Source organism: Acinetobacter sp. ACNIH2 (assembly GCF_002934965.1).
Lineage (GTDB): Bacteria > Pseudomonadota > Gammaproteobacteria > Pseudomonadales > Moraxellaceae > Acinetobacter > Acinetobacter tandoii.
Genome location: NZ_CP026412.1, coordinates 688,476 through 919,161 on the forward strand (window position 1 = coordinate 688,476; position 230,686 = coordinate 919,161).

Genomic DNA, 230,686 nt, shown 5'->3' on the forward strand with positions numbered 1-230,686 from the left:
TTCCTTATTACGGTGCCTGTTGCCATTCATACAGTACCCGTAAAATTACCCGAAGAGAAAAATACACCGTATGCCAATAAACCTGAAAATATTCAACTTGCAGTCAATAAAAATGGCGATGTGTTCTGGAATGAAAAATATATCGGAGACAAAGCCACACTAATGACACGCCTACAAGCTGAGGCACAAAAACGTCCACAGCCCGAAGTGCATATTCGTGGTGATCAACAGACTCACTTTGATGCGATTGATCAAGTGATTAATGCAACCAAACAAGCTGGGATTGGTAAAATTGCTTTTGTCACCACTCCCCCAGCTTCACCGTAATTGGGTCTGAAGGAGCAAGTTATGGGTATGAATGTTGGCTCAAATGATGACGATGATGTACTACTCGATGTCAACATGACACCATTAATTGATGTCATGTTGGTGTTGATTATTATGTTTATTATCACTATTCCAATTCCAAATAATGCCATCAATATTAATTTGCCGAATGGTGCTCCGCCACCACAAAGCAATGAAAAACCACCTGAAATCATCAACCTCAAATTAGATGCACAAGGAAAAATTTTCTGGAATGGTCAACCTGTAGAGAATAAGCAAGCTTTAGAAAACTTATTTATGACGGTGTCAAAAAAGTCCGAACAAGACCAAATTAAATTACAGCCTGACCGTATGACTGAATATAAACAAGTCGCAATGGTCATGGCGATGGCACAACGTCTAAATATCACCAAAATTGGAATTGAGAGTAACGCTTCGCTTTAATCTTGTCGAAAAAAAATCCGCATTTCATTTTCTATAAAATGCGGATTTTTTTGTTTGTAAAATCGACTTCTCCAATTATCAATCAGCTATAAAAATCCAGTATGAAAACACTCGGCATTCAAATACTCTGATTAATCTCATGAGGCATTTTATAAGTCATCATATATAAGAATAAAAATTATTCACCATACAGACCTTTCTGTATATAATCCATTTCTAACTTTAAAACTTAATAATTCAATAATTTAAAACCTAGAGTCACACAAATGAAGAAATTTACAACTTTAGCACTCTCTATATCTATTACAGTTTTAAGCGGATGTGGAGGGGGATCTGGTGATTCCACTTCCTCGACACCCCCATCCACTTCAAATTCAAGTTCTGAAGGATCGACCACGTTAACATGTAATCGAGGAATTCTTTTAAATTCCCAAATTACTGGAACTACTATTTTTGATGAGCCTTTATATGTTATCGACTATGACTATAAAGTTGAGGAATCCGTCCCCCCTCAAACTGGCTATAACGTAACTGATCAATTGTATAGCGATGAAATTAAACTCAAGGGGCAAATGTTATATATCAACTACAAGCCGCTTTATAATATCAGCTTAGAAGAACTCGAAAATAATATGATGGATTTCACCACCAATCATAATATCTTAAATTCATTTGGTCTATTTACGCAAAAATCTTTTAATAAGCAGAATGAAGGTTGGCCTTTGGGTTATCTTTCCTCATCTAAAGGGTTAAATATTTCAACTTCACAATTTAATGACACATGTAATTTTAATGCAGGAAAATTAAATTATGACTTTGAAAAATTTGATCTTTCAGGGAAAAAAATAGCAGATATTTTGCCTAGCAATATCTCAACAGACTACCCAAAAGTTCTAGATTATATTTTCATTAGTGATCAAGTGGGTGGCATTCTCAAAAGTAATGCCGATGCTTTTAAAAGCCTCTTAAGTAGTAATGCAACGTTCCCTGCTGGTTCATTTGTATATGTACCAAAAACAGTCATCTATGAGGAAAACCAATTTTATTTTTGGAATAATAATATTTCGGAAGCCAAAAGTTTAACTGAATGGGTACAAACGAATTATCCACAAAGTAGTCAGCAATATAAAATCAAAAAAGTGTTCAATCTGAACGTTGCTTATACTGTAGATACCAATGGTAATGACATTTATACGGGTGCAGATCCAGCAATTGAAAAAGACGGCAAAATTTATGATGGTGAGTGGGACATGAAAGGTGACATCATCTCACCAAATTACGGGGAAAAGATTGGTACTTGGGTCAATTATGAATCCAAAGGTAGTTATGCATTATTTAATAAAGCTGGTCATGATTTTATTACCCAACAAATTCTAGCTTATTATCACTAAACGAATAGACTAAATGCATAACACTATTACAAGGTTTCATCAAACTCGATGAAACCTTGTTTTTAAATGGTCACAGCACAGGAATATCAATCCATTGTGCTTCTGGAAAATGCTTAGCTAAATAAGCTTTCAGATATTCAGAAGTATCTTTGGAAATTAACGAATCTTGCGATTCATCATTTAAGTTATACGCCAAAGCATATAAAGATAAACCTCGTGCTTTTAAGGCTTCTAGGCTGAGTAAAGTATGGTTAATACTACCTAAACGCCCAGAACTGACTAAAATAACAGGAAACTTTTTCTGTTCTAGATAATCAATGGTCAGTAACTCTGTGGTGAGTGGCACCATTAAACCGCCAGCACCTTCCAGTAACACCACCTCAAATTTTTCTGCCAATTGCTGTGTTGCCGCTTCAATCTTGGCAAAATCAATGTCACGACCATCGAGTTTGGTGGCTAAATGTGGTGATGCCGGATAGCTAAAAATTTCAGGCATGGTCAGTTTGCTTTCATCTTCTGGCAACCAACCTGTCCCCATAATTTCACGGTGCTGCTGAATATCTTCAGAGACATCAACATTACCCGTTTGAATCAATTTTTGCGTGATAACCTGCTGACCTTGCGCATTCCATAACTTTGCCAGATATCCTGTGGTATAGGTCTTACCAATGCCAGTATCAATCCCACTGATAAAATAGATGTCTGCGCTCATGTTATTCTCCGTGCAATACAATAAATCGGGTGATAGCTGAGTACATACTGTGTTTGCCCTTGCTGATCGATCTCCGAAAACTGCTGATAATCTTGATAAAACTGTTGTAACGTGTTTTTAGTCCAACGATGTGAAGCACTGGTTGCCGTGACACCTGTGGCTTTCAAATGCTGTAACACTTGCTTGGGATGTGAAAAATGCAAGGTCTTGATCTGTTCACTCAGATGCAACACATCAAAACCTGTTTGCGTTAATACCTGTTGCAACTCAGACAAGGTATGATATTCAAGCCCCTGCCCCGTCAAAGCTTTAATTTCCTTTAAGTTCTTCTGCCCAAAAATAGAAAAACAGAAAAAACCTTGTTGCACTAAAGCATACGCAACTTTAGTAAAAACGGCCTGTAAATCGGTCATCCACTGCAATGCAGAACTGGAAGTCACTAAGTTTAATTGTGTTGGAAACTCAAGCTGTTCGATATCGCCAATTCGCCACTCAATCTGTTGCTGCTGTGGGAAATGGCGCTGAACTTCAGCATAAATGTCATTCAGAATCAGCCGATCAATTTGCAAATGTTGCAATAATAGATGACTCAAATTGCCAGAACCACAGCCGATCTCCAGGACACGTGCTTGATGTTGGGTCGGCAGATGATCCAGCATCAATTGCATCAGATGCTGGCAAATTTGCTTTTGTGCGATGGCATGTTCGGTATAGCTTTGTCCCGCTTGTGCAAAACGCAGTGCCACACGAGACTTATCTATTTGAGATGGATTCAACGCTAAAACTCATAACAAAGCGATAAACTGATCCAGTTCATCTTGCTGAAATTGGGTATTTAAACAGATACGTAAACGCGAACTTTGCACAGGTACTGTTGGTGGACGCACAGGCATAATATAGAAACCTGCCTGCTGTAACTGTGCCGCAGTATCGACCGTTTTTTGTGACTCACCAATAATGACAGGCACAATATGGCTGGTCGACGGACAAGCATACCCTTTTGCTTGTACGGCTTGTTGTAAATAAGCGCTTAATTGTTGTAAATGCTGACGACTGGTAGTCATCGTAAGCTGTTTTTTGAAGATAAAGTTGGTCCATGCCATACAAATTGGAGGCTGTGCGGTACTGAAAATCAAAGAACGCATACGATTAATCAGGAATTCACGGATAATCGGATGGCAAATCAAGTAACCACCAACTGATGCCATCGCCTTACCAAATGTCCCTACTAAGAAGTCAATCTGCTCAATCACTTGATATTGTTCAGCGCAGCCTAAACCTTGTTCACCACGTACGCCAATGGCATGTGCTTCATCTACATACAGCATGACTTTGGCAAATTGGGATTTAATCCGTACCAATTCAGTCAAATCAGTTTCATCGCCATCCATACTAAAAATGGATTCAGTCACCACAATAATGCGCTCAAAAGCCTCATCATCATGATATTTTTGTAGCAACTGCGACAGATGCTGTAAGTCATTGTGGCGATAACGTACATACTTGGCAGAAGAAAGACGAATCCCGTCAATCATACTGGCATGTACCAGTTTATCTGCCAAAATCAGTGTTTTGGCATCGCTAACTGCAGGTAAAATCCCAATATTCATATGGTAACCACTGTTAAACAACAGCGCAGCACGTCCAGCGAAAGCCTGACTTAAACTGGCTTCGAGCTGCTCATATTCAGGAAAATTCCCTGTCAATAAACGCGAAGAAGATGAGCTCATCAGACGATGCGCATTCGGGGTTTCATCAAAAAACTGTTCGCGTAAGCTCAGATCAGAAGCCAAGCCCAAATAGTCATTTGAAGCTAAATTCAACATACGGCGTTGCTGAATTTCAATCCACTTCCCCTGTTGGGAGTTTGAAGTAAATTGACGTAAATTACCCTGCTGTTTTAGCTCATCCAACTGTGCAGCGTAATGGTCTAACAAATTCATGCGGCTTCCTCTTGCATATGGCGAACCACATCTACCAGTTCAGTCAATAAAGTATTCAACTGCGTTTCAGAAATGACATACGGTGGCATGACATAGACCAACTTACCAAATGGACGAATCCAGATGCCACGTTTTACAAATTCTTGTTGTAGCGTTTTCATATCGACATTAAAGTTCAGCTCAACCACACCAATCGCGCCCAATACACGCACATCTTGCACATAATTGAGTTGTGCTAATGGGGCGAGATGTTGCTGCAATTGGTTGCCAATACGCTGAATGGTACTTTGCCAGTCTTGAGACACCAAAAGTTGCGTGCTGCGTAATGCCACTGCACAAGCCAGTGGATTGGCCATAAAAGTCGGGCCATGCATAAACACGCCCGCTTCACCTTTAGAGATGGTTTCAGCCACATGCTTCGAGGTTAAGGTTGCAGACAGCGTCATATAACCACCTGTTAAGCCTTTGCCGATACACATGATATCGGGTTCAACTTGTGCATGCTCCCAAGCAAAGAGTTTGCCTGTACGCCCAAAACCAGTTGCGATTTCATCAAAAATGAGCAGGATGTTATATTTTTCACAGAGCAGTTTAGCTTGGCGCAAATACTCTGGATGGTAGAAACGCATTCCCCCTGCACCCTGCACAATCGGCTCAATAATCAGACCTGCAATGCTGCGGTGATGCTGTTCCAAGGTTTGTGCGAGTTCAGCAATATCCGCTGGGTCCCAAGTCTGATCAAAACCGACTTGCGGTGCAGGAACAAAAATACGATTGGGTAAACTGCTGCCAAAAATCTGATGCATGCCCGTTACAGGATCACATACCGACATCGCATTCCACGTATCCCCGTGATAGCCCGAGCGTGGCGTCACAAAATTGGTCTTTTCAATATTGCCTTGCGAAGTCCAATATTGCACTGCCATTTTTAGCGCGACTTCGACTGCAACTGAACCAGAATCAGCATAGAAAATTTTGTCTAAACTGGGTGGTGTAATGTCTAATAACAGTTTGCCCAGTTCAATCGCAGGATCATGGGTTAAACCACCAAACATAATATGCGACATATTTTGCAACTGATCGGTCACCGCCTGATTCAAATCTGGGTGGTTATAACCATGAATCGCACACCACCATGACGACATACCATCAATCAGTTGGCGTCCATCATCTAGTTCAATGACTGCCCCATAAGCTTTCTTTACTTTGAAAGTTGGCAGCGGATTGGTCATAGAGGTATAAGGATGCCAGATATGTTCAAGGTCAAATAAATCAGTCATCCATAAACTCCTGTGGTGTCGTATTTTTTGCAATGTGGGCTATCTTAAACCTGCAAGTTTCTAAAAAACATTGCGAGAATGGTCATTCCTAGACAGCCTGAAGAGGTTGCTTCAGAAAATCTTCAATAATTTGCATAGTTTGCTCAACTTGGAAGCAAGGAAAACCATGCGAAGCATGTTCAATACTTACAACTTCTACATTTTCTGTAAGTAATTGCTGCATATTTTGAATAATTTCGCGAGGAACCAGAGCATCTTTCTCGGCAAACACATGCAATTGCTGCCCTGTATAATGCGCTAAAGTTTTGGCTAAATTCAACTGCTCTAATAACACTAAACCTTGTTCTAATAGTGAAATTGGTTGTGGCTTAATCAGTTTTTGCATTTGGATAAAATCTTTCTTGGCAGAATCTGCTCCTTGGCACACCAAAAATCCAAAACGCTTTAAGGTTGCTACAGCATCCTGTTGGAAGGACTGTTTGAATTGCTTAAATGTTTCTTGCGGCATTGCGGTTGACCAGTTTGGTTGTGCAACAAAACACGGATTGGACGCCAAGCTGATCAAGATTTTTTGTTCTGAAAACTGTTGTTCAAGCTGCTGTACTAGCAGTGTGGCAAGCTGTCCACCCAATGACCAGCCGATAATCACATCAAAACGACGCGCCAGTTCCACATGGTGTTGCAAGATTTCAGCATCGAAAGCATTAAAAATATTAATTAGCTCAACGACATATCCCTGTTGTTGTAGCTTGTGTTGTAAAGGCTCTAACAGTTGTGTACCACCACCCCAACCCGTAATCAGTAAAATACTTGCGTTCAACGTTTTGCTCTAAAAATAAAACTTTGCACAGCAGTATAACTGCTTTTATTTTGCGACTGAGCTGCATTTCCTATCATTATCAAACTGCAAAGTCACACAGTTCCGCCTTATAAAGTCATCTCACATATGGTTCAGGTTTTAATCAAATCACCAATCACCACACATAGTCGTTCTGGAATTTTGTTGTACGGGTGATAGCAATAGTTTGCTAAGATAAAGTTTCCTTAGCATCAAAAATTAGAAGAAAATGACTTTGAATCAATTACTCCGTGTCGGCTTAATGGGGATAACCTGTAGTTTCGGGACTTATCATTTAACTCATGCCGAAACTTCGATTTTTTCTTCTTCCACTGCAAGCCAAAAACAATGGGTTGGACAGGCAGCACCTAGTTTTAAATTACAAGATCAAAATGGCAAATGGCATGAATCCAAACAATATCGCGGTCAGTGGATGGTCTTGTATTTTTATCCCAAAGATGACTCTCCTGGCTGCACTCAAGAAGCCAACCAGTTTAAAGCACTGTATCCTCAATTTTTAAAAGCAAATGCTGTAGTCTTGGGCGTCAGCCTTGACGATGTTAAATCCCATCAAAAGTTTTCCAGTAAATTGGGACTCCCTTTTCCAATTTTAGCCGATCAAAAACAACAACTGGCAGGTCAGTTCGGCATAGTCCGTAATTTTGGTGTAGCTCAAATTGCCAAGCGTGAAACTTTCTTGATTGATCCTAAGGGTACTATTGTCTATCACTACAGCAGTGTGAACACACAAACACATGCCAAACAGGTTCTGGCAGATATTCACAAAATAAAATGGTAATCACTAATGCAATTACAAAACAATGAAAAAATTTTATATAAAACAAAGCCTATAAATTCTATTTACCTATTTCTCCTATGTATGATCATAGCAATATATGTTTCTTTTGCACTTCCGTTGCAGTCTAAACATTTTATAATGTTGGCTATATTATGCTTGTTGAGTTTTTTCAGATTTTTTGACTCTATTATTATTACCAACCAACGTATCATTTCACATCTGTTTTTGCGCCAGCGTACAGTTCAACTTTCTACATTGCAACAACCACCTTTTCTCACGATTGATCCTAAAAAATTCAGACAATATGAATGGCAACGTAAATTATTAAAACAAAATTTCCAAGATTTTTGGCTATACAAAACAGATATTTATTTTAAACAATTAATTAGTAAAGTAGATCCAAACCCTTTAGAAAGAATCTCTTTATCTCTTTTTTCAAAAAAACAGAAAGATCGAATCATTCAAACATTGGCACAATCATGGCAACTTGATCCAACGATTGAACATCGAGAATAAGCTGTAATTTGATATCAAAAGAAATTTAAACCAGAAAAAAACCCAGTGTTTACTGGGTTTTTTTATTTGAATCTTACATTTGCGACTGAATATAGTTTTGTAAGCCAATCAATTCAATTAAACGAATTTGCTTTTCTAACCAATACGTATGGTCTTCTTCAGTATCTGACATTTGCTGGCGCAACATATCACGTGTGACATAATCACCTTTTTCTTCCGCCAGTTTCACGCCTTGCGCCAATTTCTCACGTACATGATATTCCAGTGCCAAGTCTGCCTTTAAACAGGTCACCACATCTTGTCCCACATGAATATCATCACGGTTCATATTCGGTGTACCTTCTAGAAACAGTACACGACGAATTAAGGCATCTGCATGTGAGGCTTCTTCTTGCATTTCATGATCAATACGCTCAAAGATTTTACTTAAGCCCCAATCTTCGTACATACGTGAATGAATGAGATACTGATCGCGAGCTGCAAGTTCCCCACCGATCAACATATTTAAATAGTCTACTACTTCTGGATTACCGCGCATCTCGTTATACCCCATACCTTTTTAAAATATTATGGCGACATTTGAAAAGGATTGCAAAAGTTAAATTTTGTAAGCTTATGATTTTTATAAAATTAAAATGAGAAACATACGCATTTGCAGTTCAATTTAAGCCATTTTCCGCATATAAAATAAGCCTTTGCAGTATTTTGCATCTTAGGGCAAAGGCTATTTCATTCAAAATTTTGCTTATTTTAAAATTTGTAACTATTTAAAATGGTCCTTATTTCACCACGTCTTTAAAACATCACGAAGTGAAAATTATCACACCATGATTTTTTTATTATTAAAAATAAAAAGTTACTCTCAATTTAGAACAGCGAGTCTCCACTATTAGATAGTAAGCGTTAAATACACCTCCCAATAGTTTTGATTGATCACGTTGTCTATATGGGCTAATCAAGTCGTATTTACCTCGACCAATTTTGTTTTATAACGTGCATCAACATCTCCGTAAATGACGCATAAGTTAGAAACCTGTTTCCCATAAGCAAAGACTTTCATCACATTCAGGCTTACACTATGCCAATACTTAAAACAACAACGGTTGATCTATGACAAACTTAGCAACACAAGCACCTGTACTGGTCACAGGTGCCTCGGGTTATATTGCCAGTTGGGTAATTCAAAAATTATTAACCCAAGGCTATACCGTACATGCCACTGTCCGTGACCTGAACAAAACGCAAAGCTTCGCGCATTTATCTAAAATTGCAGAAAGCAGCGCAGGAACACTCAAACTCTTTAAAGCCAATTTGCTCGAACCAAATTCATTTAAAGAAGCCATGCAAGGCTGTGAAATTGTGTTTCATATGGCGTCACCTTTCGTCGTTACTAACTATAAAGATGCGGTGAAAGACATCATTGAACCTGCTGTTTTAGGTACAGAAAATGTTTTGAACACCGTCAATGAAACTGAGTCAGTCAAACGTGTCATCCTCACTTCGAGTATTGCATCGACATATGGCGATGCCGTGGATATTTTAAAAACTGATCATAATACTTTTGATGAAAGTCACTGGAATACCAGCAGCTCAGAGACCCATCAGCCTTATCCATATTCCAAAGTGATGGCTGAGCGTAAAGCTTGGGAAATGGCCGATGCACAAAACCGTTGGCAATTGGTTTGCATTAATCCAGCGTTGGTCTTTGGTCGTTCATTAACCCCAAATACGCAGTCAGGATCAATTGAGGTCTTACAACAATTTACCAATGGCTTAACTCTCGCGGGTGTTCCACCTATGTGGAATGGTGTGGTCGATGTTCAGGATGTCGCTGAAGCACACCTACAGGCTGCATTTAACCCCAAAGCAGCTGGTCGTTACATCGTCAGTGGCGATACTTTGAGTTTGCTTGAAATTGGTCAATTACTTAAAGCACATTTTGGTTGGAAATTTCCATTTCCACGCAACGAACTGCCAAAAGCAGCCTTTAAAGTGATTGGTCCGCTCATTGGTTTTAGCCGTGAATTTGTTGAACTGAATATGGGTTACCCGATTTATTTTGATGCGAGCAAGAGCCAAAAAGAATTAGGTTTACAGTATCGCGATGTCAAAGAAAGCCTGGTTGAGCATTTTCAACAATTGCTCAACGATGGTGTGATCAAACAATATATTCCTTGAAAATAAATAAAAAGCATAATGCTCGTCAATTTCATAGCTGACGAGCATTATGCTTTTTCTAAATTGATGAGGGCATATGAGACACGAAATGTCATCAGCAACTGTTCGAGACAACACTACATTAGAAAAAAAATGTTTCTGCGACAATTTTATTCATTGATGGCAATGAACGAGTTTTGCTTATGACTAAAGCCTTTGGTTACTTTGGACTAATCCAAAGTAACATACGAACTTCAAGCATTTGATGCTAATTCGGTAAGACTCCGCTGTGGCCCCCTCATCATTAAAAGTCGTTTTAGTCGTGCTTTAACTGAACACTATATATCTGAACAGTATATTTTTGATCCAAATCCAAAAATCTAAGCCTGTAACTGACCATAATCTTGCATCAGTTGAATAAACTCACTTTCATTCATCACATGAATACCGAGCTTTTCAGCTTTTTCTAGTTTTGAGCCAGCTTTTTCGCCTGCGACCAAGCATTTGGTTTTGCTTGAAACACTGCCACTAACACGCGCACCCAATGCTTGTAACATTTGCGTTGCTTCATCACGTCCCATTTGGCTGAGCGTACCCGTAATCACCCAGCTTTCACCATTAAAAGGTTGGCGTGTTGGAGCGACAGGTGCATCCCAGTGAATACCTGCTGCCAACAATCGATCCAAAACTTCAAGGTTATGCGGTGCTTGGAAGAAATCGACAATCCACTCTGCCGTAATATCACCAACATCGGGCGTTTTCTTTAAAGCCTCAATATCTGCTACCCGCAGTGCATCAAGAGTTTGAAAAGTATTGGCTAACATTCGTGCTGTGGTTTCCCCCACTCCGCGTATTCCAAGCGCATAAATAAAAGCGGCTAGCGTGGTCTTTTTGCTGCTTTCAATCGCATCAAAGAGATTTTGAACCGACTTTTCGCCCATTTTTTCAATAGTGAGCATTTTTTCACGATGTTCATGTAAGTGGTAAATGTCTGCGACATCTTGAAGTAAATCTAGATGTAACAATGACTCTACCCATCGATCACCCAAGCCCTCAATATCCATGGCTTTACGTGATACAAAGTGACGAATTGCCTCAATACGCTGTGCAGCGCAATATAAGCCACCCGAACAACGTGCTAAAGCTTCACCTTCAGGCATCACTACAGGTGATTCACAAACAGGACATTGTTCTGGTAAATGCACTTCCTGAGTATCATTTGGACGGAATTCGGGCCAGACTTTTTCCACCTTCGGAATCACATCACCACTACGGTACACACTGACCGTATCGCCAATACGCACATCTAGACGATGAATTTCCCCAATATTATGCAAGGTCACATTCGATACCGTGACCCCTCCTACAGCAACTGGGTTCAAACGTGCAACTGGGGTTAAAGTCCCTGTTCGTCCCACCTGCCAGTCAATATTTTCAACCGTTGTAAGCGCAGCCACTGCAGGAAATTTATAAGCCGTTGCCCAACGGGGTTCTCGACTTAAAAAGCCCAATTGCTGTTGTTGTTTTAAATCATTGACCTTAACCACCATTCCGTCAATTTCAACACTTAAATCTGGACGTTCCTGATTAATTTTTTCATAGGCTTGCTGTACAGCTTGGATGCTGTCGCAAATGAAATGACGCTCACCGACAGCAAAGCCAAACTCTGTTAACCAGTCCAGACTTGCAGACATGGTGGCTAAGCCATGATTCGGTTCACACTGTGCAATACCATAGGCATAAAATGCCAGTGGGCGTGCAGCGGCAATCGCTGGGTCAAGCTGTCTTAAACTGCCCGCAGCGGCATTACGTGGGTTAGCAAAAGTCTTTTCACCCTTGGCTTCATTTTCGGCATTTAACCTTTCAAAACCAGACTTTGGCATGAGTACTTCGCCACGGACTTCCAGTAAAGTTGGAACCACCCCAGAGGCATGCGTTAAAACTTTCGGTAAGTTACGGATGGTTTTAACATTCTGGGTAATATCTTCACCCGTTTCACCATCTCCACGAGTTACGCCACGAACGAGTACCCCATTTTCATACCACAATGAAATTGCCAAACCATCGAACTTCAATTCGACATCGTATTCAATCTTCTGATTCGGTAAACGTTCTTCAATGCGTCGTGCGAAAGCAAACAGCTCTTCTTGATTAAACACGTTGCCTAAGGACAGCATCGGCACAGCATGGGTCACCGATTCAAATTTTGCCAATGGCTTAGCACCGACTTTATTGGTCGGGGTATCAGCCTGAACCCATTCTGGATATTGTTGTTCTAATGCCTTCAGTTGGTGAAATAACTGATCATACTCACTGTCGGCAATGGTGGGCTGATCCATCACATAGTAGGCATGATTGTGCTGTGCCAGAATCTGAATCAGTTGACGCATTTGTGCGACAACAGTGTTTTGCTGAGTCATAGTTTCACCATAAAAAAGGGCGGTTTCTCCGCCCTTCAACAATCTTGTCTGCCTATTATAAAAGTCAGACTCTCATTTTCAATTTGATATTATACCGTTGCCTGTTGACCTGAACGATAGTCAATTGCTTGATGACGCCAGAATTCACGCGATTGAGCCGTCATTTCCTGTTGGTTCTGGTCGTAAATTGTGCCATCAATTTCACGTGCAATCAGGTTAGAAATACTGACCATGGTGTCAAATGCATTCTGAACATCGTTGTGTGGTAAAGCCAAGAAAAAGGCTAAACCTTTGACTTGCTCATTGGCTAGAGTTTCTAAGTCAAAGCCAGCAGGCCCTTCTTCGGTAATCTGTAAAACAGAAAATGAAAGCTTTTCATGTTCTTCATCATAACGATGGAAACATGCCATTTCACCATAACGAAGACCATATTTAAGCAACACTTTTAAAGTCTTGTCTCCGGTCAATACACGACGTTCTGGATAAATATTGAAAACAATAAATTCTTCTGCCGTTTGTAAAACACTTTCTTCATCGACACGTTGTTGTTCGTGTAAGTGCTCATCTAAAATGCTACTTTCTTCATTAAATTCAACAATTTCTGCTTTTTCAATATGATGTGCATTTAAATGTAAACCTTCATCTGCATTTTCTTCTATTTTCGCTGCCGCCGTTGCATCAACCACAGTCTCTGTTTGTGCTGCTTCTATTGTCGTTTCGGTATTTGTATTGACTGCTATCTCTGTAGCTTGTTGTTTTTCCGCGGTAACTTTAGGGTCATGCTTTTCAGTGATCTCTGCAACCACTTCAGCATCATTCAGCGTTGGCTCAACGCGTTCAGTTGCTTCCGTCGAGGTCTGCAATTGGTCGCGTACATGACGCGGAATAATTGGAAGCTGACTATCTGAATTCACCTGCAATTCACTATCAAGTGAAGGTGTTGCACTTGCAGGTTTTTTAAACAGCATGCGTAAACCAACTAAAATAATGATAACGGCAATAACAATACCGACTATTGTTGTGACTTCCATATTATGACTCCGCGACTAAACCGTATTCTTTTGCCTGTTCCAAATTTACACTAACAAGTTTTGATGTTCCAGGCTCTGGCATCGTTACTCCCAATAAGTCAGTTGCCATCGTCATTGCTAGCTTATTATGTGTAATGTAAATGAATTGCACTTGTTCAGAAAGCTCTTTTACCAAATTACAGAAACGACCAACATTTGCATCATCCAAAGGCGCATCAACTTCATCCAGTACACAAAATGGCGCTGGATTTAAACGGAAGATAGCAAACACCAATGCCAATGCGGTAAGCGCTTTTTCACCACCCGACAGCAATGCCAGTGAACTGTTTCGTTTGCCTGGTGGGCGTGCCATGAGTTTGACCCCAGACTGCCAGTCATCTTCCAAACTTAAGCTTGCTTCACCACCTTCAAAGACTTTCGGGAATAATTCCTGCAACTCAGCATTGACCTGATCAAACGTGGTCATAAATAATTTACGTGTTTCTTGGTCAATACTTTTCATTGCAGCTTGCAATTGTGCAACTGTGTTTTCTAGGTCTTCAATTTGATGGCTGAGTTCATCAAAACGCTTGGAAACTTCTTCATATTCTTCCGAAGCCGCCAGATTGACTGCCCCTAATTTGGCAAATTGCTGCTGAGCTTTTTCTAGTTTTGCTTGATGCGCAGGTAAATCAATTTCAAGACCTGTAATTAAGTCACTCCCCATCGCTTTTAACTGCTCAGAATAATGCTGAAAGTCAGATTTGGCTGCTTGCCATGACAACCGCTTTTCTTCCAGTTGCGTGCGTAAACGCTCATCTTGTTGCTGCTGTTGATGGCGTTGTTCGGTGACTTGCTGCTGCTTCTGTTGCACGCTGTTCAGTTCAAGTTGCCACGCATTCCACGTTTTTTGTAATTTTTCTGTTTGTTGAAATTGCTCGGCAAATTGCGATTCCAAACTCGGAAGCTCTAATTGAACTGGATCAACAAACTTTTTCGCCTGTTCCATCTGCTGACCAATTTGCAGATTTTGAGTTTTCAGGAAAGAGCTATCTTTTTCCAACAGTTCAATTTGTTGTTGGGTTTGCGTGTTTTGACGACGCAATACTTCCAACTCTTGCTGCGACTGTAAACTTTGTTGCTGTGCCAACTCTAATTGTTCAGTCAACTCATCGAGTTGGAATTGCGTGGTTTTATAGTGCGGTAAAACCTGTTCCAGTTTTAAGGTCAATGCATGCAAATCAATTTCAAGATCATCCTTTTGCATTGCATCTTCTTCAAGTTGTTCATCCAACTGTTGCAACTGGTCACGCAATTGTTGTTGCTGAATGGCAAAAGCCTGCGCACTGCTTTGTAACTTGGCAATGCTCACATCGAATTGTTGTAGTGTTTGTTGCTGCTGTTTGAGTAATACTTGCTGTTGTTTAAGCTGCGCCTGATGTTGCTCAATCTGTTGCTGCAAGTTAGGTAATTGCTGATCTGCCAGCTCATATTGTGTTTGTAAATGACTCAGTTCAATTTCAATACTTTCTAAACGAATCCGATGACTCAATGCCCCCTGACCTGCTTGACTGCTTTCATCATAAAGCAGACCAATCACCCAATCTGCCGCAACATGATAACCATCCAAAGTTAAAATCGACTGACCGTGCTGAAGCTGAGATTGATAAGACAAAGCTTCACTTAGTGTCGTCGCAATAGCAACCTGATTCCACAATGAATGCTGTGTAGAGGCAATCCAGTCTGCCAAACATGGCAACTGAGCCAAGGCCAGTTTACCAGCACCAACGCTCATTTTGAGTTGACGCGCAATACTGTCTTGAAATTCTGCCTCTGCATCCAACACTTCCGCCGAAAGCCACTTAGCAAGGAATTTCTCGATCAACTGCGCATGAGGTTTACCTTGTTCCGTCAGCTTCAAGGTTTGCATCAATTGCACATTGGCATTATGAGACTCAGGACTTTGCTTGACCAAAAGTTGGGTCAAATTTTTCTGTTCAGACTGTAATACTTGTATTTCAGATTTCAATTGCAACACTTTCGTTTTTTGCTGCGCAGATTGTTCCTGCACCTGTTCTAGCTGCTGACGCTGCTGCTGAATCATGTGCTCGGATTGTTCAATCTGTATCTGGAGCAATTGTTTGTCTTGTTCCAGCTGTTGAATATCTTCTGATTGCGCTTGAGTTTGGATCTGAGTGGCTTGGAGTTGTAAGGTTTGCTGTTGCTGCTCAATACGGACGATATTTTTACTCAATTGCTCAGACTGCGCCAACATTTGCATTTTCTGCTGTTGCTGCTTTTCCACCTGAGCTTTGATTTGTTCAAACTGTTGCTGAACTTGCTGCTGTTGCGCTTTTAAATCTTGATAACGTTGGCTTTGCTGTTGACTCAAAATGTCTTGTTGCTGCAACTGTTCAGTCTGAACTTCCTGTTGTTGTAATAAGGTTTCAAGCTGTAGTTCAATCAGTTGCAAACGCTCTTTGGTTTGTGCCTTTTGCTGTTCGAGTTGCGCCAACGTTGAGGTATTTTGCTGAAAGAGCGATTGTTTTTGCTCTAAAGTTACTTTTAGTTCAGCCAGCTTTTTCTCAGCTTGTTGCCACTCATTTTGCAATGGCATCGATTGTTGAATCAAACGTTGAAATAACTCACTGGTCGAACTTAAATCATGCTCCAACGTAGTTAAATCCGAGCGAACCAATTTAAATTGATCACCCAATTCATTCATTTGTACCGTATATTCTTGCTGTAAACGGCTGCTTTGTTCGCATTGGAAAGACAATACTTCGACTTTAATGCTACGAATGGTTTTTTCTAATTCTTTATATTGAATTGCCGTTTCAGACTGGCGCTTCAAAGTTTTTAATTGCGATTTAAGCTCTTGGGCAATATCTTCTAAACGAGATAAATTTTGGCTGGTATGGTCTAAATGTAATAACGTTTCACGTCGACGTGCTTGATAACGAGATACCCCTGCCGCTTCTTCAATAAATACGCGCATTTCTTCGGGCTTAGCATCGACCAAACGGTTAATCATGCCTTGTTCAATAATGGCATAAGACCGTGGACCTAGGCCTGTCCCCAAGAAAATATCGGTAATATCCCGACGGCGGCATTTGGTGCCATTTAAGAAATATTCAGACTTGCCATCTCGATTGACCTGACGGCGAACCGCTAATTCATTATAAGCGTTATAAGCACCGCCTAATTTACCATAAGTATTTTCAAAGCGAAGTTCGACACTGGCCATCCCTACAGGCTTGCGCTTGGCTGTCCCTGTAAAAATGACATCCTGCATACTACCACCACGCAGTTGGCGTGCATTGGATTCGCCCATGACCCAACGGATGGCGTCAATCACATTGGATTTACCGCAGCCGTTTGGTCCCACCACCGCACTACGGTTGGCTTTGAATTGTAATGTCGTGCTGTCGGCAAAAGATTTGAAGCCTGAAAGTTTTAAACTGCTTAAACGCATAATGTCCTGTTAACGTCGTGAACGACGCGCCCATGCTAATTCGATTTGTTTCATCCGTGTTAGAGATTCCAACACCAAGTTACGCAAGTGTCGACAAAAATCATCCATAAATAAAGTGGCTTGTTGTGATTTTCGGATTAAAATTGCATCACTCACCAGTTTAAACAACTCAAACGACTCTTGTAACTCTCTACGCGAAGTATTTAAGGTTAAGAAATAGCTGCGACGTACCGAAGGTAATAACTCCTGATAGAAATTCATCAAGTAAGGATTTGCTACCATCTCTTGCTGTCGTGCCAAATACTGAAAAATTAAATCATAAAATTTTTCAGTATGCCCATGACGACATTCTTCTTGAATTTGCTCCATCAGCTTTTGAAATTGCTCTGCTTCATGCTGACGCCAAGTTTCCGCAATGCGTTGCACAATTTGTCCAGACAACATGGCACAACTGTCAAATAATGCCCGCACCTGTTGTGCTGACATTTCAGAAACAATCGCACCCCGTCGCGGAAAAATCTGAATCAAATGCGTACGCTCTAACAGCAGCAAAGCTTCACGCACAGACCCCCGACTGACATCCAGCTCTTTGGCGATTCTTAATTCCTGTATTCGCTCACCTTCGACCAGTTCGCCACTAATGATCTGCTCACTAATATGCTTGGCAATTTGCTCTGAGAGGCTCTCTATTTCTTCTTGTTGCATACTTTTCCTATCTTGTTTTTATAAGATGCAATCCACAATACATCACATGACTCATGGAACAGTTTTAACTGATTTCATCCCTTCCACGCCATGTCATTGTCAGACAATATTATGTCTAAAAAGCCAATTTAAACAGCAAAAGTCATCATAAATCTTTAGAATAATTTTGAAAATCCTTGGTAAATAAAATAAAGACCTACGGTGGTGAGCAAGCCTGCGAAGCATCGCTTTAACATTGCAGGTGACAATTGATGAGCAACTTTCGCACCAAGTTTAGCTGTGACAAAACTCATCAAACTGATGCCTAAAAATGCATAAACATGAATATAACCAATGGTATTCGGTACATCGACCTGTGCTTTGGCACCAAACCACATAAAGCCTAAAGCACCTGCCACAGCAATCGGTAAACCACAAGCTGCCGATGTGGCAACCGCCTTTTGCATGACCACTCCATGACGGTTTAAATAAGGTACCGTTAGGCTGCCACCTCCAATCCCAAAAATCGCTGAGGCAATTCCAATACCACTACCTGCCAGCATCTGCTTTGCTGTCGAAGGAAGCTGCTTCGAGGTATCCACTTGAGCTTTTGCCCCTTTGAACATGCGATAAGCCACCCAAAGTGCAAAAAAGCCAATGATCAGTTGCAAGCCCTGACTAGGCAGTAAATCAGCAATCCCTGCACCTAAAAATGACCCTAAAATTAAGCCAGGTGCCAAGTGACGGAACACCGACCACAACACTGCACCTTGCTTATGATGTGCGGACACTGAACTAAATGAAGTCACAATAATGGTCGCCAAGGAAGTTCCCAACGCCATGTGCATAATGACCGATGGATCATAATGAAGTTGGGTAAATACAATATAGAGGATCGGCACAATAATTAAACCGCCACCCACACCAAATAATCCTGCGGTAAATCCTGCGATTGCACCAATCAGTAAATATATGATTAACTCCATAAATATTCTCAACTTTGCTCAGATTCAAATGGACGTAGAAACTCGCCAACTACAACAACGACTTCAAGCGGCTCAACAACTTCCTGAAGTCCTGATGCTCAAACCGACCACCGCATCAACCAATGATGATGTGCGTGAAATTGCACAAAAAGGTATACAAAGTGCATTGGTGTGTAGCGCCCAACAAACTCAAGGCCGAGGTCAGCGACAACGCCAATGGGTGTCACCCGAAGGAAACGTGTATTTAAGCACATTGCTAAATACTCGAACAGCAATAGATGGGCGTTTGGCTTTAGAAGTTGCCTTGAATATTCTACATATGCCTAGCCTGGAGCAATTGAATTTACAAATTAAATGGCCAAATGATTTGTACAGTGTACAAGGCAAATGGGGCGGCATTCTGATTGAGCCGATTACGCCAAACCAAGTCATTGTCGGTGTTGGACTCAACCTTGCACCTGTTACGGATGTAAGTATTGATCAACAAGTGACTTCACTCACAGAGCTAGGACTACAAGGCACTTCACGCATTGATTTGATTGCTGAACTTTATCTGGCGATTCACCGTGCTGGAGAATGGTTTGATCACCAGAGCTATAATTTGGCTGCTCGCTTTAATCGTTATGCCGCTTTTCAGCAACAAGCCGTCGAGTTTGAACATAGTACAGGGAACTGCGCTGGAACCTTTATCGGTATTCAAGACGATGGTGCGGTACTACTTGAAACCGAAGCAGGTATTCAAAGCTTTTACCAAGGTCGTTTACGACTCAGTACAGCAACCCGATAGGATGATGTAATGAAAAGTTTATGGCTTGATATTGGTAATACCCGACTCAAATATTGGATTACGCAACATGACCAAGTTGTGGAACATGCTGCTGAATTACATCTACAATCCCCTGCCGATTTACTTCTCGGGTTAATTCAACATTTTCAAGGCTTGAACATTCAACACGTCGGGGTTTCCTCGGTTCTAGACCCAGATAATAATCAGCGTATTCAGAGCATTCTGAAACGTTTAAGAGTACCTGTAATCTTTGCCAAAGTGCATACCGAATATGCAGGCTTAAAATGTGGCTACGATGATCCTACACAGTTAGGAATTGACCGTTGGTTACAAGTCTTAGCGGTTGCCAATGATGCGAATCAAAATTATTGTGTGATTAGTTGTGGTACGGCCCTAACCATTGATTTAGCGAATGGATTACAACACCTAGGCGGCTATATTCTGCCGAATTTGTATTTGCAACGTGATTCCCTGATTCAAAATACCAAAGGCATTAAAATTCCAGATGCGGCCTTTGAAGAACTCAGCCCAGGAAGAAATACTATTGATGCAGTCCATCATGGCATTTTATTGGGTTTGCTCAGTACCATTGAACGCGTTATGCAACATTCACCTCGACAGTTGGTACTCACAGGTGGTGATGCTGAATTGTTTGCCCAACATTTACAGCAATATCAGCCAATTGTTGAAGCAGATTTACTTTTAAAAGGTTTACAACATTATATTCATCATCAAACTGAAAGCATCAAAGGCTGAAGAATCTGCTGCAAGAGTGCAAATTCACTAAAACCATCCTGCTGGGTAAAGTGCCCTGCCTGTTTCACTTCCAGCAATTGCGCATTCATGAAATATCCAAATTGCAGCGCAAGCGGAGGTGGAACCACAGGATCATTATTGGAAAATAATACGATTCGATGTGCAATCTGACGGTGTAATACACGACTTTGTAAGGTTGTTTGCTGGATAAATGAATTAAGCTCAGGCTTTTGTGGCGGTACAGATTTAAACCCTGCCACACAAATAAGCGCCTCAATTTTTTGATGGTTTAAATGCTGACTCAAATAATGGGCGACAGCTAAGCAACCCAAACTATGTGCTATCACAATACTGTGCTCATTCAAGTTTGATATCTGCATATCCAATGCTTGTTGCCAAAGATCGAACTCAGGGATATCTGCATCAGGTAAAAAAACCAATTTCGCTACACCGTGCATAGCTTTGACCTGTTGTGCCAACCAAGCAAACCAATGATCTTCGGGCGAAGAATTTTCACCGTGAACAATAAAAACAGTTTTGGGCTGAATCGACATAACTACATTTCTTTTTATTCATTTTCGATCAAATACTAATCACAACTTTTATGATTTTATATTGATGTTTTGTAGTTCCTTAAAAATCTAAGACATAAAAAAATAGGTGCATCAAGCACCTATTTTTTTATTGAAGATTCTTCAATTATTTCTTTTGATCATTGTTACCAAAGAGTGGTCCCATACCACCACCGCCACCGAATTGCTTTTGCAAGCCACCCAATGAACGCATCATTTTTGCCATACCCGATGGGTTAGCAAACTTCTTCATCATTTTCGCCATTTGCGCATGTTGTTTGATGAGTTTATTCACTTCAACCACATCCATACCACAACCTGCTGCAATACGCTTTTTACGACTTGGGTTCATCAGGTCTGGGTTACGGCGTTCTTTAATGGTCATCGATTGAATAATCGCTTCCATTTTCTTCACTTGCTTTTCAGGGTTTGCTTGTGCAATTGCATCTTGAATCCCTGAATTGCTCATGCCAGGCAACTTGTCCAAGAAGCCCATCATGCCGCCCATTTTGTTCATTTGCTCAAATTGCATCAGCATGTCTTCAAAGTTGAAGCTGCCACCTTTTTGCAATTTTTTCGCCATTTTTTCGGCTTTTTCTTTGTCGATTTTGCGTTCAACTTCTTCGACTAAAGAAAGGACGTCACCCATACCCAAAATACGTTGTGCAACACGTTCTGGATGGAATGGCTCTAAGGCATCAAGCTTTTCGCCCATACCCAAGAATTTGATTGGCTTACCTGTAATCGCACGAACAGAAAGTGCTGCACCACCACGTGCATCACCATCGGTCTTGGTCAGGATCACACCCGTTAATGGTAACGCATCGTTAAACGCTTTCGCTGTATTTGCCGCATCCTGACCAGTCATGGCATCAACCACGAATAAGGTTTCAGTTGGCTTAATCGCAGCGTGTAGCTCTTTGATTTCATCCATCATGTCATCATCGACATGTAAACGACCCGCAGTATCGACAATCAAAACATCCGCAAACTGGATCTTGGCTTGTTCGATAGCACGATTGGCAATATCAATTGGCTTTTCATTGGCATTCGATTCAAAGAAAATCGCACCAACTTCACCAGCAACCGTTTGTAACTGCTTAATTGCCGCAGGACGGTAAACATCGGCAGAGACCATTGCCACTTTTTTCTTTTGGCGTTCTTGTAAGAAACGCGCTAATTTTGCCGCAGTGGTAGTTTTACCAGCACCTTGCAAACCTGCAAGAAGCACAACCACTGGAGGTTTTGCTGCGAGGTCAAGGCTTTCATTGGCCTCACCCATCATCTTGGTTAATTCGTTATAAACAATTTTAACGAAGGCTTGCCCAGGGGATAACTGTGTCATCACTTCCTGGCCTAATGCTTCTTCCTTAACTTTCGCGATGAATTCACGAGTTACAGGTAACGCAACATCGGCTTCAAGAAGTGCCATACGTACTTCACGTAACGTATCTTTAATATTATCTTCGGTTAGCTGCCCTGAGCCAGTAACATTTCTTAAACTCTGCGTGAGTCGTTCTGTTAAGGTATCAAACATTGCAAAATCCGCTTAAAATAGCCAGTAGCAAAAAAATCTTTCTTAAAATAGAAAATTTATGCATAAGATGCTATAGGATACTGTAGTTCGAGTCGAATTTATATAAATGAATATTCATCATCCTGAAAAAGGTTTGACATGATTAGTCTCCCCTTGGTTTATACCATTTTGGCTTTAATTGCCTATACCACCTCTTTTTGGTATTTATTCCTGCATTTAATGTCGAAACGTGAACCAAACCATTGGTTTATTGGCGTAATTTTGGGCTTGGGTCTACTGCTGCATGCAGGAGTGCTTTACCACGATATGATTACGCCGCTTGGGGTCAATTATGATGTTTTTGTACTCATGTCCTTTACCTCAGGTTTAATGCTCCTACTGAGTTTAATTTTTAGTACCTATCGCCCCATTCTGGCATTAAATTTAATTGGTATTCCTGTCGCTGCGACAGGGCTGATTTTAGGTTTCGCCTTTAGTAAGCCTAATCAATTTATTGAACAGCATTCGGTTAGCCTGGATATTCACATTATTCTGTCTTTATCGGCTTATGCCGTTTTACTGATGGCAACCATTCAAGCGGTAATTTTATGGTTCCAAAACCGTGAGCTAAAAAACAAACAAAAGAAGCGTATTTGGGTTAATTTGCTTCCCTCTTTTCAAGCGATGGAATCGTTATTGTTTGATTTAATTCAAACAGGCTTTATTTTACTGACTACAGCATTAGTGTTTGGTTTCTTCACCATTGAAGATTTCTTTGCTCAGCATTTAGCTCATAAAACTGCGTTCAGTATTATTTCATGGTTTGTCTATGGTTCTCTGTTGATTGGTCACTACAAATTTGGTTGGCGTGGGCAAAAAGCCATTCGCTTTACCCTGATTGGCTTTTTCCTTTTAGCTGTTGGTTTTATTGGTTCTAAGTTTGTACTTGAAATGATTTTAGGAAGATAAAGGCATTTTTTCAGTTAGGCTGATTAACGATATAAAACATTCTTCATCAAGCAAACAAGGAACATCAAAATTCAATAGAAAAGCTCAGTTTGTCTAAATTGGGCTTTTATTCAACCATCAACCTATTGATTTTAAATACACTATATAGTGCATTTCGTACAAGGCGTATTATGTTGATTTAACTTCTCTTAAAAGTATTAATAACAACTCTCTCTAATTCTTCTTTTGCATCATCCCTTAAAATATTTCCATGAGCAGCGACTAAACTTGTAAAATTTAAGCTCAATAGTTGGTTAAAATCATACTCAAGACTATCTTTTTGTCTAGAAACTTTCTTCAACCATGGACCACCTATAAATAATCCTAAGCGGAATCCCATTAATAACAAAATAATTTTGCTTAAAAAGCTTATATGTCTCCAATCATCCCAGTATTGAATACTATCTGTTGTAATTAACAACTGACTATCCTCAAGGAAAAGAGCAGCCTCAGGAAACTTTGCTGATTCAAAAATAAAGAATTTGCTGTTTAGGATAGGAGAATCGGTTGTTGCATTAATAACTTTATTGGGCTGCAATTCTGAGTAATTATCATAGTGCTCTTGACTCCAAAAATTAGCTTTATATGTATCAATATAAAATTGGTCATCTAAGCCATGAAAGTCGCCTAAACGAATAATATTTTTAACAGTACCTAATTTATCCAAATGTTCTAAGTTTTTACTATCAAGACGAACAGCATTAATTAAGGTAAGTTCAGATCCATCTCGGACAATGACCATATTACGATTCATTTGTAATAGTGGTCCAATTTTCATACTTCCTCTCACCAAATAAATATTGGGAAAAATTTCAATCAAAGGGTCTTGTATTGTTGCTACTGCGTATTTGTTCATAATTAATAGTTTTAAAGATCAATTGAATTTCAATACTATTCCAGTTATATATTTTTGATTAACGTAAATTTCTTATAATTATAATTTATATTTAAAATAATGATCGTTATTCGAAGTAGGTTTGTATATTAATTTAAATATCAATTATTTTAAAATTTCATCATAGTTAAAAATGCACAAAACCGATTTTGAAACAAGTCAGCATTTTATTCAGCGAATTTTTCACTTTCAGCCAATAAAAATGATCGAAACAAAATCATCTTGATTACTAAAAGTTGTGATGATTAAAATCATCACAACTTTTCAGTCGGGATTGTTCTAAGTTTTGGGTAAGTACTTAATTTTTATTTATCCATTTCATTAAGAACCTGAATCATTTCTTTTGTAGGCTTTAAATGACCTAGTTGCCATTGTTCAGGTGGATGTTCATCAATCCGAATCCAAATATGCTCTCTAAAAGCAGCTCTTCCCTTCCCTTCAATTTCCACAAATAAATCTGTTAAACGCTTAAAAAGCTCAGCTTTACTGTCTTTATCAAGTAAACCTTCTATTGTTTGTACATGAATGAATGGCATATTATTATCTCAATTAAGTCTAGGTCTATATTCAAGACTCAGATTAAGCGGAGTTCTCCTGAATGTCAAATCAAATATCTTTGAGTCACAAGTTTTCTTCCGAAGCCTGTGGAATTGTTAAAATTGCTGAAATTCTAAATGACCGATGGACCATTCTCTTATTAAGAGAAGCCTTTTATGGAGTAACTAAATTCAATGATTTCATGAAAAATACAGGTATATCCAAGCAAATCCTATCCAATCGATTAAAGCATCTTGTTGAATTAAATATATTAAAGTTGTCTTTATACAAAGAAATGGGAACAAGAGAACGTCAAGAATACTTACTCACATCAAAGGGAAGAAGTTTGAATGTGGTATTACTGGCTATGTTAGAATCTGGTGGTCATTTTTTATCAGAAGAAGAGCCTGTCGTTAAAATTTTCCAAAAAGATCAAGATGTGGCGCTTAGATTGAAACTTGTTAATGAAAATAATCAAGTGGTTAGTATTAACGATGTGGAATTAAGAACTGTTTCTAATTCTAAAAATTAGTTTAGAAAAACTAATCAGACTTCTTTCATCAATTACTTTCTGCTTAGCTCTAAATTTTGGGCGCCACTGCATAAAGCTTAAGAACGTTCTGTAATGAAAAAGAGTTATACAGAAATACTTCTACCTTAAAAGGGTAATAAAACTATTAATATCCTATCAGAAAAGTCTTTTTACTCTTTTGCAAAGCGCCAATTTCTTATTCCTCTTTAACATAATCGTGCTTATACAAAATAGATTTTTAAGATTACCTTAAGATCAGTATCTTATTCTTATACATACCCTCTGGAACGATCTCGTTCAACCGACTTAGAAATAGGTCGGTTTTTTTATGTGCAATTTTTATACTTCTGTCCAATAAATCTAATTACTTCTCAACCCAATTAAAGCTTTTCCAGCAGGTTCAACACAAAAAATATCTCCAATTTCAGAGGATAAAAAGAAGACAAATTTTATCCTGACTTGTACGTATATGCTTACAACAATTCCCGCTCTTTGCGGCTGTACGACTTCAGGTGGATTTCTTATCATGGGAACATAGAAAACAGGAAGTTCCAAAGAACAAAAATAAGAAAGATCGCACAAGGACTGCAAGGTACGACAGGAGTTATACCAAGCGAACCAATACGAAAAAGCCCGACAGGACGTCGGGCTTTTTTATTAATACGTGCTTTTTGTAATGTGATATAAGTTTTCAATCATATCTGAAATTATGTCCCTATTTTTAACGAAAGAATTATCTTCAATATATTTTTTCACATCATGAAGCGTATTTTTCCCATATTCCAACAACGCGATTTGTTGATCAATAATCTCTATTTTTTTGTCAATGAGTTGATTAGAAATATCATTACAGGTTTCAGAAGGAGGTTTGGTCTCAAGTTCGATTAACTGTTTAATCTCTTCCAAACTAAAGCCAATGGTTTTTAAACAAATAATTAACTTAACTTTTTGCTCATGTATATCACCATAACTCCTATATCCATTTGATAGTCGGTCAGGAATTAATATTTTACGCCTTTCATAAAAACGTAAAGTGTCTAGTGAAAGACCATATTTTAAAGAAAATTGACGAATATTCACTCAACCACCACGATTCCTTTATCTAGGATATTTTAAAAGTGTCTTTGTTGAATGGATGATCTGCAAGATATTGTTTGAAAAACTCATTCATTCTCTCAAAATTTAATTGCGTAGGTTGAATAATAAAATAATTTAAAATTGGCACAAGTAACCCATTAAAATCTTCTGTCTGAATGAATTGAGTTGTATTTGCATCAATTTTAGTAAAAACAAACTGATGCCGACCATTAAACAATCCATTGATATAGAGTTTACCCTCCCATTCTAGATGATATTGATCAAGTTTTTTTACCTCTGGCTGCATTTGAAATTTCACATTTTTGTTTTCATCATATAAATCGACAATAATTTGTTGACCGATATATGTGGGAAATTGATCGAGACCAAATAAAGTATTCCACTCTGAGTAAGATGAAGTACATGTGAAGAGTTGCCAAACCTGATCTATTGGTTGGTTTATAATGATCTTTGTTTCAATTCTTTTATGTCTAAAGATAAATAGAAAAAACAAAAATAATGCAATGATAGTGAAAACTGTTTCCATAAAATAATGTCTTTATTACTCAAGCAGACAATAATTCTAAGATTGGAGTCTAGTCCAACATCAAGGAAAACTTTAAGCTCATGCTTATAAGCTTTGGCTCTTAACATAAAATCACTGTGACAAAACCTTCATCATCCGCCATCACTAGCGACAACATTTCAAAGCCCCTCGCCTAGACAATTTGCACAAAAAAACGTATAACACCGTTCTTCAAATTTAACTGGTGACTCAAACCGTGAAACTCATCCTTGCACCCATGGAAGGCTTAACTGACCCGATTATGCGTGATGTCTTAACATCCGTCGGCAGCTTCGACTGGTGTGTAACCGAGTTTATTCGTGTCACCAACTCTGTGTTGCCTGATCATATTTTTCATCAGTTTTGCCCTGAGTTACTGAACGATGGGAAAACAGCTTCGGGCACCCCCGTACACGTGCAGTTTTTAGGCAATGATCCTGAAATGCTGGCAGCCAATGCCATTCGTGCTGTTGCACTTGGTGCTCCCGCTATCGATATGAACTTTGGTTGCCCTGCCAAAACTGTCAATCGTCATCGTGGCGGTTCGGTATTGTTAGATGAACCTGAAGTAGTACACGAGTTAGTCAAAGCTGTGCGTAATGCAGTGCCTCCGCATATTCCTGTATCAGCCAAAATGCGCTTGGGCTATATGGACCGTAACTTTATGCTGGAAAATGCCCATGCAATTGAAGATGCGGGCGCAGCTTGGGTAACGGTACATGCCCGTACCAAAGCAGATGGCTATACCCCACCCGCGTTTTGGGATCAGTTACAACCGATTCGTGAAGCGTTGAAAATTAATGTGATTGCCAATGGTGAAATCTGGACCAATGCTGATGCTAAACAATGTCGCTTAGAGTCTGGTTGTGAAGACTTAATGATAGGTCGTGGTGCTGTAACGACTCCCGATTTAACTCAATGCATCCGCCAAAACTCAGATACTGCTTTATTGAGTTGGAATGATTTATTGGCTTTGCAAATTCGTTTTATTAACGGTCCAGCCAAAACTGAAATAGGTATGCTTGGACGTTATAAACAATGGTTAGGCATGATGTCTAAGCATTATCCTGAAGCGAAATTACTTTGGGATGAAGTAAAGCGTATTAAACAATTGCATGAAATTGTAGAAAAATTAGAAGCAACTTTGCTTTAAGTTTCAAATAAAGACCATGAGATACTTTTCGTATCTCATGGCTGTTTCAAGCTAAAATGATTAACTCACTTCGCTAAGTAAAATAGGCAGTCCTGTTTCAAGTTGTATTGGCATAGAAATATGCTGATGCGCCACTTTCCAGACTTGCTCTACTTTCTGAAAACATATGGTGGTGCGACACCAAAACACTTCTAAATTGGGAATTGCATCAATTTGATCGACCTTTGAAAAACAGTGCAATACGGCGAGTTCTGGCTGGGCAATAAGTTTAATGCCTTCACGATATACACGAATGTTTCCAGCTTTCACTGGAAGATAACGCCTCCACAATTGTTTATACGCATCTATACCCGTTAAATGGGTACTTACATCAATTAAACTTACATCTTCGACACAAAGATCAGCTAAAGCTTGTATATCCATGCTTGCTACAGCTTCATCCCATTGTTTCAGCATTAATAAGATGGCATGGGCACTTTGCTCATCACCCGAAATTTCTATGCTCATCGTGTCATTCCTTTACAGTGTATTCACTTATCATCAACATAAGCTCTGATTTTGACTGCATCGCGACTTAAACGTATCTGCAGACAAATTAAAGACATTCAAAGCCATTTTGTCTTTTATACACAGTCTTAGAAGGTGCACTCCCTACAGCCTTCATAAACTTTAAACATGTGATTTTCATCACACTATAAAAACTATAGCGAAAATAATTCAGAGAATAAAGCGGTAATTTTAACGGGTTTCCAACCCCTTATTTCCTCATCGCTTTTAGCAAATTCAATCCAATAAAAAAGCATGCCGATGGACATGCTTAATCAAAATAAATTTGGCATTACACCGTTAAATCTTTAATGGTGATAGATGAGCCATTATTTTTGACTGACTCAATTCCCTTATCGCGTGATTGTTCTGAAGAGTAAAATTGACTGGTACCAATCACCTGATGATTGGCAGCTTTTAAATTAAAATACGGCTTACCATTACTGGCGGTTAAACGATCATAACGGCTGTCATCCGCACTATTTTTATGAACAGATTCTATTCCCACATGCGCCGAGGCTTTTGCTTTGTAAAGCTCACTCGTTAAAATTACTTCCCCATTACCCGCTTTAAGCACAAAGCGATATTGCCCATCTTTTGCTTGACTCAGCTCAAACCATCCAGACATATTTTTATTCCTCTTGTTGTTTTCACTTTACTTATTGTTGCTTAAAACTATTTAAGTTCTAAGAAATATAAATGACTTTTAGACAACAAAAAAGAGCATTTTTAATCAAACATTCACTCAGCAGGAACCATTGTGATTCCTGCCGCCCTAAAACCATGCAATTTTTAGGTTATGGTCATCAATTTTTGCTTAAGTAACCATATAAAAATACAAGATGGCATCACGTCGCTGATGTAGGTACAACCACCGTTTTACCGTAAAAAGCGCTTTCCATTTCAAGAACTTCCACACATAGTTGTACCGTCAAATGCGTTTGCTTAGGTAGCAACTGCTGTAATGCTAAAAGTAATTGATTGGAAATTTCTGTTTTTGCAGCTATATCTCGCCCTGAAAGCAAAGAAACTCTGACATGTACATAGGCCTGATTCGACTCACCTAAACCAATCAAATAATCACTTTGACAAATTGCTCGGCTTTTAATGTCTGTAGCAACTTGTACATGGCCTGTCGCAAACAGTGCTTGGTTTAGACCTAATAAAATCGGCTGGGAATGAAAGTCTTTTAAATTGTCAGAATATTCCAAATGAATATGCGGCATCTGAGTGCAACCCAAACAGTGAAAACTGGGTTATACCATGTTTTCATACCTCACTGATGCAAGAAAAAGGATGAGATCATCCTCAATCTATGCATAGTGAGATAAAACACTTCAATTAAACTTTTTTCACATATTCCGATTTCAGTTTGATTGCTCCAATCCCATCAACTTTGCAATCAATATCATGTCCATCGCTGGCTTCAGGCAATAAACGAATGTTCTTGACCTTGGTTCCAACTTTAACCACCGAAGATGAGCCTTTAATTTTTAAATCTTTAATTACAGTTACAGTATCGCCATCAACCAATAAGTTACCGTTAGCGTCCTTAATTTGAGCAACCTCTTCTGCTTGGTTCAACTCACCTTCTTTCCATTCGTGCGAGCATTCTGGGCAAATCAATAAGTCGCCATCTTGATAGGTATATTCTGATTGGCATTTTGGGCAGTTTGGTAAAGACATAAAAAACTCAAAAAATAAAACTTAGTGTACTGTAAAATTGCGAATAACCCTAAATTTCATATGGGTATTTCTGCAAATTATTGCTTTTGAAACATAACGTAATTAAATTTCTGAACTTGTCCATTTGGTGTGATATGCATATTTTGTACACTCGTAACTAAGCGGAAATCGGGTTCAGCAAATTGTTGCTGTAATTGTGCAACGCTATAACGTTGAACCTCTAATCCACTGCATTTTAAAGGACCATCTTCAGCAAAAGTAGCCATAATCACGTACCCTAAGGGTTGTACAGCTGTTTTCACTTGCTGTATATAACGCTTTTGCGCTTGAGGTTGGGTCAAAAAATGAAATACCGCACGATCATGCCAAACTTGATAGCTTTCTGGTTCAAATTCCACGCTTAAAAGGTCGGCTACCTTCCAATCAATCAAGTGAGCGCGATCACCTAAACGCTGTTGGCTCTGCCGCAATGCCATATTCGATATATCTAGTACCGTTAAATGACGATAGCCTAAATCGAGTAATTCATCCGCAAGTATCGATGCGCCAGCGCCAATATCAATTATTGCTGCATCAGGTTCCAATTTCAAAGATTGAATCAGTTGTATCGATTGACTTGCATGTAACTGAAACCAACTGACTTGCGTCACGGCTTTATCTGTATAAACCCGGTTCCAATGAGTTTCTGTTGACATGTCTTATTTCCAACAATAATTCATATAGATAAATTATATTATATTAAAATATATTTTATTTTAAGTGTTTTCATCTTCAGGGAATTCTAAATAGTGCTTCAAGACCAGAGCATGATTTTGGGTTGCATTCTTTGCCGCAGTAATCAAGCTAATATTATGGTGTTGGACTAAACGTCGTAATTCTGCGAGTGTTTCAGGATGTTGCCTCAATTCAAGCAAATATTTTGCTCGAAACTCCTCCCAACCAATTAAATCTTGATGATAAGACTGCCTTAAAACAGTGGACGGCGTAATCTCTTTTGGCCATAAATCAATCTTGGCATCTTGTTTTTTAATACCTCTTGGCCATAGACGATCCACTAAAATTCTTAATCCATCATCTATAGTTACAGGGCTATAGGCACGCTTTATTTGAATCTGCATTAATTTCCTTAACGATGAGAAAACAAACAACTCATTTAACTTTCCATACTAATATCTTCGACATTTCCATCTTCATCAAATGACACACATAGCACATAGTCAGTCACATTCTCTGGCAGACTAAAGTCAATCGAATCATCATTTTCTTCAACCGAATGAAAGTCTAAAAAGCGCTGTGTCGATAATAAATCAATCACCTGCTTCGCTTCAGGGCGTGTGAGCCCAGTATGATGCTGCCAATACTGCGGAGAGATTTCTTGCAGATGATGCTCCACATACAAGCGTACTTGATTATCTAACCCAACATCTTGCAGATAGCTTTGCCAAATCGCATTCCGAGCTTTCTGTTCTCTTTCCTTAAAATTATTAAATGTTTGCATAATATCCTTACCATTTATCCATCAGGTATTTCAGGTGTAATCAGGAGTGCCAGCAATTGTAAAGACTCTTGCCAGCCCAAATAACATGCTTCTACAGGAATTACATCAGGTATGCCTGATTGGGTGATTTGAATTTCAGTACCGACAGAGACTGCTTTAAATTGAACTTTGACTTCAATTAAATCGGGCATGTTTGGATCTTCGAATTGATCAACATAGCGTAACAGCTCATTCGGAACTACTTCGTGATATGTTCCACCAAAACCAATACGTGTACCAGTAGAAAAGTTAGTGAAATACATACGATATTTGCCTTCAGGTTTAACTTCAAGCAAATCTACATGTGCCGTAAAACCGTGAGGAGCCATCCATTTGACTAAGGCATCTGCTGTGGTAAATGCGCGATAAACACGCTCTGGTGGCGCATTAAACACGCGATGTAATTGAACCGTATTCGACATGAGACACCTATATTTTTATTCTTTGGTTTCAAATAGTGTACGGTAAGTCGAGGTGGCTTATGTATAACTTAAGTATGAATTATACAGCAACCACCTCCTTTGGCCTCTCGCTACTCGTCATCATAATCATAGAGATAGCTCAGGCAGCCCCAACCGTCGTATTCACCTTGGAACATTTCGGCAATTTTAACAAACCACTCTTCTAAATCTTGAACATCCTGATATTCAGGAATCATATTCACATGAACATTCAACACCCATAAATCACTGCCATCATTTTTAACTTCTTCTTGAAACAGCGAAATCTTTTGTTCTTCATGCAATAAATGCAAAGCACATTTTTCTGCCTGATCTTGTGTTGTAAAAACAATAGAGAATTCAATTTCGTGTAGATCTGTTAGATCATTGCCATCTTCATACATTTGCCACAGTACATTACCGTTATCGTCATCTGGAAATAATTCATAGTTGCGGCTCATGGTTATATCCCTGCTTTTTGTTTATTAATTAAACATAATTTAGCATGATTTTATGACAGTTTAAGCCCCAAAAGAGACATTTTTAAAAAGCAGGTAAACTCTGAATGTCGACAGGCTCGCCACTGAATGGCTGTATAAACCTCAAGTGACTGGCATGTAATGCCATGCGCTTTAAAGGACTTTGAAAAGGTTCAGGATGATAGAGTTTATCCCCTGTAATTGGATGTCCAATATATTGCATATGCACACGTAATTGATGTGAGCGCCCTGTAATCGGGGTCAACAATACACGGCTAATATCCTGTGTTGAATCATAATGCATCAGCTCAAATAAGGTTTTGGCAGCTTTACCCAATTCAAAATGCACAATCTGACGTGGACGATTTTCCCAATCCGTAATTAAAGGAACGTCTACACTTCCCGATTGCTGAATATGACCCTGTACCAATGCTTGATAATGTTTGGTCACCGTTCGTGCTTGAAACATTTTGCTGACCGCGACTTCGGCATCACGATGCTTGGCAAACATCAAAATTCCCGAGGTCGCCATATCCAAACGATGGGTAATTTTCGCATCAGGAAATTGCGCTAAAACGCGATAATAAGCACTATCATGATGTTCAGGTAAACGTCCAGGCACCGATAGCAAACCCGCAGGTTTATTAATAATCACCAAGTCTGCATCTTCATACACAATGCGCAAAGGCTCTTGTGGTGGTGTATAAACAAAGTGGTCATTTAAAGGCATGATTGGACTGGTGTACGAATAAAGCGGGCAAAATATCAAGCCAACAGGATGCTGTCAATTTTTCTGCTTTTTGTCATTTCATTTATCCAAAAGTGATACTTTTTCCATTAAAAAATCGACAAATATTTAGCGATGCTTATTCATTTCTGTCAGCAAATCTAACTGAATTTCTTGAATTTGTGTCAGCCTTTCCCATTGATGTAACAGCAAATGATCCATTTTTTCATGCAGGTGTCGAATTTCTAATTCCGCTTTGAGATTAATCTGGTAATCATGCTGCGAACGTAAACGGTCTTTGGCCTCCTGTCTATTTTGACTCATCATAATAATCGGGGCCTGTATGGCCGCCAAACATGACAAAACCAAATTTAGTAAAATAAAAGGATACGGGTCAACTGGATGTACCCATAACACCACTGTATTTAAAACAATCCAAAGCACTAAAAACATGCCAAAACAAATCAGGAACGTCCAACTCCCACCAAAACTGGCAATTTTATCTGCTAATTTCTCGCCCAATGTCCAGTTTTGATCAAACTCAGTTTCAATGTTTTTAGTGATGAGTTCATGCCGTTGCATGCTGCTAATCACTTCACGCTCTAAATCAGTCAGCTCACCTTTTTCAGATTTCAACAACGAATGTACATATTGGATACGATAATGGGTCAAATCAGGTCGACAAATAAAACTGTCTGACGACCAGTCAGGATAATCTTTTTTGATCTCATCGCTAATCACATCACGAATAATATGCCCAGAGACCAATGCTTTATAAGGAAATGACTTTTTGCACACTGCACACGTTTGATTTTGTCTATCTGTCATCTTTTTTAATTCGTTTTCTCTTTTGACTCCATCATAACAATTTTCTATGCAAATGAAGCAACTACAACTCCTGTAATAACAAGAATGTTCAATTTAATCTAGAAAAGATAAAATAATAAATGGAACCAAATTAAACACCATAATTAGAATTTTATAGACTGCCATCGCAGCATAATGAATTGCATCAAAAGTCTGTTCATTAAGATTAAACCAACGACCATGTAAACTTTTCATCCATGTTCGGGCATTGATAAAAACCAAAAACCAAATCAATAAAATGAGATAATTGAGGACTAAAGACCAACCCAACACTTGCCGTAATAATTCCATATCCATGTTTATCACTCCTATACTCAGCTTCAATCACAATGTAATAAGCTAAAGCTTTAGCCCAACACGAAAACCTCTCGCAGCATAATAAGATTCAGCCCCGTTATGATAAGTAAACACCTGACCATAGCGGCGGTCACAAAACAATGCTCCGCCCAAAGACCGAATAGCCTCAGGTGTATTCACCCAACTTTATGTTTTTTGGTCAAAATTCCCCAATTTTTGTAGTTCACGATATTGCTGTTCTGTCAGGAGTAATGTGCCCATCACCTCTGCCAAACGCAGCGCACTGTCTTGTGGCGGATTCTGCTTTCGAGCAGCCAAGGCTTCTGCGTCATAACATAAACTACGACGACCTATGGGGCTTTCCTCCGCACAATCAACAAAATAATATTCATCGCTGTTTTGTTCAAATTGAATAAGATCAGGCTCGCCCCCTGTTTGCTCCATCCAGTGCAAACTTTGAATTTTTTTAGGTTGTGCTTGAAGTTTGGATAACACTTCACTCCATTTGAGATGGGGATGCCTTAAAACATGCTGCTCGAAACGTTGTTGTAAACGGGTAAAAAGTTGCTGATCATCCAATGGCTGATCTAAGTTGTGATAGCTCATCTCTGCTCTTCTTTTTATGACATTATTTTTCAGAACCTGCTCTTATCATGTTACTGAACGAGATAAAAAACATCGTCTTAATTTGTAAATGATGTAAACAAGTAAAGGGAATATAAATAAGAGGTTAAAATATTATTAAAATTATATTGTTATTCGATTTTATTCTAAAAAATTTTTAGGGTGTCAAGGGAAAACATCAGTGGTTTACTTCAACAACCATGACTTTGTAAATCATAACCTTGTGCCTATAAACTTTTGGTTTATAGCGTCCTAAGCCGAATCGAGACCTTTTGGGTAAGTACTACACTCACGTTGTACGCAACTGGTAGCAATCTACTCTTTCCGATCCCCATCACACCCTTGAGATATAGTGTAGGCAGATTCAACTGGGATTGTTTTCCTAAAATCTAGATTTTTTTATTTTTTTTAAATATATTTCCCATAATAATAGGAATATAGAGAATTAATTTCCATTTAATAAATTTTAATCAACTTTTAATTTCACTTTTATGTATATTTTGCGTTTTTTTACCAAGCCAACTCCAATAAATCTAAAATTATGCCCAAATCACCATAATGGCTGCCAAAATGACTAAAAAAAGTCCCAAATGATCGGAACGAGCTAATTTTTCTTTAAAGAAATATGCAGAAATCAATAAACTAAATAGAATTTCAATTTGCCCTAAGGTTTTCACTAAAGCCACGGTCTGCATACTCATGGCACTAAACCAACCTAAAGATGCCAAGAAACTACATAAACTAACTTTAAAAGTCAGTCCGACGCGCTGCCCCATGTGGTACAAGGTTTTTCTGCTAAATAAACCAAGGTACAACAATAAAATTACACATTGAAAGCTAATTAAAATACATAACACCCACGCCGCACGGTGCAAAAATGGCAGCATTGCAAGTTCTAAACTGGCTTCACGAACCAATAAAGAGGTAATCGCAAAACACAATCCACTACCTAATCCAATCACTAAAGTTTTGAAAGAGAGTTTGGTCTGATTACTCCCTTTACTCAGAAAGAATACGGCGATTGCTCCAATCAATACACCAAACCATCCCCAAACCGTTAAGTGTTCTTGTAAAAACATCACGCCAATTAAAGCTGCCAAAATGGCTTCGCTTTTTGCCAAACCAATCCCAATCGCATAATTTTTTTGTTGAAATAATTTCACCATTAATGCAGTTGCATAGATCTGACTCACACCTGCAATCACAATATATAGCCAAAAATGTGTCGAAAAACTCACAACCGCTGTGGTAGGTTGTTGGTGATATAAAATTGCAAGGTAACTTAAGGCAAAGATTGGAGAAAAGAGAAAACGCGCTAAGGTAGTTCCATACACATCAACTGTGCTACTGAGTTGCTTTTGAAAAGCATTACGCCACGCCTGCATAAATGCAGCCATAATTGTGAATAATACCCAAGCAATTGCCATAGCTTTAACTTCATCTTTAACTCGGTGGTTAATTTACTCGCTTCAAATTCACTTTTCGAGCTTTAGTTTCCATTTACTCAACTGATGTATGTTACCTCTGGGGCAATGCGAAAGTATCACTAATAAAAACTGTATTGGCTTTCAGAATGGATGGGGCAAAATCGACCATACGACGTAAGGTTCGCGTGTAATGCGACTGATCAGAAAAGCCTGCTTCGAAAGCAACATCAATTAAACTATGCCCTTCAATCCATAATTGAAGGGCATAGCGCACTTTTAACCATAATATGTATTGCCGCATGGAACCACCCAATTGAGCACTAAATAAATGCATCAAACGTGACTCAGACAAACCAACCTGAGTCGCAACATTTGCGACCGTTGGTATGCTATGTGGAACTTGCTGCTTGATATATTCACAAGCTTTTAAAATACGGACATCCCACGGTAAATGAACAGGCTCTTGGGCAGATAAAACTTTTAAAATACGCAACAATAATTGCTTTACTTGTGCAATATTTAAAGTCCCAGCTATCAATTTTACCAACTCGCACCTAAGTGGCTGCAAACAACTTGCAGGCAATGAGCACATCGACCTCCCCTGTAATAGCGCATGTACATAGCCGTAAAGTTCATGATCTGGATCAATTAAAACTGCAAGAAAAGGTTGGTTTTCAGAATCTGTGCTATGACTGACATTCGGCGCCATACAAACAATGTCATGATAACTGCGAGGCTGATGATCTAAGGTCACTGCAAATTGCGCCCCTAAACCAATTTGCAATAATGCAGGGAAATGCGCATGTGATTTATTTAAGTGTTCTTGTGTGACATATAGAACAACGCCATCCCACGCATATAACCAGCTTTTTTCTGGTTTCGCTACTGAGCCAGATTCCTTCTGCTGAAATAGCATAATCGTTCAAGACCCGATGTCGTTTTTTGTTGAAAATGACTCCAGTAAACACTAAAGGAGTAGTTACATGTTACAGAATACCCAAGAAATGATTAAAAACAATACTCAGGAACTGATTAAAAATACTGTCCCTGCACTAACGGATAAACAAGAGATTCAAATTGTTGGAAGTGATGGTCGTATTAAAACGCTTAAAGAGTTCTATCCATTTTATCTTTCACAACATGCAGAGCCGATTTGCCGACGTTTACATTTTGTAGGTACAACTTCCGTAATTGGCATTACTGCAACCGCAGCCATGAAAAAAAATCCCAAATTACTATGGGCATTACCTGTGGTGGGTTATGGTTTTGCTTGGGTCGGTCACTTCTTTTTTGAACACAATAAACCAGCGACATTTAAACAGCCATTTTTTAGCCTAATTTGTGACTTTAAAATGTATAAAGACATTTTAGTTGGCAAAGTCGACTGGTAAAAACTAAATTTGATCTGACTTATTTAAGGGTCTAATAAGTCAGATCAACTCTCACATTATCTTTAAAACTAGCAACTCTGCGCGATTATCCAATCATTGCTCCCCCTTATTCACAAAATACCAAGAAATTTTCAATTTCTTGCTTTTGATTTTTTCCTTTAAAGCAGATGTGCAATTTCAAGCAAAATAGTGGAAAATCAAATGAATTAATTCTTCTATAAATTGTCGAAGTGAGCATTTCATGAGTACTCTTGCATTTACGGCTTTCACCCTTAATGGCGTAGACGCGCAAAAATTTCTACAAGGTCAAGTCACCGTTCACGTAGAACGTCTAATTGAAAACCAAACTCGCTATACCGCAATTTGTGATCTTAAAGGTCGAATTCATTTTGGCTTATGGCTGAAAAAAATAAATAATGAAAGTTTTGAAATTGTGACTACACTCGATCAAAGTGAAGAGTTTGCCAAACATATTCGAAAATTTGGTGCGTTCTCGAAAATGAAACTCGAACCTGTCGGCATCGTATTTCCAACAGTTGTTGATATTCATACGGAGTTTTCAACCTCAGAAACGGATATTCAAACTTGGCAATTACAAGCGATTGAAACTGGACAAGCTTGGATTTGCCAAGCCACCGAACACCAGTTCCAACCCCAAGAATTACGTTTACATCAACGTGAAGGGGTTCACTACGATAAAGGGTGTTACCTTGGTCAAGAAATAGTGGCACGCCTATGGTTTAAAGCAAAACCAAAACATTGGTTGCACTTGGTTCAAGGACAGGGCGAAGCACCCCCCCCTGCAACTCAACTCAACAAAGATGCAGAAGTGGTCAACAGCATCTCGATACCTGAGGGCTATAAAGCCTTAGTCGTTGCAAAACCAACTGCAATTACTGAATTAAGCTTACACATCTTAGACTTACCAGAATCATTGAATGGTGATGTTGCAAGACCAGTTCATTAATACTGTTTAAATGTTTTTTCTAGATCGTATATGAATCATCTATACGATCTTTTTCAAATTTATAAAATGATATATAAAATAAATGCTTATAAAAATTTAGCATCTTGGCTCATTTACAAGTATTCAAAAAAAATAATTATACAATACCTAGTTTTGGTTATTTTTTACTCAATTGCATTTTATTCAAAAACGAAACAGTTATCCAATTAAATATTTATATCTCAACAACTTAAATTAAAGTGATTGATAAAATATAGATTTTTTACTCTATTTTGACGTTTTTTTGAACTAATCAGTTCTACTAGAGCATTTACTCTTATTTTAATTGTGTTATTTTTGTCACATGGAGTAACAATATGATTTTGGTCGGACCTACCAAAAATTCCACAATTAACAAAAGCATGATTCAACATGCATAAAAATCGTGTACCTCAAGGGAAGATGAAAGAATGAAATTAAAAGCGCTAACTACCGCAATGATTCTCACAGCATTACCAACGGCTGGAGCATTTGCTGCGGCACTTGACCGTTCAGGACAATCAATTTCTGCCTTCTTACAACCAGGCAACTATTTTGAAGCAGGCCTTTCTGCACTTGATCCAAACGTTTCAGGAAAGGTTCGTTCTGGATACACACCAAGTCCAGCAGTACCAGCCAATGTTGTTGGATTACAAAATACAAGTCTAGGAGACATGGGAGATGATTATTATTTCCCAAATGCCGCACTAAAATTACAAGTAACTGATCATTTTTCTTTTGGTTTAATTTACGACCAACCATTTGGAGCTGATGCAACTTATTCTCTATCAGATACTGGCTCTGCTGCCTTAGGAGGTGTGGGCTTATTTCATAATGGCAAAGAGTCAACTAATGTTGAAGTTAAAACCCAAAACATTGCTATGATCGTGGGCTTCCAACCGAATGAAAACTTTAATATTTATGGTGGTGGTGTTTACCAAACAATTAAAGGGCATGTAAAACTTCGTGGTTTAGCATATGGCGGAGCTGCAGGATTCGGAGGATATAATGCTGATATTAGTGAAGACAGTGCGACAGGATGGTTAGCTGGTTTTGCCTACCAAATTCCTGAAATTGCCTTGAAAGCATCTGTTACCTACCGTTCTGAAGTTGAACATAGTGTCGGAATAGAAGAATCTTCTATTGGTACAGGAACTCTTTCAGCTATTATGAACAATCCTGCATTAGCGGGTGTAAGTGCTACCGGTGATACAGATGTTACTACACCGCAATCTGTTAACCTTGATTTCCAAACTGGAGTTATGGCAAATACTGTAGCTTTTGCGAATGTGCGTTGGGTAAATTGGAAAGACTTCGCAATCCGCCCTTATGCATTTGGTGTGGCAGCAGGAAAAACTCCAGGTTATCCAAATGGATTTGACTTAGTTGCTTACAGTGATGATCAATGGTCTGCGAATGTCGGTGTAGGTCGTAAACTGAATGAACAATGGGCAGGTAATGTATCTGTAGGTTGGGATTCTGGTGCTGGTAATCCTGTAACAACACTAGGTCCAACAGAAGGTTATTGGAACCTTGGCCTAGGTGTTCAATACAGCCCTACTCCTGCAACATTCATTGCTGGTGGTGTGAAATACTTCTGGTTAGGTGATGCTAAAGCACAAACTGGCGCACAATTTGGTACATCAAATTATGTAGCAGACTTTTCTGACAATGATGCACTTGCATATGGTTTAAAAATCGGCTACCGCTTCTAATTCGTACAAGACTCAAAGGACCATCCTTCTGGATGGTCTTTTTTTGGCAAAAAGTATCATTTCTTAAATCACAATATCTACTAAATTTAGCCAAGTGTTTCTAAATTAAACATTTAATTTTTCACTTAAATGATTCTACAATTAAACTAATTACTCTATTTTTTTATATATAAATCATTAATATACACACGTATCATTAGTATTTTTACTCTATTCAAGTACTTTTTGTGTATGAGCTAGTTCAATTAATAAACGGCATAGTGCATTTACTCTTTTTTTATTTGTGTTACCTTCCCTTAACTTTTAGTTACAAAGCGATATCAGGGAAAATATCCATGAAGCTTACAGCTCTTAAAAAAGCAATTTTACTCTGTCTTATTCCTACTACTTCTACATTTGCAGCGGGCCTTGATCGCTCTGGTCAATCTATTGCAGCTTTCCTACAACCAGGAAACTACTTTGAAGCAGGTATTTCTATACTTGATCCAGATGTTTCAGGCAAAGACAAAGACAATAAAAATACGGGTGACATGGCTGGTGACTATTACTTCCCTCATGCAGCTTTGAAAATCCAAGCAACTGATCATTTCTCTGTTGGTTTGATCTACGACCAACCCTATGGCGCAGATGCCGAATATTCTGGGAATAGTGGTTTTGTAGAAAATCGTCCTGTTCCCTTTAAAGGTGGTACATCTGTTGTTGTTGATACTCAAAACTTAAATTTATTAGTAGGTTATCAACCGAATGAAAACTGGAACCTGTATGCTGGGGCAGTGTATCAAACGGTAGATGGAACAGTCTTGCTTCGTGGTACAACCTATAGTGTTCTTAATGGTTATGATTTTAGAACGGGTGAAGATGAATCTGTAGGCTGGTTAGCAGGTGTTGCATATCAAATTCCTGAAATTGCATTGAAAGCATCAGTAACCTATCGCGCTGAAATTAAACATAAAATGAATGCTTATGAGCATTTTGGGCTTGCGGGTTTAACTGGTAATGCAAAACTTGATGGTGTCATGACCGCATTAAATGCCTCAAGTGGTGAAACAGAATTAACCACCCCTCAATCTGTCAATGTCGATTTCCAAACAGGCATCATGACCAATACTGTGGCATTTGCCAATGTACGTTGGGTAGACTGGTCAAACTTCAAAGTTCAACCATATAACTTTGGAAAACTGTCTCAAGTCTTAGGGCAAGCTGGACTTGTAGCTAATAAACCAAATGGCTTTAATTTGATTGACTATAAAGATGATCAAATTTCGGCAACTGTTGGTTTGGGACGTAAATTTAGTGATCGTTGGGGTGCCAATGTATCCGTAGGCTGGGACTCTGGTGCAGGAAACCCTGTGACTACACTTGGCCCAACTGAAGGCTTTTGGAGTGTTGGAACAGGTGTACGTTTCTCTCCAGCAGAAAACTACTTCATTGGTGCGGGCGTAAAATATTACTGGTTAGGTGATGCAGATGCCGTAACAGGTGCTCATTCTGCAGCAGGAACATTCACTGACAACAATGCCATCGCATATGGTTTGAATTTAGGCTACAAATTCTAATCTTTGCAATAAAAAAGACGGACTTTAAGTCCGTCTTTTTTATTTAATTTTATAGAATTAAGCAGGAATATCACGTACAGATGCCTTACGAATGGCTTCTTTTAACGCATCATAACCGTTGATTGCTGGGAATTGTGGAAACTCAGCAATCACATTTTCTGGCGCATCAAACAAGAAACCATGATCTGCTTCGCCTAGCATTGTGGTGTCATTATATGAATCACCTGCCGCAATCACACGGAAGTTCAAACCATGAAGTGCTTTAACTGCCTGACGCTTCTGGTCAGGTTGACGTAATTTATAAGCAGAAATCATCCCCTGCTCATCTGTTTCTAACTTATGACAGAAAATAGTTGGCCAACCCAATTGTTTCATCAACGGATGTGCAAACTCATAGAAAGTGTCTGAAAGAATAATAAGCTGGAAATGCGTACTCACCCATTCTACAAATTCTTTTGCACCTGGAAATGGTCCCATTTCCGCAATGACTTCTTGAATATCATCCAAGCCTAAATTATGTTGCTTTAAAAGATCTAAACGTTGTGTCATTAACACATCGTAATCAGGAATATCACGTGTTGTCGCTTCTAGCGCTTTAATTCCAGTTTTTTTCGCAAAGTTAATCCAAATTTCTGGAACTAACACACCCTCTAAATCAAGACATACAACTTCCATGAATGCTCCCAACTGTCTATGAAAAAAATTTGGACTATAATAGCATCAACTTATGATTCAGTAATTGCTGTTTTTTAAATCTATTTTTTTCATAAGCATTTATTTTTTAATGCTAAGTAGAAATATTCAATTCAATTAGAATATTTTCAAAATCTTTTAATATAGGTTTTGAAGTCTCCAAGCCTATAGCCAGGAACTCTAATGACTACTATCCCTACTATCGATCATATTGATGCGCTTGCATCTGAATATGCTGATAAATCTCCAAGTGAAATTTTAGAACTCGCACTGAATCAAGAAGGTGAAATTGCCATTTCTTTTTCTGGCGCTGAAGATGTTGTACTGATTGATATGGCAGCCAATCTGGGTAAACCATTCCGTGTTTTTAGTTTAGACACGGGCCGTTTGCACCCAGAAACCTATCAATTTATTGAAACGGTGCGGAAACATTACAATATTAAGATCGAAATTTGTTTCCCAGAATCTGAAGCAGTTCAAGCGCTCGTCAATGAAAAAGGGTTATTCAGTTTTTATCAAGATGACCATAAAGAATGCTGTGGTATTCGTAAGGTACAACCTTTACGCAAAAAACTGGCGACTTTGGATGGTTGGATTACAGGTCAGCGTAAAGACCAAAGCCCAGGGACACGCACTGAAATTCCAGTCATTCAATCTGATGTTGGTTTTTCTGGCCCTGGCAAACAGTTAATTAAATACAATCCTTTAGCGAACTGGTCTAGTGCAGAAGTATGGAGCTATATCCGTATGATGGAAGTTCCATATAATCCGCTACATGAGCGTGGTTTTATTTCAATTGGCTGTGAACCGTGTACGCGACCTGTATTACCTAATCAGCATGAGCGTGAAGGCCGTTGGTGGTGGGAAGAAGCCACACACAAAGAATGCGGATTACATGCTGGCAATTTAGCAAAATAATTTTGTCAAGCCAAAGCCACTGAACTATTCAGTGGCTTTTTTTCAGATTGATGGACACATAAAGCCGTAACTTTTCTAGGTAAAAGGCGCTATACTCAAATCAAGTTTTATAATTCTAACAATGTGACTCAGAAAGGAGTCACCATAGAAATTGCAGTGAGGCAATCGACACTATGCGCCCATTACACCCTATTGATTTTATCTTTTTAACATTAGAAAAACGGCAGCAACCTATGCACGTTGGGGGATTATTTCTTTTTCAAATTCCTGAACATGCACCTGAAACTTTTCTACAAGATTTGGTTGCAGATATTCGCAGCTCGAAATCCATTCCTGTTCCACCATTTAACAATAAATTGAATGGCCTATTATGGGATGAAGATGAAGAATTCGATCTTGATCATCATTTTCGTCATATTGCCTTACCTCATCCCGGACGTATTCGAGAATTACTGACTTATATCTCTCAAGAGCATAGTGCACTGATTGATCGAGCCAAGCCTTTATGGACGTGTTACATTATTGAAGGAATCGAAGGCAATCGTTTTGCCATGTATTTTAAAATTCATCATGCTATGGTGGATGGTATTGCGGGCATGCGTCTGGTCGAAAAATCACTTTCGCATGACCCACACGCTAAAAGCATTGTGCCACCATGGTGTGTCGAAGGTCCTCGTGCCAAACGTTTAAAAGAAGCAAAAGTCAGCCGTATGAAAAAAATCATTACGGGGTTGAAACAACAAGTAGAAGCAACGCCTATCGTGATGCGTGAACTTTCCCAAACAGTCATGAAAGATATGGGGCGTAATCCAGACTATGTCTCTAGCTTCCAAGCGCCAAGCAGCATTTTAAATCAACGTGTTAGCTCATCACGTCGCTTTGCTGCCCAATCTTTTGAGTTTGATCGTCTACGTCATATTGCATCAGCTTTAAACGTCACGATTAATGATGTGGTGTTGGCGATTTGCTCTGGTGCATTACGTGAATATTTACTGAGTCAAAATGCTCTACCAAAGAAACCTTTGGTTGCCATGGTTCCTGCTTCCATTCGTGATGATGATTCAGAAGTATCAAATCGAATTACCATGATTTTGGCGAATTTAGGTACGCATAAAGAAGATCCTTTAGAACGTTTGCAGATTATTCGTCGTAGTGTTCTGAATGCAAAAGAACGTTTTAAACGCATGAACTCTAACCAGATCATGAACTACAGTGCATTTGTTTATGGTGCAGCAGGCTTGAATATTGCCTCTGGTTTAATGCCGAAACGTCAGGCATTCAATTTGGTTATTTCTAATGTGCCTGGTCCACGTGAACCTTTATATTGGAATGGCGCGAAACTCGATGCACTTTATCCAGCATCAATTGTTCTAGATGGTCAAGCACTCAATATTACCATGACCAGCTATTTAGATAAGCTTGAGGTTGGACTCACGGCGTGCCGTGTCGCATTACCGAAAATGCAAAACTTATTAACGCACTTGGAAGAAGAAATTCAACGATTTGAAAGTATTGTTGGGGTTAAAAGCCCAAAGTTGAAGGCGGTGAGTTAACCGCAGAAACTAATGACAAAAATTAAGTAGAATAAATTAAGGGGCTTCACAAGAGCCCCTTAAGCTTTAATACTGCGACACTGTTTCAGTAGCTGATGACAGACCGAACGAACCATGGCCGTTGTAATTTGAGTTTCTTTGCCTTGTTCGTCTACGATATAACCCGTATGTACGTTTTTATTATCTAGCACGTGCTTGATACCTTGTTTGATAATTTTTTCACTCATGCCCATTTCACACCTCTTCTTGCTAAGACCAAATTCCCCAAAAATGAAAATTTAGTTTGGCTACTTGGTATGAGTAGTATTGAAAAAACTAGCTCGAAAGTAAAATTTCAGTTGTAACAAGTGTTTAACGACATCCTGTTACAATTTTAGCTTAGAATGATATCGTATTGCTCTTGCGTATATAAATTTTCCACCTGAAATTTAATCACACGATTAATAAAATGCTCTAAATCCGCCACAGCTGGTGCTTCTGCGGTTAACAAGCGATCAATTACAGAAGGATGTGCGACAACAGTAAAGCCACTCTGAGATTCAAAAGCTCGGGTATATCGTAAGATTTCTCGAAAGATTTCGTAACATACCGTCTCTGCTGTTTTAACATAACCACGTCCCTGACAAGTCGGACAAGATTCACATAACAAGTGTTCTAGCGACTCTCGAGTACGCTTACGCGTCATTTCGACCAGACCTAACTCCGAAACCTGCGTAATTTTAGTCTTGGCATGGTCACGTTCCAACATACGCTCGAACTGATTCATCACTTCTTCACGATGCTGAGCTTCCTGCATGTCAATAAAGTCAATAATGATAATGCCACCTAAGTTACGTAAGCGTAATTGGCGTGCGATGACCTGTGTTGCCTCCATATTGGTTTTAAACACAGTATCTTCTAGTGTTCTGCCACCCACATACGAGCCCGTATTAACATCAATTGTGGTCATGGCCTCGGTTTGGTCAATCATTAAATAACCACCCGACTTTAAGGCAACACGAGTTTGCAGTGCTTTCTGAATGTCTTCTTCAACATTATATAAGTCAAAAATCGGACGTTCACCAGGATAATGGATCAGACGATTCTGCATATTCGGCACAAACTCAGCCACAAACTCCTGCAATTTGGCATGAATTTCACGTGAGTCAACCGAAATTTTTACCGTATTTTCATTCGCTAAATCACGAATAATACGTTGTGGTAAGGGTAATTCTTCAAAAATAAGAGAAGGTACCGCAATAATTTTTTGTTTACGTTGGATGTATTCCCACAGCTTTGCTAAATACGCCATATCCTGCGCAATTGAAGCTTCATCAATCCCTTCGGCAGCAGTACGTACAATGACTGAACCGGGTAATTCGTGTTGGGCCTGAATTTTCTCAATAATAGAACGTAAACGCTCGCGTTCTTCTTCTGATTCAATTCTTTGTGATACACCAATATGATTGCCAAAAGGCATGAGTACCAAATAACGCGAAGGAATAGAAAGATCCGTACTTAAACGCGCACCTTTGGTTCCCAACATATCTTTCATGACCTGAACTGTCAGAATTTGCCCAGGCTGTAATAATTCAAAAACATTGGGAATCAGCTGATTACGTGGCCAAACCATATCATTGATGTGTAAAAAAGCAGTGCGGGACAGACCAATATCGACAAAAGCGGCCTGCATCCCTGGCAAAACGCGAACGACTTTGCCTTTATAAATATTTCCTACCAAACCCCGTTTTACAGTACGTTCAACATATAACTCGTTGACTGTACCATTTTGAATTAACGCCACACGACACTCCATCGGTGTGACATTAATCAGTAACTCGTCAGACATAATAAGACTCAAAACATTATAAAAATTTTTGTTTCACCATTAATTTAAAACCTTAATGGCTTTGAATAACTCGACTGTCTCATGTAACGGCAAACCAACTACATTGGTATAACTGCCTTCAATACGGGGAATATAACGCGAAGCCAGCCCTTGTATGGCATAAGCTCCCGCTTTCCCTTCGGGTTCCCCTGTTGCCCAATACGCTTCCATGTCTTTTAGGCTCAGCACTTGAAATTCGACTTGGGTACGCACCACTATACTTGAAATTTGTGCTGATGTGCGTACACATACCCCAGAAAATACATCATGTTTTCTGCCCGATATTTTTGCCCACATTTCAAAGGCATGTGCTTTAGATTCGGGTTTCCCTAAAATTTCACCATCGACACTTAAACTGGTGTCTGCGGCAATAATAACGGCATCTGGAAAATGTTGTTGTACTGCTGCTGCTTTTTCACACGCTAAACGTTGAACATAATCTGCTGCAATTTCACCCTCAAGCACATTTTCATCAATCTCAGGGCTATAAATTGAAAAGTCTAGGCCGAGCTGCTGAAGCAGCTCACGACGTCTCGGAGAACTAGAGGCAAGGACTAAACGCGCCATTTTTTCAGCACAAAATAAACCAATGGCCACACCAGAACACTGGTGAGTAATGGTTGCCAATGTCGGGCAAAAGAGAACTGAATGCCCCCCATAATTTGTGCCACCCACATCATAAACAGGTAAGCTAAAATGGCCAGTGCTGCAATGACCCACAGATTGGCAAAAGTCAGTACACGGCGTTCACGAATCAAAAACCGCGCAACAAAACTGATCACTACAAAACATAATGCATTTAATCCTAGTGGGGCATCCATCAGTAAATCGACAAAAATACCTGTACCAAAGGCAAACCAGACACCACACCACGTAGGCTGACATAGCACCCAAAACAGCATCACCATCATCATAAACAATGGACGCCAGCCAGAAACAGCATAGGCCAATGGATAAACCATTAGCACAGAGGCAATGATTACTGAAAAAATGATTGGGAATAATGGATCTTGACGTTTTTCTTGACGTAACTTAGCGATTGGCATGTGGTTGCTCCATCGCTAATGAGTCGGAAAACAGCACCACAACATGATGACCACTGGCTAACTGTGCCGCAGGAACCACATCAATTTGTGCAAACTCACCCGTTGTATGTCGACTCACTTTAGACACTGTACCGACCAAATATCCTGCTGGAAAATGCGCCCCCAAACCTGAGCTATACACTTTTTCACCCACCTTAATATTGGCACTGGTTGGAACGTATTCCATTTTCAGATGTCCTAAATCACCTGTACCCGAAACGATAGCACGCATCCCCGTATACTCTAAACGTACCGATAAAGAATGATCTTTATCAGAAAGCAACATGACACGACTACTGTGTGGATATACATTGATGATTTGTCCCATAATGCCTTTATCGTCTAATACCGTCTGTCCAACTTTCAAGTTGTTGGTTGAACCTCGGTTAATCACAATAATATGACGTAATGGGTCCGCATCCGTCCCAATGACTTCAGCAATTTCCATACGACCATCAATAATTAAAGGTGTATCAAGCAAACCACGTAAACGTGTATTTTCAGCAGAAAGCTCTGATAGTTTTTGCAAACGTACTTGGGCTTGTAACAACTCCGCCTGCATGGCCGTGTTTTCACGACGCAATTGTGCCTCAGACTTGGTCTGCTGCGTCAACCATTCGCTAGACAATACAGGATAGCTCGCTAAGGCATAAATGGGATTATATGCCGCATACAAGACATCTCTTGCTGGCTGTATCACATGTGGTAAGCGCCAGTTAAAAAATAGCACCACCAAACATGTTACAACCGCAATGATAAAGGAGCGAAATGATGGGGGCTGCCTAGAAAACAAATTTGTTTGCACAGCCAAATCCTTAATTAACCAACGAATAACATGTCGTGATTTGGATTATCAAAGAATTCTAAAACTTTACCACCACCACGAGTGACACAAGTTAAAGGGTCTTCTGCGACTACGACTGGTAAACCAGTTTCCTGAGCCAATAATTTGTCAAGGTTACGTAGCAATGCACCACCACCCGTCAATACAATGCCGCGCTCTGCAATATCTGAAGATAATTCAGGTGGCGTTTGTTCCAACGCAGATTTGACTGCCGAAACAATGCTTTGTAAAGGATCTGAAATCGCTTGGGTAATTTCGTCTGAAGTAACTGTAATGGCACGCGGCACACCTTCTGCCAAGTTACGACCACGAACTTCAATTTCCAAAGTTTTACCATTTTCATCTGGTAAAGCCATGCCCACTTCTTTCTTGATGTTTTCTGCAGTGGTTTCACCAATCACGCAGCCATGTGCTTTACGTACATAGTTAATGATTTGTTCATCAAACACATCACCACCAACACGTAAAGAGTCAGCATAGACACAACCTTGCAATGAAATAATCGCAATTTCAGTTGTACCACCACCCACATCAACCACCATTGAACCGCAAGCTTGTTCTACAGGTAAACCTGCACCAATTGCAGCAGCCATCGGTTCTTCAATTAAACGGACATCACGTGCACCTGCATTGAATACAGCCTCACGAATTGCACGACGTTCAACCAAAGTTGATTTACATGGAACACACACCACTACACGTGGTGCAGGTGGGAATAAACGCTTTTCATGCACTTTACCAATAAACTGGTTCAGCATGGTTTCAGTCACTTCAAAATCAGCAATTACACCGTCTTTCATTGGGCGAATTGCAGAGATGTTCGCAGGCGTACGACCAAGCATTTGCTTCGCATCAAGACCAACAGCGGCAACAATTTTTTGTGAACCACTGTGACGAATAGCCACAACTGTCGGTTCATTTAATATAATGCCTCGTCCTGGTGCATAAATAAGTGTATTTGCTGTACCTAAATCAATGGCGAGGTCTGGCGAAAACAAGCCAATTAGTCGTTTTAGAATCACGGGGTCGTTCTCAGTTTAACTTTATGTGGACGCAAGGTCGCAACTTTAACTAAATGTGATGCTTTGAACAAGTCAATCGCTTATTATAACGCACGATATTTTGAAATTTTTTAATACTGATTAGGTGATGTTATGTCTACATCGGATGCTCAGCATTCAGCAGATTTAAATGCTCAAACCGTTTCAGCAATCGCCAATCTTGCTCGTTTGTCGCTAGATGATACGCAATCTGCTGAATATGCTCAAAGTCTAAACAAAATTTTAGGCATGATGGAAACCTTAAAAGGCATCGACACCAAAGGTGTTGAACCATTGAAAAGCCCTTTCGACAATCCACAGCCGTTACGTGAAGACGTGGTGACTGAACAGAATCATCGTGAAGAATATCAAGCTGTTGCACCTGCAACCGAAGCTGGCTTGTACCTTGTACCACGTGTGATTGAATAATTTTCACTCAGTTGAACCATTTTTTTTAAATTAAACGTAAAGAATTATTTCTCATGACCGATTTACACCGCTTATCGATTCGTGAACTTGCTGAGGGTTTGGCACAAGCTCAATTCTCCTCTCGCGAACTGACTGCACATTATTTAAAACGTATTGAAAAAATTGATACGCAGGTAAATTCTTATATCACTGTGACTGCTGAACAAGCATTGGCTCAAGCAGACGCTGCGGATGCTGCGATTAAAGCAGGCACAGCAAGTACGCTCACAGGTGTTCCGATTGCACATAAAGACATTTTTTGTACTCAGGGCATTAAAACCTCTGCGGGCTCAAAAATGTTGGATAACTTTATCTCACCTTATGACGCAACTGTGGTTGCTAAAGGCAAAACCGCAGGTCTGGTGACTTTAGGTAAAGTGAACATGGACGAGTTTGCCATGGGTTCAACTTCTGAAAACCCTTTTTATGGCGCAACGAAAAATCCATGGAATCTAGAACATGTGCCAGGTGGCTCTTCGGGTGGTTCTGCGGCAGTTGTGGCGGCTGATCTTGCACCGTTTGCAACTGGTACAGATACAGGCGGTTCAATTCGCCAACCTGCATCTTTCTGTGGTTTAACCGGTTTAAAACCAACGTATGGTCGTGTATCGCGTTTCGGCATGATTGCTTATGCATCATCAATGGACCAAGGCGGACCAATGGCACGTTCGGCTGAAGACTGTGCTTACCTCATGAATGTCATGGCTGGTCATGATGCGAAAGACTCAACTTCTGTTGAAAAAGACGTCGATGACTACGTTGCCAACTTGAACGGCACAGCAGTCAAAGGCTTACGCATTGGTATTCCAAAACAATACTTCAACGTGGCAGGTTTAGATACCGAAGTAAAAGCACGTGTTGAAGAATCGTTGAAAAAACTGGAAGACATGGGCGCAGTTTTGGTTGAGATTGATCTCAACATGACGGAAGCCTATGTACCGACCTATTATTTGATTGCCCCTGCCGAAGCATCATCTAACCTGTCACGTTTTGATGGCGTGCGTTATGGCTACCGCTGTGAAAACCCGACTGACATTTTAGACCTATACAAACGCTCGCGTTCGGAAGGTTTTGGTGCCGAAGTTCAACGTCGTATCCTGATTGGTACGTATGCGTTGTCTGCAGGTTACTACGATGCTTATTATGTGAAAGCACAAAAAGTCCGTCGTTTAATTCAACAAGACTTCTTAAAAGCCTTTGAACAAGTTGATGTGATTGCTGCTCCTTCTGCACCAACAACTGCATATAAAATTGGTGCTAACCTCAGCCCAACAGAAATGTATTTAGGTGACATTTACACGCTTGCGGTGAACTTGGCTGGTCTTCCTGCAATCAATGCCCCTGTTGGCTTTGACCAAGCACAACTTCCTGTTGGCTTGCAGTTGATTGGTAACTACTGGTCAGAATCACAATTATTGTCTGTCGTGCATCAGTATCAACAAGTGACGGATTGGCACACCAAACGCGCGGCAATTGCTGAGGAGAATGCATAATGGCTGAAGCTCAAAAGTTGAAATTGATTGACGGTTGGGAAGTCGTTATCGGGATTGAGATTCACACTCAGCTTGCAACCAAATCTAAAATTTTCTCAGGTTCTTCGACTGAATTTGGTCAAGACCCAAATACGCAAGCTAGCCTTGTTGACTTGGCAATGCCGGGTGTGTTGCCTGTTTTAAATAAGCAAGTGGTAGATTTGGCGATTCGTTTTGGTTTGGGTATTGATGCCTACATCGACCAAGCCTCTGTGTTTGCACGTAAAAACTACTTCTACCCTGACTCACCTAAAGGCTACCAAATTAGCCAGATGGACAACCCGATTGTGGGCTTGGGTCATATCGACATTCAACTTGAAGATGGTTCGACCAAACGTATTGGTATTACCCGTGCTCACCTTGAAGAAGATGCAGGTAAATCGATTCACGACCAGTTTGAAGGCATGTCGGGCATCGACTTGAACCGTGCAGGCACGCCTTTACTTGAAATCGTGTCTGAGCCAGACATGCGTTCGGTTGAAGAAGCAGTTGCCTACATTAAAGCGATTCACACACTTGTACGTTGGTTAGGTATTTCTGACGGTAACATGGCAGAAGGTTCGTTCCGTGCCGACTGTAACGTATCTTTACGTCGTCCGGGTCAGCCTTTTGGTACACGTTGTGAATTGAAAAACCTCAACTCATTCCGTTTCATTGAGCAAGCGATCAATGTTGAAATTGAACGCCAAATGGAAATTTTGGAATGGGATGGCACGGTTGATCAAGAAACGCGTTTGTTCGACCCTGTGAAGATGGAAACGCGTTCAATGCGTTCTAAAGAAGAAGCGAACGATTACCGCTACTTCCCAGACCCAGACTTGTTGCCTGTAATTATTCCAGATGCGCAAATCGAAGCAGCACGCGCGGCATTACCTGAGTTACCTGCGGCACGTCGTGAGCGCTTTGTATCTGACTTTGGTGTGACTGAGTACGATGCACACGTGTTAACTCTAACGCGTGAAATGTCTGAGTTTTATGAAGCCGTAGTTCAAGCTGCTGGCGGCGCGGCTCAAGGTAAAGTGTCTGCAAACTGGGTGATGGGCGAATTCTCGGGTGCTTTAAACAAAGCAGGCTTAGAGTTGGCAGATTCCCCTGTTTCGGCTGAACAGTTGGGTGGCATGATCGCACGTATTGTGGATAACACTATTAACGGCAAGATTGCGAAGCAAGTGTTTGGCTTTATGTGGGAAGAAGGCAAAACTGCCGACGCCATTATTGCTGAAAAAGGCTTGAAGCAAGAAACTGATACTGGTGCGATTGAAGCGATTATTAAAGACGTGCTTGCAGCCAACGAGAAGATGGTTGAGGAATACAAGTCTGGTAAAGAGAAAGCTTTTAACGGTCTTGTCGGTCAAGTGATGAAAGCTGCAAAAGGCAAAGCTAACCCTGCGCAAGTGAATGAATTAATGAAGAAATTGATTGGTTAATCTGATCAATCAATTTAATTTTAAAAGCCCCGATTTATCGGGGCTTTTTTATATAATGTGAAAAACACAAATTACATGATAAAAATGGAATCTTTAACTTCTATATCTACAATTATTGCAATCATCGTTGCTATTTTTTCTATCCCTAAATCTTTACATGCAGTCAATGAACATCGACGTAAAAAGTTTAAAGATGAATTAGAAAATTTCGGTGAATACTTTGAAAAATTTTATAAAGCAGAAACTGATAAATACCCCCAATTATTGAAAGATAAAGCCGCCCAAAATCTTACTCGGTCTATAGATATGAATGATGAGTTACTTCATTGTTTAATAGATTTTCATGAAAAAGGGTTAGTGAATTTTGATAAAACCACTGATCTATACTATTGGGGAAGTAGATTTATAAATGTAATAAAAGTTGATAATACATTCGCATTTACTCCAAGAAATAGAGTTTCAGGAGCTATTTCAAAAACATATTATGTTATTTATGCTCTGTGTTTAACATTTGCTATTATAGTTTTTACTGGAAAATTTCATTTTTGGAATATTGCTTGGCTTGATGTATTAATTGGTGTCTCATTTATAATTTTTTCCATTTCATCATTAAGAAAAGCTGATGATATGAAAGAGGCTTTAGAATTTCTTCGAACGATGAATGATGCTCAAAGTAAGTTAAAGTCAGAAAAGAAATGAGTCACTAAATCTAGCATCCTAGTATTTTTCTCTAAAATGATTGGATTAATCTATTAAAAAATACAAACCCGCTTTAAAGCGGGTCTAATTTATTCCTCTTCAATTAATAAGCTTAATTGTTGATGATGCTTTGGATATGCTTTATCCATCATTCTCATAAACTTATCCCAATCATAATCAGAAACAATAGCAAGAGCTTTTGCTGCTTCCAAATGACTTTTTAATCGTGGTACTCCCACTGCTTCTGACAGAAATTGATGGTGTTTTTTTGCTCGATGTCCTTTTTCTAATACAGGATTAAGTTCTCGCAGTTCAGTTAGAACCATTGGTCCAAGACGCTCATATACAATATCATTGATCCATTTACCAACTACACCTGGATGTTTAGTAGTATAGTCCCAACTCCAGCCTCTCATTTTATATATTGCTTCAAAAAATGAGTCATCAAATGTTTTTACCCATTTGGCGGATTCTTCACGTAAAAAACTTGATAAAAACTTTTGTAATTCATCTTTAGCTCGATTCTTATGTTGGTTATATCCAGTAACCTCATCAATTAATCCAATAATACCGACTTTAGCAACACTCGAAATAATGATTTGAGACTGACGAGCATACTCTTGCTGCTTTGGTGTCAAAATACCTAAATAATTACACTCAATTAAAAGATTACAAATATCTACTAATACCGTTGCATCATACCCATAAGTTTTCGAAACACTTCCACCGGCCCCTGGTCTCTCAAACTCCTTTCGTGACTCAATTTTAGCTAAAATTTCAGTTGTTAAATGATTTTTAAGATCACCTGTATTCAACATATTCATCAAAGCTGAACCACCAGCTGATGTGGGAAATTTTAATGCCTTTTGTAAACCTGATCCTGAAAAAACACGTGTCCCATCTTCTAATACATAACACTCCAGGCTAACTTCTCCAATTTGCAGTGGTGTGTTTTTCGCTCCAGCAATAGCCTTTAATACAGATTCAGCAGTCATTATTACCCTCTTAATTTGACTATATCTAATAAGTTATTAAGTCTTTATAGTTTGCCAAAAAATATAATAAAATAAAGTATTAAACATAGGACAAAATACAAGAAAAATATTTTTTAGAAATAAGACTTTATCAATAAATGCATTGTATTTGTTCTTTCTTCAAAAAAGAAGTAGCTGTATTCATAGTTTATAAGCCTTAAATTTTTAATAGACTCACCAATCCTTTTTATAAGGAGAAGATTCAACTAAATTAAACTACCTCACCACACCCAGCTTATTCCAAATCTCAGGCGTCAAAAAGGTCATCACCATCTTATTCAAATCCACATAACGCAACAAACCATTCAACTGCTGCTTTACTTCAGTATTCTTTATAATTTCCTCGCCCGTAATACGCCCCAACTGCTGAAAACTTTCCCCTACGGCTTGAATGCCATCCGCCTGAATCACCGCTTTGGTCTGTGCCGAACATTGCTCGACCAAAATACGCTGTAACACCTGCGCCACATTTTTATCCAGTGCGGTTTTCTGATCTTCCGTGACCTGACTAAACTGCTTTAACTCAGGATGTGTCGATAACGCCACAAAGGTCCACTGCAATACGGCGGTTTTATCAGTAGCCGTAGTCGATTTCACTAGACAATCACTCAGTTGATCCACTGCGGTACTCGCCATGCTCATCTGCGTTGCACCCAAAACCGTGGCTGCCAACAGCACCACATGACCAAGACCGAACCATTTCCCCTGAGTTTTCACAAGCTGAACAGACATATACTGAATTCCAATAACTGATTGGCTTCTTTGTAGCATAGGACTTTCGCGTTGGTTGTTATGACTCTGTATCTGGTAAGGCTATTTGCCTAATAATTGCAAGACATGCTGTAAACGGACATTATCAAGATTGTCTTTATACACTGCATAAATTGGGGCAATACACGGTAAATCTGCCTTTAACGGTTTATAGACAATCTGTTTATTCCAAAAATCTCGAATGGCTTCAGGCACAATCGATAAGCCAATCCCCGCGGCAATCAGGTTTAAACTGGAAGTTAAACGTGGCGCTTCTTGCACAATTTTCGGACTAAAACCCGCCTGATAACAACTGGCCATAATATTGTCGAATAAGTCCTGACCCGCTAAACGGCGATACAGCACAAAATCATGAGCTTCTAAATCGAGTAAGTGAATTGCATCGGGCTGTTCCGCCAAAGGATGATTATTCGGCATCGCCACAATCAACGGTTCATCCAACACATGTAAGCTGTTTAGCCCTAAATCAATTGGTGCAGGTTTGCGTAAAAATACGATGTCATTTTTATCATTGCTGATTGAGTCAATCAGTGAATTACTACCATCTTCTTCCAAATGAATCGATACCGCAGGAAAGGCTTCACGGAAATTACGCAACAAGGCTGGTAAAAAAGGATGTAGTCCTACCGAGTTAGTAATTCCAATATTCAACTGCCCTTCCAAACCTTGGGTAATATTCTGTACCCGCTGTGGAATCGCCTGTGCATGTGCCAATATAGTTAAGGCTTCTTGATACAGCACTTTGCCCGCTTCAGTTGCCTCGACACCACGCGGCAAGCGCTTGAGTAACTGTGCATTTAATTCATCTTCCAGACCTTTAATAATGCGGGTCAACGGTGGTTGCTGCATATTTAAACGCACTGCTGCACGTGAAATATTGTTTTCTTCCACCACAGCCACAAAGGCTTTGAGCTTATGAATATCCATCTGATCTCTCTATTTTAATGCATACTTTTTAGGTATGAATAACACCATAAATAGCATTTTTCATTATAACGCAACAAGCGCATACTTTTGATATTCCAGATAGCGAGGTCGGCAATGAAAACAGAAATAATTCCATTGGAACAAGAGATTCATCCCAATTCTCAGGAGTTATTTATGGGATTTATGAAGCTCGGTCTGATGGGGTTTGGTGGGGTGTTGCCACTGGCACATCGTATGATTGTAGATGATCGCAAATGGTTGACGATTGAGGAATTCACGCATTTACTTGGAGTGTGCCAACTACTGCCCGGTGGCAATATCATCAATATGTCAGTCGCTATTGGCTATCAATTTCAAGGGGTGAAAGGTGCGATTAGTGCGATGGTAGGTTTAATCTCGGCACCGACTTTCATTGTAATTATGCTGTATGAACTGTATGCCCAGTTTCAGTCTATTCCCATGGTCAGACATATGATTGAAGGTCTGGCTGCCGCTGCCGCAGGCTTGCTATTTGCGATGGGGCTGAAAATGCTCCGCCCGATTATGCGACGCTACTTAACTTGGTTAACCATTGCCTTGACCTTTATATTTATGTTGGTGATCAAAATTCCATTGCTGCTAACTTTACTGATTTTGGTTGCGATCAACATGAGCGTATTAAGCCTGAATAAAGGAGCAAAAAACGTATGATTCTGATTGCTTTAGCCATCGTTTTTACTCAATTGTCTTTGCTGGCCTTTGGTGGTGGTCCTGCAATTTTGCCCGAAATGCAACATCAGGTAGTCGAGGTACATCATTGGTTAAGTGCCACCGAATTTAGCACCATGTTTGCAATGGCACAGGCAGCACCTGGGCCCAATATGATGATTGTGCCCTTGGTCGGTTGGCATGTAGCAGGCCTTGCTGGACTTTTAGTCACCTCATTCGCCAAGTTTGGGCCTTCATCCGTGATTACGGTATTCGCACTCAAATTCTGGAATCAGTTTAAAGATCATCCACTTCGTGAACGTTTTGAAAAAGCCTTAAAACCAATTACGGTGGGCTTGGTACTGGTCAGTGCATGGATTATTGCCGATGCTTCGGCACAAAATAGTTTGCTGATTGCCATTATTGCCATTGCCACCGCGATGAGTCTGTTTAAGAAAGTGCATCCGCTTTGGGTGATGTTATTTGGAGCCGTTGCTGGTGCTAGTTTTTTATAAAAATTGGCAAAAATCAAATCCACCCGCATTGTGCGGGTTTCATCATTTTTCTGATGGGGTACTGAGTTAATCCAACTCACCGAGCGGCATCCACAACCTGATCAAACATGATTTAATATTGCGCTAAATCTCGTTCCCGACAAGACAGTTCATAATATTCAGCTTGCGGACGTCTTTTCAGACTGTGGCTATAATAATCAGTCTCATCCTTTGCTCTAGCTACTAAAGTACATTGATTCTTTTTAGCAAATTGTTGCAGCGCGGCTAAGTCCGCAGTCTTGCTCAATACAGCACCCCAACCTTCACTGACACAACAGCCCACATATTCAGACATATATTCATCTGACACCGCGACCACACTCTGCCCCATAAACTTGAGTGGTTTTTTGATGATAAACACATCGTTATAGTCATAACGGGAAACTTCGGGTTTCTTGGCAATAAAACCACCTACCTTTAGCACTTTAAAAGTCGGAAAATCTTGTTTCATAGTACCCATTCCCCGATAAGTTTCCATATCCGCGGCCATAGTCATTGAAGAAAAACTGATAGCACCCCACAACAAACCTTTTGAAACCCAATGTTTTACCTTCATCTTTATTTTCCTTTGTTATTGCTATACGACAGCCCAGCATTTTAATGCAGATCTAGTCTAAAACCACTGATCATCTTAATCATTCAATCGCTTTTATTTCCTGTGCCCCTTACTCATCATGCATTACGACTAAAGACAACACAGCATGGTTTAAACTGCTCATCAGGCTATGCTATGGTGAAGCAGAATGATTCCAACCATAACAACACAGAGAGAAAAATCATGTCTAAACAAATTCTCATGCTGGTCGGTGACTATGCCGAAGATTACGAAACTATGGTGCCTTTCCAGTTTTTAACAGGACTCGGTTATACCGTACATGCAGTCTGTCCAGACAAAAAATCGGGCGACAGTATTGCCACAGCGATTCATGACTTTGAAGGGGAACAAACCTACAGCGAAAAGCGTGGACACAACTTTGCCATCAACCATGATTTTGATGTCGTGAATACCGCAGACTATATTGGCTTAGTCGTTCCAGGAGGACGCGCACCCGAATATTTACGCATGAATGCCCGTGTAATTGAAATTGTGCAAGAATTTGATACAGCAAAGAAACCGATTGCTGCGGTATGTCACGGTGCACAGATTCTGGCCGCTGCCAATGTGCTGCAAGGTCGTACCTGTTCTGCCTACCCTGCGTGTGCAGCAGAAGTAAAACTGGCGGGCGGAAAGTATGCTGATATTGCAGTCACGGAAGCAGTAACGGATGGACATTTGGTCACAGCACCTGCTTGGCCTGCACACCCTGCTTGGTTGGCACAGTTTGTAAAAGTTTTAGGGGCAAGCATTCAGATTTAAAAAATTATCAAGCGAGTAGTGTTGTGTTCTAGGCGGACTATAGAACACAATGCGAAAGTAGCTATTTCGTCCAAAATAACTGATGATGTATAGTCGTGAACTTATTCCAGCACCAATAAAAATAGCCCTCTTGATTTTATAATAAGGTATGCATTTTTAAGGTGTTGGATGGCCAATCTCCCTAACAGAAAGGGGGAAAATTACGATTATTAAGCCACCTCAAAATAAATTGAATTTTCCTAACTGTTCAGCATTTTTTATGCATTCTAACAACTATTTCTTTACTGTATTCAGTGATGATACTTCAGTCTAATAATCTACTTTAGCTTAACCTTCAACCGCCTATTGCCCTTGTTTCAACATACGTTTTGCACCTGCATGGTTATAATTACTCGCAAGATTTTGCAAAATTTTATTGGCTTGCCCTTTCGGGTTAGAAAAACGGCTGCTATAAGCAGGCACACTGGTCAAACAACGGGCAACCAACATACCTGAATCGATATATACACTAGCATTTGTTCCTGCCAATTTTCCATAGTTATAGGCACGTTGTGCACTGTTACATGCGTTTAGCTTATTCGTACCTTTGCTTAAATCTCGACGGGCGGTAACATAAGCTTTGAGCTGCTGTTGTTGGGGCGTTTCAACCACTGGAGCAGTTACATTTTGTGAAGTTTCCACAGTAGGTTTGCTTTCTTTCTTTTTCTCAGTATCTTTTTTATTATCAGGTTCTTTGGCTATTTCAATTTTACTGTTTTTTGTCGTTGTGGCATTTTTTGTTGTTTTCTTCTCAGTCGAATTACCCCCTATATTTTTATACCATTGATGAGCTTCATCTGCACTCAACATACGGGTTTGTAAGCTCACAGCGCGCGCAGAAAGATTGCTTTCCAACTTTCCTTCTGCTGTCGGTTCAATCGAAACAATCCAACGTTCATCAGGCAATACGCACTCATAAGCACCTATGCCCTGTTTCACATTACCATTTGCCATCAACCGCTTTTTTTGGGCCTGATCTTTGACTAAATGCAAATTACTTTTATACAGCAAACCAAATTTTCCACCTTTAGCATGACAATAACTCCCTAAATACTTACGTGGATAGAGTGCCTGAGGTTCTGTGCTTTTTTGTTGTTGTCCCCAATCATAAACATATTCTTTCGCACCACCATTCGCAGCATTCAATTTTTTCTGGTCAATTAAAGCTTGTGGAGTAGCATATTTATTGATGGAATCGGTACTGAAATTACTGATGTGGTTACATCCCTGTAAAGTCATTCCCATCGCCCCAATGAAAATAAATTGTTTTAAATTCACGTCGTCGTTCTCAATAAATTATTTTATTATTTAAAAATATCGTAAATTACATAAAATAACAAACCATAGGTTACTGATTTTACTATTCATTTTTTGTTTTTATTGAAAACCAGATCAAGCAAACTATATTTAATGTTAAATAATTTATACTTTTAACTTTTTGATTGTATCAATTAACACAATTTTCTTAAGTAGACTCTACGGAAATGGATTTATAAAAAATATTTTTTATATCAGTTAGATAAAAATAAACTCACCTGCCCAAGCTTCAATACATGATGATCGACCAACTACTTGACTACTGCTTCAATTTTATCTAATTCCCACACTCCTCCCGCAGCTAAACCTTTACACATGCCTGTCCAACGGTCCACGGTTTGCACAAACTGTTGCCCATTCCACACCCATTCTGCAATGGCCCAACAGTCACCAATGCCTCGCCCTTTTTGCCCACTATAAATATGACCCTCCGAAAAATCTGATGCAGTTTCAGTAATAAAAGTTGCAGGACCTTTAAGGGAAGCATCTAATACCCACATGCCATAACCTTCATTATAAGCGGCACGCCAGCATAGCGTTGAGGCCAATACCTTTTGTCCACTCAGTTTATACAGTTGAATTGGTTGCGCCTCCTGTCCCTCACCTGTATAGACTCCTTCACAAAACCCTTCACCCATGTCCTCAGTTTTAGGTTGCGATGACATCAACGTTTTATACAAAGTTTGATAGGGTGCTTGAGTTGGCTCTAAAATCCGATAGGGTTGATTTGCCGTCTTCACTTGTTTCACTACGAATTTGGGGATAGCAGCTAAAACACTTGCTTCACTATTGCTCCCTTTTTTAATCAAAGCACCCTTTGTATTCAACCGCTTTTGAAAATCATCCATTTTGAGCAACGTTGCGGTCATGCCTTTGTCTGAAATTTGCCAATGTAAATCCTGATTCTTAAACTCAATTTTGACATTTTGAGCCGCAACTTCTAATAAAGCATTCACCTGGGACTTAGATAGCACACCCATTAAAGGAAGTTCATTGCCATCCACACTCACCACGCCTAAGTCCCGATTATTCACAAAAAAATGAATATTTCGAACCTTAGACACAGGCAATTCTTCTTTTTCAAAACTGGCTAAAGCAAATTCTGCGATTACCGCTTGCTTCGCACCTGCATGACGCGTCAAAAGTATTGATGCGGGTTCAGATTGACTGAAATCATCATTTTGGTAACCTGCCGCACGGCATGTACCTGTATTGCTACAATAAAGTTCCCAATCTTCATGAGAAAAGGATGTTCCTTTAATATCTTGCGCCAAAATGGCTGTACTGAATACAGCGAGACAGGTGGTGGAAATAAAATAAGGGATAAATTTCATCAGGAAGGCACTGTTATTTATTGTCATCATTGTTTTTAGTTTAACGCTTTTCAGGTATTTGAACAAAATGGCATTACTTTCCAAGTGAAAAAAACCTGCAAAAATGCAGGTTTTTCATTCGATAAACAGTTCAATTATTCATCTAAAATCGATTCAAAGGCTTTCAAACGTTTGTAAATAGACAACAGTTCAATAATGGTTTTCCAAGACATAATTAAATATTGGAAAGATTCACGAACTTTATCAAAAACATTCCCAATCTGATTGACCAAACCTAAGGTCATTTTCCCCGCGGCAATAGACGGGAATAGCACCACTAAGCTATATAAAATATCTAGTTGTCGGTACCACGTTGCCACCAAGTTGAAATAGGCATAATGGAAATACAGACGGAAATAGTTTTTGCGCACACGACCAAAAAGTTCGGCTAAGGTTGCAGGCTGCGCACGATCTGCATGATCTTCTCCATAGACCAATTCTTTACGATATGCTGCTTCCACTTTCTGATTATTAAATTCCAAACCTGGCAGCTTATTCCCTACTACCATCAATAATACAGTACCGAAAATCGCCCAAATAATAGATGCCCAGACCAATGAATGTTGCACTTCTCCCACTATCGGTAATACAGGCACATGTTTGGACAGATCAAATAAAATAGGCAAGAAAGCGACCAAAATCATAATGGCTTTAATCAGCTCTACCCCCAAATCTTCCATAATGGTGGCAAAACGCATGGTGTCTTCCTGCACACGCTGCGAAGCACCTTCAACTTGGCGCAGTTTTTCCCAACGTTCCGTATAGTATTCGTTCATTGCTGTACGCCAACGGAATACATAGTGACTGGTAAAGAAAGCATTAATCACAGCAAACGTTACTGCAACCATCGCAATGTAGAGAAAGGTTAAGGTGCCCATATATAGGTCTTTAATATTGCCACCTTTGCCCAACATATTTTGGATTAAGTCCCAAAATGGGCCATACCAAGCGTTGATTGCAACACTGACCTGTACGCCAAACCAGATGTTAAACAAAATAAAAGCAGAGCCCCAAATCGACCAACGTTGCCACTTATTGTCGGAAAAAAACTTCCAGAACAAAGCAAAGAGTGCCGTTGAGATAAAGAACCAGACATAAAACCATAAAAATGAAGGCGACCAAAAACGACTCACGCCTACAGGTAACTCTGCATTTGTATATCCCTGTGGCCATCCAATGGCACTTCCCCATGTATTTCCACCTGTGTACCATAAAGTCATATTAAGCACAGACCAGAGCAACACTGAAATAAAAAACCATTTGGGATTTGGAAAAAATGATTTAAACATTGAACCCGAAAATCCTTGAGTTGTTTGAATGAATATCCTTGGAATACTAATCCTAATTTTGTAATTTATGGTACGAACTTTTACAGATATTTGTACCTTTTTCGATGATAAGCACTTGTTTACGAAAACAATTCTCATTTACTATGCTTATCTATTAAATCTATCTCATAATTTTTCACGTTTATTGTATTCGTACTGAAATATAAGAATTCCGACTATGCCCCCAGATTCTTTTACATAATTATTCTGTTCTCAGTGGATAAGCCACCCTATATTGCTTTTATGTTGGTTCTTACAGAAAAATCAGACAGACATAGAATAGACTTTTGATTTTTATCAAGATCAATAACATTTTCTTATTGTTATTCCATCGAATATTTTGTATTTCAGATGCAGAGCAATCTATGTCGAAAAGGAATAATGCTACTCTGGTGCCATAAAATTAACTAAATTCATGAGGAGAATAATATGGAATCATTTGTAATCGAACTCATTAAACCGATTACCCTAGAAAAAGAAAACCACACGGCAAAAGTCTTTGAAGAAGGTACGATTCTTAAAGTCTTATTAAAAACACCCAACTCTTTATTGGTGAGTGATGACGCCAAATTTAGTTTTACTGTAGATTTAAATGATGAAGATATCATTTGGCGTAAACTATAAGATTTCTTTTAAGATTGATGAATTTTCCTTCCTGATGTAAAGCTCCATATCAGATATATGGAGTAATGATTTCTACAAGCTTGAATTAAGCAAATTAAAGCATGGATAAATATCCCTAAATCGATAACAATAATTTTCAGCAAAACACAATTGCCATATTTACATTCGATCAATTCAACTTATTATGTATTTGTTTCTCTACCCCACACACAGATGGAATTGTGTGAATGCCCCATAAGGTTTTTGAAAGATGAAAAAAATAATTCTTGCTAGCTTAATCGCGATGTCCACACAATTCGCATTTGCCGAAAGCAAACCTGCGACAGTCGATCCAGCTTTTGCTGAAGTTGAAGCCATGGTCAAAGCCAACAATATGACAGGTGCCTATCAAGCATTAGAAAAACTCGGCAAAGCAGGCAATCCTCAAGCCCTCTACAATTTAGGCTATTTAACCCAAGTTGGACAAGGGACAACCAAAGATGAAAAGAAAGCTATTCAGCTTTATGAACAATCGGCCAGTAAAGGTTATCCCGTTGCAGACTATGTATTGGGTAAAAATTATTTAGCAGGTTCTTTGGGTTTAAAACAAGATACATCAAAAGCCAAACAATATTTTGAAAAAGCCTCTGCTAAGGGTTTTAGCGATGCAACAGTCGACCTAGCCGTTTTACTTTTTGCAGAAAACAATCCTGCCTCAGACAAACTGGCATTACAAAAGCTTGATCCTTTAGTTAAAAAAGGAAATTTCCAAGCCATTCATGCAAAAGCCTTGTATGACATTAGCACTGGTTTCAAGAACAAAGATGAAGCTCCAATCAAGCAAGGTCTAGCCAGTATTCAAACCTTGGCGCAAAAAGGCTATATTCCTGCATTGATGGCGGTAGGCAACATGTTTACCAATGGTAATATCGTGCCGCAAAACTTGCCTGAAGCGAAAAAAATCTTCACGGCGCTTGCGAAAGAAAATGTACCACAAGCTCAAGAATCATTAGCTGTGGTTGAGAAAATGATGGCTGAACAGGCGAAAGCATCAACTGCATCTTCAACTAAAGCCGCGAAAAAAAGCTAATTTATCCAGATCATTTGTTTGTATAGAAAATGCCCATCTAAAAAGATGGGCATTCTTTTGGGTCGAAAGATTGAAACTTATCCCCACCAAAATGCAATCAAACTACTCACAACTCCAAACCCTAAAATTGTACTGAGCATTAAAGGCGTAAGTGCTTTTTCATTTAGTCCATAAGTCTGTCCAAATATACCAAATGCGATGGGCATCGGTAATGCAGCCAATAAAGTTCCTGCATACAACATTTCCTGACTGACATTCGGCAGTACAGAAAATAGGAGAAAAATGGTCAATGGCATGAGGATGATTTTTAAAAAAACCAAAACAAGGCTCTGTATATCAATGGCTTTTAGACCTATCCCCACCAAACTCCCACCAATCACAAATAGCGCCAGTGGTGATGCCGTCTTCCCTAGCATCGCCAAAATCTGATCGATAGCAGCAGGTAATTTTAGATTCAACAGCACACAGCCCATGCCCAAAATAATGGCTAAAATGACTGGGTTTTTCAGCAGATTAATTAAAGTGGGTATCGCAACCTGTTTAAAACTCCCCTGCTGCTGTAATCCCACCTCTGCAATCATTAATACCAAAGCAACAATCAGTAGATTTTCAATAATCAAAGTCAGAGAAATATAGATTGCAGCATGTTGACCAATCAACATGGTCAAAATTGCGGTACCGATAAAACCAGTATTCGACATCGATGCTCCCATCGCCATGACTGCCGAAGCAGTTAAGCGATGTTGGAAATAATGCCAATATAAAACAAAAGCACAAACGAACAGCAGTAATGAACCACCGCCATAAGCGATAAAATAACTAGGATGCCAGATTTCAGATAGGTTACGACTGGCTAAGGCATGCAATAAAAATGCAGGCAATGCGATCTTAATGACGAAAGCACTCAGCGCTTTAATCTGTTCAGACAGAATTAAACCACCTTTCACACAGATGAACCCAAGCAATACCAACAAAATAATCGGTAAAATAATACTTAAAACCACAAGTGCGCTCCATGGCAATGCTTTTTCAAAATAGCTCCTCGTTGTGCTTACTCACGTAATGATCATGATCTGATTACTAACCGTGTTTTCTTCAATATCCCATCAAAGTGCAATTTACTCGGAAAATGGCTTAAATAATTGCTTCACACCATGTGGCTGACAACGCAGATATTGCGGTGCAATTTCCAGAGTTTCTCCCAATTCTGCTGCGGCATGCCAAGGCCAACGCGGGTCGTACAACATCGCACGTGCTAAGCCGATAGCATCGGCTTGCTCATGTTGCAACACCTGTTCTGCTTGTTGGGCCTCGGTAATAAGCCCTACGGCGATCACAGGAATATCGACCGCTTGTTTTACCGCATGTGCAAACGGCACTTGATAATTTGCCCCTATCTGAATTGCCTGCTCCACGTGTAAACCACCACTGGAAACATGAATATATGCAGCACCCAATTGCTGTAGACGTTTAGACAATTCAACCGACTCTTCAACCGTCCAGCCCCCATCAAACCAGTCTTGAGCCGAAAGACGCACACCAATTGGATAACCTTCAGGAACAGCAGCGAACACGGCTTGGAATGTTTCCAAAGTCATACGAATACGGTTCTCAAATTCACCCCCATATTCATCCTGACGTTGGTTCGCCAGTGGTGACATAAATTGATGCAACAGATAACCATGCGCAGCATGTAACTCGATTAAATCAAATTCTGCATCCACGGCACGAATTGCAGCTTGGGCAAAATCTTGTTGCACTTGTTTAAGTTCAGCAACTGATAAGGCATGGGGTGGAATATCTTTAGGATTAAATGCTAACTCACTGGCAGAAACGGTTTGCCAACCATGTTTTTCTTCTGGTGTAATTTGTCCTCTACCCAGCCAAGGCTTATCCGTAGATGCCTTACGACCCGCATGTGCCAATTGAATCGCGAAAGGCATGGGAGAGATTAAACGCACTTTTTTCAATAGCTGCTGCATTTGATCGCGCTGAGCATCATTCCACAAGCCTAAATCTGCAAAACTGATTCGCCCTTCAGGCTGTACTGCTGTTGCTTCAACAATACATAAGCCCGCACCAGATAAGGCATAGTTGCCCCATTGTTGCTCATGCCAATAACTCAGTTCACCTTGATCATTGGCTGAATATTGACACATTGGTGCAATCACAATGCGATTTTTTACAGAGAGTGAACCATATTGGATCGACTGAAATAAGCGGGACATACAAGGCCTCATCATTCTAATTTCCGTGACTTATCACGTTATACAGATTATGACGTGGCTGCAAATACTCTTTTTATCTATTGTTTGACGTACAGCCCCAAAAGAAAGCGATCTGATTTTGAAAAGACTTGCATTCCCTTCTATTCAGCCCGATATTAGCCTTGTTGTCTAAGAACTGTCATTTTGAAGCCTATGCCTGAATTACCTGAAGTAGAAACCACCAAAACCAGCTTGCTCCCGTTGATTGGACAAAGTATTCAATCTGTCACAGTCTTTGAGCCACGTTTACGCTGGCCAATACCTGATGATTTGCACCGCTTACAAGGACAGAAACTACTCAAACTCACGCGTCGCTCTAAGTATATTTTGGCAGAATTTGAACAAGATCGTATGCTTTGGCATTTAGGTATGTCTGGCAGTTTTCGCCTATGCGAAGCCCATGAAGAAAAACGCAAACACGATCATTTAATTCTTCAATTTGATGACATTCAATTACGCTATCATGACCCGCGCCGCTTTGGTTGTATTCTTTGGTGGGATGCAGAAACTGAAGCAAAACTGCTCGCACCTTTAGGGCCTGAACCTCTCAGCGAAGCATTTAATGCAGCATATTTAAGCCAAAAACTGAAAAATAAACAGGTCGGCATAAAAATTGCACTGATGGATAATCATGTGGTGGTTGGTGTAGGCAATATCTATGCAACTGAAAGCTTATTCAATTTAGGTATACATCCTGCACAAATGGCCTCAAGTTTATCGATGAGTCAGATTGAAAAATTGGTAGAGGAAACCAAAAGAATTTTACAACAAGCCATTCAACTGGGTGGATCAACACTAAGAGATTATAGTAACGCGATGGGGGAAAATGGATACTTTCAACAAACCTTACTCGCTTATGGGCGTGCGGGTGAAATGTGTGTGAACTGTGAAACAACATTGGAAAATTTAAAATTGGGACAACGTGCTAGTGTCTTTTGCCCTCAATGCCAACCCTTGAAACAGGTATCTAAAACAACAGCAATCAAGCGAGGTAAGATCAAATGAAAACAGCCATTGTTCGACATATTCTGGTCAAAGATAAAGAGTTAGCTGAGCAGTTAAAAAAGAAGATTTTAGATGGTGCCGATTTTGCCAAAATTGCCAAACAATACTCGACCTGTAATTCAGCTAAGCGTGGCGGCGAGCTCGGTGAAGTGAAAAAAGGTCAATTGGTACCTGTGATTGATAAACTGGTCTTTACTGCTGCCGAACATGTCTTGCATGGTCCAGTGAAAAGCCAATTTGGCTTTCATTTGGTTGAAATAAAATTCCGCATGGCATTCTAAAATGATCCTGTAAAGCAGCGCCTTATATGATTTTAGGCACTGCCCTTTTGATAGCGGTTTAAGCCGCTTTCATTTCATATATCCAAGCATCCGTTCGTTCGCCCGACTCTAATTCAACTTGAACCTTGACCCGTTGATACTGCATCCCTTCAAATTTATCTAAAGAAGACCAATGCTCAGTCAATTTTTCGGTACTAAAAAAATAACCTTCCACTTTGGGAGCCGCTTGGTCCAGTACAATGGCAGGTAAACCTTTATCAGGTCCCCAATCCAAAATGTGTACTACGCCATTTACATAGCCTTTCTGCCATGTTCCACCAATGCCTTCTAAAATATGCGCATTTTCCTGATTTGGACGTAAAGTCCCATAGACAAACAAGCGATTCATCGGATCTTCATCTTTCAATTTAAAAAATCAGCGCGCATCTTAATCGGAAAAATGTACAAAAACTAGCCCTATCATACGCAACTCATGGCATAAAAAACGGCACTTTAAAGTGCCGTTTAGGAAGTCTAAATCAATTAAGATTTATTTTTTAACTCATCACGTATTTCACGTAACAATTGGATATCTTCTGGAGTTGCCGCTGGTTCTGGTGCAACTTCTTCTTGTTTACGACGCATACGGTTAATCATTTTCACCATTAAAAATACTACCCACGCCAAAATGATGAAGTTAATTAAAATAGTGAGGAAGTTACCATAAGTTAAAACATTCACGCCTGCTTTGGTTAATTCATCTAAGGACTGTAGGTTATTCGGATTATCACCCAACACAAAGAATTTTTGCGTGAAATCTACACCGCCACCTGTGATTACAGTAATCAAGGGCATAATGATGTCTTTTACTAATGAATCAACAATCTTGCCAAATGCCCCACCGATGATTACACCGACAGCCAAATCAATCATGTTACCTTTCACCGCAAATTCGCGGAATTCTTGAATAATACTCATTGGAATCTCCAGTTCTTTTTTGACTTTAATTTATGTGATGCAGTATACATTATTGAAATCTATATATTTCTATCTAATTTACTTGGTTTTGTAAATTATCTACAACGCTTTGTAGAATAACTTATACAAAAAAACCGCTAATCGGAATTAGCGGTTTTTAAGAAGCATTACATGAAAATCAATTATTTATCACGGTTACGCTTACGTTCGTTTTCAGTCAAGTAACGCTTACGGATACGAATTGACTTAGGTGTTACTTCAACTAATTCATCATCTTCAATGAATTCAAGCGCTTGTTCAAGCGTATATTCAATTGCAGGGGTTAAAGTCAACGCATCATCAGTACCAGAAGCACGTACGTTAGTTAACTGTTTCGCCTTAGTTGGGTTAACTACCATGTCGTCTGAACGAGAGTTAATACCTACGATCATACCTTCGTAAACTTCTAACTGTGGTTTAGCGAATAAACGACCACGGTCTTGTAAACTGAACAATGCATAGCCCAAGCAAGTACCTTGAACCATAGAGATCAATACACCGTTTTGACGTTTCGCAACAGTACCTTGTTTAACAGGGCCATAATGCGAGAAGCTTGAAGTCATGATCCCTGTACCAGAAGTCATGGTCAAGAATTCAGAACGGAAACCGATTAGACCACGTGAAGGTACAGTTGCTTCAATACGGATACGGCCTTTACCGTCAACTTCCATATTGGTCATTTCGCCTTTACGGTGACCCATTTGTTCCATTACAGCACCTTGATGCTGCTCTTCAACGTCAAACGTTACGTTTTCGTAAGGCTCTTGTCTTTCACCATCAATTTCTTTGATGATTACTTGTGGACGAGATACGCCCATTTCGAAACCTTCACGACGCATGTTTTCAATTAAAACTGAAAGGTGAAGTTCACCACGGCCAGATACTTTGAAACGGTCTGGACTGTCAGTGTCTTCAACACGAAGTGCTACGTTATGAATTAATTCGCGGTCTAAACGTTCACGGATATTACGTGAAGTTACGAATTTACCTTCTTTACCAGCAAACGGTGAGTTGTTTACTTGGAAGGTCATCGATACTGTAGGTTCATCTACAGACAATGCAGGTAATGCTTCTACATTTTTCGGATCACAAATTGTGTCAGAAATGTTCAATGCATCAATACCTGTAATACATACGATGTCGCCCGCAGATGCTGATTCAACATCTACACGCTCTAAACCATGGTAACCCATAATTTTTAAGATACGACCGTTACGTGTATTGCCTTCTTTGTCAATTACAGTCACAGGTGTATTCAATTTTACAGAACCACGTTGAATACGACCAACACCGATAACACCTACGAAGCTGTTATAGTCAAGTGATGAAATCTGCATTTGGAATGGACCATCAACATCTACTGCTGGTGGTTCAACAATGTCAACTACAGTTTCAAACAACGGAGTCATGTCTTCAGCCAATTCTTCTGGAGAAGGACCAGCAACACCACGTAAGCCTGAAGCATAAACGATCGGGAAGTCTAACTGTTCGTCTGTTGCACCCAAGTTGTCGAACAAGTCAAATACTTGGTCGATTACCCAGTCACAACGTGCGCTTGGTTTGTCAACTTTGTTGATAATTACGATTGGTTTCAAACCACGAGCAAACGCTTTTTGAGTTACAAAGCGAGTTTGTGGCATTGGACCTTCTTGAGAGTCTACCAATAACAATACACAGTCAACCATCGACATTACACGTTCAACTTCACCACCGAAGTCTGCATGTCCTGGGGTGTCGACGATGTTGATGCGGTAAGTTGTATCAGTACGCTTGTCTAACCAAGTGATGGCAGTATTTTTTGCCAAAATGGTAATACCACGTTCACTTTCTAGTGCATTCGAGTCCATGACACGCTCAATCTCACCTGCGCGATCACCGAGGGCACCTGATTGTTGAAGTAATTTATCGACAAGTGTGGTTTTACCGTGGTCGACGTGGGCAATAATTGCGATATTGCGGAGATTCTTGATATCTGACATAGAATTCGATAAGCCTAAAACTTGAGGGCAAATTATACAGAAAAATAATAGATTTTAGTAGTGACAGTTTATTGACAAGCTCATTTTTTTTCACAAGCGGTCGGCATTTTGTTTTGTAAAGCCGTGTAACTCGATTAGAATAGCGCCATCTTGGCCCACAGCTTTTGGCTTATGTCTCATCAGAATCAATCTCCCCATTCGCAAGACCAGCTTGATTTGGTCTATGGTTTAAATGACCGTCCAAAGCCGATCATTGCCTTCCTCGCTGCATTTCAGCACTTACTTGCCATTATTGTTCCGATTGTTACACCAGGCTTACTCATTTGCTTGGCTTTAGGTGTATCTAAAGAAGATACCAACATGATTTTATCCATGTCTTTGGTCATTTCTGGGATTGCGACCTTCTTACAATGTAAAAAAGTCGGTCCTTTTGGGGCAGGTTTACTGATTGTTCAGGGTACAAGTTTTAACTTTATTGGTCCAATCATCGGGATTGGCTCTGCCATGGTGGCAGCGGGCACCCCTGTAGAGTCTGTTATGGCGGCCATTTTTGGCGTGGTGATTGCAGGTTCATTCATTGAGATGGGTGTGTCACGCATTTTACCTTGGGTAAAAATGTTAATTACCCCGTTGGTCACAGGCATTGTGGTGCTGTTAATTGGTTTGACCTTAATTAAGGAAGGCTTAATTAGCATGGGGGGCGGCTATCAAGCCATGTCGAACAATACTTTTGCCAACGCTGACAATTTAATTATGTCGTGTACAGTATTGGGTTTAATTATCTTATTGAACCGTATTCGTATTACATGGGTGAAAAGTTCGGCGATCTTGATTGCATTGGTTGTGGGATATGTCCTTGCAGGCTTTATGGGACATCTTGATTTTTCAGGTTTGAAAGATGCTCCTTTAATTCAAGTGCCAACGCCAATGCATTTTGGAATTGACTTCTCTTGGAGTCTATTTATTCCAATGGCGTTTATTTATCTGGTCACTTCCTTAGAAGCCATTGGAGACATCACTGCAACCTCTAAACTTTCCAACCAACCGGTCGATGGTGCAACATGGATGAAACGTATCAAAGGTGGCGTATTGGTCAATGGTGCAAACTCTTTCCTCGCTGGGATTTTCAACACATTCCCAAGCTCAGTATTTGCTCAAAATAATGGTGTGATTCAACTGACTGGGGTGGCTAGTCGTTACGTGGGTATCTGGATTGCAGCGCTGTTGGTCATTTTGGGTTTACTTCCTGCGGTTGCAGGTGTGATTCAAGCTGTTCCGCAAGCGGTATTAGGTGGTGCTGTCATGGTCATGTTTGGTGCTGTTGCCGCATCAGGAATTAACATTCTGTCAGGCGTGCATCTTGACCGCCGTGCCCTGCTGATTATTGCGATTTCTCTCGCATTGGGTTTAGGTGTTGCACAAGTGCCTCAAATTCTGGAACATCTGCCAGAATTATTCCGTAACATTTTTAGTTCGGGTGTTGCGACAGGTGGTATTGCCGCACTGATTTTAAATATTGTGCTTCCTGAAACGAAGAAATAAGTTTTCATTTCTGTATGCACCTTGCCCAGCATTGTCTGGGCATCGTTTTTACTATGGAGTAAATAAGATGGATCCACGAAGTGAAGTTGTTCTTCGCCAGCAAGCGTTTCTTTCTGGTTCAATTCTGTTGGTCAATGCGCCTTGTGATGAATTAAATTCAGAACTCACAGGAACTGTTAAACCGCATTTTTGGACGTGGAATTTTAACGAATTACAATATTTTGAGGCTCAACAAAGCCCTGTACATTTTGGCACAGATTTGCCAGAGGTCAGCTTTGAACAAGCGATTGTTTTTGTTCCAAAATCAAAAGAACTACTTAACTATGTGCTACACCAACTGGTCAGTCGTATGGCGGTAGGCTCTTCTATCTTTTTAGTGGGTGAAAAAAAAGGCGGAGTGGAACGTGCCGCGAAACAGCTACAACCTTTTGGTAAAAGCCTAAAATTAGACAGCGCCCGACATTGCCAAATGTGGCAACTGGTCACTGAAAAGACTGTAACCGCAAAACCTTTAGCTGACTGGGCACAACACTACACTGTGCAAACACCGAAAGGTGAGTTACAGATTAGCGCGTTACCAGGCGTATTCAGCCAGAACCGTTTAGATGTCGGTACAGCCGTTTTACTCCCATATCTATCAGAAGTAACGTCGGGCAAAATTGCAGATTTTGGTTGTGGTGCGGGCGTTATCAGTGCTTATTTAGCCAAGTTAAATCCGAAAAATCGCATTTTTGCTTTAGACGTCGATGCCTTTGCACTTGCATCCACAAAAATGACTTTTGAAAAAAATAATCTTTTACCAGAACAACTTGAGATTAAAGCAGTACGAGGCATTGAAGATGCACCTCTATTTTTACACGCAATCGTCAGTAATCCCCCATTCCATCAAGGCATTCATACAGATTACAATGCCAGCGAAAATTTATGCAAAACATCTCGCCGTCATCTGAAATCAGATGGTGAATTGTGGATTGTTGCCAATCGCTTTTTAAATTATCCATTACTTATTGAGCAAAGTTTTGGTCAATGTACAACCAAAGCCGATCAACAAGGCTTTAAAGTGCTGTTTGCAAGCACGCAAAAGAAATCTTAAGGAACAACGATGAGCGAAACGACTCAACCAGCTCAACTCAAGCGTAAGCTTGGAGCTCGTCATCTGAATATGATCGCCATTGGTGGCTCTATTGGTACAGGTTTATTCCTTGCCTCAGGTGCGACCATTGCAAATGCAGGTCCTGGCGGTGCATTGCTCGCCTATTGCTTAATTGGCGTGATGATTTACTTTCTTATGACCAGCCTAGGCGAACTTGCAACTCATAACCCAACTTCAGGTGCTTTTTTCACCTATGGCACTAAATATGTTGAAGGTGGTTTTGGTTTTGCCCTTGGTTGGAACTATTGGTACAACTGGGCAATTACGGTTGCATTTGAATTGGTTGCCGTCCAATTCATCATGAAATTCTGGTTTCCAGATATTCCTGGATTTTACTGGAGTGCGCTGTTCCTAGCCGTTGTGTTTGGGATTAATGCACTTACAGTGAAAGGCTTTGGTGAAAGCGAGTTCTTCTTCTCATTGGTTAAGGTCCTTGCGATTATTGTGTTCATCATTATTGGTATCTTTACAATTGCAAAAATCATGATGACTTCAGGCGTCTCAACATTTGCAAACTGGACCAAGGGTGAAGCACCTTTTGTTGGTGGCCTATCTGCACTCATTGGGGTCGCCATGATTGCGGGATTCTCTTTTCAGGGAACGGAAATGGTCGGAGTTGCTGCAGGAGAATCCAAAGACCCTCAAAAGACTATTCCTATTGCCATTAAACAAATTTTCTGGCGTATCTTGTTATTTTATATCGTGTGTATTTTCATCATCGGCACCCTAATTTCATACGATGATCCTTTGCTTTTACAGGCGGCTTCGTCTGAAAATATTGCGTTATCCCCTTTCACCTTACTCTACGAAAAAGCAGGTTTTGCCTTTGCTGCGAGTGCAATGAATGCCGTGATTTTGACTGCAATTCTTTCAGCAGGGAACTCAGGCATGTATACATCAACCCGTATGCTGTTTAACATGGCACAGAACGGCAGCGCACCTAAGCTGTTTGGTAAACTTGATCCGCGTGGCGTACCAATGAATGCACTTTATGCAACAACAGTAATTGCTGCACTGTGCTTCTTAACCACTTTTATTGGTGAAGAACAAGTATTCAACTGGTTACTCAACATGTCAGGGATGTGCGGTTTTATCGTTTGGCTGGGCATTGCTGTTTCACACTATCGTTTCCGTAAAGGGTATATCGCACAAGGACATAAAATTGAAGACTTAGCTTATCGTGCAAAATTCTTCCCTTTTGCACCATGGTTTGCCTTTATCCTATGTTCAATTGTTGTCCTAGGTCAGAATTACCAAGCGGTACTTGCGGGTGAGTGGTTATCTGTTTTATCAACCTATATCGGTATTTTCTTATTCTTGGTAATTTGGCTTGGTTATAAATGGAAATACAAAACCAAGTTGATCTCCTACAAAGAAATGGATGTGAACCCAATGAATCCAGACCGAGAATAATTTTTCTATTAAAAACAGCCTTCGGGCTGTTTTTTATTCTTTGAATATTCGGCATTCAATTAGCTCAAACTAAAATACAAAGAACGCTCCAACCCGCATATCAACAAAGAAAATTGATGAATTTCTTAACGTTTCAATCTGACCATCCCATTATATGAAATGGAATCGTACAGACTAAAAAAGCCCCGACATCCTATCGGGGCTTTTTTTGATCTTGCTGTGGTATAACTCCTGTCGTACCCTTTGCATCCGTTCTACACTGTTATTATTATTCTAATGAAACATCCTGTTCCTGATGAGTTCATCATATAAATAATCCAAGCAATCACCTAGAAGACAAAAGGATCAAATGCTGTCAGCCAAAACCTACAAAACAGATGTTTTTACTTTATTTTGAGTAATCTCTAGCACCAAACAATGCTGTTCCAATCCGTACCATCGTTGAACCTGCTGCAATCGCTTCCTCTAAATCCCCTGACATCCCCATGCTTAAAGTATCCCAATCTTCAGGATGTGCATGTAATGCTTTAACTACCTTAAACAACTTTTGAGCATCCAATAACGCAGCTACATTATTTGGTGCAGGAATCACCATAATGCCACGTAGTCTTAAATGTGGAAGCTGGCTAATTCGTTGAACTAACTCAGCGGCTTCTTCTGGCTGACAACCATCTTTACTGTCCTGTCCATCAATATTGACTTGTAAGCAAATATTCAAGGGGCACTGTGAATCTAAACGTTGGGTCGATAGGCGCTCTGCAATAATTAAGCGATCAACCCCATGTACCCAAGAAAATTTTTCAGCCAAAAGTTTGGTCTTATTCCGTTGCACATGTCCAATAAAATGCCACTCAATTTCTAGATCCGCCAAAGCTTCAATCTTTTCAAGTGCTTCTTGTAAGTAGTTTTCACCAAATTTATGCTGCCCTGTAGCATACATCTCACGCAATGCTTCACTTGGATGAGTTTTTGATACCGCAAGCAATTGCACAGTTTTAGACTCACGTCCTGCACGTTGACACGCAGCCTCAATTTGCTCTAAAACCTGATTTCGCGACTCTTTCAAACTATTCATTGACGATATTCTCATTTCATTCATCTTTTTTTACGTTCAAGCAACTCTAACTGTTGGTTAAGTGGCAGGAAAGCCTTATTATTCTATCAAAATAATTAAGACTTATATGATCTCGGGGAATTCATGGACATTACAGAATTATTGGCTTTTTCTGCAAAAAACGGGGCGTCTGACTTACACTTATCTGCGGGTATGCCACCAATGATTCGCGTTGATGGCGAAGTACGTCGTATTAACTTACCAGCTTTAGAACATAAAGAAGTGCACAAGTTAGTGTACGACATTATGAATGATAAGCAACGTCGTGATTATGAAGAACAATTGGAAACTGACTTCTCTTTTGAAGTACCTGGCGTTGCCCGTTTCCGTGTAAACGCATTTAATCAAAACCGCGGTGCTGGTGCCGTATTCCGTACCATTCCATCCAAAGTTCTCACCATGGATGACCTTGGTCTAGGCAATATTTTTAAAGAAATTTGTGACTACCCACGTGGCATCGTATTAGTTACAGGACCAACTGGTTCTGGTAAATCCACCACCTTAGCCGCGATGCTAGATTATATTAACGATCGACGTTATGACCATATTTTAACGGTCGAAGATCCAATCGAATTTGTACACCAATCGAAAAAATGTCTAATTAACCAACGTGAAGTACATCGTGACACGCATGGTTTTAATGAAGCATTACGTTCTGCACTGCGTGAAGACCCTGACATTATTTTGGTTGGTGAGATGCGTGACCTTGAAACTATTCGCCTTGCCTTAACTGCGGCGGAAACGGGTCACTTGGTTTTCGGTACACTACATACGACCTCTGCGGCAAAAACCATTGACCGTGTGATTGACGTATTCCCTGCTGAAGAAAAAGATATGGTTCGTGCCATGCTGTCTGAATCTTTACAGGCCGTTATTTCACAAACACTCTTAAAGAAAAATGGCGGTGGTCGTGTCGCTGCGCATGAAATCATGATTGGTATCCCTGCAATTCGTAACTTAATTCGTGAGAACAAAGTTGCACAAATGTACTCTGCCATTCAAACTGGTGCTAACTATGGTATGTCTACCTTAGACCAAAGCCTTAAAACGCTCGTATCTAAAGGCATCATTAGTCCACAAACAGCACGTACTGTTGCTAAACAACCAGAATCATTCTTATAAGAATATCAAAACGGAATTAGGATAAGGTTATGGACTTTAACGACTTACTCAATCTCATGATTCAACAAAAAGCATCTGACCTTTTTGTCACAGCTGAAGTTGAACCATCTATGAAAATTAATGGTCAAATTGTTCCTGTTGCGAAAACCAAGTTAACAGGTGAAATTGTTGGTCAACTCTTAAATTCAATTATGAGTGATAAACAACGTAAAGAATTTGCAGATACACGTGAATGTAACTTTGCGATTATGAATCGTGAAAAAACAGCACGTTTCCGTGTCAGTGCATTTCAACAACGTGACCAACCAGGCATGGTTCTACGTCGCATTGAAACTAAAATTCCAACCATGGACGAACTCAAGCTTCCTCCAGTGTTGAAAGACTTAGCCATGACCAAACGTGGCATCATTATTTTTGTGGGTGCAACAGGTACTGGTAAATCTACTTCCTTGGCCTCAATTATTGGATATCGTAATCAAAATTCTAAAGGTCATATCATTACCATTGAAGATCCGATCGAATTTATTCACGAACATGCAGGCTGTATTATCACTCAACGTGAAGTAGGCATCGATACCGACTCCTTTGAAATTGCGTTGAAAAATACCTTACGTCAAGCACCCGATGTTATTCTGATTGGTGAGATTCGTTCACGCGAGACCATGGATTACGCAATTGCTTTCGCAGAAACAGGCCATTTGGTTTTTGCAACGCTACATGCTAACAATGCCAACCAAGCGATTGATCGTATCATTCACTTCTTTGAAGCAGACCGTCATGGACAATTATTCATGGACTTGTCCTTAAATTTGAAAGCCATGGTCGCTCAGCAACTCATTCCAACGATTGATGGTAATTCACGCCGTGCTGCAATTGAGATTTTGATTAATTCACCATTAATTTCTGACTTAATCCGAAAAGGCGATATTCACGAAATTAAAGATTTAATGAAGCGTTCACGTGAACTCGGTATGCAAACCTTTGACCAAGCACTTTACGATTTATATAAAGCCAAGCAGATCACTTATAAAGATGCGCTGAAACATGCCGATTCACCAAATGATTTACGCCTACAAATCAAACTCTCTGAGGAAGGTGCTGATCGTTTATTGAATGCAAGCTCGCATATTACTTTTGATGGTCAGTAAATAGACGTAAAAACTAGATTTAAGGAAACGGGCCAATAGGCTCGTTTTTTATATAAACTAAATATCTCACCTTTTTTTATATTTTAACAGCAAAGAAAAAGCAGCCTTACGGCTGCTTTTTCAAATCAAAATCAATAATTAATTATTGAGCTTGACCAGGTTGTACTGTAACAGTACGGCTACCAGTGATTGTCGCGAATACACGACGGTTCATAGCACGACCTTCTTTAGTTTTGTTGTCAGCAATCGGTTGATCCCAAGCGAAACCTTGAGTAGACAAACGAGATGCATCTACATTGTATTCATTTACAAGAGCAGATTTAACAGAGTTAGCACGAGCTAAAGATAAACGTTCGTTCAATGCACGTGGACCAGTGTTATCTGTATGGCCTTCGATGCGAGCAGTAGCGTTTGGATATTCAACTAACTTCTCAGCAACTTTAGCAATTTCTGGCTTGTATTGATCTTTGATGTTTGATTTGTTCGTATCAAAGAACACACGAAGTTCCATGTTAAGGTCTTCAGTCAATTGCTCAGGAACTGGTTCAACTGGAGCTACTGGCTCAACTTCTACTACTGGTGCAGCAGGTTTCAAGTGACCACCAAGAACAACGTTAAGACCAGCTAAAGCTGTGTAGTTCCAGAACTTTTCATCAAAGTCATAAGTACCACGAGCTTCAGTACGAAGAGACAATGCATCGTTTAAGCGCCAGAAAGCACCTAGACCAGCATTACCAATTGTGTCTTCTTTGTCTTCGTAAATGCCATCAAAATCAGTTTTAGTCTGACCAGCACCTAAAAGTACGTATGGCTTGATTTTGCTGTCATAGTTTTTAGTGAACAAATCAGAAGTAGCATAGAAGTTACCAGCTACAGTGCGTTGTTTGTATTCAGCACCCTGTACGCCAGTACCGTCAAGGTCACCCTTAACTTGGTTATATTCAGCTTCAAAGCCTAACCATGGAGTTAATTCAACACCCAATGCAGCACCAACGAACATATCGTCTTGTAATTCTGCATGGCTAGTTAGTTTGTCATTATTGTGCTCAGAATCCTGCCAAGTATAACCAAGCATTAATGGAGTAATAGTTACACCTGCATTAGCAGCAGCCAAAGGTGCAGCTACGAGCATCGCTAAAGCAATACGACTCATTTTCATGGATTTATCCTCCAGAGATAAACAATTGTTGTTCAAGCTAAGCCTAAAATTTTAGCTATCCTGAGATAGGCTTTTTTAAATACCCCAGTTTTATTTTTAAGCTACTCACCTTGAATAATACAAACACTTAATTCGTTTGTCCAAGTGTTTGATAATTTTAATCAAGTAAATTATTGACAAAATTACTTACAATTTCAGTTGTAGTTCAGTAAATTTATGATCTCTTTCTTTTTAAGAATAGCTTTGTTGCTACTTGCGCTTCACTATAGCATTTTCTTATTCGCTGAGAAATACATTTTTCATTATAAAATGAATAAAAAACAAGACATTAATATTCATTATTAACTTAAAAAATACAGACACTTAGGTTATTTTATATGCACATCAATAAACATATGGCTTATACATTAACAGAACTTGCCATTACAATATTAGTTTTGTCAATACTTGTTACGCTTGCCCTACCTTATTACCACGAAATGAAAGCAAATCAAGAACGCAGAACAATTTTTAGGCAACTTATAGCTAATATACAACTCGCAAAACAGCATGCTGCTATACATCACACCAATGTTGTTATGTGCTCATCAGAAAATATGCAGAGCTGTAAAGAAGAGATGTGGGAACAAGGCTTTATCTTATTCCTCGATTCGAATCAAAATAGACAATTAGATTTAAATGAGATTTTAGTTTCTCAAGAACGTACTGACTTATCCTACGGCACACTAAACTGGCGTGGCACCTTGCACTTTCCTAGTCTGAATTTTATGGCTGAACATGGCCTCCCGATTGGCTCAAATGGTAGTTTCTATTACTGCTCATCAACGGTAAAACATATGAAAATTATCCTGAATAAAATGGGCAATTCACGTAGCATTGACCTCAGCAATTGTTGAAAACCGATGAGTCAACTGCAAAAACAACATCTAATTTGCTGTTTTCAATATACTGCATAGGATTGAACAATAACCAATTATACTCGTTCGGAGATATATCAATGACTGATATCGTAATTGTAAATGGCGCACGTACTGCAATGGGCAGTTTTCAAGGAAGTTTATCTGGTCTAACAGCGCCAGAGCTTGGTGCAACAACCATCAAGGAAGCAATTGCTCGTGCTGGCTTACAACCGACCGATGTAGAAGAAGTCATTATGGGCTGTGTTTTACCTGCTGGTTTGAAACAAGGTCCTGCACGCCAAGCGATGCGTCAAGCGGGTTTACCAGATTCAACAAGTGCCGTTACGATCAATAAATTATGTGGTTCTGGCATGAAAGCGGTCATGCAAGCTGCCGATATGATTAAAGCGGGTTCTGCTGAAATCGTGGTTGCAGGTGGCATGGAATCGATGACCAATGCACCTTATATTTTGACCAAAGCACGTGCAGGTTACCGCATGGGTCATGGCGAAGTTAAAGATCACATGTTTCTTGATGGATTAGAAGATGCTGAAACTGGTCGTTTAATGGGTTCATTTGCACAAGATATGGCCAATAGCCGTGGCTATACCCGTGAGCAAATGGATGAATTTGCTATTCGTTCATTACAACGTGCACAAACTGCGGTCAACGAAGGTTACTTTGCTGATGAAATTGTTCCTGTCACAGTTTCAACGCGTAAAGGTGATGTTGTGATCGATAAAGATGAGCAACCATTTAATGCCAATATCGACAAAATTCCTACATTGCGTCCAGCATTTGCAAAAGACGGTACGATTACTGCTGCAAATGCAAGTTCAATCTCTGATGGCGCATCAGCACTGATTTTAACTTCAGCCGACAATGCAGCAAACAAGGGCTTAACACCATTAGCGAAAATTGTTGCTTATGCATCAAACTCTCAACACCCTTCTGAGTTCACAATCGCCCCTGTTGGCGCTATCGAGAAAGTGTTAAAGAAAACTGGCTGGGATGCACAAGACGTTGACCTTTGGGAAATCAATGAAGCATTTGCAATGGTGACTATGTGTCCAATGGACGACTTTAAACTTGATCCTGCAAAAGTGAATATTAATGGTGGTGCTTGTGCTCTTGGACATCCAGTAGGCTCAACTGGCTCGCGGATTATTTTAACGCTCATCCACGCCTTAAAACGTACTGGCGGTAAGAAAGGGATTGCAGCTTTATGTATCGGTGGCGGTGAAGCAACGGCTGTCGCGATTGAACTTTTATAAGTTTCAATACTCTACTATTCGCTATGCTTAAGTAAAAAATCCTCCTTAACGGGGGATTTTTTATGCTTACATTTTTTCCTTATTCTTTTTGAGCAAGACTGTTAAATTAAGACACTCAAAATAAAAAATGGAACCTACAATAATGCAATTCAACCATTATCTCAATTTCCAAGGTGAAGCCGAAGCTGCTTTTAATTTTTATAAATCTGTGTTCGGTGGTGAGTTTGCCATGCTAAAACGTTATGGTGAAATGCCCTCTGATGGAAAATCTCAGCTCAGCGATGCAGAAAAAAATTATATTCTGCATGTTTCCTTACCAATTAATGAATTTACAATTCTGATGGCCTCCGATACCACAGAACAGTTTTGTGCAGCGAATAGTCCTTTTATCAAAGGCACCAATCACTATATTTCAATTAATTTGGAGAAGCACGAACAAGCTGAAGCACAACGTTTGTATGAAGCGCTCTCACAAAATGGGCAAATTGAAATGCCCTTGGAAAAGACCTTTTGGGGTGCACTCTATGCGGCATTTACCGATCAGTTTGGCGTGAAATGGATGGTCAATTGTCAGTTAGTAGATGAGTAATTTTCTTTAATTATTTTACTAGAATGCAATATAGCCTATTGATAAGTAATCATTTAGGTTATAGTGCATCGCATATTTTTCAACAAACTTTATAACAAGATAATGACGGGTCTACCACATACTATTCTTATTATTTTCATCACGATTTTGACTTCTATTGCAGCTTGGCAGCATCGGAATATCATGAATCGTTTGATTTTTAATATTTCAGCAATTAAGCACGGTCAATATGATCGATTCCTAACCCATGGCTTTATCCATAATGATGGTGTGCATCTTTTCTTTAATATGTTCACACTTTATTTCTTTGGGAGAAGTATTGAATGGTTTTTTCGTGACTATTTAAATGGTCTGGGTTTTGTCTTGTTCTATTGTAGTGCGGTTATTGTGGCAGCCATCCCAAGCTATCTTCACAATCGAAGTTTAAATTCTTACCGTAGTTTGGGTGCATCAGGTGCAGTTAATGCGGTACTTTTCAGTGCAATTCTATTTGATCCTTGGGGAATGATTTATATCTATTTTATCCCAATTCCTGCCATTATCTTTGGAACAATGTATCTGTGCTATAGCATGCATGCAATTCATTCAGGGCATTCTCCATTGATTGACCACCGAGCTCATATTGCAGGTGCTGTCTATGGCTTCCTATTTCCACTCCTGCTTGCACCATCCCTCGGCGCAGCTTTCTTTTATAAGTTTATTGATACGCCATTATTTTAAATATAATCAACAATCCAAATATAAAAAGCTGGACCAAAGTCCAGCTTTTTATTATCTGCTTAAAAAATTAAGCCCCAGTTTGATAACTTGCTTGAGCAACTGCTGTAGAAGCTTGGTATGGATGGGTGAAGTCAGCTAAACCTGCAGCAGCTTCTTGAATATCTTTACCTTCTTTAATCACAAAAGTATCGAAACCAGAACGCTTCATATAGTTTAAGACATCCTTAAACACATCACCTGTCGCACGTAATTCACCTTGGAAACCTTGGCGACGCAACAGTGCAGCAAATGAATAACCACGACCATCGTTGAAACCCGCAAAATCAATAAAGATTGCATCTAACTGGTCTAAAGGAAATTCATTCACTTCAGGAGAAGCATCCACTGTAATGAATAATGCTTTTTTACCTGTGATGTTGGCAAGCTGATCCAATTGATCAACAGTCAACACTACATCACCTTGTGGTAATACAGCATCTTCACCAATCAATTGGTAACTATTGTCTGCAACTGTGCCATCTTTAGAGAGCACTTTTAGTGCGGTATTAAGCATAAGCACGCTCCTTAAATGGTTGAATGCCAACACGGCGGTAAGTTTCAATAAACTCTTCACCTTCTTGACGTAAATCAAGATAAGTATTCAAAATTTCTTCAATGATATCTGGCACAACTTCTGCTGCAAATGATGGCCCTAAGATGTCACCAATTGAAGCATCATGGTCTGCATTACCACCTAAGGTAATTTGGTAGAATTCAGCGCCTTTTTTATCGACACCTAAAATACCAATATTACCCACGTGGTGATGACCACAAGCATTCATACAGCCTGAAATGTTCAAGTCGATATGACCCAGATTGTAAACAGTATCTAGGTCATCAAAACGACGTGAAATTGCTTCAGAAATTGGAATTGATTTCGCATTTGCCAATGAACAGAAGTCTCCGCCTGGGCAACAGATAATATCGGTAATAAAGCCGATATGCGCACGCGCCAAGTCGTTTTGTTCAAGGGTTTGCCACAATTCAAACAAATCTTTTTGCGGTACATCGACCAACGAAATATTTTGTTCATGCGTGGTACGTAATTCACCGAACGTATATTTGTCTGCAAGGTCTGCAATCAAATTCATTTCTTCAGTGGTCACATCACCTGGTGCAATACCCGCACGTTTTAGCGAAATGGTGACAATACGATAGCCCGACACTTTATGAGCATTGGTATTAATGTTAAACCATTGTTTGAACTTAGGATGTTCAGCAAATAATGCTGTAAAGTCTTCATCTGCCAATTGCTGATATGCAAATGGAGTAAACTCTTCATCAAGTTTCGCTAAAGTTTCAGCATCTACTTTTAATGTTTGGACTGTGTGAGCAAATTCTGCTTCCACTTTTTCTGCAAACACTTCTGGCGTTAATGCTTTGACTAAAATTTTGATACGGGCTTTGTATTTGTTGTCACGGCGACCATGTAGATTATAGACACGCAGTACCGCTTCAAGATAAGCAATCAAATCTTCACGAGGCAACCATTCTTTGATGATTGAACCAATGATTGGTGTACGACCTAGACCGCCACCCACTTTGATTTTATAACCGATCTCGCCTGCCTCATTTTTCACGATATATACACCGATATCGTGGAATGAAGTCGCAGCACGATCCACTTCTGCTAAAGCAGACACTGCAATTTTGAACTTACGCGGTAAGAATGCAAATTCTGGGTGGAAGGTTGACCATTGACGAATCAATTCACACGTTGGACGTGGGTCTGCAACTTCACCCGCAACTACACCTGCGTATTGGTCAGTTGTGGTGTTACGAATACAGTTACCTGAAGTTTGAATTGCATGCATCTGCACAGTTGCCAATTCGGCAAGCATGTCAGGCACATTTTCAAGTGCAGGCCAGTTAAACTGAATGTTTTGACGTGTTGACACGTGTGCATAACCACGGTCATATTCTTTCGCCAATTCCGCAACCTTGCGTAACTGCGTAGAGCTCATCAAACCATAAGGAACAGCAATACGTAACATCGGCGCATAGCGTTGTACGTATAAACCATTTTGGAGACGTAGCGGACGGTATTCATCTTCAGTGAGTTTACCCGCTAAATAACGTTCCGTTTGATCACGGAACTGTGCAACACGTTCATTGATCAGTTGCTGATCAAAATCAGTATATAAATACATGGCGTACAGCTAGTAGTTTCATTATAACGGCTCACAGCATAACGATATTTAAACTATCAACAAAACGCGTTTTTTACATATTTAATAGCGGTTTTATTGATAAGCCTTTTTTGTTTTTCTAAAAGATCGAATCTATAAGGCTTAAGCACTTTTTAGCTGTTTTGGACTTTGTTCTTCTATCTATATCTTATTTATTGCTAACGCTCTAAATAGGACAGTCATGTTCCAATTCAGACAGCAAAAAGCCTGACGAATCAGGCTTTTTTATGGAGGATGTAGTCAATTATTGCAAAGCATAGGCAACCAAATAATCCCCCATCTTGGTGCCAAAGGAACCATGCCCACCAGCCATGATCACCACGTATTGCTTACCATTGCTTTCATAGGTCATTGGTGTTGCCTGACCACCTGCGGGTAAACGCCCTTCCCATAACTGCTCGCCATTGCTGACGTTAAATGCACGAAGATAATTATCCTGCGTGCCAGCGACAAACATCACATTCCCTGCGGTTGAAATTGGACCACCCAAACCAGGCACTCCAATTTTTAAAGGTGGCAGTTGGAACAATTTCGGCAAACTGTCACGGATAGTCCCAATCCGCTTTTTCCAAACCACTTGATGGGTTTTTAAATCTACACCCGCCACATAGCCCCAAGCTGGTTGCTTACACGGTAAACCGAGCGGAGATAAGAACGCACTGATTTCCACACCATAAGGCACACCATACATTGGCTGTACCCCTTGTTCAGTCCCTGCACCTTTGGCAGTTTCTTGACGGTTCGGATCTGCGGGAATTAAACGACTGACAAAAGGCAATCCGATTGGATTCATGACAGCAACTTGGCGGTCTGCATTCACTGACATGCCGCCCCATTCAAATACGCCTAAATTCCCAGGAAACACCAAAGTGCCATTTTCTGAAGGTGGGGTGTAAATACCGTCATAATTCAAACGGTGGAAATAAACCCGACAAATTAACTGATCAAACATGGTCGCCCCCCACATGTCTTTATCTTTTAACTTGTCTTGAGGTGCCAAATTTAAATCCGAAAAGGGTTGGGTTGCAGAATAGTGTTCGCCTTGGGTTTGTGGCCCGCGTTTCACTGTTTGAGGAACTGCGCGCTCGTTTATAGGCACAATCGCTTTGCCTGTACGTCGGTCTAGTACAAAGACATTTCCTGTTTTGGTTAATACATAAATCGCTGGAACAGTTTTTCCAGTGCTATCTTGAATATCTGCCAAAGAAGGTTGTGCTGGCACGTCCATATCCCACAAATCATGATGCGTGGTTTGAAAATGCCAAACTAGCTTGCCTGTACTGGCATTAATGGCCAACATCGAATTGGCATAACGCTCTTTTAACTCAGTACGATCTCCACCCCAAATATCGGGGGTTCCCACCCCTGTAGGTACATATACGATATCCAATTTGGAGTCATACGCCAAAGGTGCCCATGCATTTGGCGAGTTATGCACGAAAGTGGTACTTTCATTCGGCATGGCATTCGGATTTTGTGCCCCTGTATCAAAGACCCAAAGCAATTCACCTGTATTCACATCATAACCACGTATGACGCCAGAAGGCTCTTTGGAAGAGTAGTTATCTGTGACTGAACCCGCAATAACCACCGTTGTACCCGAAATAACCCCAGGTGATGTCGGGTTATAGCCTCCTGGATAGGCATAAGGCATAAATTTTTGTAAATTTACTTCGCCTTGCTCACCAAAATCAGAACACACTTTACCTGTATCAGCATTCACAGCCACCAAACGCCCATCATTGACTGGAATAATCACCTTACGTGGACACTCGGCAGAAACCGATTTTCGATTTTGCAAGCTGGTCGCAAACTCGGCTGTATTGTTGGCATCGTAATACATTACCCCACGACAGGTGAGATGCTGAAAGGTATGGTCAGCTTTCAATTTTGGGTCAAAACGCCATTTTTCCTTGCCCGTTGCTGGGTCTAAGGCAATTAACCATTGGTGGGTAGTACACATATATAAGTTGTTACCCACTTTAATCGGTGTCACCTGATTAGTGGTTTCCCCCGAATCTTTATCTGTTTTGACATCACCTGTGCGGAATGTCCAAGCCACTTTCAGATTTTTCACATTTTGATCATTAATCTGCGTTAAAGGTGAATAACGCACCCCGCCCTGAGTACGTCCATAAGCGGGCCAGTCTTGTTCTGCCACCCCATCAATGGCTTGAGCCGATGCAGGTTGCGGTTGTTGAATGACGCCATTAATTTCTTGGGGATCATTAAAAATGGCATAGATCATAACTGCGATAGCAATCAACAACGTGCCCGAAAGGGCGATTTTACTGCCTTGGGCTTGACTCATATTGCGCGTGACTGCAGGAATGAGTAACCATAAACCTAATACTCCCAAAACATCCAAACGAGGTGCGAGAGCCCAAAAATCAGATCCAACCTCCCATAAACTCCAGAGTATGGTTGCTAGCATTAAGAAACTGTACAACCATAAAGAGGAACCTTGCCCCCTTTTAAGTAAAAATGCTGATGCCAAAATTAGCAGACCAGCAATCACATAATAGATTGAACCACCAAGTAGAATGAGCCATACACCCCCAATCAACAGATAGGCAGCAATTAAAAGCATCACAATAACGGTAAAGGTTCGCATCGTATTTGATGGGTTACTCATTCCATTCACCTCATTCACTTTATTATTTATCGTTAAATCAGCTACACAGTTGGATTATTTTGTCGTTTGTTTCGATATTCTTCTTTGTATTTAAATCATTGATCTAGAAAAGATGGTTTTTCTAACACCGTTAAAATGCTGTTTGAAACTTAATCCCGCCGACCCAAACATTTTCGCCATTTTTGTCTGCACCCACATGTCGAATGTATTGAAGATTTGGACGAATCGTTAACCAATTGGTGGCATGTAACCCATAATACAGTTCGGTATTATATTCTTCCTCTTGCCCCGTATTTAAGTCGTCATTGAGATGGATTCGAGCAAATCCCAAGGCAATTTCATCTTGCGGACGCATATCCAACAGGCCTGTATAAATCACACCAATATTTTGCATATTGTCGACATTGTTGGTTTTGTCATCGTGCACAGTCAGGTTTATAAACCCTGTAAGTCCGCGCTGCGGATCTTGAGCATGTTGCAGCAATTGTTGTTTTGCGACAATCCACATGCCTTGCTTATGAGATGTGGCGTTAGGATTCTGAATCTCGGCAACATCTGCACTGCTATAGTAATAGCCCAGCCGATATTCACCTGTTTTGCCTTGTGTACCAATTTTCGGCTGCCAGACCATTTCTATGGGGACAATGACACCATCCGAACCCGAGGTACTTAAATTAAACCCCTGACTACGCTTTAAATTCTCAGGATTATATTCATATACCCCAATTTGGCTAAAGAGCTCAGGGGAAACTTGATATTTCAGTCTGGCAGCCCATTGACTCACAGGCCAATTAAACCATTGATCCCCCACCCAATTGCCAACCTGAGAACCGCATAAGGCTAAGTTCTGAAAATCACAATCAAAACTATTAAAATCTTCCCCTTCGCCAAAACGTCCAACTTTAAGATCTAACTGTTGATTGAGGAATTGTTTCTTAATCCAAAAATTGGTCAAACGCCACGTTTGCCCACGCCCCCAAACTTCTTGGGTTGAACTTAAATGCCCATTCAAAGCATCCGATGTTTGTGACAAAGAATGCCCGTTCCGTTCTGTAATAATAATTTGCGCTTCGGTGTCTTGCCAACCCAGTATTTTGTCTAAATCAAAATGACTACCTAACACAAACTGATCGGCATATTCAGTACCGTGGCTCGAATGCTTTTTTGCATCCAGTAAAGTAGCCATTTCCCCTGTATAGCCCAAGTTAAAACTATATCCTTGAGTTTGTAATTCAGTTCGGGTTCCGTTCCAATCCCCAAACATCCAAGGGCTGTCTACGGCAAAGGCTGATTGCGCATGAGTTCCAGAATTGATGCTCAAGCCCATTAAACACAATGTGAACCATTTCCTTGAGATTCGGAGTTTTTGCATACCTGCAACCTTTTATAATTATGTAATGCATATTTAGGTTACGCCTGTTTTTTGTGGTTAAAATATAATCTTTTTGTCGTTTTTTGTTAAGTTATTAAAATAGCTTGATTTTATAAAAAGTACAGGCTACCAAGTGCCTGTACCTAATGCCTGTCCTATAAAATCATAGCGCATTGCTGAACGAGAAAATTTGATTGGACATGCCAACTGCGCTTGAGTCTCTATAGAATGTTCATGCAGTGGAACATGGGCTACCCAATGCCGTTGTTGTGCCAAATCTGAATACAAAGCTTCATCTAACGTTAAAACAGGTTCTACACAGACATCTTGAGTCGAAAACAGTTGCTGCCACTCTAACAATGAGCGAGTTTTAATTTTTTCCTGTAGAGCGTGCTTAACCTCAGCACGATCTTCCGAAAGGAGCGAAGCTCCTTTCTCTAATAAAAGTGGCAACGCTAACAACTGAGCCAAACCCGACATAAATTGTGGCTCTAAACTGCCAATTGACAGATAACGCCCATCTTGCGTTTCATAGTAATCATAAAAGCTAGCGCCATTCAGTATTCCAGATTCTGGCTCTTGTGTGATATTTCCTGCCAATGCGGCGGCGGCAGCCATACTATTTAACGCTACCGCACAATCGGTCATGGAAATATCAATATATTGTCCTTTTCCACTCTGATGACGCTCAATCACAGCCGTTAAAATGCCGATCACAGCATGTAACGAACCACCTGCAATATCCGCAACTTGAATACCTAACGGCGGTGGTCCACTCTGTGCACGACCACTGTGCCCCGCAATTCCCGATAAAGCTAAATAGTTAATGTCATGCCCCGCCTTATCTTTATAACTCCCTGTTTGGCCATAGCCAGTAATGGAACAATAAATCAGTCGCGGATTAATTTCTGCTAAAGTGGTATAGTCCAATCCCAGTCGTTGCATGACACCCGGGCGAAATTGCTCTACGACAATATCGTATTGGCTAATCTTTTCCTTAATCGTTGCAATGTTCTGTGGATCTTTTAAATCCAGAGCCACGGATTGTTTATTTCGATTCAAATAAAGATGTGCGGTCGCTTGCCCATGTGCATAAGGCGGAAAAAGACGAATCAAGTCGGGTCGTGTTGGGGATTCCACATGAATCACTTCCGCGCCCATATCCGCTAAATATAAAGTGGCAAATGGACCTGGTAACAATGTTGAAAAATCCAGTACTTTCAATCCCTGTAAAGCATGTTGCATGTTATTTTTACTCTTGAACTCTTGTATTTTCATGTATCTTAGAAATATAAAATCAACAAAACAATGTCATGTTCAGCCATTTACCTTGATCATTTCGGCAATTTACCATGTAGAAAGGCAAATTTCCCTATTGTAAATTGCCTATAAAAACTTTTTTAGCGTCATTTAGGTCATACGCAAGTGAATACAAAAGAGACTGAAGGATTTAACATGAGCCGCGATACGATTAGTATCCATTTTGTCAATGCGGCTTTGACTGGCGTAAAACGCCTCGGCATGGATGTCGAAACTTTACTTTCGCACGTCGGAATAGAAGCCGAACTGTTACGTCAGCCTAAAGCTCGAATTTCTCCAGAACAATACACACGTTTTGTGAAAATGTTATGGATGGTGACTCAGGATGAGCATATTGGTTTCGATATCCAACCTCGTCGTTTGGGTACGTTTGCCATTATGTGCCAACTGATCATCCATGCGAAAACCTTAGGTGATGCGCTCGAACTATCAACTCAGTTTTATAAATTGTTTGGTGATGAATGGTGTGTTTCGCTCGAACGTGATAAGCATGAAGCTCGCTTAGTCCCACTCATTCCAACTGAGATGGATCCAAATCATTTCATTACCGAAAGTATGTTGATGATTTGGCATGGCTTGGCATCTTGGCTCATTGAACGTCGCCTTCCTTTAGAGCGCGTGCATTTTGGCTACCCGCGCCCTGCCCATGCAGATGAATATGATGCCCTGTTTTTCGCTCCCGTGATGCAGTTTGACATGCCACGTACTGAAATCACCTTTGCGGCGGATTATTTAGATTTACCAATTCGTCAAAATGAAGAAACCTTAGAGGAATTCTTAAAAGCAGCGCCTGCACAGCTATTGGTTAAATTCAAAAACACCAATTCTCTCACCTCTCGTATTCGTGAAGTGTTGAAGAGTCAAATTGGTGAAGAAATGCCAACACTGAATGATGTAGCATCAATGTTATATCTTTCACCGCAAACTTTACGTCGTCGTTTGGCTGCGGAAGGTAAAAGCTACCAAGGCGTGAAAGATGCTTTACGTCGTGATGCTGCGATTCATTTACTCCTCAATCCAAACCTCACATTGGAAGATGTCGCACAGCAAGTTGGTTTTAGTGAAACCAGTACCTTCCATCGTGCATTCAAGAAATGGACAGGCGTAACCCCAGGGTTATACCGTCAATTACATGGTTATCTTTAAGCCATAATTTTTGAATAGACAGCTTTAATATGAAGCTGTCTACTCCTTACACAGCCACTGCACTATGCCCTTGGGATAAACAGGATACTGACCCGATGCTAATAACTGTGTATTAACCCACTCAGCGATATAAGTTGAACCATTTGTCTCGCACCCATTTATTTCTACTTGGCTATATAAAGTTTTATCAAAAAATTCAGCCTCATAAACAAAAATGATTTCATGCCCTGCTTGAGCATCAAAAGTAAATAAATTTTCAAGAACACCTAACAGTTTTGTATGAATAATCTGCTGATTTATTTCCTCTAAAACTTCTCGTTTAACTGCTTCTAAGGAAGTTTCTCCAAATTCAATAGTACCTCCTATCGGCCTCAAATAATTTTCATTTTTACTGGGGTCATGTCCATGAGAAAGCAGAACTTTATCTTGATATCGAAAAATACAAAGTGCCTTTGCTGGAATATGCATCATTATACGCTCTTAATTTTCTCTAAAAATTCCACTGATTGTTTTGGTGAAGTTAAACGAATAAATTGAATATGCTGATATTGGGAATCATGCATCATCATTTGATATTTTCTTTTATTTCTAGGATATTGCTGAATCAGCCAAACAAAAATCGATTGTTTAGAAAACAATAGCTTTAAACTCTCTCGATTATTAGAGTTTTTCCATAATTTTCTTTGACTCATAAGATTGAATAAACTCCGTTTCGTTAAGTGAAAAAAATTTCTAGATAACGAGTAATCCAACCAAACTATGGTATCTATTTTCACCAATTTTAACGACATAGTACGAGTATAATTACCATCTAATACCCAACCACTCGCAGTATTATCCATTTTGTTTTTTAATTTTTCGAAAAACACCTCATCCGTTGGCTCTTGCCAATTATCGAGCCAAAATAAATCATCCATTTCAATATAAGCTAAATCTAATTTCTGTGCTAACTGTCGGGCAAACGTCGATTTGCCTGAGCCAGTCGTACCAATAATATTAATAAATTTCATTTAAATAGATTATTTTTTATGGTTGCATAGTTTACTGATCAAGCTCCACTTTGATCAAGTTCATATTTCCGCATCTCAATTGACCAAAATGATCATGCTGCCTATGCCAGTCTTGTCATTGCACTCGCTATTAAAACCAGTACACTCAAAACACAAATAAATTTTAAGCAATAAAAAAGGAACTGTTATGAGCGAGGCTTATATTATTGATGCCATTCGCACACCACGCGGAAAAGGAAAAAAAGACGGCTCTCTTTATGAAGTAAAACCAATTACCTTACTCACCACTTTATTAAATGAATTACAGCAGCGCCATCAACTCGATACATCGAAAGTCGACGACATTGTTTTGGGCTGCGTAACTCCTATTGGTGATCAAGGCGGTGACATTGCCAAAACTGCAGCGATTGCAGCTGGTTGGAATGATGATGTTGCTGGGGTACAAATCAATCGTTTTTGTGCTTCAGGTTTAGAAGCAGTCAATATGGCAGCCATGAAAGTTCGTTCGGGTTGGGAAGATTTAGTGGTTGCTGGTGGTGTGGAATCCATGTCACGTGTTCCGATGGGCTCCGATGGTGGCCCTTGGGCATTAGACCCTGAAACCAACTTAAAATCTTCTTTTGTTCCGCAAGGGATTGGTGCTGACCTCATTGCGACTCTAGATGGTTATAGCCGTGCAGATGTCGATGCCTTTGCAGTCGCTTCACAACAAAAAGCGGCGGCGGCTCAATCAAATGGTTATTTCGACCAATCAGTTGTGCCGGTAAAAGATCATGCAGGTGTAGTGATTTTAGAGAAAGATGAATTTATTAAAGGTCATACAACACTCGAAGGTCTAACGAAGCTCAACCCAAGCTTTGAAATGATGGGGCAAATGGGCTTTGATGCAGTCGCTTTACAAAAATATCCAGAAGCACAAAAAATCAATCATGTTCACCATGCAGGTAACTCATCAGGCATTGTCGATGGAGCAGCTCTCGTTTTACTGGCTTCGGAAAAAGCAGTGAAAGAACAAAATTTAAAACCACGCGCTAAAGTTTTGGCGACTGCATTAGTCGGTACTGACCCAACCATTATGCTGACTGGCCCTGCTCCTGCTGCACGTAAAGCCTTGGAAAAAGCTGGCCTAACAATTGATGATATTGACCTATTTGAAGTCAATGAAGCATTCGCGGCAGTTGTTATGCGTTTTATTAATGAGCTCAACGTCCCAGCTGAGAAAGTCAACGTAAATGGTGGTGCGATTGCTTTAGGCCATCCTTTAGGAGCAACAGGTGCCATGATTTTGGGCACACTACTTGATGAGCTTGAACGACAAGATAAAAAGCGCGGTTTAGCGACGCTCTGTGTCGGCGGTGGTATGGGTATTGCCACCATTATTGAACGTGTATAAAAATTTAGGGATATAAAAAATGAGTGCAATTCAATACGAAAAAAATGCCGACAATATTGTCATCTTGACACTTGATTCAACTGGTCAATCTGCAAACACCATGAACGCTGAGTTTCGTGACTCACTTGATGAGGTCACTCAGAAACTTAAAGCAGAAACAGAACTCTCAGGCGTTATTTTCCGTTCGGCTAAGAAAACGTTCTTTGCAGGCGGCGACCTAGATGAGCTAATTCAAGTTCAACCTGAGCATGCAACTGACTTTTTCAATATGGTTGAAAAGCTAAAAGGTCATTTACGTACAATAGAAACCTTAGGAATTCCAGTGGTTGCAGCATTAAATGGCACAGCACTGGGCGGTGGATGGGAAATTGCATTAAGTTGCCATCACCGTATTGCAATCAATGACCCGAAAAGCAAATTTGGCCTACCAGAAGTTACTTTAGGTTTGTTACCAGGTGGCGGCGGTATTGTTCGCATGGTACGTCTGCTTGGGCTTCAAAATGCATTTCCTTTCTTAATGGAAGGCAAACAGTTCGGTGTTGATAAAGCAAAATCTTTAGGCTTAATTCATGACACAGCTGAAAATGAACAAGAGCTTTTAGAGAAAGCAATTGCTTGGATCAAAGCAAATCCAAAATCTCAGCAGCCTTTTGATGTAAAAGGCTACAAAATCCCGGGTGGTGATCCAAAAACGCCAGCAGTTGCACAAGTTCTTGCAATTGCCCCAGCCATGTTAAGAGACAAAACCAAAGGTTGTTACCCTGCCCCTGAAGCGATTATGGCTGCCGCAGTTGAAGGTGCTCAAGTCGATGTCGATACTGCACTGCGTATTGAGTCTCGCTACTTTACTCAGCTTACCACAGGCCAAATTTCTAAAAATATGATCGGTACTTTCTGGCATGGTCTAAATGCAATTAAGTCTGGTGCTAGTCGTCCTGCCGACGTTCCAAAATGGCAAGCGACTAAAGTTGGTGTATTGGGTGCAGGCATGATGGGTGCAGGTATTGCTTATTCAACAGCCATTAAAGGCATTCCAGTTGTACTTAAAGATGTATCTGTTGAAAATGCTGAGAAAGGTAAAGCTTACTCACAAAAGCTCTTAGATAAACGTGTTTCACAAGGCCGCATGACCGCAGAAAAACGTGATCAGATTTTATCTCTCATCACGGCGACAGCTTCAGCTCAAGACTTACAAGGTTGTGATTTAATTATTGAAGCGGTATTTGAAAACCAAGAACTCAAAGCTAAAGTCACTCAAGAAGCTGAACAATACTTAGCGCCTAACGGTGTGATGGCATCAAACACCTCAACCCTACCAATTACGGGTTTAGCTCAAGCAAGTAAGGATGATAAAGCGTTTATCGGCCTACACTTTTTTAGCCCAGTCGACAAAATGCAGTTGGTTGAAATTATTAAAGGTAAAAATACCTCCGCAGAGACACTTGCTAAAGCCTACGATTTTGTACAACAAATTGGAAAAACGCCGATTGTTGTCAATGATAGCCGTGGTTTCTTTACCAGTCGTGTGTTTGGTACGTTCATTCAAGAAGGTATGCGCTTGCTTGCCGAAGGTGTCCACCCAGCGCGTATTGAAATGGCAGCACTGAAAGCTGGTATGCCTGTGGGACCACTTGCGATTCAAGATGAAGTGTCTTTAACCTTAACCGAGCATGTTGCTAGCGAAGCACGTAAAGCTTTACAAGCCGAAGGCAAAGAGCTACCGAAAACACCAGTAGATGAAGTGATTCATACCATGATTCATGAATTAAACCGTAAAGGTAAAGCTGCTGGCGCAGGTTTCTATGATTATCCTGAGAATGGTAAAAAGCACTTATGGGAAGGCTTAAACCGCTGGCAGAAAGATCACGATATTTCCGAGCAAGATATGATTGATCGCATTCTGTTTGTACAGGCACTAGATACGTTACGTTGTTATGAAGAAGGCGTATTAGAGTCAGTGATTGATGCCAACGTCGGCTCTATCTTTGGAATTGGTTATGCCCCTTGGACTGGAGGAGCAATTCAATTCCTAAATCAATATGGTACTGATAAAGCAGAAAAACGCGCAGAAGAGTTGGCTGCCAAATATGGTGAACGTTTTAATCCACCACAAAGTTTAAGAGATCAAGCTCAACGTAACGAACTTATTCAATAATTTCTCTATCGATAAACGCTGGTTTGGAAACCCTCTTCCAAATCAGCGACATCTCATAAGCTAAAATAAGAACAATTAAGCTTTTTATAAAATTTGGCTTTGTACACGACAAAAAAAGACAACTCATTGAAATAATGGCATAATACTTGTTTTCTGACGACGAATATGATGACACATTTCAATGAGTTACATCTCATCTTAAACAAATATCTAAAGTGGAACAAGTCACGTGTAAAATGTTTTACACTGATTATGCTGGCATTAATTGTAAAACAGACATGTAATCTTTCTTCTGCATCTAAAGCCTTACCCATCACGTGCTTACCACAATCATTTTATCGACGTATACAACGCTTCTTTGCAGATCAGTATTTCGATTATCGTCAAATTTCTCAGTTAATTTTCAATATATTTTCATTCGATAAAGTCCAATTAACTTTGGATAGAACCAACTGGAAATGGGGAAAACGAGATATCAATATCTTGATGTTAGCCATCGTCTATCGTGGAATAGCGATACCTATTGTTTGGACATTGCTCAATAAACGTGGAAATTCAGATACAAAAGAGCGTATTGCTTTGATTCAACGCTTTATCTCCATTTTTGGTAAAGATCGTATTGTGAATGTGTTCGCAGACAGAGAATTTATCGGTGAGAAATGGTTTACATGGTTAATTGAAAATGACATTAACTTCTGTATACGTGTTAAAAAAACTTTATTGTGACCAATCACTTAGCCAAGAATCATAAAATTAGTGATTTATTTCGTCATCTTCAAGTTGGTCAAACAGAATGTCGTAAACGACGTATTTGGGTTGGTCGAGTGAAACTGTATATTAGTGCGCTACGATTAGAAGATGGAGAACTTTTACTTGTTGTTTCTCCTATGTTTAATGCTTCTGCTATTGGTGATTATGCATTACGCTGGGAAATCGAAACCTTATTTAGTTGTCTCAAAGGACGTGGATTCAATCTTGAAAATACTCGTTTAACAGACCCTAGACGAGTCAAGAAATTGATAGCAGTGCTAGCGATCGGTTTCTGTTGGTGCTATTTAACAGGTGAATGGCAACATGATCGAAAAAAAGCGATAAAACTAAAGAAGCATGGACGACTTTCAGTAAGTTTATTTCGCTACGGTTTGGACTATGTTCAGATGGCTATTCTACGTTTGATTGGTTTTGGAAAAAAAGAAGAATTTAAGAAAGTGCTAGCAATTTTAAGAAAGAAAAAGCCTGATAGGACAAGGGCCCTATGAAATTTGTCGTGTACAGAGAAAATTTGGTCTGTATCCACTCCATTTTATGTTATAAAGTTACATAATTTTAAAAGTTTCTTTTTATCCATTGGGTTATTTGTTATGTCAGACGATACTTCTCCTGAAAAATCTCCATGGGGTTGGAAAGCCCTGATTATTGCCACAATTCTAAGTGTTATTTTTCTGGTTGTTTTTTATTTAGCGATGCAACACGAACCTGACTATATGCCAGGTAAACAACGCGAAGCTCGTGCAGCTCAAGCCAGCGGTGCTCCAGCAGAGCACACGATGGACATGAGTACTGAATCCGATGCTCAACAAATGAATATGAGTGCCGAAGAGCATGCTGCCATGACCGACTCCTCAGCATCTACAGCACATCACGGACATTAAACAAAAAAGCCATCTCTCAGAAGATGGCTTTTTTATGCCTAAAATTTAGGATTTTTAGCCCTGTAGAAGCAAAGACATCTGCATATCAATATGTGGAATGCCACAATCCATATACGCATCTCCATGTGCTTGAAAGCCTAAATTTTGGTAAAAAAACATTGCATGCACTTGCGAAGAAAGTTGCAATAAAGGACGTTGTTGGATCTGCGCTTGCTGGATAATCTCTTGCATCAAAAGCTTACCAATCCCTCGTCCACGGTGCGATGCCAATACGGCAACACGCCCAATACTGTGATTTGGCAATAAGCGGGCTGTCGCAATGGCCTGCTCCCCATCGCACACTACAAAATGCTGTGAAATTTCATCCTGTGCATCCCACTCGTCTGCCGCAGCAATCTGCTGTTCCTGAATAAACACCTGTTCACGGATCGGTTTTGCATCTGACTGCAATTCAGCCCAAGTCCCTGCCCGAATCTGTAGTGTCATATCTCTGTCCTATTCATTTCGCTCAATATACTTAGCATTTCGAACCAATATCTTGTTGATCCCATTGGTTATTTAATAGCAATTCCAAGGAGTGTTTTTGAATGCCATACATATTTTTTAATGCCTCAATTTGCGCCAATACCACAGTATCAGGTGCAACAAAATCGGCGCGCTTGGTGGCTAAAATCATTTTATTTTTGCTGGTATGTTCCAAAGCAACAAACTCAAAGACCTTGGTTTCATAGCCATAGGCTTTTAACAGTAATGCACGAATAGTATCCGTCAGCATTTCTGCCTGTTGACCCGCATGAATCCCAAAGTGCAACATCGGCTTCAATACTTCTGGACTTTTTAATTGTGGGCGCAACTCCTTATGGCAGCACGGCGCACACATAATCATCTGTGCATTTAAGCGAATCCCCGTATGAATGGCAAAATCGGTTGCCACATCACAAGCATGCAAAGCAATCATCACATCTAAACGTTCAGGCTGATAGGTTCGGACATCACCTTGGAAAAAATCTAGTTGATTAAATCCAGAAGCCTCTGCTACATGTTGACAGAATTGCACCATCTTTTCATTTAACTCAACGCCTGTTACAAATGGAACCTGCTGCTGCTTCGCCAAATAATCATATAAAGCAAAGGTTAAATAGCCTTTACCTGAACCAAAATCAACCACGCGTAAATTCTGATCTTGAGTCGACAATTGGGTCAAAGCCCCCGAAAAAATTTCCACAAACTTATTAATCTGTTTCCATTTACGTGCCATGCTCGGAATAATCTGACCTTGAGCATCGGTAATGCCCAAATGTTGCAAGAACAGACTTTCTTGCTCCACAAAACGATGTTTGCTCCGATCATGCGTTTGTGTCGCATGCGCATCTGTTTTGGTCATTGTCGTTTTCTGAGTAATGGTCAGTAAATCTTTTTTCTTATTGCGCTTGAGTTGTACATCTTGGGTCGATGCAAACAAATTGCCCTGCTTACAACAGGCCAAATGCTCCGCAATAATTTGCATGGCATCTGAGATTGGGTAGTTTTTGGTGACATCTTGAGTTTTATGTCGATATAAAACATTCAAAACAGGTTGCTGTTGTAACTCAATCAGACGGAAAGTCATTTTTTTTAACTGCTGCATTTCCCCCTTGTATTGGCTCAGGATTAAACGCTCAAAACTTTGTGTTTCAAGTGCTTGCTGTACAGCATCGAGAAACTGTTGTTCCTGAGCAGAAGGAGAAGTCGAGTCAGACATACAATAAACCTAATCAAATTTGCGACTAAATTTTAAAGCGTCTTACGCGAAAAGCAAAATTGAATTACTATACAGTTGTATTTTTAATAAAAAGCAGCCGCTATGACCGCTCCCCATACGCATGATTATCATCCAACCGAAGAGCAGTTTAATGTCTGGAGCCATGCGCTCGGTGCAATCCTTGCCTGTATCGGCACTATACTGTTGGTAATTAAAGGCTCATATTTAAGTACGGGACAATGGATCGGACTTTGGGTCTATGGTTTCAGTATGATTCTGCTGTTTACAGGTTCCACCCTGTATCACATGGCGCAGACCTACGAAAAACGTTTTTGGCTAAAAAAACTCGATCACACCGCCATTTATTATTTGATTGCTGGGACTTATACCCCGTTTCTCTCAATTGCAATTCCAACCGAAAAAGCCCACAACTTACTAATTGCTCTCTGGGTGATTGCCCTACTTGGAACACTATTCAAATTAATTTTCATTCATCGTTTCCAGAAAGTTTCGCTCATTGCCTACTTGGTTATGGGCTGGCTTGCTGTGTTATTAGTCAATGATATGCAACGTTATTTATCTTCCGATGCGCTCTTTTGGCTGGTTTTTGGGGGACTGGCTTATACCGTCGGAGCATTGTTTTATGCATTAAAACGGGTAAAATATACCCATGCGATCTGGCATGTATTTGTACTGATAGGCGCTGGATCACACTTCCTCGCGATCTATCTGTACGTGATTTAATCGACTTCTCTCGCGTTTTAGTGACCCTAAAAGAGTAGATGTGAGTTCGATTTTCCGTTGTTTTTTTAAGAAATTACGCCTTTTTTAAAAAGATTACGCTTTTAAAACTAAGTTCTTTTAATTTTAGTAAGTGTAAGGTTATCCATGGCGTCATCAACTACAGCTACAGTAGAAGTAGCAACTAATTCAAAATTTCGTGTACTTACCGCTAGTCTAGTGGGTACTACTATCGAGTTCTTCGATTTTTATATTTACGCGACTGCAGCGGTCATTATTTTTCCACATCTGTTCTTCCCTGCAAGTACAGATCCGATGACCGCCACCATTCAGTCACTGGCGACCTTTGCCATTGCCTTTATTGCACGTCCAATTGGTGCCGCCCTGTTTGGTCATTTAGGTGACCGTATTGGACGGAAAGCCACCTTGGTTGCAGCCCTACTCACCATGGGGATTTCCACGGTCTGTATCGGCTTATTACCCACCTATGCCCAAATTGGTATTGTCGCTCCATTGCTCTTAGCCCTTTGCCGTTTAGGACAAGGTCTTGGTTTAGGCGGTGAATGGTCAGGTGCGGTGTTATTGGCAACAGAAAATGCCCCTGAGGGCAAGCGTGCATGGTATGGCATGTTCCCACAGTTAGGTGCACCAATCGGTTTTATCTTGGCAACAGGTTCGTTCTTGACCCTCGGTGCATTGATGTCTGAACAAGACTTTATGCAATGGGGCTGGCGTATTCCATTTATTGCCAGTGCTATTTTGGTAATTGTAGGTCTATGGATTCGTCTTAAATTGCACGAAACGCCAGCTTTCCAAAAGGTGTTGGATAAGCAAAAAGAAGTCAACGTGCCTTTTAAAGAAGTCATGACCAAACATTTGCCAATGTTGGTTCTAGGTACGATTGCAGCGATTTGTACTTTCGTTGTGTTTTATCTCACTACAGTGTTCGCACTTAACTGGGGAACCACAAAACTTGGCTATTCACGTGCTGAATTCTTAGAGTTACAATTGATTGCAACACTTTGTTTTGCTGCTTTTATTCCACTTTCTGCGGTTTTGGCAGAAAAATTTGGACGTAAAACCACTTCGATTGCAGTCTGCGTACTTTCAGCCTTATTTGGTTTAGTTTTCTCAAGCATGCTCGAATCTGGCAATACCTTTGTCGTGTTCTTATTCTTGTGTATAGGTTTAGCCATTATGGGCTTAACATATGGCCCAATTGGGACTGTGTTGTCTGAGATTTTCCCGACTTCTGTGCGCTATACAGGCTCTGCTTTAACCTTTAACTTAGCGGGTATTTTCGGTGCTTCTTTTGCGCCACTGATTGCCACTAAACTCGCAACAACTTATGGATTATATGCTGTGGGTTACTACCTCACGGCGGCTTCTATTCTTTCATTGCTGGCATTCCTTGCTATTCGTGAAACTAAAAATGATGATGTAAATAATCAAGTTTAATCACAATTACACCCGATAAAATCTTAAAATGATGAAAAGCCCTCAATCCTTACAAAGTTTGAGGGCTTTTTTATGCGAATACAGAGATGACTTCTAAAATCTTAAATTAAACCAATTCAATAATATCAATGGTGGGTGGAACGCGAAATCGAAATGGAACACCGACCATTCCAGTACCGACTGTCACAAACACATCAGCATGTTCATGGTTATACAGTCCTCGTTTATGTCCGAGAATAGAGACTTTTTTCATCACATAATCAGTTAACCATGGTAATTCCACTTGTCCACCATGCGTATGTCCCGACAACATTAACGGACGATTCGGTAGTTTTGGAACCATATCCACTGTATCTGGGTTATGAGAGAGAATCACCCAAGGTTTATCTTGGGGTAAATCTGGCAGATAACGCATATCGGCTTTTCCTGCCCACAAATCGCCCACCCCAATTAAACGAAATTCATCAAATTCAACAATCTGCCCTTCAATATCAATGACATCATTCACACTGAGTGCATGGCTCAATAAAGCCTGTATCGGCGGACCAGGATATTGCTCATCATGATTTCCATATACAGAATAAACAGGAGCTTGAATTTTTTTTAAGGGTGCCAATTCATCAGCCAAAGTATCTTCTGGTTCATATGTCCAATCCCCTGCCACCACCACCAAATCTGGCTGCTGCTGATTGATTTTCTCCACGATTATTTTTAGTTGTCGTTCATGTCCTGAAAACAAACCGATATGTAAATCAGCCACCAAGGCTATTTTCACAGGCTTTTGAATTCGGCTTCCAGCATCCAATTGATATCGTGTTGTTTTGACTTGAACACAATGTGGCTCTACAAAGCGTGCATAAAGTAAAACGATACTCAGCAAGAATACAAACCCTGCTTCATGTAACGAATAATAGCCACTCCAGCCAGCATAAAGACTAAATACAACCAAAGGCCAGAGTAAATAAGACAAATAAAACGCAAGTAAATGCACAAATGCTTTAAATGGATGGATCGTTTCTGTATGCGACTGGCTATGCCATGCCTGTGCAATTGCCCAAAATGCAATCAACACGAAACTTCCATAAAAAACGTAAATCATTGAGTCTGTTGTCAATATCATTACTCACTATACCAATTACTAATTCTCTATTTTTATTTATCTTTTCATAGCTGACAATTATACTCAAACCAAATCTAGCGATCATAATAGTGTGATGAGTATAATAGACCCGAACAATCACGTCGTGCAGCGTCAGATGTCTGTCATTAAAAAGAAGACCTCATCCAAGGCAGTAATTTTACTTTGTAGCAGTTTATTATTCGGTTTGCCTGCTTGCTCGACTCTCCCCCAATATACGCCACAACCTGTAGTCAATTCATTTGATATTGACACTTCTCATACATCATTAGCCAAAATTATTGATCCACTCCGTGAACAAAATCCGAATTTAACTGGTTTTCATGTCCTGAATGATCCCTTGGAGGCTTTGGCTGCACGGATTCACTTAATCGAACGTGCCGAAAAAACCTTAGATTTACAATATTATATTTGGGACAACGATAAAATTGGTGCCATCGCTTTGCATGCGATTATTCAGGCGGCTGATCGTGGCGTCAAAGTTCGCATGCTCATAGATGACAATAATGCGGGCAAAATGGAAGGCATTTATTTAGCATTAGCACAGCACCGCAATATCGATGTCAAACTGTACAATCCTTATGGTTTCCGTAATTTTCGTGCGATGGATATCTTGCTGGATTTAAAACGTGTCAATCGACGCATGCACAATAAGAGCTTTATTGCCGACAATCAAATTGCGCTGATTGGCGGACGGAATATGAGTAATCAATATTATAATGTCAGTGATCATTATCAGTTTTCTGATGTAGATGTCATGTTGGTCGGCACAGCTACGGATGAAATTGCATCATCTTTTGATGAATACTGGAATGATGCTTATGCCTATCCGGTCAATCAAATTGTTGACCCACAAAAATACACCTTACGCTATGAAGGTTTAAAACAACAAGTCACCGAACACTATGCCGATACTGCGGTACAAAATTACCTCGATTTAGCCAATCGCTCACAAGCTTTTGAGCAATGGCTGGATCATAGTATTAAGTTTGACTGGGTCAAAGCCAAAGTCGTGAAAGATTCTCCCAACAAAACACGCGATAAAGCGACACCAGAAGATTACTTGAATCACCAACTCATTTCGTATTTAGAAACGCCAAACTCAAGTTTAGACATTGTTTCCGCTTATTTTGTTCCTGAAAAAAAAGGGGCAGATGTTCTCGAAAAAATTTCGCAAAAAGGGGTTCAGGTTCGAGTATTGACCAATTCCTTCATTGCCAATGACGTGGCTTTGGTACATGCCTTTTACGGAAAATATCGCCAAGACCTTTTAGAAAACGGCGTACAAATGTATGAGTTTTTGGCGGCCCCTGAACAAGAAAACTGGTATCGCAACACTGAAGAGCTTTCACAAAAAGCCAAAATTAGTTTAAGAGGACTCAGCCATTCTAGCTTACATGCGAAAATGTTAGCGATTGATGAAAGCCAAGTGTTTATTGGTTCTTTTAATTTTGATCCACGTTCAGCATATCTCAATACCGAGATTGGGGTAATTTTAAATAGTCCACCTTTGGCTAAAGCAGTACATGAAACCATGGACCAAAATCTGTCGAAATACGCCTATAAACTGGTTTTAGATGCCAATAATAAAATTAATTGGCAACTGACCCACCCTAATGGAAATGTTAAAACTTACACGACAGAACCTAAAATGAAGTGGTGGCACAAAGTAGGAGTTAAGTTTATTTCTTGGTTACCTGTAGAAGGCTTTATGTAAGCCCCTTGCTTCCAACTGTGCTTAAATCAAAGCACGGTTGGATGTTGCGGGTACCGTATGTAACACTCGTTGATGTAACTGCGCTAAACCTACGTTCATTTCACGTTGTACGGTTGCAGTTAAACTGTCAACCGTGTGTCCTTCGGTATCAATCATCGGTAAAGTTAATAAATGTGCAGTCACTTTCGGCATTTCCAACACATTTTTAATATGATCGACAAAGCTGATTTCGCCAATAAACGGCGCCACCATATCTAACTCCCCTTGCTGATTCACATAACAAATTACGCAGACCTGAACAGGTCGCTGCGCTTCAATCGCTGCCCCCAAAATTCGACCATGTACTTTTTTAATCCGTGTACCATCAGAAGTGGTTGCCTCAGGAAAAAACAAAACAGGAATATCTTGTTTAAGAAAGTGGGCAATCTGTTCACGAATTTTGATTGAATCTCCCGAACCTCGTTTAATAAACAAAGTTCCACCCGCTTTAGCCAGTTTTCCAAATACAGGCCATTTTTCAATTTCAGCCTTAGCCAAAAAGAATACGCGCGCCCCAGAACCTAATACGGCAATATCGAGCCAAGAAATATGATTACTGACCCACAAAGCAGGTTCACGCGGAATCGCACCATGCACTTCAACTTCAAGATTGAACACCTTACATAATTGACGGCAAAAATACTGAACGTAGCGGGTATTATTGGCATTGTTCGGGTCTTTATATAAACCATGACGAGCAACCAGATAAAATCCTTCCGAAACCACACCTAAGCCAGCACTGAGCTTTCGACCATACAAGAACAGCTTGGAAATTGGATTCAATGAAGACGTTTGAGCAGCTGAATTTTCTTTCATATATTTTGACTAACCAGCAAAACCTTGTGAGTATTTGATGAACTTTGCTTCATTCTATACGGTTCATTCCCCACATGCATTGATTATAAAAACCGAATGTGAACATTACAAAATCCAATTTTAATTCGAATGGCAACTTCATTATGATGGTTTTATAAGCATTAAAATGAATAGGTGTAACATATGCGAACTCATACACCACCTCAAAAATCCAAGTCATCTCATCACTGGTTACATACACTACAAGTGGTCATCGGCTTTAGTATTCTGTATTTTGCTGTCATCATTCTGTTTGCAAAATTATTTGCTGCCACGTTATAAAGCAACGAATCTCAAGCATCTCGGCCCTTTTTCCACTAGAATAGAATTTTAAAGTGGAGAAATGGCTGAGTGGCAAATTTAAAACGTCATCAAGGTGGTGAACGCATTATTCTGGTCAGCGTTTCCGTGCAAATGCTGGAAAATCTTGATGCCGAAGAATTCAATTTGCTGGCTCAATCGGCTGGTGCTGAAATCTTGACACATATACACGCACAGCGGGTTAAACCCGATGCCAAACTTTTCATTGGCTCAGGCAAAGCCGAAGAAATTGCTGAACTTGTTGCAGAATATGAAGCCGACTTAGTCATTTTTGACCATGCATTAACGCCTGCACAAGCCCGTAATCTCGAATATATCCTCAAATGCCGTGTGGTTGATCGGAATGAATTAATTCTGGATATTTTCGCTCAACGTGCGCGTACCTTTGAAGGTAAGCTACAAGTTGAATTGGCTCAATTACAACACTTATCCTCCCGTTTAATTCGCAGCCGCGGAACCCTAGACAGTCAAAAAGGCGGGATCGGTTTACGTGGCCCTGGTGAAACCCTACTCGAAACAGATCGTCGTCTTTTAAAAATTCGCATGGGGCAACTCAAAGCCAAACTCGATAAAGTTCGACAAACTCGTCTGCAAGGTCGTGTTGCACGCCAAAAAGCGGCTGTTCCAACCGTATCTTTAGTTGGCTATACCAATGCGGGAAAATCCACCCTCTTCAATGTTTTAGCCAATAGCGATGTTTATGCGGCTGACCAACTGTTTGCGACCTTAGATCCAACATTACGTCGACTTTCATGGGAAGGCATTGGTACTGTAGTTTTGGCGGATACCGTTGGTTTTGTACGGAATCTTTCTCATTCTTTAGTCGAATCATTTAAAGCCACTTTAGAAGAAACACTAGAAGCCACCTTGTTACTTCATGTGATTGATTCAAGCAGCCCAGAAATGTTGGAACAAATTGAAGCAGTTGAAAAAGTACTCAAAGAGATTGGAGCCGATGTTCCTGTTCTTCGGGTCTACAACAAAATTGACCAAAGTGCTGAAGATGCAAAAATTATCTATAGCAAGCCTAACTGCCCTGAACGTGTTTATGTCTCAGCCCATACAGGACAAGGCATCGAGTTGTTACAACAAGCGGTACATGAATGTTTGATGGGACAAATTCAAAACTTCGATCTGACACTGAAACCCGCTTATGGAAAACTACGTACCCAACTCTATACCCTCAATGTGATTCAATCCGAACATTATGATGATGAGGGTAATCTACATCTAAATGTAAAAATTGCACCTGCAAAATTGGAACAACTGATTCGTCAAGCACATTTACCACTCGATCAAATTCTGGGAGAAAAAGCAAGCATGTTCCAGAGAACGCTAGAGGAGTTTGAAATCAAACCCTAAATCGGTTAAAACGTGATAAGTAAAATTTTTTAGTGTAATGACAAATCATGGATTGGGTAAAAAGTATTGATTGGCCAGCATGGATGGGTACACTTTTTTTAATTATTGGGTTCCGTGAATGTGCGGTCTGGATCATGACGCAGTTCAATCATCCTGAATTGGGTAATTTGATTGGATTAATTAGCTTATTAGTACTGCTTTTGCTCTGGCGTAAGTTCCGCAAAGTCCCTGCCCGACTAGTCGATACCAATAATAAAATCATGAAAGAAAGCGCCTTTGCCTTTTTACCGATTAGTGCAGGCTCTTTACTTATGTTAGTTCATATGGGCAGTGAAATTCCGCTATTTGTCGTGGTTCTGGTGGTGAGTACGCTTATTCCTCTCTGGGTTTACGCCAAAATGGCAAAGCACTGGCTATAGGAAAAGCACATGTTCTCAATTCTCTCTGGTTTTCTCATTACACTTATTGCCTATCTATGTGCCAAACCAATCAATAAAAAGATTCCACAAATTCCCGTGATTGTCATCGGCATGTTTTTTGTTATAGGTTTACTGTTTTTATTCGGCATTCCCTACGAATCCTATATGCAGCAAACCAATACCATCTTTAGTCATTTACTCGGCTATGTCACGGTTGCACTTGCCATTCCTTTAGCTGCCATGCGTTATGATGATTTACCCCCTAAAGCCATTATCAGTATTTTGGTTTTTGCAAGTATCAGCGCAGTTGCACTTCCTATGGGCTTGGCGTATTTGTTACATATGGCCGATTCAACCATCATGGCCTTTGCTACCCGTGCTGTAACCACCCCGATTGCCATCAATATTGCAACTTTATTGCACGCACCAGTCACGCTAGTGATTCTAATTGTCATTTTATCGGGTGTGATTGGCGCAGCATTTTCTCCACTCATCTTACGCCATATTAATGATGAACGTGCGTCAGGGCTGGCGCTAGGGCTTGCTGCACATGCGATTGGCACAGCTCAGGCTTGGCAACGAGGTAGTATTGCAGGACGCTATGCCGCATTTGGCATGGCCGTAAATGCCGTTTTTACAGCAATTTGGCTGCCAACTTTTATACTTTACCTGCAAAATATGTGATCAACAAAACATTCCAAAGGTTGTTTTGTACAGAAAACAGCCCTAAGATAGATTTTGTTTAGTCGATTAAGTCAGCAAAAAGGAATTTATGATGGGAAAAGCTAAATTAATCAGCGCACTTGTTCTATCTGCTTTTAGTAGCATGGCTTTTGCAGAAGATATTTCAGGAACATGGAAGAACATTGATGACAAAACTGGCTCTTCTAAAGCCGTTTTAGAAATTCGTCAGGAATCAAATGGTACCTATACAGCCAAAGTTGTAAAGGTAACACCACGCCCAGGCTATACACCTAAAGACACCTGTATAGACTGTCCTGCACCTTATACCAACAAGCCAATTTTGGGGATGGATGTACTCAAAGGTTTAAAGCATGAAGAAGGTTTAAATTATTCTGGTGGTAAAATTATTGACCCACTTTCAGGGAAAATTTACAGTACCAAAGCCAAAATGAGTGCTAACGGTAAACGTTTAACCTTACGTGGATATGTCGGTGTTTCTGCATTAGGTCGTAGCCAAACTTGGATTCGCCAAGAATAAGAAAGCACACAAAATCAAACCGCCAAATAGGCGGTTTTTTTACATCTAAACCAATTATCTTCAAATTTCAAGCATATTGACTCCATAGTTTACCAAATCTTAACATTTTCATCGAGATACACGATAAAGTGAGCGTCCATATCCCAGCGATATAACAATGTATAAGGTTTTTACATTAATAGGGAATACATGAAAAAAATCATCTCTTTAAGCATCTTCACAGGTTTAGTCATCGCGAGTACTGCTGCTCTAGCACAAGATATCTCAGGCACTTGGCAGCAAATTGACGATAAAACAGGTTCACCCAAGGCAGTGATTGAAATTCGGAAGGAATCCAATAATACCTTTACAGGAAAGATCACCAAAATTACCCCCCGTCCAGGTTATACTCCACGTGAGCGCTGCAACAATTGTCCAGCACCATATACCAATCAGCCAATCTTGGGGATGGAGATATTAAAGGGACTTAAACAAGTCGAGGGGACAAACAATTACGAAAAAGGACGCGTGATTGATCCTCTGTCTGGTAAGTTTTACGATGCGAAAATGAAACTAAGTGCAACAGGCAAACGCCTGTCTTTGCGTGCCTATTTGGGCGTTTCAGCTTTAGGACGCAATCAAACTTGGTTAAGAATTGAATAAGCGCTTATTAAAAAATGGATTGGGCAGTTTCAGCTCAATCCAACATGATTTCCAACGCACTCTAAGCAAATAAAATCAATCATATATCCAATAAATAAACTATAAGTTCTCACTTGAACCGTTGTTTCCCTATTGTGCACATCCAACTTACCCACCATATTTTAATGAAGAGAAACAACGTCAATTATTTCTAATGGATATAAAGTAGAAGAAATGTCGTTTTAATCACTTTTGGCTTTAATAATTTATAAGATACTGTTTTTAATAGACATAATTCAAGAATATAGCAATATATGCTGATCAGTCTGGAAATTCACAAGCCGTCATCGAAATGACTAAACAATCTGACAATACTTCTGGTACTGAGATACATTTCATTAAATGACTTGGCTATTCTCCAGCACTTAGCGATGTAAATTCCCCAGCCCCTTATGCCATTTCACTAATATTAAGAACGACTATTCTGAAGGGACTCAAAATGTTCAAGACTCATCTAGCCACAATTAAGGTCCTATAATTGATCCATTCAATAGTCAAATTTATGATGCCAAGATGAAACTCAATCCTTCAGGTATATGCTTATCATTATGTGTCTATATGGCTTCATCTATTTGGGGGCGCAGTCAGACTTTGGGAAGCATCCAACAAAGTCAAAAAAAGCCACGAAATCGTGGCTTTTTTTTTTTCAATTCATCACTGGATTATCGACTGCAAAAAGCTCTTGGTCTTCCAGACGATACGCCAATAATTGATTACCCCAGACACACCCTCCATCTACATTTTGGATATGCGGATTAATGGTTCGACCTTGTAAGGCTGCCCAATGACCAAAAATGACTTGATGGGTTTCTGCTGCTTTCGAATCAAATTCAAACCACGGCTGAAATCCTTCAGGCATTGGATCATCCAGTGCATCTTTAAAGCTAAATTCCAAGCGACCTTCTGCATTGGTCAAACGCATCCGCGTGAGATAGTTGGTAATGCAACGTAAGCGAGCATTTCCATTTAACTCATCCGACCATACATCAGGTTGCGTGCCGTACATCTCTTGTAAGAAGGCATCCATCACAGCAAAGTCTTCATGACCAATGACTGCTTCGACCTCTTTCGCCAAAGTAGCCGTTTGTTCAGCTGTCCAAATACATGGAATACCCGCATGAGTCAAAATAGTCTGTTCATTCGGAAACAAGCAAAGCGGTTGCTTACGTAACCAGTCAATCAAATCATCACTATCAATGGCATCAATTACATCTCGGGTACGGTCTTTATCTTTTACTGATTTCAAGCCGCGTGCACATGCCAAAAGCGTTAGGTCATGATTACCCAACACTGTCGCAGCAGAACCTCGTTCCACCAGTTTTTTAATAAATCGTAATGCCCCAATTGAGTTTTCTCCACGCGCAACCAAATCACCTGCAAACCAGATAAAGTCTTGATCGGGGTCAAACTGAATTGACTTCAATAAGGCCTTTAAGGCTTCAAAACAGCCTTGCACATCTCCAATGACATAATTGTAACGTGGCATGATAATTACACCATTTGATCTGCTAGAGCCACGAATTGAGCCAAGCTTAATGTTTCAGGACGTGCCATTGGATCAACACCTGCTTGCTCAAAACCATCCTCACGTAACATGCCTTTTAAGCTATTACGTAAAGTTTTACGACGCTGAGTAAAAACATGCGATACCAAACGTGCCAGTGCCTTTTCATCTTTGGCTATAATCGGCTTGACTGCATACGGTTCTAAACGAAATACCGCAGAGGTTACTTTAGGTGGCGGGTTAAATGAGCCCGGTGGCACTTCAAACAAGAAGGTTGGTTTACAGAAATACTGAATCATTACCGACAAACGACCATACTCTTTGCTATTTGGCGAAGCCGTAATACGGTCAACCACTTCTTTTTGTAGCATAAAGTGCATGTCTTTAACTTTGTCACCAAACTCCAAGAGATGAAACAAAAGTGGGGTCGAAATGTTATACGGCAAATTACCTACCACACGTAAAGGACGACCCTCTTGAAATAAGTTGGTGAAATCGTATTTCAGTGCATCAGTTTCAATAATGGTTAAACGTTCAGGATGTGGCACACGCCCCGGCAAACCTGCCGCCAAATCGCGGTCTAATTCTACAACCGTGAGTGCGTCACACTCGCCAATTAATGGAGAGGTTAATGCTGCCAAACCAGGACCAATTTCCACAATATTATCACCAGAGCGCGGTGCAACTGAACGTACAATTTTGGCAATCACACGTTGGTCATGTAAGAAGTTTTGCCCAAAACGCTTACGCGTATGGTGCCCTTCATCTTTAGGGTTTAAGGCATTAATTTGATACATAAATTTTTCCAACGTGAGTTAATCACTAAACATTAGTGACGAGCTAATTCTAACGCTAAATCAACAGCGACCTGTAAGCTTGAGCTTTTCGCAAGACCTGTGCCTGCGAGGGAGAGAGCTGTGCCATGATCGACTGAGGTACGAATAAAGGGTAAGCCCAAAGTAATATTAATGGCTTCACCAAACCCCTGCGATTTTAACACAGGTAAGCCCTGATCGTGATACATCGCCAAAACGGCATCGGCATCTTTTAAATTTTCAGGAGTAAATAAAGTGTCAGCAGGCAAACTCAGGCTCATATTGATGCCTTGAGCACGATAGCTTTCCAGCACAGGATTAATCACCTCAATTTCTTCCATACCTAAATAACCGTTCTCCCCTGCATGCGGATTTAAGCCGCACACTAAAATGTGGGGATGCTCTTTTTTGAATTTGCTTTTTAAATCATGAATTAAAATATCAATGACTTGATGTAATCGTTCTTTGGTAATCGCATCAGGGACAGCTCTTAAGGGTAAATGGGTTGTGGCAAGCGCAACACGCAAAGTTTTGGTTGCAAGCATCATCACCACACGATCAACACCAGCAAACTCTTGGTAGTATTCGGTATGTCCACTGAAATGAATTCCTGCCTCATTAATCACGGATTTTTGAACAGGTGCAGTCGCTACCCCGACACTTTTCCCAGACATTGCATACTCTGCTGAACGACGAAGTTGCTCTAAAACATAAGCTGAATTTTGAGGATTGAGCTCGCCTAAAACTACAGGTTGACTTAAAGCGACATGCTCCACATAAAGCTGACCGAGATGCGATGAATTTTCTTGACCAGAATACTCAATCAGCTCAATAGCAAGACCTAAGCATTCTGCACGTGCACGCAATAAATTGAGATCCCCTAGGACTACAAGAGGACGCTCATCTATACGCCCTGCAAGGCTCAAGCAAATATCTGGACCAATTCCAGCAGGTTCACCACTAGTGATATACAAAGGAAGCATACTGAACTCAAAGAAAATGCGCGTCACTCATTATACAACGTCTATTTCGAGATAGAGGAATAACAAAGCCTATCGCTGAAACTTGTTTATTCCAATTCTAATCATACGTTTAGCAATTGGCTGAAAACCTTGTTACAGGATTAGTTTGAACTATAAAACCCATTAATAAATAATGAAAAACTATTTCACTATTTTTTTGTTCTTCAAAATATCCAAATCTCTACAGACACTCCATCCGCTTATTTATATTTTTATAAAAGAATAAACTTTGATCTCTTCCTTTATATAGGGAAATGCCTTAGAATACGGCTCTTGAAATTTTATATTTTCATTTGTGATTCTTAACGTATTCGTTTAGAATCGCGTCTCCTTTTGTTTGGACAGATTCCATAGTCCAAACCAACTATAATAGGTAGTGGTTTAATGAAAACTCTCAGCGCTAAGCCTGCTGAAGTTCAACACGACTGGTACGTTGTTGATGCTTCTGGCAAAACTTTAGGTCGCCTTGCGACTGAAATCGCTCGTCGTCTACGTGGTAAGCACAAGACTTCTTATACTCCTCACGTTGACACTGGCGACTATATCGTTGTAATCAATGCTGAAGAAATTCAAGTGACTGGTAAAAAAGCACTTGATAAAAAATACTATCGCCACACTGGCTTCCCTGGTGGTATCCGTGAGACTAACTTTGAAAAGTTAATCGCTCATAAACCTGAAGCAGTTTTAGAAAAAGCTGTTAAAGGTATGTTACCAAAAGGTCCTCTTGGTTACGCAATGATCAAGAAAATGAAAGTGTATGCAGGTACAGAGCATCCACATGCTGCTCAACAGCCACAAGTTTTGGACATCTAAGGGATACAGCACATGGCTACTAATTATGGTACAGGTCGCCGTAAGACCGCAACTGCACGTGTTTTCTTGTCAGCTGGTACAGGCAAACTCGTAATTAACAACCGTACTCTTGAGCAATATTTCGGTCGTGAAACTGCTCGTATGGTTGTTCGTCAACCTTTAGAACTTCTTGAAGTTACTGAAAAGTATGACCTTTACATCACTGTTGCTGGTGGTGGTATCGGTGGTCAAGCTGGCGCTATCCGTCACGGTATTACTCGTGCATTGATCGCTTCTGACGAAACTTTAAAACCTGCTCTTCGTCAAGCTGGTTTCGTTACTCGTGATGCTCGTGAAGTTGAACGTAAGAAACTTGGTTTACGCAAAGCTCGTAAACGTCCTCAATTCTCTAAACGTTAATTCGTTTACCGAATCGGACCAAAAACCTCGGATTTTCCGAGGTTTTTTATTTGAAGCAAAGCTATAACTGTTTAGAATAAATCCCTCAATGCATCACCACCACTCAACTTCATGGTTTCAGTAAATTGATGATTTTTATGAATGAAGGCATTACATCTTCCCTCACCTTTTAATCCAGCATTTATATCAGTCCATCATTTTAAATAGTCACTACACATCTTTTGATGACATAGTATGGTTTAATCCACTAACACCACAAACTCAAAATGACCAGTCAGAGTAGTCATCTTCCCTTGTATAATCGACCATCTCATTAGTGAATTCAGTTAGCATCTTTTTTTAAAAATAGAAATCGAATCTACATTCCCTACTAAATGCCCCAAACACAATTGTGAGATGAGAGTATTTCATGTGTTTTTCTATCTTCAAGTTGATTAGAAAATAAATCTATCCTTTAGCAGCATATTATTCAGCTTGGCGTGCTTTCTAACGCTAATTTTAGTATTCTATATGATCAATCAAAATTTTTTGGACTTATGTCTTTAGAAAATCCTGCGACTCCCATTCAGGGGATTACACTTTACAGTCATGCTGATGATTTTCGCTCGCATTGGATTCGTTATGTGCTTGCCGAAAAACAAATTAAATTTAATCTCATCCTGTTAGATTACGATGATGAAGACCTCGCAAGTCTAAATCCTTATCACCAACTTCCAATGTTAATTGAAAATGATCTTAAATTATTTAATACCAACATCATTTCCGAATATTTAGATGACCGTTATCGTCAAAATAAGTTGTACGCTGATGCACCGGCTCCACGTGCTGAACAGCGTCAATATATTTGGCGTTTTGAGCAAGATTGGTTGAAGTTAGCTGATATTATGCTTCGTCATCCGGATAGCCTCAATAAAAATGATAGCGCAAAAGCACAAAAGCGATTGAGAGATACGTTGATTTCTCTTACACCATTATTCCAACATTATCCTTATTTTATGTCGGATAACTTTACAATTTTAGATTGTATGTTAGCCCCCATTTTCTTACGCTTAGATTCTATGGGAATAGAATTACCGCATAAATTGTGTCGCCCAATTCTTTTATACTGCCAACGTATTTTTCAACGCCCTGCATTCATCAAATCCTTGACCTTGCAGGAAAAAAATCGTTATAGCAAGTTTTTATCTTCGCCACCGAGTAAACCATAATGTCTGAACAGGAAACTAACTTATCTCCTACCCGTCCATATTTGGCTCGTGCTATCTATGAATGGATTTGTGATAACAATCTAACACCATATTTATTGGTCGATGCTACACAACCAAACACTATGGTCCCTGAACAATTCATTCAAGATGGGCAAATCGTCCTCAACATCGTACCGCATGCAGTACACCAACTACATATGAGTAACGATGCTATTACCTTCTCTGCACGTTTTGGTGGTGTATCTCGTGATATTTATGTGCCACTATATGCAGTATTAGGTATCTATGCACGTGAAAATGGGCAAGGCTTATTTTTTGATCCAAATGAATATGAAAATGTTAAAATTCAGCAAGATGATTTAAAATCAGAACCTGAACAAAACCAAGAACAACCCAAGAAAAAGCCAAGCTTGAGGTTATTAGATTAAAACAAGAGGAAGTAATATGGCTTTTGACTTAGTACAATATTTTGCAGAGCAAATTCACATTCAAAAGCCAGAGCTTCTGAATCAATATCAGTCGAGTGAGCGTAAAGCACATATAGCAGAAATCAATACGCTCAGTCTTGCCAAACTAATTACCTTATGGCGTAAAGACGAAAATAAACTCTATCAAGAAATTCAATCCCAAGAACAACTGTATATTATCGATGTTGCACGACATCTCACCACTTCGGATCAGAATCACTCCACTTTAGAGAAAGCTGAATTTGAACATACGATTACTGAAGTTTTGTCTTTACAGTTAGCCGAATTAAAACAATTAGATGATACTGGTCATTATGGCATTAAAGGCTTACGTGAACTAATTACAGGACAAGTCGAACACTTATCTGGGCAAGCAGCCGACTGGATTTGGTTAACAAGTGAGCTAATAGAGCTAAAAGGATCTAAACCGATGCCCGAAGAAGAGCTATCATTAGAGGAAACTATGAAGGAGTTTAATCAAATGGTTCATCAAAGCAATATTGTAGAGCATCATGAACAAGTGACTGAAGTTGAAAAAACTGTAGTTCCAACTTGGGCTAAAATTTTAGAACCTGTTGTTGCTTTAGTCATTTTATGGGTACTTTATTCTGCTGCAACTCAGATGTTTGCATAAGATATGACAAGAGAGTGTGGTCAGATCATCACGGCACTCTCTTTTTTATAAAAATAATAATTTAGACTGAATTATTCATCAATTTATCTAATTAGCTTCCGTTTGTATATTTAATTGCTTGGTAAAATTTACACATTGTTACACTTCTATTGTAGTCATATTATGACAATCAAATATATATGGTTATTCATATTCCCACTTGGATTCTGAGAAATAAATCACATTTAAGCCGAGCGTAATAATCGGATATTTACCAAAATTGTCACATGACTTTTTTGGGAAAAATAATTTCTGTTGATAATATTTTAGTGCCATTCATATAATCAAATGGATTTGATACCAAGTTAAATCAGTCCCAAAAATCCAAAAAAACATAAGAGAATCAATATGGCTAGAGTATCATTAGAAGTATTATCAGAAATTGATGGTTTCCATGCCGCTGCCTTAGTCGATGGGGAAAGCGGTTTGGCTTTAGCAACACAAGGCGGTGGTGACATTGATCTTGAGTTAGCAGCAGCAGGAAATACCGAAGTTGTACGTTCAAAACGTCGTGTTGCAAATGCACTAAATTTGAATGACTCAATTGAAGATATATTGATCACCCTCGGTAAACAATATCACCTGATTCGACCATTAGAAGGTAATGAAAAACTCTTTTTATACCTTGTGTTAGAGCGTTCCAAAGCAAACCTTGCAATGGCACGTCATGAACTTAAAAGTTATGAGAAAGGTTTAGATTTCTCATGATTCATCATCCCCCCTTTTTAAATTGTCCAAAAGAAAAAGGGGGATTACCGTTTCAACTTATTAGATGTGTAGAGATAGTATGACAGAGCAATATCTTAATATTGCGATAACTGGTTTAAGTATTCATCATTCAGAAGAACTCAAGACCCAGCTACGTAATCTCATTCCACAAGAATATAAAATTAAATGGAGTACAGCTGCAGACCCTACTATCGATTGCTTATTTATACATGAAAATTTTTATGAAACTGACGGTATTCAAAAAATAATTCAAAGCCGTAATTTTCCTTGGTTAAAAATTACCAAGAATAATAACAATGAGAATATCCTTCAGGAAAATACCTTATCTCTACCCATTGTTAATCCACAGAATTTTTCTGACTGGATTTTACAACATCTACTCAAAACAACACTCGATAACCCACACGATCATATTTTTGAAGTTAATCCTAAGAAAACTCCTTATAAACTTGAATATTTTAGTAAGATGCTCGACAAAGAACGTAACTCAAAACTCCATCTTTTTGATACTTTAGGCACAATTGCAATTATCGATGTCCAGAAAAATATTGCTTGGCTCAATACTGAAAGAGAACAAGCTTTTACGGATTCAGGTTTTGGCTATGACATTGCCAGCACCAGTAACTTTATGAAAGTTTCAAGAAAACAAACTTATCTTTTAAATGACTGGTTGTGGCAATTTTTTTGGGATTCCCCTTTATTTTTAAAAGAAATTGCACCTGAAGATGGGCATTTTAAGATTCATATGTGGCCAAAACCCTCTCAAAATCTAGATCGGAAAACAATATTCCAACTCTCTAGCTGTTTTATTCAAGGTGGGAAAGTTTCAAAAATTGCAAATCAATTGAATATTCCTTTAGAAACAGTGCAGAGATTCATAGCTGCCAATATTGCAACGAATAATCTTTCCAGAATCAATATTTGGGATAAGCACTTTAATCCACCAGAGACTCCAATAGTATCCGAAGATACTGGATTCATTAAAAGTTTCTTTGGAAAATTAAGAAAAAAATTGGGGATATAGGACAATATTATGATCTTACAACGATTCAAAATTGTTTTCGCAGGCGGTATGGGAGCTGGTAAAACTGAAGCCATTAAATCATTATCAGAGATTCCCGTGTTGCAGACTGAGGCTTTTAATACAGATGCTCAACGACATAGCAAAATGGAAACTACGGTGGGTATTGATTACGGAGAAATAACCCTAGAGGATAATGTCACCATAGGGCTCTATGGAACACCAGGTCAGAATCGTTTTGATTTTATCTGGTCCGCGATAACCAAAGGGGCAATCGGTGCGGTGATTTTGATCGACCATCATTCTGACAATTCTATTCAGGAACTCGAAAGCTACCTAGAAACTTTCCAAAACTTCACTGACAACATTGCAATTGGTATTACCCACACCGATCTCATCACCGAAAACTCAAAATCTACAGGGATTTATAAAGACTGGCTATTAGAAAATGACTTGTTTTCGCCACTATATTTTATTGATGCACGTAAGAAAGACGATGTACTGTTATTATTAGAGGCGTTAATCACATCCATTGAAATTAACTCCAATATTGCCAATTAATTTGAATAGAGGTTTGATATGTTTACTCTAGAACAAAGCCGTACAGCACCTAAAGAGTTGATTCAATTTGCCAAAGATGAAATTTACGACTTAATGATGAATGTTCGGGGCGTCAATTATGTGATGCTTTGTAGTACTGATGGCTTTGAACTCGCCCATGTCCATAAAAAAGATAGTTACAATAGCACTAAACTAGCAGCCGTGAGCAGCTCTATACTTGCTATGGTTGCAGCATTTATGAATGAAATTCATTTGGAAGGCTGCCAATCCATTACTTTAGATGCGGAGAATGGCAAAGCTATTCTTACTTCTATTCCGTCAACCAAGCATCCAATGATTATTGTGACTTTGACTGAAAAAGACGTACTATTAGGACAGCTCCTTTATACATTAAAAACCGCCAGTAATCGTATTTCAGACTTTTAATCCTTAATTAAGAAATAGCCTTAAAGTTAGAAGCAGGGACTTTAAGGTTATCTATACTAATCTTGAGCTATTTTGAACGTATTTTTTAAACTAGTTATTATTCATTATTTTCCATATAAAAAAACACCCCCTTCTTATTAGAAGGGGGTGTTTGAATTAATGAGCTGGCGATGACTTACTCTCACATGGGTAACCCCACACTACCATCAGCGCTAAGAGGTTTCACTTCTGAGTTCGGGAAGGGATCAGGTGGTTCACTCTTGCTATTGTCGCCAGCACAACTGTTTATGGACTTGTTCAGGTTTTATGCTCAGATCATTTGATCTTGTTGCTACCCTACTTGGTACCAAATGAGTTATTAACGGATTAGTTAACTGAGTCGAATTTTATGTTCTAGCTTTCACTAAATCAAGTTTTTTGTTTCAGATCAGGGTTAACTGATCTTTTATGAATCGATTATAAGCTTTAAATACAACTGCTTGGGTGTTGTATAGTCAAGCCTCACGAGCAATTAGTATTGGTCAGCTTCACATATCACTATGCTTCCACATCCAACCTATCAACGTCGTAGTCTTCAACGGCTCTTTAGAGGACATAAAGTCCTAGGGAAATCTTATCTTGAGGTAGGCTTCCCGCTTAGATGCTTTCAGCGGTTATCCCTTCCGAACATAGCTACCCGGCGATGCGACTGGCGTCACAACCGGTACACCAGAGGTTCGTCCACTCTGGTCCTCTCGTACTAGGAGCAGATCCTCTCAAATTTCCAGCGCCCACGGTAGATAGGGACCGAACTGTCTCACGACGTTCTAAACCCAGCTCGCGTACCTCTTTAAATGGCGAACAGCCATACCCTTGGGACCTGCTTCAGCCCCAGGATGAGATGAGCCGACATCGAGGTGCCAAACACCGCCGTCGATATGAACTCTTGGGCGGTATCAGCCTGTTATCCCCAGAGTACCTTTTATCCGTTGAGCGATGGCCCTTCCATACAGAACCACCGGATCACTAAGACCTACTTTCGTACCTGCTCGACTTGTGGGTCTCGCAGTTAAGCGCGCTTTTGCCTTTATACTCTACGCGTGATTTCCGACCACGCTGAGCGCACCTTCGTACTCCTCCGTTACTCTTTAGGAGGAGACCGCCCCAGTCAAACTACCCACCAGACATGGTCCTCGTCCCGGATAACGGGACAGAGTTAGAACCTCAACATTACCAGGGTGGTATTTCAAGGACGGCTCCATTGGAACTGGCGTTCCAACTTCAAAGCCTCCCACCTATCCTACACAAGTAAGGTCAAAGTTCAATGTCAAGCTGCAGTAAAGGTTCACGGGGTCTTTCCGTCTAGCCGCGGGTACACTGCATCTTCACAGCGATTTCGATTTCACTGAGCCTCTGCTGGAGACAGCGCCGCCATCATTATGCCATTCGTGCAGGTCGGAACTTACCCGACAAGGAATTTCGCTACCTTAGGACCGTTATAGTTACGGCCGCCGTTTACTGGGGCTTCGATCAAGAGCTTCGCTTACGCTAACCCCATCAATTAACCTTCCAGCACCGGGCAGGCATCACACCCTATACGTCCACTTTCGTGTTTGCAGAGTGCTATGTTTTTAATAAACAGTTGCAGCGGCCTGGTTTCTGTGGCTGCCAATAGCTCAGGGAGCAAGTCCCATCACCGTCAGCAGCGTACCTTCTCCCGAAGTTACGGTACCATTTTGCCTAGTTCCTTCAGCAGAGTTCTCTCAAGCGCTTTGGTCTACTCGACCTGACCACCTGTGTCGGTTTCGGGTACGATTCCTGTGTAACTGAAGCTTAGAGACTTTTCCTGGAAGCATGGTATCAGCCACTTCACTGTACAAGTACAGCTTGCTATCAGTTCTCAGCATAGAGTACCCCGGATTTGCCTAAGATACATGCCTACAACCTTCCACCTGGACAACCAACGCCAGGCTGACTTAACCTTCTCCGTCCTCTCATCGCATTACACAGAAGTATTGGAATATTAACCAATTTCCCATCGACTACGCCTCTCGGCCTCGCCTTAGGGGTCGACTCACCCAGCCCCGATTAACGTTGGACTGGAACCCTTGGTCTTTCAGCGAACGGGTTTTTCACCCGTTTTGTCGTTACTCACGTCAGCATTCGCACTTCTGATACCTCCAGCATACTTCTCAATACACCTTCATCGGCTTACAGAACGCTCCCCTACCACTTGACTAATGTCAAATCCGCAGCTTCGGCACATAGTTTTAGCCCCGTTACATCTTCCGCGCAGGCCGACTCGACTAGTGAGCTATTACGCTTTCTTTAAAGGGTGGCTGCTTCTAAGCCAACCTCCTAGCTGTCTATGCCTTCCCACATCGTTTCCCACTTAACTATGATTTTGGGGCCTTAGCTGGCGGTCTGGATTGTTTTCCTCTTGACTACGGACGTTAGCACCCGCAGTCTGTCTCCCGGATAGTACTCATAGGTATTCGGAGTTTGCATCGGTTTGGTAAGTCGGGATGACCCCCTAGCCGAAACAGTGCTCTACCCCCTATGGTATTCGTCCGAGGCGCTACCTAAATAGCTTTCGGGGAGAACCAGCTATCACCAGGCTTGATTAGCCTTTCACCCCTATCCACAAGTCATCCCCTGGCTTTTCAACGACAGTGGGTTCGGTCCTCCAGTTAGTGTTACCCAACCTTCAACCTGCTCATGGATAGATCGCCTGGTTTCGGGTCTACACCCAGCAACTAAACGCCCTATTAAGACTCGATTTCTCTACGGCTCCCCTATACGGTTAACCTTGCTACTGAATGTAAGTCGCTGACCCATTATACAAAAGGTACGCAGTCACCGAACAAGTCGGCTCCCACTGCTTGTATGCATGCGGTTTCAGGATCTATTTCACTCCCCTCACAGGGGTTCTTTTCGCCTTTCCCTCACGGTACTGGTTCACTATCGGTCAGTCAGGAGTATTTAGCCTTGGAGGATGGTCCCCCCATATTCAGACAAGGTTTCACGTGCCTCGCCCTACTCGACATCATCATGTAAGCCCTTTCGTGTACAGGACTATCACCCACTATGGTTGCACTTCCCAGAGCATTCCACTAAAACTTACATGACTTAATGGGCTTTTCCCCGTTCGCTCGCCGCTACTGAGGGAATCTCAATTGATTTCTTTTCCTAAGGGTACTGAGATGTTTCACTTCCCCTCGTTCGCCTTGCAACACTATGTATTCATGTTGCAATACCTACCTTATAGTAGGTGGGTTCCCCCATTCAGAAATCTCCGGATCAAAGGATATTTGCCGCCTCCCCGGAGCTTATCGCAGGCTATTACGTCTTTCATCGCCTCTGACTGCCAAGGCATCCACCACATGCACTTAATTACTTGACTATACAACCCCAAACAGTCGTTATTACCTACAAGTAGTAATAAGACAGTGATCAATGATCGCTCATTCATCTCTTACAGTTTGTTGTCCGTGCACTTAAGCACTGTACAGCTTCAATCTAAATTCATATACCAAAACGCTTGATTCAGTGTTTTTGCTAGTTCTCAATCAACTTAGATCAAAGAATTACTTCTTCTCTCTTCGTCATTGAGTGAACAATTTATTTCAGACTCAATTTTCTAATCTGTTAATGATTAACTACAGCCTCGTCAGCTTGCAGTAAACTGTGATAAATCACAGAAGTTAACAAGACGCGCATATTACGCTAACTTCTTATTAATTTCTATAATCTAAGACTTCGTTTGCTTGTTTCTTAGCTCATTGCAATGCAATGTGATGGTGGAGACTAGGAGAGTCGAACTCCTGACCTCCTGCGTGCAAAGCAGGCGCTCTACCAACTAAGCTAAGTCCCCAGCTTATCAATAAGTCAATGTTTCTGATCTTCCGTACTTCGTCAGTAGTGGTGGGTCTGACAAGACTTGAACTTGTGACCCCACGCTTATCAAGCGTGTGCTCTAACCAACTGAGCTACAGACCCTCAGATACATCGTCATGAAGAACAACTTGTTGTGGATTCTTACCAATCGTCAATCTTTCGTTAAGGAGGTGATCCAGCCGCAGGTTCCCCTACGGCTACCTTGTTACGACTTCACCCCAGTCATCGGCCACACCGTGGTAACCGCCCTCTTTACAGTTAGGCTAGCTACTTCTGGTGCAACAAACTCCCATGGTGTGACGGGCGGTGTGTACAAGGCCCGGGAACGTATTCACCGCGGCATTCTGATCCGCGATTACTAGCGATTCCGACTTCATGGAGTCGAGTTGCAGACTCCAATCCGGACTACGATCGGCTTTTTGAGATTAGCATCCTATCGCTAGGTAGCAACCCTTTGTACCGACCATTGTAGCACGTGTGTAGCCCTGGTCGTAAGGGCCATGATGACTTGACGTCGTCCCCGCCTTCCTCCAGTTTGTCACTGGCAGTATCCTTAAAGTTCCCACCCGAAGTGCTGGCAAATAAGGAAAAGGGTTGCGCTCGTTGCGGGACTTAACCCAACATCTCACGACACGAGCTGACGACAGCCATGCAGCACCTGTATGTAAGTTCCCGAAGGCACCAATCCATCTCTGGAAAGTTCTTACTATGTCAAGACCAGGTAAGGTTCTTCGCGTTGCATCGAATTAAACCACATGCTCCACCGCTTGTGCGGGCCCCCGTCAATTCATTTGAGTTTTAGTCTTGCGACCGTACTCCCCAGGCGGTCTACTTATCGCGTTAGCTGCGCCACTAAAGCCTCAAAGGCCCCAACGGCTAGTAGACATCGTTTACGGCATGGACTACCAGGGTATCTAATCCTGTTTGCTCCCCATGCTTTCGTACCTCAGCGTCAGTATTAGGCCAGATGGCTGCCTTCGCCATCGGTATTCCTCCAGATCTCTACGCATTTCACCGCTACACCTGGAATTCTACCATCCTCTCCCATACTCTAGCTGACCAGTATCGAATGCAATTCCTAAGTTAAGCTCAGGGATTTCACATCCGACTTAATCAGCCGCCTACGCACGCTTTACGCCCAGTAAATCCGATTAACGCTCGCACCCTCTGTATTACCGCGGCTGCTGGCACAGAGTTAGCCGGTGCTTATTCTGCGAGTAACGTCCACTCATCAAGGGTATTAACCTTAAGAGCCTCCTCCTCGCTTAAAGTGCTTTACAACCAAAAGGCCTTCTTCACACACGCGGCATGGCTGGATCAGGCTTCCGCCCATTGTCCAATATTCCCCACTGCTGCCTCCCGTAGGAGTCTGGGCCGTGTCTCAGTCCCAGTGTGGCGGATCATCCTCTCAGACCCGCTACAGATCGTCGCCTTGGTAGGCCTTTACCCCACCAACTAGCTAATCCGACTTAGGCTCATCTATTAGCGCAAGGTCCGAAGATCCCCTGCTTTCCCCCGTAGGGCGTATGCGGTATTAGCATTCCTTTCGGAATGTTGTCCCCCACTAATAGGCAGATTCCTAAGCATTACTCACCCGTCCGCCGCTAAGCTAAGGTGCAAGCACCCTCGCTCCGCTCGACTTGCATGTGTTAAGCCTGCCGCCAGCGTTCAATCTGAGCCATGATCAAACTCTTCAGTTTAAAATCAATAGTGCTTTATTCTAAACACCAAATCTGGCTCATCAATTTTCTGACATTAATTTCTCAAATAAACTTCGAGTAATTTCTACCATCAATCAATGAAAATAATTTCGATCAATCAATCAGTAAAAATCCACACAAGTTGTTCTTCATAATCTCTTAATGATCTTCTCGATGATTCGTCATCATCAAGCTAGGTCGGCTATGTTACTCTAATCTAAATCAAAGTCAACAGGTAATTTCGATATTTTTAAAACTCATTCAATCAATCTAAAAATTTAACCACCAAGCTAAATCCTTGTTAATCAACAAGTTTTTATCTGCATCACCGCCGATGGATGTGCATTCTACAGCATTCTCAACTCGTTGCAAGACCATTTTTACAATTAAATTATCAAGCGTTCTTTTTTTAATCACAAATTACCATTTCAAGCTTTACTATCTCTAAATATGAGAACTATTTTTATTGGCTACTTTTAGCTACAATCATTAACTTATTTCACTTATTAAACAAATTACTTGAAATGGTTAACACTAAAATAAAGGTTTATGTATTTATTTTCATCACTGTATTGATGTCAAAGCCTGTATATGCCGTTTCTACACATAATATGTTTATTATCACGTTATCTATCTTAAGTTATGCGAAATGGAATACCCCCACTCCAGCTTTGTGTGTGATTGATAATCCAAACTATGCAGTGCAATTTAATCAAGCCTTACGCTTGCAAGGTTATCATTACAAAATTTCATCGATTCGTTTAAATGAATTAGATAAATCTTCGTGTAATGCCATTTTTTTATCTACTTTTTCCCCTCAGGAAGAGCAAAAAATTATTCACAGTCAAAGACAGGATCCCCCCCTCTCTTTTAGCTCGACCAACCAAGCCTGTGAAATTGGAAGTGCCTTCTGTCTTTATACACGTAATAACAGCACCTCATTTAAAGTGAACTTAGATAGTTTGAGTCAATCCAAAGTACGTGTTGATCCACGCGTGTTATTGCTTGCGAAAGCGACGGAGCAATAAAAATGGCTAAACATTCTCGCATAACCTCATTACAATCCTTATTCAAACGTTCGCAGCTCGCAATGTTTGCTTTAACTTTTTCAATTTGCACGATTATTTTTATTGTCATTTCAACCTACACCATGAATACTTACGCAAAACAGAGCTTAAATATTCTTGCTGAGGCATTGAGTGAGCGCATACAGCCTGCTATGGTATTTAATGACCGCATAACGATTCAACAAATCTTAAATAATTACACCACGCAATATTCTATTCGTTCCATTCTAGTCCTTGATCCTTCAAAGCATGAGATTGCAAACAGTCGACAAGTTGCTAAATCCTTCCAGAATACTCAAAGTATTTTAGATCATTTGTTTTTTCAGCAACCGATTCAAATCGCTATTCGACATAATCAGCAGTATTACGGTTCGATTGTCGTCTATGGTAGTTCACAAAGTCTGTTAGATTTTTTCTTTAAAATTTTAATTGGTTTATGTCTGGCTATTATTTTAATTTTATTTGCACTTCTTTGGTCTGTCCGTTCTACATACCAATATTTAATGCGTTCTATTCACCCGCTGGTTTCTACTGCACGCGAAATTAGTGAATTTAAAGCCTATCAACTGCGCTTGCCACATTCCAATATCAAAGAACTACAACAACTGAATGAGGTATTTAATGAATTGTTAGATAAGATTCAAGCATCAACCCAAAAACTACGTGCGGAAAATGATGTATTGGCTCATCAAGCATTACATGATCAGCTTACACAATTGCCTAACCGTCATTATTTTTATCAAACACTTCTGGCCAGCTTTGATCAATCTCCAAAGACCACCTCTGCATTATTTTTTATTGATAATAACAACTTTAAAGAAATCAATGACCAATATGGTCATTTAGCGGGTGATGCAGTATTACAGGAAATGGCTAAAAGATTGCAAAACAGCTTAAGACAAGATGATTTTATTGCACGTCTGGGTGGAGATGAGTTTGCCATCCTCATTCGCAACGTCACCAAGACCGAACACCTCACTAAAATTAGTGAAAATTTATTGAAATGCTGCGAACAACCGCTTCATTTTGATCAACATCAGATTTATTTCAGCTTCTCTATCGGGATTGCTTCAACCGAGCAAGCACATAGTCCTGAGGATCTCATCACTGCCGCCGATAGCGCAATGTATAAAGCAAAAACATTGCAACAAGGCTGGTACTTCTCTCTACGTTAGGAACTTTACAATGATAACCCTTTCACATCCTATTAAACTCGCACTCATTCTATTGCTCAGTAGCGTTTTGAGCGCGTGTGCCAGTTGGGGACATTTAAACTATAAGCAAGCTCGTATGCTCAAAAAAGAGGGCTTCGTATTAACTGATGAAGGCTGGAGTTTACGCTTACCCGAGCGCTTATTATTTGGTTTTGACAGCTATGAAATTAAAGCTGAGCAAACTGACGAACTTACGCGCCTTTCAACACAGTTGCAAAAATACAAGCTCAATAAAATTAAGATTGTTGGTCATACCGATGATATTGGTGACAGTACTTATAATCAAATTTTGTCAGAAAAACGTGCGACCAGTGTATCTACAATTTTTCTTCAAACAGGCTTTCAACCTAATAATCTTCACACCATTGGACGAGGTTCTTCACAACCCCTTGTAGAAAATAGCTCTGATGAAAATCGAGCGATCAACCGTCGTGTGAATATTATTATTATCCCTTAAGGCTTAAACGACCAAGCTACATTCAAAACCATAGAACAACCGATACCCCTCAACATATTTCAGGTTGTCTAGCAGCTTGCCTAGACAACCTTTTTTTGATTTAAAAAAACAAAGACAAAAAGAAGGAGAGTTTAATTGCCAATTGTGATTATGAAAATTTAGCAAGATATAATAGGGTTTTATTAAATTTTAGACATAAAAAAACCGCTTAACGCGGCATCTTTATCTCGACCATTTATTAAAATGGTCGGAGCAGTAGGATTCGAACCTACGACCCCCTGGTCCCAAACCAGGTGCACTACCAGGCTGTGCTATGCTCCGAAATTGGGGTGAATGACGGGATTCGAACCCGCGACAACTGGAATCACAATCCAGGGCTCTACCAACTGAGCTACATCCACCACTATATAGTCCTACAATATCAAGCTACCAAATGGCGCGCCTGACAGGATTCGAACCTGTGACCATCCGCTTAGAAGGCGGATGCTCTATCCAACTGAGCTACAGGCGCATGACCGATGATACTAATATCATATGATACTTTGCCTTGAAGAATTGGTCGGAGCAGTAGGATTCGAACCTACGACCCCCTGGTCCCAAACCAGGTGCACTACCAGGCTGTGCTATGCTCCGATTCATCTCAGCTTTTACCGTATCGCACATCGTGCGGTACGGTGTGCATTCTAGGCGCGACGCCCAAGAACGTCAACACCTATATTTAAAAAAAGTTAAAAAAATGCGTCAAACGTATAAATATCAAGCATTTCTGATATTTTTTAAACAATTTTTAACGTTTTAAACTCGCACTGAAGTTAAGCATGCGATCTAGAGGTAATTTGGCACGTTCTGCCAAAGCTGGATCAACATGAATTTCCTGATCACCTTGCTGTAATACCTGCAAAATTCCATCCAATTCATTCATCGCCATCCAAGGACAATGTGCACAAGAACGACACGTCGCTCCCTCACCTGCTGTCGGTGCTTCGACTAAAATTTTGTTGGGTACTGCTTGTTGCATCTTGTAGAAGATGCCTCGGTCTGTCGCCACGATTAAACGTTCATGCGGTAAGGTCTGTGCCGCTTTAATCAATTGCGAGGTACTTCCAACGGCATCTGCAATATCAACCACAGATTCTGGCGATTCAGGATGAACCAAAACCGCAGCATCTGGATAGAGTGCTTTCATGTTGGCAATGCCGCGGGCACGGAATTCTTCATGTACGATACATGCGCCATCCCAAAGCAGCATATCTGCACCCGTTTTCTTTTGAATATAACGTCCCAAGTGCTGATCTGGCGCCCAAATGATCTTCTCACCCAAGCTATCCAAATGCTCAATAATCTCGACGGCACAACTAGAAGTCACCACCCAATCTGCGCGTGCTTTTACAGCAGCAGAGGTATTGGCATAAACCACGACAGTATGATCAGGATGCTGATCACAGAACGCTGTAAATTCATCTACAGGGCAACCTAAATCGAGTGAACAGGTTGCTTCTAAGGTCGGCATCAACACAGTTTTTTCTGGGGAGAGAATTTTTGCAGTTTCTCCCATAAATTTCACACCTGCTACTACCAACGTCGAGGCTGCGTGATCGCGACCAAAGCGTGCCATTTCCAAAGAGTCTGATACACAACCGCCCGTCAACTCTGCCAATTCCTGAACTTCAGGGTCGCAGTAATAATGCGCGACAAGAACAGCATCACGTTTTTTCAATTCCGCTTTGATTTGTTCAAATTTTTCCTGTTTGGCTTGCTCAGTCAAATGATTGTCTTTTGGCTCGCCTAAACGGTCTAAATGCGCCTGCACAATCGATTTTGCGTCATTGGCAATTAAATTGGTCGCATCATTCATAAAAACGTCTTCTCTATCCCAACTGCTTGTTCACAAGCGGTGCATCCATAACACGGTCAATTTGGCACTGTGCTGAATTGACCAGTCATTCAAAACTTTAATTGGTAAAAAAGCCTCACAACGGAGGCTTTTCTTCACTCAAATGCCATTAAGAACGGTAATCCGCATTAATTTTGACATAGTCATAAGATAAATCACAGGTATAGACCGTATCCTTCGCTTGACCGCGACCCAAGTCCACCCGAATGGTAATCTCTGTTTGTGCCATTACGCGTGCGCCTTCTGCTTCCGTATAATCCGCTGCGGCACCACCATCCTTACAGATTTGTACATCATCTAACCAAACCTGAATTTTTTCAACCTCTAAATTTTTTACCCCAGCATAACCAATGGCCGCCAAAATACGGCCCCAGTTTGGATCAGAAGCAAAAAATGCAGTTTTAACCAACGGAGAATGCGCAATACTGTACGCAATATCACAACATTCTTGTGTATCTGCACCACCTTCAACTGTGACTGTCATGAACTTGGTTGCACCCTCACCATCACGCACAATCAGTTGTGCTAGGCGTTTCATGACACGAACAAGAACTTCAAGCACAGTTGTATAACGAGCATCCTCTATTGATGTAATTTCAACACCACCTGCTTGACCCGTGGCAACAAAAATACAAGAGTCGTTGGTAGAAGTATCGCCATCGATGGTAATACGGTTAAAAGATTGATTCACCGCAATTTGTAACAATTGTTGCACTAAAGCACGGGAAATCGGAGCATCAGTCGCAACATAGCCCAACATGGTCGCCATATTTGGACGAATCATGCCCGCACCTTTGGAAATACCTGTCATGGTGTACAATACACCATCTAGCTCAAACTGCTCAGATGCACCTTTAGGTGTTGTATCCGTGGTCATAATGCCAAATGCGGCATCTGTCCATGCATCTTCCTGCAAACTATCCAATGCTGGCTGTAGACCTGCAACTAGACGTGGTAATGGTAACTGTTCACCAATCACACCTGTAGAAAAAGGGAGAACCTGTTCTGGATTAACACCTGCTAATTTTGCCAATTGCATACAAGTTTCTTGGGCATTTTGCATTCCCAAAGTACCTGTTCCAGCATTGGCATTGCCTGTATTAATAATTAAATAACGTGGATTTCCCACAGCCAAATGGGCTTTTGATACATGTACTGGTGCTGCACAGAATGCATTCTGTGTGAAAACACCCGCAACATTTGAACCTTCGGCAAATTCAAAAATGACCAGATCACGTCGGTTCTGATAGCGAATATATGCTTCAGCCGAACCGATTTTTACCCCTTTGACCACATGCATCTGTGGCATAGTAACGTCACCCACTGCCATTTTTAAATGTCCACTTTGTTGTTCAAGTAAGTGTCACAGCTTAGTAGAAATGCAACTAAAAATCGAGGTGTTTCAGGCAATTTCCTGCGTATTCCTTTTACACAGCTAAAACTTATATTCACCTCAATTTAAAAGGGTATTTCGCATAATTAATCGACTCGAACCAATACCTATACAAAAAAAAGCAGCTCGTAAGCTGCCTTTTGATATATCGACTTAGTTTGCCGCCAACTGCGTTGGACTTCCTACAAGCGTTTGTTTCGCTTGCTCTTGGCTTTCCGCAGAAAGTGCTGGGTTAGTCGCAACAATACGACTTGCCGTTGTTGTGGTTGCAGCACTCACTGCTGCTGTTTTTAAGATAATTGGACGTTGCTGCGCATTTGGGAAAGTATATTTAATCCCAGTACGCGGACTCATCACCGTAACATTAGTATCTTGTACCGTAGCTGCTGCGGTTGTTGCACCTTGAGCAGCTTCTACTTTGGCAACTGTTGTTGTTTCAGGCGTATTCGCCATAGCCAAAGTCGGGATTGCCAAAACAGCAACAACTAAGGGGCGTAATAATTTTTTCATTATCTTTCGCTTTTCAGGTTCCAATCAGCAACTTAATAACACTTAATAATGAACACTGCAAACCTTATTCACATCTTGAAAATATTTAACTACAGTTCACATAAGAACAAAAAACCCTTGTAGTGCTTCAAATGATAGAAACGATACAAGGGTTTACTTTAGTCAATTGATAAAATTAAATTTTACCATGACATTGTTTATATTTTAGACCTGAACCACATGGGCAAGGAGAGTTACGACTAGCTGGAGCAACGACATCTTGATCTGTAGGGTTGAAACCTAAATGTTGTTCAGAACTAATCTGCGAAGTCACTTCACCTGTTAAGCCGTCTACTTCATCGTGTGAAAGGTTTAATTGCATTGCTTCGGCTTGCGCTTGTTTTTGCGCTTCCATTGCTGCTAGCTCTTCTGGAGTCGGCACATGTACACGAGACAAATCGGTCACCACATCAGTTTTAATCACAGCCAACATATTGACGAATAAGTTGAATGCTTCTTTCTTATATTCTTGCTCAGGATTTTTTTGCGCATAACCACGTAAATGAATCCCTTGGCGCAAGTAATCCATGGCTGCCAAATGGTCTTTCCAATGGCGATCCAATGAACTCAAGACAAAATGGCGCTCAAGCATCGCTGCCGATTCAGGCCCCATTTGTTCGCGACGCGAACGATAGCGCGCGACAATCTCGTCGGTAATACGATCAACCAGCGCCTCTTCATCTAAGCGACGCTCATTTTCCAACCAGTGATTAATCGGTAAATCGACCGCAAACTCTTCACGTAATGCGCGCTCAAGACCTTCAATATCCCACTGATCGTGAATCGACTCTGGTGGAATGTAATTGGCAATCACTGCTTTCATCACTTCATGATGCATTTCTTCGACATACTCTTGCAGCGTATTTTCTGCGAGAACTTCATCACGTTGTGAATAAATAATCTTACGTTGTTCGTTATTCACATCATCGTATTTCAATAGATTCTTACGAATATCGAAGTTACGTGCTTCTACTTTACGCTGTGCATTTTCAATCGAGCGCGACACCATTTTGTGTTCAATCGCTTCGTCTTCTTGCAAGCCCATGGCACGCATCATGGCAACCACACGGTCACCCGCAAAGATACGCATCAAGTCATCTTCAAGTGACAAATAGAAGCGTGACACGCCTGGGTCACCTTGACGTCCCGCACGACCACGCAACTGATTATCAATACGACGTGATTCATGGCGTTCAGAACCAATAATATGTAAACCACCTGAAGCCAAGACCATTTCGTGGTTTTGTTCCCACTCTTCTTTTAAGCGAGCTTCATCTTCAGGTGTATGATTTTCAATTTTGGCCAGTTTAGCTTTCCAGTTACCACCCAAGATAATATCGGTACCACGGCCTGCCATGTTGGTAGCAATAGTTACGGCGCGTGGTGAACCTGCTTGAGCAATAATATCAGCTTCACGCTCATGCTGCTTAGCATTCAGTACTTCATGCTGAATACCTGCTTCTTTCAGCTTTTCCGATAAGATTTCAGAAGCTTCAATGGTTGCAGTACCAATCAAAATTGGAGCTACACCTGCTTCATGTACACGCTTAATTTCTTGGATGATCGCATTGTATTTGCCATTACGATTCAAATAGATTAAATCGTTTTGATCCTGACGAATCATTGGTCGGTGGGTTGGAATAATCACCACATCCAAACCATAAATTTCTTTCATTTCCGCCGCTTCAGTATCTGCGGTACCCGTCATGCCTGACAATTTTTTGTATAAGCGGAAATAGTTCTGGAAAGTCGTGGTTGCCAAAGTTTGGTTTTCTGGCTGAATTTCTAAGCCTTCTTTGGCTTCTACTGCTTGATGTAAACCTTCAGACCAACGACGACCTGGCATAGTACGACCAGTGTTCTCGTCCACAATGATGACTTCACCTTCGTGGATAATGTAATGTACGTTACGTTGATACAAGAAATGCGCACGAATCGCAGCCGTCACGTGATGCACTAAGTTGAGGTTAGATGCTGAATATAAGCTCTCCCCTTCAGCCAGCAATCCCATCTCAATCAATTCATTTTCAACAGTTTCAAAACCAATTTCGGTCATTTCTACCGAACGTTGTTTTTCATCAATCCAGAAATGACCGCCATCTGCAACTTTTTCTTCTTTTTGCGCATGCAGTTTTGGTGGAATGGTGTTGATCGCTGAATAAAGCTGAGAAGAGTCATCGCTTTGACCCGAGATAATTAACGGCGTACGTGCTTCATCAATGAGAATTGAGTCCACTTCGTCAATAATGGCATAAATCAAACCACGTTGTTTTTTCTCTGCAAGCGCAAACACCATATTGTCGCGCAAGTAGTCAAAACCAAATTCGTTATTAGTACCGTAAGTGATATCTGCACGGTAGGCATCTGCTTTTTCCATTGGATTTTGCATGGAATAAATAATACCAATGCTTAAACCCAAGAATTCAAAGAGGGGACGGTTTAACTCGGCATCACGCTGAGCCAAGTAGTCATTCACTGTGATGACATGCACGCCCTGACCACTGATCGCATTCAAATAACACGCCAGTGTACCCATGAGCGTTTTACCCTCACCCGTACGCATCTCAGCAATTTTACCTTCATGCAAGGTAATACCACCAATCAACTGCACATCGTAATGACGCATACCCATGACACGCTTTGCTGCTTCACGACAAACTGCAAACGCTTCTGGCAATAATTTATCGAGGCTTTCACCTTTGTTATAACGTTGTTTGAATTCTTCGGTTTTTGCAGATAAGTCTGCGTCGTTTAAGGCAGATATCGTCGGCTCGAGCGCATTAATCTTGTCTACGATTTTACGCATGCGTTTGAGTTCGCGCTCATTTTTGGTACCGAAGATTCCTCCGATCAGACTTGCCAACATGAATAGACTCTCTAAATCTTGCTTGTCAATGAATAAATTTTTTCTCAGACGTTATTATGGTGCTAGAAATTTGAAGTACAAGGGTTTTGCACAAAACCAATAAAAAAATTCTGATCACTGGTTCTAGCCCCTGACCTAAGGCGAAATAATGTAGCAAATTTCGATCAGGCGATATAGAGCGTTCATCTTGAATCAATAGATATTTTCACAGCGATATCCATCTTGCTTATTCATTTCTTGCATAAACAAATGCAAAAAAGCTATTTTTCATAGTAAAAGAATTGCGCGATAGTCTGACTTAAATCAAATACACAAAACAATCGAGGTCAATAAAAATGTCACTACGTTTAGGCGATATCGCACCCAATTTTGAACAAGATTCGAGTGAAGGTCTGATTAATTTTTATGATTATTTAGGTGATAGTTGGGGTATTCTGTTTTCTCATCCCGCAGACTATACGCCTGTATGTACGACCGAACTGGGCTACACTGCGAAGCTAAAAGATGAATTTGCGCAGCGCGGAGTCAAAGCAATTGCACTGTCTGTCGATGATGTCGAATCACATCATGGCTGGATTCAGGATATTAATGAAACCCAGAATACTACGGTCAATTTCCCAATCATTGCCGATAAAGATCGTAAGGTCTCCACCCTTTATGACTTTATTCATCCGAATGCGAGTGAAACCTTGACAGTACGTTCTTTGGTGATTATTGACCCAAATAAAAAAGTTCGGTTAATTATTACTTATCCTGCGTCAACAGGACGTAACTTCCACGAAATTTTACGTGTCATTGATTCATTACAACTGACTGATCATCATAAAGTTGCAACCCCTGCTAACTGGACGCATGGCGATGATGTGGTGATTGTACCTTCTTTACAAGATGAAGCTGAATTGAAACAACGCTTCCCAAAAGGTTATACCGCAGTAAAACCTTATTTACGCTTAACGCCACAACCCAACCTAGAATAAAACGAAGTTATTTTCAGCAAGCATTTTTAGCCTGTCTACGGACAGGTTATTTTTGTAATTTCCCCATCCACTGCTAAGTTGCACTTGGTATTTTGATAACAGTCAGTTATAAATACAGCAAATCATTTTAAGAATAAAGACTGTGATTCATAACATTCATCATTTACATTGTGGCACCATGTGTCCTGTTTGCGGCCCCTTATTTGGGCAAAAAGGATTCCATGCTCATGTGATCTGTCATTGTTTATTGTTAGAAACGGACCGTGGATTGGTCTTGATTGATACAGGTTTAGGTATGCAGGATCTTCTTCATACCAAAGCACGTCTTGGCAACATGATTGCGCGGTTTGGAAAAATTGAAAACAATTTAGAACTGACTGCCATCGCACAGATACAAAAACTTGGCTTTAACCCCAAAGATGTTCAGCATATTTTTGTTTCGCATTTAGACTTTGACCATGCTGGGGGTATTTCAGATTTCCCTCAAGCGACGGTGCATGTGCTGTCTTCCGAATATAATGCCACACAAAATCTAAACCATTACAAACGCAAAGCGCGTTATAAAGTAAAGCAGTTTCAACAACATCGGTACTGGAACTTTATTGAACCCATTGCTAACGATGACTGGTTCAACCTCAAACAGATTCGCAATTTTGATTTATTTGAAAATGACCTGTTGATGATTCCCCTATTGGGGCATACCGCAGGACACAGTGGTATTGCTATTCGCAACCAAGATCAATGGTTACTGTTCTGTGGCGATGCCTATTATTCACATTTACAACTTGATGGTCAGCACAAACTTAGAACCTTAAATCAGGTCGAACAGTTCTTTGCCGAAGATAATCAAGCACGTGTAGAAAATTTAAAACGCCTGCAAACTCTGTCGCAAGAACATCCAGAAGTTCAACTCATCTGTGCGCATGACCCCGTCGAATTGGCCCGATACCAATGAAAATTCAAACCAGTATTCTCTATAGCTGCCTCTGTTTCAGTACGCTAAATCTTTCTGGCTGTATGACCACACCAGCACTACCGCCAGAAGCTCGACCAACGCAATGGGGAACCTTAATCAATCAAGCTGATAATTTTTATCAAATCAGTACCGATGTCTTTCGTAGTGAACAACCCAATACAGAGATGGCATCCGCACTCAAGGCTCATGATATTGGTGTTGTAATCAATTTAAGATCGCGCCATCAAGACCCACAAAATTTAGATGCGCAAAATTTTAAGTTGGTGCATATTCCCATTCATACTTGGGCCATTGATCGGGAAGATTTATTGGCTGTGATGCGCCAAATTCAATTGGCCAAAGCGCAACAACAAAAAGTACTGATACATTGTTACCACGGCTCAGATCGTACAGGTGCCAGCATTGCCATGTATCGAATTGTTTTTGAACAATGGAGTATTGATGACGCTTTACAAGAAATGAAATATGGGGGCTATGGTTTCCACCCTATTTGGCAAAACATCGAAAATTTATTTACCCCCGAAAATGTAAAATGGATTCAAGAGCAACTCTCGAATCCATCTTAAAGCATGACTGCAATGAACTAACGACGGTCTAAGGGTACCCAATCAATGACCCATGCGGACTTCATATTCAAGCTCGCATCGGTAGTAATCTTTTTACGGGTCACATCTGCGACATCACGACTTTTGGCAGGTCCAACCATAATTCGAATACCTTTCGATGTTGGACTTTGTACCACTTTATAGCCTTTTGCCTTTAACTTGGAAATGACGCTATCTGCATTGGCAGCATTGGCAGCAAGAGCCACCTGAACCATCCACTGCTTATCACCATTCTCGAGTAAATCTCGTGCCTTGTCGGCTTCAGCTTTCTTTTTCGCATCTTCTTTACGTTTCGCTTCAGCTTCACGTAGTTTCTTTTCTTCAGCGGCTTTGACTGTTGCTTGACGCTCTTGATCTGCCTTACGTTGTGCCTCTAATTTACGTTGAGCTTCAACTTCACGTAATTTTTTTTCTTCAGCAGCTTTTTCACGTGCTTTACGTTCCTGATCAGCCTTACGCTGTGCCTCTGCCTTAAGGTTTTCTGCACTCAATTTTTTATCAGCTTCAGACTGTTGTTGCGCCTTCTGCTGATCTAGCTTCTTTTGCGCAGCAAGTTTTTCCTCCGCCAAGCGCTTTTGCTTAGCTTTTTCATCTTCAACCAATTCAGGTGGGATATTATCTGAACTTTGTTGTGCACCCGTTCGGGCTGCATTTAATGCTGCATATTCTTCGGCTGCTTTACGTGCAGCATCCGCTTCTGCTTGCTGTTGCATGGCTAAAAATTCGGCTGCGCGGGCTTCTTGCTCTGCAACTGCCTTTTCACGAGCACGACGTTGCTCTTCAAGCAATCGTTTTTCCGTTTCAACATCAACAGTAAGACCTTGCAATTGCACCATCCCACTGTCTGATTTTGCATTTTTTTGCTGAACTTGCTCGACCAATTCAGGGTGTTTGATATTATTTTGATGTATTTCTTCTTTACCTTTCAGAAGCAAGGCTGCCAATAAAACACCACCACCTAATAAAACAACACCACCCATCCAGCGTTGTTTGTTATTCATTGACATTCTTCCAAATACTCCCAGACTGCTTCCAAAGTATGAAATGAACCACATACTAAAATCAGCTGATTATTTTTAGATTCATCGAGGGCTGATTGGAAAGCTAATTGAACATTAGTGAAATGCTGTACTGTCTGCTGTTGTAATGCATCATCAAGTTGGGCAATTTCCGCAGCTCGCGGTACCGTTAATGGGGCAATTTTCCACATTAAAATACTATTTTTCAATGACTCAACTACAGATTTAATATCTTTATCAGCCAACATTGAAAAAACAGCAACCACTTCTGTGTATTGTTTATTGTATTTTAGGAAATTTCGCAATTGCTTTAACAAAAAATCAACGCCATGTGGATTATGTCCCGCATCAAAAATCACGGTTTTATCTGCAATTTGACGAATCTCAAAACGCCCTGACAGTTGTGCCTGTTGAATACCCTGCGCAATTGCTTCCTGTCGAATCTCCAACCCACTCAACAAAACAGCGGCAACAGCGGTAGAAATATTTTCTAATGCCAAACGACCAAGTGGTAATTTTAAGGTGGTTCCAGAAGACGCAAATAACCAATGCTGTCCATCTTCACTCAATTGATAAAAATAATCGCGTTCAGCAGCAAATAACAGTGCATGACACTCTTGTGCTTTTTTGGCAATCGCTTCTGGTAAACTTTGTAATCCACCAAAAATAACAGGAATATTAGGGCGAATAATGCCAGCCTTTTCATAGGCAATTTTCTCGATGGTATCGCCTAACCAATCTGTATGGTCTAAACCAATATTGGTAATGACTGCAACATCTGGATCAATCACATTGACCACATCCAGACGGCCTCCTAGCCCCACCTCAAGCACCCAGACATCACATGCTTGCTGTTTAAAAATCAAAAAAGCAGCCAAAGTGGTTGCTTCAAAGAAAGATAAACTCAAATTGCATGCACGACGTGCCTGATCGACCTGAACAAAAGCATCTATCAGACTTTGGTCATCAACTTCTTGACCTGCCAGTTTAACCCGTTCATTAAAACGATAAATATGCGGTGACTGATAAAGTCCAACCTTGTAGCCTTGGGCATTTAAAATAGCAGCCAAGGTCGTAGTGGTTGAACCTTTACCGTTGGTGCCAGCAACCGTAATCACTTTCGCTTCTGGTTGCGTTACACCCAACATTTCAGCGACGGGAACGACGCGTTCCAGACCTAAATCAATCCCCGTAACGTGAACATGGCCCCAATACGAGAGCCATGTGTCTAAATTATCTTGTGCAAGTGGTGCAGTGTTGTTCAAGGTAAATTCATCAATTTGGTCACAATACGATATACAGTATCACGTAATGCATGACGATGAACGATTTGATCGATTACACCATGATCAAGCAGGTATTCAGCACGTTGGAACGGTTCTTCCAATTTCTCACGTACTGTTTGCTCAATTACACGTTTACCAGCAAAACCAATCATCGCTTTTGGCTCTGCAATATGCACATCACCTAACATTGCCAATGAAGCGGTTACACCACCATATACAGGATGGGTTAATACCACGATATACGGTAAGCCTGCCTCTTTTACACGTTGAATCGCTGCTGAAGTACGCGCCATTTGCATTAAAGACAACATACCTTCTTGCATACGTGCACCACCAGATGCTGCAAAACAGATGAATGGTTGTTTAAGTGCAATTGCGCGTTCAGCTGCTTGTACAAAACGATCACCAACGACTGTACCCATTGAACCGCCCATAAAGTCGAATTCAAAAGCACATGCGGTCATTGCGACATCTTTCAATGTACCTTGCATCACGATTAAAGCTTCAGATTCACCTGTTTTCTTTTGCGCTTCAACCATACGTTCTGGGTAAGGCTTGCTATCGACAAATTTAAGAGGATCTTTGGCAACAAATTCTTGACCTAGTTCCATTTTAACTTGGTCAAAGAACCATGTTAAACGATCACGCGCTTTCATGCGTAAATGTTCGTCACACTGTGGGCAAACATAAGCATTAAATGTCATTGCGGTGCGTGTCACCAATGCATGACATTCAGGACATTCAACCGTTGGTTCGGTAAATGTTGCTTTGAGTGCTTGTTGCTCATCGGGAACTTCAATACCTGGAACGCCACGTTCAGTCCACGGTGTCGATGGGCTAAGAATTTTCCCTGATTTCACTTCTTGATTCATACTAACTCATCGAGCGCTGCTCGAAGCTCCTTGACTTTATTAACCGTTTCAACAACGGCTTGTTCTGGTGTCAAGCTCGCAAATTGTTTTACAAATGCACTGCCGACAATCACAGCATCGGCTACACCACCCATTGCTTTCGCAGAAGCAGCATCGCTAATACCAAAACCGACACCCACAGGGATATCCGTCTCTGCTTTAATTTTTTGGATACGTGCTGCAGCTTCAGAGACATCTAAAGTTGCTGCACCTGTTACTCCTTTCAAAGATACATAATAGATAAATCCGCTGGCTTGCTTTACTACATGACGAATACGTTCATCAGTAGAAGTTGGTGCAAGTAAGAAAATTTGATCCATTTCGTACTTTTTCAGGACATCATCCAGAGCTTTAGCTTCTTCTGGCGGTAAATCGACCAGTAAGATGCCATCCACACCACATTCATTGGCATAGGCTACAAATTTTTCATAACCAATGACTTCAACAGGATTTAAATATCCCATTAAAACAACAGGTGTTTCTTGATCTTTTTGACGGAACTCTTTCACCATATTCAGCGCATCTAAGGTATTGGTTCCACCAGCCAAAGCACGCTCAGCGGCTAAAGCAATGACTGGACCATCTGCCATAGGGTCTGAAAATGGGAGCCCAAGTTCAATAACATCTACGCCCGCCTCAACCATTTGATGTAACAGAGGTACTGTTACTTGTGGATGAGGATCTCCAGCCATCACATAGGAAACTAGCGCTTTACGCTGTTGAGATTTAAGTTGTCCAAAACGAGTGGCTAAACGTGACATAGGGTTGTACTTTCCTTGAATTATTTAAAACTGAGGAGTTGGTTTTGTAGAAATACAAGACGATGCATTGTAACGCTATTTTTTGCACCTTGAATAGAGTTCATGCACTTCCCTTGAATTTCATACGACATCACATGATTCAGAACAACCCGAAAGCTACATTTACTAATATTTGGCGAGTTTTCTCAATGATCAAAGATGCCTAATTTTCGCTTTTATACAGATCGAACCAACTCAAGAAAATGGCAATTTTCTTGAGTAAAGTCTACAAACTGCCCTACTCGAGTTTTACATTTTAATTTTAAGAAATGATTAAAGCTCCATTATACTGTGCGCACTTATTCGCTGTTTCCTAACATTTATGACCTCCGACCCACAGGGCAAAGTGCAAGCCCGAGCGCTTGCGCTACTCCCCCTTATTGTTTTTTTGGCTATCTTTTTAGGTAGCGGAATTTATCACTCCCTGATTGGCACCGAATTTGCCTTTTATCAAATTAAAGCGCCTGTGGCTGCTCTACCTGCGGTTATCCTTGCAGTACTAATTTTTAAGGGTCACCTGAACCAAGCCATTGAAACCTTCCTAAAAGGGGCAAGCCACCCTAATTTAATCTTAATGTTTATGGTGTTTATGCTGGCAGGTGCCTTCGCGAGCACCAGCAGTGCAATTGGCAGTGTAGATGCGACCGTCCAACTTGGACTATCTCTTATTCCTCCTGCTTTTGTTCTCCCCATGCTGTTTGTCATCTCTGCCTTTATTGCAACGGCTATGGGGACTTCTATGGGCACCATTGCGGCCTGTGCACCAATTGCTTTTGGCTTTGCCCAAGTGACTAATATTGAAACCGTGATGGCGATTGGTGCTGTGGTGAGTGGTGCGATGTTTGGTGACAATCTATCTATGATTTCAGACACCACGATTGCAGCAACCAGCAGTCAAAAAGTGCAACTCCGTGATAAGTTCCGGGTCAATATTTGGATTGCAGGACCAGCGTCTATTATTACCATTCTGGTGTTTATTTTGATGAGTAAGGATTCTCAAGCCATTCAATATCACGACTATGATTTATGGTTAATTCTTCCTTATGTTTCCGTGTTTTTCTTGGCTTTTAGTCGCTTACACGTTTTAGCGGTTCTAACCATTGGCATTATGATTTCTGGTGTAATTGGTTTAATACAACAGAGTGGCTTCACCTTACTGAAGTTGAATACCTCAATTTATGATGGCTTTGTCGGTATGTTTGAAGTGGCTTTGCTCTCCATGCTATTAGGCGGTCTATCAAGCATCATGCAACGTGAAGGTGGCTTAGAATGGCTGATTCAGCGAATTTATAGCCTGACTCGTCTGTTAAAAGTTGGACAACAACGTGCTGGCGAGCTGGGTGTCAGTTTTTTGGTCATTTTCTCAAACTTGTTTGTTGCCAATAATACGGTCGCAATTATTTTATCGGGTGATATGGCCCGTGAAGTGGCGCAAGAGTACGGGTTAGATCCGAAACGTGTCGCCGCCCTCATGGACATTTTCTCTTGCGTGATACAAGGTTTGATCCCCTATGGTGCTCAACTGCTTTTGGCATGTTCCATTGCCAAACTCTCCCCTGTCGAGCTGATTGGTCATATTTACTATTGCTGGGTCTTGGCGATTTTTGCCATTTTAGCCATCGTACTACGCTACCCGAAATTGAATCAAAAGACGATCTAATCAAACTTGCTCAATTCCAGCGGTTCAATGAACCGCTTTTTTATCTCATTCACGCAGCTTGAGTTGTTGTCGACGAACTAAAAGCGTCTGTCCTATTGCCGTCTTATAAGCACGTGCCAAAGCTGACTGGTCTGAATACCCCAGTGCTAAAGCCACTTCGCTCAAACTCATTTTTTGCTGTAGCAAAATATCGCAACGTTTCATTCGTTCCGTTTCAATAATTTTTTTAAATGAACTGTCAAATTCACTGAGCTGCCGCTGTAAAGTGCGTACCGATAAATGCAGCTCTTGCGCTACCCATTCCAGCTTTGGCACATCTTGATGAAATACTAAATACTCTGCCACAAGTGTATGTAAATGGGTCATGAGCGTGATATGCGCAGATTTTGCTGCAATCACCTCTTCGGCATGTTTAAGTAGCAAATGATTAAGCGATGGGTCGGGTTGCTGAGACTTCAGTAATAAACTTTCACGATTCAACTCTAAGGCATAACGCACTTGATGAAAAAATACATCACAGCCATAAAAACGCTGATAATGATAAACCACACAACGTGGCGCATGCGCAAAATATAAATTTTTCAATGCGAATTGATCAAAAGAAAAAATCTGTCGAGCCAATTGCACCATTGCAGCAACAGTCATTTCATTAATCACTACATGCTCGCTGTGAGAAAATCCCCAATGGATATGAATGCTCTGATCTACTTGTGACATATGCATAGGCAGCGTTTCCTGCCCATCAATCACTAAACGGTTAAAACGCAAGATAAACTGTAAGGCTTCTGCGACACTGGTACTTTTCGATGCAATGTAGCCCAATACACCAAAATGTTCGGGTTGTATATGCTGCACAATATCGAAAATAAGATGAGGGCAGTTGAGTTGCTTTTCTGTTTGTTGTATTAAATCAATAAATAAAGCATACGATGATTGCGCATCAATTGGTTGTGATAAAATGTAATGCAACTGTTGTTTTTGCACCGTTGAGAAAGGAAATGCAAAACCATCAATATGACGTGATTTAAGATAGCTGTGCCATAGATGAAAAAAGCCATTCGGAATTTGTAATGTATACATGGCTCTACCTGTCAGTTTGACATTTTTTTATTTTCGATATGGCATAAAATGTATAAAAAATGGCAAGTACTGTCAAAACTTCTCCGATAAACATCGACATACTGCTCTTATCGAAGGTTCTATTAGTAAAAAACGATGAATACAATAGTCCGAAACCAAGTTCATCCCGTTGTTCGTACCGAATTCGATTTTAAATTAGATCAGGTACCCCGCTTCTGGATGAACAATGACCCATTTTTAACCCGTGTATTTGACGCGTTAAGCCTCACTTTTCCTGATGGTGAGCGTTACTTTATTCAATCGGTACGCTTGTTTCGCGATAAAATTACGGATCCAGAGTTAGAACAACGTGTCGGTGCTTTCATTCGCCAAGAAGCCCAACACGGTATCGCGCATGAAAAAATGAACCAAGTCATGCGTGGACAAGGCATGCCTGTAGATCAATTTATTCAACGAATTAACCGAGTATTCAAGTTTGAACTTGAAGAGCGTTCTCCTCAATACAATATTGCCATGACAGCAGCGGCAGAACATCTGACTGCCTTAATGGCAGAAACCTTTTATGGTAAAAAAGAAACCTTAGCCAATGCCCATCCTTATGTACGAGCACTCTTGGCTTGGCATGCAATTGAAGAAATGGAACATCGGGATGTCGCATTTGATGTGATGCAACAAGTGGGAGAAGTATCAGAGTCAATGCGTCGATGGGCGCTCATTCTCACCACGCTTATGATGATTGGCTTTACGCTCTATCGTGCTAATGTCATGTTAAGACATGATGGCTTTAGTCGCTGGCAACGCTTTAGTATGATTATGAAAGGATTACCATGGTTCTTTGGTCGTAAAGGCACTTTAACCAGTATTCGCAAACAATATTTTGATTGGTTTAAGAAAGGATTTCACCCTAGCCAACAACCGATTATTCGTCAATACAATGTGTGGGTCGATACCCTTGCTTCAACCAACGATCCTATTCAAGCAGGCGAAGCCTTTTGGCAAGCAGCACAAAGTAAAAAATAAGCTATGCTTCGATCAAGCTGCCTCTAAATCAACAGTCCTAATGTAGAGGCAGCAAGAAGAATTCCCTACCATTTCGCATAATGTTGTTCCAACAGGCCGTACTCATCTACCAGTACAATTTCTTGATTATCCAATAGAATGCTGCCACTGATACGTGCCTGCCACTGACTAAACTGGCTACCGACCAATCTTAAGTTCAAATTTTCATAACGACGCCAACTGGTCGTAACAATTAGGTTTAGGCGTTGATCCAAAGAACGGATATTCCAATGCCCTTCTTCAAGATGCTCAAATAAAATATCCGTCAATTGAAACAACTGACCGTTTACCCACAAGCAATTCTCATTACCAAAACTTTCATTGACCCCTGAGGCTAAATTCAGCCCAATTCGTTGATTGTTGGTATCCCAGAAATTACAAGACAACCAAAACCAAGCCGTTTCAGGTCGAAGAAATCCACATGTATCATCTAAAGAAGCAAAAGTTTTATCGTGAAATTGCACCATTTCATTTTGCTTATTGACAAAATAGCCTTCACAACCCAGTGTGGTGAGTTTTTGCGTATAGGTCCAACCATTAATCCCTGTTGGACTACACATGCTTAAGGGTTGTGTTCCAGCACAGAAAATACGGGCATTTAGTTTAATTTCGCCATATTTAGTCACGCGAATATAACGCACCCCATTAGCATGTTGCATTTCAATTTGAAACGGCGATTTATGAAAAAAACTTTGGTTATATAAAGGTTGCTCATCTAACAGTGTGTTACGGGCCAAGAAATTAATGGCATTCCATTCCATAACATCCTGCGTAAGATGGTTATAAACATAAAAGAAACCATGCCCTGCCCATGCAATATCGGCAATGGCTATTCCAATGGTGTAATACTCGTGTTGAATTGAGCAGAATTTAAATTTTTTATATTTTAAACGTTTACGCCAACCCTCTAACACCTCTCCATAAGGAGTTTTATATTGGTATTTTTGAACGTCAATATTTTGAGGTAATGCATTAAAGCGACCATAATGTGGCTGCCCATTCGACTGAATTAAATCCATTTATCCAATTCCATTTCACATATCGCTAGATCTGCTTTGACCTATACAGCATGTCACATTAAGAATTTTCTTCGTTCTTTTTATGCAGCAAGTATCGATCATTTCTTACTCACCCAATGTTAGCATAAAAAATACCATATCAGCACAACGCATTTAAAATGTTTAAAATTAAACATTTAACATAAGATAAGTATTTTCCCACGTGTTTGCATCAAAGTCAGCTTCAACCAGATGTACATAACGACCATGTATACAATCAATGGCAATGCAGTCATCTACCTCTAAAACACGATCTGTATGTTGCTTTTGCCATTTTTCCTTGAAATATTGCTTCCCTCTTTGCTTTGCCTCCGCGGCATGCGGAGCAATGACCAACACATAACGGTGTAACTCACCAAACTCACGTGCGTCATAGCCACCTAAATTAATCAACCACAGCTTTTGATCTGCGACTTGAGGTTGGGCATCACTAAACTGAATCTGGTATTTTTTTCCTGCACTTTCGACACCATTCACTTGCGCCCAAGCATCAATGTGTAAGCCTTTTTGCTCACCAAACCATGCATTTTTTAACTGTGGATACGTGTCTTCTAGGCTATCGCCCACAGCAAATACAACATCATGGACTTCAGTATTGGCTCGTGCATGACGTCCGCCAAGCATGACCATAAATAGGTTGGACATTCTATTTCCTTTCTTTTGACACATTTTTTATAGCGAACATGCGATTCACTGAAACGGCATTCGCAATTGTTCGAGGTAAACCACAATTCTAGAGAGATGTTTTTGCGACTCCATTAATCACATGAAAGTATAAGACGAGTTTTGCGAATGACGATGCCTTTGGTTACTTTGGGCTTATCCAAAGTAACATTATGAACTCCTTACATTTGAGGTGTAAGCAGTAAGACTCCGTCAAAATTTAAATAACGTTACATGACCAATAAGATAGATTTGACCAGAATTTTGATTGGTCGGAAATATCTTACTTTTGTTTCGAATAAATTAACAAAATCATCTTGTTGAGCAGACATCCATATCGCCTTTCCTTATTCATGTTTTGGATAAACTTTTATTTCAACAAAAAACGTGCTGAATTGCTTCAGCACGTTTTTAATATTTGACAACCTTCTCCAAAGAGAGAAGCTTCACATCAGAGGAAAATCACATCTCAACCATTTCCACGCCATCAATACGTGCCACAGTCATTAAGTCCTTATCACCACGACCAGAAACTGTCGCAATAATAATTTGATCCTTAGACATCGTCGGTGCAAGTTTAGTGACATAAGCCATGGCATGTGCACTTTCAAGCGCAGGAATAATTCCTTCAATTTTCGTCAAATCACGGAAACCTTGTAAAGCCTCTTGGTCATTGATTGGCACATATTCAACACGATGCATGTCTTTTAAGAAGCTGTGTTCAGGACCTACACCTGGATAATCCAAACCCGCTGAAATCGAATGAGTTTCAATAATCTGACCTTGTTCATCCGACATCAAGTAAGTGCGGTTACCATGTAAAACACCAACATGACCAGCATTTAACGGTGCAGAGTGTTTACCTGTTTCAATACCGTAACCTGCGGCTTCAACACCATACATTTTAACTTCAGCATCATTTAAGAATGGATAGAACAAGCCCATAGCATTTGAACCACCACCAACACATGCCACTAAAGCATCAGGTAAGCGCCCTGCTTGTTCTTGAATTTGACGGCGTGCTTCACGACCAATAATCGATTGGAAATCACGGACTAATTGTGGGTACGGGTGCGGACCTGCCACTGTACCAATCACATAATAAGTTGAATCCACATTGGTGACCCAATCACGCATCGCCTCGTTCATAGCATCTTTCAATGTCTTTGAACCGCTTTCTACAGGCACAACTGTTGCACCTAACAAACGCATTCGATACACATTCATGGCTTGACGTTTCACGTCTTCTGAACCCATGAAAACTACACACTCAAGACCCAAACGTGCTGCGATGGTTGCCGTTGCTACACCATGCTGACCTGCACCTGTTTCAGCAATAATTCGTTTTTTACCCGATAGTTTTGCCAGTAGAGCCTGACCAATCGTGTTATTCACTTTATGCGAGCCTGTATGATTCAGGTCTTCACGTTTTAAGTAAATTTGCGCACCACCCAACTCTTTTGACCATCGCTCAGCATAATATAAAGGACTAGGACGACCTACATAGTAGGCGAGGTCACGGTCGAATTCTGCCAGAAACTGCTCATCATTTTTCATACGAAAATAGAGCTTTTCTAAATCCTCTAATGCTGCCATTAGAGTTTCTGACACAAAACGTCCGCCATGGATACCAAAATGCCCACGTTCATCTGGGTATTGGGTATAGTCAATCACATTACTTTGCTGATCCACGATGGACTCCTTGCATGAAGTTTTCTATAAGTTGTTGGCTTTTTATACCTTTAGCAGATTCTACGCCTCCGCTGACATCTACAGCATAAGCCCCAGTCGTCTTTATAGCGTCTTCAACATTAGCGGGAGTTAAACCTCCAGCTAAAATTAAAGGAATATCAAGCTTAGGGAATTGTAACCAGTCAAAACTGTGTCCTGTTCCCCCTTTTAATTCTGGATGCCACGCATCTAAAAGCACTGCGCTTGCCCCTGCCTGTTGGTAGCGTTTCACTTCTGCGACCACATCCAGTTCAGGTTTCACCTGAATGGCTTTATACCAACGACGCCCGACTTGTGTCGCAATCATCTGACAGTCTACTGGTGTTTCATCACCATGAAACTGAATGATATCCAGTGCAACTTGTTTTAGCACATCTGCAATCTCATCCGCAGTTGCATTTACAAACAAGCCAACTGTTTGAACATAAGCAGGCACATGTTGAACGAGTTCTTTAGCTTGATCTGCACTCACATGACGTGGACTAGGCGGGAAAAATACAAAACCAATTGCATCTGCCCCTGCATTGACCACAGCATCAATATCTTGACTACGGGTAATTCCACAAATTTTGGCACGGGTTCGCATATTTATGACTCTAGCTCAGCCCTATTTATAGCTGATCTATAAATATCTGGGCGAATCATTGTAATGCAATTTTTTCGCCTTGCGTAAAGTTCATCCTGAAAAATCTTTACATCGATTGTTTAATTCGCATACAAACCGTATACTGCGCCCAAATGCAATAAGTCTGAGCATTATGCTTTAGGGAAGTTGGTGTAAATCCAACACTGCCCCCGCAACGGTAAAACGAAACGTATATCTTTATAAGTGCTTGCACTTACATCACTGCACTCGTGTGGGAAGATGGGTATACCAATATTGTTCGCAATATTTATATTTAAGTCCGGAGACCTGCTTATCGCGCCGTTTAACTCAATCATTCACGGGGGGTGAATGTATGGAGCCAGCATGCCAAATTTATTTCAGCCTACTGCTTTAGTGGGCGCAATCGCTATTGCGATGGGTTTCTCTACGTCTGCATCTGCACAAGACAACACGAATGTTGTGAATGCTTCTCTAGACACTTTGGTGGTCACTGCGACACGTTCTGAAGAAAAGATTAAAGACGTTCCTGCACGTATTTCTGTGATTGATGAAAAAACCATTGAACAGTCTCCTATCAGTGATTTAAGTCACCTACTGCAACGTGAAGCTGCCTTAAATATTGTCCAAACGGGTGGTATTGGACAACAAACATCTGCATTTATTCGCGGTACTAATTCAACCCACTTATTATTCCTCAAAGATGGAGCTAGTCTAAATACTGCTTTAGATGGCGGTGCAAGTATTCCTTATATTGACTTAAGTGATGCAGCACAAATTGAAATACTTAAAGGCCCAGCTTCAGTACAGTATGGTACAGATGCTATTGGTGGTGTTATTAATGTACGCACGGCTCCCCCAAAAAAACCACAACTTTTTGTTACAGGGGAAATGGGGGAAAATAACACCTATAAAACAGTTGTTGGCGCTGATTTAGTTGAAAATGGTTTTTATACTCAAATACGTGGACAACGTATGGAAAGTGATGGTACTCCAGTTACGAATAAAGATAAAAACCGTGCTAGTTATGATCAAAAAGGATACAGCGCTAAAGCTGGATATGAACAAGATCAATATGGCGCTTCCGTAAGCATCAGCGAAAATGATGGTACAAATGTTTATTACGGTGGTTCACACGATTTTTTTAATCGTTTAATTAATGTGAATGGTCGTTATGATTTTAACTCAAACGTATCTCTAAATACCCGTTACTCGAACTTTAAAGATGAACTAACAGGCAATTCATATTTAAGCTACTTCAATACGGAAAGAAATGAAGGTGATGTGAACCTTCGTTGGAAATTTACAGAATATCAAAATGTTCTAATTGGCGCTTCAATCAATAATGCTGATGTAGAAAGCTTATCTATTTTGGGACAAAAAAAAGATTTAGACTCAACTGGATACTACCTACAACATCAATATGATAATGATGGTATTCATACTCAAGCGGGTATCCGTATTGAAGATAATGATCAATTTGGAACACATACTGTTGGTCAACTCGCTGGGCGTATTCAAATTGCTCCTTTAACCAGCGTATACGCTAATGTTGGAACGGCATTTAAAGCTCCAACAGGAAATCAACTTTACTATTTTGATAATTCTAAATGGGGAAATACAACTTACATCACCATTGGAAATCTTGATTTAAAGCCTGAAAAAAGTATTTCTTACGAATTAGGAATTGATCAAGAGTTAGCATATGGGGTATCTACCTATGCCTCAATTTATCAAACTCAAGTGAAGAATTTAATAGACTACGTTTCTGAATTTGACGCAGTTAATAACATCTCCGCAGCGACTTATGTCAATCGAAGCAAAGCTAAAATGACTGGTGGTGAAGCGGGATTGAAATGGAAACAAGATGATCTCTTCTTAACTAGTGAATATGCTTATGTTAAGACTAAAAACGAAGAAACAGGCTATGAATTAACTCGTCGCCCGAATCATACACTAACTTTAACGACTGGGTTAGAAAATTCAGTTTACGGGATAAGTGCTTCTATTGTAGCAAAATCAACCTCTAAAATCTCAAACTCAGCAACGTCAAAAGAGTTACCAGGTTACGCAACTGTTGACCTACATGCATATTGGAATGTAAATCCAAATGTAAAAATATTTACCAATATTAGAAATATGGGAGATGTTAAATATAAAACAGCTTCATATGGTGGAGATGAATATTACATCAATGGTGGTCGCCTAGCTTCCGCAGGAGTCACTTTCCGTTATTAATTTAACTTAAAGACTCAAAAAAATTTAAAAACAGCGCAGTTTATGGATAATGTTTTGACCGGCATTATCCTTTTTTTCATTTAAACCTAGGAAATATTATGGGCCACCGTTTAAGTAAAATTTATACCCGTACAGGTGACACAGGAACCACAGGACTTGGCGATGGTTCTCGTGTAGCCAAAGATGATTTACGCATTATTGCACTCGGTGATGTCGATGAGCTGAATGCATGTATTGGCATTCTACGTGCACAAATCAGCCAAAGTAATATTGCAGAACAAACCGCATGGGATAAAAGTCTAAGTTTGATTCAACACTGGTTATTCGACTTGGGTGGTGAGGTCTGTATTCCCAACTATCACTTGGTGCAGCCAATCTCGATAGAATACCTCGAACAAGACATTGATCACATGAATGAATCTTTACCCATGCTCAAAGATTTTATTCTACCGTCAGGTACATTGGCTTGTAGCTTTGCCCATCAAGCCCGTGCCGTTTGCCGTCGTGCTGAGCGCAGCCTGATGGCAGTACAGCATCGTGACCAAAATATTCAATCTAGTTCATTACAATTATTAAACCGACTTTCTGACTGGTTGTTTGTCGCTTCACGTACCTTGCAACGCGCAGAAGGAGGAAGTGAAGTTCTTTGGCAAAAAAATATTAACGACACGATTTAAAAAACAACTTGATTGAGGCTAGGTCATCAATCTTCAGTCTCAATCATAACTTTTGCACTGTTCAAATTCTCTTAATCAAACTTTATTTTTATGATTACTCAAACCATTCTTTAGCATTTAAATTTCTAAAAAAAAAGAAGTCAAATATAAGCCCATGGACTGTGAAATTTCACATAACTCCGTAATAATCCAAGTAGAGTAATCACTAAGCAGATGTAAACATGCAAATTATCGGACATCGTGGCGCACGGGGTGAAGCACCTGAAAACACCTTAGGTGGATTTCAATATTTAAATGACTTAGGCATCCGCGCCGTCGAATTTGATGTGCGCCAACTCAAAGATGACACATTGGTGGTCATGCATGATGATAACTTTTTACGCACGACCTCAATTGATCAAAATCTTTACACCTGTACAGTGAATGACTTAGCTCACTACAATCAGGCTGCAATCTGGATGGACTGGCACCCCCAGGTGACGCCTACTTTAGAACAAAGCCTTAACATTCTACGTGAATTTTCTCATCTAGAAGTAGAAGTGAAAGCCGTGAATGATTTTGCAGCCGCAGAAAAACTGATTCAAAGTTTAGAGTGCGCTTTGACAGGGTTTGAGCATAATGCAGTCATCACCAGTTTTGACTTGAAAATTCACCAAGCTTTACAACAGTCTAAGTCGCGATTTAAAAGAGGACTTCTGATTGAAGAGGACATCCAAGAACGTGCCATTGAACAAGCACTGGAATTAGGTTGTAGCCGTATTGGCTGGATGAATCAATTGGCAAGCGATGCATTAATTCAAGCTACTCAAGCCGCGGGATTAAAAGTCAGTGTTTGGACAGTCAATGATGTGCAGCGTGCCAAACATTTGCAAATATGTGGTATTGATGGCCTGATTACTGATTTCCCTAAATTAATGCAGCAACAGCTTAATTTGGAGTAAAAAATTGGTTCGTTAGTCGGCAGAATTCAGCTCGAGTTAAGATGAGTACAGCAGTTGACCTAAAGTACAATAGAAATAAATTAAGCAACCAATAAAAATAGCCGACTGGTTACGATAAATTCAATCTTAGCATGGTCTTATTCTGTTACTGTTTAGTACAATACAACTGTACAATAATGCTAGAGTACGATTGTTGCTCATGCTAATATGCCAGAATCTTAATCCTTACAACTTGTAGTGATTTAAGTCCTCAATTTTAACCTGTATCAGGTTTCTAGGAGTGCTGTTGGAGATGAATCCTCCCCTACCTCAAGCCCCAATTAACTGGATTGCAATTTTTGCACTAGTTTTTTTACCTATTGTTGCTGTTATCGCTATTCCACTCTATGCCATTAATCATGATTTTAGCGCAAGCGCGTGGGTCAGCATGATTGTGTTATTGGGTATGAGTAGTTTAGGTATTACTGCGGGCTATCATCGCTTATGGGCACATCGTGCTTATGAGGCGACACTACCTTTAAAAATCATTCTCATGATTATGGGTACTTTTGCCGTTCAGAACAGTATTTTATTTTGGTCTTCTGGTCACCGCACCCATCACCGCCATGTAGATGATGTAGAAAAAGATCCGTACTCAATCAATAAAGGCTTTTGGTTTGCCCATATCGGGTGGATGTTACGTGATTATCCTGCAGCAGAGCCTAATTTTAAAAATGCACCTGACCTGCTAAATGACAAATTGGTGATGTTCCAACATAAATACTATGTGCCTTTAGTCATTTTAGTACATACAGGTATTTTATTACCTATCGGTTGGGCTGTAGGTGATATGTGGGGCGTGTTACTTTTGGGTGGATTAGTCCGTTTAATCCTGAGCCATCATGTGACTTTCTTCATTAATTCACTTTGCCATATGTGGGGTAAGCGCCCATATACAGACGAAAATACTGCGCGTGATAACTTCTTGCTTGCCATTGCCACTTGGGGCGAGGGTTATCATAACTATCACCACATTTTCCAATATGACTATCGTAATGGTGTGAAATGGTGGCAGTATGATCCGACCAAATGGTTAATCTGGTCGTGTTCAAAACTCGGTCTAGCGAAAAACTTGCGTCGTATTCCAAGCTTTAATATTAAGAAAGCCGAACTTGCGATGAAGTTTAAATATGCTGAACAAGACTTAGAAGTTCATGGTCTAAACGTTAGTGACGATATCAATTCGGCTAAAGCTCGTATTGCTCAAGAGTACGATGCATTTACTCAAACCTTGAATGACTGGGCAAAGCTAAAAGAACAAGAAATTCAAGCGAAGAAAACTGCTGTGGCTGAAAAAATCCATCTAATGGATGAGAAACTCAAAGTTGAATTTCAGTTGGTCGAAAAGCGTTTAGGACATCATCGTGAAACTTTAACCAAGCTGATGCGTAGCATTAAAAAAGCGCCTGTTTCACAGTAATTGCTGTCTAATGAATTGATCGTTTCGAAAGAAAGCTCCGCAAGGGGCTTTTTTTAGCAATACATAAAACATAAAGGCAAACCATATGAATATAGTGAACATCCCTTTCGGCATCACCAACTGGGCAGAGATACCAACCACCCGTCATACAGGTGATCAAGGTTACGCCTTGTGGCGCACTCAGCAATTTGACACGATTCGCGTACGTATGGTGGAGTATTCGGAGAACTATTTAGCCGACCATTGGTGTTCTAAAGGGCATATCCTGTTGTGCTTAGAAGGCGAACTCCACACTGAACTAGATGATGGTCGTAGCTTTACCCTCACGGCTGGCATGAGTTACCAAGTTGCGGATCAGGCCGAAGCCCATCGCTCATCTACCTCGAAGGGTGCCAAGCTGTTTATAGTTGACTAAAATAGTTGGATATATCTCTTAACACTAAAACTTTGCTATATTGATGGGGTCATGGCTTATCCCTTGTGATCCTTCACTATGCAGTTCAACTCACGTTACTCCCTCCTTCCTACAAAGCTTTATCACCATCAACAACCCTTGCCTCTGAAAGGAGCAAAAGCAGGTCATTTTAACCAAGCCTTGGCTGAAGAACTGCAATGGACTGCCGAAGAACAAGCAAATTGGGTTGAGATTTGTAGCGGGCAAAAAACTTTTGCAGAATTTTCCCCTCTTGCGATGGTTTATGCAGGGCATCAATTTGGACAATGGGCAGGTCAACTCGGTGATGGTCGTGGTTTACTGATTGCCCAAATCCTTGATCAAAAAAAACAAACCATTGATTTACACTTAAAAGGTGCTGGGCAAACACCTTATTCGCGGATGGGAGATGGGCGTGCGGTACTTCGCTCTGTTATTCGAGAGTACTTGGCAGGTCATGCCCTCAATGCGCTGGGTATTCCTTCTAGTAATGCGGTCGGTTTTACTTCATCGACTCAAGGTGTACAACGTGAAAAATTAGAGCTGGGTGCGATGCTGCTCAGAACCTCTGACTGTCATATTCGTTTCGGACATTTTGAGTGGATTAATCAATATCAATCGGACTTATTGGCAGACTTTACCCAGAAATGTATGGAATGGCACTATCCTGAATGCTTAGAAGCCGAACAGCCCATCTTGGCATTTGCTACCCAAGTGATACAACGAACTGCCGTCATGATTGCCAAATGGCAATTGGTTGGTTTTGCACATGGCGTCATGAATACCGACAATTTGAATATCACAGGTTCAACCTTAGATTTTGGTCCTTACGGCTTTATGGAACGCTTCCGCCCCAATTGGATCAACAATCACTCCGACTACCAAGGCCGCTATACCTATCAGCAACAACCCAGTATCGGACATTGGAATTTATGGATGTGGCTAAATAATTTAATCCCGCTACGACCAGAAAACTATGACAAAGAACAATGGAAAGAAGATCTAACAGCTTGCTTGAGCCATTATGAACCGACCTTTTTGGAACATTATCGCTTAGGTTTATGTCAAAAAATGGGCTTACCTGATTTTCATAAAGATAGCTTTGATTGTGGCATGCTTTTTTTAAGAATTTTGCAATCTGAACAACTGGACTACACCCAAAGCTTTATTCGTCTACAAAATCAAGACTACCAACTGCTTTTGGATGATTGTCTTGACCGCCGTCAGTTTGAAAGTTTCCTTCAGCAATACCAACAGATTCGTGCCAATCAAGATACAGCCGAACTGGATGCAACAATGCAACAAGCCAATCCAGTTTATATCCTACGCAATCACATGGCACAAAAAGCGATTGAACTGGCTGAGCGCAATGATTTTTCCGAAGTTGACCGACTATTTAAATTGTTAAGCCAACCTTTTACCATACAACCTAATTTAGAAAAAACTGAAGATTTGGCTCCATTACCGAACGATGTTCCTGAAGTGATGGTAAGTTGTTCATCTTAAAAGTTTGGCTTAAACTGTGGATAAACTAAACAATATCCACAGGGCTTCCCCTACTAGAGTAGTGATCACCATGTCCTTACACCGTATTGCCGCAAAAGCTGCACTTGCCCTGCCAGAAGTCACCTGTAGTCAACCCTTTGGCGAGGGCTGTGATGTGTATAAAGTCATGGATAAAATGTTTTTGCTCAATTCATCTTTAAGCGGTAGAGTTTTAAGTAACTTAAAAGTTACGCCTGACCACGGCGCGATGCTACGTGATATTTACCCGTATATTCATGCTGGTTGGCATATGAATAAAAAACATTGGATTTCAATCTATGAGGATGAAAACCTAGAGCCTGATTTAGTCATTGATCTGGTGCAAAGTTCTTATGAACTCGTGGTATCCAAGCTGAATAAACAACAAAGACAGCGGATCGCTGCACTTAAAGCCATCAGTTAAATATTGAATGAAGAAGATTTTAATTATTTCTTTTGCTTTTTTAAAGCTGAGCCTTATCACGTCATCAAACTGATCATAAGTTTGGATAAATCTGGTCGCTGCTGTACAGCTTTTCAACATTTTCCAGTATTGCCCACTTGGAACAAAAAATTCGAAACTAAAAGCGAAGTGAGCAATTGAAAGATCATAAAAAAGCCCGACATCCTGTCGGGCTTTTTCGTATTGATTTGTTAGGTATAACTCCTGTCGTACCTCACATCCTAGTGTTGAACTTATCATTTTTGTTTTATGTTTTGGAACATCCTGTTCTCCATAACCGCATCTTATAAAAAATTTTAGGGCTGACCTAGACGCAATCCGCTTGAGATAGTGTAAGCCAAAACGTACATAGAAAAACTAGCTTAATCAGACTTACCCCCAAAATTATCCGCAGAAATTGTGGATAGTTTTCAGGATGGTTGCAGCCAAGCCGTACGACATTAAAGTTAATTTTTGAGTACTTTAACAGCAACTTGATAGCTCACTGCTTCAATTTGTTAGAAATACAATCTTTCCTTTCTCAATTTTGTCTATTTAATTACCTATACATATCAATCCGAAAAGATTCAGTGTGAGAGTCGCTCACTCTCCACCCAAGTTAATCAACAGGTCATGGCAAACCTCAGACAAAGGCCCATTGAGAGTCAGTAAAATCTTGGTCAGTCTCCTGATCAGTTGCTTATTTGATTCCATTGTTGAAAAGTTTGGATTCTATTTCACAATCCTCCCCTAGGTGACATAGGCACATCGCCAGCGGAACGCTTCACAGATTTAAATCCAGACTTATCTAAGTAAAAGCCCAATAAAAAAGGACTCATATTGAGTCCTTTTCCACATCATCACCTGCGCTTTAACTTTTCGTCGGCTTTAATGTTTTAAATAAAACAAAGAGCATGAAGATCCAGACAGGAAGCATCAACACGGAAAGCATAAAACCTTGATTCCACATGATATACAAAATCATCAGCATAAATACTAAAACAAAATAATTACTAAACGGTGCAAACAACGCTGGGAACTTGGTCTGAATACCCTGTTTTTTCATACTCTGTCTAAATTTAAGATGAATCAAACTGATCATCATCCAATTCAACACCGCAGCACTGACCACAATATAAATCAGATAACTCAGTGCTTTTTCAGGCAAGAAGTAATTTAACAGCACACAACCAAAAATCAGTAATGCTGAAAATAATACAGCCGCAATCGGTGTCCCTTGCTGGTTAACCTGCTTAAAAATTTGTGGGGCATTGCCCTGTTCTGCTAGACCTAACAGCATGCGACTATTGGCATACATGCCACTATTACAAACAGAAACTGATGCAGTCAAAATAATAAAATTCAGTAAATGGGCTGCCCACTCAATGCCCATTTGCTTAAAAATAAGTACGAATGGACTTTTATCTAACCCGCCCAAATCCAATTGGTTCCAAGGCACCAAAGACAAAAGAATCGCCAACGAGCAAATATAGAATAGGAAAACCCGAATCACCGTTTGATTGACTGCTTTTGGAATATTCTTTTCAGGATCTTCGGTTTCCGCAGCCGCCATACTGATTAGCTCAATGCCACCAAAAGCAAACATCATAAAGGCCAGCATATAAAACAAGCCTTCAAAGCCATGTGGGAAAAAACCGCCATGTGCCCATAAATTAGTGATGGAAGCAGTGGAACCCGCATCAGCCGTCAGCAAGAGGTAAGCCCCAAAGATGATCATCGCGATTATCGCCACAACTTTAATCATCGACAGCCAAAACTCAGACTCCGCGTACAGTTTGACATTGGCGAGATTGGCCAGTGTGATCACCACAAAAAATACCAACACTGAAATCCAAGCAGGAATATGTGGCCACCAATAATTTACATACTTACCAATCGCGGTCAGCTCAGTCATTACCACCAAGATATACAGCACCCAGTAGTTCCAGCCCGTTAAAAAGCCTGAAAACCGTCCCCAATATTTAAAAGCAAAGTAGCTGAATGACCCCGTCACGGGTTCATGCACAATCATTTCACCGAGTTGACGCATAATTAAGAATGCAATCAAACCGCCAATCATATAACCCAAAATAATAGATGGGCCAGCAGACTCAATAATATGTGCTGAACCTAAAAACAATCCCGTACCAATTGCACCGCCCATGGCGATCAACTGGATATGGCGGTTCTTTAAACGGCGCTGAAGTTTAGGCGTCTCGCTGCTCAAAACACATGCTCATCTGACAAAAAATGAATTGTATCGCTTGCACAAGCGATCAACTAGTCTTGTACTTTAAAATCTCTGATTGCTCTGTCTCATTTCGCCAAATGACGATTTAAAAGGACTACTAATTTTAACTGCCGCCTTTGCTCTAATCCCATAAAAAAAGCGGATAACCCAAGGCTTATCCGCTTCTTCTATCGCTCAGAAAATTATAAGTTAATCTTCTGGATACTCAAAACGATAACCGACACCATACACCGCTTGAATCCATTCATGACGGTTGCCTGTTTCGGCTGCATCCGAAATTTTTCGACGTAAGTTTTTAATATGACTATCAATTACACGGTCTGCCACATCAAAGCTATCTGGATTAATATGATCTAATAATTGTACACGCGAATAAACTTGTCCAACGTGCTCAAGGAACAATTCTAGTAAGCGGAATTCGGTTGGCGTTAAGTTGAGGGTCTTTTGTTGATACCAGATGCGTTGTTGAGCTTTATCTACGCGAAACAAGCCATTTTCTTCAGGCTCAGCTTTACGGTCTAAGCGGCGTAAAACTGCCTGCACACGTGCCACCAACTCTTTCGGACTAAATGGTTTACAAATGTAATCATCGGCACCCATATTCAGCCCCAACACACGATCAATCTCTTCTGTGCGTGCCGTCACCATAATAATTGGCAAGTCAGATTGCTCTCTAACCTTACGACAAATGGTCAGACCATCCATTCGAGGGACCATCAAGTCTAAAATCATCAAGCTTGGTTTGCGTTGCATAAAACTGTCATAGGCTTCCTGCCCATCATGAAACAGACTAACTTCAAAACCTGCTGCTTCTAGATAATCACGGACCAATTGAGCCAGTTCAACTTCATCTTCAACCAGCATAATATGCTTCATGAATATTTCCTTTATGATTTCATTTGTTTGGGAAAAGTGAGTTTGCAACGCAAACCACCTAATGGTGAATGCTCAAAACGCAAACGTCCACCGAGTGCTTGAGCAATCTTACATGAAAGTGCCAAACCTAGCCCTGTTCCACCGGTACTTCGGGTTCTCGAATCATCCACACGATAGAATCGTTCACCCAAGTGCTGCAATTGTTCATCCGTCAATCCATACGGGCTATCATCCACATAAAGACTCCACTCTGTTGCACTTTGCTCGGTGTGAATCTGAATCTGTCCGCCCGACTCGGTATAACGAATACTATTACTGAGTAAGTTGACCACAATTTGTTTGAATCGGTCTGTATCTAATTGTAAGACAGGAGCATCACCTTGCACGCTGACTTTTAGATTGGCTTGTTCAAACTTCGGTTTGAAGTTCTCTATCTCTTGAACAATCATGTCCCATGGATTTACGGCCGTAAAATAACATTTCAATTGCTGAGCATCGGCTTGAGCTAAATCTGCTAAATCTTGAGTCAGTTTTTTCAAACTACTCACTTGACGCATCATGGCATCCAAATGCTCAGGAGTTGCCTTACGGATACCATCTTGCATGGCTTCAATTTGTGCTTGTAACACAGCCAATGGTGTTTTTAATTCATGCGAAGTATCGGCTACCCATTGACGACGCGAAGTTTCATGTTGATCCAGAATTTCTGCCAATTGATTCAATTCATTGGATAAATCACCCAATTCATCATTACGGTTAATTTTGACTTGATGTTGGTAGTTGCCCTGAGTCAATTCACGTGTACCGTTCAACAAGCGTTGAATCGGTTTCTTAAAATAGGTCGCCAGCAATAATGCAGCAATTAGACTGGCTAAAATGGTCAAACCATAAACCAAAAATAAATAGCGCTTTTGATTACTAAAGAAGTTGATACTTAAAGCATCATCTTGATCTAGGACGGGTTTTAAACCTAAATAGCCAACCACTTTATCATCGACGATAATCGGGCGATAAGAAATCTGATCTGAAGATGGTTCACCCACCACAAATTGTCGTTTGGCATCATATAAAGATAAACGTGAACTCAACCCTAAACGGTCTGGCATCGAGATAAATTGCTTCTTCTGGTTGCTATCTTTTAACTTATTCTGCGCCTGTCCATCTTTACGATCAGGTGGTCGGAATGCATTTTCATTCGATTTTAAAGGAAATTTTAAACCTTCAAAGGGTTGGTATTCAGAAGGTAAATTTAACTCTAACCAACGTAACTCTTCTTGGTCGAGCAAAGGTTTCCCCTGATCTGCCCGTGCCAGTGTTGGTGGTAAATTTACAAAAGTATGTTCTTCAAAATAACGCTGCTGTAAGGCAATATCGTATTGTCGACGTAACCACCAATGCGACAGTCGGTCATAATCATCAGGGTCGGCCTGACCTTCAATTTGTAAAATCTGGGCCTGAATGGCATTACCCCAATCATGATAAACTGCATAGACTCCCGCCAAGTTGGAAATCAGATGATCGAGCTTTTGCATTTCGACATCTGCTACATACTTAGTAAAGTTTTTTTGCATGGTCCAATGCAATACCCCCAGACTTAGCGTGATAATCACTAAGGTGGTCAGTAATACAGTTAAGAATAGGCGTAACGCAATCGGGACACGTCGAGTATTCAACAGCGGTGCTCAGTTGTTATTTTGTTGGGACTATTGTAACCAACCTCTTTTCAAAAAACCCTCCATTGTTTCTTCATCTTTATTATTTAATCTTTAAGCACAAATGAAAAATAGCGTGCTGGGGTAACTTGTAATGAACTTGACGAAAAAAATTGTATTAGCAACCTGCGGTATTTTAAGTGTCGGGGCCTTAACAGCTTGCCAATCAACACCAGAGCCTCAAGAACACTCCCATCATCATATGGATGGTCGTTATGCAGATCGTTTGATGCCCGAACAGCGTGCTGAACATGATCAAATGCGTGCTGAACACAAAGCAATGTTTAAGCAAATGCGACAAGCCTGTGATGGCAAAGCTGCTGGGCAAACTGTTCAGATTAAAGCGGGCACACAAACCATTGATGGTCAATGTCATATGGTATTCCAGCCCGACCATAAACGTGGACATGGTATGCATATGGGGCAACCTCCCATGCAAGGTGATGAAGGCATGATGCGTCCACAACGTGGTGAAAAACTGACAGATGCTCAGCGTCAACAAATGGTGCAACAGTTCGATCAACGCTTGAGAGAAAAACAAGCCTTCCAACAAGCGGTTGAAACTGCATGTAATGGTCAAGCCGATGGCAAAGTCGTTCAGATTAAAGCGGGTGAACAAACGCTTTCAGGCAAATGTTCAGTACGCTTCTTCCCAAATCAACCACAACCGAATGCAGCACCAACAGCAAATATTGCACCTCCTCCAGCTGCATAAGCAGATTTACAACAAAAAAGACGCCGCAAGCGTCTTTTTTTATGCCTAAATGGAGGACATAACTTTTTACGTTTTTTGACTATTTGTATCATTAAAAAAAACATAAAAACGTTTACACTCAATGTACTTAGAAAATTCAAGCCACCTTTTTTTGACTTTACAGTCACTAAGAAATGGGGGGCAAGTGCTTGTACCTTATAACAAGATGTTGCACGATTAACTTGTACTTAAAAACGTGTCATTGAAGGCACGTCACCATGTTTATTAGGATTATAACGCTGGTTAAAACCAGTATTGAGGAAAACCGACATGCCACAATACAAAGCGCCCTTACGTGATATGCAGTTCGTTTTGCATGAATTACTAAATGCTGAACAACATTATGCAAAACTTCCTGCTTTCCAAGAAACCGTAAGCCGTGAATTGGTTGACCAATATTTAGAAGCTGCGGCTGATTTCTGTGAAAATGAATTGTCTCCAATCAACCAAAGCGGCGACCGTGAAGGTTGTACTTGGAATGATGGTGTAGTTACGACACCTACTGGTTTTAAAGAAGCGTACCAAAAATATATCGAGTTAGGCTTCCCTTCTCTTTCTGCTGAAGAACAATACGGTGGTCAAGGCTTACCTGTTTCTTTGGCTAACGTAATCTCTGAGATGGTCGGTACTGCAAACTGGGCTTGGGGTATGTATCCTGGCCTTTCTCACGGTGCAGTACGTACTTTAGAACACCACGGTTCACCAGAACAAAAAGATACTTACTTACCAAACCTTGTATCAGGTGTTTGGACAGGAACCATGTGCTTAACAGAATCTCATGCAGGTTCTGACCTTGGTATTATCCGCACTAAAGCTGAACCGAATGCTGATGGTAGCTATGCAATTACTGGCGAGAAAATCTTTATCTCTGCTGGTGAACATGACATGGCAGAGAACATTATTCACATCGTGCTTGCACGCCTTCCAGGTGCACCAAAAGGCACCAAAGGGATTTCTTTATTCATCGTACCAAAATTCAACTTGAATGCTGATGGTACATTGGGTGAACGTAATGCTGTTCGTTGTGGTTCAATTGAACACAAAATGGGTATTCATGGTAACGCAACTTGTGTCATCAACTTTGACAACGCAAAAGGTTACTTGATTGGACCTGAAAACCGTGGTCTAAACTGTATGTTTACCTTCATGAACACAGCACGTATCGGTACAGCGGTTCAAGGTCTTGCTGCATCTGAAGGTTCTTTCCAAGGTGCGCTTGCCTACGCGAAAGATCGTTTAGCAATGCGTTCACTTTCTGGTCCTAAAGCACCTGAAAAAGAAGCTGATCCAATTATTGTTCACCCAGCTGTACGTAACATGCTGTTAACGCAAAAATCTTTTGCTGAAGCAGGTCGTGCATTGGTTTACTTATTGTCTTTCCATGCCGACATCGTAGAGCAAGGTGCAACTGAAGAAGAGCGTAAATACTCTGACAACATTTTGTCGTTACTTACTCCGATTGCAAAAGCTTTCTTAACTGAAACAGGTTCTGAATCTGCAAAACACGGCGTACAAGTGTTTGGTGGTCACGGCTTTATTTCTGAACATGGTATGGAACAAATTGTTCGTGATACCCGTATTTCATGCCTATACGAAGGTACGACAGAAATTCAAGCTTTGGACTTGTTAGGTCGTAAAGTTTTGGGTACTCAAGGTGCAATGTTGAAAGACTTCACCAAGATTATTCACAAATTCTGCGAAGCGAACAAAGACAATGCAGCAATGAAAGAATTTGTTGAGCCACTTGCTGCACTCAACAAAGAATGGGGCGACCTCACCATGCAAATTGGTATGCGTGCAATGCAAAACCCAGAAGAAGTTGGTGCTGCCGCGGTTGATTACCTGTACTTCTCTGGTTATGTAACGCTTGCTTACCTATGGGCTCAAATGGCGTTGGTTGCACAGCAAACCCTTGCTGCTGGTACAACTGATGTAGATTTCTACAACGCTAAAGTGACCACTGCTCGCTTCTACTTCAAGAAAATCTTGCCACGTGTTCGTTCACACGTTGACGTGATTGCTGGTGGTGTAGAGCCATTAATGTCATTAGATGCGGAACACTTCGCGTTCTAATCACACTTTAATGTTGCTTGCAATGTTAATTTGAAAAAAAAGGACTGGTCGGTTTTGACGGTCCTTTTTTTATGTAATCAATGCTAAATTTAATTCTATCAATAATACGTGTGATCGCGTGTTATTCCACACTCGGCACATGATGTATACAACAAAGGTGAACTAACTATGCCAATTTATAATGCACCGCTTGCAGATATGAAATTCATCTTAAATGATGTTTTTAACGCAGAACAATTCTGGCAGTCGAACGAAAATCTAGCGCATTTAGATGCAGCGACTGCAGAAGCTATTTTAGAAGAGATGGCGAAATTTGCGCAAAATGTAACGCTTCCACTGAACCGTACAGGTGATGAAGAAGGTGCAACTTATAACAATGGCGCAGTGACGACACCTGCTGGCTTCAAAGATGCCTTCCAACAATATGCTCAAGGTGGTTGGATTGGTTTAGGTGCAGAAGAAGAATGGGGCGGCCAAGGCATGCCAAAAATGCTGACTGTACTTTCTGATGAAATGCTGTTCGCAACCAACCCGTCTTTCATGCTTTACCCATTACTTTCAGTCGGTGCAGGTATGGCGTTAAACAGCTATGCATCTCAAGAGCAAAAAGAAACCTATTTACCTAAAATCTACTCAGGTGAATGGTCAGGTACTATGTGCTTAACTGAACCACACTCAGGTACAGATTTAGGCATTATCAAAACTAAAGCCGAACGTAACCAAGATGGTACTTATAACATCACAGGGACTAAAATCTTCATTACGGGCGGTGACCACGACTTAGCTGAAAACATCATTCACTTGGTGTTGGCGAAAACTCCAGATGCACCTGCGGGTTCACGTGGTATTTCATTATTCATCGTACCAAAATTTCTTGTGAACGAAGATGGTTCAGTAGGTGAGCGTAACGCCGCAGGACCTGGTTCAATCGAACATAAAATGGGAATCAAAGCTTCAGCAACTTGCGTGATGAACTTTGACGGTGCAAAAGGCTACCTCGTGGGTAAAGAAAACGAAGGGCTTGCAGCGATGTTCGTCATGATGAACTACGAACGTTTATCAATGGGTATTCAAGGTCTTGGTGCTTCTGAATTTGCCTACCAAAATGCGGCACAATATGCGACAGATCGTTTACAAGGTCGTAGTGCTTCTGGTGTGAAATCTCCAAACAAACCAGCAGACAGCATTTTAGTGCATGGTGATGTACGTCGTATGTTGTTAAACGTACGTGCGAACAATGAAGCATCGCGTGCATTTGCAGTGTATGTGGGTCAACAGTTAGACATCACCAAATTCTCTACCGATGCTGAAGCTGTGAAAAAAGCCAATGATCGCGTTGCGCTTTTGACACCAATTGCAAAAGCTTACTTAACCGATACTGCATTCCAAGCAACGCTTGATGCTCAAATGTGCTTCGGTGGTCATGGTTATATCCGTGAATGGGGTATGGAGCAATGTGTACGTGACTTACGTATTGCACAGATTTACGAAGGAACAAACGGCGTTCAATCTCAAGACTTGATTGGTCGTAAAACTATTAAGTGTAACGGCGCCTACGTTGCAGAATACATCGAAGAAATTCGTGATTTCGCCAACGGTTTAGATGCAGACTTAAACTTCATTAAAGATGCCACTTTAGATGCCGCGACAGAAGTAGCTGATTTGACTCAATTCGTACTTGCGCAAGCAGCAGAAAATGTAGAATTCCCAAATGCAGCAGCGGTTGACTACTTACACGCGGTTGGTTTATTAAGCTTCGCTTACATGTTTGCTCGTATTGCCAATGCAGCAAAAGATAAAGATGGCGAGTTCTTCCAAAACAAATTGGCGCTTGCTCAATACTTCGCACAACGTATTCTTCCAGAATTAGACATGCGTATTGCTAAAGTAAAAGCAGGTTCTGATTTAATCATGAACTTCAGCGAAGATTACTTCACTAGCCAAGCATAATCGTTAAGTATAAAAAAACGCCTGCTCTGTCAGGCGTTTTTTTATGCCCTAATGTTCATGTGCATGAAATTTGCTTATGATTGAATAAGTTGTTATTTCAAATAATAGGAGGTAAAGATGTCTGAACGAGATCCTAAAGTGGTTAAAATTGAAACCCTCCTCGACCGATTAGGTAATTTAGCGGTTGAAAGCTTTCATTATATTGCCTTATTTATTATTGGCTGTATGGTGGCATGGTCAGCCGTGCATACCGTCATTGAAATTCTTACCGTTAAACAATACGCCACCATTGACGATATTCTGTTGTTATTTATCTATTTGGAATTGGGTGCCATGGTTGGGATTTATTTTAAAACCAATCATATGCCTGTCCGCTTTCTGATTTATGTGGCAATTACCGCACTCACCCGTCTTTTGATTTCAGATATTCAACACGATCATAAAGCCGATATGGACTTGGTGATTATTACAGGTTCAATTCTGATTCTTGCGCTAGCCATTTTAATTGTGCGTTATGCATCATGGACGTTCCCTTCCGTCATACGCGATAAACATCATGATAAACCCTTACCGCTAGGTAAAACTCCACGTCCAGAAGATGATGAATTGGCTTAATTGAATCTTGTAAATCTAGCTTGCCCACTTTCGAGCATGACCTCTGCGGCTGAGTTCAAATCGGAAGTTGGGAAGCTTTTTATCTTGGGACTAATACATAGCGACCATTTTCAAAGATCCAGTACATATTTTGTGGCGGCTCAGGTAAGCCTAAACGTTGCCAATCATTGATAATCCGATAATTTGAACTTTCAATGCGCGAATTGGCATCACCAAAAACATAACTGGTACTTTGATGATTGTATTGAGTATAAGTAGGTGCCTGTAAATTAATACTGACATTGGCTTGTGGTCGGTCCCAATTTGGCGGACGATGATCATGCGGCGGATAGGGTCGATTCGGGTAAGGTCGATCTGGATATGGGAGTTGCGGTGGATAAGGTCGATAATTCGGGCGTTTTGTACTGGTGCCCTGATAATTTGACCAGCCATTAGCATCTGCTGAAGCATAGCTAGAACTCAGCATCAAGATGATCATCCCACATGCAAAATAGAACGTTACTTTCATCTGCTATTTCCAATGTTCTTTGTTGATATTTTAACCTAATTCTTTCCCCAAACATGCATACAAATAGAAGGCTGCGCAAAGATTTGTAGCGCTATGACATCTAAGCTATTCTCGATTTTGCTTTTCACACTTTATGCTAATATAAGCCTTTTCATGGATTAGGCTGAACATTGTGGCGGAATTAAGCTTTGAACGACTGCATCAATTTTTCTCTAAAGTTCCAAGTGTGCAACAAGAATTTATCGATTCTTATGGAACGGATGGTCAACATGCGTGGTGGTTTAAATTCCAGATTAATATCGACCACCCGCTAGCATGGCAAACCGTACAAGAACTGGGGCATGTACTCAATTACATTTCGACCCATGAGCGTTTACCAACGCAATTTCTTCCAGTTTCACCTCCGCCTTATATGAATGGTGAAGCTAAAAAATTTCTATCTTGGGTCATCCAATGTAATCACCCAGATTTTCCACCCGATGTGGTTTGTGACTGGCTTGAAGCGCGTTTACCACAGCCTGTCGAAGATGAAACACAATGGAAAATCAAAACTGATCTACATGAATTAGACAATATGACCGACAAAGAGCTGGATCAAATCATTCCACCAAATCCTCAGGTATAAACAATAGTTTCTCTCAATTCTTGATCTAAATCAGGAATTTCCTCCCTTTATTGATTAAAGGGAGGTGAGCTGGGATTAAAAATTAAAACGTTGATAAACCACTCCATTCCATAAAACGATACAACGCATATTTCAATTTTGAGTCATCCGCATACTGGGTATAGTCCACACTCATTTGTTTCCCCTCGAGGTTTGACCATGCCGTATTAAAGTACTGATTCGCATCTTGGAACACTTGAGCCTGAGTCGAACCCAAGACACGTAAGTCTGTCTCTAAATTATAATTTTTAATATTTCGTGCGGTAAAATTGGCTGAACCTAAAATCATCTCACTGCTATTCGCACCCCGCTTCACAATCATTTTACTGTGGCATTGTTCACCTTGGGTATTACACCAGCGCATGGGTATGCCTGCCGCATGTAACTCAGACGCTACCTGACGGTTTGGAATGCCATTTTTTTGACGTCCAAAAGCATCTTTATTCGGGTCAAGTAAAACCCGCAGTTGCACACCACGTTCTTGTGCTGCAATGAGGGCTTGAATAATTTGTCGTTCAGATAAATAGAACATTGCCAAATCAATCTGATCTTGTTTTTTTGCAGTCGTAATTAAGTTTAACGTCACATCTAAAATTGCTTGTTCCGTCAAGACTTGCACTTGGGGTTCTGTTTTGGCGGCTTCAAACTCACCCAGAATAATCACAGGCATGTCACCACCAGACATTCGACCTACCGCTTGCTCAGTCTTTAAAATATCGATCGCGGTATTGCCTGTCACCACTAAACCGATATTAGAGTGTCGTGAACTGCCATCATGTGGGTTCATCGAAGTAACCAAAGCCTTCCATCCCTGTGCAGTATCCACCACCAAAGTTTTACGATGATTGGCTTTAAAATTAAATAAATTTAAATAACTGCGTAAGGTAATGCGTTCTTTACCAAATGGATTTGGCAACCAACCTTTTTCAGGATTATTGCCTGCATTTTGACAACACAAATACCAGAAACCTGACCAAGTGGGATTTGATGCCCGTAGTGGACGCAAATCAGTTTCAATCACATCAATCCCTGCCTGACGCAGTTGACGATAATGTTCAGGTGCTACGCCACCATAAACTGAATTAATGGGATCGGTAATCAATTTAATTTCAATATGAGGATACTGGCGGCGTTTCGAAATTAAGGCATCGGTTAATTGTTGGGTTAGAGCTTGCTGTTGCAGTTTTGACTCACCCACCTCTTTATTGAATAAAAACATATCCAATACGATGGTGGTTTGGGCTTCATCAATCATTTTTAGCATTTCTTTAAAAATGACATGCTGTTGCTGCTGTTTACCATCACGGGTTAAATACGTTTGATCCGCTAAAAACTTCACTTGGGCATGCCGTAATTTTCCTGTGTAATTTAGACCTTCAGGTAACGGCTTTAGTGTGTGATAAATCCCTGAAGCCAAATAGCCCAGTGCCAAGAAACTAACAATGACCGCAACATAACGCCGCGGTGTCCAATTTAATTTATGATGAATTTTTCGAAAAATACGCATAAGAAAAAACCTAACCCAATAGGTTCAGGCTAGGTTTTCTTAACACATTTTTCAAGTGACTTTGTGTGACATCACCTTGAATCCATTCAAAAAGCTGATGGCTTCTTAGAAACCAAACTCCAACCCAACAGTGAAGTTGCGCCCCATTTGTGGAAGTGTCGATAAGAATGACGCATGGTTATATACAGTTTCATCTAACAGGTTATTGACTTTGGCATAAACACGATAATCTGTTTTATCCGAAAGGCGGGCGGCATAAGCTAAACCCAGATTTACCATATTGTAGCCATCAGTTTCTGTTTCATAGACTGCAATTTTGTCTTGCTTGAAGGCACGGTAATATTCCGCAGTTCCTGAGAAACCATCACCAAAATCGGCGTCAAAACGTGTTCCTACACGGCCACCAGGAACACGTGGTGCATCCCCTTCAGCATCAATTTTTCCACGTACATAGTCACCAAATAACGTGGCAGTATAGATTGGCGACAGTTGATAGGAGATTTCCCCTTCAGCACCATAAAAACGTGCTTTATCTTGCGTATACTGAATTAAACGAAAATCTTCATAACGATCCAGCGTTTGGGCATAAATATAATCATCAAACCAGTTATGGAACACATGAACATGATAGTTCAGTCGATCAGTATCGTAATGGAAACCCAATTCAAGGTTATTCGATTTCTCAACAGCTAAATTTTCATTGCCCAACTCATAGGTATTGGTTGCCAGATGCTTACCTTGTGAATACAGCTCCTGCGCCATCGGTAAACGTTCTTGATGGGAGGCCACCAAAGACAATTTATAATTCGGTGCAAATGCCCAGTTCGCTGCACCAGAATAAGAAAATGCATGATCATCATAATCTTTTTGTGGCGAATCAATATCAATACTTTGCTGATCCAAACGTGCTGCCAGTTCAAAATGCACATCGTTCCATTGACGATGCTCTAAAGCAAATAAGCTCCATTTATCTGTGGTACTTGGCCCTGCAAATAACGCTTCTTCTCCAGTAATATCGAGTTTTTGGCGACCAAACTGAGTGCCAATTACCCCTTCCCATGCCCCAATCGGGTTATGCAGCAATTCTAAACGCGTGTCATAACCTTCACTTTTAAAGGTTGTGGCAGCTTGACCTTCTTCAATTTCATCATGTTGATAATCGGTATAACTCGCTTGCACACGTAGTTTTTGGAAGCCTGCAAATGGGTCTGCCAACTCACTTCTAAAATCATAACGCTCGGATTTTAGATCTACCCAAGGTCCCGCATGACTATGATCATGTGCCTCGTGTGTATCTGCTTCATGGTCATGATCGTGCTCACCACAGTGTAAATGCGGTTGTCCTGCTAAATGTGCTTCACAGCTTTCATATTCATGATTATGACCTGGCAATCCATATTGATCTTGACGATTGGTATAAGAAACTCCCGTAAAACCACGATCATAAATCCATGACAGTCCTAAAGTCACATTTTGAGACTCCGCAAAAGTGTTATCTACGCGACGTTCTTTTTCACCTTCATGAACATAATCTGGGGCAATATAATTATTTGCATCGCGTTTCAGGCCTTCAACACGTAATGCAACTTGATCACCCAAACCAACTGTTACCCCTGCTGTAGCTAACTTTTCATCGTTGCCCTTGTTGTAACGTACACCAAGTTTTCCTTCATAGCCGTTCTCTGGCATCTGGGTGGGAATCTTATTGTCCGTGACATTGACCAAACCACCTACATTTCCAGCCCCGTACAATAAGGTTGACGGACCACGTACAATTTCAATTTGCTTGGCCAAAGTAGGATCTACGGTCACTGCATGATCTGGCGATAAAGTCGATACATCCATAGTTTCAGAGGCATTCGCCAAGACTTTTACACGTGCTGCATCTTGCCCTCGAATCACGGGGCGACTAGCACCTGGACCAAACTGATTGGAATAGACCCCGACCTGATTACTTAGTGCTTCACCTATGGTGGTGCCACCTTGTACCAACTGATCACTTTTAATGACGTTATCGGCAGCCGAATAATCTACAGCGGTCTGTACCAAAGGATGTGCTGTGACTTGAATGGTGTCTAATTTTTGCGTAGATTCATCATCTTGTGCAAATGCGGAAGGCGCGATTACCGCAAGAATCGCAACGGAAAGTAAATTCTTATGAAATAACATGAGTCAGGTTTGGTCTGGTGAAAGTCATTAATTGTTATAATATAACATTACTGTTTTTTTGCAATAAAAAACAGAATCTCCCTGCTAAGTTCTTTATCCTGTTTTTAGCGCAATATCCATTTTATCGCCTTATTTAGAATTATGGGATTAACCAGATTTCATGCCCTTTACTCTGTCTCATGCCGTTCTCGCACCACCTCTTTCCAAACTCAGCAAAGGGTATTTACCCACTGCTGCCCTAGCCATTGGCTGTATGACACCTGACCTAATTCGGCTTTTTACCCAACAAGATGGCGGAAAAACCCATCTCTGGAATGCTTTAATTTATCCAAATTTAGTAATTGGACTGTTTTTTTGTCTGTTGTGGTATTTCATTTATCGACCTGTGCTATATCGTTTTATGGGATTACAAGATCCATTACGGCTCACACAATTCAAAACAAGCATGGGTTTTGTTATAGGGGTTGTCATTAGCATTTTGGTTGGGGTAAGTACCCATCTCGTTTGGGATGGACTGACTCATGTCGACTTCAGAACCTTTGCCTTTCGGGATTTCCTGAGTCAAAGTATTTCCCTCTTCGGACAGCGTTTTCCTGTGCATCGTGTGCTTCAAATTGGCACATCCATCGTGGCATTGCCCATTCTTGTTTGGATGTGTATTCATTATTTTCAACAGTTCCGACAACCCTCACCTGTATCAAGCAAGATTAAACGCTATGCATGGAGTTTACTTGGCTTAACATTGCTGAGTGGCATTTATTCTGTTTGGGATTACGCTCGTTATTTTTCCTATGATATCTGGGTCTCCAATCTGTACTATTTTACAGCACGAAGCATCAATGAATTTAGTCAAGCCGCTTTAGTCATCTTCAGCACAGGCTGTCTTGTTTTTATGTTCTTCGATCAAAAACAGTATTTTGAATAACAACTTGTCCCTAAATTTTGCGCCGAAAAGCCATGAAATACAGAGGAATTTGGATCTAGTCCTTGTGACAAAATCCTCAACGAGGCATAATCCTTCCTTTACGAGCGGTACGCTGTTTACGTATACGCTTCCTTAACCCATATAGTTGGATTTTATACGCTATGATGCGAACTCATTACTGCGGTTCTTTAACCGAAGCCCAAATTGATGAAACAGTAACCCTTTGCGGTTGGGTACATCGTCGCCGTGACCACGGTGGTGTTATCTTCCTCGACATGCGTGACCGTGATGGTTTAGTTCAAGTCGTTATTGATCCAGATACCCCTGAAGCATTTGCAACTGCGGACAAAGCACGTTCAGAATTCGTATTAAAAATTACAGGTCGTGTACGTCGCCGTTATGAAGGCACAGAAAATGCCAATATGGTGAGCGGTCAAATCGAAGTTTTAGGTAAAGAAATTGAAGTTCTTGCTCAATCTGAAACTCCGCCATTCCCATTAAATGACGAAAATACCAATATTTCAGAAGAAATTCGTTTGAAATATCGTTTCTTGGACATCCGTCGTCCAGAAATGTTAGAGCGTTTACGTTTCCGTTCTAAAGTTACAAACTTAATTCGTAATTACTTTGAAGATCATGGTTTCCTTGATGTTGAAACACCAATCTTGACCCGTGCGACCCCAGAAGGTGCACGTGACTATTTAGTCCCAAGCCGTGTTTCAAATGGTAGCTTCTATGCACTTCCACAATCACCACAATTGTTCAAACAGTTGTTGATGGTAGGTGGTATTGATCGTTACTACCAAATCGCGAAATGTTTCCGCGACGAAGATTTGCGTGCAGATCGTCAGCCTGAATTTACCCAAATCGACGTTGAAACATCGTTCATGAGTGACGATGACATCATGGATTTAATGGAAGGCTTAACGGTTAAAATGTTCAATGAATTATTGAATGTGAAATTCGATAAATTTGAACGTATGACTTATGCCGATGCAATGCGTGATTATGCTTCTGATAAACCAGATATGCGTATTCCATTGAAATTGGTTGATGTTGCAGACTTAATGCAAGACGTTGAGTTCAAAGTATTCGCAGGTCCTGCTAAAGATCCTAAAGGTCGTATTGTAGCTTTACGCGTTCCAGGTGCTGGTTCTCTTCCACGTAGTGCAATTGATGAATACACGAAATTCGTTGGCATCTACGGTGCGAAAGGTTTGGCTTACATCAAAGTCAACGAACTTGAAAAAGGCATCGAAGGTCTTCAATCACCAATCGTTAAATTCATCGAGCCAATCGTGCTTGATTTGTTAAAACGTGTTGGTGCTGAAAATGGCGACATCGTGTTCTTTGGTGCAGACAAAGCAAAAGTGGTAAATGATGCAATGGGCGCACTTCGTGTGAAAATTGGTCATGACATGAAACTTGCAACTTGCGAGTGGGCGCCACTTTGGGTGGTTGACTTCCCAATGTTTGAAGAAACTGATGATGGCAAATGGACCTCTGTGCATCACCCATTCACACTACCAAAATCTAGTGTTGAAGAAGTGAAGAACAATCCAGGTGCTGCACTTTCTGTTGCTTACGACATGGTACTCAATGGTACTGAAATCGGTGGTGGTTCACTCCGTATTTATACTTTAGAAATGCAAAAAGCAATTTTTGAAGCATTAGGTATTGGTGAAGAAGAAGCAGAAGAGAAATTCAGTTTCTTATTGAATGCATTACGTTATGGCGCGCCTCCACACGGTGGTTTAGCATTTGGTCTTGACCGTTTGATCATGTTGATGACAGGCGCATCATCTATTCGTGATGTGATTGCATTCCCGAAAACCAAGACTGCTGAATGTCCATTGACGCAAGCACCTGCACCAGTTGAAGCAAACCAATTGCGTGACTTAGGTATTCGTTTACGTGAAAAACAAAAAGCTGAAGCGAAAGAAGCATAATCTTTAACTTCACCCAAAACCCTGCACTCGTGCAGGGTTTTTTATTCTCAAATGTTCCAATCTATGACATTTTTGAAAATTACATCTTTACCCATCATTCTTTAAATTTTCTTTTGAACTTTTCTTTCATCCCGCTTAGAGTAAGCAACGATAGCCTATATTCTGTTGCAACAGTTCTTGCCTTAATTATTCTATTCAAAAATTCATTTTGTTCTTAAGATGCTCATCTTTTTTTGATTCTATCTATCTTAGATTTTTAAGTCTCTTTGCAAAATTTTCTCTCATCCTTTCTGATAAAAAGATTCTTGAGTCAAAATATGGCTATTTATTTCCTGCTTAAATTTATCGCAATTTTACCTTTGTCATTTTTACAAAGAATCGCACTTTGGGTTGCCTATCTACTCTTTCAGACAAACTCCTCCATCAAACGAATTACAGCGATTAATCTCCGATTGGCATATCCTGAATTAAATGAACAAGCCTTACAAAAGCGTCTTCGTCTCAGCATTCAAAGCCAATGCATGACCTATATCGAATTTGTAAAATGCTGGGGAATGTCACCGCAATACAACTTCAACTTACTCAAGAATATTCATGGTGCAGAGCTCTTAGAAAAGGCTTTAGTCAATCAAAAGGGCGTGATTGTGGTCGTTCCTCACTTTGGTTGTTGGGAACTGTTAAATGCTTGGTTAAATATTTATACGCAACCCATGATCATGTACAAACCTGACAAAATAAAAGGTGTGAATCAGTATATTTTAAATGCCCGACAGAAATTTAACGCTACCTTGGTACCAACAGATGAAATAGGAATACGTCAAATTTTTAAACATCTAAAGCAAGGTGGTTTGACTGTCATTTTACCAGATCATTTACCCAAGGCTTCTGGCGGAATTTATTCACATTTTTTCCAGCAAAATACACTATCGGCAACATTGGTTTCGAAAATGGCGGCCAAGACGCAATGCAACGTCATTGGCTTAAGCTGTATCCGTAATCCTGAATTATCCAGTTTTGATGTATATTGCACTGAATTGCCTCAAACAATTCTTTCAAAAGATTTACAACAATCTGTGGATAGCTTAAATCTGGCAATGCAAGAGATGATTCAGCTCGCGCCCGAACAGTATATCTGGTCATATAAACGCTTCAGGAATTGTTATGGCAATGGTAATGTTTACTGCAAACAACCCACGATCTGACATTCTTTAAGAATTTGTTTGGATTATAAAAATAAAAGCTCAAATTTATATGAATTTGTATCGCATTGAGCTGATTGTTTTTATTCATTTGAGATCAATTCTGAGCAGTGGCATAATAGCCCGCAGTTTTAATATTAATAGATGAGCAAGCTTATGGCTATGCGTCCTGAAGTCCGCCGTCGTGGTCTTGTGGTAATTGTTTTTGCAGTCGTCCAGTGGTTATTCATGCGCTATATTCTTGCCAATGGTTTATTTAACCTAGACACCTCTGACCGTATTTTATATTTCTGCGTGAGTAGTTTAGGTGGCGCCTTTGCGATTTTTGTCGGTTTGATTTACATGGTGCTTAAAGGCAATCCGGATCGCGAATGATGTCTGAGTATAAAATCCTTGTTATTGGAAAACGTGGCGGAATTCTACAATGGTATGAAAACCTGTTAGCCATTCAAAAGCCAGACTCCCCTTTTCAAATCCAAGGATTTGCACTTAATCACAACAATAGTACGGAACGATTTTTAAAGAAAGTTCTGCCAAATAAAGACCGTTATACTGCGAATTTATTGAAAAAAAAGATTCATCAATTTCAGCCAGACCTGATTCTAATTGCAGATTTATTTTATTTTAATGAATTTTTATTAAAGGTTTTTTCTGAATATTCAGGCAAAATCGCACATTGGATTGGTGATTTCTTCGATCATCGATTACTCCGATCTAAAGATATTATTGATCTATATTGCTTCACGGACTCAAGTTTCCTAGATGATGCTGCGAAACTTGGACTCACTCAAACCACGTATTTACCCTTGGCTTATAATCCAGATATTTTCTTTCATTCAACAACTGAAAAAAATGACCGATTATTATTTGTAGGTGCGTGGTCTCCAGATCGTCAACATCTCTTGGAACAAATTCCCTTACCTATGACGATTTATGGTAAAGGTTGGGATAAGCTAAATAAAGCAGATAGTACAATTCACCCGCAGAATATTAGTTTATTAGAAGTTGCCGATTTATATCGACAGCATCGTTATGTATTGAATGTCATCAATAAAACCAACATCCGGCAAGGGATGAATATGCGCTGTTTTGAAGCCCCTGCTTGCGGATGTATTCTGGTCAGTGAGTATGTAAAGGATCTTGAATTTGTATTCGATGTCCAAAATGAAATCATTTGTTTTACAGAACCTTCCGAACTACAAAATAAACTGAATAATTCTGTTATTAATCCTTTAGATGCGATGAATAAAGTTCAACAAAGCCATACCTATAAAAATAGGTTAGCTACAATTATTGAATTATTATCCTAGCAATTGATTTCCAAATTAAATTAAAAGGTTTTTCTCTCCGTGTTAGTGAGCGTTATTGTCCCTAGTTATAATCATGCACAATATTTAGAAGAAAGAATCGAAAGTATTCTCAAACAAACTTATACAGCGTTTGAAGTTATTCTTTTAGATGATTTATCACCTGATAATAGTGCAGAAATCCTGAATAAATATAAGAACCATCCAAAGGTATCACACTGTATTATTAATAAAAAAAACTCTGGTTCTACCTTTCACCAATGGAATAAAGGCATGAGCCTTGCCAAAGGTGAGTTAATTTGGATTGCAGAATCAGATGATGTAGCCGAAGCGACTTTTTTAGAAAAACTCGTTTCACATTTCATTCAAAATCCCAATTTGGTTCTAGCATATAGTCAGTCGCATCGAATGAATGCACAAGGTAAAGTCACTGGATCTTGGAAAGACTTTACGGATGCTGTTGATCCAATCTTATTCGCAGATGATTTTGAAATGTCTGGGCTTGAATATATTGATCATTTCCTAAATACACAAAATACTGTTCCGAATGCCAGTGGTGTATTATTTAAAAAGCAAACTTATCTTGATGTTGGCGGTGCCAACCCAAGCTTAAGATTTATTGGCGACTGGGAAATCTGGACTAAAATCATCTCTCAAGGTGATATTTTCTATACGGCAGAATGTTTAAATTATTTCCGTTATCACGATACCAGTGTTATTGCCCAAGCTAAGAAAAAGAAAGATCACTTTGAGGTACGTCGGCAAGTCATTCTATTTCGGGAAAGCATGAATGCCTTTTTTGATCACCATAGAAAGCAACAACCACGAGCAAATAAAATCTATTTAAAGAATAAAAAGGCCTTATCTAAAGAACTACGCAAAAATGCCTCTTTAGCTATTCGACGTCGCTATTATGATCGGATTATTCCAACCAGCATGATTGCTTTACGCACCCTTCCTTTTTATGTTGTACCTTTTTTTATTCTAAAGTTGTGTATGCAGTTTATTCTTTCAGTTGCCTTAGTCGCACCTTATAAAACTATATTGAATAAGCCAAAATAAAGAAAAGGAGCTATTGCTCCTCTTCTTTATTTAAATAAGTTGGCTTGATTATCTTTATCACTCACCAACACGTTTTCAATTTCATATAAAGGCCACTCAATTGCAAGTGTCGGATCATTCCAAATAATCGCGCCTTCACTTTCTTTATTGTAGTAGTTTGTGGTTTTGTACAAAAACTGCGTATTATCTTCCAACGCTAAAAAACCATGTGCAAAGCCTTCAGGAATCCAAAACATGGTTTTATTTTCTGCACTCAGCTCCACTCCAACCCATTGTCCATAGGTTGCTGAATCTGGACGAATATCCACTGCAACATCCCAAGCTCGCCCTTGCACTACACGGACTAATTTCCCTTGTCCATAGGGTGCATTTTGATAGTGTAAACCGCGTAATACCCCTTTTTGTGAAAGCGAATGATTGTCTTGCACAAAAGTCGGTACAGCTTGCTGCAATTGTTCTAAGGCTTGTGCAAAGTGTTGTTGATTAAAGCTTTCCATAAACCAACCACGATCATCTCCAAAAACATTGGGCTGAAGAATCAATAAGCCTTCAATTTTCGTGGTTTCAACCTGCATTTGCTTCTTCCCAAATCTTTTTCAGATACTGACCATATTCGGTTTTTTGTAATGCTGTCGCACTCTCTAAAAGTTGTTCAGAACTGATCCAACCTTGATGGAAACCAATTTCTTCTAAACAAGCAACCTTCAAAGACTGACGCTTTTCGATGGTATAAATAAAGTGACCCGCTTCAAGCAGCGACTCATGCGTCCCCGTATCTAACCATGCAAAACCGCGTCCCAACAACTCTACATTCAGTGAACCATCTTTAAGATAAGCATTATTAATATCTGTAATTTCAAGCTCACCACGGGCAGAAGGTTTTACTTGCTTAGCAAACTCAATAACACGGTTATCATAGAAATAAAGTCCTGTTACTGCGTAAGGAGATTTTGGCTTAAGCGGTTTCTCTTCAATACTTAGCACTTTACCCGTTGCGTCAAACTCAACCACGCCAAATCTTTCTGGGTCTGTGACATGATAACCAAAAACTGTTGCGCCCTGTTCTCTTGAGCTTGCAGCTTCTAATTGTTTACCAAAACTTTGACCATAATAAATATTGTCACCCAAGATTAAGCAAACATTATCTTTGCCAATAAATTCTTCACCAATCAGAAATGCCTGAGCAAGGCCATCTGGAGATGGCTGGACTTTATAACTCAGCTCAATACCAAATTGCGCACCATCACCTAATAATTTCTGATATTGCGGCAAATCTTCAGGTGTAGAAATTAATAAAATTTCACGGATACCTGCTAGCATTAACACTGAAAGCGGATAATAAACCATGGGTTTATCATAAATCGGTAAAAGTTGCTTTGACACACCTTTGGTAATTGGATGTAAACGGGTACCAGATCCGCCCGCTAAAATAATACCTTTACGTTTTAAGCTCATTGACTTAGTAGCTCCGCTAAAGTTCGTTTCACGCCTTCTTGCCATTGAGGTAGGACAAGCCCAAACGTGTTTTGTAATTTTGCATTATGCATTCGTGAATTATGAGGACGGATTGCAGGTGTTGGATAGGCCGATGTCGGAATCGGATTCACTTTTTCCACCTTCAACACTTCTCCCAAAATATGTGCTTGCTGAAAAATAAAATTGGCATAACCAAACCAAGTCGTTTCACCGCTTGCAACCAAGTGATAAATTCCTGACTTTTGCCTATCAACCCAGACTTTAGGAATAATTTGTGCCGTAATGTCTGCAATTAACTCGGCTGAAGTCGGCGCACCAATTTGATCATCAATAATTGAGAGTTCTTCTCTTTGCTGAGCCAAATTGAGCATCGTTTTCAAAAAATTCTTGCCTTTTGTTGCGTAAACCCAAGAGGTTCTAAAAATCAGGTAGGCACAACCACTTTCAAGAATCGCTTGCTCTCCCAAGGCTTTTGTTTTGCCATAAACATTCAATGGAGCAACAGAATCAGCTTCATCAAAAGGTTGGCTGCCTTCTCCTGAAAAAACATAATCTGTTGAATAATGCACAAATAAAATCTGCTCGGCCTGACAAAGCTCTGCAATCACTCGAACAGTTTGATGATTAATTAAATCTGCTAATTCTGGTTCCGACTCTGCTAAATCCACCGCTGTATAAGCAGATGCATTAACAACCACGTCAGGTTTAATTGCTATGATTGCCTCGCGAATCGCTTGCGGCTGTGACATATCACCAGAATAACCATTCAATCCAGGACGGTCTAATGCAGTCACCTCTGCCAATGGAGCAAGTGCACGTTGCAGTTCCCAACCGACTTGCCCATTTTTCCCGAGTAATAATATTTTCATAACTAGCCTTGATACTGTGTGCTTAACCATGATTGGTATTCACCACTTTGCACGTGCTGTACCCATTCGGTATTGCTTAAGTACCATTCAACCGTTTTTCTTAGCCCCGTTTCAAAAGATTCTTCAGGTACCCAGCCCAGTTCGGCTTTTATTTTTGAGGCATCAATTGCATAACGGACATCATGACCAGGACGATCTTTTACATAGGTGATCAAATCCTGATAAAACTGAATTCCTTCAGGCTTATTCGGTGCCAATTCTTCTAACAATTGACAAATGGCGTGGACTACATCAAGGTTGGCTTTTTCGTTATGTCCACCAATATTATAAGTCTCTCCGACTACTCCCTGCGTCGCAACAACATACAATGCACGCGCATGGTCCTCTACGAACAACCAGTCACGAATTTGCTGACCATTTCCATAAACAGGTAATGCTTTACCTTGTAGTGCATTCAAAATCATTAATGGAATTAATTTTTCAGGGAAATGATATGGCCCATAATTATTCGAGCAATTCGTCACCACTACAGGCAATCCATAAGTACGATTCCATGCACGTACTAAATGGTCAGAACTTGCCTTACTGGCAGAATAAGGTGAACTTGGTGAGTATGACGTCGTTTCTGTAAATAAATCTGTGGTGCCTTCCAAATCTCCATAGACTTCATCTGTCGAAATGTGATGGAATCGAAATGTCGCTTTACCTTTTTCCGCTAGGCTACCCCAATAAGAACGACTTGCCTCTAATAACTGGTAGGTTCCAATAATATTGGTTTCAATAAAAGCAAAAGGACCAGAAATAGAACGGTCTACATGCGATTCTGCTGCTAAATGCATTACAACATCAGGCTGAAAATCTGAAAAGAGTTGGTCTAATGCAGCTCGGTCACAAATATCAGTTTGAGAAAAATGGTAGCGTGGATGATCAGCAACAGAAATTAAAGATTCTAAATTTCCCGCATAAGTTAATTTATCTACATTTAATACTTCATGTTCAGTATTTTGAATAATATGACGAACAACTGCCGACCCAATAAAACCAGCACCGCCAGTAATTAAGAATTTCATAATGAATTTTTTGACTCCACATTCTTAGTGGGAAATTTTATCATTGATTTAAACTTAAATTTACTGATTCATTTGCAAATATGCAGCAATATCGTAGTCATATTACAAAAGAAAACCAGTTTCCCCAAAAGTTAGTTTAATCTTTTTTCCAGTTCACTCGCCATCGCCTTGGAATGATTTTTAGGTTCAAGGAACTGTAGCGCTTGTTTAAACTGAAAGGAATTCGATAGATCATAACAAGTGATCCATTTTTGCTGTTCCAGAAATTGTAATTGTTGCTGAATCGCAGCATCATGCATTTTAGTCGCATCAGAAAACACGATTAATGGCTGACCTGACATAACAACTTCAGCCATCATCGAAGTTGAATCTGCACTCGATAAAACCCAATCTGCCGCCAAAATATAATCTTTAATATCACATTGTTGACCTTGTGCAACCCAAGTGATCTGATCAGTGGCCTGCAAAATATCATGTGCATAACACAACTCTGCCAAACTTTGTTCAAACTCAACTGATGTTCTTCGGGAAGTCGTCAACAAGAAACATGCCTCAGGATATTCACTACGGACTTTTTGAAGAACAGCCCCCCATTCCTCTACAGAACCAATACTAACAGTCTTGGTATCAGCACCAATCAACACTGTTATGACTTGAGCAGATGATGAAATACCTAATTTTGTTCTTGCCTGCATTTGAGTCGAAGACAAAGCACACATTTTATTTGGGGCAATCGGGTAATATAAATAATGTGCTAAATTCTCTTGTTCTGCTTGTATGGTAAACACAACATCAAAATAGTGAGCTTTAATGCCACGCAACGAACTAGCGACAATATTTTTTACAGCTTGTGTTTTAGATAGTTCCAGTTGAAGTAATGCATTGGCCAAAAGTGTATTTCCACCAGCGGATACAATATAGGCAACTTTTTTCTGCTTGATATTGACCAGTTGCTCACGGGACAAAAACGCAGTCAACCATGCTGTGTTCGGACTGAATTTCATCAACCATTTCAGTATTCGATAGTGCCATTTACTAGGCAATTCAAGTTTGAGCCATTCTACTTGATAAGTTTGCTGTTGATTTAAAAGCTGTACAATTCCCTGTGTCTGGGTTTCATGACCTGCTTTGCCATCGGTAAGTGCAAGAATAATCGGCTGTTGGCTCATATTAAATCCCATTTATGACACAAGCAAAGATTGATAAATTTGTAAGGTATGTTCAATCATTTTCTGAAAAGTAAGCTGTTCTTGCGCCATTGCATACGCTGATGCGAAATCCATAAAAGGGGCTTCGACTTGTAAATAATGCTGAAGCAAGGTATTTAAAGCATTACTGCTCCCTGCCTCACATAAGAATTCCGCTGGAACAAATTCTGCCATCATTCCAACATCAGTACCCAAGACAGGTCGATTCAATAATAGGCTTTCTGCCAAAGTATAAGGACCACCCTCACGCAATGAAGAAACAATTAATGCTTCATGTTCATTGATCAACGTATGAATGTCTGAACGATAGCCTAGCAAAGAAACCCGATTAGACAATTGATACTGCTGAATCAGTTGTTCAAGCTTGCTCCGTTCCTCACCTTCTCCAACAATTGAAAGTGAATGTGGAATATATTTCCAAGCCTCTAATAACAGATCAAAACCTTTCACCGAATTCAAACGCCCAATCGCAATAAACTTTCGGTTTTTCTGAAAAGGTGTTGGCGATACAGTAATTTTAGTTCCGTTATAAATAACTGTAGTTTTATTCGGTTGGTTTAAAGTCTCCGCAACTGAACGACTCACAGCAATCATGTGATCAAAGGCAAAATACGCCTCATTACTTTTCTTTTTGCCGTGAACAGTCACCACACTTGGAAAACTGAACTGTTTGAGCATACCTTGTAACAGCTTGGCAGTTTTAGAAGCATGCGCATGTAAAATATCAGGCTGAGTTGCTAGAATGACTTTTTTTAGTTGATATTTCGTCCATGGGTTATAGCGGCTGCCACTCATATCAAAGACAACAAAATTGACATTCTTAGACAATTGGCTTTGATATTTTTGATGTGCAATTAAAGAAACTTGATGAAACTCTGCGAGCCCTTCAGCAAGTTCTAATACATGCTTTTCTAAACCACCTTCTTCATCACTGGCCATCACAAGCGTAATGTTCATGTTTAGCCCTCACGCTTGCCTAATTTTAATCTTAACTTCACCGCAAAAAGTGAATCTTTCCCACTAATTTTAATACGTTGCAATTGCATAAAATCAGGTTGCTCGCCATCAATTCCTTCAACGGTTGTCACCGCATTGTGATAACCAGCCTGTTTGGCCAACGCCACATCACGTGCAGAATAAATCCCAAAAGGATAGGCAAAACTGGTCACTGGTTGTTGAATTAATTGTTCAAGTTGCTGTTTAGATTCTGTTAATTCCGCCAAACATTCTGCATCATCCAGTTTAGCGAGATTGGCATGGGTCATGGTATGTGAGCCAATTTCGACCCAACCACTGTGAGCCAAAAATTTCACTTGTTCATCATTAAGCTTTGGCTCACGTGCCAATTCGCCACTGTTATGATGTGCTTTTTTATACGTCGACCAGTCCCGATCATGACGATCAACCACCACATAAATGGTGGCTTTGGCTTGATATTTTTCTAAAATTGGATACGCATTTTCCAAGTTATCCAAATAACCATCATCAAAAGTAATCGCTACGGTTTTTTCAGGGTGTTGCCCCCAATTCTGTTGTAATTCTTGCATCGTAACAAAATGAAAACCTTGTGCACTCATCCATGCCACTTGCTGCTCAAATTGTTTAGGTGTAACTCTTAGCTTATTAAATTTTGCCCCATCTATATGCTCTCGTACCATGTGATACATCAGCACACGTGGTCGTTTCCAATCTACTGCGGGTTTCCACCACGCAAACTTGTAACTAAACAGTACCACCATCACGAACAGAACAAGAAATAAGTAAATCACAGGCAACTTCTGCTTATTGAGCTAAAAGATATGTTGCCACACGCTCTGCTTCTTTAAAAGCATTTGGTTCAGGCAACTGGGCTAACAAGAGCGATTCCGAGATAATTCCTTTCTCTAATAATCCATCTACCGATGTCGTAATACGGTCCTGTTTGGTCCGATCCATGGCAATCACGCCAACTCTACAACCTGCAGTCAGTGCCTCATAAATCATCGAAACACTGTCTTCCGTGACCCAGACAGCTTCTGCCTGTTGCATTTCTTCAAAAATCCAACCTTGTGGCGTCTGTTCTACAGGGAAAAAGTGCACATGAGGTAAAAAAGGATATGTATTCAAGCGTTCAACAAACTGCTCAGGCGTTCGACGCGAAGTTGTAATAATAATTTCATTCTCGGAATGTTGCTTCACAATGTGTTCTATCGATGCAAAGACTTTATCCTCATTCCATTGATGACGTTTAGATGAACCACCCAATGCAATTAAAATCCGCCCTGATTGATGGCGCTGTTCATTCACAATCGGATTCAGTGCCCCTTGGGTCACAATCACCCGATCAGATGCTGGAATGCCATCATGTTCTGGAATCACACTGTAATTAAACCAAGCGAATGGATAATTCGGTTTCATTAAAATCACAGTTTTGGCTTGAGGATAAATTTTTCCAAGCAAAAACACACGTAATTGGGTATGACTGCCCACACCAAAAATAAAATCAGGTGTAGTTTGGAGCTGTGGAATAGATCTACGAAAGAGTCCTACCAACAAAGGGAATATGGTCAAGTCATTGATCGAAATTTCTTCAAAGCTGACCGTTTCTGAGGATTGTCTTTGTATAGCTTTAAACAAGCCAAGTGCTTGTGAACGGTGTCCCGCCTTTCCATCACTAACATAGACAATATGCATAAACTTAAACCATGATAAAATTTCAATAAAAAAGGCGAAACCGAAGTCTCGCCTTTTGATCTTAACCGATCAACTTAGTTTACGTAAGTCAACCAGTGCGCATATTTGTCGTTACGACCTTGAACTGCATCAAAATAGGTTTTTTGAATTTCAGTTGTAATTGGACCACGTGCACCACAACCAATTTGACGGTCATCATATTCACGAATTGGCGTAACTTCAGCAGCAGTGCCTGTGAAGAAGGCTTCATCCGCAATATAGAATTCATCACGAGTAATACGACGTTCTACAACTTGGTAACCCAAGTCTTTGGCAATAGTCATCACAGTTTGACGTGTAATACCATCAAGCGCACCACCAGCGATATCTGGGGTATGTAACACACCATCTTTCACAAGGAATACATTTTCGCCAGAACCTTGGCAAACATAACCTTGAGGATCCATTAACATTGCTTCATCGTAACCAGAATGTGCAACTTCTTGGTGAGCAAGAATCGATAAAGTATAGTTACCCGAAGCTTTTGCTTTACACATCGTCACGTTTGGATGGTGATGCGTGAAAGAAGAAGTTTTTACGCGAATCCCTTTCGCCATAGCTTCTTCACCCAAATATGCACCCCAACCCCATGCTGCAACTGCTGCATGAATCGTGTTGTTCGTCGCTGCAATACCAAGTTTTTCAGAACCAATCCAGATTAACGGACGTAAATAGCAAGATGCTAATTTATTTTCACGAACCACATCAATTTGAGCTTGTTCTAGCGTCGCTTGATCAAATGGAACTTTCATTTGATAAATTTTTGCAGAATTAAGCAAACGCTTAGTGTGGTCTTGTAAACGGAAAATCGCTGTACCTTTTGGTGTCTCGTAAGCACGCACACCTTCAAAGACACCCATACTGTAGTGCAAAGTATGCGTTAAAACGTGAACTTTCGCTTCACGCCAATCAACCAATTGTCCATCTTGCCAAATAAAACCATCACGATCAGCCAAATTCATGGCACACACTCCAAATTTTTATATACTGTCATTTTTATCCAACATAGCCGTAGCAGTTGGATCTATTAATCTTTGCCATAACTTGCAAACGATCACGCGGGTATTGTGCCAATCCGCAGCATTGACTTGCATGGATTGATTCGCAAGCGCTAAACGGTGGCTCTCGGCTCGTTCACTGAGATAAGCTTGAATCAATGCTGTTGCATCGTTACTGGATAAGCAACCTGCTTTTGCAGCGTCTTCAAGGATTCGTACATTGTCGGAGTAGTGGGCGAGATCGGGATTCGACCCACTCCAGGCTAACACAGCATACTGTGCCATAAATTCAATATCAACGATACCACCTGCATCCTGTTTTAAATGAAAAATTCCATCTTTTTGCTGTTCTTTAGAAGAACCTAAATGGTCTTTCATTTTCTGACGCATTTTGAGCACTTCTTCACGTACATTTGCCTCTTCTCTAGGCAAGGTTAAGATTCGGCAACGCAGTTGCTCGAACTTTTCCCGCAGTGTTTCTTCGCCTGCAATCGAACGTGCACGAACCAATGCCTGATGCTCCCATAACCAAGCATTTTTAAGTTGATACTGCTCAAAGGCTTTTAGACTGGTAACCAAAACACCAGCCTCACCCGAAGGGCGTAAACGTGTATCAATTTCATAGACTCGACCATCGAGGGTTTGTGTCGTCATCAATGAGATAAACTTTTGGGCCACCCGCATGGCAAATTCAAAGCCACTAATGGATTTCGGGCCATCTGTATCTGCTTGTTCATCCATATAATGAATAAACACCAAATCTAAATCCGAACCATAGCCCAACTCAATGCCGCCCACCTTACCATAGCCCACAACGGCAAAAGCCATATGGTCAATGGCACAGCGCTGCCCTTCAATATCGAGTGGAAAGCCATGTCTTTTCGCAACCATTTGATATGCCATGTTCAAGGTTGCATTCACCGATACTTCCGCAATATCGGTTAAGGCATCAGAGACTTTCATGAGTGGACTTTCAGCTAGAACATCGCTGGCTGCTACCGCCAAAACATTAGATTTTTTAAAGAGACGTAACACCCGCATCAGGTCTTCGACTTCATCGAGTTCAATACGCAGCAATTGCTGACGTAATGAATCTTGTAAATCTTGACGGCGAGGCAATTCAAAATCCATCGATAAAAATTCATCTAGCAATACGGGATAATGCGTCAATTCTTCACAAATCCAGGGACTAACAGTCGCCATTTTGACTAAACGCTGTAGCGCACCCTTGCTCTCAATCAACATCACCAGATACACAGTACGGCGCATTACCGATTCGACCAAAGGCATTAAGCGTAATAAGGCGGTTTGTGGTTTATCTGACTCTAAAATCGCTTCAATCAAATGTGGCCAGAACATTTTCAAACGCTGAACCGCTTTTGCAGGCAACTTTTTCAAAGCATTACCATACCAAAATTCATGCACCAAATTTTTAGCATCATCATCCAATACGGCTTGTAAACGTTGTTCTAACTGACCAAAACTCTCGACCAATGGGTCAGGTTCTTTTTCTTTAATCAAATGCTCAAACTGATAAATGACTTTGGCACGCTTTTGATTGAGTACATCCAAAAATGCTTGCCAGTCAGCATAACCCAAAGTCTCTACCATACGTTGGCGTAACTCAGGCTCATGAGGTAAAGATTGTGTTTGTTGATCATTTAACGCTTGAATAGCATGTTCAACTCGACGTAAAAATAAATAGGCATCTTCCAATTCAACTACAACTTGTGGATCAAGTAATCCGACTTCACCCAAATGATGCAGACTCACCAGACATTGACGATCTTGCAACTCGAGTTTTGAACCGCCATAAATTAATTGGAATACCTGTACGATAAATTCGACTTCACGAATCCCGCCTGCACCTAGTTTAATGTCATCTTCAATATTACGACGCGCCACTTCTCGTTCGATCATGGCTTTCATTTCGCGCATGGCTTCAAATGCGGTGTAATCAACGTAGCGTCGGAACACAAATGGACGCGTCATGGCAAGCAGCTCATCCCCTTCCTTGCCCCCCGTCACAATACGCGCTTTAATCCAAGCATAACGCTCCCATTCACGACCATGCTGACTCAAATATTTTTCCAAAGCTACATGGCTAATTGCGAGCGCAGATCCATCTCCCCACGGACGTAGACGCATATCCACACGGAACACAAAACCATCGGCAGTCATGTGATCCAGTAAATAAATCAGCTTTTGCCCCCAAAGAATACAAAACTGCTGGACCTCAATACATTTACGCCCATTGGTTTCGCCTTGCTCATCGAAGGCAAAAATCAGATCGATGTCGCTCGATAGGTTTAACTCTTGTGCACCATGTTTTCCCATGGCAATCACGATCAAGTCTTGGACTTTACCGCTATAGCCTATTGGCTCGCCATGCTTGGCAATCAGAGGTTTACGTGCAAAATCTTTCGCTGCACAAACCATCGCATCCGCAAAATCGGATAGCTCGCGTGTTAAGGTCACAACATCGGTCAATTGGTTCGCATCTTGCCAAATCCAGCGAAACATCAAACGTGCCCGTAGAATTCGACTTAAGCGTAGCCATGTGGTTTCATCTTCTACGTTGTCTAATTCTTGGTGAACGTGTAAAAAAATTTGCGAGGTGGTGAGTGAAGTCTGAAACTGATCAACGCCATAATCTTGTTCTAATAAGCTCTTATGAATTGCCAAAACCTGTTCTGCATATTGGCTCGCACACAACGTTTTCTGCAATTGTTCAGCGTTCATCAAGCGTTTTTCTCCTGCTTTAGCACATGCTTCATTCAATTTATTTTTCGACGATCGAAATTCATGACATCTTAATTTTCATCTGCAGATAATCATTCCAGTTTTCACCCAGATTCAAGCATGAAGGACACTTTGAATCAGTTAAGTTCTGACCGAATACTCAGCATATTTCGAAATATGCTGAGCCGATATTGGGCATAAGTCTGAATTCGACTTCATTTCGAGTGTACTCAATCAAATGCTGGGATACTACCGAATGCATGTCATTTTGAACGATTTTTTTAGAACAATATGAATCATCTGGAAAAGATATGTGATTAAGACGAGATTTCTTGTTTCTTTTGGTTTTGACTCAGGGCTAAATAAGATTCCGCTTGCGGCAAAGTCACTTTAAATAAAGTCCCTTCCCCCTCTTTGGATTGTACTTGAATTTCGCCCTGATTAATTTCTACAAAACGTTTACACAGCACTAAACCAAGCCCCATGCCCTTTTCGCCATCAGTGCCTTTAAAACTAACCGTTAACCGTGGTTGAAATAGCTGTTCAATTTGTTGCGAAGTCATACCCAAACCTGTGTCTTGAATCGCAATCTCGACCCCTTTGCTTGTGACTTCAGCAGAAATTTTGACTACACCAGAACCATCCATATGAGTAAACTTTAACGCATTGGAAACTAAATTCTGAATCACCGAAGTGACCATATTAATATCAGCAAAAACTTTAATTTCTTCGGGTATAGCATCAATCAATTGAATCTTCTTTTTAATGGCTAAGCCATTCAACACATTAAAAACAATTTTTGAAGCTTGTTTTAACTGGAAATTAATCGGATGGAAGACAAAACGACCACCTTCTGCCATCGCCCAATTAAGCAAACTTTCCAATAAGCTATACGTAGATTGCGTCGTGTCATGTAAATAGTCGGCAATATTCTGAATACTATCTTCATCCAAACTGCCACGCTCTTGGGCTAACACTTCTGAAAATCCGAGCAAGCCATGAAATGGAGCACGTAAATCATGCGCAATAATTTGAAAAAACTTGGTTTTACTAAAATTTAATGCAGACTGCTGCTCATACATTTCTTTTAGTTCTGCATAATCGATTTTAAGTTCAATGTGCTTCATTAAACTAGCGAATAACTCTTGCACCATCTGAATCTGATCTTGCGAAAATGCTTGTGTTTGAGGACCAAATAAAGCCACATGACCAACCGAATCACCTTGGCTATTTTGTAAATTCAAAATAACTAAACGGGGTTGTGATACTAAGCCTAAAGTCGAAATCACTGTTAAAAATTTCGAATAATCAGGATGTCGCTCATCGATATACGCATGTCTAACCAAATTTGGAAACAATGAAGGGCTGGTATAAGCTTTTAAACCTGACTGCATTGACACCCACGCATAAGGCTCATTATTAAATTGTAAAACAGCATAATCTACTGCCAACAATTGACGTGCCAATCTGAGATAAGTCGCAATCTGATTCTGTGATGAGGTAATCCCCAACAGTAATGAAAGTCTACAAGCACTTAACTGCTCGGTTTCTGAGCCAATTTCTAAGAGTTGTATGTTCATAATTGCCTCGGAAAAATCAAACATTGCGAAGGTAGATTGTACAGATTGAGCTAAACCTTTAATTAAGAACCGATTTTTTAATTATGATACAAAAAATTAAAATATATTTACAAAAACAATATAATACTTAATCTCTGAGTTGACCAGTCATACGCGTATTAAACGCATAGATAAATTTCATCAAAACTAGATTTTTATCTCGTTTCTCTATACATTGTCCTATGTAAAACAAGTTTTATTCAGACTGACTTTCAATCCAATATCGTCACTCGACAGCATTTAGCATATACGACATTTTCAACAGCACCTGACCCATATTGTGATGACCTCTCTGCAAAGGCTACTTTCAAAACTCAATCTAGATTTGAGAAAGTTAATTCTTTTTCTTGCCATGTTTAGTGTATTTAGCCTATTCGTGATTTCATTGGCAGTCAGCTATTACATTCAGCGTCAACAACTAATTGAAAATTCATTATCAGTTAATTTTGATTATGCTTCAAAAATTGCGCAAGGAACGGATTTACAATTTAAAAGTCTAGTTAAGCAACTGGCATATAGTGCAGAAATTTTGGGGCATTCTTTTGATGACCCTGCCACTCTACAAAATGAAGTCAATCGTCTACGTTATCAATCAGATTTTTTTGATAGTGTCGTGGTGATTAATAAAGAAGGACGTTTTGTCAGCTATGCCCCTGAACAATTGGCATTTAATAAACAGCAAGTCAATAAAACCTATGGCATTCAACTGTCATTAGAAAAAAAAGCTCCTGTTATCACACATCCTTACTATTCCATTCGACATAATTTAATCGTCTTTATCTCCCAACCGATTTTTGACCAAAACCACCAATATCTCGGTTTTATTGGCGGAGCGTTGTATTTAAAGAAAAATAATTTAATCCGAGAGTTACTCAGTATCAAATATAATTATCAAAATAGTTATATGTATGTGCTTGATCAATACAATCGCATTATTTTTCATCCTGATGCTAAACGTATTGGTGAAACAGTCACGCACAACTCAGGGCTTGCTCAAATTCAAGCAACCAAGTATGGAAAAATTGAATTGATAAATAGTCAAGGGCGAGAAAATCTCGCGGGTTTTGCCTATGTGCCTTCCACCAAATGGATCATCATTTCTCAGCAGCCCACAGCAGTATTATTAGAACAAGCCACCAGTATTGTTTATAAAACTTTATTCGGTATGTCGATCTTTTATCTGGTTATTTTCTTTATCGTCTGGCGTATTGCTTATCTTATTTCCAACCCACTAGAACAACTGGCAAAAATGGCCAGTGTATTGAATACTCCAGATATCGATCAAAGAATCAAAAGCATTGAACCTTGGTATTTTGAAGTTTTAAAATTCCGCCTCTCTTTACTACTAAGTGCTCAAAACTTTAAAAAGAGGATTAATGAGCTAAATTACCACGTCAACACTGACCCACTGACAGGCTTTTATAACCGTCGAGGTATGGATGTATTTACCCAAGAATTGATTAATGCCAAAACCAAGTTTTGTGTGATTGCCATTGATATTGATCATTTCAAACAAGTCAATGATACCTATGGGCATGACAAGGGTGATGTGGTTTTACAAAAAGTGGCTGAACTGATTCAGGCCAACTTCCGTGATAATGATGTGTGCTGTCGTTTTGGTGGCGAGGAATTTATTGTTCTAACACCTAGTACTGATTTAAATATTGGTTATAAATTAGCAGAACGCCTAAGACTCAAACTAGAATCAACTTTAATTGAAGGCATTGGTCCTATCACTGTTTCGATTGGTCTTGCACATTGGCCCGACTCTTCCATACATATTAAAGCGGTAATGAAACTAGCCGATGAAAACCTCTATCAAGCCAAAGCTAATGGACGCAACCGTATCTGTATGTGACTAAAAGTACTTTAAAATTTAATCCTGCCCAAGGAACCATCTTGTACAATCAAAAATCCGACCAATACATCAACGTACTTTAGTTTAATAGTTAAAAACGTTCGAGTTGCTCAACTTCCATTGGCATAGCAAGTAAATAGCCTTGTAGCTGTTGGCAACCTAAACGCGATAGAATTTCAGCTTGTGAGGCACATTCCACCCCTTCAGCGGTCACCACCGAACCGAGTTTAATCGCAAGTTGAATAATACTTTCTAAAATCATTTCTTCTTTAGAATCAACTTCTAAATCGTAAATAAACTCACGATCAATTTTCAGCTCATCTACAGGAAGATTTTTTAAATACAGAAAACTTGAATGTCCTGTACCAAAATCATCAATTGCCAACTTAATGCCCATTTGGCGCAAACGCTCGAAACTCAAAATACTAGACTCAATGTGATGCATAGCCGTCGTTTCTGTAATTTCAATCATCAAATGGCTTGGATCAATTTGATATTTTTCAAATAACTGCTCAAGGTTGGTGAATAAATGCTTGTGCTCAAATTGCACGGCAGATAGGTTTACAGCAACAGGGAAAAATGGGGCGTTATTTTTTTCCCAAATTTGAATCTGACGGCAAGCTTGCTCAAGCACCCAATAGCCCAATTCAATAATGAGTCCCGTCTTTTCCGCGCCACGAATAAACATATTCGGGGTTAATAACCCCAAACTAGGATGCTGCCAACGAATTAATGCTTCCACGCCACAAATTTGATGATCGCGTGTAGTAAATTTAGGTTGGTAAAATAAGATAAATTGCTGCTCTTCTACAGCCTTATATAAATCATTGATTAATTTGGTTAAACTTTTAGTTTCTTGCTGATCTACTGTGTAGTTAAATACCGAATAGGTGTTGCGTCCCTGATATTTCGAGGAAAGCATTGCCGCATCGGCATTGATTAATAAATCTTGCAGATTATTGCCATGTTCAGGGAACATCGCGATACCAACACTTGCCGAGATATTAATTTCCTTCCCTGCAATCAAAAAGCTATTTTGAATTTGTTCAAGTGCAATATTTGCCATACGCTCGGCTTGTTCCAAACTTGCATCTTCAATCACCATCAAGAACTCATCACCACCAATACGAAGTAATTTTTGGTGTTCATTCAATTGGGCGTGAATACGGCTTGAAAGCTGTACCAACAATTGGTCGCCAACGTGATGACCAAAGACATCATTCACACCTTTAAAACGATCTAAATCAATAAAAAGAAAAGCAATTTTTTGGTCATTGTAACGGTGATTGGTAAATAGAAAATGTGCATATTCAGCTAAATACAACCGATTCGGCAGCTTAGTCAGATTATCTCTAACCGCTTGTTTCGCCAACTCTTGATTTGCAATATATAATTGTAAGTTGCGCTCTTCTAAGCGTTGCTCTAGCATCGCCACAAAAAATGCAGCAATAAAAATCAGGGAAGTCACCAATAATACGGTAAATAAAATGAGACTATAACCTGATTGATTTAAGTTGATTAGATCGGTCGGATGTTTCACAAACTTGGTTGCTGCCATACCACTAAAATGCATACCCACAATTGTGGTTGACAGCAATAATGCAATACCCAGTTTTAACCAGAATTTATATTTAATTGCCGCTTTATATCTAAAGGTTAACCAGAATGTTAAACCCGAACCACAAATTGCAAAAATAATCGAGAACACCACCAACATGACGTCGTATTGAATATGATAAGACGGTAATTCAAGTGCAAGCATCCCTGTATAGTGCATACCAGAGATTCCTAATCCCATCAACACCGCCCCCATAATGAGACGTGCAAATGACAAAGTTGGACGTGTAATTAACCAAATAGCAAATGTGGATGCAGTAAATGCGATTAAATATGAAGTTAGAGTTAGCCAAAAATCTATGCTAAATGATTCTGGAAAATGGCAAGCGAAAATAGCAATAAAATGCATACACCAAATGGCAACCCCAAGCACCAACCCACTGGTCACCAAAATTACCTTGTGAAGCTTCTGCTGCGGCCCATGAAATAACAATTGTTCGAGTGACACGACCATTAAACATGCCAACAAAGCAAATAAAATAGAACCTATAACTAGGCTTAAATCATAATGTATATGAACCATATAAAGCTTCCGTTTAGGTCATCTTTTTTTTATCAATACATTCAAAGTCGAGCTCTCAAGCGATAAAAAACGTAAAGTTTTTTCAAATTTTATAATCTTGTTTAGAATCTAATACTCTGTCGTTTTGGTCAAGTGTTTATTCTGTATTATTTTTAAAAAAAGCGTGCCACAATTAACCGTTATCCATTTATTTTTTATGCCTTTTTTATACTTAAAATACAATAAAGCCAGCCCAATTGGACTGGCTTTAAATCTGATCTGTGCTGCTAAAGAATTAGGACTTCACTTTCTGGATTTTCGCATAGTCAAGTAATACATTCGCAGCTTCGGTCACAAATGCTTCCTCTTCAGGCAATGCAGGACGTTGTGTTGCTTTCATTTTAGCACGAGACTCCGCTAATGCATCTAGAGATGCTTGATAGCTCTCCCAATTTGCATATGGCTTTTGACCTGTTGCCTGACGACGCTGATTTTCTGCATGTAAAGTTTCTTGCTCTAGTGCAATCAACTCAGCCTTACGTTGTTCAATGTCCAACACGATACGTTTTTGCTCATCCGACTTTTTCGCAATCGCTTTACGCTGTTCCAAATATTTGAACTGTGGCTCGACACTCACGCGTTGTTCAGAAGCTTGATCAAGTTGTTGTACATAAGGTTTAACCGAACCTTCACGCTTGAATGGTGCTGTTGGAATTGTATCCCATTTCAAGGCATTCTTCGCTTTACGCTCACCAAACTCTTCGTTATAAATATCCACCAACGTTACATCTGGAATGACACCTTTGTTTTGTGTGCTTCCACCTGTAACACGGTAGAACTTACGTTGAGTCAAGGTCGCCTGCCCATAAGCCAAACTATCCAGTTGAACTTGCGCAGTTCCCTTACCTGTGGTGGTGCTACCAATCACAATGCCACGTTCATAATCTTGAATCGCAGCAGAGTAAATTTCACTCGCCGAAGCAGAAGCCAAATTAACTAATACTGCCAGTGGACCAGCATAGGTTTGCGCGCCACCATCATCATCTTCAAACACGCTTACATTGCCATTGCCATCACGAATTTGTACCACTGGACCCGACTTAATCACCTGCCCTAACATACGTGCTACTTCTTCCAAAGAGCCACCTGGGTTATTACGCAAATCAATAATGATACCTTCTACATTTTTCGTTTGTAGGTCTTTCAGGGCATTATTGGTATCTTCAGACACTGAACGGTATTCATTGCCTGCACGACGTGCGCGATAATTCAAATAGAAAGACGGAATTTCAATGACACCCATACGGTGCACTTTGCCATCACGTTTCACTTCGACCACGCGTGAACGCACCCCTGCATCTTCTTCCTGAATCACATCACGTACAATCGTCACATTGCGTGCTTGGCTCATTGAAGCACCTGTTGCCAACAAGCGTACAGTTACTTTGGTTCCACGTTTACCACGAATCAATCCCACAATTTCATTGCTTGGCCAACCCACAACATCTATCATTTTTTCGCCATCTTGTGCCACACCAATAATGCGGTCACCCGACTTCACTTGTCCTGTTTTGCTTGCAGGCCCACCATCTACAATAGTTTCAATCTTGGTATAGTCTTCATTACCACGTTCTGGACGAATAGATACCCCAATCCCTTCCAACTGCAAAGTCGTTTGACGGTTCAATTCCATCGCATCGACAGGTGGGAAATAGTTGCTGTGCGGATCATAGGTCAGCATCATTGCATTTAAGGTTTTATCTAAAACATCATCACTTTTGGTACGGCTAATTCGTTCCAATTGACGGGTATAGCGTTTGGTCAACGTCTGAACAGGTGTTAAATCTTCTGGGCTGGTTAAATCCTGCCCATTGGCAAGTTCAGGATTATCTTTTAACACTTTTTGCTTAGCCAGTTCTTCTTGTTTGCTGATGGTCAAATTGATGAGTTGTGACACCAGCATTTTGTGCCAATAAGTACGCTGCTCTTGAGTATTTTTAAAATAAGCCGCTTTTTCACGATCAACATCGATGTAGACATTTGGCTGATTCAAGTTTTGCGGTTTTTTCAGCTCTGCCAACATAAACTCATAAAACTGCGCCAAACGCTCACGATATTGGGCATGAATCGCGTAGGGACCTGTTAAATCCCCCGCTTTTAATGCCGCACCAAAGGTCGCCCCATATTGTTTCTTATATTGCTCAACTTCTGAGTTCAGAAAAATCGTATGGTCTGGATCTAAGCTGTCCAGATAAAAATCGAGAATACGATTCGAAGTATCTGCATCCAAACGCATATTTAAATAATGTTGACGGTCAACTAAGGTTGCCAATTGTCGTGAAACCAGCGCTTGTTCTTTTGTTGGCACGACAGATTTTGAGACTACAGCGGTATCGTTGGCTGCAATTGCTTGATTGATTGCGTGTGTGAAAAACAAACCACCAGTCGCAATGGCAACTGCACAAGCTATTGTTTGAAGTTTCATAAATAATTTGTACTTCCTTGGTTTTTGACCAAAATTACTGCTTCGTTATTCAACATGAATGGTGCAGATTCAACATCTTAAACAACTAAATATGTTTATGTCGTGTAGTTTTATCATAATCTGTGCTGACAAAATGTAGCAAATCATTGCAAAATTCGGGTATTGTTTCGCGGAAGCTGATCCCTTCAGCCTCTTTATTTAAATAATTCAAACACGGACACCGATATGATTGGCGCATTGATGCTAGACATCGCTGGCACAGAACTTACCCAAGAAGATATTGAACTATTGCAAGCTCCGCAAGTCGGTGGCGTTATTTTATTTGCACGAAATATTCAGTCCCCACAACAAGTCCGTGCACTGACCGATCATATGCGTCAAATTCGTCCTGAAATTTTAATTGCGGTCGATCAGGAAGGCGGTCGTGTACAACGTTTAAAACAAGGCTTTACCCTACTTCCTGCAATGGGCCGCTTTGGTGAGTTATACCAGACTAATGCTGAGCAGGCATTAGACCTTGCTGAACAATGCGGCTGGCTCATGGCAACTGAAGTTTTGGCTGTTGGGATTGATTTTAGCTTTGCACCTGTACTCGACTTAAACGACATTAGCGATGTGATTGGTGACCGTGGTTTTGCCAAGAACATGCAAGACATTGTGCCACTTGCCAGTGCTTTTCTGAAAGGCATGAAACGTGCAGGTATGGCTTCAACAGGCAAACACTTTCCTGGGCATGGCTCAGTGAAGGCAGACTCACATGTCGCGGCTGCCATTGATTCACGTCCCTATGCCGAAATCTTTGCTAAAGACATGCAAAGTTTTATTCAACTGATGCCGCAACTCGATGCCCTTATGCCTGCTCATGTAATTTATGATCAGGTCGATCCGAACCCAGCAGGCTTCTCTGAGTTCTGGATTCAAAACATTCTTCGTCAAGAGTTAAAGTTTGATGGCGTACTGTTCTCTGACGACTTAAGCATGCAAGCGGCCTGTGTTGCAGGCGGTGCCGATGCTCGCATTCAAGCTGCACTGAAAGCAGGCTGTGATATGGGGCTGGTATGTAATGATCGTGCTGCACAATGTATTGCTTTGGCAGGCATGACTGAACTGCCTCTACCAAATCAGCAACGTTTAGAACGTATGCGCGGGAAAATCCCGAATATTCAAATTGGTGAAACTTTAGCGCTGGGTGCTGAATGGCAACGTGTCAGAGACAACATTACCGCCTTTAGAAATGCTAACTAACTATTCGACGGAAGGAGCACCACAAAGTGCTCCTTTTTCATTATGATGTAAGCACTTTCAGCAACTATTGCTGTACTAAAATCAAAACAAAAAAGTAGGTCAGGAAGACATGTCAGAAGGACTTTCACAACATCGCCATATCTCTTTTACAGCCCATTACACAGGTTATATTTGGTATCAAATGGGGATTTCAAATGCAGTTTTTGCCACTGCCAAAGGTAAATTTTTAGCAAAACTGGTGCATCCATTAGAGTCTTGGGCAGAACGCTATGTAGGGGGAAGTATGCGCAGCACCTTAAAGCAACGCCACCGCATGATTGATGAACATCTTTATCAATTGATTGCCCAGCACCCGCAACTACAAGTCTTAGAAATTGCATGTGGGCTTTCACCGCGCGGTTGGAGTTTCCGTCGCAAGTTTCCTAATTTGGTCTATCGAGAATTAGACTTACCCGAAATGGCACACGTCAAAACTCAAGCACTGCAACAACTTGAATCCAATAGCCCTCAGGTACTGAGTGCTGATATTTTTAGCGATGAATTTTCTCAGGTTTTTCAAAAATTTGACACGCGCTTTCCACTGGTAGTAATTAGTGAAGGGCTGATTAACTATTTTGATAAAACCTCATTGGCACAATTATTCCAAGCCATCAACAACAACGGGAAGCATTTTCCCGAAATCCACTATCTCAGCGATATTTATCCTGAACCCGTCAAAAATAAATTGGCACATATCATTTGGAGCAGCAGCAAACTGTTAAAAATGATGTCTCGTAGTGCCTTTAGTTTTCACTTTACTCAACCAAATGAGCTTCAGATTTTTTTGCAAGATGCGGGTTTTCAAACATCATCTGTCATTCAACCCAAACTCTATTTCCAAGTGCAAACAGATGAAACCACATCGGAAGAACATCTTGGCGATCTGGTCTGGATGCTACACGCCACAAGTAAACCCCGTACCTTACATCCCTATTTAAAACATTAAAACAAAAGGGGGAGCTGTTTATAGCTCCCCCTTTCATTGATCCTTGATTACAAATTTAGGGTCACAAGATTTTAAGCACTTGCCGACATCATCAAGGCTTGCTGGCGTTGAATATAGCGCAGTAGACGTTCTGCCACGTCAAAACTGCCATGCTTAAATAAGGCACGAACATGTGTTTCACCGATCTCAAAGATTAAACATTCAATCGTAAAAGAACCCTCTTCATCGTGCAGATGTAAAGCTAAATCACGTGGATATTGCGCAGCGATTTGACTGTCACCTTGGGTAAAATTGAGTTTTAAACCAAAGAAATTCATATCTTCAATTTCAGTTGATAACTGTAAATCTGAATGACGATGAGTTAAATGAGTAAATGGTTGACTCACCTGAATTCTTGCTTCGCCTCGACGTTCCATGGTAAATAACTGCGCTCGAGTCATATTCAGAATACCATCTAACTGCTGAATAGATTCGCCACGCAAATAAGTTGCGAATAAATGCATGGTTTCTTTGCGGCGTTGTAATTGTGGCACATGATCCGCGTTGGCAATCATGGCAAATTCCATATCAGGACATTGCAAGGCAAAATTGGCATTTTCATAAGGCAAGGTGAAACTATCATATTGACCACATGCAACCAAAACCTTACAGCTCGGAATCGGTACATCAGTTAAACGTAGCAAGCGATTACAGTTAATTTCATAGCGTTCTTGCTCGGTCGCAGTAAATTCTGCCATCTGCCGAAAGAACAACCGTTTTGCCGTTGGTGACATTCGCGTCACATCTAATTTGGCATGATTCACCAAATACAAAATGACTGCCTGACCGAATTCCTCCATACGCTGTTCTTGCATTAAAAATAAGGATTCTTCGAGTAACATGCGCCAGCTTTTACGTGTTTTTTGCATCACCCCCATCAAAATCATGCGATCAATCAATTCTGGACGTAAATCTGCCAAACCCGATGCCAATACTGAACCTAAAGACATCCCCATGACCGAAACACGCTTTAGCCCGACAATATCCAACCACTGTCCCAACATGACTGCGAGATCACTTAACTCTAATGTCCCTGCCGAAAGCCCCGTGCCGACATTAGTAATTTGCTGATTTGCGCCCATAGAAGGTAAATCGATTAAAATGACAGGTCCTGCGGCAAACAGTTGCTCTACACAATATTTATAAGAGTTAAAATTTTGGAATGCGCCACCAATAATCACAATCGGGGTACGGTGAAGTGTTTCAGGTTCAGCAATCGCCATATACTCGATTTTCCATCCATCTATCCAAGTGGTTCGAGCTGGCTGTTTAAAGCTGTGCTTATTATATAAATCAAAAAAACCATGACGGTTTATTGATGACTGTAATTCCGCGTCCAATTGGATAATGGAATTCATATTCCTTGCCTCCATCCTTGTCTTATTTTTATTTTGCAAGACACTACTTAATGCAACGTATGTGCCCATTTTTAAGCACAAACTCATTCTATTTTTGTGTAAGACGTCAATGTCATTATCGCTTGTCATCATATACAAAGGTTGTTTTTAGGCGCAACTCATTCCATGACCGCTTGTCTTTTTTTGCCCTAAAAGCGATAGGATGCATCCTGTACGCTAAAGTTTTATCTATTTTCACTGAGATACTTCATTGTCAGTACACAGGCTGTTACTATCGGAACTGAAATTTCTAAGTGATCAAACCGCCATGCAAGAGTCGATTGAACAATATATGCAAACGGTAGGACAACAAGCACGCCAAGCTTCACGCGTGTTAGCAAGCGCTTCTACCCAAACTAAAAACAATGCTTTGTCAGCAATTTACACAGCATTACAGAACAATGAGTCTGCGATTTTAGCGGCCAACCAAATAGACATGGATAAAGGCCGTAACAATCAATTAGACAGTGCATTACTTGATCGCTTAGAACTTACCCCCACACGCTTTAAAGCTATGTTACAAGGTCTGAAAGATGTCATCAGTCTGGTCGATCCGATTGGTGAAATCACAGATTTAGCCTACCGCCCTACTGGCATTCAAATTGGCAAAATGCGCGTACCTCTGGGTGTGGTCGGCATGATTTATGAGTCGCGCCCAAACGTGACCTTGGAGGCCGCTTCACTCGCCTTGAAGTCAGGTAATGCCATTATTTTACGTGGTGGTTCTGAAGCATTAGAATCGAATAAGGCCATTGCAGCTGCTATTCAGCACGGACTTAAAGCATCAGGTTTGCCTGAAACTTCAGTTCAAGTGATTAATACAACAGATCGTGCAGCAGTAGGTCATTTGATCACCATGTCGGAATATGTGGATGTGATTGTTCCACGTGGAGGCAAAGGGTTAATCGAACGTATTACCAATGAAGCCCGTATTCCTGTAATTAAACATTTAGATGGCAACTGCCATGTTTTTGTTGAAGCACAAGCAGATTTACTCAAGGCGCTACCGATTGCACTCAATGCAAAAACTCATCGCTATGGCGTGTGTAATGCCATGGAAACCCTCTTGGTTGATGAGAACGTTGCCGAAGAGTTTTTACCGCGCATTGCAGAGCTGTATGCAGAGAAAAATGTTGAACTGCGTGGTTGCGCTGAAACACAACGTATTTTAGGTTCAGGAGTTAAACCTGCGAGTGAAGAAGACTGGTATACCGAATATTTAGGCCCAATTTTGGCAATCAAAGTAGTATCAGGAATGGATGAAGCCATTGATCATATTAACAAATATGGTTCACACCATACCGATGCCATCATTACCGAAAACTTCAGCTTGGCGCGTCAATTCCTTGCTCGTGTTGACTCTAGCTCAGTAATGGTGAATGCCTCTACTCGTTTTGCTGATGGCTTTGAATATGGTCTAGGCGCTGAAATCGGCATTTCCACCGACAAGATTCATGCGCGTGGCCCAGTCGGTCTGGAAGGTCTGACTTCGCAAAAATGGATTGTGTTAGGCGACGGTCAAATTCGCCAATAATTCCTCTCTATCTAAAGTATTTTTAAGTGTTCAGTTTCAGCCATGAAGCTGAACACAGCGACTACACTATCCCCACCCTAAATCTTGTAACATGATAAAAAAAATTGAAAAAGATAAAAGGGAAATCGCATGTTTTACTATTTGATCATTTGTACCTTTTTACTGGCATTACTGGTTTCTTTTACGGTAATGAAAATTTTTTCCAATTCGATTAATGCTATTCTGGCGCGCATTATTCACGATCCAATCCATGAAGCTTGGGCAAAATACACCAAATTTGCCGGTATGGTGGTCGGAACATCCTCAGGCATTCGTATTTACGATATGGAAAAATACATCACGCCGCTGACTTATACCGAAAATGACAAAAAAATTGTGATTGAACTGACTCAAGAACGCTGGGTACTGGAAATTTACCGTACGATCATCGAAACCTTACAAGGTCTGGCTTGGATGATGTTGGTCTTTTTTATGGTGGCATTAATTGCCTATGTCATTGTACGCTGGTCAGAAATCAAGTATCAAAACTAAGCATAAAAACAACACTTAGCTCCTGCTCAAAATTCATTTCTCATGCTAGTGTTAAAGATGTACAGCAAGGAAAATTTAGGTCTGAGCACTATTTCATTAATAAATGAAAACTATCAACCTATAAATTTTATTTATTATTATTTCACTGGTCGATAGTGCTTAAGTCTAATCTCCTAAAGTCTATCTAGGACAGAAAATCAACACATGATAAAACATTATTACTGATCTGGATTGCATTGATAAGTACTGCATAAAGATCACTTTAGGGACGACTTATTTCAATTAAAATTCGGGTATATAAACGTGTCTACATCAGTATTAGTAATTAACTGCGGCTCATCTTCAATTAAATATGCTCTTGTTTCAGAGCGCCGTGAAGATCGTATTTTTGGTTTGGCAGAAAACTTAGGCTCTGCTGAAGCCCGCATTAAAGGTGTCACTGTTGGTGGCGCACCACTAGAACTGTCTATTCCCCATGCTGATCACGAAAAAGCATTAGAAACAATTTTAGAGCGTCTTTCTCACTATAACCCTCAAGCCATTGGTCATCGCGTTGTACATGGTGGTACATTGACCAAAGCTGAATTACTCACCCCAGAAATTATTGAACGTATTCGTGAAGCGACGCCGCTTGCACCGCTTCACAACCCTGCACATCTTGTTGGCATAGATGCAACGATGCGTTTATTCCCTGAATTGCCACAAGTTGCAGTATTTGATACTGCATTCCACCAAACTATGCCTGCACATGCTTACCGCTATGCAGTGCCTAAATTTTTATACACTGAACACAATGTTCGTCGCTATGGCTTCCACGGCACTAGCCACGCTTATGTGTCTGAACGTGGTTCAGAATTGGCAGGTAGCTTAAAACAAGGCGGCTGGTTGACAGCTCACTTAGGTAACGGTAGCTCGACTTGTGCCATCTGGAATGGTCAAAGTGTTGACACCTCTATGGGTTTAACGCCACTCGAAGGTATTGTGATGGGTACCCGTAGTGGTGATGTAGACCCAAGTTTACACAGCTTCTTGGCAGCTAACCTTGGTTGGGATGTCTATAAAATTGACAAGATGCTAAACAAAGAAAGTGGCTTACTCGGTTTATCTGACAATTTGTCTAACGATATGCGCACCTTGATTGAAGCCTCTGAACAAGGCAATGAAGATGCGACTTTGGCTATTGAAGTGTTCTGCTATCGCCTTGCAAAATCTTTAGCTGGACTTAGCTGTGGCTTACCTCGTTTAGATGGTTTATTCTTCACCGGTGGCATTGGTGAAAACTCTGCTTACATCCGTGAAAAAACCATGGCTTACTTACCGCACTTCGGTTTTAACTTGAACAAAGAACAAAATAACAACCTCAAACGTGGTACTGAAGGCCGCATTGATGCAGGGACTGGCCCACAAATTTGGGTGATTCCAACCGATGAAGAAGGTCGTATCGCAAAAGAGACAGCAATTGTTGTCGACAATGAGGTTAATCAGACAACTGCAAAAAAGCCTGAATCAACTGCCGCGATTGCTTAAGCAATCGCGCCTTGACTGCCTTTCCTTTTTTTAATGAATACATAACGACTATGAAAACAATTCTTTTAGTCCCAACTGGTGAAGGCGTTGGCCTAACATCGGCATGTTTAGGTTTAAGTTATGCTTTAGAATGCCAAGGTGTTAAAGCGGGCTTTCTTAAACCTTTTTCTCAAGAAACTAAAATTGAAGCTGATCGCACCAGTGCACTTTTTCAGCATCTTACCAAAAGTGAAACAGTTGAACCTATTCCTTATGCAACCGTCACTCAGCAATTAAACTGTGGCGAAAGTGATGAATTACTCGAAGAAGCCGTTCGTCTACATCGTCAAATTGCGAAAAAACATGACATCATTATCGTTGAAGGGTTATTACCAAATGCACGTGATGCTTTTGCCTCTGAACTGAACTCTGCTTTAGCAAAAGCCTTAGATGCAAAAGTCATCATCGTGAGTAATGCAGATATTCATAAAGCCTCTGCATCAGCGGAAAAAGTTGAAGCTCAACTACGTCATTTTGGTGGCGCATCAAGTGACCGTACTGCTGGGGTGCTATTCATGCGCACCAAAGGCTTGCCTGAAGGTTCTGCGCAAATTCCATTAACCTTCGATCCAAGCCTACGCTTAGTAAGTGATACCAACAAATTTGTAGCAGATATTCAAAAAACTCATGCCCATATTGGTACAGCGCAGTTACCTGTGATTGGTCTGGTACCATTCAGCAACACACTGAGTGTACCGCGCATGTCTGATTTGGCAGCCAATTTACAAGCTGAATGGATTAGCCAAGGTGAAGCCTTACAACGCCGTGTTCTACACAGCAGCCTGATTGCAGCCAATATTGAACACGAACTGGATAAGTTTGTTGCAGGCGAATTAATTATTAGTGCTTCAGACCGTATTGATGTTTTGCTGGCAAGTGGCTTAGCCAGCAGTAATGGAACGCCGCTTGCAGGTCTATTATTGACTGAACATCATGCACCTAATAGCCAAATTCTAGATTTCTGCCAAGCTGCAATTAAACAAGGCTTACCGATCTTACACACTTCACTCAGTACGTTTGAAACAGCGCAAAGCTTAATGAACTTAAGCAATGAAATTCCAGTGGATGACACTGAACGTGCAGAGCAAGTCACTCGCTTTGTCTCAAGTCATATTAATGAAGAATGGTTAGCTCAGCTTTTGAAGGGTGCTTATAATCCACGCCTCTCTCCTTCTGCTTTCCGCCATGAACTGGTACAAAAATCTATTCATGCCAAAAAGCGTATTGTGTTACCTGAAGGTGATGAACCACGTACGATTCAAGCCGCTGCAATTTGCCAATCACGTGGCATTGCCCATTGTATTCTTTTGGCTAAGCCAGAAGCTGTGGTTGAAGTCGCGAAAGCACGTAATATCGAATTACCATTTGACCTTGAAATTATTGACCCAGATCTGATTCGTGAAAACTATGTCGGGCAAATGGTCGAGTTACGTAAAGGCAAAATCAACGAATTACAAGCCCGTGAACAATTACAAGACACCGTCGTTTTAGGCACCATGATGTTGGCGCTCGATCAAGTCGATGGTTTGGTTTCTGGCGCAGTACATACTACAGCCAATACAGTTCGCCCTGCATTCCAGTTGATCAAAACTGCACCTGAATATTCTTTGGTTTCTTCAGTGTTCTTTATGCTGTTACCTGATGAAGTCTACGTATACGGTGACTGTGCAATTAATCCAGATCCAGATGCGGAACAACTAGCAGAAATTGCCATTCAATCCGCAGACTCGGCAAAAGCTTTTGGTATTGACCCGCGTATTGCCATGATTTCCTACTCTACTGGAACTTCGGGTGCAGGTGCAGATGTCGAGAAAGTTGCTCAAGCAACTGCCATTGCAAAACAACGCCGCCCTGACTTACTGATTGATGGTCCTTTACAATACGATGCAGCATCTGTTGAAAGTGTTGGTCGCTCGAAAGCGCCGGAATCTAAAGTTGCGGGCCGCGCCAATGTATTTATTTTTCCAGATTTAAATACAGGTAATACCACCTACAAAGCAGTACAACGTTCTGCCAATGTTGTAAGCGTCGGCCCAATGTTGCAAGGTTTGAACAAACCTGTGAATGACTTGTCCCGTGGTGCGTTGGTGGATGATATTGTGTTCACAATTGCACTTACTGCGATTCAAGCCGAACAACAAGTTGAAGCCAAAGCTAGCAAAGCTTCTTAAACAATTTTCCAGTTTTCCAGACCACTCTTTCGAGAGTGGTTTTTTTGTGGAAAATTTAATATCCGATCCAAAAATCATTTTTTCTTTTTCAGAATTAAAGTGTAGAAATGCCAGAATTTCAGAGTCCCATTTGCCAAGGGCTTATAGCCTTTCAGCTCATCCATCCATAAAATCTCAAATTCTTTTGAAAACTTCTGTTCAAGCTGTCGACGCTCAAAACCAGCAAATTGTGTAGATTCTTGTACTACCCAAGTATCGTCCTTTCCCAACACTTGAAGTAAAAATATTCCCTCTGGGAATAATGCATTCGAAATTTTTTCTAAAACATAGTCCACCCTATGTGGAGCACAGAAAAACAAGCTAAATAAAGCAATAATTAAACTCGCTCTAGGAAATTCATAGCTTTCAAAACGGTCAAGGGCAAAAATAAAATTATTATGCTCTGCAAATTTTTGAAGACAGATATCCCTTGCCTGAACAGATGGATCAAAGGCGTGCACTATAAAATTCTGCTGGAGCAGAAATGTGGATTCATTTCCCGCACTACATCCACAATCGATCGCTATTTTGGGGAGATCATCAAAATAACTCAATGCTTTGTCTAAAATAGGGCGATGCGGTAAGTTTTGAGTCAGCTCAGCAAAAGAAGTATCCATATATTCTTATTTATTATTAAAATTACCAAAACAGGATAATACAACTTTCATGCCATAATCAGATTTCATCTTCTCAATTAAGAGAGTGGAAATTTCCGTAAAAACTCAGATTGGATACCCAATACATCCAAGTTAATTCTTCAAAAAAATCTCCTATTGGCTCCCCTTTTGTGCCAACCACACTGTATGTTCCGTACATTCAGGATCTTCTACCACCATATTCAGCACCTCAAAGCCATATTGAGCCAATAAATGACGATATTCTTCTGGGGCTAAACTGGCATGATATAAAGGCTCTCCAAACAGCTCTCCGATTGCCTCTCCATGTGCAGGACCACTAGTAAACATCAATATTGTTCCCTGTTTGGCATGTCGTGCAAATTGCGCAAACATCTGCCGTTGATCGTCTTGCGTCAAATGAAAAAAGCTGTCCCACGCCAAAATTGCATCAAATTTTTGCGCTAAATTAAATTGCCGCATATCCGCCTGAAGCCACATTTGTTCAGGAAAGTTTGCTCGTGCCATTTGTAACATTAGCTCGGAACTATCTACCCCTGTAATTGCGCAACCCTGTTCAATTAAATAAGTAGCAAGCGGTTTCCCCGACCCACAGCCTAAATCCAGAACATTTGCCTGATCTGGCAGCAAAGCCAACATGCGATCTAACCACACTTTTTCAAATAACCATTCTCCACGCAATGCCACCCATTCGCGGGCGTATTTCCGATAAAGCTCAATAATATTTTTTGATAAATGATTGTTTGGCATCACGTTTCTTATTTATGTTAAAGACATGAATGATATTCTTTATAATTTGTACAAAACTCAGCTTTGTTTTGAAAGTTGCATACTCTTTGACTGTGGCATTTTAACAAAGAAAATTGCGTTACCAGATAAAATTAGCACCACCCCAATCATTGCATTCCAATGCCATTGATAACTTTCCCACACCGTTGAAATCACTAAAGCCACCAACGGAAATAACAAAGTACTATAGGCTGCTTTGCCCGAACCAATACGCCCCACCAAATAGAAATAAGCAGTAAAACCAATCACTGAACCAAAAATTGCTAAATAAATTAAAGCCGAAATTGCACTTAAAGGCATTGTTGGGAAAAAGTCGTCCTGTTGTACACATGAAATCAATGTCATTAAAAAAGCACCATACAACATACCGTAGGCATTGGTCGTAAAAATATCCAATCCATTTTTCTGATGGCGTGTACTAATCATATTACCCAGCGAGAAGCCATAGGTTCCGATCATACACAGTGATATCCCAAGTAAAGTTTGACTATTTAATGTAGTGCCAATCACATCCTGCCAAAACAAAGCAACAATCCCGAGCACTCCAAGTAAAGCCGCAGGATAGAATCGAGACGGAATTTGCTGTGCAAAAAATAGTTTGGCATTCAAAGTGTTGAAGATGACCGCCATGGAAAAAATCACGGCTTCTAAGCCACTGCTGACATATTGCACTGCATAATAAAAACAGACAAAGTTAAAACCAAAAATACAGCAGGCCTGTAACATGCAAAACAGATGATCTTTCACTGTCAGTTTTTGCAATTTACGCCAAAAGGCAATAAAAGCAAACAAGACAATTGCTGAAATAAAAAAACGCCAGAACACCGCCACATTGGCAGATATACCGCTTTGTTGTTGCAGACTAATGGCAATCCATGTTGTGCCCCAAATTACCACAACCAAAGCATATAAAAGCGCATTCATTCAATTTCAACCCAAGCTAATGATCTTAAGCACATTATCTCGAAACAAAGACACTCAATACTTGCAGCTTCTTGCGGTCACTATCATCAACTTGTGATTTTTTTTACCGAATTTTGCCTACGGATGACAAGACCGAATAGAAGTCCTACACTAGTTACTCAATTTGGCACTGCGTGTAGAAGATGAAATATCAGATTCTAGATCAATTACAACAACACAAAGCCCAACTTCTCGACTCAGTCGAATTGGGTTCAGGCATGCAGCTCGCCATGTGGCAAAATAACCAAGACTGCGTACAGGTCTGTAGCAATCACCACACTTTAAGTATGTACATTCAGGGTGGATATCACAGTTATCAAAAGACCGCGCGCGGTTGGCAGAATGGTGGTGGACCCGACCATATGTGTCTGTTACCACAGGATTTTGACTCAACATGGGATCTACGTGATCCACTGACCTTCGTGCATTTGTACTACACTGAACAACACTTAAAACGCGTGGCAGAACAAGTCTGGGACCGTGAACCAAGCCAAATACAGTTAAATCCACAAAGTTTTGTCGCCGATCCACAAATTGCGATGATTTATCGACACTTTTTACTCAATAGTGCCTGGCAAAACCGTGAAAACCATTTGCAGATGAGTACTGCCACCACGCTACTGCTTAACCATTTAATTAAAAATTATAGTCATACTGAGTGGCAAGCTCCTGAAGTCAAAGGGGGCCTATCACCTTATATCCTTAAACAACTTTTACAATGGATTGATCAGCATCTACATTTAAGTTTAACCCTGTCCGATTTAGCAGAACAAACCCAGCTCAGTGAGTATCACTTTGCGCATATGTTTAAACAGTCCATGCATATGCCACCGCATCAATATGTGATGCTACGACGACTGGAATTGGCACATCAGACATTACAAACCACCACTGCCACGATCACAGAAGTTTCTACGCAATATGGATTTAGTTCCAGCAGCCATTTTAGTCATCGTTTTAAAAACCACTTTGGCTATTCGCCTTCGCAAATGCTGAAAATGGGAAAAACCTCGTCTTTAAAAGAGACATTTGAAGATTTGAAGATTTGAAGATTTGAAGATTTGAAGATTTGAAGATTTGAAGATTTGAAGATTTGAAGATTTGAAGATTTGAAGATTTGAAGATTTGAAGATTTGAAGAAAGCTTAAAACAAAAAAAGAAGATAAAGCTTAAGCCTGATCTTCTTTTTGACCGTAAAACCATGTTGCAGCAATAAAACAACTAAAACCAACAACCATTAGAATTGCAGATGTCATAACAAAATGCTCTATTTTGGAATGCGCTTATTATGTGAAGTTTTTATGACAAATTTATGACAATCCTGTCATTTTAAAACTCACTCAAATTTTCCACACACTAAAGACAATCAATTCAATATCTTAAGTTTATCTCCTTCAACCATCATTGAACTTTTCAAATGATGGAACCTGTTTACACAAATATCTCTACTGAAAGATGGTGTTCTTGATAACCGATTTTATCCATTAAACTTTAGCCCAAAAATTCAGCAAAACACCCACAACCGTAACGTTATACCTTATAATTTAGCCCGCTAGCTAACAGCCCGCTCAAGAGATATTTGATATGACAACTATTATCAAGCAAGATGACTTGATCACTTCGGTCAAGGACGCGCTTCAATTCATTTCGTACTATCACCCACAAGACTTCATCCAAGCGATGAGCCGTGCGTACGACCGTGAAGAAAACAAAGCTGCGAAAGACGCCATTGCACAAATCTTGATTAACTCTCGTATGTGTGCAGAAGGTCATCGTCCAATCTGCCAAGATACTGGTATTGTTAACGTATTTGTTGAAGTGGGCATGGATGTTAAATTTGATTTAACCATGAGCCTCGATGATGCAATTAATGAAGGTGTACGCCAAGGTTACTTAGAGAACTCAAACGTACTTCGTGCATCTGTTTTAGCTGATCCTGCTTTTGGTCGTAAAAACACCAAAGACAACACCCCTGCTGTGATTTATCACAAACTTGTTCCAGGCAACAAAGTAGATATTACGGTTGCTGCCAAAGGTGGCGGTTCCGAAAACAAATCTAAGCTTGCCATGCTTAACCCATCTGACTCAATTGTAGACTGGGTACTTAAAACTGTTCCGACTATGGGTGCAGGCTGGTGTCCTCCAGGTATGCTCGGTATTGGTATTGGTGGTACTGCTGAAAAAGCCATGATGCTTGCAAAAGAATCACTCATGGAAGAACTCAACATGGACGAATTACTTCGTCGTGGTCCACAGAACAAACTTGAAGAACTTCGTATCGAAATCTTCGAAAAAGTGAATGCTCTTGGTATTGGTGCGCAAGGTCTTGGCGGTTTAACTACCGTTCTTGATATTAAAATCAAAGACTACCCTTGCCACGCTGCAGGCAAACCAGTCGGCATGATTCCAAACTGTGCAGCCACTCGTCATGCGCACTTCCAATTAGATGGTTCAGGTGTTGCACACATTCAAGCACCAAAACTTGAAGACTACCCTTCTGTGACTTGGGATTCTTCAAGTTCTAAACGTGTTGACCTAGATACGATTACTCAAGAAGAAATGAACGCATGGCAACCAGGCGACACATTATTGCTTAACGGTACAATCTATACAGGTCGTGACGCTGCGCACAAACGTATGGTTGACATGTTGAACAATGGTGAAGAGCTTCCAGTTGACCTTAAAGGTAAATTCATTTACTACGTTGGCCCTGTCGATCCTGTAGGCGATGAAGTGGTTGGTCCTGCTGGTCCAACAACAGCAACGCGTATGGACAAGTTCACTCGCCAAGTTTTAGAAGCGACTGGTATGTTCGGTATGATTGGTAAAGCTGACCGTGGTCCAGCGGCAGTTGAAGCCATCAAAGATAACAAAGCAACTTACCTTATGGCTGTAGGTGGTGCGGCTTACCTTGTTTCTAAAGCAATTCGTGAAGCCGAAGTGGTTGCCTTTGCTGACTTAGGTATGGAAGCAATCTACAAATTTGTTGTGAAAGATATGCCTGTATCGGTTGCGGTTGATGTGAATGGTACATCGGTACATGCAACTGCACCGAAAATCTGGCAAGCGAAAATTGGTAAAATTCCTGTAGTGGATGCTGCAGCAGGCTAAACCCTAAGTTTTGCTTTTTTCAATACCCTTAACATGCTAAGGTCTTGTTAAGGGTATTTTTTTGCCCAAAATTTCTCTTTCTAAAACTATCGTTCATTCTAAATATCATGAAAAAATTAAGCCATATCCTGACGACACTTACACTTTGCACGCTCAGTTTCAGCACTTTCGCAAAACCTGCAACTGAAGCATCTGTCGAAAAAGCCCTACTACTTGGTGACATTAAAGGGACTTTGGCTCAATCCCAACAAGAAATGCGTCCTGTTTATGAACAACAAGCAGAAGAAATGCTCAAAAATATGTTCAAAACAACCGCGCTGAATACAGAACAACAAAAAGCCGCCCAGCAAATTGCGGATATCACTGCATCTTTTAGCAATAAATTGATTTCTGATCCAAAATTTATGCAAATGCTAAAAGATGTTTATATGCAGACCTTTACTGAAGAAGAAGTACTTGCCAATATTCAGTTCCTAGAAACCCCGATTGGACAATCAATTAATAAGAAAAGTAGCAAAATGATGAGTGAAATCATGCGCAACAGTATCGAGATGTCGGCTCAAATGATGCAAGATCCTGCAACGCAAAACGAAATCAATCAGCAAGTTGCAAAAACACTTGAGCCATTATTCAAACAGTTGAAAAAGAACAAATAAGCTGATTACCATGTACGAATATCCCAAATTTTAAAGGGTTGTGTAAGTTGCACATCAGATTGAGTATCATATTTTGCTGCTTTAATTTTTTGTGCTTTATGACGCAACTCGCCTGTTTGTTGGTCTTGCGCAACAAAGTTATAACTTGCAGATTTCAGTTGGGTAAATGCGATTTCATTTTGCCCAATCGAGTTAGGCATCAAAATTAAGGGACCCGAGACTTCCTTACGTGTACTCAGATTTTCTTCATCATATTTCACGTAATAACTCTTACCCGCTTCAACGGTGAAATCTAAATATTTAGGTTTTTGAAAATGCTGAATGCCTAAAGGTCGGCTACTCGATAAACGATAAGTTCCAGCAGGAAGCTCCAACCAGTAATAATGATTATTCAGCAAACTCGGAATTCGATATTTATTGATAAAAAGACTGGAAGCCACAATTTCTTGACGATTCCAACGACTGTCGGGACGATAGAGATAAACCACGGCAGCTTGATTATGCTGCGCTTGCACAGGATGATAACGTTGACCTAATTTTTGATTAACCCAACCACCCACCGAAGTCATCCCAAATCGGTATTGTTCAACCATTCCAGGGGCCTGACCGGTATCCACGGGATGGAGTGTCGAGCTTAATTCAGGGTGTTCTAAAACTGCCTGCTTATGGCATCCGAATAAAAATAAACTGCTGCATAAGATAAGATAAAACGAACGCATGATTTTCCCTCACCGCGTATTTCTTTTATTTATTAGGGTGGATCTTGGATAGTTTCCATTTTTTAGGCATCCTCGCCTTTGCCCAAGATTAACATTCAGTTTTTGGCTTGCAAATAAAAAAACGTGCGGAAATCATAAATTTCCGCACGTTTCAGACGAATAACAAATTAAGCAGATTTTGAGTTAATCACTTTTAAATCAACTTTGTTTGCATCTTCAGTCGCTGTCTTCGGTTGACGTTCAGGCAGTAATTCAGGTTTAGCAGTACCGTTAATGACGGCTTCATTCACCACAACAGTGCCCACATCTGTACGGCTTGGTAAGTCATACATCACTTCAAGTAAGGCATTTTCCAAAATTGAACGCAGACCACGTGCACCCGTATTACGTTCAAGCGCTTTTTTCGCGACTGCACGTAATGCCGAATCTTCAAACACAAGATCTACATGTTCCATATCGAACAAATGCTGATACTGACGCGTTAATGCATTCTTTGGTTCTGTCAGAATTTGCATTAATGCTTCTTCATCTAGCTCATCTAATGTTGCAATAACAGGTAAACGCCCAATGAATTCAGGGATTAAACCGAACTTGACTAAATCTGTTGCTTCCACTTGACGGAACAAATCTGAAAGCTGTTTGCTTTCATCTTTTTTCTTCACATCTGCGGTAAAACCAATACCGCCTTTCTCTTGACGCTGTTGCACAATTTTCTCTAAACCAGAGAATGCACCACCACAGATAAATAAGATGTTAGATGTATCAATTTGAATGAATTCTTGCTGCGGATGTTTACGCCCACCTTGTGGTGGAATCGAAGCAACCGTACCTTCAATCATTTTCAGCAACGCTTGTTGAACACCTTCACCTGATACATCACGCGTGATTGACGGATTCTCAGATTTACGCGTGATTTTATCAATCTCATCGATATAGATAATGCCCTTTTGAGCTTTTTCTACATCGTAATCGGCTTTTTGCAATAACTTTTGCACGATGTTTTCAACATCTTCACCGACATAACCTGCTTCGGTCAGTGTCGTTGCATCTGCCATCGCGAATGGAACATCAAGTAAACGTGCCAAAGTTTGAGCAAGCAAGGTTTTACCCGAACCTGTTGGCCCAACCAACAAGATATTACTTTTTGCAATCTCAACTGCATCATCATGCTTATGTCCACTATGTGTCGCTTTAAGACGTTTATAGTGGTTGTAAACTGCAACTGACAGGGTTTTCTTCGCAACATCTTGACCAATTACATATTGATCTAGCGCAGCACGAATTTCTTGAGGTTTCGGCAAAGGTTTCGCTGCCCAGTCTCCAGATTCAACCTGTTGACTGGTTTGCACTAAGTCTAAGCATACGTCCACACACTCATTACAGATGTATGCGTCCTCACCTGCAATCAGTTTCCCGACTTCAGACTGCGTTTTACCGCAAAATGAACAATGCTTTTGTCCTTGAGGATGTTCGGACATATTTACTCCAATACTAAAATCTTAAAACTTATGGACGTTTGCTAAGCACTTCATCCACAAGACCGTATTCTTTTGCTGCCTGTGCAGTCATAAAGTTATCGCGGTCTGTATCTCTTGCCACAGTTTCATAGTCTTGACCACTATGCTCTGCCATCAAACGGTTTAAACGCTCTTTAATGAAAAGAATCTCACGTGCATGGATTTCAATATCCGATGCTTGTCCACGGAAACCACCAAGTGGCTGGTGAATCATAACACGTGCATTTTCTAAACAATAACGTTTCCCTTTTGCACCCGCATTCAATAAGAATGCACCCATTGATGCAGCTTGACCCATACAGTAAGTCACTACATCTGGCTTGATAAACTGCATGGTATCGTAAATTGCCATACCTGCTGTCACCGAACCACCTGGTGAATTAATATAGAGGTGTATATCTTTATCTGGGTTCTCTGCTTCTAAAAACAACATCTGCGCCACAATTAAATTGGCCATGTTGTCTTCCACTTCACCCGTTAAAAAAATAACGCGTTCACGCAAAAGGCGCGAAAAAATATCAAATGAACGTTCACCACGAGACGATTGCTCAACTACAACTGGGACTAACGCGTTTTCAATAGTTGGAACATACATACGTTTATTTATTCCTAGATTTTTTGTGACTTAACCCATATCCACAATATGAGGGATAATGACCGAAATTGCAAAATATTCCCCATTAAATAACAGATATTTTTTGCATATACTTTGTGAATTTGGGACAAGCCGATACCCTGCTCAGATAAAAAAAGGCGCTTTACGCGCCTTTTTTCACTTAAGCTAATTAGCCTTGTTGACGAGCTTGTTGCTCTTTCAACAATTCTTCATAGCTAACAGTTTTATCAGTTACTTTCGCAGCTGCTAAAATGTGATCAACCACTTGATCTTCTAAAACAACAGCTTCGATTTGTGAACGTTGTTGTTTGTCATTTTTGAAGTATTCAATAACTTCAGCTGGATCTTCGTAAGAAGAAGCCATGTCTTCGATGTAAGCTTCAACGCGAGCTTGGTCAACTTCAAGCTTAGCATCAGCCAATACTTTGCTTACCAATACGCCAAGTTTTACAGATTTTTCAGCTTGCTCTTTGAACAATTCATCTGGAAGCATGCTGCTGTCAAATGCTTTAGCACCTTGAGCACCAAACTGTTGAGTGAATTGTTGGATCATTTGTTGACGTTGACGGTCAATTTCTTGAGCAACCATTGCAGCAGGAAGTTCAACTTCGTTAGCAGCAACTAATGCATCAAAAGTCGCACCTTTAACTTGGTTACGAAGACCATTTTTTACTTCGCGTTCCATGTTTTTACGCACGTCAGCTTTTAACTTTTCAACGCCTTCTTCTTCAGTTAAACCAAAGATTTGAAGGAATTCAGCGTCAACTTCTGGAAGTTTTTGCTTTTCAACAAGCTTCACAGTAATTTTGAATTGTGCTGCTTTACCTGCAAGGTTCGCTGCTTGGTAATCTTCTGGGAAAGTAACGTCAATTACTTTCTCTTCGCCTTTCTTCATACCAACGATACCGTCTTCGAAGCCAGGGATCATACGACCAGAACCTAAAACTAGTTTAAAGTCTTCAGCAGCGCCGCCTTCAAACTTCTCGCCATCTACAGTACCTTCAAAGTCGAAAGTTACTTGCATGTCTTTTTTCGCCATGCCTTTAGTTTCAGTCCAAGAAGCACGTTGCTTTTGAAGGTTTTCGATCATTTGATCAACGTCTTTGTCTTCTACTGAAGATGCTTTACGTTCAACTTCTAGACCGTCAAATTTCACTTCAACTTCTGGATAAACTTCAACAGTCGCTTCGTATACAAGGGCGTCGTCTTTGTTTTCTACTTTATCAATGTTTGGCATGCCAACAGCATTGATTTTTTCTTGTTGAATTGCTTCGAATACTGTGTCACGGATAACGTCATTTACCACTTCTTGGTAAATACCCGCGCCATATTCACGGCGAACTACATTTAATGGCACTTTACCTGGACGGAAGCCGTTAATCTTTACAGTTTTAGCAGTGCGTTTTAAACGTGCTTCAAATTGCTCGTTCACACGGCTCGTCGGTACAGATACATTTAAACGACGGGCAACGCCCGAAACCGCTTCAGAAGTTACTTGCATGGCTTCCTCGAAATTTAGTAATAACAGTTTATAAAAAAGTGCCACATTATATGACAACATTTAAAGATATACAAAACTGGATAGTTAAACCACAAGATTTTATCTGATTTCTTTTGTTCTTTTGTTTTCCTTTCTAAATTTCCGATCATTTTCCTCTTTTTAAACGGCTTTTATTGCAAATGATAAGCCTTATCATTATTATATACAAAAAATATCACATTTATATTTATTTTCAGTTATTTATCTCGTCCAACTTTGGAATTCTATTTATGAGTAAGTTCAACCTTCGCCCACTCAGTCTTGCACTACTTGGTTTATCCACCAGTTCTGCTTTTGCGGAAAGCAGTTCAGAAACCTCCTCTTCGACGCATCAACTTTCAACCATTGTGGTTTCCGCAGCGGGATTTGAACAAGATATTGAAAATGCGCCTGCCAGCATCAGCGTGGTCACCAAAGAAGATATTGAAAAGAAAAATGCTACAAGTATTGCAGACCTCCTGGCCGATGTACCAGGAATTGATATTCGCTCGGGTGTAGGTAAAACCGCGGGCTTAAACATTAAAATGCGTGGTTTGGGGAATGATTACAGCTTGATTTTGATTGATGGACGTCGCCAAACAACCTCCTCAGATGTTACACCAAACGGTTTTGGTGAAACTTCAAACGGCTTCCTTCCACCGCTCTCCGCTATTGAGCGTATTGAAGTGATTCGTGGTCCTATGGCAACGCGCTATGGTTCTGAAGCGATGGGTGGTGTCATCAACATTATTACAAAAAAAATCAGCAATGAATGGCATGGTAATGTCACCGCAAGTGGCAATTTAATGGAACATAAAGCTGAAGCCGACTCATGGAAAACCAGTTTCCTACTTAACGGCCCACTTATTGAAAATCGTCTTGGACTACAACTTCGTGGCAGCTATTTAGATCGCCAAAGTTCTGAACGTATCGTTGCTGGCTCGACTTCACGCGATCCTCGTCCAAGTGAAGCGGATAACTATGATGTTGGCGGTAAATTAAATCTAAGTTTGAATGACCAAAATTCGCTTTGGCTCGATGCCTTCCATTCAAATCAAACTTATAGTAATGCAGATAACCGCCTAGGCACCCAAGATACTTCTGCGCGCGCACGTGGCTATAAAGATGAGCTAAAATTTAACCGCGAACAATATTCACTTGGTCATGATGGTAATTATGACTTCGGGACATGGAACACTTATATTAGCCAAACCAAAACGGAAACAATTGGGCGTACGATTCCGACCAATACTTTTCCGAATAATGCTTATGCGGGGCGCGATCGTACACTAGAGAATACAGATTTAGTTGTGGATAGCCATATCATTACAACTCTCAGAAATCACAAATTGACCTTGGGTACAGAGTATAAAAAAGCTGAAAGTGTGGATGATATAGCAGGTCTAGGAGCTGAGTTTGAGAAGGATTCTTACTCATTCTATGCAGAAGATGAGTGGAACCTGATGGATAGTCTGCATTTTACCTTTGGTGGACGCTATGAAGACCACTCAGGTTTTGGTGGGCATTTTAGTCCACGCGCTTATCTGGTCTGGAACACAACAGATGCCTTAACCCTTAAAGGTGGTGTGAGTACGGGTTACAAAGCCCCTTCGGCTAAAGCTTTACACAATGGAATAATTAATTTTAGTGGACAAGGAACCACCCCAGTTCTAGGCAATCCTGATTTAAAGCCTGAAACCTCGGTTAATTATGAAGTAGGCTTAAATTATCAGCCTTCGGATCGATTCGATTTTAATACCACTGCATTCTTTAATGTTGTTAAAGATAAAAGTATATCTAAAGAATTTAATTGCAGTATCAGTGACTGTTCTGGATTGGGCAACGGTGTAACATCTTATTCCAAGAGCTTTAATGCAGATGAGGCAGAAATCTATGGCCTCGAAACCTCATTAAAATATCAAATCATTCCCGAATGGGATATTAAAGCTGCCTATACCTTTACCGAATCTGAGATTACCAAAGGCGAAAACAAAGGTTATGCACTTGAGTCAACGGCTAAACATTTATTCAACCTCACATCGACATGGCACATCAATGATGCATTTGATCTATGGTTACAACATGAATATCAGTCTGGTCGTCCCCGCTACTTAGAAAGCCAAACAGGTGATGCATTGAATATTCAAAAGCAAACCGATAATGAGTTCTCTGGCTATAACCTATTTAACTTGGGTGGTAGTTATCAGCTCAATGATCAGATACGTATTAATGCGGCTGTAAATAATTTGCTAGATAAAGACTTTACCGAATACATGGACTATTACGACCTAAATGGTGATGTACAACAAGCATATAAATACCTTTCGATAGGATCTGCTATGTCTGGAACGTATATCTCTGGGCGTAACTACTGGTTATCTATTTCTTACGATTTCTAAAATTCAAAATCCCAATAAAAAACCCTGCCTTAGCAGGGTTTTTCTATATTTATATAAAATCATGTACTTATATACAAATCATTACACAATATCATTATTTTTTACATTTTCTTTAAAGTCATTAATCGGCAATTCCAATCATTTATAATTGGTAAAATAAATAAGAATTATTATTATTCGCATAAGAATTTTTACTACTCTTTGTGAGTTCAGAAATGTCATTTATTAAAACGCGGAAAAAATTAGTGTCGGCAGCAATTGCCTCATCATTATCAGTTGTTGCGACTACGGCTATTGCTCAAGAAGAAACAGCTCAGTTGCCAACCATTCACACGGAAGCAACTCAAGAAGAGTCTTTAAAAGTTGATCAATCTGCAAATGCTAAATTTGTCGCGCCTCTAAAAGATACACCTAAATCAGTTTCTGTTCTTTCACAAAAATTACTCAAAGAAACTAACTCGAATACACTGTTAGAAGCATTACGCTATGAACCTGGTATTACGTTAGGTGCTGGTGAAGGCGGTACCCCGTTTACAGATATGCCTTACATTCGTGGTTATAGCGGTCAATCTTCTATTTATGTTGATGGTGTTCGTAATACAACGTCACAAAGCCGCGATATGTTTGCCATCGAACAAGTTGAAGTTATTAAAGGCTCTTCTTCTGCCCTTGGTGGTGGTGGTAGCGTTGGCGGAAGCATTAACCTGATTCCTAAAGTTGCTCATGAAGGCGACACTTATCAAGGCAGCGTTCAAGGCGGAACCGACAACTATAAACACATTCAATTAGATGCCAACAAAGACTTCGGTAACGGTATGGCTGGCCGTGTCATTGTAATGGGGCACGAAAATGAAAAAGCTGGACAAAGTGATGGAGCCGAATTTGCACGTGCTGGTATCGCAACTAGCCTCGCCTTTGGTCTAGGCTCTGACACACGTGGTTCTGTTGGTTATTACTATTTGCGTAGCAATGATGAACCAGATGCGGGTATTCCATTCAATAATGCAAAGCCAACAACACCTCCTCCTGGTGTAACTGTTAATCCTGGCGATGGTAAACCTGTAAGCGTCAAAGCTGGAACTTACTATGGCTGGAAAGCACGTGACTTTGACAAACGTGAAAACCAAATTGGTACGTTTAAGCTTGAACACGATTTCAATGAAAATCTGACCTTGGCAAACATTGCTACATATAACAAATCTAAATCTGATTATATCTATACCAATGCCGATGACTCTAAAGGAAACATTTACCGTGGTACTGTTGCACGACGTGCGTTAAGTCGTATTTTAGAGACCGATGCGTATAGTGACCAATTGTCATTACGCGGTAAATTCAATACTGGTGCATTAAATCACTCGTTTAACGTCGGAACCGAATGGAGCCTACAAGAAACGGATCAAGGCATGCACACATTTACCAATGCAGCTGGTCAAACTACGTCTACAATCTTAACATCTAATATCAATTCATGTGATGCAAGCGCTGCTGCACTGAATGGTTGGTGTACTGGCTTAAACAACCCAAGTAATGGTTTGTTTACCGATACAATTGGCAGTATTAAAGGTCAGTCTACAACGCGTAGTCAAACAATGTCTGTGTATGCTTTAGACAGTATTGAATTTAACCCACAATGGTTGCTTAACCTAGGCATCCGTTGGGATAAATTTGAAACCGAGAAAAAATATAATCAAGATGTCTATAAAACCAAAGATGGTGCCTATACTTCTGAAGTCTCTATTCCTAAAGGGACAAAATATGAAAGTGATTCAGACTTTTTCACTTATCAAGCTGGTTTAGTTTATAAACCAACTGAAAATGGTAGCATTTATACCAGTTTTGCAACCTCTGCAAACCCTGTAGGTGTTCTTGCAGAAGGCGATAGCAGTGACAACGCTTTAGGTACAACGGATATCATCAATGCCCTCAAGCCAGAAGAAGCTCGTACTTTTGAAATTGGTACCAAATGGGACTTATTTAATAATCGTGCAAACTTAACTGCTGCAATTTTCCGTACTGAAAAGCAAAATACTCGCATTCAAATTGATTCAACTACTTCTGCTAATGCAGGTGAAAGCCGTGTTGATGGTTTCGAAGTTAGCTTAAACGGTAAAATCACCAACAAATGGGAAGTTTCAACAGGTTATAGCTATTTAGACAGTGAAATTACCAAAGCGGCATACAATTCAATTGCACAAGAAGGTAAGCCACTGCCATTCGTTGCAAAAAACAGCGCAACTTTATGGTCAACTTATCGTGTTATGCCGAAATTAACTTTGGGCGCGGGTGCTGAATATCGTGATCAAGTTTATGTAAACACAACTGCACCAAAATACTTACCGACCTATACCATTTACAATGCCATGGCAAAATATGATGTGAACCGCAATGTGAATGTTCAGCTTAACGTGAATAATATTTCTGATAAACATTATTTCACGAGCGCACACGCAGCTCACTACGCATTTGAAGGCAATGGCCGCAATGCCGTATTAGCCATTAACTTTAAATACTAAGATTCAATCCCATAAATTAATTATGGAATTAACTTAAATTAAGATAAAATAGCCTCTGCTCAGAGGCTATTTTTATAACCATTTATTTAGAAGGATATAGGCTGTGATTCATCACATTCCAAATGTTTTATCCAAAGAACAAGTCGCTGAATTTCGCCAATTAATGGCAACAGCAAATTGGGTAGGTGGGAAAGTAACAGCAGGTACCCTTTCTGCCTCAGTCAAACAAAATCAACAACTTTCGGAAAATGATCCCCTCACCCATCACTTAAGTGAGTTGGTGATTCAAGCCATTTGGAAAAATCCAGTTTTTCAAGCCGCTGCATTGCCACATCAAATTATTCCCCCACTGTTTAATCGTTATGATGAACATGAAAGTTTTGGTTTTCATGTTGATAACTCAATTCGCCTGATTCGTGGAACTTCACAACAAATGCGTACAGATTTATCTTGTACATTATTTTTAAGTGAACCCGAAGAATACGATGGTGGTGATTTGGTGATTGAAGACACCTATGGTTATCATGAAGTGAAGTTACCCGCTGGCGATGTCGTACTCTACCCAGCAACCAGTTTGCATGAAGTCAGTAGCATTACTCGCGGTACACGTTTTGCTTCATTTTTCTGGGTACAAAGTTTGATTCGTGATGACCAGAAACGCCATCTACTCTTTAATCTTGATGAAAGTATTCGTCAATTACGTAAGGATCATGATGATGCTTATCCTGAAGTCATGAAACTGACCAACATTTATCACAACTTGATACGAATGTGGTCAGAATTATAATTAGTTAAAGCACTTTGTTATTATATTTTTCAAAAAATAAATCTATCTTGGGAAATTTTTTCTAATATTCAAATAATACTGCAAAATTAGAAAAACATTTCCCTTACAATCCTATTAGAATAAATTATGAACTTTTTGCACTGCATGCAATTTTCGCCTAGACTCAATCAAGTACTCTGCGAATGCTTGCACAAGTAAAATTACCCTATTGATCTTGATGGTTACATGATGAAAACGAATGATATTTTTGCTTTTCCGACTCACGCTCAACCTCAAATGAATCTCCTGATGCTGCGCCACGCGCGCGTATAAAAATTTTTGCTTTTTTGAGCAAAACCCCCTGAATATCCCTTTAATTTTGTTGAAATAGATACCATATATAAGTAGTGCGTTGCATTTTAATAATACTGAGCAACGGGCACTACACAAGGAGTTCCTCATGATGTTGGCTGATCCAAGTAAAAAATACCGTCGCATGTACCAGCGTGTAGACTTGCCTGACCGTCAATGGCCAAACAACGAAATTACCCAAGCGCCGATTTGGATGAGTACCGACCTTCGTGACGGTAACCAAGCAATTTTTGAACCGATGGATATGGAACAAAAGTTTAAAATGTTCCAGATGTTGGTCAAAATTGGCTTTAAGCATATTGAAATTGGCTTCCCTTCTGCGTCTCAAATCGACTTTGATTTCACGCGTAAATTGATTGAAGAAGGTCATATTCCAGATGACGTTTACATTGAAGTTTTAGTTCAAGCACGTGATCACTTGATTCAACGTACTTTTGAATCTTTACAAGGTGCAAAACGCGCGATTGTGCACATCTACAACTCTAACTCTCCGACATTCCGCCAAAAAGTATTGAATGTGGATGTTGCAGGGGCAAAACAATTAGCGATTAACGCAGCGACAAAAGTTAAAGAATATGCAGCGCAACAACCAGAAACTGAATGGGTATTCCAATACAGCCCAGAATGTTTCTCTGCAACTGAATTAGAAGTCGCTAAAGATGTCTGTGATGCTGTGACTGAAATCTGGGATGCACGCCCAGACCATAAAGTGATTTTAAACTTGCCTGCAACAGTGGAAGTATCGACTCCAAATGTTTATGCAGACCAAATCGAATGGATGCATCGTAATATCCAACGTCGTGATGGCGTGATCATCTCAGTTCACTGCCACAATGACCGTGGCTGTGGTATCGCGGCTTCTGAATTGGCGATTATGGCGGGTGCTGACCGTGTAGAAGGTTGTGTATTTGGTAATGGTGAGCGTACAGGTAACGTGGACGTTGCCGCAATCGCCTTGAACATGTATACCCAAGGTGTAGCACCAAACTTAGACTTCTCGAACATTAATGAAGTGATTGCGACAGTTGAAGAATGTACTGGTTTACCTGTACACCCACGTCATCCATATGCAGGTGACTTGGTCTTCACGGCATTCTCAGGCTCACATCAGGATGCAATCAAGAAAGGCTTTGAATACCAGAAAAACGAAGAAATCTGGGATATGCCATACTTACCAATCGATCCGAAAGACTTGGGTCGTGACTATGATGCGGTGATTCGTGTCAACAGCCAATCTGGTAAAGGCGGGATTGCCTACTTGTTAGAATCAAATTACAACGTAGTATTACCGCGTCGTTTACAAATCGAATTCTCACAAGTGGTTCAACAAGTCGCGGATGAAGAAGGTGTCGAAGTTTCAGCGCAGCAAATCTGGAGCTTGTTCAAAGATACGTATGTAGAAACCAAAAATGCGCATTATTCAGCAAAAAATTACCGTTTGTCTGATGAAAATGGCAACCAAGTCATTGAATTAGAAATAGAACTTGATGGTGAAATTCAACATTTACGTGGCGAAGGTAATGGACCGATTTCTGCATTCTTGAATGCGCTTCGATTACCAATTGACGTATTGAACTACGAAGAACGCAGTATTGGTTCAGGTGCACATGCCAAAGCCTTAACTTTAATTGAACTTCAAGTAAAAGGTACGGGTAAAGGTTCATTTGGTGCCGGTGTTCATGACAATACAGTCACCTCGTCAATTGAAGCGATCCTTGCGTGTACCAACCGTTTGATTGATCAAGGTGTACTCAGCACTGAACAAGTGATTGCTGCTGCGGTATAAGTATTAACAATATTGATTAGCATTAAAATGACTTTAGAAGGATACCCTCAAGTGGTATCCTTTTGTTTATTGTTCTAAAAAATTAAAGGCGAAGTATTTCTGTGTCTTTTCCAGCTGACTCAGTGGGTCTCGTAACCCCACAAAGGTTCCAATTCGAAGAGCCGTTAGAACTAGAATGTGGTCGTGTTTTACCACGTTTCGAAATGATGGTTGAAACTTACGGCACGCTCAACGCAGATCACTCGAATGCCATTCTCATTTGCCATGCTTTATCGGGACATCATCATGCTGCTGGTTATCATCATGAAGATGATAAAAAAGCAGGTTGGTGGGATGCATGTATTGGCCCTGGAAAAGCAATTGATACCTCTAAGTTCTTTGTCGTTGCCCTAAATAACATTGGGGGCTGTAGCGGCTCGACAGGTCCAACCTCACCAAATCCTGAAAATGACAATCGTCCTTATGGGCCAGATTTTCCTTTAGTGACCGTGCGTGACTGGGTTAAAACCCAAGCCATGCTGTCTGATCGCTTAGGCATTCAAACTTGGTATGCGGTGATCGGCGGTTCTTTGGGAGGCATGCAGGCTTTACAGTGGTCGGTGGATTATCCTGAGCGTTTACAGAAATGTGTGATCATTGCCAGCGCACCAAAACTCTCTGCACAGAATATTGCCTTTAACGAAGTGGCACGTCAGTCGATTTTGTCTGATCCTGACTTCCATCAAGGTCGCTACTTAGAACATGACAGCTATCCAAAACGCGGCTTAATTTTGGCACGTATGGTCGGCCACATTACCTACCTATCAGAAGAAGCCATGAAACAAAAGTTTGGTCGTGACTTAAAGTCAGGCAAATTTATGTATGGCTTTGATGTTGAGTTCCAAGTTGAAAGTTATTTGCGTTATCAAGGTGAACAGTTCAGCCGAAACTTTGATGCCAATACCTATTTAATTATGACCAAGGCATTAGATTATTTTGATCCCTCACGTGAATATGAACATTCATTGACCCAAGCGATGTCTCAGACCCAATGTAAGTTTCTGGTGGTGTCATTTACCACGGACTGGCGCTTTACTCCTGAACGCTCACAAGAAATTGTGGATGCACTCATTAGTAATCACAAGCCTGTGAGCTATCTGGATATTGATGCTGAACAAGGTCATGATTCATTCTTATTCCCGATTCCGCTTTATGTAAAATCATTACGTGCATTTTTAGGTGGTGAAGAACAGCTTAAATCTACCGCTAAGGAGGTTGTGTAATGCGTATCGATCATCAACTCGCTGAAGCATGGATTAAACCCGACTCTAAAGTCCTCGATTTGGGCTGTGGTGATGGTGAATTGCTGGCTCATATGAGTAAACAGCACAATATTCGTGCATATGGCTTAGAAATTGATCAGGAAAAGATTGCAATTGCGATCAGCCGAGGGTTAAATATTATTCAGCAGGACTTAAATTTAGGTTTAAGTCGCTTTGCCGACCAGTCTTTTGACTATGTGGTGATGGCACAAGCTTTGCAAGCTGTAGATGCGCCTGACGTATTATTACGTGATATGGTGCGTGTGGGGAAACAGGCGATTATTACTTTTCCAAACTTTGCGCATTGGAAGACCCGTTCTTTCTTGGCTTTGAAAGGAATGATGCCAGTTTCAGAAGCATTACCTTATATGTGGTATAATACTCCAAACATCCACTTATGTACTTTTCGAGATTTTGAAGCACTTTGTGCAGAAAACAACATCCGAATAATTAATCGACTCGCCGTGAATGGGGATCAGCAAGGTAGTTTACTCAGTAAACATATCCCAAATCTGTTTGGTGAAGTCGCAATTTATCGAGTGAGCGCGCTATGAAAAAATTATTATTAAGCACACTAGTTTTTGGACTTTTTAGCATTCAGTCTCATGCTGAGTACGTTTCGCCATCTACTTCCATTTCTAGTCAAGCTGCCCAATATTCAACCATGGATATTGATAACTTAATTAAAGCTGCAAAAGCAGGTCAACCTGCTGCACAGTTTTACTTAGGCACCAAATACCAAACGGGTAAAGACATAAAGCAAGATGACCGTCAGGCATTTGCTTGGTTTAAAGCTGCTGCTGATCAGGGCTTATCCCCTGCACAGTTAAATGTAGGTCGTATGTATGCCGATGGCGTTGGGGTTGCCAAAAGTGAAACTTTGGCTCGCCAATACTTTGAAAAGGCAGCCAGCCATGGTGACAACCGTGCCAGCTTCAATCTTGCCATGATGGAAGAGCAAAAGAAAAACTATATTGGTGCTTACCAATGGTATGAACTTTCAACGCGTGATGGCATGCTCGACAATAAAGTCATTACCATGTCAGAAGGTAAAAAGACGGCTTTGGCAGCGAACCTGACCCAAGACCAGATTCGTTTGGCACGTGATCGTGCAGACAAATGGATTCAAGCGCAATAATATTGCACTGACGCTAGACAGCACCTTCGGGTGCTTTTTTATTTTCGGCAGTTGTATTTTTTTGCATCATCACAAACCTTAAACCATGTGCTTCAATCACCTCCGATACAGCTTTAAAGCCAAATTTTTGATAAATAGGCTGCGCATAACAACTTGAATTTACGCTTATCGTAGTGATATTTTGCTGTAGTTCCACGACAACATAATTCCATAGCTTTCGACCAATGCCCTGCTGCTGTACAGCAATATCTACAAAAAAATGTACGAGATGAGCGGGTTCTTTATAAGCAATGATGCCTAGAATTGCTTCATTCTGTTCATATACATAATAATGAACCTGTTCGGTGTTTAATAATTTTAAAATAGAGGCTGAAGAAAATTTTTCTTCACCTTCACGGCTTATGGCAAAGTCGGCAATATAAGGCTGAATTAATCTCTCAATTTGTTCTAAATCTGCATGAGTGGCTGGACGAATCATATTCATTTATCTCTTGTTCTTATTCAAAGTCAGTTGTTGCTTTTAATCTTCATAGATTATGCTGCTTTTATACAATCTAATTCAGTTAAAATATAGACCATTATTTTCAATTCATGAGCACCAATACAATGTCTGCAAATGCGTGGTTATCTCAAGGCACATTAGTGCTTGCCAGTAACAACAAAGGTAAAATTGCTGAATTTGAGAAACTTTTTGCCGAACTTCAACTGCCAGTCAGCGTAGTACCGCAAGGTCAACTCAATATTGAAGATGCTGTGGAAGACGGACTCAGTTTTATTGAAAATGCCATTATTAAAGCCCGTCATGCCAGCCGTATTTCAGGCAAACCAGCGATTGCAGATGACTCGGGTATTTGTGTACCAGTTTTAGGTGGTGCACCAGGCATTTATTCTGCCCGTTTTGCAGGTGAACACGGCGATGATGCCGCCAACAACCAAAAGCTGTTAGAGAAATTAAAACCACTACGGAAAGAGGGTGAAACCATTGAAGGCATGTTTGTATGCGTATTAGCTTTGGTACAACATGCCGAAGATCCACTCCCACAAATTTTCCAAGGCATTTGGAAAGGTGAAGTATTAGAAGCAGCACGTGGTGAAAATGGTTTTGGCTATGACCCACTATTCTGGTTACCTGAGCTGGGCATTTCTAGTGCTGAAATGAGCAAAGAAGAAAAAAATAAAATCAGTCATCGTGGTCAAGCCATGCAACTTTTTAAACACAGTTTAGAAAAGTAACTGAGACTTTTTGCTCTCTCTTTAGGGAGAGAGCAAAAGCCTTTTCACATAAACAAATGCAATAATACGCCATACAAACTGACCACAACACAACTGACAATTGTCCCCGAAGCGATATATTTTGCTGAGGTTCCTGTCCCCTGATAATGCGTTTCCAAAGCCACTATATTTGCCGCAGGTGGTAAACAAAACAATAAGAACATGACCCCAATCGATTGTTCAATATGTGGTATAGGCAAAAAGCGATACGCTAACCCACAGAACACTAAACCACAAAGTAATTTCAAGCCTGCGGTTTGCGTACTTTGCCATAAATCTGCTTTATGAACTTTGGTGTGCCTGAGCCACATACCCAACACACACATACCTGAAAAGGTCATGCCCAACTTTGTAGCAGCATATATCCAATCAATACCATGCTGTTGTAGCCAGTGCTGTATACCCAACAACCAAAACAATGCAGCCAAACTTAAAGCAACGATTGGGGGGGAATACATGACTTTTTTCAGAATCATACTGAGTGGCTGAGGCCTATTACTC

212 protein-coding genes, 6 tRNA genes, 3 rRNA genes, 1 pseudogene and 1 riboswitch (2 of these 223 only partly in view) are annotated in these 230,686 nt (G+C 40.4%); of the genes and pseudogenes, 104 read left to right on the forward strand and 118 right to left on the reverse strand.

Features of this window, described 5'->3' with window-relative positions:
• The 3 genes from C3F34_RS03140 to C3F34_RS03150 all read left to right on the forward strand — a co-directional run.
• Positions 1–327: the 3' portion of an ExbD/TolR family protein gene (locus tag C3F34_RS03140; protein WP_044739323.1), read on the forward strand. 99 nt of this gene lie to the left of the window's left edge; the window shows 327 of its 426 coding nt (coding positions 100–426); its start codon lies beyond the left edge, outside the window; the stop codon is at positions 325–327.
• A 21-nt stretch (positions 328–348) separates the two neighbouring features.
• Positions 349–771 (forward strand): ExbD/TolR family protein, encoded by a 423-nt coding sequence (locus C3F34_RS03145; protein WP_016166076.1) that lies wholly within the window; start codon positions 349–351, stop codon positions 769–771.
• Between the two features lie 266 nt (positions 772–1,037).
• A complete protein-coding gene (locus C3F34_RS03150; RefSeq protein ID WP_044739321.1) occupies positions 1,038–2,162 on the forward strand; it encodes a hypothetical protein in 1,125 nt (374 codons plus the stop codon).
• 70 nt (positions 2,163–2,232) lie between these two features.
• Here the strand turns inward: C3F34_RS03150 and bioD are convergent, their stop codons facing one another.
• The 5 genes from bioD to C3F34_RS03175 all read right to left on the reverse strand — a co-directional run bounded on the left by bioD (position 2,233) and on the right by C3F34_RS03175 (position 6,917).
• Positions 2,233–2,874, reverse strand: a complete 642-nt coding sequence (gene bioD, locus C3F34_RS03155; protein WP_016166078.1) for a dethiobiotin synthase — start codon at positions 2,872–2,874, stop codon at positions 2,233–2,235.
• Positions 2,871–3,650, reverse strand: coding sequence for a malonyl-ACP O-methyltransferase BioC (gene bioC / locus C3F34_RS03160; RefSeq protein WP_104441055.1), 780 nt, complete (start codon positions 3,648–3,650; stop codon positions 2,871–2,873). Before bioC ends, bioD begins: the two co-directional genes overlap by 4 nt.
• A 9-nt stretch (positions 3,651–3,659) precedes the next feature.
• Complete coding sequence (locus tag C3F34_RS03165; protein WP_104441056.1) at positions 3,660–4,817, reverse strand: 8-amino-7-oxononanoate synthase; 1,158 nt, start codon at positions 4,815–4,817, stop codon at positions 3,660–3,662.
• Complete coding sequence (bioA, locus tag C3F34_RS03170) at positions 4,814–6,097, reverse strand: adenosylmethionine--8-amino-7-oxononanoate transaminase (protein WP_104441057.1); 1,284 nt, start codon at positions 6,095–6,097, stop codon at positions 4,814–4,816. Before bioA ends, C3F34_RS03165 begins: the two co-directional genes overlap by 4 nt.
• An 88-nt stretch (positions 6,098–6,185) precedes the next feature.
• Positions 6,186–6,917, reverse strand: coding sequence for an alpha/beta fold hydrolase (locus C3F34_RS03175; RefSeq protein WP_104441058.1), 732 nt, complete (start codon positions 6,915–6,917; stop codon positions 6,186–6,188).
• Positions 6,918–7,197: 280 nt separating this feature from the next.
• On the opposite strand from C3F34_RS03175, the gene C3F34_RS03180 reads away from it, so the two are divergent.
• Positions 7,198–7,734, forward strand: coding sequence for a peroxiredoxin (locus C3F34_RS03180; RefSeq protein WP_416333152.1), 537 nt, complete (start codon positions 7,198–7,200; stop codon positions 7,732–7,734).
• Positions 7,735–7,740: 6 nt separating this feature from the next.
• On the forward strand, positions 7,741–8,250 hold the full coding sequence (locus C3F34_RS03185) for a hypothetical protein (RefSeq protein ID WP_044739315.1): 510 nt from the start codon (positions 7,741–7,743) through the stop codon (positions 8,248–8,250).
• A gap of 73 nt (positions 8,251–8,323) precedes the next feature.
• Here the strand turns inward: C3F34_RS03185 and ftn are convergent, their stop codons facing one another.
• Entirely contained in the window at positions 8,324–8,788 is a 465-nt protein-coding gene (gene ftn / locus C3F34_RS03190; RefSeq protein ID WP_026441177.1) for a heteropolymeric bacterioferritin subunit Ftn, read from the reverse strand.
• 572 nt (positions 8,789–9,360) lie between these two features.
• On the opposite strand from ftn, the gene C3F34_RS03195 reads away from it, so the two are divergent.
• A complete protein-coding gene (locus C3F34_RS03195; protein ID WP_104441061.1) occupies positions 9,361–10,428 on the forward strand; it encodes an SDR family oxidoreductase in 1,068 nt (355 codons plus the stop codon).
• Between the two features lie 359 nt (positions 10,429–10,787).
• Here C3F34_RS03195 and ligA read toward each other — a convergent pair whose 3' ends face one another.
• The 5 genes from ligA to C3F34_RS03220 form a co-directional block, all read right to left on the reverse strand.
• Positions 10,788–12,827 (reverse strand): NAD-dependent DNA ligase LigA, encoded by a 2,040-nt coding sequence (ligA, locus tag C3F34_RS03200; RefSeq protein WP_104441062.1) that lies wholly within the window; start codon positions 12,825–12,827, stop codon positions 10,788–10,790.
• An 89-nt stretch (positions 12,828–12,916) separates the two neighbouring features.
• Complete coding sequence (locus C3F34_RS03205; protein ID WP_104441063.1) at positions 12,917–13,858, reverse strand: cell division protein ZipA C-terminal FtsZ-binding domain-containing protein; 942 nt, start codon at positions 13,856–13,858, stop codon at positions 12,917–12,919.
• A 1-nt stretch (position 13,859) separates the two neighbouring features.
• The gene (gene smc / locus C3F34_RS03210) at positions 13,860–17,312 is read right to left on the reverse strand and encodes a chromosome segregation protein SMC (RefSeq protein ID WP_104441064.1); all 3,453 of its coding nucleotides are present in this window, start codon (positions 17,310–17,312) and stop codon (positions 13,860–13,862) included.
• A gap of 9 nt (positions 17,313–17,321) precedes the next feature.
• Positions 17,322–18,017 carry a GntR family transcriptional regulator gene (locus tag C3F34_RS03215; protein ID WP_016165310.1) on the reverse strand — a complete coding sequence of 232 codons (696 nt, stop codon included), beginning with the start codon at positions 18,015–18,017 and terminating at the stop codon, positions 17,322–17,324.
• Between the two features lie 155 nt (positions 18,018–18,172).
• A complete protein-coding gene (locus C3F34_RS03220; protein ID WP_104441065.1) occupies positions 18,173–18,982 on the reverse strand; it encodes a sulfite exporter TauE/SafE family protein in 810 nt (269 codons plus the stop codon).
• Between the two features lie 28 nt (positions 18,983–19,010).
• Between C3F34_RS03220 and C3F34_RS03225 the strand changes: the two genes are divergently transcribed.
• Together C3F34_RS03225 and C3F34_RS03230 are read left to right on the forward strand one after the other, a co-directional pair.
• Entirely contained in the window at positions 19,011–19,769 is a 759-nt protein-coding gene (locus tag C3F34_RS03225) for a biotin--[acetyl-CoA-carboxylase] ligase (protein ID WP_104442282.1), read from the forward strand.
• Positions 19,770–19,778: 9 nt separating this feature from the next.
• Complete coding sequence (locus C3F34_RS03230; protein ID WP_104441066.1) at positions 19,779–20,525, forward strand: pantothenate kinase; 747 nt, start codon at positions 19,779–19,781, stop codon at positions 20,523–20,525.
• On the opposite strand, the gene C3F34_RS03235 is transcribed toward C3F34_RS03230, so the two are convergent.
• Both C3F34_RS03235 and ffh read right to left on the reverse strand, forming a co-directional pair.
• Positions 20,501–21,079 (reverse strand): RBBP9/YdeN family alpha/beta hydrolase, encoded by a 579-nt coding sequence (locus C3F34_RS03235; RefSeq protein WP_104441067.1) that lies wholly within the window; start codon positions 21,077–21,079, stop codon positions 20,501–20,503. The two genes, C3F34_RS03230 and C3F34_RS03235, sit on opposite strands and share 25 nt — an antisense overlap.
• 145 nt (positions 21,080–21,224) lie before the next feature.
• Positions 21,225–22,634, reverse strand: coding sequence for a signal recognition particle protein (gene ffh, locus C3F34_RS03240; RefSeq protein ID WP_016165315.1), 1,410 nt, complete (start codon positions 22,632–22,634; stop codon positions 21,225–21,227).
• A gap of 138 nt (positions 22,635–22,772) precedes the next feature.
• Here ffh and C3F34_RS03245 point away from each other — a divergent pair, with 138 nt between their 5' ends.
• Entirely contained in the window at positions 22,773–23,582 is an 810-nt protein-coding gene (locus C3F34_RS03245; RefSeq protein WP_016165316.1) for a cytochrome C assembly family protein, read from the forward strand.
• Positions 23,583–23,760: 178 nt separating this feature from the next.
• On the opposite strand, the gene C3F34_RS03250 is transcribed toward C3F34_RS03245, so the two are convergent.
• Complete coding sequence (locus C3F34_RS03250; protein ID WP_044739304.1) at positions 23,761–24,477, reverse strand: hypothetical protein; 717 nt, start codon at positions 24,475–24,477, stop codon at positions 23,761–23,763.
• A gap of 344 nt (positions 24,478–24,821) precedes the next feature.
• Positions 24,822–25,052 carry a tautomerase family protein gene (locus C3F34_RS03255; protein ID WP_016165318.1) on the reverse strand — a complete coding sequence of 77 codons (231 nt, stop codon included), beginning with the start codon at positions 25,050–25,052 and terminating at the stop codon, positions 24,822–24,824.
• A 62-nt stretch (positions 25,053–25,114) separates the two neighbouring features.
• On the opposite strand from C3F34_RS03255, the gene C3F34_RS03260 reads away from it, so the two are divergent.
• Positions 25,115–25,585, forward strand: coding sequence for a winged helix-turn-helix transcriptional regulator (locus C3F34_RS03260; protein WP_044739303.1), 471 nt, complete (start codon positions 25,115–25,117; stop codon positions 25,583–25,585).
• A gap of 657 nt (positions 25,586–26,242) precedes the next feature.
• Here the strand turns inward: C3F34_RS03260 and C3F34_RS03265 are convergent.
• Both C3F34_RS03265 and C3F34_RS20525 read right to left on the reverse strand, forming a co-directional pair.
• The gene (locus tag C3F34_RS03265) at positions 26,243–26,665 is read right to left on the reverse strand and encodes a MerR family transcriptional regulator (protein WP_044739302.1); all 423 of its coding nucleotides are present in this window, start codon (positions 26,663–26,665) and stop codon (positions 26,243–26,245) included.
• A 22-nt stretch (positions 26,666–26,687) separates the two neighbouring features.
• Positions 26,688–27,209, reverse strand: a complete 522-nt coding sequence (locus C3F34_RS20525) for an SRPBCC domain-containing protein (protein ID WP_044739301.1) — start codon at positions 27,207–27,209, stop codon at positions 26,688–26,690.
• Positions 27,210–27,444: 235 nt separating this feature from the next.
• Here C3F34_RS20525 and C3F34_RS03275 point away from each other — a divergent pair, with 235 nt between their 5' ends.
• Positions 27,445–28,380: a tRNA dihydrouridine synthase gene (locus C3F34_RS03275; protein ID WP_026441070.1), complete on the forward strand. Its 936-nt coding sequence runs from the start codon at positions 27,445–27,447 to the stop codon at positions 28,378–28,380.
• A gap of 60 nt (positions 28,381–28,440) precedes the next feature.
• On the opposite strand, the gene C3F34_RS03280 is transcribed toward C3F34_RS03275, so the two are convergent.
• From C3F34_RS03280 to C3F34_RS03350, 15 genes and pseudogenes are all read right to left on the reverse strand, one after another.
• Positions 28,441–28,887, reverse strand: a complete 447-nt coding sequence (locus C3F34_RS03280; RefSeq protein WP_016165323.1) for a YybH family protein — start codon at positions 28,885–28,887, stop codon at positions 28,441–28,443.
• A gap of 331 nt (positions 28,888–29,218) precedes the next feature.
• Positions 29,219–29,554, reverse strand: a complete 336-nt coding sequence (locus C3F34_RS03285; RefSeq protein ID WP_044739300.1) for a YegP family protein — start codon at positions 29,552–29,554, stop codon at positions 29,219–29,221.
• A 220-nt stretch (positions 29,555–29,774) separates the two neighbouring features.
• Positions 29,775–30,152 carry a 5-carboxymethyl-2-hydroxymuconate Delta-isomerase gene (locus tag C3F34_RS03290; protein ID WP_044739299.1) on the reverse strand — a complete coding sequence of 126 codons (378 nt, stop codon included), beginning with the start codon at positions 30,150–30,152 and terminating at the stop codon, positions 29,775–29,777.
• 115 nt (positions 30,153–30,267) lie between these two features.
• Positions 30,268–30,612: a zinc ribbon domain-containing protein YjdM gene (locus C3F34_RS03295; RefSeq protein ID WP_044739298.1), complete on the reverse strand. Its 345-nt coding sequence runs from the start codon at positions 30,610–30,612 to the stop codon at positions 30,268–30,270.
• Positions 30,613–30,689: 77 nt separating this feature from the next.
• Positions 30,690–31,307 (reverse strand): class I SAM-dependent methyltransferase, encoded by a 618-nt coding sequence (locus tag C3F34_RS03300; protein WP_104441068.1) that lies wholly within the window; start codon positions 31,305–31,307, stop codon positions 30,690–30,692.
• A 60-nt stretch (positions 31,308–31,367) separates the two neighbouring features.
• Positions 31,368–31,730 carry a DUF488 domain-containing protein gene (locus C3F34_RS03305; RefSeq protein WP_016165328.1) on the reverse strand — a complete coding sequence of 121 codons (363 nt, stop codon included), beginning with the start codon at positions 31,728–31,730 and terminating at the stop codon, positions 31,368–31,370.
• 35 nt (positions 31,731–31,765) lie between these two features.
• The gene (locus tag C3F34_RS03310; protein ID WP_104441069.1) at positions 31,766–32,110 is read right to left on the reverse strand and encodes a DUF2004 domain-containing protein; all 345 of its coding nucleotides are present in this window, start codon (positions 32,108–32,110) and stop codon (positions 31,766–31,768) included.
• A 14-nt stretch (positions 32,111–32,124) separates the two neighbouring features.
• The gene (locus C3F34_RS03315; RefSeq protein ID WP_104441070.1) at positions 32,125–32,571 is read right to left on the reverse strand and encodes an SRPBCC family protein; all 447 of its coding nucleotides are present in this window, start codon (positions 32,569–32,571) and stop codon (positions 32,125–32,127) included.
• A gap of 110 nt (positions 32,572–32,681) precedes the next feature.
• On the reverse strand, positions 32,682–33,050 hold the full coding sequence (locus C3F34_RS03320; protein WP_016165331.1) for a ribonuclease E inhibitor RraB: 369 nt from the start codon (positions 33,048–33,050) through the stop codon (positions 32,682–32,684).
• Positions 33,051–33,132: 82 nt separating this feature from the next.
• The gene (locus C3F34_RS03325) at positions 33,133–33,798 is read right to left on the reverse strand and encodes an RluA family pseudouridine synthase (RefSeq protein ID WP_044739294.1); all 666 of its coding nucleotides are present in this window, start codon (positions 33,796–33,798) and stop codon (positions 33,133–33,135) included.
• Positions 33,799–33,924: 126 nt separating this feature from the next.
• Positions 33,925–34,623: a DUF1003 domain-containing protein gene (locus tag C3F34_RS03330; RefSeq protein WP_104441071.1), complete on the reverse strand. Its 699-nt coding sequence runs from the start codon at positions 34,621–34,623 to the stop codon at positions 33,925–33,927.
• Positions 34,624–34,716: 93 nt separating this feature from the next.
• Entirely contained in the window at positions 34,717–34,959 is a 243-nt protein-coding gene (locus C3F34_RS03335; RefSeq protein WP_016165334.1) for a DUF6868 family protein, read from the reverse strand.
• A gap of 42 nt (positions 34,960–35,001) precedes the next feature.
• Positions 35,002–35,565, reverse strand: a pseudogene (locus tag C3F34_RS03340) (DUF4256 domain-containing protein).
• A gap of 557 nt (positions 35,566–36,122) precedes the next feature.
• On the reverse strand, positions 36,123–37,010 hold the full coding sequence (locus C3F34_RS03345) for a DMT family transporter (RefSeq protein WP_044739290.1): 888 nt from the start codon (positions 37,008–37,010) through the stop codon (positions 36,123–36,125).
• A gap of 91 nt (positions 37,011–37,101) precedes the next feature.
• Positions 37,102–37,926: a helix-turn-helix transcriptional regulator gene (locus C3F34_RS03350; RefSeq protein WP_104441072.1), complete on the reverse strand. Its 825-nt coding sequence runs from the start codon at positions 37,924–37,926 to the stop codon at positions 37,102–37,104.
• A gap of 67 nt (positions 37,927–37,993) precedes the next feature.
• Here C3F34_RS03350 and C3F34_RS03355 point away from each other — a divergent pair, with 67 nt between their 5' ends.
• The 4 genes from C3F34_RS03355 to C3F34_RS03370 all read left to right on the forward strand — a co-directional run bounded on the left by C3F34_RS03355 (position 37,994) and on the right by C3F34_RS03370 (position 42,657).
• The gene (locus C3F34_RS03355; protein WP_104441073.1) at positions 37,994–38,401 is read left to right on the forward strand and encodes a DUF962 domain-containing protein; all 408 of its coding nucleotides are present in this window, start codon (positions 37,994–37,996) and stop codon (positions 38,399–38,401) included.
• A 241-nt stretch (positions 38,402–38,642) separates the two neighbouring features.
• Positions 38,643–39,368 (forward strand): YgfZ/GcvT domain-containing protein, encoded by a 726-nt coding sequence (locus C3F34_RS03360; protein WP_044739287.1) that lies wholly within the window; start codon positions 38,643–38,645, stop codon positions 39,366–39,368.
• A 449-nt stretch (positions 39,369–39,817) separates the two neighbouring features.
• Complete coding sequence (locus C3F34_RS03365; protein WP_044739286.1) at positions 39,818–41,101, forward strand: OmpP1/FadL family transporter; 1,284 nt, start codon at positions 39,818–39,820, stop codon at positions 41,099–41,101.
• Positions 41,102–41,436: 335 nt separating this feature from the next.
• Positions 41,437–42,657, forward strand: a complete 1,221-nt coding sequence (locus tag C3F34_RS03370) for an OmpP1/FadL family transporter (RefSeq protein ID WP_016165339.1) — start codon at positions 41,437–41,439, stop codon at positions 42,655–42,657.
• Between the two features lie 57 nt (positions 42,658–42,714).
• Here the strand turns inward: C3F34_RS03370 and thrH are convergent, their stop codons facing one another.
• Positions 42,715–43,332 (reverse strand): bifunctional phosphoserine phosphatase/homoserine phosphotransferase ThrH, encoded by a 618-nt coding sequence (gene thrH, locus C3F34_RS03375; protein WP_016165340.1) that lies wholly within the window; start codon positions 43,330–43,332, stop codon positions 42,715–42,717.
• 201 nt (positions 43,333–43,533) lie between these two features.
• On the opposite strand from thrH, the gene C3F34_RS03380 reads away from it, so the two are divergent.
• Together C3F34_RS03380 and C3F34_RS03385 are read left to right on the forward strand one after the other, a co-directional pair.
• Complete coding sequence (locus C3F34_RS03380; protein ID WP_016165341.1) at positions 43,534–44,268, forward strand: phosphoadenylyl-sulfate reductase; 735 nt, start codon at positions 43,534–43,536, stop codon at positions 44,266–44,268.
• A 173-nt stretch (positions 44,269–44,441) separates the two neighbouring features.
• Positions 44,442–45,821, forward strand: a complete 1,380-nt coding sequence (locus C3F34_RS03385; RefSeq protein ID WP_044739285.1) for a WS/DGAT/MGAT family O-acyltransferase — start codon at positions 44,442–44,444, stop codon at positions 45,819–45,821.
• A 59-nt stretch (positions 45,822–45,880) separates the two neighbouring features.
• Here the strand turns inward: C3F34_RS03385 and C3F34_RS20390 are convergent, their stop codons facing one another.
• The 6 genes from C3F34_RS20390 to C3F34_RS03410 form a co-directional block, all read right to left on the reverse strand.
• Positions 45,881–46,054 carry a PA1571 family protein gene (locus C3F34_RS20390; protein WP_016165343.1) on the reverse strand — a complete coding sequence of 58 codons (174 nt, stop codon included), beginning with the start codon at positions 46,052–46,054 and terminating at the stop codon, positions 45,881–45,883.
• Positions 46,055–46,194: 140 nt separating this feature from the next.
• On the reverse strand, positions 46,195–47,649 hold the full coding sequence (rng, locus tag C3F34_RS03390; RefSeq protein ID WP_104441074.1) for a ribonuclease G: 1,455 nt from the start codon (positions 47,647–47,649) through the stop codon (positions 46,195–46,197).
• Between the two features lie 39 nt (positions 47,650–47,688).
• Complete coding sequence (locus C3F34_RS03395; protein WP_044739283.1) at positions 47,689–48,255, reverse strand: Maf family nucleotide pyrophosphatase; 567 nt, start codon at positions 48,253–48,255, stop codon at positions 47,689–47,691.
• Positions 48,243–48,734: a rod shape-determining protein MreD gene (gene mreD / locus C3F34_RS03400; RefSeq protein ID WP_016165346.1), complete on the reverse strand. Its 492-nt coding sequence runs from the start codon at positions 48,732–48,734 to the stop codon at positions 48,243–48,245. Before mreD ends, C3F34_RS03395 begins: the two co-directional genes overlap by 13 nt.
• Positions 48,721–49,578 (reverse strand): rod shape-determining protein MreC, encoded by an 858-nt coding sequence (mreC, locus tag C3F34_RS03405; RefSeq protein ID WP_016165347.1) that lies wholly within the window; start codon positions 49,576–49,578, stop codon positions 48,721–48,723. The genes mreD and mreC overlap by 14 nt, the downstream gene beginning before the upstream one ends.
• A 14-nt stretch (positions 49,579–49,592) precedes the next feature.
• Positions 49,593–50,639, reverse strand: coding sequence for a rod shape-determining protein (locus tag C3F34_RS03410; RefSeq protein WP_016165348.1), 1,047 nt, complete (start codon positions 50,637–50,639; stop codon positions 49,593–49,595).
• A 132-nt stretch (positions 50,640–50,771) separates the two neighbouring features.
• Between C3F34_RS03410 and gatC the strand changes: the two genes are divergently transcribed.
• The 4 genes from gatC (at position 50,772) to C3F34_RS03430 (ending at position 54,783) form a co-directional block, all read left to right on the forward strand.
• Positions 50,772–51,086 carry an Asp-tRNA(Asn)/Glu-tRNA(Gln) amidotransferase subunit GatC gene (gene gatC, locus C3F34_RS03415; RefSeq protein ID WP_104441075.1) on the forward strand — a complete coding sequence of 105 codons (315 nt, stop codon included), beginning with the start codon at positions 50,772–50,774 and terminating at the stop codon, positions 51,084–51,086.
• Between the two features lie 53 nt (positions 51,087–51,139).
• On the forward strand, positions 51,140–52,618 hold the full coding sequence (gatA, locus tag C3F34_RS03420) for an Asp-tRNA(Asn)/Glu-tRNA(Gln) amidotransferase subunit GatA (protein WP_104441076.1): 1,479 nt from the start codon (positions 51,140–51,142) through the stop codon (positions 52,616–52,618).
• The gene (gene gatB, locus C3F34_RS03425) at positions 52,618–54,084 is read left to right on the forward strand and encodes an Asp-tRNA(Asn)/Glu-tRNA(Gln) amidotransferase subunit GatB (protein WP_104441077.1); all 1,467 of its coding nucleotides are present in this window, start codon (positions 52,618–52,620) and stop codon (positions 54,082–54,084) included. Before gatA ends, gatB begins: the two co-directional genes overlap by 1 nt.
• A gap of 84 nt (positions 54,085–54,168) precedes the next feature.
• Entirely contained in the window at positions 54,169–54,783 is a 615-nt protein-coding gene (locus C3F34_RS03430; RefSeq protein ID WP_158654330.1) for a hypothetical protein, read from the forward strand.
• Positions 54,784–54,872: 89 nt separating this feature from the next.
• Here C3F34_RS03430 and C3F34_RS03435 read toward each other — a convergent pair whose 3' ends face one another.
• The 3 genes from C3F34_RS03435 to C3F34_RS03445 form a co-directional block, all read right to left on the reverse strand.
• The gene (locus C3F34_RS03435) at positions 54,873–55,778 is read right to left on the reverse strand and encodes a P63C domain-containing protein (RefSeq protein WP_104441079.1); all 906 of its coding nucleotides are present in this window, start codon (positions 55,776–55,778) and stop codon (positions 54,873–54,875) included.
• Positions 55,779–56,033: 255 nt separating this feature from the next.
• Entirely contained in the window at positions 56,034–56,549 is a 516-nt protein-coding gene (locus C3F34_RS03440; protein WP_104441080.1) for a hypothetical protein, read from the reverse strand.
• 81 nt (positions 56,550–56,630) lie between these two features.
• Positions 56,631–57,515, reverse strand: coding sequence for a LysR family transcriptional regulator (locus C3F34_RS03445; RefSeq protein WP_104441081.1), 885 nt, complete (start codon positions 57,513–57,515; stop codon positions 56,631–56,633).
• Positions 57,516–57,629: 114 nt separating this feature from the next.
• On the opposite strand from C3F34_RS03445, the gene C3F34_RS03450 reads away from it, so the two are divergent.
• Both C3F34_RS03450 and C3F34_RS03455 read left to right on the forward strand, forming a co-directional pair.
• The gene (locus C3F34_RS03450) at positions 57,630–58,205 is read left to right on the forward strand and encodes a chromate transporter (protein ID WP_104441082.1); all 576 of its coding nucleotides are present in this window, start codon (positions 57,630–57,632) and stop codon (positions 58,203–58,205) included.
• Positions 58,202–58,717 carry a chromate transporter gene (locus tag C3F34_RS03455; protein WP_104441083.1) on the forward strand — a complete coding sequence of 172 codons (516 nt, stop codon included), beginning with the start codon at positions 58,202–58,204 and terminating at the stop codon, positions 58,715–58,717. The genes C3F34_RS03450 and C3F34_RS03455 overlap by 4 nt, the downstream gene beginning before the upstream one ends.
• Before the next feature lie 112 nt (positions 58,718–58,829).
• Here C3F34_RS03455 and C3F34_RS03460 read toward each other — a convergent pair whose 3' ends face one another.
• Complete coding sequence (locus C3F34_RS03460) at positions 58,830–59,312, reverse strand: hypothetical protein (protein WP_104441084.1); 483 nt, start codon at positions 59,310–59,312, stop codon at positions 58,830–58,832.
• Between the two features lie 222 nt (positions 59,313–59,534).
• Here C3F34_RS03460 and C3F34_RS03465 point away from each other — a divergent pair, with 222 nt between their 5' ends.
• Positions 59,535–60,113: a DJ-1/PfpI family protein gene (locus C3F34_RS03465; RefSeq protein ID WP_016165357.1), complete on the forward strand. Its 579-nt coding sequence runs from the start codon at positions 59,535–59,537 to the stop codon at positions 60,111–60,113.
• A 342-nt stretch (positions 60,114–60,455) separates the two neighbouring features.
• On the opposite strand, the gene C3F34_RS03470 is transcribed toward C3F34_RS03465, so the two are convergent.
• From C3F34_RS03470 to sbmA, 3 genes are all read right to left on the reverse strand, one after another.
• Positions 60,456–61,430 (reverse strand): hypothetical protein, encoded by a 975-nt coding sequence (locus C3F34_RS03470; protein ID WP_228155326.1) that lies wholly within the window; start codon positions 61,428–61,430, stop codon positions 60,456–60,458.
• Between the two features lie 290 nt (positions 61,431–61,720).
• The gene (locus C3F34_RS03475) at positions 61,721–62,794 is read right to left on the reverse strand and encodes a DUF1176 domain-containing protein (RefSeq protein ID WP_416333153.1); all 1,074 of its coding nucleotides are present in this window, start codon (positions 62,792–62,794) and stop codon (positions 61,721–61,723) included.
• A gap of 143 nt (positions 62,795–62,937) precedes the next feature.
• A complete protein-coding gene (gene sbmA, locus C3F34_RS03480; RefSeq protein WP_104441086.1) occupies positions 62,938–64,131 on the reverse strand; it encodes a peptide antibiotic transporter SbmA in 1,194 nt (397 codons plus the stop codon).
• A 468-nt stretch (positions 64,132–64,599) separates the two neighbouring features.
• Between sbmA and C3F34_RS03485 the strand changes: the two genes are divergently transcribed.
• Together C3F34_RS03485 and C3F34_RS03490 are read left to right on the forward strand one after the other, a co-directional pair.
• The gene (locus tag C3F34_RS03485; protein WP_044739272.1) at positions 64,600–64,794 is read left to right on the forward strand and encodes a hypothetical protein; all 195 of its coding nucleotides are present in this window, start codon (positions 64,600–64,602) and stop codon (positions 64,792–64,794) included.
• A 250-nt stretch (positions 64,795–65,044) separates the two neighbouring features.
• A complete protein-coding gene (locus tag C3F34_RS03490) occupies positions 65,045–65,863 on the forward strand; it encodes a tetratricopeptide repeat protein (RefSeq protein WP_044739271.1) in 819 nt (272 codons plus the stop codon).
• 77 nt (positions 65,864–65,940) lie between these two features.
• Here C3F34_RS03490 and C3F34_RS03495 read toward each other — a convergent pair whose 3' ends face one another.
• The gene (locus C3F34_RS03495) at positions 65,941–66,867 is read right to left on the reverse strand and encodes an AEC family transporter (RefSeq protein WP_044739270.1); all 927 of its coding nucleotides are present in this window, start codon (positions 66,865–66,867) and stop codon (positions 65,941–65,943) included.
• Positions 66,868–66,981: 114 nt separating this feature from the next.
• On the reverse strand, positions 66,982–68,091 hold the full coding sequence (locus tag C3F34_RS03500; RefSeq protein ID WP_044739269.1) for an NADH:flavin oxidoreductase/NADH oxidase: 1,110 nt from the start codon (positions 68,089–68,091) through the stop codon (positions 66,982–66,984).
• Positions 68,092–68,283: 192 nt separating this feature from the next.
• Here C3F34_RS03500 and mutM point away from each other — a divergent pair, with 192 nt between their 5' ends.
• Both mutM and C3F34_RS03510 read left to right on the forward strand, forming a co-directional pair.
• Positions 68,284–69,135 (forward strand): bifunctional DNA-formamidopyrimidine glycosylase/DNA-(apurinic or apyrimidinic site) lyase, encoded by an 852-nt coding sequence (gene mutM, locus C3F34_RS03505; protein WP_044739268.1) that lies wholly within the window; start codon positions 68,284–68,286, stop codon positions 69,133–69,135.
• Positions 69,132–69,416, forward strand: a complete 285-nt coding sequence (locus tag C3F34_RS03510; protein ID WP_044739267.1) for a peptidylprolyl isomerase — start codon at positions 69,132–69,134, stop codon at positions 69,414–69,416. The genes mutM and C3F34_RS03510 overlap by 4 nt, the downstream gene beginning before the upstream one ends.
• Before the next feature lie 58 nt (positions 69,417–69,474).
• Here C3F34_RS03510 and C3F34_RS03515 read toward each other — a convergent pair whose 3' ends face one another.
• The 3 genes from C3F34_RS03515 to typA form a co-directional block, all read right to left on the reverse strand.
• A complete protein-coding gene (locus C3F34_RS03515) occupies positions 69,475–69,804 on the reverse strand; it encodes a gamma-glutamylcyclotransferase family protein (protein ID WP_104441087.1) in 330 nt (109 codons plus the stop codon).
• Positions 69,805–69,938: 134 nt separating this feature from the next.
• Positions 69,939–70,373, reverse strand: coding sequence for a large conductance mechanosensitive channel protein MscL (gene mscL, locus C3F34_RS03520; RefSeq protein WP_016165368.1), 435 nt, complete (start codon positions 70,371–70,373; stop codon positions 69,939–69,941).
• Positions 70,374–70,555: 182 nt separating this feature from the next.
• Positions 70,556–72,391 (reverse strand): translational GTPase TypA, encoded by a 1,836-nt coding sequence (gene typA, locus C3F34_RS03525; RefSeq protein ID WP_016165369.1) that lies wholly within the window; start codon positions 72,389–72,391, stop codon positions 70,556–70,558.
• A gap of 171 nt (positions 72,392–72,562) precedes the next feature.
• On the opposite strand from typA, the gene C3F34_RS03530 reads away from it, so the two are divergent.
• The 3 genes from C3F34_RS03530 to C3F34_RS03540 all read left to right on the forward strand — a co-directional run bounded on the left by C3F34_RS03530 (position 72,563) and on the right by C3F34_RS03540 (position 76,499).
• A complete protein-coding gene (locus tag C3F34_RS03530) occupies positions 72,563–73,933 on the forward strand; it encodes a uracil-xanthine permease family protein (RefSeq protein ID WP_104441088.1) in 1,371 nt (456 codons plus the stop codon).
• A gap of 67 nt (positions 73,934–74,000) precedes the next feature.
• Positions 74,001–75,026: a class I SAM-dependent methyltransferase gene (locus C3F34_RS03535; protein ID WP_016165371.1), complete on the forward strand. Its 1,026-nt coding sequence runs from the start codon at positions 74,001–74,003 to the stop codon at positions 75,024–75,026.
• 9 nt (positions 75,027–75,035) lie between these two features.
• A complete protein-coding gene (locus C3F34_RS03540; protein ID WP_044739265.1) occupies positions 75,036–76,499 on the forward strand; it encodes an amino acid permease in 1,464 nt (487 codons plus the stop codon).
• A gap of 388 nt (positions 76,500–76,887) precedes the next feature.
• On the opposite strand, the gene C3F34_RS03545 is transcribed toward C3F34_RS03540, so the two are convergent.
• Positions 76,888–77,574 carry a YggS family pyridoxal phosphate-dependent enzyme gene (locus tag C3F34_RS03545; RefSeq protein WP_044739264.1) on the reverse strand — a complete coding sequence of 229 codons (687 nt, stop codon included), beginning with the start codon at positions 77,572–77,574 and terminating at the stop codon, positions 76,888–76,890.
• A gap of 123 nt (positions 77,575–77,697) precedes the next feature.
• Here C3F34_RS03545 and C3F34_RS03550 point away from each other — a divergent pair, with 123 nt between their 5' ends.
• Positions 77,698–78,735, forward strand: coding sequence for a type IV pilus twitching motility protein PilT (locus C3F34_RS03550; protein ID WP_016165374.1), 1,038 nt, complete (start codon positions 77,698–77,700; stop codon positions 78,733–78,735).
• Between the two features lie 29 nt (positions 78,736–78,764).
• Positions 78,765–79,883 (forward strand): PilT/PilU family type 4a pilus ATPase, encoded by a 1,119-nt coding sequence (locus C3F34_RS03555; RefSeq protein ID WP_044739263.1) that lies wholly within the window; start codon positions 78,765–78,767, stop codon positions 79,881–79,883.
• Positions 79,884–80,025: 142 nt separating this feature from the next.
• Here C3F34_RS03555 and omp38 read toward each other — a convergent pair whose 3' ends face one another.
• Positions 80,026–81,042, reverse strand: coding sequence for an outer membrane protein Omp38 (gene omp38, locus C3F34_RS03560; protein ID WP_044739262.1), 1,017 nt, complete (start codon positions 81,040–81,042; stop codon positions 80,026–80,028).
• Positions 81,043–81,419: 377 nt separating this feature from the next.
• Between omp38 and C3F34_RS03565 the strand changes: the two genes are divergently transcribed.
• The 4 genes from C3F34_RS03565 (at position 81,420) to C3F34_RS03580 (ending at position 84,524) form a co-directional block, all read left to right on the forward strand.
• The gene (locus C3F34_RS03565; protein ID WP_016165377.1) at positions 81,420–81,938 is read left to right on the forward strand and encodes a GspH/FimT family pseudopilin; all 519 of its coding nucleotides are present in this window, start codon (positions 81,420–81,422) and stop codon (positions 81,936–81,938) included.
• 101 nt (positions 81,939–82,039) lie between these two features.
• Positions 82,040–83,215, forward strand: a complete 1,176-nt coding sequence (locus C3F34_RS03570) for a thiolase family protein (protein WP_044739261.1) — start codon at positions 82,040–82,042, stop codon at positions 83,213–83,215.
• A gap of 142 nt (positions 83,216–83,357) precedes the next feature.
• Positions 83,358–83,804 carry a VOC family protein gene (locus C3F34_RS03575; protein ID WP_016165379.1) on the forward strand — a complete coding sequence of 149 codons (447 nt, stop codon included), beginning with the start codon at positions 83,358–83,360 and terminating at the stop codon, positions 83,802–83,804.
• 102 nt (positions 83,805–83,906) lie between these two features.
• On the forward strand, positions 83,907–84,524 hold the full coding sequence (locus tag C3F34_RS03580; protein WP_044739260.1) for a rhomboid family intramembrane serine protease: 618 nt from the start codon (positions 83,907–83,909) through the stop codon (positions 84,522–84,524).
• A 67-nt stretch (positions 84,525–84,591) separates the two neighbouring features.
• On the opposite strand, the gene C3F34_RS03585 is transcribed toward C3F34_RS03580, so the two are convergent.
• The 5 genes from C3F34_RS03585 to C3F34_RS03605 all read right to left on the reverse strand — a co-directional run bounded on the left by C3F34_RS03585 (position 84,592) and on the right by C3F34_RS03605 (position 92,004).
• On the reverse strand, positions 84,592–85,077 hold the full coding sequence (locus C3F34_RS03585; RefSeq protein WP_044739259.1) for a DUF934 domain-containing protein: 486 nt from the start codon (positions 85,075–85,077) through the stop codon (positions 84,592–84,594).
• Positions 85,070–86,713: a nitrite/sulfite reductase gene (locus C3F34_RS03590; protein WP_044739258.1), complete on the reverse strand. Its 1,644-nt coding sequence runs from the start codon at positions 86,711–86,713 to the stop codon at positions 85,070–85,072. The genes C3F34_RS03585 and C3F34_RS03590 overlap by 8 nt, the downstream gene beginning before the upstream one ends.
• A gap of 283 nt (positions 86,714–86,996) precedes the next feature.
• The gene (locus C3F34_RS03595) at positions 86,997–89,387 is read right to left on the reverse strand and encodes a glucose/quinate/shikimate family membrane-bound PQQ-dependent dehydrogenase (RefSeq protein ID WP_104441089.1); all 2,391 of its coding nucleotides are present in this window, start codon (positions 89,385–89,387) and stop codon (positions 86,997–86,999) included.
• A gap of 130 nt (positions 89,388–89,517) precedes the next feature.
• Positions 89,518–90,759 carry a carbohydrate porin gene (locus tag C3F34_RS03600; protein WP_104441090.1) on the reverse strand — a complete coding sequence of 414 codons (1,242 nt, stop codon included), beginning with the start codon at positions 90,757–90,759 and terminating at the stop codon, positions 89,518–89,520.
• 126 nt (positions 90,760–90,885) lie between these two features.
• Positions 90,886–92,004, reverse strand: coding sequence for a CaiB/BaiF CoA transferase family protein (locus tag C3F34_RS03605; RefSeq protein ID WP_104441091.1), 1,119 nt, complete (start codon positions 92,002–92,004; stop codon positions 90,886–90,888).
• 210 nt (positions 92,005–92,214) lie between these two features.
• On the opposite strand from C3F34_RS03605, the gene C3F34_RS03610 reads away from it, so the two are divergent.
• Positions 92,215–93,225, forward strand: coding sequence for an AraC family transcriptional regulator (locus C3F34_RS03610; protein WP_104441092.1), 1,011 nt, complete (start codon positions 92,215–92,217; stop codon positions 93,223–93,225).
• A gap of 39 nt (positions 93,226–93,264) precedes the next feature.
• Here the strand turns inward: C3F34_RS03610 and C3F34_RS03615 are convergent, their stop codons facing one another.
• Together C3F34_RS03615 and C3F34_RS03620 are read right to left on the reverse strand one after the other, a co-directional pair.
• Positions 93,265–93,696, reverse strand: a complete 432-nt coding sequence (locus C3F34_RS03615; RefSeq protein WP_044739254.1) for an NUDIX hydrolase — start codon at positions 93,694–93,696, stop codon at positions 93,265–93,267.
• Positions 93,696–94,235 carry a shikimate kinase gene (locus C3F34_RS03620; RefSeq protein WP_104441093.1) on the reverse strand — a complete coding sequence of 180 codons (540 nt, stop codon included), beginning with the start codon at positions 94,233–94,235 and terminating at the stop codon, positions 93,696–93,698. Before C3F34_RS03620 ends, C3F34_RS03615 begins: the two co-directional genes overlap by 1 nt.
• Positions 94,236–94,422: 187 nt before the next feature.
• Here C3F34_RS03620 and C3F34_RS03625 point away from each other — a divergent pair, with 187 nt between their 5' ends.
• From C3F34_RS03625 to C3F34_RS03640, 4 genes are all read left to right on the forward strand, one after another.
• A complete protein-coding gene (locus C3F34_RS03625; protein ID WP_104441094.1) occupies positions 94,423–95,628 on the forward strand; it encodes an acetyl-CoA C-acetyltransferase in 1,206 nt (401 codons plus the stop codon).
• Between the two features lie 19 nt (positions 95,629–95,647).
• Positions 95,648–97,783, forward strand: a complete 2,136-nt coding sequence (locus C3F34_RS03630; protein WP_104441095.1) for a 3-hydroxyacyl-CoA dehydrogenase NAD-binding domain-containing protein — start codon at positions 95,648–95,650, stop codon at positions 97,781–97,783.
• 168 nt (positions 97,784–97,951) lie between these two features.
• A protein-coding gene (locus C3F34_RS03635) for an IS4 family transposase (RefSeq protein WP_104442269.1) occupies positions 97,952–99,042 on the forward strand; the annotation gives its coding sequence in 2 pieces (ribosomal slippage) (positions 97,952–98,492 and positions 98,492–99,042; 1,092 coding nt in all).
• 102 nt (positions 99,043–99,144) lie between these two features.
• On the forward strand, positions 99,145–99,435 hold the full coding sequence (locus C3F34_RS03640) for a hypothetical protein (protein WP_104441096.1): 291 nt from the start codon (positions 99,145–99,147) through the stop codon (positions 99,433–99,435).
• Positions 99,436–99,489: 54 nt separating this feature from the next.
• On the opposite strand, the gene C3F34_RS03645 is transcribed toward C3F34_RS03640, so the two are convergent.
• Both C3F34_RS03645 and C3F34_RS03650 read right to left on the reverse strand, forming a co-directional pair.
• On the reverse strand, positions 99,490–99,921 hold the full coding sequence (locus tag C3F34_RS03645) for a GNAT family N-acetyltransferase (protein WP_104441097.1): 432 nt from the start codon (positions 99,919–99,921) through the stop codon (positions 99,490–99,492).
• 31 nt (positions 99,922–99,952) lie between these two features.
• Positions 99,953–101,176 carry a class I SAM-dependent methyltransferase gene (locus C3F34_RS03650; protein ID WP_104441098.1) on the reverse strand — a complete coding sequence of 408 codons (1,224 nt, stop codon included), beginning with the start codon at positions 101,174–101,176 and terminating at the stop codon, positions 99,953–99,955.
• A 102-nt stretch (positions 101,177–101,278) separates the two neighbouring features.
• On the opposite strand from C3F34_RS03650, the gene trhA reads away from it, so the two are divergent.
• Both trhA and C3F34_RS03660 read left to right on the forward strand, forming a co-directional pair.
• Positions 101,279–101,920 (forward strand): PAQR family membrane homeostasis protein TrhA, encoded by a 642-nt coding sequence (gene trhA / locus C3F34_RS03655; RefSeq protein WP_104441099.1) that lies wholly within the window; start codon positions 101,279–101,281, stop codon positions 101,918–101,920.
• A 144-nt stretch (positions 101,921–102,064) separates the two neighbouring features.
• Entirely contained in the window at positions 102,065–103,375 is a 1,311-nt protein-coding gene (locus tag C3F34_RS03660) for an MFS transporter (RefSeq protein ID WP_016165395.1), read from the forward strand.
• 106 nt (positions 103,376–103,481) lie between these two features.
• On the opposite strand, the gene C3F34_RS03665 is transcribed toward C3F34_RS03660, so the two are convergent.
• Complete coding sequence (locus tag C3F34_RS03665; RefSeq protein WP_416333099.1) at positions 103,482–104,495, reverse strand: metallophosphoesterase; 1,014 nt, start codon at positions 104,493–104,495, stop codon at positions 103,482–103,484.
• Between the two features lie 136 nt (positions 104,496–104,631).
• On the opposite strand from C3F34_RS03665, the gene C3F34_RS03670 reads away from it, so the two are divergent.
• The gene (locus C3F34_RS03670; RefSeq protein WP_104442287.1) at positions 104,632–106,230 is read left to right on the forward strand and encodes a phospholipase D family protein; all 1,599 of its coding nucleotides are present in this window, start codon (positions 104,632–104,634) and stop codon (positions 106,228–106,230) included.
• 21 nt (positions 106,231–106,251) lie between these two features.
• Here the strand turns inward: C3F34_RS03670 and C3F34_RS03675 are convergent, their stop codons facing one another.
• Positions 106,252–107,085, reverse strand: coding sequence for a lysophospholipid acyltransferase family protein (locus tag C3F34_RS03675; protein WP_104441100.1), 834 nt, complete (start codon positions 107,083–107,085; stop codon positions 106,252–106,254).
• A 183-nt stretch (positions 107,086–107,268) separates the two neighbouring features.
• On the opposite strand from C3F34_RS03675, the gene C3F34_RS20245 reads away from it, so the two are divergent.
• The 6 genes from C3F34_RS20245 to C3F34_RS03700 all read left to right on the forward strand — a co-directional run bounded on the left by C3F34_RS20245 (position 107,269) and on the right by C3F34_RS03700 (position 111,090).
• Entirely contained in the window at positions 107,269–107,406 is a 138-nt protein-coding gene (locus C3F34_RS20245; protein ID WP_158654331.1) for a hypothetical protein, read from the forward strand.
• A 132-nt stretch (positions 107,407–107,538) separates the two neighbouring features.
• Complete coding sequence (gene hflX / locus C3F34_RS03680) at positions 107,539–108,807, forward strand: ribosome rescue GTPase HflX (protein ID WP_416333155.1); 1,269 nt, start codon at positions 107,539–107,541, stop codon at positions 108,805–108,807.
• Between the two features lie 47 nt (positions 108,808–108,854).
• The gene (locus C3F34_RS03685) at positions 108,855–109,226 is read left to right on the forward strand and encodes a membrane protein (protein WP_044739242.1); all 372 of its coding nucleotides are present in this window, start codon (positions 108,855–108,857) and stop codon (positions 109,224–109,226) included.
• 9 nt (positions 109,227–109,235) lie between these two features.
• Positions 109,236–109,910: an LrgB family protein gene (locus C3F34_RS03690; RefSeq protein ID WP_016165401.1), complete on the forward strand. Its 675-nt coding sequence runs from the start codon at positions 109,236–109,238 to the stop codon at positions 109,908–109,910.
• A 91-nt stretch (positions 109,911–110,001) separates the two neighbouring features.
• Complete coding sequence (locus C3F34_RS03695) at positions 110,002–110,448, forward strand: DUF2147 domain-containing protein (RefSeq protein WP_044739240.1); 447 nt, start codon at positions 110,002–110,004, stop codon at positions 110,446–110,448.
• 189 nt (positions 110,449–110,637) lie between these two features.
• Positions 110,638–111,090: a DUF2147 domain-containing protein gene (locus C3F34_RS03700; protein WP_044739239.1), complete on the forward strand. Its 453-nt coding sequence runs from the start codon at positions 110,638–110,640 to the stop codon at positions 111,088–111,090.
• Between the two features lie 685 nt (positions 111,091–111,775).
• On the opposite strand, the gene C3F34_RS03705 is transcribed toward C3F34_RS03700, so the two are convergent.
• The 3 genes from C3F34_RS03705 to pdxA are packed head-to-tail and all read right to left on the reverse strand — an operon-like array spanning position 111,776 to position 114,431.
• Positions 111,776–112,615, reverse strand: coding sequence for a symmetrical bis(5'-nucleosyl)-tetraphosphatase (locus C3F34_RS03705; protein ID WP_016165404.1), 840 nt, complete (start codon positions 112,613–112,615; stop codon positions 111,776–111,778).
• Positions 112,616–112,620: 5 nt separating this feature from the next.
• Complete coding sequence (gene rsmA, locus C3F34_RS03710) at positions 112,621–113,430, reverse strand: 16S rRNA (adenine(1518)-N(6)/adenine(1519)-N(6))-dimethyltransferase RsmA (RefSeq protein WP_044739238.1); 810 nt, start codon at positions 113,428–113,430, stop codon at positions 112,621–112,623.
• Positions 113,431–113,462: 32 nt separating this feature from the next.
• Entirely contained in the window at positions 113,463–114,431 is a 969-nt protein-coding gene (pdxA, locus tag C3F34_RS03715; RefSeq protein ID WP_104441103.1) for a 4-hydroxythreonine-4-phosphate dehydrogenase PdxA, read from the reverse strand.
• Positions 114,432–114,854: 423 nt separating this feature from the next.
• Here pdxA and rplM point away from each other — a divergent pair, with 423 nt between their 5' ends.
• The 9 genes from rplM (at position 114,855) to C3F34_RS03760 (ending at position 120,767) form a co-directional block, all read left to right on the forward strand.
• Positions 114,855–115,283 (forward strand): 50S ribosomal protein L13, encoded by a 429-nt coding sequence (gene rplM, locus C3F34_RS03720; protein WP_004695096.1) that lies wholly within the window; start codon positions 114,855–114,857, stop codon positions 115,281–115,283.
• A 12-nt stretch (positions 115,284–115,295) separates the two neighbouring features.
• Positions 115,296–115,682 carry a 30S ribosomal protein S9 gene (gene rpsI / locus C3F34_RS03725; RefSeq protein ID WP_004695095.1) on the forward strand — a complete coding sequence of 129 codons (387 nt, stop codon included), beginning with the start codon at positions 115,296–115,298 and terminating at the stop codon, positions 115,680–115,682.
• 536 nt (positions 115,683–116,218) lie between these two features.
• Positions 116,219–116,890, forward strand: coding sequence for a glutathione S-transferase N-terminal domain-containing protein (locus tag C3F34_RS03730; protein ID WP_104441104.1), 672 nt, complete (start codon positions 116,219–116,221; stop codon positions 116,888–116,890).
• Entirely contained in the window at positions 116,890–117,318 is a 429-nt protein-coding gene (locus C3F34_RS03735) for a ClpXP protease specificity-enhancing factor (protein ID WP_016165408.1), read from the forward strand. The genes C3F34_RS03730 and C3F34_RS03735 overlap by 1 nt, the downstream gene beginning before the upstream one ends.
• 16 nt (positions 117,319–117,334) lie before the next feature.
• Positions 117,335–117,991, forward strand: coding sequence for a hypothetical protein (locus C3F34_RS03740; protein WP_104441105.1), 657 nt, complete (start codon positions 117,335–117,337; stop codon positions 117,989–117,991).
• Between the two features lie 387 nt (positions 117,992–118,378).
• Positions 118,379–118,738, forward strand: a complete 360-nt coding sequence (locus tag C3F34_RS03745) for a hypothetical protein (protein ID WP_044739234.1) — start codon at positions 118,379–118,381, stop codon at positions 118,736–118,738.
• A 79-nt stretch (positions 118,739–118,817) separates the two neighbouring features.
• Positions 118,818–119,783 (forward strand): hypothetical protein, encoded by a 966-nt coding sequence (locus C3F34_RS03750; protein ID WP_044739336.1) that lies wholly within the window; start codon positions 118,818–118,820, stop codon positions 119,781–119,783.
• Between the two features lie 9 nt (positions 119,784–119,792).
• Positions 119,793–120,341: a GTP-binding protein gene (locus C3F34_RS03755; protein WP_044739233.1), complete on the forward strand. Its 549-nt coding sequence runs from the start codon at positions 119,793–119,795 to the stop codon at positions 120,339–120,341.
• Positions 120,342–120,359: 18 nt separating this feature from the next.
• On the forward strand, positions 120,360–120,767 hold the full coding sequence (locus tag C3F34_RS03760) for a roadblock/LC7 domain-containing protein (RefSeq protein WP_044739232.1): 408 nt from the start codon (positions 120,360–120,362) through the stop codon (positions 120,765–120,767).
• Positions 120,768–120,929: 162 nt separating this feature from the next.
• On the opposite strand, the gene rrf is transcribed toward C3F34_RS03760, so the two are convergent.
• From rrf to C3F34_RS03785, 5 genes are all read right to left on the reverse strand, one after another.
• Positions 120,930–121,044, reverse strand: a 5S ribosomal RNA gene (gene rrf, locus C3F34_RS03765).
• Between the two features lie 213 nt (positions 121,045–121,257).
• A 23S ribosomal RNA gene (locus tag C3F34_RS03770) occupies positions 121,258–124,149 on the reverse strand.
• 395 nt (positions 124,150–124,544) lie between these two features.
• A tRNA-Ala gene (locus C3F34_RS03775) sits at positions 124,545–124,620 on the reverse strand.
• Between the two features lie 48 nt (positions 124,621–124,668).
• Positions 124,669–124,745: transfer RNA gene (locus C3F34_RS03780), tRNA-Ile, on the reverse strand.
• Between the two features lie 61 nt (positions 124,746–124,806).
• Positions 124,807–126,343 (reverse strand): 16S ribosomal RNA (locus C3F34_RS03785).
• The 16S, 23S and 5S rRNA genes sit together here with 2 tRNA genes alongside, the layout of an rRNA operon.
• Positions 126,344–126,918: 575 nt before the next feature.
• Between C3F34_RS03785 and C3F34_RS03790 the strand changes: the two genes are divergently transcribed.
• Genes C3F34_RS03790 through C3F34_RS03800 form a run of 3 tightly spaced genes read left to right on the forward strand, consistent with a single transcriptional unit; the run spans position 126,919 to position 129,081 of the window.
• Positions 126,919–127,371 carry a YfiR family protein gene (locus C3F34_RS03790; RefSeq protein ID WP_052662019.1) on the forward strand — a complete coding sequence of 151 codons (453 nt, stop codon included), beginning with the start codon at positions 126,919–126,921 and terminating at the stop codon, positions 127,369–127,371.
• Positions 127,372–127,373: 2 nt separating this feature from the next.
• Complete coding sequence (locus C3F34_RS03795) at positions 127,374–128,585, forward strand: sensor domain-containing diguanylate cyclase (protein WP_044737853.1); 1,212 nt, start codon at positions 127,374–127,376, stop codon at positions 128,583–128,585.
• A gap of 10 nt (positions 128,586–128,595) precedes the next feature.
• Positions 128,596–129,081, forward strand: a complete 486-nt coding sequence (locus C3F34_RS03800) for an OmpA family protein (RefSeq protein ID WP_044737852.1) — start codon at positions 128,596–128,598, stop codon at positions 129,079–129,081.
• A gap of 244 nt (positions 129,082–129,325) precedes the next feature.
• Here the strand turns inward: C3F34_RS03800 and C3F34_RS03805 are convergent.
• From C3F34_RS03805 to secA, 8 genes are all read right to left on the reverse strand, one after another.
• Positions 129,326–129,402 (reverse strand) — tRNA-Pro (locus tag C3F34_RS03805).
• 4 nt (positions 129,403–129,406) lie between these two features.
• Positions 129,407–129,482 (reverse strand) — tRNA-His (locus C3F34_RS03810).
• A gap of 33 nt (positions 129,483–129,515) precedes the next feature.
• Positions 129,516–129,592 (reverse strand) — tRNA-Arg (locus C3F34_RS03815).
• A gap of 45 nt (positions 129,593–129,637) precedes the next feature.
• Positions 129,638–129,714, reverse strand: a tRNA-Pro gene (locus C3F34_RS03820).
• Positions 129,715–129,868: 154 nt separating this feature from the next.
• Positions 129,869–130,936 (reverse strand): quinolinate synthase NadA, encoded by a 1,068-nt coding sequence (gene nadA, locus C3F34_RS03825; protein WP_016168158.1) that lies wholly within the window; start codon positions 130,934–130,936, stop codon positions 129,869–129,871.
• Positions 130,937–131,084: 148 nt separating this feature from the next.
• On the reverse strand, positions 131,085–132,305 hold the full coding sequence (argJ, locus tag C3F34_RS03830) for a bifunctional glutamate N-acetyltransferase/amino-acid acetyltransferase ArgJ (RefSeq protein WP_104441106.1): 1,221 nt from the start codon (positions 132,303–132,305) through the stop codon (positions 131,085–131,087).
• A 216-nt stretch (positions 132,306–132,521) separates the two neighbouring features.
• Complete coding sequence (locus tag C3F34_RS03835) at positions 132,522–132,878, reverse strand: hypothetical protein (RefSeq protein WP_044738746.1); 357 nt, start codon at positions 132,876–132,878, stop codon at positions 132,522–132,524.
• A 175-nt stretch (positions 132,879–133,053) separates the two neighbouring features.
• Positions 133,054–135,783, reverse strand: coding sequence for a preprotein translocase subunit SecA (gene secA / locus C3F34_RS03840; protein WP_044738745.1), 2,730 nt, complete (start codon positions 135,781–135,783; stop codon positions 133,054–133,056).
• A gap of 335 nt (positions 135,784–136,118) precedes the next feature.
• On the opposite strand from secA, the gene C3F34_RS03845 reads away from it, so the two are divergent.
• The 3 genes from C3F34_RS03845 to C3F34_RS03855 all read left to right on the forward strand — a co-directional run bounded on the left by C3F34_RS03845 (position 136,119) and on the right by C3F34_RS03855 (position 138,302).
• Positions 136,119–136,760, forward strand: a complete 642-nt coding sequence (locus C3F34_RS03845; protein WP_044738744.1) for a peroxiredoxin — start codon at positions 136,119–136,121, stop codon at positions 136,758–136,760.
• A 142-nt stretch (positions 136,761–136,902) separates the two neighbouring features.
• Positions 136,903–137,715, forward strand: coding sequence for an MBL fold metallo-hydrolase (locus C3F34_RS03850; protein WP_104441107.1), 813 nt, complete (start codon positions 136,903–136,905; stop codon positions 137,713–137,715).
• Positions 137,712–138,302: a dual specificity protein phosphatase family protein gene (locus C3F34_RS03855; RefSeq protein ID WP_044738742.1), complete on the forward strand. Its 591-nt coding sequence runs from the start codon at positions 137,712–137,714 to the stop codon at positions 138,300–138,302. The genes C3F34_RS03850 and C3F34_RS03855 overlap by 4 nt, the downstream gene beginning before the upstream one ends.
• A gap of 17 nt (positions 138,303–138,319) precedes the next feature.
• Here C3F34_RS03855 and C3F34_RS03860 read toward each other — a convergent pair whose 3' ends face one another.
• Genes C3F34_RS03860 through trpA form a run of 4 tightly spaced genes read right to left on the reverse strand, consistent with a single transcriptional unit; the run spans position 138,320 to position 142,318 of the window.
• Positions 138,320–139,348: an SPOR domain-containing protein gene (locus C3F34_RS03860; protein ID WP_171284948.1), complete on the reverse strand. Its 1,029-nt coding sequence runs from the start codon at positions 139,346–139,348 to the stop codon at positions 138,320–138,322.
• Positions 139,339–140,625: a bifunctional tetrahydrofolate synthase/dihydrofolate synthase gene (gene folC / locus C3F34_RS03865; protein ID WP_044738740.1), complete on the reverse strand. Its 1,287-nt coding sequence runs from the start codon at positions 140,623–140,625 to the stop codon at positions 139,339–139,341. The genes C3F34_RS03860 and folC overlap by 10 nt, the downstream gene beginning before the upstream one ends.
• Complete coding sequence (gene accD / locus C3F34_RS03870; protein WP_044738739.1) at positions 140,622–141,518, reverse strand: acetyl-CoA carboxylase, carboxyltransferase subunit beta; 897 nt, start codon at positions 141,516–141,518, stop codon at positions 140,622–140,624. The genes folC and accD overlap by 4 nt, the downstream gene beginning before the upstream one ends.
• Complete coding sequence (trpA, locus tag C3F34_RS03875) at positions 141,515–142,318, reverse strand: tryptophan synthase subunit alpha (RefSeq protein WP_016168168.1); 804 nt, start codon at positions 142,316–142,318, stop codon at positions 141,515–141,517. The genes accD and trpA overlap by 4 nt, the downstream gene beginning before the upstream one ends.
• A 361-nt stretch (positions 142,319–142,679) precedes the next feature.
• Here trpA and C3F34_RS03880 point away from each other — a divergent pair, with 361 nt between their 5' ends.
• Positions 142,680–144,017 (forward strand): Na+/H+ antiporter NhaC family protein, encoded by a 1,338-nt coding sequence (locus C3F34_RS03880; RefSeq protein ID WP_016168169.1) that lies wholly within the window; start codon positions 142,680–142,682, stop codon positions 144,015–144,017.
• A 45-nt stretch (positions 144,018–144,062) separates the two neighbouring features.
• Here C3F34_RS03880 and C3F34_RS03885 read toward each other — a convergent pair whose 3' ends face one another.
• On the reverse strand, positions 144,063–145,097 hold the full coding sequence (locus tag C3F34_RS03885) for an AraC family transcriptional regulator (RefSeq protein ID WP_104441108.1): 1,035 nt from the start codon (positions 145,095–145,097) through the stop codon (positions 144,063–144,065).
• Between the two features lie 135 nt (positions 145,098–145,232).
• Here C3F34_RS03885 and C3F34_RS03890 point away from each other — a divergent pair, with 135 nt between their 5' ends.
• On the forward strand, positions 145,233–146,117 hold the full coding sequence (locus C3F34_RS03890) for a metal-dependent hydrolase (RefSeq protein WP_104441109.1): 885 nt from the start codon (positions 145,233–145,235) through the stop codon (positions 146,115–146,117).
• Positions 146,118–146,182: 65 nt separating this feature from the next.
• Here the strand turns inward: C3F34_RS03890 and C3F34_RS03895 are convergent, their stop codons facing one another.
• The 4 genes from C3F34_RS03895 to C3F34_RS03910 all read right to left on the reverse strand — a co-directional run bounded on the left by C3F34_RS03895 (position 146,183) and on the right by C3F34_RS03910 (position 150,194).
• Positions 146,183–147,175, reverse strand: coding sequence for a DUF2804 domain-containing protein (locus C3F34_RS03895; RefSeq protein ID WP_044738737.1), 993 nt, complete (start codon positions 147,173–147,175; stop codon positions 146,183–146,185).
• Between the two features lie 168 nt (positions 147,176–147,343).
• A complete protein-coding gene (locus tag C3F34_RS03900) occupies positions 147,344–147,859 on the reverse strand; it encodes a DUF1543 domain-containing protein (RefSeq protein WP_044738736.1) in 516 nt (171 codons plus the stop codon).
• A 480-nt stretch (positions 147,860–148,339) separates the two neighbouring features.
• Positions 148,340–149,569, reverse strand: coding sequence for a tryptophan synthase subunit beta (gene trpB, locus C3F34_RS03905; protein WP_044738735.1), 1,230 nt, complete (start codon positions 149,567–149,569; stop codon positions 148,340–148,342).
• On the reverse strand, positions 149,553–150,194 hold the full coding sequence (locus C3F34_RS03910) for a phosphoribosylanthranilate isomerase (RefSeq protein WP_044738734.1): 642 nt from the start codon (positions 150,192–150,194) through the stop codon (positions 149,553–149,555). The genes trpB and C3F34_RS03910 overlap by 17 nt, the downstream gene beginning before the upstream one ends.
• Positions 150,195–150,336: 142 nt before the next feature.
• Positions 150,337–150,544: riboswitch (cobalamin riboswitch) on the forward strand.
• A 34-nt stretch (positions 150,545–150,578) separates the two neighbouring features.
• Between C3F34_RS03910 and C3F34_RS03915 the strand changes: the two genes are divergently transcribed.
• The 7 genes from C3F34_RS03915 to C3F34_RS03945 all read left to right on the forward strand — a co-directional run bounded on the left by C3F34_RS03915 (position 150,579) and on the right by C3F34_RS03945 (position 157,908).
• Positions 150,579–152,450, forward strand: coding sequence for a TonB-dependent receptor plug domain-containing protein (locus C3F34_RS03915; RefSeq protein WP_044738733.1), 1,872 nt, complete (start codon positions 150,579–150,581; stop codon positions 152,448–152,450).
• Between the two features lie 98 nt (positions 152,451–152,548).
• Positions 152,549–153,127 carry a cob(I)yrinic acid a,c-diamide adenosyltransferase gene (locus C3F34_RS03920; protein WP_044738732.1) on the forward strand — a complete coding sequence of 193 codons (579 nt, stop codon included), beginning with the start codon at positions 152,549–152,551 and terminating at the stop codon, positions 153,125–153,127.
• Positions 153,128–153,348: 221 nt separating this feature from the next.
• Positions 153,349–154,068: a glycerophosphodiester phosphodiesterase gene (locus C3F34_RS03925; RefSeq protein ID WP_044738731.1), complete on the forward strand. Its 720-nt coding sequence runs from the start codon at positions 153,349–153,351 to the stop codon at positions 154,066–154,068.
• A 292-nt stretch (positions 154,069–154,360) separates the two neighbouring features.
• Positions 154,361–155,527, forward strand: a complete 1,167-nt coding sequence (locus C3F34_RS03930; protein WP_044738730.1) for an acyl-CoA desaturase — start codon at positions 154,361–154,363, stop codon at positions 155,525–155,527.
• Between the two features lie 85 nt (positions 155,528–155,612).
• Entirely contained in the window at positions 155,613–155,942 is a 330-nt protein-coding gene (locus C3F34_RS03935; RefSeq protein ID WP_044738729.1) for a DHCW motif cupin fold protein, read from the forward strand.
• Between the two features lie 78 nt (positions 155,943–156,020).
• Positions 156,021–157,466, forward strand: a complete 1,446-nt coding sequence (locus tag C3F34_RS03940; protein ID WP_044738728.1) for a protein adenylyltransferase SelO — start codon at positions 156,021–156,023, stop codon at positions 157,464–157,466.
• A 70-nt stretch (positions 157,467–157,536) separates the two neighbouring features.
• Entirely contained in the window at positions 157,537–157,908 is a 372-nt protein-coding gene (locus C3F34_RS03945) for an MmcQ/YjbR family DNA-binding protein (protein WP_104441110.1), read from the forward strand.
• Between the two features lie 889 nt (positions 157,909–158,797).
• On the opposite strand, the gene C3F34_RS03950 is transcribed toward C3F34_RS03945, so the two are convergent.
• The 3 genes from C3F34_RS03950 to baeS all read right to left on the reverse strand — a co-directional run bounded on the left by C3F34_RS03950 (position 158,798) and on the right by baeS (position 162,726).
• Positions 158,798–160,153 (reverse strand): amino acid permease, encoded by a 1,356-nt coding sequence (locus C3F34_RS03950; protein WP_044738726.1) that lies wholly within the window; start codon positions 160,151–160,153, stop codon positions 158,798–158,800.
• A gap of 213 nt (positions 160,154–160,366) precedes the next feature.
• A complete protein-coding gene (locus tag C3F34_RS03955) occupies positions 160,367–161,053 on the reverse strand; it encodes a response regulator (RefSeq protein WP_016168184.1) in 687 nt (228 codons plus the stop codon).
• Positions 161,054–161,064: 11 nt separating this feature from the next.
• Positions 161,065–162,726, reverse strand: a complete 1,662-nt coding sequence (gene baeS / locus C3F34_RS03960) for a sensor histidine kinase efflux regulator BaeS (RefSeq protein WP_044738725.1) — start codon at positions 162,724–162,726, stop codon at positions 161,065–161,067.
• 133 nt (positions 162,727–162,859) lie between these two features.
• Here baeS and C3F34_RS03965 point away from each other — a divergent pair, with 133 nt between their 5' ends.
• The 4 genes from C3F34_RS03965 (at position 162,860) to C3F34_RS03980 (ending at position 168,157) form a co-directional block, all read left to right on the forward strand.
• Positions 162,860–163,480 (forward strand): hypothetical protein, encoded by a 621-nt coding sequence (locus C3F34_RS03965; protein ID WP_104441111.1) that lies wholly within the window; start codon positions 162,860–162,862, stop codon positions 163,478–163,480.
• 309 nt (positions 163,481–163,789) lie between these two features.
• Positions 163,790–165,592, forward strand: a complete 1,803-nt coding sequence (locus C3F34_RS03970) for an acyl-CoA dehydrogenase C-terminal domain-containing protein (RefSeq protein WP_044738723.1) — start codon at positions 163,790–163,792, stop codon at positions 165,590–165,592.
• Positions 165,593–165,760: 168 nt separating this feature from the next.
• Positions 165,761–167,542 carry an acyl-CoA dehydrogenase C-terminal domain-containing protein gene (locus C3F34_RS03975; RefSeq protein WP_044738722.1) on the forward strand — a complete coding sequence of 594 codons (1,782 nt, stop codon included), beginning with the start codon at positions 165,761–165,763 and terminating at the stop codon, positions 167,540–167,542.
• Positions 167,543–167,659: 117 nt separating this feature from the next.
• Positions 167,660–168,157: a phosphate-starvation-inducible protein PsiE gene (locus tag C3F34_RS03980; RefSeq protein ID WP_016168189.1), complete on the forward strand. Its 498-nt coding sequence runs from the start codon at positions 167,660–167,662 to the stop codon at positions 168,155–168,157.
• A gap of 79 nt (positions 168,158–168,236) precedes the next feature.
• On the opposite strand, the gene C3F34_RS03985 is transcribed toward C3F34_RS03980, so the two are convergent.
• Entirely contained in the window at positions 168,237–168,665 is a 429-nt protein-coding gene (locus tag C3F34_RS03985; protein WP_044738721.1) for an RcnB family protein, read from the reverse strand.
• 172 nt (positions 168,666–168,837) lie between these two features.
• On the opposite strand from C3F34_RS03985, the gene C3F34_RS03990 reads away from it, so the two are divergent.
• Positions 168,838–169,290, forward strand: a complete 453-nt coding sequence (locus C3F34_RS03990) for a hypothetical protein (protein WP_044738720.1) — start codon at positions 168,838–168,840, stop codon at positions 169,288–169,290.
• Positions 169,291–169,372: 82 nt separating this feature from the next.
• Here the strand turns inward: C3F34_RS03990 and C3F34_RS03995 are convergent, their stop codons facing one another.
• Positions 169,373–170,836, reverse strand: coding sequence for a phospholipase D family protein (locus C3F34_RS03995; protein ID WP_044738719.1), 1,464 nt, complete (start codon positions 170,834–170,836; stop codon positions 169,373–169,375).
• Between the two features lie 105 nt (positions 170,837–170,941).
• Complete coding sequence (gene znuD / locus C3F34_RS04000; protein ID WP_104441112.1) at positions 170,942–173,005, reverse strand: zinc piracy TonB-dependent receptor ZnuD; 2,064 nt, start codon at positions 173,003–173,005, stop codon at positions 170,942–170,944.
• A gap of 160 nt (positions 173,006–173,165) precedes the next feature.
• On the opposite strand from znuD, the gene C3F34_RS04005 reads away from it, so the two are divergent.
• From C3F34_RS04005 to C3F34_RS04030, 6 genes are all read left to right on the forward strand, one after another.
• On the forward strand, positions 173,166–173,930 hold the full coding sequence (locus C3F34_RS04005) for a DUF4184 family protein (RefSeq protein WP_044738717.1): 765 nt from the start codon (positions 173,166–173,168) through the stop codon (positions 173,928–173,930).
• Positions 173,931–174,091: 161 nt separating this feature from the next.
• Entirely contained in the window at positions 174,092–175,879 is a 1,788-nt protein-coding gene (gene aspS / locus C3F34_RS04010; protein WP_044738716.1) for an aspartate--tRNA ligase, read from the forward strand.
• A gap of 317 nt (positions 175,880–176,196) precedes the next feature.
• The gene (locus tag C3F34_RS04015) at positions 176,197–177,081 is read left to right on the forward strand and encodes a lysophospholipid acyltransferase family protein (protein ID WP_044738715.1); all 885 of its coding nucleotides are present in this window, start codon (positions 176,197–176,199) and stop codon (positions 177,079–177,081) included.
• A gap of 153 nt (positions 177,082–177,234) precedes the next feature.
• Entirely contained in the window at positions 177,235–177,453 is a 219-nt protein-coding gene (locus C3F34_RS04020; protein ID WP_044738714.1) for a hypothetical protein, read from the forward strand.
• Positions 177,453–178,388: a CgeB family protein gene (locus tag C3F34_RS04025; RefSeq protein ID WP_044738713.1), complete on the forward strand. Its 936-nt coding sequence runs from the start codon at positions 177,453–177,455 to the stop codon at positions 178,386–178,388. Before C3F34_RS04020 ends, C3F34_RS04025 begins: the two co-directional genes overlap by 1 nt.
• 39 nt (positions 178,389–178,427) lie before the next feature.
• A complete protein-coding gene (locus C3F34_RS04030) occupies positions 178,428–179,447 on the forward strand; it encodes a glycosyltransferase (RefSeq protein WP_044738712.1) in 1,020 nt (339 codons plus the stop codon).
• Between the two features lie 26 nt (positions 179,448–179,473).
• Here the strand turns inward: C3F34_RS04030 and rfbC are convergent, their stop codons facing one another.
• The 11 genes from rfbC to C3F34_RS04085 all read right to left on the reverse strand — a co-directional run bounded on the left by rfbC (position 179,474) and on the right by C3F34_RS04085 (position 192,102).
• Positions 179,474–180,022, reverse strand: coding sequence for a dTDP-4-dehydrorhamnose 3,5-epimerase (rfbC, locus tag C3F34_RS04035; RefSeq protein ID WP_044738711.1), 549 nt, complete (start codon positions 180,020–180,022; stop codon positions 179,474–179,476).
• Complete coding sequence (gene rfbA / locus C3F34_RS04040; protein WP_044738710.1) at positions 180,012–180,902, reverse strand: glucose-1-phosphate thymidylyltransferase RfbA; 891 nt, start codon at positions 180,900–180,902, stop codon at positions 180,012–180,014. Before rfbA ends, rfbC begins: the two co-directional genes overlap by 11 nt.
• Positions 180,899–181,792 carry a dTDP-4-dehydrorhamnose reductase gene (gene rfbD, locus C3F34_RS04045; RefSeq protein ID WP_044738709.1) on the reverse strand — a complete coding sequence of 298 codons (894 nt, stop codon included), beginning with the start codon at positions 181,790–181,792 and terminating at the stop codon, positions 180,899–180,901. The genes rfbA and rfbD overlap by 4 nt, the downstream gene beginning before the upstream one ends.
• Before the next feature lie 2 nt (positions 181,793–181,794).
• A complete protein-coding gene (rfbB, locus tag C3F34_RS04050) occupies positions 181,795–182,862 on the reverse strand; it encodes a dTDP-glucose 4,6-dehydratase (RefSeq protein WP_044738708.1) in 1,068 nt (355 codons plus the stop codon).
• A gap of 131 nt (positions 182,863–182,993) precedes the next feature.
• The gene (locus C3F34_RS04055; protein WP_104441113.1) at positions 182,994–184,031 is read right to left on the reverse strand and encodes an ELM1/GtrOC1 family putative glycosyltransferase; all 1,038 of its coding nucleotides are present in this window, start codon (positions 184,029–184,031) and stop codon (positions 182,994–182,996) included.
• Between the two features lie 12 nt (positions 184,032–184,043).
• Positions 184,044–185,027 (reverse strand): glycosyltransferase, encoded by a 984-nt coding sequence (locus C3F34_RS04060; RefSeq protein WP_044738706.1) that lies wholly within the window; start codon positions 185,025–185,027, stop codon positions 184,044–184,046.
• A 2-nt stretch (positions 185,028–185,029) separates the two neighbouring features.
• The gene (locus C3F34_RS04065) at positions 185,030–185,809 is read right to left on the reverse strand and encodes a polysaccharide deacetylase family protein (RefSeq protein ID WP_416333156.1); all 780 of its coding nucleotides are present in this window, start codon (positions 185,807–185,809) and stop codon (positions 185,030–185,032) included.
• 43 nt (positions 185,810–185,852) lie between these two features.
• A complete protein-coding gene (locus C3F34_RS04070) occupies positions 185,853–186,743 on the reverse strand; it encodes a mitochondrial fission ELM1 family protein (protein WP_104441114.1) in 891 nt (296 codons plus the stop codon).
• Between the two features lie 74 nt (positions 186,744–186,817).
• Positions 186,818–187,744: a branched-chain amino acid transaminase gene (locus C3F34_RS04075; protein ID WP_016168208.1), complete on the reverse strand. Its 927-nt coding sequence runs from the start codon at positions 187,742–187,744 to the stop codon at positions 186,818–186,820.
• Between the two features lie 18 nt (positions 187,745–187,762).
• Positions 187,763–190,522, reverse strand: coding sequence for a bifunctional [glutamate--ammonia ligase]-adenylyl-L-tyrosine phosphorylase/[glutamate--ammonia-ligase] adenylyltransferase (gene glnE / locus C3F34_RS04080; protein WP_044738703.1), 2,760 nt, complete (start codon positions 190,520–190,522; stop codon positions 187,763–187,765).
• A 317-nt stretch (positions 190,523–190,839) separates the two neighbouring features.
• Positions 190,840–192,102 carry a sensor histidine kinase gene (locus C3F34_RS04085; protein ID WP_104442289.1) on the reverse strand — a complete coding sequence of 421 codons (1,263 nt, stop codon included), beginning with the start codon at positions 192,100–192,102 and terminating at the stop codon, positions 190,840–190,842.
• A gap of 322 nt (positions 192,103–192,424) precedes the next feature.
• On the opposite strand from C3F34_RS04085, the gene C3F34_RS04090 reads away from it, so the two are divergent.
• Positions 192,425–193,999, forward strand: a complete 1,575-nt coding sequence (locus C3F34_RS04090; protein ID WP_104441115.1) for a sensor domain-containing diguanylate cyclase — start codon at positions 192,425–192,427, stop codon at positions 193,997–193,999.
• A gap of 91 nt (positions 194,000–194,090) precedes the next feature.
• Here the strand turns inward: C3F34_RS04090 and C3F34_RS04095 are convergent, their stop codons facing one another.
• Together C3F34_RS04095 and C3F34_RS04100 are read right to left on the reverse strand one after the other, a co-directional pair.
• Complete coding sequence (locus tag C3F34_RS04095) at positions 194,091–196,139, reverse strand: EAL domain-containing protein (protein ID WP_104441116.1); 2,049 nt, start codon at positions 196,137–196,139, stop codon at positions 194,091–194,093.
• A gap of 274 nt (positions 196,140–196,413) precedes the next feature.
• Positions 196,414–198,603, reverse strand: coding sequence for a carboxy terminal-processing peptidase (locus C3F34_RS04100; protein WP_044738700.1), 2,190 nt, complete (start codon positions 198,601–198,603; stop codon positions 196,414–196,416).
• Between the two features lie 225 nt (positions 198,604–198,828).
• On the opposite strand from C3F34_RS04100, the gene nagZ reads away from it, so the two are divergent.
• Complete coding sequence (gene nagZ, locus C3F34_RS04105) at positions 198,829–199,848, forward strand: beta-N-acetylhexosaminidase (protein WP_016168214.1); 1,020 nt, start codon at positions 198,829–198,831, stop codon at positions 199,846–199,848.
• Between the two features lie 109 nt (positions 199,849–199,957).
• Positions 199,958–200,833, forward strand: a complete 876-nt coding sequence (locus tag C3F34_RS04110) for a class I SAM-dependent methyltransferase (protein WP_044738699.1) — start codon at positions 199,958–199,960, stop codon at positions 200,831–200,833.
• Positions 200,834–200,904: 71 nt separating this feature from the next.
• Here the strand turns inward: C3F34_RS04110 and C3F34_RS04115 are convergent, their stop codons facing one another.
• Entirely contained in the window at positions 200,905–202,230 is a 1,326-nt protein-coding gene (locus tag C3F34_RS04115) for an alpha/beta fold hydrolase (protein ID WP_104441117.1), read from the reverse strand.
• A 307-nt stretch (positions 202,231–202,537) separates the two neighbouring features.
• Here C3F34_RS04115 and C3F34_RS04120 point away from each other — a divergent pair, with 307 nt between their 5' ends.
• The 4 genes from C3F34_RS04120 to pta all read left to right on the forward strand — a co-directional run bounded on the left by C3F34_RS04120 (position 202,538) and on the right by pta (position 208,071).
• Positions 202,538–203,803, forward strand: coding sequence for a glutamate-5-semialdehyde dehydrogenase (locus tag C3F34_RS04120; RefSeq protein ID WP_104441118.1), 1,266 nt, complete (start codon positions 202,538–202,540; stop codon positions 203,801–203,803).
• Positions 203,804–203,932: 129 nt separating this feature from the next.
• On the forward strand, positions 203,933–204,334 hold the full coding sequence (locus tag C3F34_RS04125) for a hypothetical protein (RefSeq protein ID WP_016168218.1): 402 nt from the start codon (positions 203,933–203,935) through the stop codon (positions 204,332–204,334).
• Positions 204,335–204,637: 303 nt separating this feature from the next.
• On the forward strand, positions 204,638–205,861 hold the full coding sequence (locus C3F34_RS04130) for an acetate/propionate family kinase (RefSeq protein WP_016168219.1): 1,224 nt from the start codon (positions 204,638–204,640) through the stop codon (positions 205,859–205,861).
• 50 nt (positions 205,862–205,911) lie between these two features.
• On the forward strand, positions 205,912–208,071 hold the full coding sequence (gene pta / locus C3F34_RS04135; protein ID WP_044738697.1) for a phosphate acetyltransferase: 2,160 nt from the start codon (positions 205,912–205,914) through the stop codon (positions 208,069–208,071).
• A 74-nt stretch (positions 208,072–208,145) separates the two neighbouring features.
• Here the strand turns inward: pta and C3F34_RS04140 are convergent, their stop codons facing one another.
• From C3F34_RS04140 to C3F34_RS04150, 3 genes are all read right to left on the reverse strand, one after another.
• Complete coding sequence (locus tag C3F34_RS04140; RefSeq protein WP_044738696.1) at positions 208,146–208,727, reverse strand: class I SAM-dependent methyltransferase; 582 nt, start codon at positions 208,725–208,727, stop codon at positions 208,146–208,148.
• A 153-nt stretch (positions 208,728–208,880) separates the two neighbouring features.
• On the reverse strand, positions 208,881–209,495 hold the full coding sequence (locus tag C3F34_RS04145; RefSeq protein WP_044738695.1) for a class I SAM-dependent DNA methyltransferase: 615 nt from the start codon (positions 209,493–209,495) through the stop codon (positions 208,881–208,883).
• Positions 209,496–209,552: 57 nt separating this feature from the next.
• Positions 209,553–210,458: a DMT family transporter gene (locus C3F34_RS04150; protein WP_044738694.1), complete on the reverse strand. Its 906-nt coding sequence runs from the start codon at positions 210,456–210,458 to the stop codon at positions 209,553–209,555.
• A gap of 182 nt (positions 210,459–210,640) precedes the next feature.
• Here C3F34_RS04150 and C3F34_RS04155 point away from each other — a divergent pair, with 182 nt between their 5' ends.
• The 3 genes from C3F34_RS04155 to C3F34_RS04165 all read left to right on the forward strand — a co-directional run bounded on the left by C3F34_RS04155 (position 210,641) and on the right by C3F34_RS04165 (position 214,264).
• Positions 210,641–211,546, forward strand: a complete 906-nt coding sequence (locus C3F34_RS04155) for a helix-turn-helix transcriptional regulator (RefSeq protein ID WP_104441119.1) — start codon at positions 210,641–210,643, stop codon at positions 211,544–211,546.
• Between the two features lie 535 nt (positions 211,547–212,081).
• Positions 212,082–213,608 (forward strand): fumarate hydratase, encoded by a 1,527-nt coding sequence (locus C3F34_RS04160; protein WP_016168225.1) that lies wholly within the window; start codon positions 212,082–212,084, stop codon positions 213,606–213,608.
• Positions 213,609–213,715: 107 nt separating this feature from the next.
• Positions 213,716–214,264: a DUF2059 domain-containing protein gene (locus tag C3F34_RS04165; RefSeq protein ID WP_016168226.1), complete on the forward strand. Its 549-nt coding sequence runs from the start codon at positions 213,716–213,718 to the stop codon at positions 214,262–214,264.
• A gap of 5 nt (positions 214,265–214,269) precedes the next feature.
• On the opposite strand, the gene C3F34_RS04170 is transcribed toward C3F34_RS04165, so the two are convergent.
• From C3F34_RS04170 to tig, 4 genes are all read right to left on the reverse strand, one after another.
• Positions 214,270–214,983 carry a DUF2846 domain-containing protein gene (locus C3F34_RS04170; RefSeq protein ID WP_044740057.1) on the reverse strand — a complete coding sequence of 238 codons (714 nt, stop codon included), beginning with the start codon at positions 214,981–214,983 and terminating at the stop codon, positions 214,270–214,272.
• Between the two features lie 167 nt (positions 214,984–215,150).
• On the reverse strand, positions 215,151–216,461 hold the full coding sequence (gene clpX / locus C3F34_RS04175; RefSeq protein ID WP_044740058.1) for an ATP-dependent protease ATP-binding subunit ClpX: 1,311 nt from the start codon (positions 216,459–216,461) through the stop codon (positions 215,151–215,153).
• Between the two features lie 28 nt (positions 216,462–216,489).
• On the reverse strand, positions 216,490–217,095 hold the full coding sequence (clpP, locus tag C3F34_RS04180; protein ID WP_016168229.1) for an ATP-dependent Clp endopeptidase proteolytic subunit ClpP: 606 nt from the start codon (positions 217,093–217,095) through the stop codon (positions 216,490–216,492).
• A 190-nt stretch (positions 217,096–217,285) separates the two neighbouring features.
• The gene (gene tig, locus C3F34_RS04185; RefSeq protein ID WP_044740059.1) at positions 217,286–218,617 is read right to left on the reverse strand and encodes a trigger factor; all 1,332 of its coding nucleotides are present in this window, start codon (positions 218,615–218,617) and stop codon (positions 217,286–217,288) included.
• A gap of 269 nt (positions 218,618–218,886) precedes the next feature.
• Between tig and C3F34_RS04190 the strand changes: the two genes are divergently transcribed.
• The 7 genes from C3F34_RS04190 to C3F34_RS04220 all read left to right on the forward strand — a co-directional run bounded on the left by C3F34_RS04190 (position 218,887) and on the right by C3F34_RS04220 (position 228,913).
• Positions 218,887–221,034 (forward strand): TonB-dependent receptor domain-containing protein, encoded by a 2,148-nt coding sequence (locus C3F34_RS04190; protein WP_044740060.1) that lies wholly within the window; start codon positions 218,887–218,889, stop codon positions 221,032–221,034.
• A gap of 215 nt (positions 221,035–221,249) precedes the next feature.
• A complete protein-coding gene (locus C3F34_RS04195; protein WP_044740061.1) occupies positions 221,250–223,550 on the forward strand; it encodes a TonB-dependent receptor in 2,301 nt (766 codons plus the stop codon).
• Between the two features lie 103 nt (positions 223,551–223,653).
• Positions 223,654–224,337, forward strand: a complete 684-nt coding sequence (locus C3F34_RS04200) for a Fe2+-dependent dioxygenase (RefSeq protein ID WP_016168233.1) — start codon at positions 223,654–223,656, stop codon at positions 224,335–224,337.
• A 439-nt stretch (positions 224,338–224,776) separates the two neighbouring features.
• Positions 224,777–226,474, forward strand: coding sequence for a 2-isopropylmalate synthase (leuA, locus tag C3F34_RS04205; RefSeq protein ID WP_044740062.1), 1,698 nt, complete (start codon positions 224,777–224,779; stop codon positions 226,472–226,474).
• Positions 226,475–226,575: 101 nt separating this feature from the next.
• Positions 226,576–227,736 (forward strand): homoserine O-succinyltransferase MetX, encoded by a 1,161-nt coding sequence (gene metX, locus C3F34_RS04210; RefSeq protein WP_016168235.1) that lies wholly within the window; start codon positions 226,576–226,578, stop codon positions 227,734–227,736.
• Positions 227,736–228,329, forward strand: a complete 594-nt coding sequence (gene metW, locus C3F34_RS04215) for a methionine biosynthesis protein MetW (RefSeq protein WP_016168236.1) — start codon at positions 227,736–227,738, stop codon at positions 228,327–228,329. Before metX ends, metW begins: the two co-directional genes overlap by 1 nt.
• The gene (locus tag C3F34_RS04220) at positions 228,326–228,913 is read left to right on the forward strand and encodes a tetratricopeptide repeat protein (protein WP_044740063.1); all 588 of its coding nucleotides are present in this window, start codon (positions 228,326–228,328) and stop codon (positions 228,911–228,913) included. The genes metW and C3F34_RS04220 overlap by 4 nt, the downstream gene beginning before the upstream one ends.
• 13 nt (positions 228,914–228,926) lie before the next feature.
• Here C3F34_RS04220 and C3F34_RS04225 read toward each other — a convergent pair whose 3' ends face one another.
• Positions 228,927–229,397, reverse strand: coding sequence for a GNAT family N-acetyltransferase (locus C3F34_RS04225; RefSeq protein ID WP_322873845.1), 471 nt, complete (start codon positions 229,395–229,397; stop codon positions 228,927–228,929).
• Positions 229,398–229,519: 122 nt separating this feature from the next.
• On the opposite strand from C3F34_RS04225, the gene rdgB reads away from it, so the two are divergent.
• A complete protein-coding gene (rdgB, locus tag C3F34_RS04230; RefSeq protein ID WP_044740065.1) occupies positions 229,520–230,146 on the forward strand; it encodes an RdgB/HAM1 family non-canonical purine NTP pyrophosphatase in 627 nt (208 codons plus the stop codon).
• Between the two features lie 44 nt (positions 230,147–230,190).
• On the opposite strand, the gene C3F34_RS04235 is transcribed toward rdgB, so the two are convergent.
• Positions 230,191–230,686: the 3' portion of an AEC family transporter gene (locus C3F34_RS04235; RefSeq protein WP_044740066.1), read on the reverse strand. It continues 383 nt past the right edge of the window; only the last 496 of its 879 coding nucleotides appear in the window; the start codon falls outside the window, past its right edge — the gene reads right to left on this strand; it ends in the stop codon at positions 230,191–230,193.

Bases quoted from the DNA above. Each gene is read 5' to 3' on its own strand.
- C3F34_RS03980 (WP_016168189.1), top strand. From the start codon at position 167,660: ATGTCTGAACGAGATCCTAAAGTGGTTAAAATTGAAACCCTCCTCGAC.
- C3F34_RS03945 (WP_104441110.1), top strand. From the start codon at position 157,537: ATGTCCTTACACCGTATTGCCGCAAAAGCTGCACTTGCCCTGCCAGAA.
- C3F34_RS03435 (WP_104441079.1), bottom strand. From the start codon at position 55,778: ATGACTGCTGAATCTGTATTAAAGGCTATTGCTGGAGCGAAAAACACA.
- C3F34_RS03575 (WP_016165379.1), top strand. From the start codon at position 83,358: ATGCAATTCAACCATTATCTCAATTTCCAAGGTGAAGCCGAAGCTGCT.
- C3F34_RS03565 (WP_016165377.1), top strand. From the start codon at position 81,420: ATGCACATCAATAAACATATGGCTTATACATTAACAGAACTTGCCATT.
- leuA (WP_044740062.1), top strand. From the start codon at position 224,777: ATGATGTTGGCTGATCCAAGTAAAAAATACCGTCGCATGTACCAGCGT.
- rsmA (WP_044739238.1), bottom strand. From the start codon at position 113,430: ATGTATCAAATTAATGCCTTAAACCCTAAAGATGAAGGGCACCATACG.
- C3F34_RS03305 (WP_016165328.1), bottom strand. From the start codon at position 31,730: ATGCAGATTCAAATAAAGCGTGCCTATAGCCCTGTAACTATAGATGAT.
- C3F34_RS03280 (WP_016165323.1), bottom strand. From the start codon at position 28,887: ATGAGCATAGAAATTTCGGGTGATGAGCAAAGTGCCCATGCCATCTTA.
- mscL (WP_016165368.1), bottom strand. From the start codon at position 70,373: ATGAGTATTATTCAAGAATTCCGCGAATTTGCGGTGAAAGGTAACATG.
- C3F34_RS03665 (WP_416333099.1), bottom strand. From the start codon at position 104,495: ATGATATTGACAACAGACTCAATGATTTACGTTTTTTATGGAAGTTTC.
- pdxA (WP_104441103.1), bottom strand. From the start codon at position 114,431: ATGCTTCCTTTGTATATCACTAGTGGTGAACCTGCTGGAATTGGTCCA.
- C3F34_RS04110 (WP_044738699.1), top strand. From the start codon at position 199,958: ATGTCAGAAGGACTTTCACAACATCGCCATATCTCTTTTACAGCCCAT.
- C3F34_RS03615 (WP_044739254.1), bottom strand. From the start codon at position 93,696: ATGATGCATATTCCAGCAAAGGCACTTTGTATTTTTCGATATCAAGAT.
- C3F34_RS03845 (WP_044738744.1), top strand. From the start codon at position 136,119: ATGTCACTACGTTTAGGCGATATCGCACCCAATTTTGAACAAGATTCG.
- C3F34_RS03550 (WP_016165374.1), top strand. From the start codon at position 77,698: ATGGACATTACAGAATTATTGGCTTTTTCTGCAAAAAACGGGGCGTCT.
- C3F34_RS03180 (WP_416333152.1), top strand. From the start codon at position 7,198: ATGGGGATAACCTGTAGTTTCGGGACTTATCATTTAACTCATGCCGAA.
- accD (WP_044738739.1), bottom strand. From the start codon at position 141,518: ATGAATCAAGAAGTGAAATCAGGGAAAATTCTTAGCCCATCGACACCG.
- C3F34_RS03795 (WP_044737853.1), top strand. From the start codon at position 127,374: ATGGCTAAACATTCTCGCATAACCTCATTACAATCCTTATTCAAACGT.
- C3F34_RS03430 (WP_158654330.1), top strand. From the start codon at position 54,169: ATGGAATCTTTAACTTCTATATCTACAATTATTGCAATCATCGTTGCT.
- C3F34_RS03205 (WP_104441063.1), bottom strand. From the start codon at position 13,858: ATGGAAGTCACAACAATAGTCGGTATTGTTATTGCCGTTATCATTATT.
- C3F34_RS03740 (WP_104441105.1), top strand. From the start codon at position 117,335: ATGGCTTTTGACTTAGTACAATATTTTGCAGAGCAAATTCACATTCAA.
- C3F34_RS03570 (WP_044739261.1), top strand. From the start codon at position 82,040: ATGACTGATATCGTAATTGTAAATGGCGCACGTACTGCAATGGGCAGT.
- C3F34_RS03640 (WP_104441096.1), top strand. From the start codon at position 99,145: ATGTCAGACGATACTTCTCCTGAAAAATCTCCATGGGGTTGGAAAGCC.
- omp38 (WP_044739262.1), bottom strand. From the start codon at position 81,042: ATGAAAATGAGTCGTATTGCTTTAGCGATGCTCGTAGCTGCACCTTTG.
- C3F34_RS04225 (WP_322873845.1), bottom strand. From the start codon at position 229,397: ATGAATATGATTCGTCCAGCCACTCATGCAGATTTAGAACAAATTGAG.
- nagZ (WP_016168214.1), top strand. From the start codon at position 198,829: ATGATTGGCGCATTGATGCTAGACATCGCTGGCACAGAACTTACCCAA.
- C3F34_RS03735 (WP_016165408.1), top strand. From the start codon at position 116,890: ATGTCTGAACAGGAAACTAACTTATCTCCTACCCGTCCATATTTGGCT.
- C3F34_RS04055 (WP_104441113.1), bottom strand. From the start codon at position 184,031: ATGAGCCAACAGCCGATTATTCTTGCACTTACCGATGGCAAAGCAGGT.
- C3F34_RS04085 (WP_104442289.1), bottom strand. From the start codon at position 192,102: ATGAACATACAACTCTTAGAAATTGGCTCAGAAACCGAGCAGTTAAGT.
- clpX (WP_044740058.1), bottom strand. From the start codon at position 216,461: ATGTCCGAACATCCTCAAGGACAAAAGCATTGTTCATTTTGCGGTAAA.
- C3F34_RS03530 (WP_104441088.1), top strand. From the start codon at position 72,563: ATGTCTCATCAGAATCAATCTCCCCATTCGCAAGACCAGCTTGATTTG.
- C3F34_RS03545 (WP_044739264.1), bottom strand. From the start codon at position 77,574: ATGAATAGTTTGAAAGAGTCGCGAAATCAGGTTTTAGAGCAAATTGAG.
- C3F34_RS03835 (WP_044738746.1), bottom strand. From the start codon at position 132,878: ATGAAAAAATTATTACGCCCCTTAGTTGTTGCTGTTTTGGCAATCCCG.
- C3F34_RS03610 (WP_104441092.1), top strand. From the start codon at position 92,215: ATGAGCCGCGATACGATTAGTATCCATTTTGTCAATGCGGCTTTGACT.
- C3F34_RS04190 (WP_044740060.1), top strand. From the start codon at position 218,887: ATGAGTAAGTTCAACCTTCGCCCACTCAGTCTTGCACTACTTGGTTTA.
- C3F34_RS03510 (WP_044739267.1), top strand. From the start codon at position 69,132: ATGAAAACAGCCATTGTTCGACATATTCTGGTCAAAGATAAAGAGTTA.
- C3F34_RS03385 (WP_044739285.1), top strand. From the start codon at position 44,442: ATGCGCCCATTACACCCTATTGATTTTATCTTTTTAACATTAGAAAAA.
- glnE (WP_044738703.1), bottom strand. From the start codon at position 190,522: ATGAACGCTGAACAATTGCAGAAAACGTTGTGTGCGAGCCAATATGCA.
- C3F34_RS03490 (WP_044739271.1), top strand. From the start codon at position 65,045: ATGAAAAAAATAATTCTTGCTAGCTTAATCGCGATGTCCACACAATTC.
- C3F34_RS03290 (WP_044739299.1), bottom strand. From the start codon at position 30,152: ATGCCGCATATTCATTTGGAATATTCTGACAATTTAAAAGACTTTCAT.
- C3F34_RS03540 (WP_044739265.1), top strand. From the start codon at position 75,036: ATGAGCGAAACGACTCAACCAGCTCAACTCAAGCGTAAGCTTGGAGCT.
- C3F34_RS03800 (WP_044737852.1), top strand. From the start codon at position 128,596: ATGATAACCCTTTCACATCCTATTAAACTCGCACTCATTCTATTGCTC.
- C3F34_RS03970 (WP_044738723.1), top strand. From the start codon at position 163,790: ATGCCACAATACAAAGCGCCCTTACGTGATATGCAGTTCGTTTTGCAT.
- C3F34_RS03535 (WP_016165371.1), top strand. From the start codon at position 74,001: ATGGATCCACGAAGTGAAGTTGTTCTTCGCCAGCAAGCGTTTCTTTCT.
- C3F34_RS03690 (WP_016165401.1), top strand. From the start codon at position 109,236: ATGTTCTCAATTCTCTCTGGTTTTCTCATTACACTTATTGCCTATCTA.
- bioD (WP_016166078.1), bottom strand. From the start codon at position 2,874: ATGAGCGCAGACATCTATTTTATCAGTGGGATTGATACTGGCATTGGT.
- C3F34_RS04125 (WP_016168218.1), top strand. From the start codon at position 203,933: ATGTTTTACTATTTGATCATTTGTACCTTTTTACTGGCATTACTGGTT.
- C3F34_RS03925 (WP_044738731.1), top strand. From the start codon at position 153,349: ATGCAAATTATCGGACATCGTGGCGCACGGGGTGAAGCACCTGAAAAC.
- ffh (WP_016165315.1), bottom strand. From the start codon at position 22,634: ATGTTTGATACCTTAACAGAACGACTCACGCAGAGTTTAAGAAATGTT.
- C3F34_RS04060 (WP_044738706.1), bottom strand. From the start codon at position 185,027: ATGAACATTACGCTTGTGATGGCCAGTGATGAAGAAGGTGGTTTAGAA.
- C3F34_RS03730 (WP_104441104.1), top strand. From the start codon at position 116,219: ATGTCTTTAGAAAATCCTGCGACTCCCATTCAGGGGATTACACTTTAC.
- C3F34_RS03855 (WP_044738742.1), top strand. From the start codon at position 137,712: ATGAAAATTCAAACCAGTATTCTCTATAGCTGCCTCTGTTTCAGTACG.
- smc (WP_104441064.1), bottom strand. From the start codon at position 17,312: ATGCGTTTAAGCAGTTTAAAACTTTCAGGCTTCAAATCTTTTGCCGAC.
- C3F34_RS03195 (WP_104441061.1), top strand. From the start codon at position 9,361: ATGACAAACTTAGCAACACAAGCACCTGTACTGGTCACAGGTGCCTCG.
- C3F34_RS03580 (WP_044739260.1), top strand. From the start codon at position 83,907: ATGACGGGTCTACCACATACTATTCTTATTATTTTCATCACGATTTTG.
- C3F34_RS03750 (WP_044739336.1), top strand. From the start codon at position 118,818: ATGACAGAGCAATATCTTAATATTGCGATAACTGGTTTAAGTATTCAT.
- C3F34_RS03985 (WP_044738721.1), bottom strand. From the start codon at position 168,665: ATGAAAGTAACGTTCTATTTTGCATGTGGGATGATCATCTTGATGCTG.
- C3F34_RS03955 (WP_016168184.1), bottom strand. From the start codon at position 161,053: ATGAAGCATATTATGCTGGTTGAAGATGAAGTTGAACTGGCTCAATTG.
- C3F34_RS04150 (WP_044738694.1), bottom strand. From the start codon at position 210,458: ATGAATGCGCTTTTATATGCTTTGGTTGTGGTAATTTGGGGCACAACA.
- C3F34_RS03235 (WP_104441067.1), bottom strand. From the start codon at position 21,079: ATGTCGATTCAGCCCAAAACTGTTTTTATTGTTCACGGTGAAAATTCT.
- C3F34_RS03910 (WP_044738734.1), bottom strand. From the start codon at position 150,194: ATGCGAACCCGTGCCAAAATTTGTGGAATTACCCGTAGTCAAGATATT.
- C3F34_RS03380 (WP_016165341.1), top strand. From the start codon at position 43,534: ATGACTACTATCCCTACTATCGATCATATTGATGCGCTTGCATCTGAA.
- C3F34_RS03695 (WP_044739240.1), top strand. From the start codon at position 110,002: ATGGGAAAAGCTAAATTAATCAGCGCACTTGTTCTATCTGCTTTTAGT.
- C3F34_RS03165 (WP_104441056.1), bottom strand. From the start codon at position 4,817: ATGAATTTGTTAGACCATTACGCTGCACAGTTGGATGAGCTAAAACAG.
- C3F34_RS03370 (WP_016165339.1), top strand. From the start codon at position 41,437: ATGAAGCTTACAGCTCTTAAAAAAGCAATTTTACTCTGTCTTATTCCT.
- C3F34_RS03915 (WP_044738733.1), top strand. From the start codon at position 150,579: ATGCCAAATTTATTTCAGCCTACTGCTTTAGTGGGCGCAATCGCTATT.
- C3F34_RS20390 (WP_016165343.1), bottom strand. From the start codon at position 46,054: ATGGGCATGAGTGAAAAAATTATCAAACAAGGTATCAAGCACGTGCTA.
- rplM (WP_004695096.1), top strand. From the start codon at position 114,855: ATGAAAACTCTCAGCGCTAAGCCTGCTGAAGTTCAACACGACTGGTAC.
- secA (WP_044738745.1), bottom strand. From the start codon at position 135,783: ATGTTGGCAAGTCTGATCGGAGGAATCTTCGGTACCAAAAATGAGCGC.
- C3F34_RS03245 (WP_016165316.1), top strand. From the start codon at position 22,773: ATGATTAGTCTCCCCTTGGTTTATACCATTTTGGCTTTAATTGCCTAT.
- C3F34_RS03975 (WP_044738722.1), top strand. From the start codon at position 165,761: ATGCCAATTTATAATGCACCGCTTGCAGATATGAAATTCATCTTAAAT.
- C3F34_RS03760 (WP_044739232.1), top strand. From the start codon at position 120,360: ATGTTTACTCTAGAACAAAGCCGTACAGCACCTAAAGAGTTGATTCAA.
- C3F34_RS03650 (WP_104441098.1), bottom strand. From the start codon at position 101,176: ATGTCTGACTCGACTTCTCCTTCTGCTCAGGAACAACAGTTTCTCGAT.
- C3F34_RS04075 (WP_016168208.1), bottom strand. From the start codon at position 187,744: ATGAATTTGGCTGATCGTGATGGTTTTATTTGGCAAGATGGACAATTG.
- rdgB (WP_044740065.1), top strand. From the start codon at position 229,520: ATGTCTGCAAATGCGTGGTTATCTCAAGGCACATTAGTGCTTGCCAGT.
- ligA (WP_104441062.1), bottom strand. From the start codon at position 12,827: ATGACTCAGCAAAACACTGTTGTCGCACAAATGCGTCAACTGATTCAG.
- C3F34_RS03350 (WP_104441072.1), bottom strand. From the start codon at position 37,926: ATGCTATTTCAGCAGAAGGAATCTGGCTCAGTAGCGAAACCAGAAAAA.
- C3F34_RS03450 (WP_104441082.1), top strand. From the start codon at position 57,630: ATGAAAACAGAAATAATTCCATTGGAACAAGAGATTCATCCCAATTCT.
- C3F34_RS04020 (WP_044738714.1), top strand. From the start codon at position 177,235: ATGGCTATGCGTCCTGAAGTCCGCCGTCGTGGTCTTGTGGTAATTGTT.
- C3F34_RS20245 (WP_158654331.1), top strand. From the start codon at position 107,269: ATGCGAACTCATACACCACCTCAAAAATCCAAGTCATCTCATCACTGG.
- C3F34_RS03250 (WP_044739304.1), bottom strand. From the start codon at position 24,477: ATGAACAAATACGCAGTAGCAACAATACAAGACCCTTTGATTGAAATT.
- C3F34_RS03940 (WP_044738728.1), top strand. From the start codon at position 156,021: ATGCAGTTCAACTCACGTTACTCCCTCCTTCCTACAAAGCTTTATCAC.
- C3F34_RS03285 (WP_044739300.1), bottom strand. From the start codon at position 29,554: ATGTCTGGATGGTTTGAGCTGAGTCAAGCAAAAGATGGGCAATATCGC.
- C3F34_RS04095 (WP_104441116.1), bottom strand. From the start codon at position 196,139: ATGGTTCATATACATTATGATTTAAGCCTAGTTATAGGTTCTATTTTA.
- C3F34_RS04005 (WP_044738717.1), top strand. From the start codon at position 173,166: ATGCCCTTTACTCTGTCTCATGCCGTTCTCGCACCACCTCTTTCCAAA.
- pta (WP_044738697.1), top strand. From the start codon at position 205,912: ATGAAAACAATTCTTTTAGTCCCAACTGGTGAAGGCGTTGGCCTAACA.
- C3F34_RS03455 (WP_104441083.1), top strand. From the start codon at position 58,202: ATGATTCTGATTGCTTTAGCCATCGTTTTTACTCAATTGTCTTTGCTG.
- C3F34_RS04120 (WP_104441118.1), top strand. From the start codon at position 202,538: ATGCAAGAGTCGATTGAACAATATATGCAAACGGTAGGACAACAAGCA.
- C3F34_RS03345 (WP_044739290.1), bottom strand. From the start codon at position 37,010: ATGGCAATTGCTTGGGTATTATTCACAATTATGGCTGCATTTATGCAG.
- sbmA (WP_104441086.1), bottom strand. From the start codon at position 64,131: ATGTTTAAATCATTTTTTCCAAATCCCAAATGGTTTTTTATTTCAGTG.
- C3F34_RS03625 (WP_104441094.1), top strand. From the start codon at position 94,423: ATGAGCGAGGCTTATATTATTGATGCCATTCGCACACCACGCGGAAAA.
- C3F34_RS04090 (WP_104441115.1), top strand. From the start codon at position 192,425: ATGACCTCTCTGCAAAGGCTACTTTCAAAACTCAATCTAGATTTGAGA.
- trpA (WP_016168168.1), bottom strand. From the start codon at position 142,318: ATGTCACGTTTAGCCACTCGTTTTGGACAACTTAAATCTCAACAGCGT.
- tig (WP_044740059.1), bottom strand. From the start codon at position 218,617: ATGCAAGTAACTTCTGAAGCGGTTTCGGGCGTTGCCCGTCGTTTAAAT.
- rng (WP_104441074.1), bottom strand. From the start codon at position 47,649: ATGTCTGACGAGTTACTGATTAATGTCACACCGATGGAGTGTCGTGTG.
- C3F34_RS03555 (WP_044739263.1), top strand. From the start codon at position 78,765: ATGGACTTTAACGACTTACTCAATCTCATGATTCAACAAAAAGCATCT.
- C3F34_RS03995 (WP_044738719.1), bottom strand. From the start codon at position 170,836: ATGCGTATTTTTCGAAAAATTCATCATAAATTAAATTGGACACCGCGG.
- C3F34_RS03930 (WP_044738730.1), top strand. From the start codon at position 154,361: ATGAATCCTCCCCTACCTCAAGCCCCAATTAACTGGATTGCAATTTTT.
- C3F34_RS04015 (WP_044738715.1), top strand. From the start codon at position 176,197: ATGGCTATTTATTTCCTGCTTAAATTTATCGCAATTTTACCTTTGTCA.
- C3F34_RS03600 (WP_104441090.1), bottom strand. From the start codon at position 90,759: ATGCAAAAACTCCGAATCTCAAGGAAATGGTTCACATTGTGTTTAATG.
- rpsI (WP_004695095.1), top strand. From the start codon at position 115,296: ATGGCTACTAATTATGGTACAGGTCGCCGTAAGACCGCAACTGCACGT.
- C3F34_RS03935 (WP_044738729.1), top strand. From the start codon at position 155,613: ATGAATATAGTGAACATCCCTTTCGGCATCACCAACTGGGCAGAGATA.
- C3F34_RS03295 (WP_044739298.1), bottom strand. From the start codon at position 30,612: ATGTCTTTACCAAACTGCCCAAAATGCCAATCAGAATATACCTATCAA.
- rfbA (WP_044738710.1), bottom strand. From the start codon at position 180,902: ATGAGCTTAAAACGTAAAGGTATTATTTTAGCGGGCGGATCTGGTACC.
- C3F34_RS03790 (WP_052662019.1), top strand. From the start codon at position 126,919: ATGTCAAAGCCTGTATATGCCGTTTCTACACATAATATGTTTATTATC.
- argJ (WP_104441106.1), bottom strand. From the start codon at position 132,305: ATGGCAGTGGGTGACGTTACTATGCCACAGATGCATGTGGTCAAAGGG.
- C3F34_RS03645 (WP_104441097.1), bottom strand. From the start codon at position 99,921: ATGACACTACAGATTCGGGCAGGGACTTGGGCTGAATTGCAGTCAGAT.
- C3F34_RS03595 (WP_104441089.1), bottom strand. From the start codon at position 89,387: ATGAGTAACCCATCAAATACGATGCGAACCTTTACCGTTATTGTGATG.
- C3F34_RS04165 (WP_016168226.1), top strand. From the start codon at position 213,716: ATGAAAAAATTAAGCCATATCCTGACGACACTTACACTTTGCACGCTC.
- C3F34_RS03485 (WP_044739272.1), top strand. From the start codon at position 64,600: ATGGAATCATTTGTAATCGAACTCATTAAACCGATTACCCTAGAAAAA.
- gatC (WP_104441075.1), top strand. From the start codon at position 50,772: ATGTCTACATCGGATGCTCAGCATTCAGCAGATTTAAATGCTCAAACC.
- C3F34_RS03310 (WP_104441069.1), bottom strand. From the start codon at position 32,110: ATGCAAACATTTAATAATTTTAAGGAAAGAGAACAGAAAGCTCGGAAT.
- thrH (WP_016165340.1), bottom strand. From the start codon at position 43,332: ATGGAAGTTGTATGTCTTGATTTAGAGGGTGTGTTAGTTCCAGAAATT.
- C3F34_RS03260 (WP_044739303.1), top strand. From the start codon at position 25,115: ATGTCAAATCAAATATCTTTGAGTCACAAGTTTTCTTCCGAAGCCTGT.
- C3F34_RS03465 (WP_016165357.1), top strand. From the start codon at position 59,535: ATGTCTAAACAAATTCTCATGCTGGTCGGTGACTATGCCGAAGATTAC.
- C3F34_RS03445 (WP_104441081.1), bottom strand. From the start codon at position 57,515: ATGGATATTCATAAGCTCAAAGCCTTTGTGGCTGTGGTGGAAGAAAAC.
- C3F34_RS03300 (WP_104441068.1), bottom strand. From the start codon at position 31,307: ATGTCAACAGAAACTCATTGGAACCGGGTTTATACAGATAAAGCCGTG.
- C3F34_RS04155 (WP_104441119.1), top strand. From the start codon at position 210,641: ATGAAATATCAGATTCTAGATCAATTACAACAACACAAAGCCCAACTT.
- clpP (WP_016168229.1), bottom strand. From the start codon at position 217,095: ATGTATGTTCCAACTATTGAAAACGCGTTAGTCCCAGTTGTAGTTGAG.
- C3F34_RS03670 (WP_104442287.1), top strand. From the start codon at position 104,632: ATGTCTGTCATTAAAAAGAAGACCTCATCCAAGGCAGTAATTTTACTT.
- C3F34_RS03460 (WP_104441084.1), bottom strand. From the start codon at position 59,312: ATGAAGGTAAAACATTGGGTTTCAAAAGGTTTGTTGTGGGGTGCTATC.
- C3F34_RS03965 (WP_104441111.1), top strand. From the start codon at position 162,860: ATGAACTTGACGAAAAAAATTGTATTAGCAACCTGCGGTATTTTAAGT.
- C3F34_RS03685 (WP_044739242.1), top strand. From the start codon at position 108,855: ATGGATTGGGTAAAAAGTATTGATTGGCCAGCATGGATGGGTACACTT.
- C3F34_RS04115 (WP_104441117.1), bottom strand. From the start codon at position 202,230: ATGAATTCCATTATCCAATTGGACGCGGAATTACAGTCATCAATAAAC.
- C3F34_RS03755 (WP_044739233.1), top strand. From the start codon at position 119,793: ATGATCTTACAACGATTCAAAATTGTTTTCGCAGGCGGTATGGGAGCT.
- C3F34_RS03355 (WP_104441073.1), top strand. From the start codon at position 37,994: ATGTTACAGAATACCCAAGAAATGATTAAAAACAATACTCAGGAACTG.
- rfbC (WP_044738711.1), bottom strand. From the start codon at position 180,022: ATGCAGGTTGAAACCACGAAAATTGAAGGCTTATTGATTCTTCAGCCC.
- C3F34_RS03705 (WP_016165404.1), bottom strand. From the start codon at position 112,615: ATGCCACGTTACAATTATGTCATTGGAGATGTGCAAGGCTGTTTTGAA.
- C3F34_RS03150 (WP_044739321.1), top strand. From the start codon at position 1,038: ATGAAGAAATTTACAACTTTAGCACTCTCTATATCTATTACAGTTTTA.
- C3F34_RS03900 (WP_044738736.1), bottom strand. From the start codon at position 147,859: ATGTCCAACCTATTTATGGTCATGCTTGGCGGACGTCATGCACGAGCC.
- rfbD (WP_044738709.1), bottom strand. From the start codon at position 181,792: ATGAAAATATTATTACTCGGGAAAAATGGGCAAGTCGGTTGGGAACTG.
- C3F34_RS04170 (WP_044740057.1), bottom strand. From the start codon at position 214,983: ATGCGTTCGTTTTATCTTATCTTATGCAGCAGTTTATTTTTATTCGGA.
- C3F34_RS04220 (WP_044740063.1), top strand. From the start codon at position 228,326: ATGAAAAAATTATTATTAAGCACACTAGTTTTTGGACTTTTTAGCATT.
- mreD (WP_016165346.1), bottom strand. From the start codon at position 48,734: ATGCCAATCGCTAAGTTACGTCAAGAAAAACGTCAAGATCCATTATTC.
- C3F34_RS03255 (WP_016165318.1), bottom strand. From the start codon at position 25,052: ATGCCATTCATTCATGTACAAACAATAGAAGGTTTACTTGATAAAGAC.
- C3F34_RS03590 (WP_044739258.1), bottom strand. From the start codon at position 86,713: ATGTATTTATATACTGATTTTGATCAGCAACTGATCAATGAACGTGTT.
- C3F34_RS03620 (WP_104441093.1), bottom strand. From the start codon at position 94,235: ATGAAATTTATTAATATTATTGGTACGACTGGCTCAGGCAAATCGACG.
- C3F34_RS04065 (WP_416333156.1), bottom strand. From the start codon at position 185,809: ATGGTGGTACTGTTTAGTTACAAGTTTGCGTGGTGGAAACCCGCAGTA.
- C3F34_RS03660 (WP_016165395.1), top strand. From the start codon at position 102,065: ATGGCGTCATCAACTACAGCTACAGTAGAAGTAGCAACTAATTCAAAA.
- C3F34_RS03230 (WP_104441066.1), top strand. From the start codon at position 19,779: ATGAAAAGTTTATGGCTTGATATTGGTAATACCCGACTCAAATATTGG.
- C3F34_RS04195 (WP_044740061.1), top strand. From the start codon at position 221,250: ATGTCATTTATTAAAACGCGGAAAAAATTAGTGTCGGCAGCAATTGCC.
- C3F34_RS03630 (WP_104441095.1), top strand. From the start codon at position 95,648: ATGAGTGCAATTCAATACGAAAAAAATGCCGACAATATTGTCATCTTG.
- C3F34_RS03745 (WP_044739234.1), top strand. From the start codon at position 118,379: ATGGCTAGAGTATCATTAGAAGTATTATCAGAAATTGATGGTTTCCAT.
- C3F34_RS03360 (WP_044739287.1), top strand. From the start codon at position 38,643: ATGAGTACTCTTGCATTTACGGCTTTCACCCTTAATGGCGTAGACGCG.
- C3F34_RS04145 (WP_044738695.1), bottom strand. From the start codon at position 209,495: ATGCCAAACAATCATTTATCAAAAAATATTATTGAGCTTTATCGGAAA.
- bioA (WP_104441057.1), bottom strand. From the start codon at position 6,097: ATGACTGATTTATTTGACCTTGAACATATCTGGCATCCTTATACCTCT.
- C3F34_RS03315 (WP_104441070.1), bottom strand. From the start codon at position 32,571: ATGTCGAATACGGTTCAATTACATCGCGTGTTTAATGCGCCACCAGAG.
- C3F34_RS03675 (WP_104441100.1), bottom strand. From the start codon at position 107,085: ATGAAAGAAAATTCAGCTGCTCAAACGTCTTCATTGAATCCAATTTCC.
- C3F34_RS03145 (WP_016166076.1), top strand. From the start codon at position 349: ATGGGTATGAATGTTGGCTCAAATGATGACGATGATGTACTACTCGAT.
- mutM (WP_044739268.1), top strand. From the start codon at position 68,284: ATGCCTGAATTACCTGAAGTAGAAACCACCAAAACCAGCTTGCTCCCG.
- gatB (WP_104441077.1), top strand. From the start codon at position 52,618: ATGGCTGAAGCTCAAAAGTTGAAATTGATTGACGGTTGGGAAGTCGTT.
- C3F34_RS04025 (WP_044738713.1), top strand. From the start codon at position 177,453: ATGTCTGAGTATAAAATCCTTGTTATTGGAAAACGTGGCGGAATTCTA.
- C3F34_RS03320 (WP_016165331.1), bottom strand. From the start codon at position 33,050: ATGAGCCGCAACTATGAATTATTTCCAGATGACGATAACGGTAATGTA.
- C3F34_RS03365 (WP_044739286.1), top strand. From the start codon at position 39,818: ATGAAATTAAAAGCGCTAACTACCGCAATGATTCTCACAGCATTACCA.
- C3F34_RS20525 (WP_044739301.1), bottom strand. From the start codon at position 27,209: ATGGAAACAGTTTTCACTATCATTGCATTATTTTTGTTTTTTCTATTT.
- C3F34_RS03895 (WP_044738737.1), bottom strand. From the start codon at position 147,175: ATGGATTTAATTCAGTCGAATGGGCAGCCACATTATGGTCGCTTTAAT.
- C3F34_RS03330 (WP_104441071.1), bottom strand. From the start codon at position 34,623: ATGACAGATAGACAAAATCAAACGTGTGCAGTGTGCAAAAAGTCATTT.
- C3F34_RS03335 (WP_016165334.1), bottom strand. From the start codon at position 34,959: ATGGATATGGAATTATTACGGCAAGTGTTGGGTTGGTCTTTAGTCCTC.
- C3F34_RS04160 (WP_016168225.1), top strand. From the start codon at position 212,082: ATGACAACTATTATCAAGCAAGATGACTTGATCACTTCGGTCAAGGAC.
- C3F34_RS03225 (WP_104442282.1), top strand. From the start codon at position 19,011: ATGGACGTAGAAACTCGCCAACTACAACAACGACTTCAAGCGGCTCAA.
- C3F34_RS03585 (WP_044739259.1), bottom strand. From the start codon at position 85,077: ATGCTTAATACCGCACTAAAAGTGCTCTCTAAAGATGGCACAGTTGCA.
- C3F34_RS03920 (WP_044738732.1), top strand. From the start codon at position 152,549: ATGGGCCACCGTTTAAGTAAAATTTATACCCGTACAGGTGACACAGGA.
- C3F34_RS03880 (WP_016168169.1), top strand. From the start codon at position 142,680: ATGACCTCCGACCCACAGGGCAAAGTGCAAGCCCGAGCGCTTGCGCTA.
- nadA (WP_016168158.1), bottom strand. From the start codon at position 130,936: ATGAATGATGCGACCAATTTAATTGCCAATGACGCAAAATCGATTGTG.
- C3F34_RS03500 (WP_044739269.1), bottom strand. From the start codon at position 68,091: ATGTCCCGCTTATTTCAGTCGATCCAATATGGTTCACTCTCTGTAAAA.
- C3F34_RS03215 (WP_016165310.1), bottom strand. From the start codon at position 18,017: ATGCAACAAGAAGAAATAGAGAGCCTCTCAGAGCAAATTGCCAAGCAT.
- metW (WP_016168236.1), top strand. From the start codon at position 227,736: ATGCGTATCGATCATCAACTCGCTGAAGCATGGATTAAACCCGACTCT.
- C3F34_RS04140 (WP_044738696.1), bottom strand. From the start codon at position 208,727: ATGGATACTTCTTTTGCTGAGCTGACTCAAAACTTACCGCATCGCCCT.
- hflX (WP_416333155.1), top strand. From the start codon at position 107,539: ATGCTGGAAAATCTTGATGCCGAAGAATTCAATTTGCTGGCTCAATCG.
- C3F34_RS04100 (WP_044738700.1), bottom strand. From the start codon at position 198,603: ATGAAACTTCAAACAATAGCTTGTGCAGTTGCCATTGCGACTGGTGGT.
- C3F34_RS03325 (WP_044739294.1), bottom strand. From the start codon at position 33,798: ATGCCTTTAAATGACCACTTTGTTTATACACCACCACAAGAGCCTTTG.
- C3F34_RS03860 (WP_171284948.1), bottom strand. From the start codon at position 139,348: ATGTCAATGAATAACAAACAACGCTGGATGGGTGGTGTTGTTTTATTA.
- rfbB (WP_044738708.1), bottom strand. From the start codon at position 182,862: ATGAAATTCTTAATTACTGGCGGTGCTGGTTTTATTGGGTCGGCAGTT.
- C3F34_RS03440 (WP_104441080.1), bottom strand. From the start codon at position 56,549: ATGTCTGTTCAGCTTGTGAAAACTCAGGGGAAATGGTTCGGTCTTGGT.
- aspS (WP_044738716.1), top strand. From the start codon at position 174,092: ATGATGCGAACTCATTACTGCGGTTCTTTAACCGAAGCCCAAATTGAT.
- znuD (WP_104441112.1), bottom strand. From the start codon at position 173,005: ATGTTATTTCATAAGAATTTACTTTCCGTTGCGATTCTTGCGGTAATC.
- C3F34_RS03890 (WP_104441109.1), top strand. From the start codon at position 145,233: ATGAATACAATAGTCCGAAACCAAGTTCATCCCGTTGTTCGTACCGAA.
- C3F34_RS03515 (WP_104441087.1), bottom strand. From the start codon at position 69,804: ATGAATCGCTTGTTTGTCTATGGGACTTTACGTCCAAATCAGGAAAAT.
- gatA (WP_104441076.1), top strand. From the start codon at position 51,140: ATGACCGATTTACACCGCTTATCGATTCGTGAACTTGCTGAGGGTTTG.
- C3F34_RS03185 (WP_044739315.1), top strand. From the start codon at position 7,741: ATGCAATTACAAAACAATGAAAAAATTTTATATAAAACAAAGCCTATA.
- C3F34_RS03700 (WP_044739239.1), top strand. From the start codon at position 110,638: ATGAAAAAAATCATCTCTTTAAGCATCTTCACAGGTTTAGTCATCGCG.
- C3F34_RS03605 (WP_104441091.1), bottom strand. From the start codon at position 92,004: ATGCAACATGCTTTACAGGGATTGAAAGTACTGGATTTTTCAACATTG.
- C3F34_RS04070 (WP_104441114.1), bottom strand. From the start codon at position 186,743: ATGCATATTGTCTATGTTAGTGATGGAAAGGCGGGACACCGTTCACAA.
- trhA (WP_104441099.1), top strand. From the start codon at position 101,279: ATGACCGCTCCCCATACGCATGATTATCATCCAACCGAAGAGCAGTTT.
- C3F34_RS03885 (WP_104441108.1), bottom strand. From the start codon at position 145,097: ATGTATACATTACAAATTCCGAATGGCTTTTTTCATCTATGGCACAGC.
- C3F34_RS03220 (WP_104441065.1), bottom strand. From the start codon at position 18,982: ATGGAGTTAATCATATATTTACTGATTGGTGCAATCGCAGGATTTACC.
- typA (WP_016165369.1), bottom strand. From the start codon at position 72,391: ATGTCAGATATCAAGAATCTCCGCAATATCGCAATTATTGCCCACGTC.
- ftn (WP_026441177.1), bottom strand. From the start codon at position 8,788: ATGCGCGGTAATCCAGAAGTAGTAGACTATTTAAATATGTTGATCGGT.
- C3F34_RS03395 (WP_044739283.1), bottom strand. From the start codon at position 48,255: ATGGCGCGTTTAGTCCTTGCCTCTAGTTCTCCGAGACGTCGTGAGCTG.